Origin of the sequence: Pseudomonas sp. MOIL14HWK12:I2, assembly GCF_000510745.1 — a bacterium.
GTDB lineage: Bacteria > Pseudomonadota > Gammaproteobacteria > Pseudomonadales > Pseudomonadaceae > Chryseomonas > Chryseomonas oryzihabitans.
Genome location: NZ_AZOA01000009.1, coordinates 112,539 through 320,216 on the forward strand (window position 1 = coordinate 112,539; position 207,678 = coordinate 320,216).

At 63.8% G+C, this 207,678-nt stretch carries 198 protein-coding genes, 3 tRNA genes, 6 pseudogenes and 1 riboswitch (1 of these 208 cut by a window edge); of the genes and pseudogenes, 60 read left to right on the plus strand and 147 right to left on the minus strand.

Annotation, left to right across the window (positions count from 1 at the left end):
* Positions 1-562: the 3' portion of a Crp/Fnr family transcriptional regulator gene (locus tag PSK12I2_RS0107585; RefSeq protein WP_027597920.1), read on the plus strand. Its footprint begins 161 nt before the window's first position; 562 of the gene's 723 nt are visible here — the last part of the coding sequence; the start codon falls outside the window, past its left edge; the stop codon is at positions 560-562.
* Positions 563-696: 134 nt separating this feature from the next.
* On the opposite strand, the gene PSK12I2_RS23845 is transcribed toward PSK12I2_RS0107585, so the two are convergent.
* The 3 genes from PSK12I2_RS23845 to PSK12I2_RS24835 all read right to left on the minus strand — a co-directional run bounded on the left by PSK12I2_RS23845 (position 697) and on the right by PSK12I2_RS24835 (position 4,356).
* The gene (locus PSK12I2_RS23845; protein WP_156930127.1) at positions 697-2,586 is read right to left on the minus strand and encodes an EAL domain-containing protein; all 1,890 of its coding nucleotides are present in this window, start codon (positions 2,584-2,586) and stop codon (positions 697-699) included.
* Positions 2,587-2,624: 38 nt separating this feature from the next.
* Entirely contained in the window at positions 2,625-2,792 is a 168-nt protein-coding gene (locus tag PSK12I2_RS24830) for a hypothetical protein (protein WP_156930128.1), read from the minus strand.
* A 1,396-nt stretch (positions 2,793-4,188) separates the two neighbouring features.
* Positions 4,189-4,356, minus strand: coding sequence for a hypothetical protein (locus PSK12I2_RS24835; protein ID WP_156930129.1), 168 nt, complete (start codon positions 4,354-4,356; stop codon positions 4,189-4,191).
* Positions 4,357-4,557: 201 nt separating this feature from the next.
* Here PSK12I2_RS24835 and PSK12I2_RS0107600 point away from each other — a divergent pair, with 201 nt between their 5' ends.
* Positions 4,558-5,178 carry a tyrosine-type recombinase/integrase gene (locus tag PSK12I2_RS0107600; protein ID WP_027597921.1) on the plus strand — a complete coding sequence of 207 codons (621 nt, stop codon included), beginning with the start codon at positions 4,558-4,560 and terminating at the stop codon, positions 5,176-5,178.
* A gap of 275 nt (positions 5,179-5,453) precedes the next feature.
* On the opposite strand, the gene PSK12I2_RS0107605 is transcribed toward PSK12I2_RS0107600, so the two are convergent.
* The 3 genes from PSK12I2_RS0107605 to PSK12I2_RS0107620 form a co-directional block, all read right to left on the minus strand.
* Positions 5,454-5,747 (minus strand): hypothetical protein, encoded by a 294-nt coding sequence (locus tag PSK12I2_RS0107605; protein WP_027597922.1) that lies wholly within the window; start codon positions 5,745-5,747, stop codon positions 5,454-5,456.
* Between the two features lie 1,423 nt (positions 5,748-7,170).
* Positions 7,171-7,365 (minus strand): hypothetical protein, encoded by a 195-nt coding sequence (locus PSK12I2_RS0107615; protein WP_027597923.1) that lies wholly within the window; start codon positions 7,363-7,365, stop codon positions 7,171-7,173.
* A gap of 222 nt (positions 7,366-7,587) precedes the next feature.
* Entirely contained in the window at positions 7,588-7,815 is a 228-nt protein-coding gene (locus PSK12I2_RS0107620; RefSeq protein WP_027597924.1) for a hypothetical protein, read from the minus strand.
* A 159-nt stretch (positions 7,816-7,974) separates the two neighbouring features.
* On the opposite strand from PSK12I2_RS0107620, the gene PSK12I2_RS24840 reads away from it, so the two are divergent.
* From PSK12I2_RS24840 to PSK12I2_RS0107650, 6 genes are all read left to right on the plus strand, one after another.
* On the plus strand, positions 7,975-8,226 hold the full coding sequence (locus PSK12I2_RS24840; protein ID WP_156930130.1) for a hypothetical protein: 252 nt from the start codon (positions 7,975-7,977) through the stop codon (positions 8,224-8,226).
* Positions 8,227-9,279: 1,053 nt separating this feature from the next.
* Complete coding sequence (locus PSK12I2_RS0107630) at positions 9,280-9,621, plus strand: TIGR03757 family integrating conjugative element protein (protein WP_084222081.1); 342 nt, start codon at positions 9,280-9,282, stop codon at positions 9,619-9,621.
* Positions 9,618-10,565 (plus strand): TIGR03756 family integrating conjugative element protein, encoded by a 948-nt coding sequence (locus tag PSK12I2_RS0107635; RefSeq protein WP_027597927.1) that lies wholly within the window; start codon positions 9,618-9,620, stop codon positions 10,563-10,565. The genes PSK12I2_RS0107630 and PSK12I2_RS0107635 overlap by 4 nt, the downstream gene beginning before the upstream one ends.
* A gap of 17 nt (positions 10,566-10,582) precedes the next feature.
* Complete coding sequence (locus tag PSK12I2_RS0107640) at positions 10,583-11,956, plus strand: integrating conjugative element protein (RefSeq protein WP_084222074.1); 1,374 nt, start codon at positions 10,583-10,585, stop codon at positions 11,954-11,956.
* Between the two features lie 2 nt (positions 11,957-11,958).
* Positions 11,959-12,321, plus strand: coding sequence for a hypothetical protein (locus PSK12I2_RS0107645; RefSeq protein ID WP_156930131.1), 363 nt, complete (start codon positions 11,959-11,961; stop codon positions 12,319-12,321).
* 9 nt (positions 12,322-12,330) lie between these two features.
* A complete protein-coding gene (locus PSK12I2_RS0107650) occupies positions 12,331-13,911 on the plus strand; it encodes a conjugal transfer protein TraG N-terminal domain-containing protein (RefSeq protein WP_027597930.1) in 1,581 nt (526 codons plus the stop codon).
* Positions 13,912-13,944: 33 nt separating this feature from the next.
* Here the strand turns inward: PSK12I2_RS0107650 and PSK12I2_RS25445 are convergent, their stop codons facing one another.
* Positions 13,945-14,310 carry a DUF3742 family protein gene (locus PSK12I2_RS25445; protein ID WP_084222075.1) on the minus strand — a complete coding sequence of 122 codons (366 nt, stop codon included), beginning with the start codon at positions 14,308-14,310 and terminating at the stop codon, positions 13,945-13,947.
* Positions 14,311-14,575: 265 nt separating this feature from the next.
* Here PSK12I2_RS25445 and PSK12I2_RS24565 point away from each other — a divergent pair, with 265 nt between their 5' ends.
* From PSK12I2_RS24565 to PSK12I2_RS0107665, 3 genes are all read left to right on the plus strand, one after another.
* Positions 14,576-15,946 carry an IS3 family transposase gene (locus tag PSK12I2_RS24565; RefSeq protein WP_081049679.1) on the plus strand — a complete coding sequence of 457 codons (1,371 nt, stop codon included), beginning with the start codon at positions 14,576-14,578 and terminating at the stop codon, positions 15,944-15,946.
* A 151-nt stretch (positions 15,947-16,097) separates the two neighbouring features.
* Positions 16,098-16,158, plus strand: a riboswitch (Fluoride riboswitch).
* A gap of 107 nt (positions 16,159-16,265) precedes the next feature.
* A complete protein-coding gene (crcB, locus tag PSK12I2_RS0107660) occupies positions 16,266-16,649 on the plus strand; it encodes a fluoride efflux transporter CrcB (RefSeq protein ID WP_027597932.1) in 384 nt (127 codons plus the stop codon).
* Between the two features lie 10 nt (positions 16,650-16,659).
* Positions 16,660-17,010, plus strand: coding sequence for a DUF190 domain-containing protein (locus tag PSK12I2_RS0107665; protein ID WP_027597933.1), 351 nt, complete (start codon positions 16,660-16,662; stop codon positions 17,008-17,010).
* A gap of 165 nt (positions 17,011-17,175) precedes the next feature.
* On the opposite strand, the gene PSK12I2_RS0107670 is transcribed toward PSK12I2_RS0107665, so the two are convergent.
* The 4 genes from PSK12I2_RS0107670 to PSK12I2_RS23855 all read right to left on the minus strand — a co-directional run bounded on the left by PSK12I2_RS0107670 (position 17,176) and on the right by PSK12I2_RS23855 (position 20,695).
* Positions 17,176-18,339, minus strand: coding sequence for a TDT family transporter (locus PSK12I2_RS0107670; protein ID WP_027597934.1), 1,164 nt, complete (start codon positions 18,337-18,339; stop codon positions 17,176-17,178).
* Positions 18,340-18,468: 129 nt separating this feature from the next.
* Entirely contained in the window at positions 18,469-18,843 is a 375-nt protein-coding gene (locus PSK12I2_RS0107675; RefSeq protein WP_027597935.1) for a hypothetical protein, read from the minus strand.
* Between the two features lie 32 nt (positions 18,844-18,875).
* Positions 18,876-20,336, minus strand: a complete 1,461-nt coding sequence (locus PSK12I2_RS0107680; protein ID WP_037007585.1) for a YncE family protein — start codon at positions 20,334-20,336, stop codon at positions 18,876-18,878.
* Between the two features lie 5 nt (positions 20,337-20,341).
* Positions 20,342-20,695, minus strand: a complete 354-nt coding sequence (locus PSK12I2_RS23855) for a DUF305 domain-containing protein (protein ID WP_051398701.1) — start codon at positions 20,693-20,695, stop codon at positions 20,342-20,344.
* Positions 20,696-20,825: 130 nt separating this feature from the next.
* Here PSK12I2_RS23855 and PSK12I2_RS0107690 point away from each other — a divergent pair, with 130 nt between their 5' ends.
* The 4 genes from PSK12I2_RS0107690 (at position 20,826) to PSK12I2_RS25450 (ending at position 25,296) form a co-directional block, all read left to right on the plus strand.
* A complete protein-coding gene (locus tag PSK12I2_RS0107690) occupies positions 20,826-21,338 on the plus strand; it encodes an RNA polymerase sigma factor (RefSeq protein WP_027597937.1) in 513 nt (170 codons plus the stop codon).
* Between the two features lie 29 nt (positions 21,339-21,367).
* On the plus strand, positions 21,368-22,090 hold the full coding sequence (locus PSK12I2_RS0107695; RefSeq protein ID WP_108576350.1) for an anti-sigma factor: 723 nt from the start codon (positions 21,368-21,370) through the stop codon (positions 22,088-22,090).
* Between the two features lie 210 nt (positions 22,091-22,300).
* Entirely contained in the window at positions 22,301-24,166 is a 1,866-nt protein-coding gene (mobH, locus tag PSK12I2_RS0107700) for a MobH family relaxase (RefSeq protein WP_027597939.1), read from the plus strand.
* Between the two features lie 380 nt (positions 24,167-24,546).
* Positions 24,547-25,296: a site-specific integrase gene (locus PSK12I2_RS25450; protein ID WP_371100415.1), complete on the plus strand. Its 750-nt coding sequence runs from the start codon at positions 24,547-24,549 to the stop codon at positions 25,294-25,296.
* A gap of 176 nt (positions 25,297-25,472) precedes the next feature.
* Here the strand turns inward: PSK12I2_RS25450 and PSK12I2_RS0107710 are convergent.
* From PSK12I2_RS0107710 to aspS, 15 genes are all read right to left on the minus strand, one after another.
* Positions 25,473-25,548: transfer RNA gene (locus PSK12I2_RS0107710), tRNA-Lys, on the minus strand.
* Positions 25,549-25,607: 59 nt separating this feature from the next.
* A complete protein-coding gene (gene queC, locus PSK12I2_RS0107715) occupies positions 25,608-26,282 on the minus strand; it encodes a 7-cyano-7-deazaguanine synthase QueC (RefSeq protein ID WP_027597941.1) in 675 nt (224 codons plus the stop codon).
* Between the two features lie 2 nt (positions 26,283-26,284).
* Positions 26,285-26,935 (minus strand): 7-carboxy-7-deazaguanine synthase QueE, encoded by a 651-nt coding sequence (gene queE, locus PSK12I2_RS0107720; RefSeq protein WP_027597942.1) that lies wholly within the window; start codon positions 26,933-26,935, stop codon positions 26,285-26,287.
* Between the two features lie 71 nt (positions 26,936-27,006).
* Positions 27,007-27,834: a tol-pal system protein YbgF gene (ybgF, locus tag PSK12I2_RS0107725; RefSeq protein WP_027597943.1), complete on the minus strand. Its 828-nt coding sequence runs from the start codon at positions 27,832-27,834 to the stop codon at positions 27,007-27,009.
* Positions 27,835-27,840: 6 nt separating this feature from the next.
* Complete coding sequence (pal, locus tag PSK12I2_RS0107730; RefSeq protein WP_007160328.1) at positions 27,841-28,362, minus strand: peptidoglycan-associated lipoprotein Pal; 522 nt, start codon at positions 28,360-28,362, stop codon at positions 27,841-27,843.
* A gap of 59 nt (positions 28,363-28,421) precedes the next feature.
* The gene (gene tolB, locus PSK12I2_RS0107735) at positions 28,422-29,720 is read right to left on the minus strand and encodes a Tol-Pal system beta propeller repeat protein TolB (protein WP_027597944.1); all 1,299 of its coding nucleotides are present in this window, start codon (positions 29,718-29,720) and stop codon (positions 28,422-28,424) included.
* The gene (gene tolA / locus PSK12I2_RS0107740; protein ID WP_037006956.1) at positions 29,717-30,820 is read right to left on the minus strand and encodes a cell envelope integrity protein TolA; all 1,104 of its coding nucleotides are present in this window, start codon (positions 30,818-30,820) and stop codon (positions 29,717-29,719) included. Before tolA ends, tolB begins: the two co-directional genes overlap by 4 nt.
* On the minus strand, positions 30,820-31,266 hold the full coding sequence (gene tolR / locus PSK12I2_RS0107745; protein ID WP_007160331.1) for a protein TolR: 447 nt from the start codon (positions 31,264-31,266) through the stop codon (positions 30,820-30,822). The genes tolA and tolR overlap by 1 nt, the downstream gene beginning before the upstream one ends.
* Positions 31,267-31,277: 11 nt before the next feature.
* Positions 31,278-31,970, minus strand: coding sequence for a protein TolQ (tolQ, locus tag PSK12I2_RS0107750; protein WP_007160332.1), 693 nt, complete (start codon positions 31,968-31,970; stop codon positions 31,278-31,280).
* A gap of 2 nt (positions 31,971-31,972) precedes the next feature.
* Entirely contained in the window at positions 31,973-32,422 is a 450-nt protein-coding gene (gene ybgC / locus PSK12I2_RS0107755) for a tol-pal system-associated acyl-CoA thioesterase (protein ID WP_027597946.1), read from the minus strand.
* 51 nt (positions 32,423-32,473) lie between these two features.
* Positions 32,474-33,526 carry a Holliday junction branch migration DNA helicase RuvB gene (gene ruvB / locus PSK12I2_RS0107760; protein ID WP_027597947.1) on the minus strand — a complete coding sequence of 351 codons (1,053 nt, stop codon included), beginning with the start codon at positions 33,524-33,526 and terminating at the stop codon, positions 32,474-32,476.
* A 4-nt stretch (positions 33,527-33,530) separates the two neighbouring features.
* Positions 33,531-34,133 (minus strand): Holliday junction branch migration protein RuvA, encoded by a 603-nt coding sequence (gene ruvA, locus PSK12I2_RS0107765; RefSeq protein WP_007160335.1) that lies wholly within the window; start codon positions 34,131-34,133, stop codon positions 33,531-33,533.
* A 46-nt stretch (positions 34,134-34,179) separates the two neighbouring features.
* Positions 34,180-34,740 carry a crossover junction endodeoxyribonuclease RuvC gene (ruvC, locus tag PSK12I2_RS0107770; RefSeq protein WP_007160336.1) on the minus strand — a complete coding sequence of 187 codons (561 nt, stop codon included), beginning with the start codon at positions 34,738-34,740 and terminating at the stop codon, positions 34,180-34,182.
* Positions 34,740-35,486, minus strand: a complete 747-nt coding sequence (locus PSK12I2_RS0107775) for a YebC/PmpR family DNA-binding transcriptional regulator (protein ID WP_007160337.1) — start codon at positions 35,484-35,486, stop codon at positions 34,740-34,742. Before PSK12I2_RS0107775 ends, ruvC begins: the two co-directional genes overlap by 1 nt.
* A 104-nt stretch (positions 35,487-35,590) precedes the next feature.
* On the minus strand, positions 35,591-37,366 hold the full coding sequence (aspS, locus tag PSK12I2_RS0107780) for an aspartate--tRNA ligase (protein WP_027597948.1): 1,776 nt from the start codon (positions 37,364-37,366) through the stop codon (positions 35,591-35,593).
* A 211-nt stretch (positions 37,367-37,577) separates the two neighbouring features.
* Here aspS and PSK12I2_RS0107785 point away from each other — a divergent pair, with 211 nt between their 5' ends.
* From PSK12I2_RS0107785 to PSK12I2_RS25215, 3 genes and pseudogenes are all read left to right on the plus strand, one after another.
* Complete coding sequence (locus PSK12I2_RS0107785) at positions 37,578-38,048, plus strand: Dps family protein (RefSeq protein WP_007160339.1); 471 nt, start codon at positions 37,578-37,580, stop codon at positions 38,046-38,048.
* Positions 38,049-38,214: 166 nt separating this feature from the next.
* Positions 38,215-38,523 (plus strand): annotated as a pseudogene (locus PSK12I2_RS25350) (cold shock domain-containing protein membrane protein); the annotation flags it as partial.
* Between the two features lie 120 nt (positions 38,524-38,643).
* Complete coding sequence (locus PSK12I2_RS25215) at positions 38,644-38,859, plus strand: cold shock domain-containing protein (protein ID WP_160923550.1); 216 nt, start codon at positions 38,644-38,646, stop codon at positions 38,857-38,859.
* Between the two features lie 58 nt (positions 38,860-38,917).
* Here the strand turns inward: PSK12I2_RS25215 and PSK12I2_RS0107795 are convergent, their stop codons facing one another.
* Positions 38,918-41,008: an LTA synthase family protein gene (locus PSK12I2_RS0107795; RefSeq protein WP_027597950.1), complete on the minus strand. Its 2,091-nt coding sequence runs from the start codon at positions 41,006-41,008 to the stop codon at positions 38,918-38,920.
* Between the two features lie 317 nt (positions 41,009-41,325).
* Between PSK12I2_RS0107795 and PSK12I2_RS0107800 the strand changes: the two genes are divergently transcribed.
* From PSK12I2_RS0107800 to PSK12I2_RS0107825, 6 genes are read left to right on the plus strand one after another with little or no spacing between them, the layout of a single operon-like run.
* Positions 41,326-42,285, plus strand: a complete 960-nt coding sequence (locus PSK12I2_RS0107800) for a MoxR family ATPase (RefSeq protein ID WP_007160342.1) — start codon at positions 41,326-41,328, stop codon at positions 42,283-42,285.
* A gap of 1 nt (position 42,286) precedes the next feature.
* Positions 42,287-43,225: a DUF58 domain-containing protein gene (locus PSK12I2_RS0107805; protein ID WP_027597951.1), complete on the plus strand. Its 939-nt coding sequence runs from the start codon at positions 42,287-42,289 to the stop codon at positions 43,223-43,225.
* On the plus strand, positions 43,222-43,716 hold the full coding sequence (locus PSK12I2_RS0107810; RefSeq protein WP_007160344.1) for a DUF4381 domain-containing protein: 495 nt from the start codon (positions 43,222-43,224) through the stop codon (positions 43,714-43,716). Before PSK12I2_RS0107805 ends, PSK12I2_RS0107810 begins: the two co-directional genes overlap by 4 nt.
* Positions 43,709-44,707, plus strand: a complete 999-nt coding sequence (locus PSK12I2_RS0107815) for a VWA domain-containing protein (RefSeq protein ID WP_027597952.1) — start codon at positions 43,709-43,711, stop codon at positions 44,705-44,707. Before PSK12I2_RS0107810 ends, PSK12I2_RS0107815 begins: the two co-directional genes overlap by 8 nt.
* A complete protein-coding gene (locus tag PSK12I2_RS0107820; protein ID WP_027597953.1) occupies positions 44,704-46,377 on the plus strand; it encodes a tetratricopeptide repeat protein in 1,674 nt (557 codons plus the stop codon). The genes PSK12I2_RS0107815 and PSK12I2_RS0107820 overlap by 4 nt, the downstream gene beginning before the upstream one ends.
* Positions 46,374-47,954 carry a BatD family protein gene (locus PSK12I2_RS0107825; RefSeq protein ID WP_027597954.1) on the plus strand — a complete coding sequence of 527 codons (1,581 nt, stop codon included), beginning with the start codon at positions 46,374-46,376 and terminating at the stop codon, positions 47,952-47,954. The genes PSK12I2_RS0107820 and PSK12I2_RS0107825 overlap by 4 nt, the downstream gene beginning before the upstream one ends.
* Here PSK12I2_RS0107825 and PSK12I2_RS0107830 read toward each other — a convergent pair.
* A complete protein-coding gene (locus tag PSK12I2_RS0107830) occupies positions 47,942-48,607 on the minus strand; it encodes a YceH family protein (RefSeq protein WP_027597955.1) in 666 nt (221 codons plus the stop codon). The two genes, PSK12I2_RS0107825 and PSK12I2_RS0107830, sit on opposite strands and share 13 nt — an antisense overlap.
* 199 nt (positions 48,608-48,806) lie before the next feature.
* Positions 48,807-49,712 (minus strand): drug/metabolite exporter YedA, encoded by a 906-nt coding sequence (gene yedA / locus PSK12I2_RS0107835; protein WP_027597956.1) that lies wholly within the window; start codon positions 49,710-49,712, stop codon positions 48,807-48,809.
* Between the two features lie 149 nt (positions 49,713-49,861).
* On the opposite strand from yedA, the gene PSK12I2_RS0107840 reads away from it, so the two are divergent.
* Complete coding sequence (locus PSK12I2_RS0107840) at positions 49,862-50,299, plus strand: Lrp/AsnC family transcriptional regulator (protein ID WP_027597957.1); 438 nt, start codon at positions 49,862-49,864, stop codon at positions 50,297-50,299.
* 117 nt (positions 50,300-50,416) lie between these two features.
* On the opposite strand, the pseudogene PSK12I2_RS0107845 reads toward PSK12I2_RS0107840, so the two are convergent.
* A pseudogene (locus PSK12I2_RS0107845) lies at positions 50,417-51,145 on the minus strand (DUF2076 domain-containing protein); the annotation flags it as partial.
* Between the two features lie 274 nt (positions 51,146-51,419).
* On the opposite strand from PSK12I2_RS0107845, the gene PSK12I2_RS0107850 reads away from it, so the two are divergent.
* Both PSK12I2_RS0107850 and PSK12I2_RS0107855 read left to right on the plus strand, forming a co-directional pair.
* Positions 51,420-51,986, plus strand: a complete 567-nt coding sequence (locus PSK12I2_RS0107850; RefSeq protein WP_027597959.1) for a cysteine hydrolase family protein — start codon at positions 51,420-51,422, stop codon at positions 51,984-51,986.
* A gap of 30 nt (positions 51,987-52,016) precedes the next feature.
* Positions 52,017-52,661 (plus strand): YciC family protein, encoded by a 645-nt coding sequence (locus tag PSK12I2_RS0107855; protein WP_027597960.1) that lies wholly within the window; start codon positions 52,017-52,019, stop codon positions 52,659-52,661.
* Positions 52,662-52,670: 9 nt separating this feature from the next.
* Here PSK12I2_RS0107855 and PSK12I2_RS0107860 read toward each other — a convergent pair whose 3' ends face one another.
* A complete protein-coding gene (locus PSK12I2_RS0107860) occupies positions 52,671-53,210 on the minus strand; it encodes a DUF2058 domain-containing protein (protein WP_027597961.1) in 540 nt (179 codons plus the stop codon).
* 170 nt (positions 53,211-53,380) lie between these two features.
* Here PSK12I2_RS0107860 and PSK12I2_RS0107865 point away from each other — a divergent pair, with 170 nt between their 5' ends.
* On the plus strand, positions 53,381-54,304 hold the full coding sequence (locus tag PSK12I2_RS0107865) for an aspartyl/asparaginyl beta-hydroxylase domain-containing protein (RefSeq protein ID WP_027597962.1): 924 nt from the start codon (positions 53,381-53,383) through the stop codon (positions 54,302-54,304).
* Between the two features lie 34 nt (positions 54,305-54,338).
* Here PSK12I2_RS0107865 and PSK12I2_RS0107870 read toward each other — a convergent pair whose 3' ends face one another.
* From PSK12I2_RS0107870 to flhA, 14 genes are all read right to left on the minus strand, one after another.
* Complete coding sequence (locus tag PSK12I2_RS0107870) at positions 54,339-54,755, minus strand: DUF2802 domain-containing protein (RefSeq protein ID WP_007160356.1); 417 nt, start codon at positions 54,753-54,755, stop codon at positions 54,339-54,341.
* Positions 54,755-55,234 (minus strand): chemotaxis protein CheW, encoded by a 480-nt coding sequence (locus tag PSK12I2_RS0107875; RefSeq protein ID WP_007160357.1) that lies wholly within the window; start codon positions 55,232-55,234, stop codon positions 54,755-54,757. The genes PSK12I2_RS0107870 and PSK12I2_RS0107875 overlap by 1 nt, the downstream gene beginning before the upstream one ends.
* A 73-nt stretch (positions 55,235-55,307) precedes the next feature.
* Positions 55,308-56,228 (minus strand): chemotaxis protein CheW, encoded by a 921-nt coding sequence (locus PSK12I2_RS0107880; protein ID WP_027597963.1) that lies wholly within the window; start codon positions 56,226-56,228, stop codon positions 55,308-55,310.
* Positions 56,229-56,285: 57 nt separating this feature from the next.
* Positions 56,286-57,074, minus strand: coding sequence for a ParA family protein (locus PSK12I2_RS0107885; protein WP_027597964.1), 789 nt, complete (start codon positions 57,072-57,074; stop codon positions 56,286-56,288).
* A 35-nt stretch (positions 57,075-57,109) separates the two neighbouring features.
* Positions 57,110-57,973 (minus strand): flagellar motor protein MotD, encoded by an 864-nt coding sequence (motD, locus tag PSK12I2_RS0107890; protein WP_027597965.1) that lies wholly within the window; start codon positions 57,971-57,973, stop codon positions 57,110-57,112.
* 11 nt (positions 57,974-57,984) lie between these two features.
* Positions 57,985-58,725, minus strand: a complete 741-nt coding sequence (locus PSK12I2_RS0107895; protein ID WP_007160361.1) for a flagellar motor protein — start codon at positions 58,723-58,725, stop codon at positions 57,985-57,987.
* A 34-nt stretch (positions 58,726-58,759) separates the two neighbouring features.
* Positions 58,760-59,878, minus strand: coding sequence for a chemotaxis response regulator protein-glutamate methylesterase (locus PSK12I2_RS0107900; protein ID WP_027597966.1), 1,119 nt, complete (start codon positions 59,876-59,878; stop codon positions 58,760-58,762).
* A gap of 82 nt (positions 59,879-59,960) precedes the next feature.
* Entirely contained in the window at positions 59,961-62,204 is a 2,244-nt protein-coding gene (locus PSK12I2_RS0107905; RefSeq protein WP_027597967.1) for a chemotaxis protein CheA, read from the minus strand.
* Between the two features lie 26 nt (positions 62,205-62,230).
* Entirely contained in the window at positions 62,231-63,019 is a 789-nt protein-coding gene (locus tag PSK12I2_RS0107910; protein ID WP_007160364.1) for a protein phosphatase CheZ, read from the minus strand.
* A gap of 19 nt (positions 63,020-63,038) precedes the next feature.
* Positions 63,039-63,413: a chemotaxis response regulator CheY gene (locus PSK12I2_RS0107915; protein ID WP_169853335.1), complete on the minus strand. Its 375-nt coding sequence runs from the start codon at positions 63,411-63,413 to the stop codon at positions 63,039-63,041.
* A gap of 87 nt (positions 63,414-63,500) precedes the next feature.
* Positions 63,501-64,241, minus strand: coding sequence for an RNA polymerase sigma factor FliA (gene fliA, locus PSK12I2_RS0107920; protein ID WP_027597968.1), 741 nt, complete (start codon positions 64,239-64,241; stop codon positions 63,501-63,503).
* A complete protein-coding gene (gene fleN, locus PSK12I2_RS0107925; protein ID WP_017642087.1) occupies positions 64,238-65,068 on the minus strand; it encodes a flagellar synthesis regulator FleN in 831 nt (276 codons plus the stop codon). The genes fliA and fleN overlap by 4 nt, the downstream gene beginning before the upstream one ends.
* Positions 65,069-65,160: 92 nt before the next feature.
* On the minus strand, positions 65,161-66,489 hold the full coding sequence (flhF, locus tag PSK12I2_RS0107930; protein ID WP_027597969.1) for a flagellar biosynthesis protein FlhF: 1,329 nt from the start codon (positions 66,487-66,489) through the stop codon (positions 65,161-65,163).
* A 10-nt stretch (positions 66,490-66,499) separates the two neighbouring features.
* Complete coding sequence (gene flhA, locus PSK12I2_RS0107935) at positions 66,500-68,602, minus strand: flagellar biosynthesis protein FlhA (RefSeq protein WP_223855469.1); 2,103 nt, start codon at positions 68,600-68,602, stop codon at positions 66,500-66,502.
* Positions 68,603-68,851: 249 nt separating this feature from the next.
* Between flhA and sodC the strand changes: the two genes are divergently transcribed.
* On the plus strand, positions 68,852-69,379 hold the full coding sequence (gene sodC / locus PSK12I2_RS0107940; RefSeq protein WP_007160370.1) for a superoxide dismutase family protein: 528 nt from the start codon (positions 68,852-68,854) through the stop codon (positions 69,377-69,379).
* Here the strand turns inward: sodC and flhB are convergent.
* From flhB to PSK12I2_RS0108060, 24 genes are all read right to left on the minus strand, one after another.
* Positions 69,372-70,520: a flagellar biosynthesis protein FlhB gene (flhB, locus tag PSK12I2_RS0107945; protein ID WP_007160371.1), complete on the minus strand. Its 1,149-nt coding sequence runs from the start codon at positions 70,518-70,520 to the stop codon at positions 69,372-69,374. The genes sodC and flhB overlap by 8 nt on opposite strands.
* 12 nt (positions 70,521-70,532) lie before the next feature.
* Entirely contained in the window at positions 70,533-71,309 is a 777-nt protein-coding gene (gene fliR, locus PSK12I2_RS0107950; protein ID WP_027597971.1) for a flagellar biosynthetic protein FliR, read from the minus strand.
* Between the two features lie 3 nt (positions 71,310-71,312).
* Positions 71,313-71,582 (minus strand): flagellar biosynthesis protein FliQ, encoded by a 270-nt coding sequence (gene fliQ, locus PSK12I2_RS0107955; protein ID WP_027597972.1) that lies wholly within the window; start codon positions 71,580-71,582, stop codon positions 71,313-71,315.
* Between the two features lie 28 nt (positions 71,583-71,610).
* Positions 71,611-72,408, minus strand: coding sequence for a flagellar type III secretion system pore protein FliP (fliP, locus tag PSK12I2_RS0107960; protein WP_027597973.1), 798 nt, complete (start codon positions 72,406-72,408; stop codon positions 71,611-71,613).
* Entirely contained in the window at positions 72,405-72,818 is a 414-nt protein-coding gene (gene fliO / locus PSK12I2_RS0107965; protein WP_027597974.1) for a flagellar biosynthetic protein FliO, read from the minus strand. Before fliO ends, fliP begins: the two co-directional genes overlap by 4 nt.
* A 3-nt stretch (positions 72,819-72,821) precedes the next feature.
* Positions 72,822-73,277, minus strand: a complete 456-nt coding sequence (gene fliN, locus PSK12I2_RS0107970; RefSeq protein WP_007160376.1) for a flagellar motor switch protein FliN — start codon at positions 73,275-73,277, stop codon at positions 72,822-72,824.
* A gap of 56 nt (positions 73,278-73,333) precedes the next feature.
* Positions 73,334-74,305, minus strand: a complete 972-nt coding sequence (fliM, locus tag PSK12I2_RS0107975; RefSeq protein ID WP_007160377.1) for a flagellar motor switch protein FliM — start codon at positions 74,303-74,305, stop codon at positions 73,334-73,336.
* Between the two features lie 8 nt (positions 74,306-74,313).
* Entirely contained in the window at positions 74,314-74,835 is a 522-nt protein-coding gene (fliL, locus tag PSK12I2_RS0107980; protein ID WP_027597975.1) for a flagellar basal body-associated protein FliL, read from the minus strand.
* Positions 74,836-74,954: 119 nt separating this feature from the next.
* Positions 74,955-76,358, minus strand: a complete 1,404-nt coding sequence (locus tag PSK12I2_RS0107985; protein ID WP_027597976.1) for a flagellar hook-length control protein FliK — start codon at positions 76,356-76,358, stop codon at positions 74,955-74,957.
* 88 nt (positions 76,359-76,446) lie between these two features.
* Positions 76,447-76,803 carry an Hpt domain-containing protein gene (locus tag PSK12I2_RS0107990; RefSeq protein WP_027597977.1) on the minus strand — a complete coding sequence of 119 codons (357 nt, stop codon included), beginning with the start codon at positions 76,801-76,803 and terminating at the stop codon, positions 76,447-76,449.
* Between the two features lie 46 nt (positions 76,804-76,849).
* Positions 76,850-77,293, minus strand: a complete 444-nt coding sequence (gene fliJ, locus PSK12I2_RS0107995; protein WP_027597978.1) for a flagellar export protein FliJ — start codon at positions 77,291-77,293, stop codon at positions 76,850-76,852.
* A 6-nt stretch (positions 77,294-77,299) separates the two neighbouring features.
* Positions 77,300-78,646 (minus strand): flagellar protein export ATPase FliI, encoded by a 1,347-nt coding sequence (gene fliI, locus PSK12I2_RS0108000; protein ID WP_027597979.1) that lies wholly within the window; start codon positions 78,644-78,646, stop codon positions 77,300-77,302.
* Positions 78,636-79,415: a flagellar assembly protein FliH gene (gene fliH, locus PSK12I2_RS0108005; RefSeq protein ID WP_027597980.1), complete on the minus strand. Its 780-nt coding sequence runs from the start codon at positions 79,413-79,415 to the stop codon at positions 78,636-78,638. Before fliH ends, fliI begins: the two co-directional genes overlap by 11 nt.
* Positions 79,416-79,482: 67 nt before the next feature.
* Positions 79,483-80,493, minus strand: a complete 1,011-nt coding sequence (gene fliG / locus PSK12I2_RS0108010) for a flagellar motor switch protein FliG (protein WP_007160384.1) — start codon at positions 80,491-80,493, stop codon at positions 79,483-79,485.
* Complete coding sequence (gene fliF / locus PSK12I2_RS0108015) at positions 80,480-82,288, minus strand: flagellar basal-body MS-ring/collar protein FliF (protein WP_027597981.1); 1,809 nt, start codon at positions 82,286-82,288, stop codon at positions 80,480-80,482. The genes fliG and fliF overlap by 14 nt, the downstream gene beginning before the upstream one ends.
* A gap of 14 nt (positions 82,289-82,302) precedes the next feature.
* Positions 82,303-82,644, minus strand: a complete 342-nt coding sequence (fliE, locus tag PSK12I2_RS0108020; RefSeq protein ID WP_007160386.1) for a flagellar hook-basal body complex protein FliE — start codon at positions 82,642-82,644, stop codon at positions 82,303-82,305.
* A gap of 144 nt (positions 82,645-82,788) precedes the next feature.
* A complete protein-coding gene (locus PSK12I2_RS0108025; RefSeq protein WP_027597982.1) occupies positions 82,789-83,091 on the minus strand; it encodes a ComEA family DNA-binding protein in 303 nt (100 codons plus the stop codon).
* 59 nt (positions 83,092-83,150) lie between these two features.
* Positions 83,151-84,065, minus strand: a complete 915-nt coding sequence (gene rfbD, locus PSK12I2_RS0108030; RefSeq protein WP_027597983.1) for a dTDP-4-dehydrorhamnose reductase — start codon at positions 84,063-84,065, stop codon at positions 83,151-83,153.
* Complete coding sequence (rfbC, locus tag PSK12I2_RS0108035; RefSeq protein ID WP_007160389.1) at positions 84,062-84,598, minus strand: dTDP-4-dehydrorhamnose 3,5-epimerase; 537 nt, start codon at positions 84,596-84,598, stop codon at positions 84,062-84,064. Before rfbC ends, rfbD begins: the two co-directional genes overlap by 4 nt.
* Positions 84,598-85,479: a glucose-1-phosphate thymidylyltransferase RfbA gene (gene rfbA, locus PSK12I2_RS0108040; protein WP_007160390.1), complete on the minus strand. Its 882-nt coding sequence runs from the start codon at positions 85,477-85,479 to the stop codon at positions 84,598-84,600. Before rfbA ends, rfbC begins: the two co-directional genes overlap by 1 nt.
* A 72-nt stretch (positions 85,480-85,551) precedes the next feature.
* Positions 85,552-86,616: a dTDP-glucose 4,6-dehydratase gene (gene rfbB / locus PSK12I2_RS0108045; RefSeq protein ID WP_027597984.1), complete on the minus strand. Its 1,065-nt coding sequence runs from the start codon at positions 86,614-86,616 to the stop codon at positions 85,552-85,554.
* Positions 86,617-86,837: 221 nt separating this feature from the next.
* Complete coding sequence (locus tag PSK12I2_RS0108050) at positions 86,838-88,820, minus strand: nucleoside-diphosphate sugar epimerase/dehydratase (RefSeq protein WP_037006952.1); 1,983 nt, start codon at positions 88,818-88,820, stop codon at positions 86,838-86,840.
* A 10-nt stretch (positions 88,821-88,830) separates the two neighbouring features.
* The gene (locus PSK12I2_RS0108055; protein WP_037007608.1) at positions 88,831-89,877 is read right to left on the minus strand and encodes a glycosyltransferase family 4 protein; all 1,047 of its coding nucleotides are present in this window, start codon (positions 89,875-89,877) and stop codon (positions 88,831-88,833) included.
* Complete coding sequence (locus PSK12I2_RS0108060) at positions 89,877-90,851, minus strand: NAD-dependent epimerase/dehydratase family protein (protein ID WP_027597987.1); 975 nt, start codon at positions 90,849-90,851, stop codon at positions 89,877-89,879. Before PSK12I2_RS0108060 ends, PSK12I2_RS0108055 begins: the two co-directional genes overlap by 1 nt.
* A gap of 131 nt (positions 90,852-90,982) precedes the next feature.
* On the opposite strand from PSK12I2_RS0108060, the gene PSK12I2_RS25050 reads away from it, so the two are divergent.
* Positions 90,983-91,477 carry a hypothetical protein gene (locus PSK12I2_RS25050; RefSeq protein ID WP_177324643.1) on the plus strand — a complete coding sequence of 165 codons (495 nt, stop codon included), beginning with the start codon at positions 90,983-90,985 and terminating at the stop codon, positions 91,475-91,477.
* Here the strand turns inward: PSK12I2_RS25050 and ihfB are convergent.
* The 8 genes and pseudogenes from ihfB to uvrB all read right to left on the minus strand — a co-directional run bounded on the left by ihfB (position 91,458) and on the right by uvrB (position 100,842).
* Positions 91,458-91,745 carry an integration host factor subunit beta gene (gene ihfB / locus PSK12I2_RS0108070; RefSeq protein WP_007160396.1) on the minus strand — a complete coding sequence of 96 codons (288 nt, stop codon included), beginning with the start codon at positions 91,743-91,745 and terminating at the stop codon, positions 91,458-91,460. The genes PSK12I2_RS25050 and ihfB overlap by 20 nt on opposite strands.
* Positions 91,746-91,931: 186 nt before the next feature.
* Positions 91,932-93,611, minus strand: a complete 1,680-nt coding sequence (gene rpsA, locus PSK12I2_RS0108075) for a 30S ribosomal protein S1 (protein ID WP_007160397.1) — start codon at positions 93,609-93,611, stop codon at positions 91,932-91,934.
* A 140-nt stretch (positions 93,612-93,751) separates the two neighbouring features.
* Positions 93,752-94,438: a (d)CMP kinase gene (gene cmk / locus PSK12I2_RS0108080; RefSeq protein ID WP_007160398.1), complete on the minus strand. Its 687-nt coding sequence runs from the start codon at positions 94,436-94,438 to the stop codon at positions 93,752-93,754.
* A 20-nt stretch (positions 94,439-94,458) separates the two neighbouring features.
* Positions 94,459-95,382 (minus strand): annotated as a pseudogene (locus PSK12I2_RS0108085) (prephenate dehydrogenase/arogenate dehydrogenase family protein); the annotation flags it as partial.
* Positions 95,375-96,487 carry a histidinol-phosphate transaminase gene (gene hisC, locus PSK12I2_RS0108090; RefSeq protein WP_027597989.1) on the minus strand — a complete coding sequence of 371 codons (1,113 nt, stop codon included), beginning with the start codon at positions 96,485-96,487 and terminating at the stop codon, positions 95,375-95,377. The pseudogene PSK12I2_RS0108085 and the gene hisC, both read right to left, overlap by 8 nt.
* A 113-nt stretch (positions 96,488-96,600) precedes the next feature.
* On the minus strand, positions 96,601-97,212 hold the full coding sequence (locus PSK12I2_RS0108095) for a YitT family protein (protein WP_051398703.1): 612 nt from the start codon (positions 97,210-97,212) through the stop codon (positions 96,601-96,603).
* A gap of 60 nt (positions 97,213-97,272) precedes the next feature.
* On the minus strand, positions 97,273-98,754 hold the full coding sequence (gltX, locus tag PSK12I2_RS0108100; protein ID WP_027597991.1) for a glutamate--tRNA ligase: 1,482 nt from the start codon (positions 98,752-98,754) through the stop codon (positions 97,273-97,275).
* A 78-nt stretch (positions 98,755-98,832) separates the two neighbouring features.
* A complete protein-coding gene (gene uvrB, locus PSK12I2_RS0108105) occupies positions 98,833-100,842 on the minus strand; it encodes an excinuclease ABC subunit UvrB (RefSeq protein ID WP_027597992.1) in 2,010 nt (669 codons plus the stop codon).
* A 247-nt stretch (positions 100,843-101,089) separates the two neighbouring features.
* Here uvrB and PSK12I2_RS0108110 point away from each other — a divergent pair, with 247 nt between their 5' ends.
* Both PSK12I2_RS0108110 and PSK12I2_RS0108115 read left to right on the plus strand, forming a co-directional pair.
* Positions 101,090-102,292, plus strand: a complete 1,203-nt coding sequence (locus tag PSK12I2_RS0108110) for an amino acid aminotransferase (RefSeq protein WP_027597993.1) — start codon at positions 101,090-101,092, stop codon at positions 102,290-102,292.
* An 82-nt stretch (positions 102,293-102,374) separates the two neighbouring features.
* Positions 102,375-102,450, plus strand: a tRNA-Asn gene (locus PSK12I2_RS0108115).
* Positions 102,451-102,531: 81 nt separating this feature from the next.
* On the opposite strand, the gene PSK12I2_RS0108120 is transcribed toward PSK12I2_RS0108115, so the two are convergent.
* Positions 102,532-102,906, minus strand: coding sequence for a response regulator (locus PSK12I2_RS0108120; RefSeq protein ID WP_027597994.1), 375 nt, complete (start codon positions 102,904-102,906; stop codon positions 102,532-102,534).
* Between the two features lie 264 nt (positions 102,907-103,170).
* Between PSK12I2_RS0108120 and PSK12I2_RS0108125 the strand changes: the two genes are divergently transcribed.
* From PSK12I2_RS0108125 to PSK12I2_RS0108135, 3 genes are all read left to right on the plus strand, one after another.
* Positions 103,171-104,184 carry a sensor histidine kinase gene (locus PSK12I2_RS0108125; RefSeq protein ID WP_027597995.1) on the plus strand — a complete coding sequence of 338 codons (1,014 nt, stop codon included), beginning with the start codon at positions 103,171-103,173 and terminating at the stop codon, positions 104,182-104,184.
* A 78-nt stretch (positions 104,185-104,262) separates the two neighbouring features.
* Positions 104,263-104,601: a zinc ribbon domain-containing protein YjdM gene (locus tag PSK12I2_RS0108130; protein ID WP_027597996.1), complete on the plus strand. Its 339-nt coding sequence runs from the start codon at positions 104,263-104,265 to the stop codon at positions 104,599-104,601.
* A gap of 75 nt (positions 104,602-104,676) precedes the next feature.
* Positions 104,677-105,219 (plus strand): invasion associated locus B family protein, encoded by a 543-nt coding sequence (locus PSK12I2_RS0108135; RefSeq protein WP_007160408.1) that lies wholly within the window; start codon positions 104,677-104,679, stop codon positions 105,217-105,219.
* 86 nt (positions 105,220-105,305) lie between these two features.
* Here PSK12I2_RS0108135 and PSK12I2_RS0108140 read toward each other — a convergent pair whose 3' ends face one another.
* From PSK12I2_RS0108140 to PSK12I2_RS0108150, 3 genes are all read right to left on the minus strand, one after another.
* Complete coding sequence (locus PSK12I2_RS0108140) at positions 105,306-106,043, minus strand: hypothetical protein (RefSeq protein WP_027597997.1); 738 nt, start codon at positions 106,041-106,043, stop codon at positions 105,306-105,308.
* A gap of 91 nt (positions 106,044-106,134) precedes the next feature.
* Positions 106,135-107,628 (minus strand): CoA-acylating methylmalonate-semialdehyde dehydrogenase, encoded by a 1,494-nt coding sequence (locus PSK12I2_RS0108145; RefSeq protein WP_027597998.1) that lies wholly within the window; start codon positions 107,626-107,628, stop codon positions 106,135-106,137.
* A gap of 58 nt (positions 107,629-107,686) precedes the next feature.
* Entirely contained in the window at positions 107,687-109,033 is a 1,347-nt protein-coding gene (locus tag PSK12I2_RS0108150; RefSeq protein WP_027597999.1) for an aspartate aminotransferase family protein, read from the minus strand.
* Between the two features lie 479 nt (positions 109,034-109,512).
* Here PSK12I2_RS0108150 and PSK12I2_RS0108155 point away from each other — a divergent pair, with 479 nt between their 5' ends.
* Positions 109,513-110,511: an acyltransferase gene (locus PSK12I2_RS0108155; RefSeq protein WP_027598000.1), complete on the plus strand. Its 999-nt coding sequence runs from the start codon at positions 109,513-109,515 to the stop codon at positions 110,509-110,511.
* Between the two features lie 62 nt (positions 110,512-110,573).
* Positions 110,574-111,494, plus strand: a complete 921-nt coding sequence (locus tag PSK12I2_RS0108160) for a LysR family transcriptional regulator (RefSeq protein WP_027598001.1) — start codon at positions 110,574-110,576, stop codon at positions 111,492-111,494.
* Here PSK12I2_RS0108160 and PSK12I2_RS0108165 read toward each other — a convergent pair.
* Positions 111,491-112,219: an SDR family oxidoreductase gene (locus PSK12I2_RS0108165; protein WP_027598002.1), complete on the minus strand. Its 729-nt coding sequence runs from the start codon at positions 112,217-112,219 to the stop codon at positions 111,491-111,493. The genes PSK12I2_RS0108160 and PSK12I2_RS0108165 overlap by 4 nt on opposite strands.
* A gap of 162 nt (positions 112,220-112,381) precedes the next feature.
* On the opposite strand from PSK12I2_RS0108165, the gene PSK12I2_RS0108170 reads away from it, so the two are divergent.
* Positions 112,382-113,284, plus strand: coding sequence for a LysR family transcriptional regulator (locus PSK12I2_RS0108170; RefSeq protein ID WP_027598003.1), 903 nt, complete (start codon positions 112,382-112,384; stop codon positions 113,282-113,284).
* A 494-nt stretch (positions 113,285-113,778) separates the two neighbouring features.
* On the opposite strand, the gene PSK12I2_RS0108175 is transcribed toward PSK12I2_RS0108170, so the two are convergent.
* The 38 genes and pseudogenes from PSK12I2_RS0108175 to PSK12I2_RS0108360 all read right to left on the minus strand — a co-directional run bounded on the left by PSK12I2_RS0108175 (position 113,779) and on the right by PSK12I2_RS0108360 (position 157,977).
* Positions 113,779-114,597 (minus strand): Cof-type HAD-IIB family hydrolase, encoded by an 819-nt coding sequence (locus tag PSK12I2_RS0108175; protein ID WP_027598004.1) that lies wholly within the window; start codon positions 114,595-114,597, stop codon positions 113,779-113,781.
* Complete coding sequence (zwf, locus tag PSK12I2_RS0108180) at positions 114,579-116,135, minus strand: glucose-6-phosphate dehydrogenase (protein ID WP_027598005.1); 1,557 nt, start codon at positions 116,133-116,135, stop codon at positions 114,579-114,581. Before zwf ends, PSK12I2_RS0108175 begins: the two co-directional genes overlap by 19 nt.
* An 83-nt stretch (positions 116,136-116,218) precedes the next feature.
* Positions 116,219-117,196 (minus strand): phosphogluconate dehydrogenase (NAD(+)-dependent, decarboxylating), encoded by a 978-nt coding sequence (gnd, locus tag PSK12I2_RS0108185; protein WP_007160419.1) that lies wholly within the window; start codon positions 117,194-117,196, stop codon positions 116,219-116,221.
* 18 nt (positions 117,197-117,214) lie between these two features.
* Positions 117,215-120,034, minus strand: coding sequence for a bifunctional transaldolase/phosoglucose isomerase (locus PSK12I2_RS0108190; RefSeq protein ID WP_027598006.1), 2,820 nt, complete (start codon positions 120,032-120,034; stop codon positions 117,215-117,217).
* Positions 120,031-122,115 carry a transketolase gene (gene tkt / locus PSK12I2_RS0108195; RefSeq protein ID WP_027598007.1) on the minus strand — a complete coding sequence of 695 codons (2,085 nt, stop codon included), beginning with the start codon at positions 122,113-122,115 and terminating at the stop codon, positions 120,031-120,033. Before tkt ends, PSK12I2_RS0108190 begins: the two co-directional genes overlap by 4 nt.
* 241 nt (positions 122,116-122,356) lie before the next feature.
* Positions 122,357-123,346, minus strand: a pseudogene (locus tag PSK12I2_RS0108200) (sigma-54 interaction domain-containing protein); the annotation flags it as partial.
* A gap of 111 nt (positions 123,347-123,457) precedes the next feature.
* Positions 123,458-123,739 (minus strand): annotated as a pseudogene (locus PSK12I2_RS25455) (response regulator); the annotation flags it as partial.
* On the minus strand, positions 123,736-124,935 hold the full coding sequence (locus PSK12I2_RS0108205) for a PAS domain-containing sensor histidine kinase (RefSeq protein WP_027598009.1): 1,200 nt from the start codon (positions 124,933-124,935) through the stop codon (positions 123,736-123,738). The pseudogene PSK12I2_RS25455 and the gene PSK12I2_RS0108205, both read right to left, overlap by 4 nt.
* 188 nt (positions 124,936-125,123) lie before the next feature.
* Positions 125,124-126,602 carry a sigma-54 dependent transcriptional regulator gene (locus tag PSK12I2_RS0108210; RefSeq protein WP_027598010.1) on the minus strand — a complete coding sequence of 493 codons (1,479 nt, stop codon included), beginning with the start codon at positions 126,600-126,602 and terminating at the stop codon, positions 125,124-125,126.
* 164 nt (positions 126,603-126,766) lie between these two features.
* Entirely contained in the window at positions 126,767-127,078 is a 312-nt protein-coding gene (locus PSK12I2_RS0108215) for a flagellar protein FliT (protein ID WP_027598011.1), read from the minus strand.
* A gap of 14 nt (positions 127,079-127,092) precedes the next feature.
* Positions 127,093-127,473: a flagellar export chaperone FliS gene (fliS, locus tag PSK12I2_RS0108220; protein ID WP_026083956.1), complete on the minus strand. Its 381-nt coding sequence runs from the start codon at positions 127,471-127,473 to the stop codon at positions 127,093-127,095.
* Positions 127,474-127,567: 94 nt separating this feature from the next.
* Positions 127,568-129,025 (minus strand): flagellar filament capping protein FliD, encoded by a 1,458-nt coding sequence (gene fliD / locus PSK12I2_RS0108225; RefSeq protein ID WP_027598012.1) that lies wholly within the window; start codon positions 129,023-129,025, stop codon positions 127,568-127,570.
* A gap of 71 nt (positions 129,026-129,096) precedes the next feature.
* Entirely contained in the window at positions 129,097-129,486 is a 390-nt protein-coding gene (locus PSK12I2_RS0108230; protein WP_256203957.1) for a flagellar protein FlaG, read from the minus strand.
* 72 nt (positions 129,487-129,558) lie between these two features.
* A complete protein-coding gene (locus PSK12I2_RS0108235; RefSeq protein WP_027598014.1) occupies positions 129,559-130,992 on the minus strand; it encodes a flagellin in 1,434 nt (477 codons plus the stop codon).
* 238 nt (positions 130,993-131,230) lie between these two features.
* Positions 131,231-135,166: a glycosyltransferase gene (locus PSK12I2_RS23860; RefSeq protein WP_051398704.1), complete on the minus strand. Its 3,936-nt coding sequence runs from the start codon at positions 135,164-135,166 to the stop codon at positions 131,231-131,233.
* On the minus strand, positions 135,163-136,194 hold the full coding sequence (locus PSK12I2_RS0108245; RefSeq protein WP_027598015.1) for a hypothetical protein: 1,032 nt from the start codon (positions 136,192-136,194) through the stop codon (positions 135,163-135,165). The genes PSK12I2_RS23860 and PSK12I2_RS0108245 overlap by 4 nt, the downstream gene beginning before the upstream one ends.
* Positions 136,191-136,871, minus strand: a complete 681-nt coding sequence (locus PSK12I2_RS0108250) for a PIG-L deacetylase family protein (RefSeq protein WP_027598016.1) — start codon at positions 136,869-136,871, stop codon at positions 136,191-136,193. Before PSK12I2_RS0108250 ends, PSK12I2_RS0108245 begins: the two co-directional genes overlap by 4 nt.
* Positions 136,868-137,548, minus strand: coding sequence for a bifunctional 2-polyprenyl-6-hydroxyphenol methylase/3-demethylubiquinol 3-O-methyltransferase UbiG (locus PSK12I2_RS24575; RefSeq protein ID WP_027598017.1), 681 nt, complete (start codon positions 137,546-137,548; stop codon positions 136,868-136,870). The genes PSK12I2_RS0108250 and PSK12I2_RS24575 overlap by 4 nt, the downstream gene beginning before the upstream one ends.
* A complete protein-coding gene (locus PSK12I2_RS0108260; RefSeq protein WP_177324644.1) occupies positions 137,545-138,222 on the minus strand; it encodes a WbqC family protein in 678 nt (225 codons plus the stop codon). The genes PSK12I2_RS24575 and PSK12I2_RS0108260 overlap by 4 nt, the downstream gene beginning before the upstream one ends.
* Before the next feature lie 709 nt (positions 138,223-138,931).
* A complete protein-coding gene (locus tag PSK12I2_RS0108270; RefSeq protein WP_051398705.1) occupies positions 138,932-139,984 on the minus strand; it encodes an N-acetylneuraminate synthase family protein in 1,053 nt (350 codons plus the stop codon).
* Positions 139,985-140,004: 20 nt separating this feature from the next.
* On the minus strand, positions 140,005-141,063 hold the full coding sequence (pseG, locus tag PSK12I2_RS0108275) for a UDP-2,4-diacetamido-2,4,6-trideoxy-beta-L-altropyranose hydrolase (RefSeq protein WP_027598021.1): 1,059 nt from the start codon (positions 141,061-141,063) through the stop codon (positions 140,005-140,007).
* Positions 141,063-141,764, minus strand: coding sequence for a pseudaminic acid cytidylyltransferase (gene pseF, locus PSK12I2_RS0108280; protein ID WP_027598022.1), 702 nt, complete (start codon positions 141,762-141,764; stop codon positions 141,063-141,065). Before pseF ends, pseG begins: the two co-directional genes overlap by 1 nt.
* The gene (locus tag PSK12I2_RS0108285) at positions 141,761-142,381 is read right to left on the minus strand and encodes a pseudaminic acid biosynthesis-associated methylase (RefSeq protein WP_027598023.1); all 621 of its coding nucleotides are present in this window, start codon (positions 142,379-142,381) and stop codon (positions 141,761-141,763) included. The genes pseF and PSK12I2_RS0108285 overlap by 4 nt, the downstream gene beginning before the upstream one ends.
* Before the next feature lie 11 nt (positions 142,382-142,392).
* Positions 142,393-143,544 carry a UDP-4-amino-4,6-dideoxy-N-acetyl-beta-L-altrosamine transaminase gene (pseC, locus tag PSK12I2_RS0108290; protein WP_037007586.1) on the minus strand — a complete coding sequence of 384 codons (1,152 nt, stop codon included), beginning with the start codon at positions 143,542-143,544 and terminating at the stop codon, positions 142,393-142,395.
* Positions 143,541-144,536 carry a UDP-N-acetylglucosamine 4,6-dehydratase (inverting) gene (pseB, locus tag PSK12I2_RS0108295; protein ID WP_027598025.1) on the minus strand — a complete coding sequence of 332 codons (996 nt, stop codon included), beginning with the start codon at positions 144,534-144,536 and terminating at the stop codon, positions 143,541-143,543. The genes pseC and pseB overlap by 4 nt, the downstream gene beginning before the upstream one ends.
* A 118-nt stretch (positions 144,537-144,654) precedes the next feature.
* Positions 144,655-145,953, minus strand: a complete 1,299-nt coding sequence (gene flgL / locus PSK12I2_RS0108300; protein WP_027598026.1) for a flagellar hook-associated protein FlgL — start codon at positions 145,951-145,953, stop codon at positions 144,655-144,657.
* An 11-nt stretch (positions 145,954-145,964) separates the two neighbouring features.
* Complete coding sequence (gene flgK, locus PSK12I2_RS0108305) at positions 145,965-148,004, minus strand: flagellar hook-associated protein FlgK (RefSeq protein ID WP_027598027.1); 2,040 nt, start codon at positions 148,002-148,004, stop codon at positions 145,965-145,967.
* 8 nt (positions 148,005-148,012) lie between these two features.
* A complete protein-coding gene (flgJ, locus tag PSK12I2_RS0108310) occupies positions 148,013-149,230 on the minus strand; it encodes a flagellar assembly peptidoglycan hydrolase FlgJ (protein WP_027598028.1) in 1,218 nt (405 codons plus the stop codon).
* A gap of 12 nt (positions 149,231-149,242) precedes the next feature.
* Positions 149,243-150,343 (minus strand): flagellar basal body P-ring protein FlgI, encoded by a 1,101-nt coding sequence (locus tag PSK12I2_RS0108315; RefSeq protein ID WP_027598029.1) that lies wholly within the window; start codon positions 150,341-150,343, stop codon positions 149,243-149,245.
* An 11-nt stretch (positions 150,344-150,354) separates the two neighbouring features.
* Complete coding sequence (gene flgH / locus PSK12I2_RS0108320) at positions 150,355-151,050, minus strand: flagellar basal body L-ring protein FlgH (RefSeq protein WP_027598030.1); 696 nt, start codon at positions 151,048-151,050, stop codon at positions 150,355-150,357.
* A gap of 21 nt (positions 151,051-151,071) precedes the next feature.
* Entirely contained in the window at positions 151,072-151,857 is a 786-nt protein-coding gene (gene flgG / locus PSK12I2_RS0108325) for a flagellar basal-body rod protein FlgG (protein WP_027598031.1), read from the minus strand.
* Positions 151,858-151,903: 46 nt separating this feature from the next.
* A complete protein-coding gene (locus PSK12I2_RS0108330; protein WP_027598032.1) occupies positions 151,904-152,647 on the minus strand; it encodes a flagellar basal body rod protein FlgF in 744 nt (247 codons plus the stop codon).
* A gap of 169 nt (positions 152,648-152,816) precedes the next feature.
* Entirely contained in the window at positions 152,817-154,340 is a 1,524-nt protein-coding gene (locus PSK12I2_RS0108335; RefSeq protein ID WP_027598033.1) for a flagellar hook protein FlgE, read from the minus strand.
* A 26-nt stretch (positions 154,341-154,366) separates the two neighbouring features.
* Positions 154,367-155,077, minus strand: coding sequence for a flagellar hook assembly protein FlgD (gene flgD, locus PSK12I2_RS0108340; protein ID WP_027598034.1), 711 nt, complete (start codon positions 155,075-155,077; stop codon positions 154,367-154,369).
* Between the two features lie 12 nt (positions 155,078-155,089).
* Positions 155,090-155,527: a flagellar basal body rod protein FlgC gene (flgC, locus tag PSK12I2_RS0108345; RefSeq protein WP_027598035.1), complete on the minus strand. Its 438-nt coding sequence runs from the start codon at positions 155,525-155,527 to the stop codon at positions 155,090-155,092.
* A 2-nt stretch (positions 155,528-155,529) separates the two neighbouring features.
* A complete protein-coding gene (flgB, locus tag PSK12I2_RS0108350; protein ID WP_017642008.1) occupies positions 155,530-155,952 on the minus strand; it encodes a flagellar basal body rod protein FlgB in 423 nt (140 codons plus the stop codon).
* Positions 155,953-156,174: 222 nt separating this feature from the next.
* The gene (cheR, locus tag PSK12I2_RS0108355) at positions 156,175-157,002 is read right to left on the minus strand and encodes a protein-glutamate O-methyltransferase CheR (protein WP_027598036.1); all 828 of its coding nucleotides are present in this window, start codon (positions 157,000-157,002) and stop codon (positions 156,175-156,177) included.
* A 42-nt stretch (positions 157,003-157,044) separates the two neighbouring features.
* The gene (locus PSK12I2_RS0108360) at positions 157,045-157,977 is read right to left on the minus strand and encodes a chemotaxis protein CheV (protein WP_007160449.1); all 933 of its coding nucleotides are present in this window, start codon (positions 157,975-157,977) and stop codon (positions 157,045-157,047) included.
* Positions 157,978-158,075: 98 nt separating this feature from the next.
* Between PSK12I2_RS0108360 and flgA the strand changes: the two genes are divergently transcribed.
* The 4 genes from flgA (at position 158,076) to PSK12I2_RS0108380 (ending at position 160,624) form a co-directional block, all read left to right on the plus strand.
* The gene (gene flgA, locus PSK12I2_RS0108365; RefSeq protein ID WP_081875130.1) at positions 158,076-158,804 is read left to right on the plus strand and encodes a flagellar basal body P-ring formation chaperone FlgA; all 729 of its coding nucleotides are present in this window, start codon (positions 158,076-158,078) and stop codon (positions 158,802-158,804) included.
* Positions 158,805-158,964: 160 nt separating this feature from the next.
* Positions 158,965-159,273: a flagellar biosynthesis anti-sigma factor FlgM gene (gene flgM, locus PSK12I2_RS0108370; RefSeq protein WP_027598038.1), complete on the plus strand. Its 309-nt coding sequence runs from the start codon at positions 158,965-158,967 to the stop codon at positions 159,271-159,273.
* A gap of 60 nt (positions 159,274-159,333) precedes the next feature.
* On the plus strand, positions 159,334-159,801 hold the full coding sequence (locus tag PSK12I2_RS0108375; RefSeq protein WP_027598039.1) for a flagella synthesis protein FlgN: 468 nt from the start codon (positions 159,334-159,336) through the stop codon (positions 159,799-159,801).
* 88 nt (positions 159,802-159,889) lie between these two features.
* On the plus strand, positions 159,890-160,624 hold the full coding sequence (locus tag PSK12I2_RS0108380) for a flagellar brake protein (RefSeq protein ID WP_027598040.1): 735 nt from the start codon (positions 159,890-159,892) through the stop codon (positions 160,622-160,624).
* Positions 160,625-160,666: 42 nt separating this feature from the next.
* Here the strand turns inward: PSK12I2_RS0108380 and PSK12I2_RS0108385 are convergent, their stop codons facing one another.
* From PSK12I2_RS0108385 to PSK12I2_RS0108425, 9 genes are all read right to left on the minus strand, one after another.
* Complete coding sequence (locus tag PSK12I2_RS0108385; RefSeq protein WP_027598041.1) at positions 160,667-162,022, minus strand: MFS transporter; 1,356 nt, start codon at positions 162,020-162,022, stop codon at positions 160,667-160,669.
* Positions 162,023-162,066: 44 nt separating this feature from the next.
* Positions 162,067-162,915: a glycosyltransferase family 2 protein gene (locus tag PSK12I2_RS0108390; protein WP_027598042.1), complete on the minus strand. Its 849-nt coding sequence runs from the start codon at positions 162,913-162,915 to the stop codon at positions 162,067-162,069.
* Positions 162,916-162,928: 13 nt separating this feature from the next.
* Positions 162,929-163,285 (minus strand): SMR family transporter, encoded by a 357-nt coding sequence (locus PSK12I2_RS0108395; RefSeq protein WP_027598043.1) that lies wholly within the window; start codon positions 163,283-163,285, stop codon positions 162,929-162,931.
* The gene (locus PSK12I2_RS0108400) at positions 163,282-164,115 is read right to left on the minus strand and encodes a sugar phosphate isomerase/epimerase (RefSeq protein WP_027598044.1); all 834 of its coding nucleotides are present in this window, start codon (positions 164,113-164,115) and stop codon (positions 163,282-163,284) included. Before PSK12I2_RS0108400 ends, PSK12I2_RS0108395 begins: the two co-directional genes overlap by 4 nt.
* Positions 164,115-164,903 carry an NAD(P)-dependent oxidoreductase gene (locus PSK12I2_RS0108405; protein ID WP_037007613.1) on the minus strand — a complete coding sequence of 263 codons (789 nt, stop codon included), beginning with the start codon at positions 164,901-164,903 and terminating at the stop codon, positions 164,115-164,117. Before PSK12I2_RS0108405 ends, PSK12I2_RS0108400 begins: the two co-directional genes overlap by 1 nt.
* A 5-nt stretch (positions 164,904-164,908) precedes the next feature.
* Complete coding sequence (locus tag PSK12I2_RS0108410; RefSeq protein ID WP_222932029.1) at positions 164,909-166,540, minus strand: hypothetical protein; 1,632 nt, start codon at positions 166,538-166,540, stop codon at positions 164,909-164,911.
* Complete coding sequence (locus PSK12I2_RS0108415; protein ID WP_037006948.1) at positions 166,521-167,585, minus strand: FAD-dependent oxidoreductase; 1,065 nt, start codon at positions 167,583-167,585, stop codon at positions 166,521-166,523. The genes PSK12I2_RS0108410 and PSK12I2_RS0108415 overlap by 20 nt, the downstream gene beginning before the upstream one ends.
* A 47-nt stretch (positions 167,586-167,632) precedes the next feature.
* Entirely contained in the window at positions 167,633-168,655 is a 1,023-nt protein-coding gene (locus tag PSK12I2_RS0108420; protein WP_027598048.1) for a glycosyltransferase, read from the minus strand.
* Between the two features lie 245 nt (positions 168,656-168,900).
* Positions 168,901-168,977 (minus strand) — tRNA-Arg (locus PSK12I2_RS0108425).
* 259 nt (positions 168,978-169,236) lie between these two features.
* Between PSK12I2_RS0108425 and PSK12I2_RS0108430 the strand changes: the two genes are divergently transcribed.
* On the plus strand, positions 169,237-169,551 hold the full coding sequence (locus PSK12I2_RS0108430; RefSeq protein WP_007160462.1) for an Arc family DNA-binding protein: 315 nt from the start codon (positions 169,237-169,239) through the stop codon (positions 169,549-169,551).
* Between the two features lie 51 nt (positions 169,552-169,602).
* Here the strand turns inward: PSK12I2_RS0108430 and mgtE are convergent, their stop codons facing one another.
* Complete coding sequence (gene mgtE / locus PSK12I2_RS0108435; RefSeq protein WP_186354089.1) at positions 169,603-171,048, minus strand: magnesium transporter; 1,446 nt, start codon at positions 171,046-171,048, stop codon at positions 169,603-169,605.
* Between the two features lie 288 nt (positions 171,049-171,336).
* Between mgtE and PSK12I2_RS0108440 the strand changes: the two genes are divergently transcribed.
* Positions 171,337-171,813 carry a DUF4124 domain-containing protein gene (locus PSK12I2_RS0108440; RefSeq protein ID WP_027598050.1) on the plus strand — a complete coding sequence of 159 codons (477 nt, stop codon included), beginning with the start codon at positions 171,337-171,339 and terminating at the stop codon, positions 171,811-171,813.
* Positions 171,814-171,837: 24 nt separating this feature from the next.
* On the opposite strand, the gene pheA is transcribed toward PSK12I2_RS0108440, so the two are convergent.
* The 4 genes from pheA to mtnA form a co-directional block, all read right to left on the minus strand.
* Positions 171,838-172,932 (minus strand): prephenate dehydratase, encoded by a 1,095-nt coding sequence (gene pheA, locus PSK12I2_RS0108445; RefSeq protein WP_027598051.1) that lies wholly within the window; start codon positions 172,930-172,932, stop codon positions 171,838-171,840.
* A gap of 2 nt (positions 172,933-172,934) precedes the next feature.
* Complete coding sequence (serC, locus tag PSK12I2_RS0108450) at positions 172,935-174,020, minus strand: 3-phosphoserine/phosphohydroxythreonine transaminase (RefSeq protein ID WP_007160466.1); 1,086 nt, start codon at positions 174,018-174,020, stop codon at positions 172,935-172,937.
* A complete protein-coding gene (gyrA, locus tag PSK12I2_RS0108455) occupies positions 174,020-176,851 on the minus strand; it encodes a DNA gyrase subunit A (protein ID WP_027598052.1) in 2,832 nt (943 codons plus the stop codon). Before gyrA ends, serC begins: the two co-directional genes overlap by 1 nt.
* A gap of 232 nt (positions 176,852-177,083) precedes the next feature.
* Positions 177,084-178,157 (minus strand): S-methyl-5-thioribose-1-phosphate isomerase, encoded by a 1,074-nt coding sequence (mtnA, locus tag PSK12I2_RS0108460; RefSeq protein ID WP_007160468.1) that lies wholly within the window; start codon positions 178,155-178,157, stop codon positions 177,084-177,086.
* Positions 178,158-178,275: 118 nt separating this feature from the next.
* Between mtnA and PSK12I2_RS0108465 the strand changes: the two genes are divergently transcribed.
* Genes PSK12I2_RS0108465 through PSK12I2_RS0108480 form a run of 4 tightly spaced genes read left to right on the plus strand, consistent with a single transcriptional unit; the run spans position 178,276 to position 181,750 of the window.
* Entirely contained in the window at positions 178,276-179,601 is a 1,326-nt protein-coding gene (locus tag PSK12I2_RS0108465) for a TRZ/ATZ family hydrolase (RefSeq protein WP_007160469.1), read from the plus strand.
* 32 nt (positions 179,602-179,633) lie between these two features.
* A complete protein-coding gene (ubiG, locus tag PSK12I2_RS0108470) occupies positions 179,634-180,332 on the plus strand; it encodes a bifunctional 2-polyprenyl-6-hydroxyphenol methylase/3-demethylubiquinol 3-O-methyltransferase UbiG (protein ID WP_007160470.1) in 699 nt (232 codons plus the stop codon).
* Between the two features lie 3 nt (positions 180,333-180,335).
* Complete coding sequence (gene mupP, locus PSK12I2_RS0108475; RefSeq protein ID WP_027598053.1) at positions 180,336-181,007, plus strand: N-acetylmuramic acid 6-phosphate phosphatase MupP; 672 nt, start codon at positions 180,336-180,338, stop codon at positions 181,005-181,007.
* Positions 181,008-181,015: 8 nt separating this feature from the next.
* On the plus strand, positions 181,016-181,750 hold the full coding sequence (locus PSK12I2_RS0108480) for a YciK family oxidoreductase (protein ID WP_027598054.1): 735 nt from the start codon (positions 181,016-181,018) through the stop codon (positions 181,748-181,750).
* Positions 181,751-181,759: 9 nt separating this feature from the next.
* Here the strand turns inward: PSK12I2_RS0108480 and PSK12I2_RS25460 are convergent, their stop codons facing one another.
* The 5 genes and pseudogenes from PSK12I2_RS25460 to selD all read right to left on the minus strand — a co-directional run bounded on the left by PSK12I2_RS25460 (position 181,760) and on the right by selD (position 186,363).
* Positions 181,760-182,623 carry a methyl-accepting chemotaxis protein gene (locus PSK12I2_RS25460; RefSeq protein ID WP_371100417.1) on the minus strand — a complete coding sequence of 288 codons (864 nt, stop codon included), beginning with the start codon at positions 182,621-182,623 and terminating at the stop codon, positions 181,760-181,762.
* A 21-nt stretch (positions 182,624-182,644) separates the two neighbouring features.
* A pseudogene (locus PSK12I2_RS25465) lies at positions 182,645-183,712 on the minus strand (HAMP domain-containing protein); the annotation flags it as partial.
* A gap of 148 nt (positions 183,713-183,860) precedes the next feature.
* Positions 183,861-184,151 carry a hypothetical protein gene (locus PSK12I2_RS0108490; protein WP_007160474.1) on the minus strand — a complete coding sequence of 97 codons (291 nt, stop codon included), beginning with the start codon at positions 184,149-184,151 and terminating at the stop codon, positions 183,861-183,863.
* 77 nt (positions 184,152-184,228) lie between these two features.
* A complete protein-coding gene (gene mnmH, locus PSK12I2_RS0108495; protein WP_051398707.1) occupies positions 184,229-185,329 on the minus strand; it encodes a tRNA 2-selenouridine(34) synthase MnmH in 1,101 nt (366 codons plus the stop codon).
* Positions 185,329-186,363, minus strand: a complete 1,035-nt coding sequence (gene selD, locus PSK12I2_RS0108500) for a selenide, water dikinase SelD (RefSeq protein WP_027598057.1) — start codon at positions 186,361-186,363, stop codon at positions 185,329-185,331. The genes mnmH and selD overlap by 1 nt, the downstream gene beginning before the upstream one ends.
* Before the next feature lie 343 nt (positions 186,364-186,706).
* Between selD and PSK12I2_RS0108505 the strand changes: the two genes are divergently transcribed.
* Complete coding sequence (locus tag PSK12I2_RS0108505; protein WP_241495371.1) at positions 186,707-187,897, plus strand: MFS transporter; 1,191 nt, start codon at positions 186,707-186,709, stop codon at positions 187,895-187,897.
* Here the strand turns inward: PSK12I2_RS0108505 and PSK12I2_RS0108510 are convergent.
* The 6 genes from PSK12I2_RS0108510 to PSK12I2_RS0108535 are packed head-to-tail and all read right to left on the minus strand — an operon-like array spanning position 187,894 to position 191,892.
* The gene (locus PSK12I2_RS0108510; RefSeq protein ID WP_027598059.1) at positions 187,894-188,703 is read right to left on the minus strand and encodes a DUF4892 domain-containing protein; all 810 of its coding nucleotides are present in this window, start codon (positions 188,701-188,703) and stop codon (positions 187,894-187,896) included. The two genes, PSK12I2_RS0108505 and PSK12I2_RS0108510, sit on opposite strands and share 4 nt — an antisense overlap.
* A gap of 6 nt (positions 188,704-188,709) precedes the next feature.
* Entirely contained in the window at positions 188,710-189,591 is an 882-nt protein-coding gene (locus PSK12I2_RS0108515) for an alpha/beta fold hydrolase (RefSeq protein WP_027598060.1), read from the minus strand.
* A gap of 31 nt (positions 189,592-189,622) precedes the next feature.
* On the minus strand, positions 189,623-190,066 hold the full coding sequence (locus PSK12I2_RS0108520; RefSeq protein WP_017641977.1) for a hotdog fold thioesterase: 444 nt from the start codon (positions 190,064-190,066) through the stop codon (positions 189,623-189,625).
* A gap of 20 nt (positions 190,067-190,086) precedes the next feature.
* On the minus strand, positions 190,087-190,542 hold the full coding sequence (gene sixA, locus PSK12I2_RS0108525; RefSeq protein WP_027598061.1) for a phosphohistidine phosphatase SixA: 456 nt from the start codon (positions 190,540-190,542) through the stop codon (positions 190,087-190,089).
* On the minus strand, positions 190,539-190,838 hold the full coding sequence (locus tag PSK12I2_RS0108530) for a DUF4389 domain-containing protein (RefSeq protein WP_007160482.1): 300 nt from the start codon (positions 190,836-190,838) through the stop codon (positions 190,539-190,541). Before PSK12I2_RS0108530 ends, sixA begins: the two co-directional genes overlap by 4 nt.
* 31 nt (positions 190,839-190,869) lie before the next feature.
* Entirely contained in the window at positions 190,870-191,892 is a 1,023-nt protein-coding gene (locus tag PSK12I2_RS0108535) for an NAD(P)H-dependent glycerol-3-phosphate dehydrogenase (RefSeq protein WP_027598062.1), read from the minus strand.
* Between the two features lie 377 nt (positions 191,893-192,269).
* Here PSK12I2_RS0108535 and fabA point away from each other — a divergent pair, with 377 nt between their 5' ends.
* The 3 genes from fabA to PSK12I2_RS0108550 all read left to right on the plus strand — a co-directional run bounded on the left by fabA (position 192,270) and on the right by PSK12I2_RS0108550 (position 195,482).
* Positions 192,270-192,785: a 3-hydroxyacyl-[acyl-carrier-protein] dehydratase FabA gene (gene fabA / locus PSK12I2_RS0108540; RefSeq protein ID WP_007160484.1), complete on the plus strand. Its 516-nt coding sequence runs from the start codon at positions 192,270-192,272 to the stop codon at positions 192,783-192,785.
* Between the two features lie 11 nt (positions 192,786-192,796).
* The gene (gene fabB, locus PSK12I2_RS0108545; protein ID WP_027598063.1) at positions 192,797-194,014 is read left to right on the plus strand and encodes a beta-ketoacyl-ACP synthase I; all 1,218 of its coding nucleotides are present in this window, start codon (positions 192,797-192,799) and stop codon (positions 194,012-194,014) included.
* Positions 194,015-194,267: 253 nt separating this feature from the next.
* Positions 194,268-195,482: a sugar MFS transporter gene (locus PSK12I2_RS0108550; RefSeq protein ID WP_007160486.1), complete on the plus strand. Its 1,215-nt coding sequence runs from the start codon at positions 194,268-194,270 to the stop codon at positions 195,480-195,482.
* A gap of 424 nt (positions 195,483-195,906) precedes the next feature.
* Here PSK12I2_RS0108550 and PSK12I2_RS0108555 read toward each other — a convergent pair whose 3' ends face one another.
* The gene (locus tag PSK12I2_RS0108555) at positions 195,907-197,256 is read right to left on the minus strand and encodes a dicarboxylate/amino acid:cation symporter (protein WP_027598064.1); all 1,350 of its coding nucleotides are present in this window, start codon (positions 197,254-197,256) and stop codon (positions 195,907-195,909) included.
* Positions 197,257-197,633: 377 nt separating this feature from the next.
* On the opposite strand from PSK12I2_RS0108555, the gene PSK12I2_RS0108560 reads away from it, so the two are divergent.
* From PSK12I2_RS0108560 to PSK12I2_RS0108570, 3 genes are all read left to right on the plus strand, one after another.
* Positions 197,634-198,374 carry a 4'-phosphopantetheinyl transferase gene (locus PSK12I2_RS0108560; protein ID WP_027598065.1) on the plus strand — a complete coding sequence of 247 codons (741 nt, stop codon included), beginning with the start codon at positions 197,634-197,636 and terminating at the stop codon, positions 198,372-198,374.
* 609 nt (positions 198,375-198,983) lie between these two features.
* On the plus strand, positions 198,984-201,899 hold the full coding sequence (locus PSK12I2_RS0108565; protein WP_027598066.1) for a ribonucleoside-diphosphate reductase subunit alpha: 2,916 nt from the start codon (positions 198,984-198,986) through the stop codon (positions 201,897-201,899).
* A 180-nt stretch (positions 201,900-202,079) separates the two neighbouring features.
* A complete protein-coding gene (locus tag PSK12I2_RS0108570; RefSeq protein WP_027598067.1) occupies positions 202,080-203,330 on the plus strand; it encodes a ribonucleotide-diphosphate reductase subunit beta in 1,251 nt (416 codons plus the stop codon).
* Positions 203,331-203,381: 51 nt separating this feature from the next.
* Here the strand turns inward: PSK12I2_RS0108570 and PSK12I2_RS24845 are convergent, their stop codons facing one another.
* The gene (locus tag PSK12I2_RS24845; RefSeq protein ID WP_144959662.1) at positions 203,382-204,293 is read right to left on the minus strand and encodes a GIY-YIG nuclease family protein; all 912 of its coding nucleotides are present in this window, start codon (positions 204,291-204,293) and stop codon (positions 203,382-203,384) included.
* Positions 204,294-204,785: 492 nt separating this feature from the next.
* On the opposite strand from PSK12I2_RS24845, the gene PSK12I2_RS0108575 reads away from it, so the two are divergent.
* From PSK12I2_RS0108575 to PSK12I2_RS0108595, 5 genes are all read left to right on the plus strand, one after another.
* Complete coding sequence (locus tag PSK12I2_RS0108575; protein WP_027598068.1) at positions 204,786-205,202, plus strand: hypothetical protein; 417 nt, start codon at positions 204,786-204,788, stop codon at positions 205,200-205,202.
* A 29-nt stretch (positions 205,203-205,231) separates the two neighbouring features.
* Complete coding sequence (locus tag PSK12I2_RS0108580; RefSeq protein WP_156930133.1) at positions 205,232-205,387, plus strand: hypothetical protein; 156 nt, start codon at positions 205,232-205,234, stop codon at positions 205,385-205,387.
* 9 nt (positions 205,388-205,396) lie between these two features.
* Positions 205,397-205,696 carry a hypothetical protein gene (locus tag PSK12I2_RS0108585; RefSeq protein ID WP_027598070.1) on the plus strand — a complete coding sequence of 100 codons (300 nt, stop codon included), beginning with the start codon at positions 205,397-205,399 and terminating at the stop codon, positions 205,694-205,696.
* A 191-nt stretch (positions 205,697-205,887) separates the two neighbouring features.
* On the plus strand, positions 205,888-207,021 hold the full coding sequence (locus tag PSK12I2_RS0108590) for a GGDEF domain-containing protein (RefSeq protein WP_027598071.1): 1,134 nt from the start codon (positions 205,888-205,890) through the stop codon (positions 207,019-207,021).
* A gap of 48 nt (positions 207,022-207,069) precedes the next feature.
* On the plus strand, positions 207,070-207,525 hold the full coding sequence (locus tag PSK12I2_RS0108595; RefSeq protein WP_027598072.1) for a GNAT family N-acetyltransferase: 456 nt from the start codon (positions 207,070-207,072) through the stop codon (positions 207,523-207,525).
* The last annotated feature ends 153 nt before the right edge of the window (positions 207,526-207,678 follow it).

Here is a 207,678-nt window from a genome sequence, read left to right on the forward strand (position 1 = left end):
CTCGATCGTTTCGCTGCTCAACGTGATGGAAAACGGCGCCTCGGCGGAAATCGCCGTGGTAGGCAATGAAGGCCTGGTGGGCATCTCGCTGTTCATGGGCGGCGAGAGCACACCTAGCCGTGCCGTGGTACAGAGCGGCGGCTATGCGTATCGGCTGCAAGGTCAGCGCCTGACGGAAGAATTTGATCGACACGGTGACATGCTGGTACTGATGCTGCGATATACCCAGGCACTGATCACCCAGATGTCGCAGACCGCTGTCTGTAACCGCCATCACTCGATAGATCAGCAGCTGTGTCGTTGGCTGTTATTGTCGCTGGATCGTCTGCCCGGTGATCAGCTGAACATGACTCAGGAATTGATCGCCAACATGCTCGGCGTGCGCCGCGAAGGAGTAACCGAGGCCGCAGGCAAGCTGCAGCGCCAGGGCGTGATCGAATACAGCCGCGGCCACATTACGGTGCTCGACCGTAAGCTGCTCGAACAGTTGAGTTGCGAATGCTATGCCGTAGTGAAAAAGGAAACCGATCGCCTCCTGTCATATCTGCCGCTACGTGGTTAAGACACCTACAGACCTCGCAGCGTGGCTGGAGCGTCAACATGCCTGTAGGCGAAAAAGCCCATTGCACATCCAGTCTGACTTTCCTAGCCAGTACCACGGCCCAGCGCCTTACGCACAGGGCATTTCTGGAGAGATCAAGCTGAAGACAAGCGCTGCTGGCTAAGAAAGTAGGACATATCCATGGCTTCCAATGGCTTACTGAAGAAAAACCCTTGGGCCTGATCGCATCCGCTATTCATAAAAAAATCTGCTTCGGCAGAGGTTTCTATGCCTTCAGCTATGACGGTGAGGCCTAGGCTTTTCGCCATTGAGAGCATGGCACCAACCACCGCCACCCTGCCGCTATCCAAATCGATATCTTGAACAAATGACCTGTCTATTTTTAAAAAATCAAAGGGCATACGGGTCAAGTATGAAAAGCTCGAATAACCGGTACCAAAGTCATCGAGCGCAAGCAAAACACCTGCTTCTTTCAGCACCTCCAACCGTATCAGGCACTTGCTCAAATCCTTTATGAAGATCGTCTCCGTGACTTCCAGCTGCAGCAGCCCCGGATCCAGCTCACAATCGCGCAACACCGTGGCAACGTAGTCTGCGTAGGATTCGTCTTCCAACTCCAACGCCGACACATTGACGGCAATCTTGATCTCACCTAAACCCAGCGCCTTCCATTGTCCTATTTGCGTACAGGCTTCCTTTATCGCCCACCGACCTAACGCCACTACCAGTCTCGTCGCCTCAGCGACGGGAATAAAACTATTTGGCGGCACTTCTCCCAAAGCATCATTGCGCCATCTCATCAACGCTTCGACACCCACCACCGTACCGTTCGAAAGATCGATCTTTGGCTGATAAACAAGCCTGATCTCGTCAAGATCGATACACTGACGTAGACCCTCCTCAATTTTCTGCTGCTTCTGCGCCTGAGCGCCTATCTCATCGCTAAAGAAGGTATACCCGTTTCGTCCACTTTGTTTCGTCCGGTACATGGCAGTGTCAGCCTGCGCAATGAGCGAATCTATATCGACATGCTCTTGCGGAGAAAACCCTACACCCATGCTGATCGTAATGCGAATTTCATGGTCATCTATGAAATGAGGCTCATTGCAACTTGATATGATTTTTTTTGCGACCTTTTCGGCCGCTTCGCGATTCTTGAGTCCTGCGAGCAACACTAAAAACTCATCGCCGCCCTGCCTGCTCACCGTATCCTCTTCCCGCACACATCCTAATAGTCGAGCAGCAACCGAAACCAGAAGCTTATCGCCTACCGAGTGCCCAAAGGAATCGTTTATCCCTTTGAAGTTATCCAAGTCCAGAAAGATTATCGCGACGTTTGAATGGTTCCTGACGGCGGATCGCATGGATTGTGCTGCCCTGTCGCGGAACAACAGGCGATTGGGCAGATGGGTCAATTGATCATGCTCCGCCAGATAAGTCATCTTGGCTTTCATGGCACGTTCCATCGAAACATCATGGAATACGATGACCGCCCCCGTTACCGCCCCCTTTTCATCGATCATCGGCGCGGTGGAGTCCTCGATGTCTATTGCTCCACCGTTCCGTCTCAGTAGAACAGCGCCGGCACTTAATCCTGTAGGCGCACGCTTGCTCAGTGCCAGTTCAACCGGATGAGGTATATCGCCAAATGCCCCATCAAGCTTGACTTTCATGACATCGCTGACAAGTTTCCCTTTTGCCAATTCTTTCGGCCATCCCGTCAGCTTCTCGGCAGCCGGATTAATATATTCAACCTTTCCTGCACCGTCAGTACCTATGACTCCGTCGCTGATGGAGTCCAAGGTGATCTTTGCTCTCGACAAAACGCTATTGCGGATGCGGTATCCCTCAGAACCCGTCCAGACGTCTTGTAAGACCTGTACCAAGAGACGAGGATGGGAAAACTCATCACCCATATAAAGGTGCGCACCTTCTTGAATTGCGAAATCTACGCGGGCACGGAATGACTCTGCCCCTAAAAGCATAACTGGAATGGGAGAGCTTTTTTTCGCGGCGACACCCAAGAGCTCCAGGATTTTAGCGGGTTTCAGGACGCTCTTTGTCAATACCAGGACGATAACATCCGGCCCCCTTCATCCTTGAGCGCCTCTAATGCTGAACTAACGCTACTAAAATGCGACACACCAAAGACAGTAGATGCAGAACCAATGCTTTTTATGAATCCAGAAGCTCGTGCTTTTGTAGAAACAATCATCAGATTGACGTCCATCACCACCTCTACCTAGCCCACCCTTCCCATACAGTTATCATAAAATAGCTTTATGAATCACGTAGCGCGCTCGACTACATTCATCTATAAAATAACAATCATCAAACCGTATCTAACCAAACAGAGCATCATAATCTACAAGACATCCTGGCGCGAAATCAAAAACACCATCGTATAGATCACCCACTCTGACTCTGCAGCCGGCCCGCATGAAAATCGACTTTCTCTAAATTTCAAAAGCACCACCACCAGAGGGCTAGCCCATCACCGTATTTTTATAGAACGTGCTATCGAAATAGCGCATCCCACCATCAGGAGACTGTCAAAATAAGATGGTAAACTAGATGTCCCGCTGCACAATCTAACATCGCTCTGACCCTTGAGGGCCTTCGATCATTGCCTAGAGCAGAGCGAGCCACCGCACTCTTTTCAGAGAGATGCGCAGGCCATCCAAGTGGCCCTTTACCAAAAATCAAAAACAAGACTAGAAAACAAGACTATCAAGACCACGCCGATCAGCAAAAAATACAATATGCCTTCTGTAGCCGCTGAATCCTTTGGCATGTCACCCCCAAAAGGCCTAGATGCGTGCCACACGCACCGCGCGAAGTCACAAAACAACGAAACGCAAGAGACTCTGCGCAACTATTGAAATCCACATTCAACTCATGGCAGCGCAACTAACCAGCAACGAATACGGCTAGAAAACGGCATCTGCAGCAATACTGCAGATCACCATCATTGGCAGGAAAAGCCAAAGCCGGCAGACCGGATAAACCCTGCATCCATCATATTGTTTTAAAGGCACGCCAAGCATTCCAGGTGAGAGATATCTGGCTGTCAAACGTCCTCATGGGCCATTTTAAATATTGACCCGCCCTTTTCATCAGGAGCGGAATGCCCAAGGGCATCCTATCCATTACACCGCGCCCATAAACCCAGGTAGTAACAGGAAATCCCTTTCCACCCATGACAGCATCATTGAATTGCAACAAGCAAAACCATTCACCGACGCCTTGGACCTGTTATGCCCCTGACTATGCGCCCATTGCTGACTCGCTATAATAAAATTCCGCGCCTGGGGACAGGCGGTCAGTATTCAAGATCTATCTCGAGCTGCTCTATAAGCACAGAAAAGGGAGTTTGCTGCTACTCATATTTCCCTGCAATCGGTGACGCAAGCGGCAAACTTGGATGCAGATTCTACGTCTGGATCTCGGGCATCTAATCGCCAGAATTTGGTCATTGCGACAGCCATGAGCATGACGCGCCCCGCGGCAAGGCTCGTTGGTGAGCAGCTGAGAGTCAGGCGGCCGCAGCCCTCCTGGGTCGCCATCCTTGTTAGTGCTTGAGCGCGGTGAATCGACGTCCAGGGCAAAGGTAAATCACCTCCAGGTTAGATACCGAAGACCTCGACGGCGAAGTCCTTCTGCATGTCTAGCAGCCAGAAGTCTAGAAAGACTGCGCGTTTATCGGCGTCACAGCGCAGCGGCTTGTCGGACTGGCGTTCCTCATCCCGCGGCTTTTGCTCGGTATTGCCTTTCAGGAATCGAGCGCGATCCACGGTTCGCTAGCCGGCATCACTGCCACCTCGAGCGCATCCGCTTGACGAGCTTTGCCAAGGCACTGAGCGATTTGAGCGGTAGCAGTCGCTTATCGATGTCCTCTTCTGGCCGTTTCCGGCTCGGCGGCCGGCTGACGGGTCGGATAGCTCCGTCCCCTTGTCAGGCCCATGCTTGTACTCCCTCACTAAGGAGAACAAGCCATGAAAGCGATAGCAGTCGCTAGCCACGAGCCTTGGAACAAGGGAAAGCTCGTTGGTCAGAAAGCCCCGCTCCGGATTAGGGATATCTGGGCTATCCGCGTCAGACTCCAGCTTGCGGAGAAAACCAGGGACTTGGCTCTTTTTGACCTGGCAATCGACAGCAAGCTGCGCGCCTGCGACCTCACCAGACTGCGCGTGCGGGACATAGCCCACGGGGAGCACGTCTCGCCGAGAGCTATGGTGATGCAGCTAAAAACTCATCGTCCGGTGCAGTTTGAGATCACAGAGCAGACACGCTCAGCTGTGGAGGCTTGGATAGGCCGTGCCAAGCTTCGAAGCGAGAACTTCCTCTTCCCAAGTAGGCTTGCCCACTCCGAGCATATTTCCACCCGACAGTACGCACGGATCGTCAAAGCCTGGGTGACAGCGATTGGCTTGGATCCAGCCTTGTACGGAACACATACCCTGCGACGAACCAAGGCGTCGCTGATCTACCGCAGAACAAAGAACCTCAGGGCCGTACAGCTCTTACTGGGCCATACGAAGCTGGAAAGCACTGTCAGGTACCTTGGCATAGAGGTAGACGACGCTCTGGAGATGGCCGAGCAGACAGAGGTTTAGCCGCATGACCTGGCGACGGCTGCGGGGCCGTCGCTATCCGACCCAAAGCGGCCCTTGGCGGTGGGCGAGCCACCGACACAAAGCGGTCCTCAGTGAAAGTCAGCTCTGCATCTGTAAGTCTCCCAGACCGACATTCATAAGGGCGTGCCTACTGGTCGCGACCTGCGAGTAGGTGACTTGACCCAAGTGGCGAGTTTTCGCTCTTGACGGAATTTCATGGAATGCAGAGCACAGAGAAATGACTAATTAGGACTGTTGGTTCACTCTGCTCATTTTCACACTAGTCGCCATAGGCGTTTTCTTCGCTTGCTGATCTCCTCACGGCGCGTCGCGGCGTGCCCGCAGAGCTCGTTGCAGAGGTCGGCCGCGATCGTGCCCATCGAACAGATGTCCAGAATTGCAAGCAAAGGACCTTCATAGGTTGTGGCCTTGCTAGTCATTACGTCGCAGACGGTGAGAATCCTATCGTCGGGATTGCTCTCGCTTCGCTCGAGCATTACCTCGAAGTTTGATGGGAAGAACGCCTCCACGTAGGAGGTCAGGCTGAATCTATTTGCTTGATGACTCATTTTTACCTCCACGTGCGACTGACCTAGTTTGTCAAGGAGCGTACGTTTCGATCAAGCGTAAGCGGATCGGATTCTCCACGAATTTTGTCTTTGTTTTCAGACAACCGGTAATGGTGGCCACTGAACGGTGCAACGATTACTCCTTCCCATGCAGAGCACATATCGCAAATATGGGAGACAACGATGTCAGATGTTCGAAGACCAAGAATTGATGCTGGAGCAGCCCCGGAAGACCTTCCGCCTACGCTTGAAGAGACTCAGGCAAGGAACGCTCAGATCCGCTTGACGAAAATTGCAAAGCTCCGTCAACAAGCGCTTTCCGACCGCTCGAAGGCGGCCGATAGGAACGAGAAAGTGGATCCCTAACAATACGGACCGTCGGTAATAGTGGCCATTGAACAAGCGTGTGTTTTCCACTTCCAAACTTATGAGGCCATCCTCGGCCTCAATGTGAGGTGGCAAATGATCACTACGTCCAGAGTCTTCCAACGCTTCAGTTCGCCGATTGCGCCGGCCATGATAGCGAGATCGCTATTCGGAATTGACGCGACTATCGCGGGTTCTCGTTTCGCGCAGGCTACTGAGCCTGACGCGGTCGAACCCTTGAACCCTGAACAGGTCGACCCAGCAAGTCAGCCTGATTCCGATTCGGACGCTCCGGAAGATCCGGTGACGGGCGATATCGACGACCAAGAGCCAGCGCCCCGCTAGCTTAATTGCAAACCAAACAAAGCCCGGCCACTTCGCCTGGCTTTTTTTTCCTAGAGTAAACAAATGGACCTATCTGACTTGGGCGGTAGAGACCTGGTTGGATGGTTCACGGCCGGCAGGATTGGTTTGGCCTGGGATCTTACCTAAATCTGCAAATTCTTCTCCTGAACCAACACCGGTGCCGCGAATGACCACGCCGAGGATGACATCCTTGCTCGCTGCCGTGCCTCAGGGCTACCGCTGCTTGACCCAAGAGGTAGTCGGTGTCACTACCAAGACGGCATTCATATAGGACAGCGTACATACGGGTGGCGTTGACGAAAAAGAGGGTGCTCGCTATCTAATGCCAGACCCTGGCGCGCAGCCACTGGGGGATGATCCTAGGCGATACATCCGGGAAGGCCCAGGCGGCAGCGTACGGGAGGACAGCCTAGAGGCAAAAGTCCGGGCCACGCTTTCAGCGCTTAGGCGAGCGAAGTGCCACATCAGGAATGTTGGAAGCGACAATAATAGATTGTAAATAGAGCGCATTATAGATCGCCCATTTTAAAACCGCTGTCGTCACCGCCTTTTAAATATTGATGATAGTGACTACTTCTGATTTAATTTGCTGGCGTATCAGCTCAGATTCTAATGCTGCCATTATGCATTATAAATTTGATACTGATGATCGCATTTCTATTTTCTCGCCAGAGTGCCGATTGTTCAAACTTCAGTGAATAACCTTAAGCTTATCTAAATCAAGCTCAAGTATGCGGACTTGCTCGAGCTCTTCTGCGTAACGCTGGAACAGAATTTCTAGAGAGGCCCTGTCGGCTGATAATTTCAGTTTTTTGATGCTGATTTTTTGCCTGATGAGATGCTCAATTTCTGCTGTGCCAACGTACAATTTCCTTGCATCGCTCATTCTTCAATTCCATTCGTAGTTGACGACATGCCAGCGCTATAAGGAGCTTTATATGTGCCAATAGCAAGGCATTTTACCTTAGGGATTGTGCCTTGGTTCGCAAAGCCCGCTAAATTAGCTGCTCGCCGTGTTGAATTTGTGCAAGCGAAACGGTAGTAAGAAAACCCCAAAATTAAGAGAAGCACTTCGCATTTTATGGTCGTGACTCCCGTCTCGCTAGGCCTATTGAGGTCTCCCGTCAGATTCCAGTAGAAAGCGAAACGCCTTCAAAACGGTCTCTTGTCTTTCTTGAATTTCGGCAATGCATAGACCCAGCATATTGCGAAGCGCTTCGGTATCAGCTGTTCCATGACATTCGTAAATCTGCCGTAGCAGCTGATTAATGGCGTCTTGTTCCGCCGAGTACCGCTCAAGCAGCTCTATTCCGTGCTTTCTATCCAACTCTTTCATCTCGCTCTCCTACACTGAAAAGCGCTGCCAATAACCATTCATGAGAGATAGTATCTATGGCCCTACGACGTTTTCGTTGATCTGATGAGCGGTGGACAATAGTCTATCTAACTAGGTGTCTTCTCATTATAGCCTTTGGTTAGATGAGCGGGAATCGAAATGGACGATCTGCGACAGGCGCTGTCTGCGTTAGACCCACCGATAAAGCATTTTATTGAGTATAGACGTAGTGGCATGCTTTTGACGCTGCTGGATATTGAAGTGCCCGCCAAGGTCTTCAGATTCATCACCCCTCGAACCATGCGAAGCGCAGAGGCACTGAACCTGACTATACTTTACGCCATCAATGAATTGCGGGTTAAAGGCTCACACCTCCCACTAGATGCAGATACAGTAATTATCAAAGCCTGAGCGATGCTAGGGGCTATCTAACCTTGAAGCGCTAACGGCAAACTGGCGATTGCCCGCATACCCCCGGATGGCGGCATAATCTGGAAAATCTATGGCGCAGATATATTTTCCGAGGAACTCCGCTTACTGCCAGGCTATATCGAGGTCGTTGACTTAAATAAGTCTGCCTATGGATTTGTTTACACGATAGGTAAAGTGCTTCACTGTTAGCTTTTTTCCTACCTGTCCGCTTTAGACCGATTTCAATGCAGTGATGAAGAGCTGCTATGGGTCGATTGCAGCCGGTGGCAACGGTTTCCAATCGGTCCAAGTCGGCCGACAGGAACGAAAAGCTTGACCCGTGACAATTGAGACCGTCGGTAGTAGTGGCCCTTGAACATGTTCGGGTTTTCTATTTCCAAAATGGTGAGGCCATTTTCGGCCCCATTGCGAGGTGGCAAATGATCACTCCTACAAGTAGGTGGCAAAGATCCAGCTCGCCGAGCGCGGCAGCGTTAATCGCAAGGTCTTTGCTCGGACCAGATACGATGTCAGCAAGATCTCTACGAGCGCATGCAACCGAACCTGATCCAGCCGAGCCGTTGCATCCTGACGATACAGATCCAGTGGATCAGCCAGATGTTGATCCGGACGCTCCTGAGGATCCGGTATCTGGCGAAGACGACGACCAGGATCCTGCTCCCCGCTAACGTTTACCTAATGCAAATCGAGCCCAGTCGTAGCACTGGGCTCCGTTTTATCCGGCAATTACAGGAAGTTAAGCAGATCAAGCTTTCAGCTGTACCGCAGTATGGTACGCAAGTCGTCGCCGGCTGAAGTGAAGGCTTGATAGGCAGCAGACTACGGATTGGCGTCCATAAAAATCTCAACCTCCAGCGACCTGGATATGGTTTCCCGCTGACCCAGCCTTCCTGATCGCGTTTCCTGTACCAGCCAATCCTTTGCCTGGTACTGCGCATGCACTCTCTACCTTCCCGCTCCCCTGCTGGGCGGCCGCTCCGCTGGCTGATCTGCGCCCTTGCCGCCTGCTGCGCACCTTTCGCAGCAGCGGACGTGCTTGCCATCTCCGACGCCACTCATCCCCTCACCAACAGCGTCGGCGCCCAGGTGGTGCTCTTGGATGCCCCTGAACGCCTTGAGCAGAAGCTCTCTGAAGGCCTGCCGGCAGATCCGCGGCAAGCCGCGGCCATCATGCAGCAACGGATGCGCTCGGCGTCGGCGCAGCAGCTGGGCAGAGATCTGGCCATGGCGCACCAGGACGTTGCCGACGCCTGGAGTCTGGGGGTGACCAAGCTGCCGGCCGTCGTAGTGGATCATCAGTATGTGGTCTACGGCCAGCCCGACGTGGCAGCCGCCGTGGCCAGCATCGAGCGCTACCGGAGTAGCGGACGATGACTCGGCCTCTGCAACGCCTGCGGCGCCTTGCGCTGGCCATCCCTATTGCGACCAGCCTGCAGGCCACGGCGGCGGTCACCACCGCAACGATTGTGTCGTCTTCACTTTCGCCTGAGTGCCTCGAATACAAGGTGGTTGGCATCTGCTACTGGCTGTTCTGCACCCACTACGGCTGCAAGGTCAAGACCTCCGCCAAGGTCCGGCATTTCGTGCCCGACGCCGTGGTGTCCAGCTACGCCAATACCGGCGAGAATCCGTGGACGGAGATGGCCTCATTCAGTCCCGTCAGCAGTGTCGCCGCCGGCGGCAATAACCCTGGCGACAGCGCGACCCAGGCCAACACCACCATAAGCGCTCGGTTCAAGAACGCCGACGTCATCGGCCACCCGGGCGGCTACGCCTTCAGCCAGTTCGCCAGCGGCTCCGGCTATACCTGCAAGGGCGCGGGTACCGCCTACATGCCTTACCTCCTGAGCAACTATGACTACCTGGCCTGGCGGTACGGCATCCCCGAGGCTGTGTACCCGGAGGCCCTTATTCCAGGCAAGCGCGAAGTGGGCGGCACCTTATCCGGCGACCTCTGGGGCAATATCTATCCGCGCAGCGGCTTCCTGCATCAGCCCGATGACTACAAGGCCGCGGCGGTCATGGCCCAGCGCGCGGGCGACGTGGTCACGCGCTCCGGCCAGATCCACGCCTACCAGTCGCTGCTGGCCCAGCCAGAAGACGGCTACTGGCCCGCGGGTGAGCTGCTCGAGGGCGATGCCACCACCGGCAAGTGGCAGGAGCTTGCGCCCACGTTAAGCCAGAGCTGCGCTGCCTTCCCCAACCCAGGCCCACACATCCAGGACGCCGTGGGCGCCTATGCCTGGGCGCTGTGGCGCCCCTACAGCTGCTGCAAGCGCGAAGGCCAGGTCTTCCTGGGCAGCACCGACTTTCAATGATCAGGGAGACGTCGATCATGAATACCTCTCGCCTCACCCAGCTGGCCAGCACCTGCCTGGCCGGCCTTCTTCTCGGCAGCGCTGTCCAGGCGGCCGATCCCTACCGTGTGCAGTCGCAGGGCAGCGTCATCGGTGACGATGTGCTCTACAGCGTCGGTGGTGGTAATGCCGTATCGATGGGCAGCGTCGGCAACATGGACAGCATCCAGATTGGCGGTGGCTGGAACACCAATCTGATCTGCGGAAACATGAGCCTCACCAACACCCTGCAAAACCAGCTCAACGGTGCCACCCAGGGCTTTCAGACCATCATGAGCACGGTGCTGCAGAACGCCACCGGCGCCGTTGCTTCCCTACCCGGCTTGATTCTGCAGCGCGCGAACCCAGGCCTGTACAACCTCATCACCAACGGCATTGGCCAGGCACGTCTGGACTTCGATCGCTCGAAGGGCACCTGCCGCGCGATCGCCGACAAGATGCTCGACGTCGCCGGCAGCCAGGTCGGCTGGAACAAGCTCGCCGAGGGAGAGGCGATGAAGTCGGCCACCGCCGGCACCACCGATGCGGTCGCCGCGATCAACCAAGTCGAACAGAAGAGCGGGAATGACGGCGTTACCTGGGTCGGCGGGAGCAAGGCCGGCGGCAGTGGCCAGCAGCCCATCAAGGTGGTCGGTGACGTTACCAAGGCCGGTTACAACATGCTCAGCGGCCGCTCTCCTACCGCTACCGGCTCGATTCCGGCTAGCAGCTGCAACGGCGGCCTCGTCTGCAGCACCTGGTCGTCACCGCAGGAAGCCGCGACCTTCGCCACCCGGGTTCTGGGCGAGCAACAACAGCAGACCTGCGACAACTGCCAGAAGACGGTGACTCAGGCCGGTGTGGGACTTACCCCGCTGATCCAGGAGACCTACGACACCAAGCTCAAAGCGGTGAATGCGCTGATCGCCGGTACCCAGCCGATGACCGCCGAGAACCTGGCAGCGGCTGGCAGCAACTCCATCCCGATCACCCGCGGCATCATCGAGTCGTTACGTACCGAGCAGGACCAAGACGTGCTGGCCAAGCGGCTTGTGTCCGAGGTCTCGCTAGCCGATGTCATCGAGAAGGCGCTGTCGCTGGTCCGTACCTTGACCGCTGGCCGACAGGAGCCCAACGTCGCCGCTAACCAGGTCGCCCAGACGCAGGTCGACCAGAGCGCTGCCAACCTGCAGGCAGAGATCCAGAACCTTAAGACCGAACTGGATATGCGCCGGGAGCTGGCCGGCAACTCGCCCACCACCATCCTGCAGCGCGCATCGATCCGCAAGGACGCTTCAAAGGGCATCTTCCAGGGTGATCCGCTGCCGAATCGCCTGGATCGCACCGAAAATCCGGCGAAGAAGGGCGAATGAGCATGACGACCTCTTCCTGGACTCAGCGCGTTCGTGCCGGCTTCCGGATCGGCCGGCGTGGCCTTCGTCTCTCCTGGTCACTGCTGTGGCCCTTCCTACTCGCGGTCTGTCTCGCCCTGGCCTTCGTCCTGGTCGCGGCCTGGGGCTTCGGCGACCTGCAGAGCTATCGGCAGTGGCAGGCCGATAATCACACCCACTTTCTGGTATGGCGGATCTGCCTATACGCCGGTCTGGTGAGCTTCTGGTGGCCATGCCGGAAGCGCCTTATCGCCGAGGCCAATGATCGCGGACGTCTCTATCGCTGCGAAGTGATGGCCGTATTGGTCATCGGTCTCTTCGAATTGCGCAATGCCGGCATGCTGTAGGAGATCGCCATGCAGCTCTATACCAACGACTACCTCGAGTACTACCTGACCCTGGTGGGCTGGATCATCAACAGCGGGATCTGGGAGACGATCGGCGGGACAGGTCTGTTTGCCGCGCCGTTCGCCGCCATCATCATTCAGGAGTGGTTGCGCGCCCGCGGCGAGGGCCAAGACGAAGGCAACAAAGGCATCCTCAGCTTGGCCAGGATCGAAAATCGGTTCTATGCAGCCATCTTCGTCATAATGCTGGGGCTCATGCCGTCCACTGCAGCGACTATCAGCTTCTCGACTATCCAGTACGACCAGACACGGTCTAAGCAATGCCAAGTCGACGTACCCAAGCCTGACGGGACGGGCTGGGCGACGTCCTTCAGCACCCTCAACGGCAAGAGCGCCCAGGTACCGGTGTGGTGGATGGTAATCCACGCGCTGTCCAAGGGTGCAGCCGCGGCCGCCGTGGCCAGCATTCCCTGTGGCCAGGACCTGCAGCAGCTGCGCATGGAGGTGAATGCCGAGCGGATCGACAATCCCCTCCTCGCCCAGGAGGTCGCAGACTTCACCAACGATTGCTACGCCCGGGCTCGCGCCAAGCTGTTCATGACTCAGCCCACCCTGACGGACAAGCAGTACCTGGACGTGAGCTGGATCGGCTCGAAATATTTTCTCAGCACTAGTGGCTACTACAGCGATGGCAGCTCAGGCTTCCGCTCCCATACGCCACGGACGGCCTGGCCCTACGATGCAACTCGGGACGCAGGTCTGGCACAGACGACCGGTGGCGGGGGCTACCCCACTTGTACCCGGTGGTGGTCAGACGGCTCAAAAGGGCTCAAGGCACGACTGCTGGCACAGGTTGAACCTGACACCCTCACCAAGCTGGCCAAATGGGCGAGCTTCATGTCTCAGGACGAGGTGAGTGACTCAGTGATTCGGGACCTGGTGTCACCGAAGAAGCAGACGCTGACGCAGGGGCAGGTGTACGGGGACTACGGCGGCCAGATTGGCAGCTCGCTTTACAACGACGCCGCCAGGGTCACAGCTGGCCTAGGACAGGCAGTGGGATCGCTCGCGTACTTCCCGGCCATGGACAGCATTCGTCAAGCCGCGCCGATGGTGATGGCCTTCCTCAAGATGGCGTTCATCATCTGCATCCCTATCGTGCTGGTACTGGGCACCTATGATCTCAAGGTGGCCATGACGCTCACCTTCGCCCAGTTCGCATTGATCTTCGTAGACTTCTGGCTGCAACTGGCCAGATGGGTCGATAGCACTATCATGGACGCTCTGTATGGCACAGGGATCTACAAGGTGAATAACACCGCACCACACGCCAATTTCGATCCCATCATTGGCCTGAGCAACATGCAGGGAGACATGCTGCTGAACTATGTCATGGGTGCGATGTTTTTGATCCTGCCAGCGTTTTGGATGACAGCTGTTTCTTGGACTGGCTTCAAGGTGGGCGGAGCTTTGGATGGACTGGGCAACGGCACTAGATCAGCTCAGCAGCAGAGTGGATCCATAGGTGCAACAGCCCAAAGTAAGGTCACTGGCGGGATGGTATCGAGCGCAACTCAAAGCAAGGAATAGTTGAGACGTGGGTCGGACGTAACGCCTGACCCACTACTTAACGTTGTGATCTCGCACACCGAACGCATCGTAGAAACCATAGCCCTGATCGCCATCCTTCCACCCTACCGACTGGATAGATGCAGAATTTTGAGATGAATCATCAGCGTTGCTAGAGCTGATTAACTTAAGGGCGAATACAGCTACCAGTAGGCATCCGACGATAAAAAACAGCCCGAGAGACAGGAAAGCAATCCCTCCTACCACCGCAATGCGCAACAACCACTTCAAGCGAGCTGCCATGGCGGTCGGAACGCCACCACCGCACAACATGGTAAAGAAGCGAGATTCAAGGCTAAGGAGGCCAACGACCAACTTACCCAACCCTTGACCTATAGAATTCGCAGCTGACTTTCTCATGATTTGCTTAGCCCCAAATGCTCGATAGGGATTGCGTTATGACATCATGTATACGCCCCAGCTCACTAGCCTGCAACAGCTTTGTCGTGCTAAAGCCCTTCGAGAATTGAGTTTTTTGTCACATCATTCAAGGATTTAGAGGCGAAAATGGGCTGGAGCAAAGGAGGGAATGGAAGGGGGCTCCAAGGGTAAAAGCCCTACCAGAAAGGGCTCCGCAGTTGGTGAAATGACCCCCGAAAGTTGGACGCTGCCTTGAAGGCGTACCATGCCCAAGTACTCTCTAGCGTTCAAATTGAAGATCGTCGCTCAGTACCAAAAGGGCGATTGCAGCTACGGCCACCTCGCTAGGGTGCATGACGTCAGCGTGGTGCAGGTAAAAGGATGGATTGGCGCCTATGCCAATCACGGAAAAGCGGCTCTACAAAAGCGTTATCGTTATCACAGCATCGATTTCAAGATCGAGGTGGTGCGACAGATCGTCGAAGGCCTATCAATCCGACGGGCTAGTGAGCGATTTAGTCTCAATCGCTCCCAAATGCAGCGCTGGGTCGATGCGTGGCAGAGGTATGGTATCGAGGGGTTGGCCAGCAAACGCAGAGGTGACTCCTTGCCCCTTCTTCCCGTTCCAGATCCATCCGCTTTCAAGCCCCACATCGCAAACCCAGTCCGAGAGCTGGAAAAGCAGGTTGCCTATCTGCAGGTCAAAAACGCCTTTCTGCGCAAAGCCATGAGCTTGGGTCTCAAGGACAGTGACCTGGACAATCAGCAGAAAGCACTTATCGTGCAGGAGTTGCGGTCACGATATCCACTTGATGCGCTTCTTCAGGGAGCATGTCTTCCTCGAAGCAGCTTCTACTACCACCTCAAGGTCACTCGCCAACCAGACAAACAAGGTGCCCGCAAAGAGAGCATCCGGACGATGTTCGCGCATCATCGGGGTCGCTATGGCTATCGCCGCATCACGCAGGCGCTACGCAATCAGGGGCAGCAGATCAATCACAAGGCAGTACAGCGGCTGATGGGCGAAATGTCGTTAAAGTGCACGCTGCGACGCCGTCGCTATCGTCCATTCACAGGGCCGGAGTCCTGCGTGGCGCCTAACCTGCTGGAACGCCGCTTTACCGCACCGCAGCCCAATCAGCGGTGGGCGACTGACATAACGGAGTTTCGTGTCAATCAAAACCGGCTATACCTGTCACCGATTCTTGACCTCTTCAATAAGGAAATTGTGGCTTTCGAGATAAGTGAGCGCCCATCGTTCGAGATGGTCTTACGTATGTTGAAAGACGGATTGAAGACCCTTCGGCCTCATGAGAAACCGCTCATCCATTCCGATCAAGGCTGGCACTATCAATACCCTGCCTACCAACAGCTGATCCGTCAGCATGGACTGACTCAGAGTATGTCAAGGCGAGCCAATTGCCTCGACAATGCGGCAATGGAAAGCTTTTTTGCAGTACTAAAATCTGAGCTTTTCCACTGCAACAGGTTCTCAAGCGTAGAGGAGCTGGCAGTAGCAATTCGGGCCTATATCGACTACTACAATAAGGAGCGAATCAAATTGGCACTGGGTGGGCGCAGTCCAGCTGAATATCGTCTGGCAATAGCGAAAGCTGTGAATACCTGTGACGAATAGGACGTTTGCCTCATAGCTACCGCAGAGTCGATCGGTTTCTAGACCCTCGGCGTTTGAGGAGTGCAGGCATGCTCCGGGTCTCAATAAGCAGTGGCAGGCATGTCGGCTTCAAGAACGAGCCATCTTCAAAGTCATCTGCTGCGCTGCTATGATCCGCTAAGGAGATGGCATTCCTCCTCAAACCGCCTCGTGCTGATGATGCCTACGTAACCCCTTGGCAGGGTGCGTAGGTGCGCCCTGTCTTTTTCGAGGACAGCGCTATGCACCGACCATATCCCTCCCCGGCCCCTAGTCTTCCATTCCCCTTGGGAGACGTTCCATGCTGAAGCCGCTCATAGCCATCGCACTCGGTGCGACCTTGGGTGCCTGGCTCCGTTGGATACTGGGCTTGAAGCTAAATGCCTGGTTCCCGTCGCTCCCGCCTGGGACGGTCGTTGCGAATCTTGTAGGTGGCTACATCATCGGAATGGCCGTAGCCATCTTCGCTGCTTGGCCCGGGATTGCGCCTGAATGGCGGCTGTTTCTGATCACCGGATTTTGCGGCGGCTTAACCACCTTCTCGACGTTTTCTGCTGAGACACTGATGCTAATCCAGCAAGGAAGGCTGCTCATGGCGCTGACTGCAATCAGCGTTCATGTCGTGGGGTCCCTGTGCATGACAGCCCTGGGTATCTTGACCATCAACCTGCTGCACCCACGCTAAAGGCAATAGCATGAACGACTATCTCGTTACGTTCTATACCGAACAAAATCGTCGCCATGAACATCAGCAGATTGGAGATTGGCTTCTGGATCTTGCTAAAGAGCTTCACCTAAGTGGCGCAACGTTGTCAGTGGCGGCTGAAGGCTTTGGCCAAGATGGAAAACGCCACTCCGCTCATTTTTTTGAGCTTGCCGATCAGCCCATCCAGGTAACGATGGCGCTGACTCAAATTCAACACGACATGCTGTTTCAACGCCTCGAATCGGAAGACTTGGCACTGTTCTACATCAAGACGCCTGCCGAGATTGGCACGGTAGGACGCCACCGCCCTTCCCAAGAGACAGAGTCATCCTCGTCCTGAGCTGACGCACCTTTGAATCGGTTAAGGCGGCCGCGGTAACCAACGGCATCAAGGGATGGCTTTCACTGAGCCCCATTTGCGGACTCATCAGCTCACTCGTCGTAGAGAGTGGGCTGATGGTCCTAGCTTGGTAGCGTTGCTCAGCGAGGCGCCACCTAATCGACCTCATTTGCGTGGTTGCAGATGAGCAATGCAAGGCGAGACGAACAGCGTCCCGCGGTAGGCACCGGCTAGGGTGCGTCCCGCGACCACCGCCCACAGAGCAGTCAAGGCGACGACCAAAAAGGCACCGAAGACGGTAAGGAAACCTGACCCAAGCGTGCTTCCCAAACGTAGCGTCGTGACGGCATAGACGCCCAGTGGAAAAGTAAAACCCCACCATCCCAGGTTGAAAGGGATGCCGTGGCGCGCGTACTTCAGCGTGATCAGTATGGCAAGGCTCATCCACCACAAGCCGAGTCCCCATAGTAGGATCCCGCCAATTACGCCTAGCCCCTGCGCGACGGCGCCAATTCCGGCCATACCGTGAGCAGCGAAGATGACCGGCGCGTCGCTGCCCATCACGAGCAGACCCAACGCACCTGTACCAATGGGGCCAAGCGATAACCAGCTCGATGCAGCCATGTTCTCGTGAGGCAGCTTGTGCAGTGCCATCCGCAATAGCAGGATCACGAGGACACTTAGGGCGACAGGTACCGAATAGGCCCAAAGCACATAGCTGGTCACCAGCACGGTGAATTGGTGCCCGCCATCGGCTAGGTGCGGTGCCAACAGCCCGCCACTGGCAGCGGCCACTTCGGCGGCTACCACAGGTAGCAACCATACCGCCGTCATTTGATCGATGCTGTGCTGCTGACGAGTAAACATCAGGTACGGAATCGCTACTCCGCAAACCAGTGCCATGGCCGCATCGACCCACCAAAGTCCGGTGGCAATCGTGACAGCCACCTCACCCCATCGTGGCAGCCCAAAGATCAGCATCCCGTTGATGATTGTTGCCAACCCCATCGGAATGGTGCCGAAGAACATCGATACGGTGGAGTGGGCAAAAATTTGCTTGGCTTCGTTGTAGAACAAGATCCAGCGAGCGGCATACAAGCCGCTGAATAGAACGAAAAGCAAAATGTTGAACAGCCACAGTCCTTCGGCGATCAGACGCAAGCCGGGTACCGACGCGGGAAAACTCGCTAAGGCGATTGCCAAAATACCGGTGCCCATCGTTGCCGCAAACCAGTTGGGGGTGAACTGGCGAACGACTTCGAGCGGCTGCTTGAGCTGGCTGAGCGGCTTGCCGCCGGTGCGCAGGGCTATAGCATCCTTTAATGTCATGAGGTGAGCTCCGCTGAAGAATGCAAACAGTCTAGCCCGGCTCGATTATCTGAAAAATTGAATATGATATAAAAAGTAATCTACTAAATAGATAAGCAGTCCCCGCTGTCCGCAGGGACTGCTCCACGATCAAGGCTTCGCGACGTGCCAGACTTGATTGACACCTTCACCGGTCGTTTCACCGGGCTTGCTGTCCTTTACCCAGGTATAGAGTGGCTGCCCCTTATAGGCCCATTGCTGGCTACCATCCTCACGCTGTACTACGGTATAGCCGTCACCGCTCTTGGCCCCTGCCGGTGCCATCAGCGGCGGCCAGTTCTTGGCGCACGGGCCGTTGCAGGCGGACTTACCCTCGCTGTCCTTGGTGAAGGTGTAAAGCGTCATACCCTTTTCATCCACAAGCACCTTACCCAAGGTGGTGTCGCCAACCTTGGCGGGCGTGGCCGCCACGGCCAGCCCTGTCATGGAGAAAATGGCAGTGGCAATCAACACTTGTCTGAGCATGCTGGACCTCGATGGTTATTGGTTATTGGTTATTAGTATTTCGATTGGAGCACTTGCACTTGCACGGGAGCACCTGGCGCATCGGCTGCACCAGGTGCGATGACGAGGTAGCGCTGTTCATCCGCCTGGGATTGCTGAACCAGTTGGCGTATCGGTCCTACCGCATTCACGATAGCTGCGCCGGCGGGATTGGTTTGAAAAGCGGCGAGAGACTCAAGAGCGCCGCTACCGTCTGCATGACGAGCCAACGCTAGTACATAGGGCTGCTTGGCCACCAGGCCCGTAACCGAGGCCTGCAGGACCTGAGTCAAGCCCTGGTCGAAAAGTGTCACCTGAGTGGTATGACGTTCGTGTTGACCCGGCGGAGCCAGGGCGATCTGAATACTCTTGGCGGCGCTCCCTAACGGCTTAAGATTTGCCAGCCCAGCGCCCTGGGTAGCGGCGCGGGGAACGTAGACCAAAGCCTGGGGCGCCTGCCCCACGGGTACAGTGGTTTCAACGCTATTGGTCAGCGTATTGATGACGGCCACACTGTCAGCATTCTCTAGTCCCACGTACAACCGCGTGCCATCTCCTGACGGCCAGAGACCGTGGGGCAAAGCGCCAACAGGAATGCTGGCGACTTGGCTGAAATCATCGGTTCGGAAGACCTTGACTCGATTTTCTCCGCCTACCGTTACATAGGCGAAGCTTCCGCGGGCATTGCGAACCAAGTTGACGTGATTAGTGATCGCGCCAGTATCAAGCGTCTTAATCAAGCTGAACGGCGGTTTGGCTGCGAACACCTGGGTCTTACCGACATCTTTTAGGGTGAGCCAGACCTGTTGGCCATCTGCAGACGCAGCGATGTTGGGGCAGAAGGGACTCGCCTGAGCGACGCGGCCAACAATTCGATGCTCGGCAACCGAAACCACTACGGTTTCCGGAGTGAACGAGGAGCAGACGTAGCCATAGCGGCCATCAGGGGAGAAGATCTGCATGCCAGGGCCTGGCGGTACGCCAATTCGCGTCTTCTCTTTGAAAGTCACCGGGTCGATCACGGCGATATAGTCCTCGCCCCGTACCGTGACCCAGAGCTCTTTGCCGTCAGGGGTGAAAAAGGCTTCATGAGGCGCGCGACCCAGATAGGTTTTACCCTTCACCTGGTTGTTGGCGGTGTCGATGAAGGACACGGAGTTCGAGCCTATCGCTACGACGGCCAAGGTTCGCCCATCTGGCGAAAATCCCAAGCCATGCACCAGTAGCTCGCCCTTGTACAAAGGACTCAAGTTCTTGGGTTGGCTGTCGCCTAGGGTGATGACGCCGAGCAATTTTTCCGTGCTGGGATCAATCACCGATACCGTGTTGGAGAACTGCTCCGCCGTATACACACGGTCTTGGGAACTAATCGTGATGTCCGGTTGTGCAGCAGCACGCGGAACTTGACCGGCTGAAGCGGTGCAGGAGATTACTAACAACACAGCGGCGAGCGGGGTGAGCGACAATCGAGGCATGAGGATTACCGAGTTGGAGAGGCGGGCAATTCAGAAAGCGCCTGCTGCATGACGGCGATTTCCTGTTGTTGGGTGACAATGATCTCTTGGGCCAGACGGCGTAGGCGTTCGTTATGGCCATACCGCAATTGGATCCGTGCCATTTCGATCGCACCCTGGTGATGTGCCGTCATCTGGGTCACAAAGTCGCGGTCTACGTTGCCACTGCTGGGCTTGTGCATCGCGGCCATCATCTGATCCATGGCCTGACGGTTGTCGGCCTGCGCCGTGGCGGCGCTGCTATCAGGTTCGGCCCAGGCAATGGGAAGCACGAGCACCAGAAGGGTGACTGCCAACAACGGGTGTTTGACTGAAAACACGTGGCGCTCCAGCAGACTGGTGAGTTTCCAATGCAGACGTTTGTACGGTCTGGGTTATTCCATACCTACAAAAATAAAAATTGTGGGGAATAAAAGGTCAGCTCAAGCGTCTGTCAGCGATACCAGGGGAATGTCCATGCTTGATGACGCCATGCTTTCTCAGCTACTACCGTCTCTGCGTCGCTTCGCAAGATCGCTTACTCGTCACGAAGCCAGCGCCGATGACTTGGTCCAGAGTTGTCTAGAACGGGCGCTTACGCATGGGAACACGCGCTGTCCCGCCGGTGATGTGCGAGCCTGGCTGTTCACCATCCTGTACCGCCAATTCGTTGATGGCCGACGTCGTGAGCGCCGCTATGGTCGTCTGTTGGAGTGGCTGGGATTCCAAGAGGTCCCGGTTGAGCCTTCGGCTGAGACGATCTATCTGGATCAAGAAGCGTTGACGAATCTTGAGAGACTCAATGACGAACAGCGTGCCCTGCTGCTGTTGGTCGCGGTGGAAGGCATGAGCTATCGCGATGTATCACAGGCGCTTGGCATTCCACTGGGAACCGTCATGTCTCGTTTGGCGCGGGCACGCGCGGCCTTGAGACAGATCCACGAAAGTCCTTTGGCTACCGCCGCTTTGCGAGTATTGAAATGATGTATCGACCTCCTACTCCTGAAGAGTTGATGGCTTATGCCGACAATCAGTTGGATGCGCTGCGGCACGAGGAGGTGATGCGCTATCTTGCAACCCATCCGGAAGATGCCGCACGGGTAGCTGATATCCGCGAGCAGAATCGTCGGCTACGGCTGATTTTTTCTCCCGTGCTTGAGCCTTTACCGACACACCTTATGCCAGCAGTCGTGCGACACCGGATAGTCGCCAGACGTAAAAGACGTATGACTTATCTCGCTTCGCTAGTGCTGACGTTAGGCCTGGGTAGCGGCTTAGGGTGGCAGGCACGGGAATCGATGCTGCGGCGGGCGCACGTTCCAATGGCGGATGCCGTGGAGGCTTATCGACTATTTGCGAGCGCCGAGGGGCGGCCGCCAGTCGATGTAACCGGCCAGGACGGTGCGATTCAGCATTGGCTTGAAAGGACATTTGTGCAGGCGCCCGCCCTCCCTAACCTGGAGCGCTTCGGCTTGATCCCAGTGGGTGGTCGTCTCATGGCCACGGACACCGGCGCCGCCGCGATGGTGCTCTACCGGGATACGAAAGGGCGCCAAGTGATCTTCTATGTGCGGCATCCCAACAGCCAGCGCGACGTTGGCCACGGATCTCGTAGGGAAAGCGATGTTACGGCTGACTATTGGTCAGGACAGGGCTACAACTTTGCGTTGGTGAGTCCTAGCGAAGCATCGTTTGATACCTTGCGTGAGGCGATCTCGCAGAGGCCACCTCTCTAGTTCCCGTTCAGACCAGTGCTCGTTGCTTGAAACCAACCCTGTCCAACATTTGGGGGTCATTTCATGGCTGCGAAGAGCAAAGGGTGCCCAGGCTCCCAGGCATAGTAGCCATCCGCCGGCCCAACCTTCTGAGCCGTGATAGCGGTTTACCATTGTTCGCTCACCGCTGCTGATCGACAACGCAGGCCCAAGAACTACCAAGGGCATGCCATGTTCGATCTATTTTTCAGGAAGAAAGCCCCACCCTTAGCGTCTCCAGGCCCCGGCAAACAGGGCTTTACCCAGCCGTCTGCAGGCAAGGATCTCCTGGCGCTCCCCCGCCGGCAGAAACTCGTCGAGAATATCTGGCAGCGGACGTCGCTGTCCCGCGAGCAGTTCGCCTCACTCTATCGGGATCCTCTCGGGCGCTACGCTGACCTGGTCCAGCAGCTTCCAGCTTCGGAAAACCACCACCATGCCTATCCCGGGGGCCTGCTCGACCACGGGCTGGAGATCGCCGCCTACGCACTGAAGATCCGGCAGACCTACCTCCTCCCCATCGGCGCACCACCTGAGTCACAAGCAGCCCAGGCCGAAGCGTGGTCAGCAGCGGTAGCCTACGGCGCCCTCCTCCACGACTTGGGCAAGATTGCCGTCGACATCGAGGTCGTCCTCGAGGACGGCAAGCCATGGCACCCCTGGCACGGTCGCATTGAGAAGCCCTACCGCTTCAGATACGTCAAAGGTCGCGACTACCAGCTTCATGGCGCTGCCTCAGCACTCATTTACTTCCAGGTGCTGCCGCCCCACGTGCTGGACTGGCTCAGTGGCTACCGCGAGCTATGGTCATCGCTGATCTTCGTCTTGGCCGGGCAATACCAGCATGCCGGCGTACTGGGCGAGATGATCGTTCAAGCAGATCAGGCGAGTGTCGCCCAGGAGCTCGGTGCCAACCCGCAACGTGCGATGGAAGCCCCCAAGAATACGATCCAGCGTCAACTGGCAGATGGGTTGCGCACCCTGGTCACTGAGAAGTTCAAGCTGAACCAGCCAGATGGGCCCTCGGATGGGTGGCTGACCCAGGATGCGCTATGGCTCGTCAGCAAGCCTGCCTCAGACCAGCTGCGGGCACTGATGCTCTCCCAAGGCGTAGAAGGTATCCCAACGTCGAACGCCCCATTCTTCAACCTGATCCAGGACCAGGCCATCATCCAGGTCAACGCTCAGGGCAAGGCTATCTGGAAGGCAACGCTCGACACCGGCCACGGCTGGAAGAACACCTTCACCTTACTCAAGGTCTCCCCCGCGTTGATTTGGCCAGATCCTGCGGATCGACCAGCTCCATTTACGGGCACTTTCACACTCGAGCAGCCGGAAGACACCGAGCTAGATCAGCAGCGGCCTACACCCGTGAGCGATATCGCTACGCCATCATTCCCGATACCACAAAGCGTGACTCATGTCACATCTTCACAAGAGGTGCCCTCATCGGAAACACTGCCGCCGCCCGCATTCCAGACCAGTTTAGACCCCATGGACGAGACCCTTGCACTAGCAGATGAGCTCTTTGGTGAAGCGGCTCCATCTCTAGAAACTTCAACTTCCCAGCGGCTCCCTGACGCCGCCCGAAACAACTTCACTGATTGCATCGCCGAGCATTCAGCTGAAGAGGCAATTTCGGCCAAGGACACAGCTGATATCGGCCAAGCTTTCATAGCTTGGGCGCGGCGGGGCGTGCTTTCACACACGCTGGTGATCAACGACGCCAAAGCACTGATTCACACAGTGGATGGCACTGCGTTTCTCGTCAGCCCCGGATTATTCAAGCGCTATGCCTTGGAGCATCCTCACCTCCAGAGGGAAGCCAAGGCGAGAGGGATTGAAACCTGGCAGCTGGTTCAACGCGGATTTGAAAAACTCAAAACTAACCGGAAGACACCGGACAATCTCAATATATGGACATGCGAGGTAATCGGCCCGCGAAAATCCAAACTGCTCAAAGGCTATCTTTTGAAGGACCCTGGTGCAATCTTCACGCATCCGCCATTCGATAATATTAGCCTGCGATTGCAGGATATGGGAGCTAGCGAAAATTGAATATCGTCGATATCGCTAGCGAATACAATGATACTCACGACCTCAGGCCAGCAACTAAAGTTATCTACCTAGCAGCAGCCCGGGCATTAAGCAGAAGATTTGGCGATGACGTCGAACTCGAAAAACTCCATCATAGGGATGTTCTGATCTGGCGCAAGGAGGCCTTGGATTCAGGCCTAGCAAAGCGCAGCTGGAACACATACGCGAGCCATCTGAAAACTCTTTTCAGGTACGCCATTTCTCATGACTTACTGAACACTCGCAAAAACCCCTTCACTGACACCTCTGTAGTTCCACCTAGAAAGCGGAAGAAAACTGTGCCTCACGAGGCCATCACCCAGGGTCGCAACCAGCTTATTAGGTTACAAGAGATAGAACGGGTGTCAGGCGAAAGAAGCAGCATAACCCCTGCCTGGTTCTGGCTGACTGTCTACGAGACATTTCACCACACCGGGATTCGCCTAAATTCCCTGCTAAGCTTACAGCGTCGAGACATCTGCCTAAAGCGTAGAACAATGAATATTAGAAGCGAGGGGGACAAGACTCACAAAGAATTTCTCTTACCGATTCCTGGCCCATTATACGAGCACATAGACCGACTTGCAGCCTGGGCAGACTCCTTGCATTTTAAAGCCACCGATCAACTATTTAACGTCAATAGATTCTCGACGCACTACAGACGAGAAACTATGGATATAAATCAGATCGAATCCATGTATAGAAAGCTTACAGCAATAGTAGGAACCCGGATGACTCCGCATCGGTTCAGGCACACATTAGCGTCTGACCTGATGCGACAAGCTGATCGCAACATTCACGTAGCCAAAGCCCTGCTGAACCACTCCAGCATCGCTACCACCATGGAATACATCGAGACGGATCCGCACCAGATGCGTCATGTCCTGGAGGAACGTGCTGACAAGACTCCGAGGAACCTGATAGCCCGTATTGATCACAGCCCCCGCCAATACCAGGAGAGTCGACCAGAGGCGTTGAAGCAATTCTCTCCTTTGCCCTCGCAGCAACCGGCGAGCCTCCTCGGACCTTCCGCACCAGCAGCCTTCGATCAACTCGCAGAATGGATTAGCAATGGGGCGCGACCGCTCACATCGGCAGTGAGGCGTGGATAACTGCATAGCAAAGATGAATGCAAGATTGCGGCCAGGCCAGACGGTGTCGGGCTCAGGGCGCTAGCTGATTCAGTTTGACATCATCAAACCACGAAGCTAGATTCCGCCACAGACGGCTGCTTGTCTGAGCTGAGGGAACGCAAAAACCCTCCATTGCGGAGGGTTTCTGGTGAAGATGGTGGGTCGTGTGGGATTCGAACCTACGACCAATTGGTTAAAAGCCAACTGCTCTACCGACTGAGCTAACGACCCGTTAGTGGGCGCCATTCTAGCGATTTTCTCAGGAGAATCAACACCCTAGATGAAATTTTTTACTGATAGCGCGTAGGATCGGAAATTCCAGCGGCCTTGAAGCCTTCGGCGCGCAGGCGGCAGCTGTCGCAGCGACCGCAGGCCTGGCCTTCATCGTCGGCCTGGTAGCAGGAGACGGTCAGGGCATAGTCGACGCCCAGCTGGCTGCCAGCCTGGACGATCTGCGCCTTGGAAAGGAACTGCAGCGGGGCTTCGATCTTGAAGGAATCCCCTTCCACACCGGCCTTGGTGGCGAGATTGGCCAGGCGCTCGAAGGCTTCGACGAACTCCGGCCGGCAATCCGGATAGCCGGAGTAGTCCACCGCATTCACCCCGATGAAGAGATGACGGGCACCGAGCACCTCGGCCCAGCCCAGGGCCAGGGACAGGAACACGGTATTGCGTGCCGGCACATAGGTGACCGGGATGCCCTCGCCCGGGGTCTCCGGGACGGCGATGTCCGGGTCGGTGAGCGCCGAGCCACCGATGCCATTGAGATCCAGGCCGATCACCTTGTGCTCGACGACGCCCAGCTGGCGCGCCACGCGTTCGGCGGCTTGCAGCTCGGCGCGATGGCGCTGGCCGTAGTCGAAGCTCATGGTGTAGCAGGCGAAGCCCTGGGCCTTGGCCATGGCGACGATGGTGGCGGAATCCAGGCCGCCGGAAAGAAGGATGACCGCTTTAGGCTGACTCATGCTCAGTGTCCCGGTTCGTCGTTCCAGAGAATCTTGTGCAGCTGCAGCTGGAAGCGCACCGGCAGGTTGTCCGCCACGATCCACTCCGCCAGCTCACGCGGCGCCACCTGGCCATGGCTGGGCGAGAACAGCACCTCGCCCGCCCGTTGCTCCAGGCGATACTCGATCAGCTTGGAGACGGCCCAGCCATAGTCCTCGCGGGAGCAGATGACGAACTTGACCTGATCGTTGGGCGTCAGGTGGTCGAGGTTGGCGTACAGGTTGCGCCCCACCTCCCCCGAGCCCGGCGTCTTGAGGTCGACGACCTTGCTGACACGCCCGTCCACGCCACTGACATCCAGGGCGCCACTGGATTCCAGCGACACCTCGTAGCCGGCGTCGCACAGCTGCTCGAGCAGCTTGAGGCAGTTGGGCTGGGCCAGCGGCTCGCCGCCGGTCACGCAGATGTGCCGCGGCCGGTAGCTCGCGACCTGCTCCAGGATGGCATCGAGATGATGGATCTCGCCGCCGGTGAAGGCATAGGCCGTGTCGCAATAGTGACAGCGCAGCGGGCAGCCGGTGAGCCGGACGAAGACGGTAGGAAGACCGGCGGTGCGGGCTTCACCCTGGAGCGAATAGAAAATCTCGGTAAGACGTAGGGTATCTTTTTGCATGGAAGCCACGGGCGTGACGGCTACACAGGCCATCCGCCTCCGTTGCGGTAGATAGAAGAAAAAAGCCTGCGCTAGGGCAGGCTTTTCAGATCCCGCTGCGCCAGTTGCGCAGCGGAGGTTCCGGGATATTGGCTGATGACCTGCTGGTACATGCCCTTGGCCCGATCGGTGCGGCCGAGCTTCTGCTCGACGCCACCCAGTTTGTACAGCGAATCCGGCACCTTGTTGCTGGTGGGATAGGCCTGACTGACCTTGGCGAAGGCCTGGCCAGCAGCCTGCAGATCGCCCTTGGCCAGATTTACTTCACCCAGCCAGTACTGGGCATTGCCCGCATACTGACTATTGGGATACTTGCGCAGGAAGGCATTGAATGCCTGGCTGGCTTTGTCGAAATCCTTGGCCTTGATCAGATCGAAGGCAGCGTCGTAGTACAGCTTTTCCTTCGCCGGATCGCCCGGTTCACTGCTGGCGGCCGGTGCCCCTGCGGAAGCAGGCGGCGTCGGCGCATTGTTGGCCGCGATGGCACCACTCTGGGCAGCACCGGCAGCGGCTCCGGCGCCCGCATTGGCAGGCACGGAAGAAAGCTGGGAAATACGGCCATCCAGATCCTGGTAACGATCCAATCCTTCCTGCTTGAGCTGGCGGATCTCGTTTTCCTGAACCTCGACCTGGCCACGCAGGCGAGCGATATCGTCCTGCATCTGTTGCAACTGCATGAACAGTTGACCCATGCCGGAAACGGGAGCCCCGTTTCCGGCACTGGCCGCGCCTGCATTGCCATAGCCTTGCCCAGCGGACTGGGCAACGCCATAACTACCATCCTGTACGGGAACCTGAGCCCCGGCGACAACCGGTACACCAAGGGTCAGGGCGATCAAGAACTGCAGGCGCTTGGACATCGTTTATTACTTCTTCAGCTCGACGCGACGGTTCTGAGCCCAGGAAGCTTCGTCGTGACCGACGGCAACCGGACGCTCTTTACCGTAGGAAACCAGCTCCAGCTGAGCCGGGGACACGCCCTGCAGCACCAGGTAGCGCTGAACGGCCTTGGCACGACGCTCGCCCAGAGCCAGGTTGTACTCGCGGGTACCGCGTTCGTCGGTGTTGCCTTCCAGAACGACGCGCTGGCCGCTGGCCTTCAGGTCACGAGCGTGAACGTCCAGAGCGCGCATGGCTTCCGGCTTCAGGTCGGAGCTGTCGTACTCGAAGTAGAAGGTGGTGATGGCGCGCAGAGCGGCTTCGTCGCCCATGCTGCCGTCAACGGCACCCGAGTTGGCGCCGTAGCCAGCGTTCGGGTCGACAGCACCGGCACCAGCGCCAGCACCAGCGCCTTCACCGGAGGCGTCGCCGCCCTTGGAGGAACAGCCCACGGCCACGGCCATGGCCAGAGCCAGTGCAGCGAACTTGCCGAATTTCAGCATTTCCATCATGTAACTCCTAAAAGAACCGCAATGTTGGTGTAACTAAGGACTTTTCTAATTAGCCGTCAGTTCAGGTAAGGAGACCAGGAAGGCTCGCGCACGTCACCCTGGGCGGTGGGAATCGGAATCCGGACGCGACCATTGATGGAGACAAGCATCAGGACGCCTCGGTCCTGCTGGCGGGTGGCGTAGATTAGCATGGTGCCATTGGGCGCAACAGTGGGCGAGTCGTTGAGGCTGGTGTTGGAAAGTACCCGCACAGAGCCGCGTTGGAGGTCTTGTGCAGCGATCTGGAAGTTGGTGAAACCTTCCTGGCGATGCACCATGACCAGCGTCTTTTCATCCGCCGAAAGTTTCGGGTTGGCGTTGTAGTTACCGACGAAAGTCACGCGCTCAGCACCCCCGCCATTGGCGTTGGTCTTGTAGATCTGCGGCTTGCCGGAACGGTCTGAGGTGAAATAGATGGTCTGGCCATCCTTGCCCCAGAAGGGCTCGGTATCGATGGCCGAGTCATTCGTCACACGACGAATGGCACGCGAGCCGAGGTCCATCACGTAGATCTCGGGGTTGCCGTCCTTGGACAGCACGAAGGCCAGGCGATTGCCGTCGGGCGAAAACGCCGGCGCGCCATTCAGGCCTTCGAAGTTGGTCAGCTGCTCGCGGCGACCGGTGTCGATGTACTGCATGAAGATGCGCGGGCGCTGCTGCTCGAAGGAAACATAGGCGATGCGCTTGCCATCCGGCGCGAAACGCGGCGACAGGATCGGCTCGCGCGACTGCAGCAGGGTAACGGCACGGGCACCGTCATAGTCGGCGCGCTGCAGGGTGTAACGGGTGTTGGTGGCGGAGAAACGCTCGGCGGTCACATAGAGGATGCGCGTCGAGAAGGCACCCTTCACACCGGTCAGCTTTTCATAGGCCTGGTCGGAGATGAAGTGGGCCATGTCGCGCAGCTGATCGGTGCCGCCGCCGACGTTGCCGGTCAGGACCTGCTGTTCGGTGGAAACGTTGAACAGGGCGTAGTTGATCTGCAGCCGACCGCCATTGGGCACGATGTTGCCCACCAGCACGTAGTTGGCACCCAGGGCCTTCCAGTCACGGAAGATGACTTCGCTGGCCTGGCTCGGCTGGCTCAGCATGTTCTGGCGCGGAATCGGCGAGAACACCCCGGAATTGCGCAGGTCGTCGCTGACGATGTTGGCCAGGTCTTCCGGCAGTGGCTGACCACCCTGCCACCCGAAGGGCACGACGGCGATCGGGATGGCGCGATCGCTACCGCTGGAAATCACCAGCGGATCGGCCGCCTGGGCGGAGCCCACCACCAGGACCAGGCCCAGCAGGATGTAACGGATCAGGGTGTTCACAGACTCAGGTCCTCCGGTTTGAAGATCATGCGGCGCTGACGATACAGCTGATCGAAGGTCTTGCGATCCAGCTGCTGCAGCTCACGGATACGACCGACGTTACGCACGGCCGATACCGCTGAATTGTCAAACTCCTTGTTGCCACTGGAGCGGGTCACCGTCGCGCTGGTGATGGTGCCGTCCGGCAGCATGTTGATCTGCACCTCGACGCTCATGCCGTTGCGCGCCGACTGCGGACGCGTCCACTGCTCGCTGACCAGCCGCACGATCAGGTCATCGAAACTCGATGCCACTTCGTCGCCCTGCTCTTCGGCCAGGGCCTGCTGCCGCTGGGTATCATCGGACAACAACTCGGCCAGGGCCTGCGCCTTCTTGTCTTCCGCTGCCTTGCGCGCAGCCGCCTGGGCAGCCTTCTTCTTGGCGTCGTCCGCCGCTTTCTTCTTGGCGGCCTCCGCAGCAGCCTCTTTCTTGGCCGCCTCGGCAGCAGCCTTTTGCTTGGCTTCTTCGGCCGATTTCTGTTTGGCTGCCTCTGCCGCAGCCTTCTTCGCCGCTTCCTCGGCCGCTTTCTGCTTGGCCGCTTCGTCAGCCTTCTTCTTGGCGATGTCCGCCTGCTTCTTCTGCTCGGCGGCCTGCTTGGCTTCCGCAGCCGCCTTGGCGGCCTCGGACTGTTTCTCGGCCTCAGCCTTGGCTTCGGCGGCCTTGGCCGCCGCTTCCGCTTGCTGCGCCTTTCGAGCGTCGTCGGCTTTCTTTTGTTCCGCGGCCTGTTGCTGGGCTTCCTTCTGTTGCTGAGCCGCCTTGGCCGCCGCCGCTTCACGCTGGGCTTCCTGTTGCTGACGACGCTGCTCCAGTTGTTCCTGCTCGTACTGCTTGGCCGCGGTCTTCTTCGCCTCCCCCGCCAGTTTCTGCTCGGTCTGCACCTGCGCCGAACTCTTGGATTTGAGCTGGACCAGGGTCGCCTGGACGACCGGACGCGACTGGGGCAATTCAGGGGTGAAGGCGAAGCTGACAAACAGCAGGCCGAAGATCAGCACATGCAGGGCGACTGCCCAGATGACCGGCCAGAAATAACTTTCGGACGACGAACGCTCGCGGTGTCGCATCAAGGCGCCTCGGTAATCAACCCGACGTTGGGGACGCCGGCCTGTTGCAAGGCACCCATGGCGCCGGCGACGACGCCATAGTTGGCGGCCTTGTCACCGCGGATGAACACCTGGGTGTCCGCACGCTGACGCATGATGGCACCGACCTGCTGACTCAGTTGCGGCAGGGACACCGCGGTGGAGGACTTGGCCTTCTGATCGGTATCCACCTCGGAACCGACGTTCCAGTAGTAGGTACCGTCGGCTTTCACCGAGACGGTGAGGATCTGCTTGTCGTTGTCCTGCGGCAGGGCCTGGCTGTCGACCTTGGGCAGGTCGACCTTGACGCCCTGGTTGAGCATGGGCGCCGTCACCATGAAGATGACGAGGAGCACCAACATCACGTCGATGTAGGGCACCACGTTCATCTCGGCGACGGGCTTGCGTTTCTGGCGGCGAGGGACCATGGGATACCTCTTTATTCGTCGCTGGTGTGGACTTTGCGGTGCAGGATGGCCTGGAATTCATCCGCAAAGGTGTAGTAGCGGTTGATCAGCATTTCCGAGCGGGCGGCGAAACGGTTGTAGGCCACGACGGCGGGAATGGCGGCGAACAGACCGATGGCGGTAGCGATCAGGGCTTCGGCGATGCCGGGTGCCACGGTGGCCAGGGTTGCCTGCTGGGCGGTGGACAGGCCGCGGAAGGAGTTCATGATGCCCCAGACGGTACCGAACAGACCCACGTAGGGGCTGGTGGAGCCGACGGTGGCCAGGAACGGCAGGGCCTGTTCGAGCTTTTCTTCCTCGCGGGAGATGGCCACGCGCATGGCGCGGGAGACACCCTCCATGACCGCATCGGGATCCACGCCGGGCTGCTGACGCAGACGGGAGAACTCCTTGAAACCGGCGCGGAAGATCTGCTCGACGCCGGAATCCGGATCGGGGTTGCTGCCGGCCTGGCGGTACAGCTTGGACAGATCGATGCCCGACCAGAATTTCTCTTCGAAGGCATCCAGGGAACGCTTGGCGGCGCGCATGGCGTTGCCACGCTGGATGATCATGATCCAGGACGTGACAGAGGCTGCGACCAGGATGAGCATCACCAGTTGCACCACCAGACTGGCGTTGGCGATGAGGCTCCACATGGACGTATGGTCGACGTTGGGTTGCACGCTTAATCTCCTGATTGAATTGACGCCGGACTTCCGGCAAGAACCGTTCGCATGGCTTCGGGCATGGCCCTCGGCCTGAAGCTGTCAGCACGCACGCAGGCGACCGTTACCCACCCTTCGCAGAGCAGGACATCGTCCTTAGCACGCCGGACCTCCTGGTGAAACCTGAGGCTGGCGCGCTTCGCTTCGACCACCTCGGCACCGATCAGCAACTCGTCATCCAGCCGCGCGGGCGCATGGTAGCGCGCTTCGCTGCTGTGGACGACGAAGAGCAGACCGTCCCGGGCGAGTTCGGACTGGGCATAGCCCAGCGCGCGCAGTCGCTCGGTGCGGGCGCGTTCCATGAACTTGAGGTAGTTGACGTAATAGACGATGCCGCCGGCATCGGTATCTTCGTAGTAGACACGACAACTGAGGACGGACGGCGACGGGCTCCGCGATTGCGCGTGCATACTCTAGAACCTAGCCTCGCCGTTGCCAATCAGAAATGTTCGCAACTGCATTTAGTTACCATTGACCTCGAACAGATCGGGCGTACCGCCCTGGGCCAGACGCGTCGGCAGGTTGAGTCCGAAGTGCAGATAGGCATGCCGGGTCACCACCCGCCCGCGCGGCGTGCGCATGATATAGCCTTGCTGGATCAAATAGGGTTCCAGAACGTCTTCGATGGTGTGACGCTCTTCGCTGATGGCCGCCGCCAGGCTGTCCACGCCCACCGGACCGCCGTCGAACTTGTCGATCATGGTCAGCAGCAGCCGGCGATCCTGGTGATCGAAGCCCTGGGCATCCACGTCCAGCAGGTCGAGGGCACGACTGGCGATGTCGTGGCTGATATGGCCCTGCCCACGCACCTCGGCGAAGTCGCGCACCCGCCGCAGCAGGCGATTGGCGATTCGCGGCGTGCCCCGTGCGCGGCGGGCGATTTCCATCGCGCCCTCGGCTTCGATGGCGAGGCCGAGGATGCCGGCGGAGCGGGTGACGATGGTGGCTAGGTCCGCGGTGCCGTAGAACTCCAGGCGCTGGACGATCCCGAAGCGGTCGCGCAGCGGATTGGTCAGCATGCCGGCACGGGTGGTCGCGCCGACCAGGGTGAAGGGCGGCAGATCCAGCTTGATGGAGCGCGCCGCCGGCCCTTCGCCGATCATGATGTCGAGCTGGTAGTCCTCCATCGCCGGATAGAGGACCTCCTCGACGATGGGCGAGAGGCGATGGATCTCGTCGATGAAGAGCACATCGCCGGCTTCCAGGTTGGTCAGCAGCGCGGCGAGATCGCCCGGGCGTTCCAGTACCGGACCGGAGGTGCTCTTCAGGGACACCCGCATTTCCTGGGCGATGATGTTGGCCAGGGTGGTCTTGCCCAGACCGGGCGGGCCAAAGATCAGGGTGTGGTCGAGGGCCTCGCCCCTGCCCTTGGCCGCCTGGATGAACAGGCCCATCTGGTCGCGTACCACCGGCTGACCGATGTAGTCCACCAGCCGCACCGGGCGAATGGCGCGATCCTGGACTTCCTCGCGGTCGCGGCCACCGGCCGAGATGAGACGATCGGTTTCTATCATGGGATCAGACCATGCCCTTCAGGGCGCGACGGATGAGTTCCTCGCTGGAAAGGTCTTCCCCTTCCACGGCGGCGACGGCGCGGCTGGCTTCCTGGGGCTTGAAGCCCAGGGCGACCAGGGCGCTGACCGCGTCGGCCTCGGCGCTGGCCGCGACGGCGGCCTGGTTCGGCAGGACCAGGGGGGCGATGGCGGGCAGATTTTCCCAGGCCTTGAATCTGTCCTTGAGCTCGACCAGCAGACGCTCGGCGGTCTTCTTGCCCACCCCGGGCACCTTGACCAGGGCGGCCGTGTCCTGGGCTTGCACACAGCGAACCAATTCATCCACCTCGAGACTGGACATCAACGCCAGGGCCAGCTTGGGGCCGACACCATTGAGTCGGATCAGCTCGCGAAACAGCTCTCGCTCGCGTTTTTCCCCGAACCCATAGAGCAGGTGCGCATCTTCCCGTACCACGAGGTGGGTATGCAATGTGACGACTTCGCCCTGGGCCGGCAGCCGATAAAGGGTCGTCATGGGCACTTCGACCTCGTAGCCGACTCCGCCCACGTCGAGCAGGAGATGGGGCGGCTGCTTTTCCGCCAGGGTGCCACGTAGACGACCGATCACTGGGATACCTTCCTAACGTTGGAGCGAGATGAGAGAGCGGATGGCGCTAGAGACGCAGGCGACCGCCACGGCGGCGGGTCGCCAGCAGGCCATGGGGAACAAGGCTCTGCCGGGTGTGGGCATGGCACAGGGCGATGGCCAGGGCGTCGGAGGCGTCGATCTGGGGTTTCTCGGTCAGGCGCAGCAGGTGCATGACCATCAGCATCACCTGCTGCTTGTCCGCCCCACCGTTGCCGACCACGGCCTGCTTGACCTGGCTCGCGGTGTATTCGGAAATCTCCAGACCACCTTCGGCGCCGGCGACGATGGCCGCTCCCCGGGCCTGACCCAGCTTGAGCGCCGAATCGGCGTTGCGCGCCATGAACACCTGCTCGATGCCCATGGTGACCGGTCCGTACTGGGCGATGACGTCGCGCACGCCGCGGTAGACGATCTGCAGCCGCTCCGGCAACGGACCGTTACCGGTCCGGATGCAGCCGGAGGCGACGTACTCGCAGCCGCGTCCGGTGTCGCGCACCACGCCAAAGCCGGTCAGCCGCGAACCCGGGTCGATGCCCAGCACCAGGGTGCCGGGCGCATCGGGCGGCAGGCGCTCGTAGAGGGACATCAGCCGAGCTGCGCCATGACATCCTCGGGGATGTCGGCGTTGGAGTAGACGTTCTGCACGTCGTCCAGGTCTTCGAGCATGTCGATCAGCTTGAGCACCTTCTGCGCGGTTTCCAGATCCAGGGTCGCGGAGGTCGAGGGGATCATGGTCACCTCGGCTTCGTCGGCCTTGTAGCCGGCGGCGGTCAGGGCTTCGTTGACGGCGATGAAGTCGGCAAAGCTGGTGAAGACGTCGATGGAGCCATCGTCGTTGGCGACCACGTCGTCGGCACCCGCTTCCAGGGCGGCTTCCATCAGGGCGTCCTCGTCCAGGCCGGGGGCGTAGCTGATCTGGCCCTTGCGCTCGAACAGATAGGCCACCGAACCGTCGGTGCCCAGGTTGCCACCGCACTTGTTGAAGGCGTGGCGGACTTCGGCCGCAGTGCGGTTGCGGTTGTCGGTCATGGCCTCGACGATGATGGCGACGCCGCTCGGGGCGTAGCCTTCATAGGTCAGTTCCTCGACGTTCTCGCCTTCGCCGGCGCCCACGCCCCGGGCGATGGCCCGGTCGATGGTGTCGCGGGTCATGTTGGCGGTCAGCGCCTTGTCCACCGCCAGGCGCAGGCGGGGGTTGTCGGCCGGAACGCCGCCACCCTGGCGCGCGGCCACGGTCAGCTCACGGATGATCTTGGTGAAGATCTTGCCCTTCTTGGCATCCTGGCGCTCTTTGCGATGCTTGATGTTGGCCCATTTGGAATGACCGGCCATAAGCTACTCCAATGTCTTGACGAAGACGGCGCCGCGGCGATGACCGCGGTGCACTGAAAAAGGAAACGGCGGGCACCCGTCCGGGCGCCCTCCTCCGATAAGGCTTATTCCGCCTTGGGCTGCTCGCGCAGGCGGATGTGCAGCTCGCGCAGCGCCTTGGCATCGACGGCGCCGGGCGCCTGGGTCATGACGTCGGCGGCGCTCTGGGTCTTCGGGAAGGCGATGACTTCACGAATGGACGAGGCGCCGGTCATCAGCATCACCAGGCGATCCAGGCCGAAGGCCAGGCCGCCATGGGGTGGCGCGCCGAACTTCAGGGCGTCCAGCAGGAAGCCGAACTTCTCTTCCTGTTCCTCAGCGCTGATCCCCAGCACCTCGAACACCGCCTGCTGCATCTTCTTGTCGTGGATGCGGATGGAACCGCCGCCCAGCTCGGTGCCGTTGAGCACCATGTCGTAGGCGCGCGACAGCGCCGCACCCGGGTTGGCCTTGAGCTCGTCCGGGCCGCACTTGGGCGAGGTGAAGGGGTGGTGCATGGCGGTCAGGCTGCCATCGTCGTTTTCCTCGAACATCGGGAAGTCGACCACCCACAGCGGCGCCCACTGGCAGGTCAGCAGATTGAGGTCGTGACCGAGCTTGATGCGCAGCGCGCCCAGGGCCTCGGAAACGATCTTGGTCTTGTCCGCGCCAAAGAACACGATGTCGCCATCCACCGCGCCGACGCGGTCGAGGATGACGTTGATGTTGTCCAGGGGGATGTTCTTGACGATGGGCGACTGCAGGCCCTCGACGCCGGCGGCGCGCTCGTTGACCTTGATGTAGGCCAGGCCCTTGGCACCGTAGATGCCGACGAATTTGGTGTAGTCGTCGATCTGCTTGCGCGGCATGCTCGCCCCGCCCGGTACGCGCAGGGCGGCGACGCGGCACTTGGGATCGTTGGCCGGACCGGCGAAGACCTTGAAGTCGACGTCCTTGAGCTGGTCTTCCACGTCCACCAGTTCCAGCGGGATGCGCAGGTCCGGCTTGTCGGAACCGAAGCGACGCATGGCCTCGGCCAGGGTCATGTGCGGCAGGTCGCCGAACTCAACGTCCAGGACTTCCTTGAACAGGTTGCGCACCATGGTCTCGGTGATGTCCATGATGTCTTTTTCATCGAGGAAGCTGGTCTCGATGTCGATCTGGGTGAATTCCGGCTGGCGGTCGGCCCGCAGGTCTTCGTCGCGGAAGCACTTGGCGATCTGGTAGTAGCGATCGAAGCCGGCGACCATCAGCAACTGCTTGAACAGCTGGGGCGACTGCGGCAGGGCGAAGAAGCTGCCGGGGTGGGTGCGGCTGGGCACCAGGTAGTCGCGGGCACCCTCGGGAGTGGCCCGGGTCAGGATCGGGGTTTCCACGTCGAGGAAACCGTTCTCGTCCAGGTAGCGGCGGATGCTGGAGGTGATGCGCGAACGCAGCTTCAGCTTCTCGGCCATCTCCGGACGGCGCAGATCGATGAAGCGATAGCGCAGGCGGGTCTCTTCGCCGACATCGGTGTATTCGTTGAGCGGGAACGGCGGGGTTTCCGCCTCGTTGAGCACTTCCAGCTCGTAGCCCAGCACCTCGATGGCGCCGGAGGCCATGTTGGCGTTGCGCGCGCCTTCGGGACGCAGGCGCACCTTGCCGGTGAGCTTGACGACGTACTCGCTGCGCACGCGGTCGGCCTTGGCGAAGGTTTCGGCGCGATCCGGATCGAACACCACCTGGGCCAGGCCTTCGCGATCGCGGATGTCGAGGAAGATGACCCCGCCGTGGTCACGGCGGCGGTGGACCCAACCGCAGAGGGTGATTTCCTGGCCGTCCAGGCTCTTGTTCAACTGGCCGCAATAGTGGCTGCGCATCATGGTCGTGGTTTCGCTTCTCTAGAACAGGCTGAATGCGTGGAGGCGCCGGGCCGGCAAGACCGGGCGCTCGACTGAACGGGAGATTCTATATCATCCGTCACGATTTTACCGTAGCCGGGCACGCAGCTCGACGTGCGAACACTGGCTAAACGGCCAGCGGTTCTGTGATAGCCTCGGAGCCCTTCGCAACCGACGCACAGGAGCCGTCAGCATGGAAATCAACATCGGAATCGCCGAACAGGATCGTGCCCAGATCGCCGAGGGCCTGTCGCGCCTCTTGGCCGACACCTACACCCTGTATCTGAAGACCCACAACTTCCACTGGAACGTGACCGGGCCGATGTTCAACACCCTGCACCTGATGTTCGAGACCCAGTACACCGAGCTGGCCGTGGCGGTGGACGACATCGCCGAGCGCATCCGCGCCCTGGGCTTCCCGGCGCCGGGTACCTACGCCGCCTATGCCCGCCTGTCGAGCATCAAGGAAGAGGAAGGGGTGCCGGACGCCCAGGACATGATCCGCCTGCTGGTGCAGGGTCAGGAAGCCGTGGTGCGGACTGCGCGGGGCATCTTCCCGTTGCTGGACAAGGTCAGCGACGAGCCCACCGCCGATCTGCTGACCCAGCGCATGCAGACCCACGAGAAGACCGCCTGGATGCTGCGCAGCCTGCTCGCCGCCTAGCTCCGGCTGCCGTCGCGGGCCGCGGCCCGCGACGGTGCCACGATTGAGCGGCCCTCACCTTTTGGGTTAAATAAGGACGCGCTTTTCGCGCCGGGTCACTCCGCTGTCGGGCACCGCTCCGGCAGTTTCGGCAGACCCGTGTTCTCTATCCCAAGGTGATTTCACATTGAACACGTTATCTACTGTCCATGTCGTGGTGGGCGCTGCTGCGCTCCTGTTATCGGCAATTCCCGGACTGCAGTCCGACACCTCGTCCTTCGATCAACCCGAGTCCATCCATCTGGCCCTGCTGGGTCTTGCCACCCTCCTCTTCACGCCTTTCTCCCGCAGCCGCAGCAGCGGTGCCCAGAAACTCGCCAGCGCCCTGCTGGTGATCGCCGTGGTGGCCCAGACCTTTATCCTGCTGGCGCCCCTCGAGCAGATCGGCGGCCTGCCGGCCGAATTGCTGCCGCTGGGGCTGACCCTGGTCGCCGCCCTGGCCAGCCTGCCGGAAAAGTTTCGTGCCCCGGCGGGCAACGCCGCGGTGGCCGACAGCGAGGTTCGTCCGCGTCAGGCGGCGCGTCCCGCCCCTGCCGCCGCCGCTCCGGCCCGTCCGCTGGCCGATGACCGCGAGCGCGGCACGGTGAAGTGGTTCAACACCTCCAAGGGCTTCGGCTTCATCTCCCGCGACACCGGCGACGACATCTTCGTGCACTTCCGCGCGATCCGTGGCGAAGGTCATCGGGTGCTGATGGAAGGCCAGCGCGTGGAATTCTCGGTGATCCAGCGCGACAAGGGCCTGCAGGCCGAAGACGTGGTCATCGCGGCCTGATCGCTGCCGGCAAAAAAGAAAGGCCGCCCTCGGGCGGCCTTTTTCATGGGCGACGAGACTACTGCCGCTGAGCCTCGGCGGCCTTGCTGTCGGTCATGCCGGTGGTATTACCCAGCAGGCTGGCGGTCGCGGTCTGGATGAAGGCCTCCAGGCGCTTCTGCAGCTCGGGCGCGCTGGCGTCGCCCTTGAGCACCTCGCCACCGGCCTGGGTGCCCAGGTGATAGCGATAGAGCACGGCGTCGCGGTCGCGCGGCTTGACCAGGATGCGATCGCCCGTGACCAGGGCCACGGTCTGGTCGCTGCCCGACGGCTTGATCACCGCCACGCCCGGATCGCCCTGGGGCAGACCCAGCAGATCACGGCCCCAGCACTGGTGCTGGGTCGGCTTGCCGAAGCGGGCCAGCACCGTGGGCACCACGTCGATCTGGCTACCCACGGTGTCGCGACGGGCGCCAAAGGTTTCCTGCACGCCCGGACCGATCAGCAGGAGCGGTACGTTGAAGCGCGACAGGTCCATCTCGGTGATCTGCTCGTTGTTGCCGAAGCCGTGGTCACCGACGATGACGAACAGGGTGTCCTGGTACCAGGGCTCGTTCTTGACCTTGGCGAAGAACTGACCCAGCGACCAGTCGGCGTAGCGCATGGCGGTGAGGTGTTCGTCGAGCGAGCCATGCCCGGTGACCGGGGTGACCGGCAGGTCCTTGGGCAGCGCATAAGGGGTGTGGTTGGACAGGGTCTGCAACAGCGCATAGAAGGGCTTGCCGTCCGGCGCCTTGGCCAGCTTGTCCAACTCCTGCACCGAGCGGTCGAACATGTCCTGGTCGGAGACGCCCCAGGTCGGATCCATGAACACCGGATTCACGAAGTCCTCACGACCGACGAAGCGGGTCATGCCCTGGTTGCTGAAGAAGCCGGACTGGTTGTCCCACTGGAAGTTGCCGTTGTAGACGTAGACGTCGTCGAAGCCACGAGTGCTGAGCAGTTGCGGCAGACCGGAGAACTGGTGCGCGCCCTCGGGCATGCGCATCAGGTATTCGAAGGCCGGCAGGTTGGGGAAGCAGGCCATGGTGGCGAACATGCCCTGGTGGGTATGGGTGCCGTTGGAGAAGAAGCGGGTGAACAGCGTGCCCTGCTTGGCCAGGGCGTCGAAGTTCGGGGTGATGCCGTCTTCGTTGCCGAGGGCGCCGATATAGCGACCGGCCATGCTTTCCATGAGGATCACCACGACGTTGCGCACCTTGGGCAACTGGCCGTCGGTGGGCGGGGTGTAGATCCTGCGGATGGCGGCCTTGTCGGCGTCGATCAGCTCGTCACGCGGGGTCAGCAGCAGTTGCCGGGTCACCGCCAGGGCGTCGGCGGCCGGCATGGTGGCCTTCCAGCTGTTGTCGCGATGGTCGGAGAAGCTGTTCTCGGCGGCATTGATCAGGGTCAGGGTACCGTTCAGGCCAAGGTGGTTGGCGAACATGGAATCGGTGGTGTAGGCGTCGCCCCAGCGCAGCGGCGGCCCGGATCTCAGGGTGCCGCGGGCAGCGATGACGGCCACCACCAGGCAGAGCAGAAACACCGCGCCCCGGCGATACCAGGCGGCCGGTCGCGCCGCGGCATACCGGCGGGTGGCTCGCTCCACGCCAAAGAACACCAGGCCCAGCAGCAGGGTCGCCACGGCCCAGGCCAGGAGCAGGCGCAGCACCGGGAAGCCGTTCCAGATCATGCTCGTGACGGTGTGCAGGTCTTCCTGCATGTACTGAAACACCAGGCTGTTCAGGCGCTGGTGGAATTCACGGTAGAAGTTCAGCTCGCCGACGCCCAGCAGCAGGCAGAGGCTGGCGGCCAGGGTGAACCAGCCGGCCTGCAGGCGGCGGGCGGCCATGGCTCTGGCGCTGAGCAGGCAGAGCAACGAGGGCACGCAGATATAGACCACCAGGCGCAGGTCGAAGCGAGCGCCATTAAAGAAGGCCTCGGCAAAGGTGGCGAAGGGCGAGTCGCCGATCAGATCGGTGTTGTAGCCCAGCAGCGCCAAGCGCAGCAGGGTGAACATGACCATCAGCGCCAGGGCGCAACCCAGCACGAAGCTGAGGTGGCTGCCCAGCGTCGGCACCGGGCGGATGCGAGCGGCGCGCGGGGTGTGGGGGACTTCCGTTTGCGACATGAAAACACCTTGTCAAAAGCAGCAGGGATTCGCGGCGCGTGGCCAGCGGCTCGGGATCGGCCACGCAGAGGCCTCGGGCGCGGTCGGCAGGCGTGGGAGTTTAACCATCCGGCGCGATCGCGCCAGTCCTGGCCTCCGCAACGTGGGCGAAGCGAGACCTCTGCCGCGCCGACCAGCGCCCAGCCTGAGCAGGAACTCGTCAAAATTTCGTCAAGGACTGCTCTGGATGCGACGTCAGCGCAGGCATGGGCGGCAGCCGCCGCTTGCAGTAAAATCCAGCACCCTCGACCGCTCCAGCGCCGTATTCAGGATGCCCCATGGCTCACCGTGACGCTCTGCAGGTGCTTCGCACCTACCTCACCAGCCAGATCCTTGGCCAGGAAACCCTGGTGGAGCGCCTGCTCATCGCAGTGCTGGCGGACGGTCACCTGCTGGTGGAAGGCGCCCCCGGGCTGGCCAAGACCAAGGCCATCAAGGACCTGGCGGAAGGCCTGGAAGCGGATTTCCACCGCATCCAGTTCACCCCCGACCTGCTGCCGGCCGACATCACCGGCACCGAGATCTATCGTCCCGACACGGCGACCTTCTCCTTCCAGCAGGGACCGATCTTCCACAACCTGGTGCTGGCCGACGAAATCAACCGGGCGCCGGCCAAGGTGCAATCCGCGCTGCTGGAAGCCATGGCCGAACGCCAGGTGAGCATCGGTCGCACCTCCTATGCCCTGCCCGACCTCTTCCTGGTGATGGCCACCCAGAATCCCATCGAGCAGGAAGGCACCTATCCCCTGCCCGAGGCCCAGCTCGACCGCTTCCTGATGCACGTCAAGATCGGCTACCCCGACGCCTCCGTGGAGCGGCGCATCCTCGCCCAGGCCCGTGGCGAAGCCCTGGACGGCGAGACCTTGCCGACCGAGCGCGTCACCCAGGCGGCCATCAACGCGGCCCGCCGCGAAGTACTCGGGCTGTACATGGCCGACGCCGTGGAGGAATACCTGGTCCAGCTGATCATGGCGACCCGCACTCCGGGGCGCTTCGACCAGGACCTGGCGCACTGGATCACCTACGGCGCCAGTCCGCGCGGCTCCATCGCCCTGGATCGCTGCGCCCGAGCCCACGCCTGGCTGGCCGGGCGGGATTTCGTCAGTCCGGAGGACATCCAGGCGGTGGTCTTCGACGTCCTGCGCCACCGCATCATCCTGTCCTTCGAGGCGGAAGCCGCCGGCATCGACCACGACCGGGTGGTGCAGCGCATCCTCGATCTGGTGGCCGTGGCCTGAGATGGCCGAGCGCAACGGCGTGACCCTGGGCCTGGCCGAGCTCATCGAGATGCGCCACCGGGTGGTCGAGGTGCAGCTGTTTTCCGCCGCCGGACGGCGCAGTCCGCTGATCGGCCTGCACCACTCGCGCCTGCGCGGGCGCGGCGTGGACTTCGACCAGGTGCGCGCCTACCAGCCCGGCGATGACGTGCGCGCCATCGACTGGCGCGTCACCGCCCGCACCCGCGAGCCCCATACCAAGCTGTTCCACGAAGAACGCGAGCGGCCGGTCTATCTCCTGCTGGAACAGAGTCCGCGCACCTTCTTCGGCACCCGCCAGCAATTCAAGTCGGTGCTGGCCGGGCGCCTGGCCGCGCTGATCGGCTGGGCGGTGCTGGAGCACAACGACCGCATCGGCGGCATGATCTTTGGCGGCGAACGCCTGCACGAGGTACGGCCAAGGCGCAGCAAGCAGAATCTGCTGCGTTTCTTCGATCACTTGATCAACGCCAATCGGGCGCTGCAGGATCCGGCCCTGGCCCAGGTGCCGCGCATCACCTTCAACCAGGTCCTGCGCCGCGCCCGCGAGGTGCTGCGTCCCGGCAGCCTGGCCCTGGTGATCTGCGACGAGCGCAGCCTGGACGTGGCCACCGAGCAGCACCTCACGCTGCTTTCGCGGCACAGCGACCTGGTCCTGCTGCCGCTTTCCGATCCGGTGGATCACGAATTGCCCCAGGCCGGCCTGCTGCGCTTCACCAGCGGTCCGGCGGAAGTGGAACTGGACACCGACCGCGCCGACGTGCGCCAGGGCTACGCCGAGCAGGCCGCGCAGCGTCGTGAACGCTGGACCGAACTCAGCCTGCGCCTGGGCATTCCGCTGCTGCCGCTGTCCACGGCGGACGACCTGGTCGAGCAGTTGCGGCACCTCCTACGCCAGCACCGTCCGGGGTACACCTCGTGACCCCCGGCCTGCCGAATCTGGAGCCGCTGCGGTTGCCGCCGGAGCCGACCCTCTGGCCACCGGCGCCGGGCTGGTGGCTGTTGCTGCTGGTAGTGGTGGCGCTGGGCTTCTTTCTGCGCCATCGCCATGGCCGGCGGCCGCTGGTCAGCGCGCCCCTCGCCGAGGCGACCACCGAAGAGGATCTGCGCACCACCGCCCTGGCCGAACTGGCCCGCCTGCCGCGCCCCTATGGCGCGCCGGCCGGACCCTGGTTGCAGGCGCTCAACGCCCTGCTCAAGCGCCTCTGCCGCGCCAGCTATCCGGATCAGCTCAGCCAGACCCTGAGCGGCCGCGACTGGCTGGCCTTTCTCGATTCACGCTGTCCGGCGGCCGGCCTGACGCGCTACATGATCCTGGTCGACGGCGGCTATCGCCCGGATTGCCGGCTAGATGACCGCGCCATCGACGGCCTGCAGGACGCCGTCGCTACCTGGATCCGCAAGCATGTTTGAATTCGCCTGGCCCTGGTTGTGGCTGCTGCTGCCGCTGCCCTGGGCGCTGCGCGTGCTCCTGCCGGCGGCCGACAGCGGCCAGGCGGCCCTGCGGGTGGAATTCCTCGCTGAACTCGAACACCTGGGTGGGCGCACCCGCCACACCGGCGGCCTGAGCGGCGCCCGCCGTCTGCTGCCCTTTCTGCTGGGCTGGCTGCTGATCCTGGCCGCCGCGGCGCGTCCGCAGTGGGTGGGGCCACCCCAGCCGCTGGACGTGAGCGGGCGCGATCTGTTGCTGGCGGTGGATGTCTCCGGCTCGATGGACACCCCGGACATGCAACTGGGCGACGAGAACGTCAGCCGCCTGAGCCTGGTCAAGCAGTTGCTCGGCCGCTTCATCGACAGTCGCCAGGGCGATCGCGTCGGCCTGATCCTGTTCGGTTCCCAGGCCTATCTGCAGGCACCGCTGACCGCCGACCGGCGCACCGTGCATGCGCTCCTGGAAGAAGCCCAGATCGGCCTGGCCGGGCGTAACACCGCGGTGGGCGACGCCGTGGGCCTGGCGGTCAAGCACCTGCGCAAGCGCCCGGACAACAGTCGCACCCTGATCCTGGTCACCGACGGCGCCAGCAACGGCGGCGTGGTGACGCCCGAGGTGGCGGCCAGCCTGGCGGCCAGCGAGCGGGTCCGCGTCTATACCCTGGGCATCGGCGCCGACCCGGACACCCTGGGCGCCGGCGCGACGCCCAGCGATCTCGACGAACCCATGCTGCGCCACCTCGCCGAGGTCACCAACGGCGCCTATTTCCGGGTGAGATCCAGCACCGAACTGGCCGCCGTGTCGCGCCAGCTCGATCGTCTCGAACCCATCCGCCAGCAACCGGACCAGGCCCGCCCCACCCGCGAACTCTATGCCTGGCCGCTGGCCGGGGCACTGATGCTCGGCTTGGCCCTGGCGCTTGGCCGCCTGCCGTGGCCGACACGCTGGCAGCGTGGAGGCAAGGCCCGATGAGCGACTGGCTGCCGCTGCTCCTGCGTCCCTGGTGGCTGCTGGCCCTGGTGCCGGTCGCCCTGGTGATCGGCTCGCTGCGTCGGCGCCGGCATCGCCACGGGCGCTGGCAGGCGCTGCTGCCCCCGGCGCTGCAACCCTGGCTGCTCAGCGACAGCGATCGCCAGCGCTCGCCCCTCGGGCTGGTGCTGCTGGGTCTGGCCGGGGTGCTGGCCTGTCTGGCCCTGGCCGGTCCCAGCTGGCAGCAGGGCGAAGCGCAGAACTTTCGGCGCAACGATCCGCTGGTGGTGGTCTTGGCGCTGACGCCCGATCTGCTCGCCACCGATGTCATCCCCAATCGCCTGCTGGCCGTGCAGCGCAAGCTGCAGGACCTGCTCAAGGCGCGCCAGGACGGCGAGACCGCCATCGTCGTCTATGCCGGCAGCGCCCATACCCTGGTGCCCCTGACCGACGACCTGCCGACCATGGACAACCTGCTCAAGGCGTTGCGGCCGTCGGTCATGCCGGTGCCCGGCCAGCGCGCCGACCTGGGTATCGCCCAGGCCCTGGAGCTGCTCGGCCCGGCGCCCAGCGCCAGCGCCCGGCTGCTGCTCATCGCCAGCGACCTGGACGACCGCGAGCGGCTGGGCCTCGAGCGCCAGCTGCAGGGTCGGCTGCGCCAGCTGGCGATCCTCGGCCCGGGTACGCCCCAGGGCGCCCCGGTGGCCGCCGAGACCGGCAACTACCTGAGCGACGCCGCCGGCGGCATCCGCATCGCCCGCCTGGCCGAAGGCCGCCTGCAGGACGTCGCCCGCGAGCTGGGTGGCCGCTATCAGCGCCTGCAACGCGATGACAGCGACCTGCGTCGCCTCGGTCTGCTGGAGCGACCCGACGATGTGCGGGCCAGCGAGGGTCAGGGACCTTCCGACTGGCGCGACCAGGGTTACCTGTTGCTCCTGCCCCTGCTGGTCCTGGTCGCCTGTGGCGCACGCCGCGGCTGGCTGCTGTGCCTGCCCTTCTGCCTCTTGCTGACGCCGCCCCCGGCGCAGGCTGGCAGCTGGGACGATCTCTGGCTGCGCCGCGACCAGCAGGCCCTGCAGCTGCTGGCCGACGACCAGGCTGGCGCGGCCGCCGACCTCTTTACCGACGAGCGCTGGCGCGGCGTGGCGCTCTATCGCGCCGGCGACTTCAGCGGCGCCGCCGCGGCCTTCGCCCGGGATCCCTCGGCGGACGGCCACTACAATCGCGGCAATGCCCTGGCCATGGCCGGACGCCTGGACGAGGCCCTGCGCGCCTACCGGGCGGCGCTGGTGCTGCGTCCGGATCTGACCCCCGCCCTGCGCAATCGCAACCGCCTCGAACGACTGCTCGCCCAGCGTGCCGCGGCCCAGGCCGAGGCCGCCGCCCGCAGTCGCCAGGCCCAGAGCGCCAGTCAGAGCAGCGCCCAGGCGGACGAGCCGGCCAGCAGCAGTACCCCGCCGTCCACCGCGGCCGCTGCGGCCAGCCCGCAGCAGCAGGCCCAGGCCGGCGCGGACTGGCTCGTCAGTCCGTCCTACGCCGAAGATCCCCTGGCGGAGGAACAGCGTCAGGCCGCCGAACAGTGGCTGCGGGAGATTCCCGACAACCCGGCCGAGCTGCTGCGCCGCAAGTTTTGGTACCAGCAACAACAACGCGAGGAGAACGCGCTGCAATGAAGGCCTATCCCTTGCTGCTGCCCCTCGCGCTGCTCGCGCCCCTGGTGCAGGCGGCGGACCTCAGCGCCCGCCTGGAGCGCACTCAGCTCAGCCAGAACGAGACGCTCGAACTCATTCTCGAAACCACCGATCCCGCGCAGTTCGGCAAGCCCGATCTCGGCCCGCTGGAGCAGGACTTCCGGGTGCTCGGGGTCCGCCAGAACAGCCTGCCGCCCGGCGAGCGGGTGACCACCCGCTGGAACGTCACCCTGCAACCCAAGGCCAGCGGTGCCCTGACCATTCCCGCCCTGACCCTCGACGGCGCCCGTAGCCAGCCGCTGACCGTCACCGTGGAGGCCAGCGCCGCCAAACGCCAGGCCCGTGAGCCGGTCTATCTGGAAGCCTCGGTGGAGCGCACCCGGCTCTATGTGCAGGCGGAAACCATCCTGACCATTCGCCTCTACCACGCCGTGGCGCTCTATGACGATCATGTGCTCACCCCGCCCAATCCCAGCGAGGCCCGGGTGGATCTGCTCGGTACGCCGCAGGTCTACGAGCGTGACGTCGAGGGCGTACGCCATGGCGTGATCGAGTGGCGCTACGCCATCCATCCGTTGCAGAGCGGCACCCTGGTATTGCCGCCCCAGACCTTCAGCGCCACCCTGGCCGGCGGTCTCGACGACAGCTCCAGGGCCGGCCAGCCGATCCAGCTGCGCACGCCGGCCCTGACCCTGGACGTCCTGCCACAGCCCGCCAGCTATCCGCCACAGACGCCCTGGTTGCCGGCGCGCAACCTGACCCTAACGCAGCAATGGAATCCCGCCCCGGCAGAGGCTCGCGAAGGCAGTGCCCTGACCCGCACCCTGCAGGTGCGTGCCGAAGGCCTGGCGCCTGGCCAGCTGCCCCCACTGGTGCTGCCCGAGACCGAGGGGGTGAAGCGCTATGCCGAACAGCCGCGGCTGTCCATGCAGACCCAGGCGCGTGGGCTGGTCGGGCAACGCGAAGAGCGTGTCGCCCTGATTCCCACCTCCACGGGGGACAAGGTCCTGCCGCCAGTGGAGGTGGTCTGGTGGAACACCGAGACCGACACCCTCGAACGCGCCACCCTGCCCGCCCAGACCCTGGTGGTCGCCGAGGATCCGACGCTGCAGCCGGTGGCGACCGCCGCGGCCAAGATCAGTGGCAATGACCGCGGCCTCTGGCGCTGGCAGCTGGCAACGGCCTTTTTCGCCCTGACCACCCTGCTCGGCTTCGGCCTCTGGTGGCGTGCCCGCCGGCAGCCGGCGGTCCTGCCGACGGTGCCCGATCTCGACAGCCGCCTGCAGCGCGAAGAGCTGCGCCGCGCCTGCCAGAGCAATGATCCCCACGCGACCCGCCACGCCCTGGACGCCTGGGCGCGACAGCAGCCGGAGACCCTGGCGGCCATGGGCGCGCGCTTCGAACCCCTGGCCGCGGCCCTCGATGACCTCAACGGCGCGCTCTACAGCGAAGCCGGTCAGCGCTGGCAGGGCGAGACGCTGTGGCAGGCGATCAATGCCCTGCCGCCGCTGACGCCCGCGGCCGTGCACGACACCCTGCCGCCGCTCTATCCGCGCTGAGCGCCTTCCTCCAGGCGCGCCAGCCGCTCTTCGAGCGCGGCGAGCCGGGCTTCCAGCGCCTCCAGCCGTCCTTCGCGCCCACCCGCGGGCGCACTGGCTTCGGCGGCGCTACCCAGTTGCGCGACCTGGGCATCGCGTTCCGCGGCGTTGCCGAACAGATGCAGATAGCGCTCTTCGCGCTGGCCGGGTTGCCGCCCCAGACCGGTGGCCAGGCCACGAGCGATCAACCGCTCCAGGTGGTGACGCACCTGCTCGGTATCGTCGAAGGCATGCATCCGGCCGCTGCGGGCCAGCAATTCCCCCAGGGTCTGGGGGCCGCGCAGGAACAGCAGCGCGCAGAGCACCCACTGGGGTGGCGGAAGCTCCAGCACCTTGTCCAGCCGCTGTTCCCAGCGATCCGCCCGACTACCCATCACCAGGCGCGCCAGACCGCGTTCTTCCAGGCGCCGCAGCCCCTGTCCCACCTCGCCCGGGGTCAGATTGAGCACCGGCTCGCGACTGGTCTTCTGGTTGCAGGCCAGCACCAGCGCATTGAGGGTCAGGGGATAGCTTTCCGGCGTGGTCAGCTGCTTTTCGATGAGGCTGCCGAGAACGCGGATCTCGTTGGCCTCCAGCGGCTCTTCGGCAAAGGCGGGGGTGACTGCTTGGCTCATGGCGGACTCCGCTTGGATGACGCGCCAGCCTAGCCTGCCCTCCGAGCCTGTTCAACGTCTCGCGAGCTAGAGCCAAGCAAGGCGAAAAGGGCTGAGGAAGCGGAGTTTACGAGCGGTAAATGAGCATTCCGACGGGGCTGGCCTTCCAGGCCATTTTCAACGCAGTTTGGCCGACGCGCAGCAGACTTTGATCAGGCTCTCAGCGCCGTCGCCACTGCGGCAGCCCAATCAGCACCACGGCGCCGACGATGACCAGCATGGCCAGCATCTCCGCCGGCCCGATCCGTTCACCGACGAACAGGGTGCCCAGCAGCACCGCCACCACCGGATTGACGTAGGCATAGCTGGTGGCGGCCGCCGGTCGTACCCGCCCCAGTAGATAGAGATAGGCGCTGAAGGCGATCAGGGAGCCGAACACCACCAGATAGCCCAAGGCCAGCCAGCCGCCCAGGGCCGGCCAGTGCTGCAGGCGCTCACCGCCGAGGTAGCTGGCGCCGAGCAGCGCTGCACCGGCCACCAGCATCTCCACGGCGCTGGCCATGGCTCCGCGCGGCAACGGCAGGTAGCGACTCCAGATCGAGCCGAAGGCCCAAGCCGCCGCGGCGAGCAGGATCACCGCCGCACCCAGGGGCGTGGCGCTCATGGTATCGCCCAGGTTGAGCAGGGCTATCCCCAACAGACCTAGGGCGATGCCGGCCCATTCCAGCAGGGTATTACGCTGTCCCCAGAGCAGGCCGAACAGCAGGGTGAACAGCGGCACCGTGGCGATCGACAAGGCCGCGATGCCGGAGGTCACGCCCCAGTGCTCGGCGAGGGTCACGCCGCCGTTGCCGATACCCAGCAGCAGGATGCCGATCACCGCGGCCGCGGCGGTCTCGCGCGCCGTCGGCCAGGGGGTCCCGCGCAGGCGCAGCCAGCCCAGCAGCAGGCTTCCGGCGATCAGGAACCTCAGCCCCGCCATCAGCAGCGGTGGCCAATGGGCCACGCCGATGCGGATCACCAGATAGGTGGAACCCCAGACCACATAGAGCGCGAAAAAGGCCGCCAGCAGGGGCAGCCAGCTGGGTAGGCGCGGCGCGAGGCAGGGCGAAGCGGAGGTGTCCATGCGCGAGGGATTCCTGAGGGGTCAGGCAGCCATTGTAGGAGCGCACGACGGGACGGCTAAGATACAGTCAGGGGATAAAGGGCCGATCGGGCTTTGATTCAGCAGACTTTAGGAGCAAAGACCTTCGATTCGAAGGCAAGGGAACGGACATGGACCATATCGATCGCCGTCTCATCGACCTGCTGCTGGTGGAGGGCCGCGCCAGCTACGCGGACCTGGGTCGCCGACTGGGACTCTCCGCGCCAGCCATCGCCGAGCGCATCGCCAAGCTGGAAGACGCCGGGATCATCACCGGCTATGGCGCCCGTATCGATCGCCGCGCCCTGGGCTACGGCACCGAATGCCTGATCTCCCTGCGTCTGCACAGCACCAGTCAGGGTCCGGTATTGAAGAAGCTGGAGGCCCTGCCCCAGCTGCTCGCCTGCCACCGGGTCACGGGAGAAGACTGCCTGATGCTGCGTGTCGCCGTACGCGACATGGGCGAACTGGAGAGCCTCATCGATCAGCTGAACCGGTTCGGCATGAGCCGTACCGTGGTGGTGCTGTCGACGCCCTTCGAGCGCCCCCTGCCGCTCCTGCCGGGCTGACGGCGCGCAGAAAAAAGCCCCGGCGCCTCGCGGCACCAGGGCTGGCGGAGCGACGCCCCGTCAGATGAAGGAGTCGTCGTCGCCACTGTCGTCGAAGAAGCCGCCACCGCCGCCGGTATCGCCATAGTCGGCGGCGTCCTGGAAGCCCCCGTTATCCTGATAGCCACCGGCGTCCTGGAATCCGCCGCCATTGTCGTAGCTGGCGTTGTCCGCCCAGCCTCCCTGGGAGCCGGCATCGGCCAGGCCCTGGTCGGCAGCCGGGGTCTCATTGATGACGTTGACGATCTCCTCGGGTTGCGAATGGTGGAACAGACCCGAAATCGCCTGAGCCGCCAGCACGCCACCGGCTACCCCGGCCGCCGTCTGCAGCGCACCGCCCATGAAACCGCCCATGCGCGAGGGCGCTGCCTGGGGTGCGCCATAGCCGGGCGCGGGCTGGGCATAGCCGGGATTGGGCTGGGCATACCCCGGATTGGCGGGCCGCGACGCCGCCGGACCCGGATCATTCCAGCCACGCGACGGCGCCGCGTTGGCCGCTGCCTGACCGCCCGCTGGCTGGCTGCTACCGCCACCGAAGAGGCTGGACAGGAAGCCACCGCTGCTCGGGCGATTCTGCTGGACCTGGGCCATCTGGCTTTCCAGTTCCCGGACGCGCTGGTCCAGCCGCTTGATGGCGGCTTCCTGGATCAGCATCGCCTGGGCCATGTAATAGGGTGCCGCGGGCTGCTCGCGCAGGCGCTGCTGGATCAGCGCCTCGGCTTCCCGGTCACGGGGCGCGGTCTGGGCTTCCGTGGTCTTGAGACGGTCGAACAGACCTTCGATCAGCTGGCTTTCTTCGCGTTGCATGATGACCCTCCCGCAGACGGTCTACTGGCGGCCTTCCCCGGGGAACGGCCTGGATGTCGAAAGGCGCAAGGCTGCGCACTGTTATGCCAGATAAAGGCGCAGCGGTTGCTTTTCAAGTTGCGTTCGCACGGCATTCAGCACAGGTTCAGCCAGAGGTCCACTGGCGCCCTTCCCATCTGAAGAGCCGCCCTGCCAGGGAGTTCCGGGTGGCATCCAGGACTGGACAACCGGCCGGCGCTGCGGGAGCCTGAGTCTTTGCCTGCGAGGCCTGCGCATGCCGCCCCTGCTCATCCTGATCGACCAGCAACAGGGCATCCGCGCCCCGCACCTGGGCCCACGCAACCACCCCGAAGCCGAGCAGCGCCTGGCCGAGCTACTGGCGGCCTGGCGCCAGGCCCGGGCGCCCCTGCTGCATGTCCGGCACCTGTCGCGCAATCCGCATTCGGTGTTCTGGCCAGGGCAGCCCGGCGTGGAGTTCCAGCCGGCCCTGGCGCCCCTGCCCGGCGAGCCGGTGTTCGACAAGCAGGTCCCCGACGCCTTCGCCAACAGCGGGCTGGAGCGCTGGCTGCACCAGCGCGGCATCGCGTCGCTGCTGATCTGCGGCGTGGCCAGCGAGAATTCGGTGGAGGCCACGGCCCGCAGCGCCGGCAATCTGGACTTCACCACCTGGGTCGCCGAAGACGCCTGCTACACCTTTGCCAAGACCGACTTCGCCGGGCAGCCCCGCAGTGCCGAGGAGGTCCATGCGATGGCCATGGCCAACCTGCACGGCGAGTACGCCACCGTCACCTCCACCGCGGCCATGCTCGAACGCCTGCGAGCGAGCGGGTCGCCCTGCTAGACTGCCCCCCTGCCCGTCTGGAAGCGTTGCATGAACCCTGTCGATATCCTGCGCGACTCGCTGTCCTTCTTTGCCCGCAATCTGCGCCCCCTGGCCGTCCTCACCCTGCCCTGGCTGCTGCTCGAAGCCTTGCTGCGCTATCAGGTGCTGGAGCGCTTCGGCGCCAACGGCGGCCTGTGGGACATGCTGGTCAGTCTGCTCTGCTATCCGCTCTACACCGCCGCACTGCTGATCTTTCTGGAGGCGCGCACCCAGGGCAACACCCCGCGCCTGAGCGGCGTGTGGGGCGCCGCCCTGCTGCTCTGGCCGCGCTTCGCCGTCCTCGCAGCCGTGACCTCGGGGCTGGTGATGCTGGGCTTTTCGCTGTTGATCGTGCCGGGCTTTCTGATCATGGCCAAGCTGGCCTTTGCCGAGAACCTGCTGGTCCTGGAGGGACGGGCGCCGCTGGACGCCCTGCGCGGCAGCTTCCGGCTGAGCCGCGGGCATTTCTTCACCCTGCTGGCGTGCATCCTGGCCACGGTCCTGCCGGCCTGGCTGCTCGACGCCTGGATCACCCGGCATTTCGCCGAGGCCGCGGTGCCTGAGATCGTGCTGCAGACCTTGTCGGGCTTCCTGCAGCTGATCCCCAGCATCGCCGTCTACCGCATCTACATGCTGGTCAGGCAGAAGGCCTGACCAGGCCACTCACCACATCAGGTCGTCCGGCACCTGGTAGGCCGCGTAGGGATCGTCCGGATCCGGCTCGCCGCTCTGCACGTTGAGCAGCACCACCCGCTTGGGATCGCGCTCCTGGATGCGTTCGGCGGTAGCCCGGGGCACCACCTCGTAGCGACCTTCGTAGCGCACGATGGCCAGACTGCCCTTGCTGAGCTTGTCTCTCATCATGACGTTGACCGACAGGCGCTTGACCTTCTTGTCGTCGACGAAGTTGTAGTAGTCCTCGGTGGTCAGCTTGGGCAGGCGGCTGGTTTCGATCAGCTGCTTGATCTGCGCCTGCTCGGCCTTGCGCTTCTTCTTGTCTTCCTGAGCGCGATTGAGCTCCTGGTCCTTGGCCAGTTTTTCCGCCTGGGCCTGCTGGACGGCCAGCTCCTGGGAGCGATCCTTTTCCGCCTGCCCGCGATGCTCCATGCGGTTCTGCTTCTGCTTCTGCTTGACGGCCTGCTTGGCCTGCTTTTCATTGACCAATCCGGCTTTCAGCAGCTGGTCGCGTAGGGACATGCTCATCGATACGACTCGTCTAGATCATCCAAGGGGGCGCAGCTCGGAAGCGGCCGCGCGCCAGGGTGTCCATCCTGCGCAGCCGACGAACCGAGTGCAAGCCTTTCTCTGGGGTGAAATAATGCGGTCATGACCTATCCGCCCCTGGTTCGGGCGCTGCCGATCACAATTCGCCCATGATTACCTTAGCGATCGTCCTGCTCTTCGTCGCCAGCGTGCTTTTCGTTCACCTTCGCGGACGCGCTCGCCTGCCCTTCCTACGTCAGCTGGTCAACCACTCGGCGGTGTTCGCGCCGTACAACGCCCTGATGTACCTGTTCTCCAGCGTGCCGTCCAAGCCCTATCTGGATCGCAGCCGCTTTCCCGAGCTGGATGTGCTCAAGGACAACTGGCAGGAGATCCGCGTCGAAGCCCTGCGACTGTTCGACGAGGGCTACATCCGCGCGGCGGAAAAGGACAATGACGCCGGCTTCGGTTCCTTCTTCAAGAAGGGCTGGAAGCGCTTCTACCTGACCTGGTACGGCGAGCCGCTGCCCTCCGCCCAGACCCTCTGCCCGCGCACCGTGGAGCTGGTGCGGCAGATCCCCAACGTCAAGGGCGCCATGTTCGCGCTGCTGCCGGGCGGCAGCCACCTGAATCCCCATCGCGATCCCTTCGGCGGCTCGCTGCGCTACCACCTGGGTCTGGCCACGCCCAACTCGGATGCCTGCCGCATCTATGTCGACGGCCAGCCCTATGCCTGGCGCGACGGCGAGGACGTGATGTTCGACGAGACCTATGTGCACTGGGTGAAGAACGAGACCGACCAGACCCGGGTCATCCTCTTCTGCGACGTCGAGCGGCCGCTGCGCAATCGCCTGCTAACCCGCGTCAACCAGGCGGTCAGCCGCTTCCTGGGCAGCGCCACGGCGCCGCAGAACGTCGAAGGCGAACGCGTCGGCGGCATCAACCAGGCCTATGCCTTCAGCAAGAGATTCGGGGATCGTATCGGTGGCGGCGTGAAGAAATTCAAGCGGCGCCATCCCAAGGCCTATCGCATTGCCAAGCCAGTGCTGGCGGTGCTGGTGGTGATCGCGCTCTACCGCTGGATCGTCAGCTGAGGCGGCGATCCCGCGCAGGCGGCGTCAGCGGCTCCTAGCCGGAACGCTGCTGGCGCTGTCGGTGCAGCCGGGCCACCAGCTCGGCTTCGGCCTGGGACAGACCACAGGCCTGGGTGAGATCGTCGGCGCTGGCGCCCAGTCCCACCAGGCGCGCAGCCTGGGAAAACGACAGACTGGTAGGGTCGCTCTGCTCGATCTGGGTCAACCGATCGGGCAAGGGCGCCACCACCTTGGCCAGTCCCTGCACCTGTTCACCCATGCGTACCTGCCCGGCCTGGTAGGTTTCCAGGCGCTTGAGCAGGATCTGCATGCGCTTGTCGACCAGGGCCTCCCGCTCGGCCAGCTTGGCCGCCTGCTGCTGCTGGCGTTGCCAGAGCAGCCAGCAGCAACCGCCGAGGCCGGCACAGGCCAACCCCAGGGCGACGCTGAGCAGGATCAGCCCGACGAGCATCAGATGCTTTCCAGCTCCGACCACTCTTCTTCGGTCATCAGCTTGTCGAGCTCGACCAGGATCAGCAGCTCGCCGTTCTTGTTGCACACACCCTGGATGAACTTGGCGGATTCGTCATTGCCGACGTTCGGTGCGGTCTCAATCTCCGACTGCCGCAGATAGACCACCTCGGCCACGCTGTCGACCAGGATGCCAACGACCTGCTTGTCGGCCTCGATGATGACGATACGGGTGTTGTCGGTGACCTCGGTGGGCAGCAGACCGAAGCGCTGACGGGTGTCGATCACCGTCACCACGTTGCCACGCAGGTTGATGATGCCCAGCACATAGCTCGGCGCACCCGGGACCGGAGCGATTTCGGTGTAGCGCAGGACTTCCTGGACCTGCATCACGTTGATGCCATAGGTCTCGTTATCCAGGCGGAAGGTGACCCATTGCAGGACCGGATCTTCGGAACCCTGTGCGGACGTTTTTTTCATGTTCCCTAGCCTCGTCAAATACCGCACGTGCGGCGAAGCGGGCGAACCCGCCGGTTAGTTGCAGCGGGCAGCCCTAGCGACGGCCACCCACCACCTGTTCAGCGAGCGCCGCCACATCCAGCAGCGCACACATCTGATCGATCACCGTACCGGCCAGCCACGGCCGGGTAGCGCGCTGGTTCCGCCATTTGACCTCGGCGGGATCCAGACGTACCGAATGGCTGACGCCGTGCACGGCCAGGCCCCAATCCAGACCTTGCAGCGATATCACGAATTTCAGCCCCTCGCGATAGTCGTCACGGTAACGCTCGGGCATCACCCAGCGCGCCGCGTCGAGCACACGCAGATTACCTGCCTGGCAGGGTAGCAGGCCCAGGAACCAGTCTGGCTGACCGAACAGCGGCGTCAACTCTTCGTCGGCCAGCGGATAGATGGAACCCAGGCACACCAGGGGCGCGGCCAGGGTCAGGCCGGCGACGTCGAACAGCAGGCATTCGAAAGGCTCTTCACCCCACTCCGGGCGACCGTCCAGATGCACGGCGCTGGGCGGTACGCCAGCCGCTGCCACGGGCTGCGTAGCCGGGGTGCCCACAGCGATGCCTTCCACCGCCGGACGGGCCGGCTCGGCGACCGGTGCCAGTTCGGGGACGCGCCAGTCCAGTTCGATATCGGTTTCGGGCGCGAGCAGCGGCTGGGGTGCAGGCAGCAGGACCTCGGGCAGGACGCGCTCGGCCAGGGCGACCGCGGGACGCCGGGCGGCCAGCGGCACGACCCGCGGTTGCCGTGCGGCATCCCGCTCGAGTTCTTCGCGTACCGCGGCGGCGAATTCGTCTTCGCTCACGCTGGCGATCGGCGCGGCCGGCACCACCACGGGCGCCACGACAGGCGTGGCTTCGGCAGTCGGCAGTTCCAGGAACGCGTCCAGCAGCAGGGCATCGAGATAACCCTGGAGGACACGCTGAGGACGATTGTCGAGGGACGTCGGTTGGCTCATGGCGATCTACGTGAGTGAGTTGTCCAGCCTATCGGCCGGCGGAGTGGAAAACTTGAATCAGGCGACCTGGCTGCTGGGCGCACCGTCGAGCAGATGCCGCAGCAACGCCCGGTAGGCGATGACGCCGCGGCTGTTCAGCTCGTAGCGCGACGGCACCTGGCCGGAGCGACTGGCATCGCGCAGCCGGGTATCGATGGGGATGAAGGCCTGCCACAGCTGGGCCGGATAGGTGTTGCGCAGGACCTTGAGCGTGCCGATGGAGGCCTGGGTACGGCGGTCGAACAGGGTCGGCACTATGGTGTAGGGCAGCGCCTGCTTGCGCGAACGGTTGATCATGGTCAGGGTGTTGACCATGCGTTCGAGCCCCTTGAGCGCGAGGAATTCGGTCTGGGTGGGAATCACCAGATGCTGGCTGGCCGCCAGGGCATTGACCATGAGGACGCCGAGCAACGGCGGACTGTCGATCAGCACGTGATCGAAGTCGTTCCACAGCTGCGCCAGGCTCTTGGAGATCACCAGCCCCAGGCCGCTCTGGCCAGGCGACTGCCGCTCCAGGGTGGCCAGGGCCGTGCTGGATGGCAGCATGGACAGCTGCGGATGGCTGGTGGGCAGCAGCAGGCGCTGCGGCAGCCCTTCCGGAACCTGACCCCCGTGCTGGAACAGGTCGAACACGCTGTGTTCGAGGCTGTCCGGATCCTGACCGAAATAGCTGGTCAGGGAACCGTGGGGATCGAGATCCACCAGCAGGACGCGCTTGCCCTCATCGCCGAGCAACCCGGCGAGGGCAACGGTGGTGGTGGTCTTGCCCACCCCACCCTTCTGATTGGCGACAGCCCAGACTCTCATGTGCAGACTTCCTCCCGACGACACGACCAGCCGGGTCAAGGTGCCGGCGTAGGGGCCGGCGACGAAGATTTGACAGGCGCCACCCCGGGCGCCGGTTCTCCAGGCGATGCTGCAGATTGTGTGCCAGTCGACGGATTTTGCAAGGTGCTCTGTGGCCGGAACAGGTCGAGATTGCGCGAGATCAGCAGCACCACCCGCCGATTGCGGGCGCGGTTGACGTCACTGGTGTTGTCGACCACCGGCTGATAGGCGCCATAGCCCACCACGGCCAGGCGCTGCGGCGCGATGCCATTACCGATCAGCAGGCGCACGATACTGGCGGCCCGGGCTGCCGACAGCTCCCAGTTGGTGGGATACAACGCCGTGCTGATCGGCCGGTCGTCCGTGTAGCCCTGGACCTGAATCGGATTCTTGAAGGGTGCCAGAATCTTGGCCACCTTCTCCATGAGGCCGAAGGCGGGATTGCTCGGCAGGGAATCGCCGCTGGCGAACAGCAGGTTGGAGCTGAGCTCGATTTCCAGCCACATCTCACTGGCCTTGATGTTCAGCTGATCGCCCGCGATGAGATCGCCGAAGGTGGCCCGCACACTGTCGGCGATCTGCTGCAGCGGATCGCTGGGGTTACCCTTGGCCGGCTGGGCGGCGCTGGCATCCATCACCGTCGGCGTCACGCCGGCGGGACGCTGGTCGCCGAGGGGGATGGGTTTGAGCGAACGCTCCGGCTGGCTGAAGATGCCGGACAGGCTGTCCGAGAGCACCTTGTACTTGCTCTCGTTCAGCGAGGAAATGGAATACATGACCACGAAGAAGGCGAACAGCAGGGTAATGAAGTCCGCGTAGGAGACCAGCCAGCGCTCGTGGTTCTCGTGCTCTTCGGGACGGCGGCGGCGACGAGGCATGCGGCGTCCTCCTAGTCCAGAAAACCTTGCAGCTTCATTTCGATGGAGCGGGGATTTTCGCCCTCGCCGATGGACATCAGCCCTTCCAGCAGCATTTCCCGGTAGCGGGACTGTTGCTGCGCCAGCGCCTTGAGCTTGTTGCCGACGGGCAGCAACAGCAGGTTGGCGAAGCCGACACCATAGATGGTGGCCACGAAGGCCACGGCGATGCCGCTGCCCAGTTGCGAGGGATCGGCAAGATTCTGCATGACGTGGATCAGGCCCATCACCGCGCCGATGATGCCCACCGTGGGCGCATAGCCGCCCATGGCCTCATAGACCTTGGCGGCGGCGATGTCGCGGTCTTCCTGGCCGTAGAGGTCCACCTCGAGGATGCTGCGCAGGGCTTCGGGCTCGGTGCCGTCCACCAGCAACTGCAGGCCCTTGGCGGCATAGGGATCGGCTTCGCGGGCGACCAGGGGTTCGAGCCCCAGCAGACCTTCCTTGCGCGCCACGTTGCTCCAGTTGACCACCTTGCGGATACCGCCGGTAAGGTCCAGCCGCGGCGGCACGAATACCCAGGCCAGCATGGTCAGGGCGCGCCGCAGCACCGGCAGGCGGGTCTGCAGCAGGACGGCGCCCAGGGTACCGCCCACCACGATCAATGCCGCCGGGCCATTGGCCAGGGCGGTAAAGGAGCCGCCCTCCAGCAGGTTGCCGCCCATGATGGCGGTAAAGGCCAGCAGGATGCCGATGAGACTGAGCACGTCCACGCTCAATGCCCTTCTGGCCGGAGAACGCCTGCCGTCACGAACAGGCCTCGGTCAGGTGTCTGCCGATGTCGTCCAGGCCATAGATGGCGTCGGCCAGATTGGCCTTGGCGATGGCCATGGGCATGCCGTAGATGACGCAACTGGCTTCGTCCTGGGCCCACACCTGGCTGCCGACCTGCTTGAGCATCCGGGCGCCTTCGCGGCCGTCGGCGCCCATGCCGGTCAGGACCACCGCCAGCACCTTGTCGGCATAGGCCTTGGCCGCGGAGCCAAAGGTCACGTCGACGCAGGGCTTGTAGTTGAGGCGTTCGTCACCGGGCAGGATCTTCACCATGCCGCGGCCATCCACCATCATCTGCTTGCCACCCGGTGCCAGCAGGGCCAGGCCCGGACGCAACTGGTCACCGTCCTCGGCTTCCTTGACGCTGATGCGGCAAAGCTTGTCCAGGCGCTCGGCGAAGGCCTTGGTGAAGGCGGCAGGCATGTGCTGGATCAGCACCAGAGGCGCCGGGAAATTGGCTGGCAACTGGGTGAGCACCCGCTGCAGAGCCACCGGCCCTCCGGTTGAGGTGCCGATGGCTACCAGGCGATAGTGCTTGCGCTTGGGCGGCGGCGAAGCCGGGGCGGCGGGTGCATGACCCGCTGCAGCGCCGCTAGGCGCAGCCGGACGCGCTGCCGGTCGGGCCGTAGCCGGCGCCGCGGCGGCGCTTGCGGGCGCTGCCGGCGCGACGCTGGGCGCCACGGCGAAGCGCCGATTGGACCGGGCGATATGATGGATCTTCTCGCACAGCAGCTTCTGCACGCTGGCCGGATTGCGCGAGATGTCCTCGAAATTCTTGGGCAGATAGTCGACCGCGCCGGCATCCAGGGCGTCCAGGGTAACCCGGGCGCCTTCATGGGTGAGCGAGGAGAACATCAGCACCGGGGTCGGGCACTTCTGCATGATGTGGCGGACCGCGGTGATGCCGTCCATCATCGGCATCTCGTAGTCCATGGTGATGACATCGGGTCGCAGCGCCAGGGCCTGGTCGACCCCTTCGCGTCCGTTGCTGGCCGTGCCCACCACCGAGATGTTGGGATCGGCCGCCAGGATCTCCTTGAGCCGACGCCGGAAGAAGCCGGAATCGTCCACCACCAGTACTTTTACCGGCATACGTTGAAACTCCTAACCTTGGGCGGCGCAGGCCACCCGATGGCGCCGGGCACGGGCCCGACGCCGCTCGTACCCGACCGACTCAGAGCCCGCGACGGGCGTAGCGCTTGAGCATGCTGGGCACATCGAGGATGAGCGCGATGCGGCCGTCGCCGGTGATGGTCGCCCCGGACATGCCAGGCGTTCCCTGCAGCATCTTGCCTAGTGGCTTGATGACCACCTCTTCCTGGCCCACCAGTTGATCGACCACGAAGCCGATGCGCTGGGTGCCCACCGAGAGGATCACCACATGCCCCTCCCCCTGCTCCACATGGGCCGCATTGGGCACCAGCCAGCGCTTGAGGTAGAACAGCGGCAGCGCCTTGTCGCGCACCACCACCACTTCCTGGCCGTCCACCACGTTGGTGCGGGACAGGTCGAGGTGGAAGATCTCGTTGACGTTGACCAGCGGGAAGGCGAAGGCCTGGTTGCCCAGCATCACCATCAGCGTCGGCATGATCGCCAGGGTCAGGGGGACCTTGATGACGATCTTGGAGCCCTGGCCCTTGGTCGAGAAGACGTTCAGCGTGCCGTTGAGCTGGCTGATCTTGGTCTTGACCACGTCCATGCCCACACCGCGACCGGAGATGTCGGAGATCTCGGCCTTGGTGGAGAAACCCGGGGCGAAGATCAGGTTGAAGCACTCGGTCTCGGTCAGGCGATCGGCCGCGTCGCGGTCGAGCAGACCTTTTTCCACGGCCTTGTTGCGCAGCAGATCCGCGTCCATGCCCTTGCCGTCATCGGAGATCGACAGAAGGATATGGTCGCCTTCCTGCTCGGCGGAGAGCACTACGCGCCCCGCACGGGACTTGCCGTTCTCTTCACGCTCGGCCGGTCCTTCGATGCCGTGGTCGACCGCGTTGCGCACCAGGTGCACCAGCGGATCGGCCAGGGCCTCGACCAGGTTCTTGTCCAGGTCGGTTTCTTCACCGACCAGTTCCAGATTGATCTCTTTCTTCAGGCTGCGCGCCAGATCGCGGACCAGGCGCGGGAAGCGACCAAAGACCTTCTTGATCGGCTGCATCCGGGTCTTCATGACCGAGGTCTGCAGATCGGCGGTGACCACGTCGAGGTTGGACACGGCCTTGGCCATGGCTTCGTCGCCGCTGTTCAGGCCCAGGCGTACCAGACGGTTACGCACCAGCACCAGTTCGCCGACCATGTTCATGATCTCGTCCAGCCGCGCGGTGTCGACCCGCACGGTGGTCTCCGCCTCGCTGGTGGGACGCTCGGCAGGCGCGGCGGCTGCCGGCTTGGGCACCGCGGCCTCGGCCACCGGCGCCGGCTTCGGCGCAGGCGCGGGAGCCGCCGGCTGAGGTGCGGCCACCGGTGCCGGCGCAGCGGCCACCGGAGCGGCTACCGCTTCCGCGGCTGCCGCGGGACCACTGAACTTGCCCTTGCCATGCAATTCGTCGAGCAGGGATTCGAATTCGTCGTCGGTGATCTCGTCACCGCTCGCTGCGGCTGCCGGAGCCGCTGCGGCCGGGGCTGCAGCGACGGGTGCCGCGGCTTCGCTGGCGACGAACTTGCCCTTGCCGTGCAATTCGTCGAGCAGGGCCTCGAATTCATCGTCGGTGATGTCGTCGCCACCGGGCGCGGCCGCGGCAGGGGCCGCAGCGGCAACTGGCGCGGCGGCCGGCGCCTCCTGGAACTTGCCCTTGCCATGCAGCTGGTCGAGCAGGGCTTCGAATTCGTCATCGGTGATGTCGTCGCCACCGGCGGCTGCCGGCGTTTCCGCTGCCGCGCTCGGCTCGCTGCCCAGGGCATCGAGCAGATTCTGGAAATCGGCATCGCTCAATTCCGGCTCGGCCGCCGCAGCGGCGACCGGAGCCGGTTCCGCGACCACTGCCGGAGCGGCAGCCACGGGCGCAACCGCAGCCGGCGCCGGCGCACTGCCGGCGGGCTCGGCCAGGCGGGCCAGGGCCGCCAGCAATTCGGGCGAGGCCGGGGTCGGCTCTTCGCGTTCACGGACCTGACCGAACATCTCGTTGACGGAATCCAGTGCCTGCAGCACCACATCCATCAGCTCGGCATCCACGCGGCGTTCGCCCTTGCGCAGGATGTCGAAAACGTTTTCCGCGATATGGCAGCACTCGACCAGGGTATGGAGCTGCAGGAAACCGGCACCGCCCTTTACGGTATGGAAGCCACGGAAAATGGCGTTCAGCAGATCCATGTCATCCGGGCGGCTTTCCAGCTCGACCAATTGTTCGGACAACTGTTCGAGAATCTCGCCGGCCTCTACCAGGAAATCCTGGAGGATCTCTTCATCGGCGTCGAAGCTCATTCCTGCACTCCCCAAGAGGGTCTGGGTCAAAAGCCCAGACTGGATAGAAGATCGTCGACGTCGACCTGAGCGGCCACGACGTCTTCACGCTTATCGGCATGAATCTGCGGACCTTCACCCTTCATCGTCTTTTCTTTTCGATTCTGTTCGATCAGCGCGGTGTGATCGTGACTGAAGCCGGTATAGCGATCGACCTGGCTGGCCATCATCACCAGCTTGACGAGGTCTTTCTCGATCTGCCCGACGAGATTGACCACGCGCTTGATCACCTGACCGGTAAGGTCCTGGTAGTCCTGCGCCAGGAGGATGTCGTTGAGCTTGGCCGACAATTGCTCGGCGCTGCTCTCGCTGTGACTGAGGAAGGCGTCGACGCGCTTGGCCAGCTCGCGGAATTCGTCCGCGCCCATTTCCCGGCGCATGAACTTCTTCCAGTCGGCATGCACGGCCCGGGCTTCGTCGCCGAAGTTGCCTACCAGCGGGGCGCTCTCCTCCACCAGATCCATGGTCCGGTTGGCGGCGTTCTCGGTCATCTTCACCACGTAGGAGAGACGATCGGTGGCATCGCTGATCTGGGAGACCTCTTCGCCGGCCATGCCGCGCGGATCGATCTCGAAGTTGACGATGGCGTTGTGCAACTCGCGGGTCAGCTTGCCGACTTCCTGGTAGAGACCCCGATCGCGCAACTGGTTGAGTTCATTGATGACGTGCACGGCCTGGGTGAAATCGCCGCTTTCCAGGCATTTCACCAGCTCTTGGGCGTGCTGTTTGAGATTCGACTCGAAGTCGCTGAAGCTGTTGGAGCCAAGCTGATCCATAACGTCCCCGCGGCTTTCTTCAGCCGTTCACCCGCTCGAAGATCTTGTCGATCTTTTCTTTCAGCACCTGGGCGGTGAAAGGCTTGACCACATAGCCGTTCACGCCGGCCTGAGCGGCTTCGATGATCTGCTCGCGCTTGGCTTCGGCGGTCACCATCAGCACTGGCAGGGTCTTCAGGCGCGCATCGGCGCGCACCTGGCGCAGCAGGTCGATGCCGGTCATGCCGGGCATGTTCCAGTCGGTGACGAGAAAATCGAAGTTGCCGCTCTGCAACATCGGCAGCGCGGTGTTGCCGTCGTCCGCTTCGGCGGTGTTGGTGAATCCCAGATCGCGCAGCAAATTCTTGATGATGCGTCTCATCGTGGAAAAATCGTCCACGATGAGGATTTTCATGTTCTTGTCCAAGTCGACCTCCGTCCTAATCCGCACACACGCCGCAAGGCGCGTCTAAGCAATCGTAGTAGCCTGAGTACCAGCCGGTTAACGCGAACGCCATTCCGCCAGCCGCGCCCGCAGGCGTGCCGCGCATTGACTGTGAAGTTGGCAGACGCGTGACTCGCTCACGCCCAGCACCTCGCCGATTTCCTTGAGGTTGAGTTCCTCGTCGTAATACAGCGAGAGCACCAGACGTTCACGCTCCGGAAGATTGGCGATGGCGTCGGCCAGGGCCTTGCGGAAGCGCTCGTCCTCCAGACCGCGACCGGGTTCGAGTTCATGCGAACCGCTCTCCTCGAGCCCATGCTCACCACCCTCCATGAGGTCGTCGAAACTGAACAGGCGACTCCCCATGGTGTCGCCAAGGATGCCGTAGTACTCATCCAGACTCAATTTAAGTTCGGCCGCGACTTCGGAATCTTTAGCGTCGCGACCGGTGCGCGCTTCCACCGCGCGAATGGCGTCGGTGACCATGCGCGTGTTGCGGTGCACCGAGCGTGGTGCCCAATCGCCCTTGCGGACCTCGTCGAGCATGGCGCCGCGGATGCGGATGCCGGCGTAGGTCTCGAAGCTGGCACCCTTGCCGGCGTCATATTTGCGCGAGGCCTCCAGCAGGCCGATCATGCCGGCCTGCATCAGGTCCTCGACCTGCACACTGGCAGGCAATCGCGCCAGGAGGTGGTAGGCGATGCGTTTCACCAACGGCGCATAGCGGTTGATGAGTTGCTCCTGCTGGGTACGTTCCGAGGTTTTGCTGTACATGCGAAGCCCGCTGGATGCTGTCATGCGTGGGTACCGATGGCTGGTTGCACAAGGCGCTCGACAAAGAACTCGAGATGGCCGCGCGGATTGGCGGGCAACGGCCAGCCATCGACTTTCTGAGCTACCGCACGAAAGGCCAGCGAGGCCTTGGCACGCGGAAAGGCTTCGAACACGGGGCGCTGTTTCTGCACGGCTTTGCGCACCGCCTCGTCGAACGGAATGGCGCCCACATACTGGAGGGCGACATCCAGGAATCTGTCGGTCACCTTGGTCAGCTTAGCAAAGAGATTGCGACCTTCCTGGGGCGTCAGCGCCATGTTCGCCAGGACCCGGAAACGGGTGACGCCATGGTCGCGATTGAGCAGCTTGATCAGGGCGTAGGCATCGGTGATGGAGGTGGGCTCGTCGCACACCACCACCAGGACTTCCTGGGCGGCGCGAACGAAGCTGACCACCTGGTCGCCGATGCCGGCCGCGGTATCGACGATGAGCACGTCGAGGTTTTCGCTGATGTCGCTGAAGGCCTGGATCAGACCGGCGTGCTGGGCCGGCGTCAGATTGACCATCGCCTGGGTGCCCGAGGCCGCCGGGACGATGCGGATGCCGCCCGGGCCGTGCAGCAGCACGTCGCGCAGCTCGCACTCGCCGGAGATGACGTCGGCCAGGGTGCGCTTGGGCGACAGGCCGAGCAGAACGTCGATGTTGGCAAGGCCCAGGTCGGCGTCGAGCAGCATGACGCGCCGCCCGATATCGGCCAGGGCCAAGGCCAGGTTGACCGACACGTTGGTCTTGCCGACACCGCCTTTACCGCCCGTGACCGCTATGACTTGGACGGGATGCATGCTACCCATTGCCTGATACCTTTGATTGAAATCCGTCACACTTTAGACCAAGTGCATTTGGCGTGCCCAGGCATGCGATGCACCACTACCGTTCGTCTGCGCTAACCGGCGCGGCGGGCATTGCTCTGATACAGGCCGGCAAGCATGCCCGCCATGGTTTCTTCGCTCGGTTCCTCGGGGGCCTGCAGGCTCACCGCGCGGCTCACCAGCTGGTGGCTGCGGGCCGGATGCAGGTCGTCCGGGATGCGCGGGCCGTCGGCAATGTAGGCCACCGGCAGGCGCTGGCTGATGGCCAGACCCAGGGCCTCGCCGAGACTGGCGGCTTCGTCCAGCTTGGTCAGCACGCAGCCGCTCAGGCCGCAGCGCCGATAGCTGTGGTAGGCCGCCTTGAGCACCTGGCTCTGGCTGGTGACACCCAATACCAGATAGTTGCGAATTTTCAGCTGGCGGTTGGCCAGGGCTTCGAGCTGCACCTTGAGCGCCGGATCATTGGCGGGCATGCCCGCGGTGTCGATCAGCACCAGGCGCTTGCGTGCCAGGGGTGCCAGCGCCTGGGCCAGGGACTGGCCCGGGTCGACCAGGGTCACCGGCACGTCGAGGATGCGGCCAAGGGTCTTGATCTGCTCCTGGGCACCGATGCGGAAGCTGTCCATGCTGACCAGCGCCAGACTCTGGGGACCGTACTTGAGCACGTAGCTGGCGGCGAGCTTGGCCAGGGTGGTGGTCTTGCCCATGCCGGCCGGACCGACGAAGGCGACGACACCACCCTCCTCCAGAATCTTGGCATCGGTGGTCTTGGCCAGCTGGGCGAAGTTGGCCAGCAGCATGCGCCAGGCATGGCGCGGGTCCTGGATCTTGGCGACGCTGTCGAGCAGGTGGCGGGCCAGATCGGCCGGCAGACCCATGCGCTGCAGACGACGCCAGAGGCCGGCCTGCTGCGGACGGGTGGACTGCACCTGGGTCCAGGCCATGGAGCCGAGCTGGACTTCCAGCAGTTCACGCAGACCGCTGAGTTCGCTGCGCATGGCTTCCAGGGCGCGACGGTCTTCCGGCGCGGCGCTGGCGGCAGGGGCGGCAGCGGCCGGCTGGGGCGCACGCGGCGGGGCGATCACCGGCTCGCGGCGGCTGTCGGCGGCGCTGATGGCGCCGAGCAGCTGCTTGTCCTTGGGTGCGGCCGAGGGCACGCCCGGCGCGCGGATGCTGAGGTCGGCATGGGCCTGGGCGATCTTCGCATGGGTCTTGCGCAACTCCGCCTGCAGCTCCGCGTTGGGCGCGGCCGGTGCCGGAGCCTGGTAGTCCAGCGCCGCGGTCAGCTCGACACCACCGGCGACCCGGCGGTTGCTGAGGATGGCGGCATCCGGGCCCAGCTCGTCGCGTACCAGCTTCATGGCTTGACGCATATCGGCGGCGAAGAAACGTTTGACTTGCATGATCTAGACCTCAGCCATTCTGGCCAACGGTAGCGACGATGGTGACCTGCTTGTTGTCCGGAATTTCCTGGTAGGCCAGTACACTCATGTTCGGCGCCGCCATCCGCGCGAAGCGGGACATCATCCCGCGGATCGCACCGGCTACCAGCAGCACCACTGGCTTACCCATCATTTCCTGACGCTGCGCTGCCTCGATGAGGGAACGCTGCAGTTTTTCAGCCATGCCAGGCTCGAGGAACATGCCGTCCTCGGCGCCTTGACCGGCCTTCTGCATACTACTTAGCAACATCTGTTCCAACCTTGGCTCAAGGGTGATAACAGGCAGCTCAGGCTCCATTCCAACGATGTTCTGGACGATTGCGCGGGACAAGGCGACCCGTACGGCACCGGCGATGGCGGCGGGATCTTGACTCCGCGGACCGACGTTGGCGATGGCTTCGGCGATGGTACGGATGTCGCGGACCGGGACCTGCTCCTGCAGCAGTTGCTGGAGGATCTTGAGCAGGGTCGACAGGGAGACGATGCCGGGCACCAGCTCCTCGGCCAGCTTGGGCGAACTCTTGGCCAGTACCTGCAGCAGTTGCTGGACCTCCTCGTGGCCGATCAGCTCGTGGGCGTGCTTGAAGAGCACCTGGTTGAGGTGGGTGGCGACCACGGTGCTGGCATCGACCACGGTGTAGCCGAGGGACTGGGCCTGGTCGCGCTGGGTGACGTCGATCCAGACCGCCTCCAGACCGAATGCCGGATCCTTGGCGGCGACGCCGTTGAGGGAGCCATAGACCTGACCGGGGTTGATGGCCAGTTCGCGGTCGGGATAGATCTCGGCCTCGGCCACGCTGACGCCCATCAGAGTCAGACGATAGGCGTTGGGCAGCAGGTCCAGGTTGTCGCGGATGTGTACCGACGGCATGAGGAAACCGAGGTCCTGGGACAGCTTCTTGCGCACGCCCTTGATCCGCGCCAGGAGTTGGCCACCCTGGTTGCGATCGACCATGGGGATCAGCCGATAGCCGACTTCCAGACCGACCATGTCCACCGGGGTGACGTCGTCCCAGCCCAGCTCCTTGGCCTCGGCCGGACGCTGCACGGGAGCCAGGTCCTGCTGCTTCTTGGCTTCGACCTCGGCGGTCTGCTTGGCCTGGCGCTGACGCTTGTAGATCAGCCAGGCACCGGCAGCGGCGGCGCCACCCAGGCCGAGGAACGGCAGGTGCGGCATGCCAGGCACCAGGCCCATGGCGATGATGATGAAAGCCGAGACCGCCAGCGCCTTGGGCGAGGCGAACATCTGACGATTGACCTGCTGACCCATGTCTTCGGCGGAGGACACCCGGGTGACCATGATGGCCGCGGCGACCGACAGCAGCAGCGAGGGAACCTGGGCGACCAGGCCGTCACCGATGGTCAGCAGGGCGTAGATGCGCGCCGCTTCGCCGAACGGCAGACCGTGCTGGGCCATACCGATGGCCATGCCGCCGATAAGGTTGATGAACAGGATCAGCAGACCGGCGACGGCGTCACCGCGGACGAACTTGCTGGCACCGTCCATGGAACCGTAGAAGTCGGCTTCCTGGCCCACTTCGGTCCGGCGCTTCTTGGCTTCGGCCTGGTCGATGATGCCGGCGTTCAGGTCGGCGTCGATGGCCATCTGCTTGCCGGGCATGGCGTCCAGGGTGAAACGCGCCGACACCTCGGAGATGCGGCCGGCACCCTTGGTCACCACCACGAAGTTGATGATCATGAGGATGGCGAACACCACCGCACCGACCACGTAGTTGCCGCCGACCACCACCTCGCCGAAGGCCTGGATGACCTTGCCCGCGGCGTCGTGACCGTCCTGGCCGTGCAACAGCACCACGCGGCTCGAGGCCACGTTCAGCGCCAGGCGCAGCAGGGTCGACACCAGCAGGATGGTCGGGAAGACCGCGAAATCCAGCGGCCGCAGGGCGTAGACGCTGACCAGCAGGACCACGATTGACAGGGCGATGTTGAAGGTGAACAGCACGTCCAGCAGGAACGGCGGCATCGGCAGGGTCATCATGGCGAGCATCGCCAGGACGGCCAGCGGCACGCCCAGATTGCCGCGAGCCAGACCGCGCATGTTGCCCATCATCATGGATTTGTCGACTTTCACACCCATTCCTCGCTTGCCGGTGCCGTCGTCACGGAAAGTTGACGCGGCGCACTGTTCGCAGGGGCTTGAGCAAGCTCCGGGCCAACTGCTCAAGACCTTGAATCAGCGAGGTTTTCCGAGAGGTGATACAGGACTGGTTACGGATCGCCGGACTCGTCGGCTGAACCGTGGGCGGAGGCCATGAGTCTGTCTAGGGACCCGCGCTAGCGCGCCTATCCGAGGAACATCACCATGAAAATCTGGACCGCGACCCTGTTGGCCACCTGCCTGGTCGGCACCGCCCAGGCAGCCGAATCCCTGACGATCCCGCTGAACAAGGTCACGACCGACGGTGTGGGCGAAAGTGTCGGCAGCGTGCAGGTGACCCGCTCCAAGTACGGTCTGGTCTTCACGCCGGATCTCAAGGGCCTGGAGCCCGGTATCCATGGCTTCCACGTCCACACCAAGCCCAACTGCGGCGCGGCCGAGGTGAACGGCACCCTGACCGCAGGGGGCGCGGCGGGCGGCCATCTGGATCCGCGTAACACCGGCAAGCACAGCGCGCCCTGGTCGGACGACGGCCACCTGGGCGAATTGCCGGCGCTCTACGTGACCGCCGACGGCCAGGCCACCCAGCCGGTGCTGGCGCCCCGCCTGAAGCGCCTGGAAGAGCTCAAGGGCCATGCGTTGATGGTGCATGCCGGTGGCGACAACTACGCCGACCAGCCCAAGCCGCTGGGCGGTGGCGGCGCACGCGTCGCCTGCGGCGTCATCAAGTAGGCGCCTTCCCCTCCTCATCCCGCCGCAGATCCGGCGGGATGGGCAGATCGGACAACTTGGGCTTGCGCCCGCGTCCAGCCCGGAATTGCCTGAGCTGATAGACATAGGCCAGGACCTGGGCCACGGCCACATAGAGTCCGGCCGGAATCTCCTGATCCACCTCGGTGGAGAAATACACCGCGCGCGCCAGCCCTGGCGACTCCAGCAGCGAGACCTGGTGTTCCTGGGCGATCTCGCGGATCTTCAGCGCGGTGAAATCGCTGCCCTTGGCCACCAGCACCGGCGCCCCGCCCTTGGCCGCGTCGTACTTGAGCGCCACGGCGAAGTGGGTCGGGTTGGTGATGACCACATCGGCATTGGGCACTTCGGCCATCATCCGACGCTGGGCCATCTGCCGCTGCATCTGGCGGATCTTGCCCTTGACCTCGGGCTTGCCCTCGGCGTCCTTGTATTCGTCCTTGATCTCCTGCTTGGTCATCATCAGCTTCTTGCGATTGCTGAAGATCTGGAAGGGCACGTCCACCGCGGCGATGATCAGCAGCCCCAGGGCCAGCAGCAGGGTGGCATGCCCCACCACCTGCATGCTGTGCAGGAGCGCCTGCTCGGTCGGCAGCTTGGCGATCTGCAACAGGGCCGTGCGCTCGCTCATCAGCACCAGCACCGATACGCCGAGGATGATGAAGAACTTGCCCAAGGCCTTGAGCAACTCCACCAGAGAATTCTTGGAAAACATCCGGGCGATCCCGGACATGGGATTCATCCGGCTCGGCTTGGGCGCCAGCATCTTGCCGGAAAACAGGAAGCCGCCCAGGGCGATGTGGCCAACGATGGCGGCGATCACCACCAAGGCGATCATCGGCAGCATCCCGATCATCGCCGCCTTGCCCGAGGCCAGCAGAAAGGTGCCCATGAAGCGTTCGTCCATGACCTCTTCGCGCCGCAGGGAGAAATTGCTGCGCATCACCTCCAGCAGCTTGCCGCCCAGGAAGGCGCCGTACATCAGCAGGCCGCCGACCCCCGAGAGCATGACCGCCACCGTGCCGAGTTCGCGTGATCGCGGGAGCTGCCCCTCCTCCCGGGAATCACGCTTGCGTTTCTCTGTGGGGTCTTCTGTACGGTCTTCGCCATCGGATTCAGCCATGCGGCATATCTCCTAGCGGGCTCGGGCGAGTTCGCGCAGCCACTGCAGCGCCTCGCTGGCGAGACTTTCATAGTGGGAGAGGATGTCGGCGGTGCCGAGCCAGACGATGACCATGCCCAGCACCACGATCAGCGGCATGCCGACGGAAAAGATGTTCAGCTGCGGCGCGGCGCGGGTCATGATGCCAAAGGCGATGTTGACCACCAGCAGCGCGGTGATGGCCGGCAGCACCAGCAGGATGCCGGCGCCCATGACCCAGCCCAGCCGCCCGGCGACCTGCCAGAAGTGCTCGACGCTCAGGGTATCGCCCACCGGCAGGGTAACGAAGCTTTCGGCGAGGATCTCGAACACCACCAGATGGCCGTTCATGGCCAGGAACAGCAGCGTCACCAGCATGGTGAAGAACTGGCCCATGACCGGGGCCGAGGCGCCGTTGACCGGGTCGATCATGGACGCGAAGCTCAGACCCGCCTGGGTCGAGATGATCTGCCCCGCCACCACGAAGACATGGAAGAACAGCTGCAGGCTGAACCCCATCACCGCGCCGATGAGGATCTGTTCGACGATCAGCGGCAGCGCCTGGGGACTGATGGCATCCACCTGTGGCATCGGCGGCAGGGTCGGCACCAGCACCAGGCTCAGGGCCAGGGCCAGATACATCCGCACCCGCACCGGGACCAGGGTGGTGCCGATGATCGGCATGGTCATCAGCAGCGCGGCGATGCGAAACAGCGGAAACAGGAAGCTGCCGACCCAGCCGCCGATCTGGGCGTCGCTGAGGGCGAGCATGGGCTAGCCGATCAGCCGCGGGATGTTGGCGACCGAGGTCTGGATGAATTCCATCAGTTGCCGGACCATCCAGGGCCCCAGCACGATCAGCGTCAACAGGGTGACGATCAGCCGCGGCAGAAAGCTCAGGGTCTGTTCGTTGATCTGGGTCGCCGCCTGGAAGACCGCCACGATCAGACCGACGATCAGACTCGGCACCACCAGCACCGCCACCAGCAGCGCGGTAAGCCAGAGACCCTGGCGGAACAGATCGACGGCGACTTCAGGGGTCATTTCGCTTCTCCACGCAAAGGGGGCACCGCTAGACGGTGCCGAAGCTGCTGGCCAGGGTACCCATGATCAGCGCCCAGCCATCCACCAGCACGAACAGCATCAGCTTGAACGGCAGGGAGATGATCATCGGCGACAGCATCATCATGCCCATGGCCATCAGCACGCTGGCGATCACCAGGTCGATGACCAGGAAGGGAATGAAGATCATGAAGCCGATCTGGAAGGCGGTCTTGAGTTCGGAGGTGACAAAGGCCGGCACCAGGATCGACAAGGGCGCCTGGTCGGCGCTGGGGATGTCGGTGCGCTTGGACAGCCGCATGAACAGGTCCAGGTCCGATTGCCGGGTCTGCCCCAGCATGAAGTCCTTCATCGGCACCTGCGCCCGGGCGATGGCGTCCTGGGCGCTGAGTTGTTCGTTCAGATAGGGCTGCACGGCGGTGCTGTTGATGCGGTCGAACACCGGCGCCATGATGAACAGCGAGAGAAACAGCGCCATGCCCACCAGCACCTGGTTGGACGGCGTGGTCTGCAGGCCCAGCGCCTGGCGCAGGATGGCGAAGACGATGACGATGCGGGTGAAGCTGGTCATCAGCATGACGAACGCCGGGATGAAGCTCAGCGCCGTCATGATCAGCAGGATCTGCAGGCTGACCGAATACTCCTGCTGCCCCTGGCCGTTGGTGCTCAGGGTAATGGCCGGGATCGACAGCGGATTGGCCTGCCCGGCCTGCTGCGCCAGCGCCAGGGGCGCGAACAGCAGCACGGCCAGGCCCAGCAGCCAGCCCAGGGTGCGCCCGAGGTTGGCCGGGAGACGCGAAGAGATCATGGTTTCGCCTTGGGATCGCGGCTGATGAGTTCCAGCAGGCGCTGGGCGAATTCCGGCGCCGGCGCCTCGGTCTCGCCCGGTCGCACCGGCTCGCGCAGGCTGTGCAGCGGCGTGATCCGTCCGCCGGCGACGCCGATCAGCAACTGCTCCTGGCCGACCTGAACCAGCACCAGCCGCTCGCGCGGGCCCAGGTGCTGGGTGGAGATGACCTTGATCACCTGCTGACCGCGCGGACCCTGCTGCTGCACCCGGCGCACCAGCCAGGCCAGGCCGAGAATCAGCGCGATCACCAGCAGCAGACCGAGCAGCAACTGACCGACCTGCGCCCCCACATCCAGCCCCGGCGAGGTGGCTTCGGCGGCACGCGCGGTCAGGGGCAGGAGACCCAGCGGCAGGAGCAGACTCTTCATGGATCACCGCAGCTTCTTGATACGTTCTGTGGGGCTGATGACGTCGGTCAGGCGGATCCCGAACTTCTCGTTCACCACCACCACTTCACCATGGGCGATCAGCGTACCATTCACCAGCACGTCCAGCGGCTCGCCAGCCAGACGGTCGAGCTCGATGACCGAGCCCTGGTTGAGTTGCAGCAGGTTGCGGATGGAGATGTCGGTGTGGCCGACCTCCATGGAGATGGTCACCGGGATGTCCAGGATCACATCCAGGTTGGGCCCTTCCATGCCGCTCACTGCCAACCCCCCACTGCTCTGACCAAATTCTTCCACCGGCGCCTTGGGCGGCTTGGGGGCTTCGACCTGGGTACCCTGGGCCATCAGTGCGTCGATGTCGTCCTGACTGGCGTCACCGGCTTCGGCCAGGGCCGCGGCCCACTCGTCCGCCAGGGCTTGTTCTTCTGGGTTGTCTGCCATCGTCTGGGTCTCGTGCTACGCCGGGCCCGGGCCCGGACGGAAAAAACGGTTGTCGCTCAGCGGCCGCGGCTGACCGGTTCGAGAATCTGCAGGGCCAGGTTGCCCTTGCGCGCGCCCATCTTGACCTTGAAGGTGGGCATGCCATTGGCGCGCATGAGCATCTCCTCGGGCATTTCCACCGGAATCACGTCGCCGGGCTGCATGTTGAGGATATCGCGGAGTTTGAGTTGGCGCCGGACAACCGTCGCCTCCAGGGGCACGCGCACATCGAGCAGGTCCTCGCGCAAGGCCTTGACCCAGCGTTCGTCCTGATCGTCCACGTCCGACTGGAAGCCGGCGTCGAGCATCTCGCGGATCGGCTCGATCATCGAATAGGGCATGGTCACGTGCAATTCGCCGCCGCCGCCATCCAGTTCGATGTTGAAGGTGCTCACCACCACCACTTCGCTGGGGCTGACGATGTTGGCCAGGGCCGGGTTGACCTCGGAGTTCATGTACTCGAACTGGCAGTCGAGCATGGCGCCCCAGGCTTCCTTGAGATCGATGAAGCACTGGTCGAGCACCATGCGCACCACGCGCAACTCGGTGGGGGTGAATTCGCGGCCTTCGATCTTGGCGTGACGCCCGTCGCCGCCAAAGAAGTTGTCCACCAGCTTGAATACCAGGCGGGCATCGAGGATGAACAGCGCGGTACCGCGCAGCGGCTTCATCTTGACCATGTTGAGGCTGGTGGGCACGTACAGCGAGTGGATGTACTCGCCGAACTTGGTGACCTGCACCCCACCCACGGAGACGTCCGCCGAGCGCCGCAGCAGGTTGAACATGCTGACCCGGGTATAGCGGGCGAAGCGTTCGTTGATCATCTCCAGGGTCGGCATGCGTCCGCGGACGATGCGATCCTGGCTGGTGAGGTCATAGCCCTTGATGGTGCCCGGCTCGGCATCGGTCTCGGTCTCGACGATGCCATCGTCGACCCCGTGCAGCAGGGCATCGATTTCATCCTGAGAGAGCAGATCTTGCACGGCCATGGCGTTACCTATTGCAGGACGAGATTGGTGAACAATACCTGTTCGATGGCAGTCTGGCCGGTCAGTTTCTTCGCCAGTTCCTGAACCTTGCTGGTGGCCTGCTGGCGCAGCATCTCCTTGCCTACCGGCGTCAGCAGGCTATTGAAGTCCTGCCCGGAAAACAGCATCACCAGCTGGTTGCGGACCTGCGGCAGTTGCGCCTTGAGCGCATCCATCTGCGCCTGGTCGCGCCCCATCAGGGTCACCGTGACCTGCATGTAGCGCTGACGACCGTCGGCGTTGTAGTTGACCACGAAGGCCGGCACCAGCGCCTGGTAGACCGCGGCCAGATGCACCGGTGCCGCCGGAGCGGCCGGTGCGGCGTGCTCGGGCTCGGCGCTCTTCTTGCCGAGCAGGAACCAGGTCGCACCCACCGAGGCGCCGATGACCAGCAGCAGGGCCACGACGATGATGATGATGAGTTTGAGCTTGCCCTTGCCCTTGCCTTCCGCGGCTGCGCCCTCTGCCGCGGGCGCCTGCTTCTTCGCCATAAGTGTTCGACCGAATCCTGTGCGGCTCGTCACCCCTGTTGGGTGACGCAGCTAACCTATTGATACGAAGGGGATATAGCAGGTGCGGCCCAGGCTGTCACCTGGGAGCCGTTGGCCTGTCAGGCGTAGTAGTCGACCAGACTGCGCGCGGCGAGGGTCGCCGAGCCGCGGGTTTCGGCGACGTTCGCCACCGCTTCGTCCGCGCCATCCCCTGCGACACCCCCGCGGCCCCGGCGCGAGCCCTCGTGCTGAGCGCCCTGCTGGGACTGCTGCCAGGCCTGGCCGGACGACTGATCGGAGACGTTGACGTTGGCCAGGTTCATGCCCTGCTGGGCGAAGAGCTCCCGCAGACGCTGGCTGCCGTTGTCCAGCGCCTCGCGCACGTCGGCGTGGGGACTGGCGAAGGTGACCTGGGTCTGGTCCTGGGTCATGTCGATGCGCACCTCCAGTTTGCCCAGTTGCGCCGGCTCCATCTGGATGTCGGCGGTCTTGAGGTTCTGGCTGGACATCCACATGACCTTGTCGACCACCGCCTCGCTGAAGTTGCCGGCCTGGGGATTGAGCGGCTGGCCCGGTACGGCAGCGGTGACCGGACGAGCGGTCTGCGCCGGACTGCTGAGCGCCTGCGACAGGGCGGTGAGCTTGTCGGCGAAGGCATCAGTCTTGCTCGGGGCCGCCGCGTCCTGACCATCGCCCTTGTCCAGGGTCGCGGCCAGGGCCGCGCTGGCTGCCTGATCCGCCGCCTGGGCGGGCGTGCCATCCGCCGGCAACAGCCCTTGCAGCTGGGTGGCCGCCAGGTTGTTGGCGTTGCTGGTGAGCTTGGCGGCGTCACCCTGGGCCTGGGGCACCTGGCCCAGCAGCTGTGCCAGACCATCGTCGGTCGTCTGCTGCTCGCCGGGCTTGGCCGGGGTGGCCGTGGCGCCCGCGCCGATACCCGGGGTGGTCGTCTGGGCTACGGTTGCCACGGCAGCGCCCAGCAGCGCCGCCGGATCCAGGGCCTGGGCAGTGGCGGTGGCTGCGGCGTCCGCGGCCGTCCCGGTGGGCAGCTGAGGCGTTGCCACAGGCGTGGCTACCGGCTGCGGGAACTGGCCGGTCATGCCGAACATGAACAGCGGATCCAGAACCGCGTCCACCGGCGCCTTGGCGTCTTCGCCCTGGGCCACCGGCAAGGTCTTGCCGCTGTCGTCGGCGGTGGTTGCCGACGGCGCGTCGCTCTTGGCGGTGCTGTCGGCCTCGGGCTTGGCGTCCGCCGTGCGGTCGTCATCGCCCGCGCGTTTCACCCGGTCATCCCCATCACGGGCACGCCCGGATTCGCTCTTGCGCGCCTGGCTGGGGGCCTTGCTGTCGCTGGTGTCACGCGGCTTTTCGCTGCGCACCGGCTCACGCGGCTGCTCCTGGGCAAAGACATCGGCGAAGCGCTCCTGCGCGGCCGGGCGATCCTGGGAAGGGGTCTTGGCCGCCGCCCGGCCGGTGCTGGCTGGCGAGGTGGCGGTGTTCAGAAGGAAATCGGGCACGACGGCCATGGAGGACTCCGAAGGACGGGTTTTCGGACGGGTTTTCGGATCACTAGCAAGTTGCGCGCCAGCCCTAAACGCCAGCGCTTTGACGAGGTCAGCCCGCGTAGCGTTGCCGCTCGACCTTGAACAGGATGCGGACGATGGCGAATTCGCGCTCCATGGCGGATACCCCCATGGCCAGCTCGGCGGTGGTCGCCCGACGCCGCGCGCCCTCCTCCACGGCTCGGCACAGCTCCGCCAGCGGTGCGGCCCCCATGTTGCCGGCACTGCCCTTGAAGCTGTGCGCCAGCTGGCGGACCTGTTCGGCATCGCCGCCGATCACGCTGCGCTTGAGTTCGGCGATACGTTCTTCGCAATCCGCCAGAAAGGTTTCGATGAGGTCGACGTACTCCTCCTCCATGCAGTCGCGCAGGGCGGCGAGCGTTTCCGGATCGAGATGGGAGGAAAACATCGGCATTCTCACTGGCTAAGACAAGGGACGAGGGGCAAGGCCCGGCCTAGATATAGGTCGAGCGCGCCCGCTGGGCGTATTCGTCCATCTGTTTCTGTTCGCGCTTGTCCTCGACCAGGCGCTGCTCCTGGCGATAGCGCTCGACCAGCTTGCGCAGGCCTTCGAGGCGCGCATAGTGCTCCTGCCACTGGGTGCGGGCCTTGGCCACCACGTCGCGGTGCCACTGGGCGTTGCGCTCCTGCTGGCCGATCGCCTCTTCCAGCTGGCTGAGAAAGCGCTGATAGCCGATCAGCCACTGGCCGGTGACGCCGCGGCTGCCATTGGCCACCAGGCGCTGCTGGTAATCCTCGCGATAGCGCTGCAATTCGCCGAGCTTGAACTCGGCCTGGGCCAGTTGCTGCTGGCACTGCCCCAGGCGCTGGGCCGCGTCACGCTCGTCGCGCTCGCTCATCTCCACCACGGGGCCCAGACGTTCGGCTCTGCCTTTCATGATCTATCAGCCTCCCAACACAGCTTGGAGATTGGCGGCACTCTGCTCCAGCGATTCGCTCTCGCGCAGCCCCTGGCGCAGGAAGTGCTGCATGGGGGCGTAGCGAGCGATCGCCAGATCGGTTTCGGCATTTCCGCCGGGCACATAGGCACCGACGCTGAGCAGGTCCTTGGCCTGCTGATAGAGCGACCAGAGCTGCTTGACGCGCTGGGCGTTGCGCAGGTGGTCCGGGCTGACCACCTGGGGCATGACCCGGCTGATGGACGCCTCGATGTCGATCGCCGGATAGTGGCCTTCCTCGGCCAGCCGCCGCGACAGCACGAAGTGGCCATCCAGCACGCCCCGCGCCGAGTCGGCGATGGGATCCTGCTGATCGTCGCCTTCCGAGAGCACAGTATAAAACGCCGTGATCGAACCCCCACCTTTTTCTGCATTGCCGGCCCGCTCCACCAGCCGCGGCAGCTTGGCGAACACCGACGGCGGATAGCCCTTGGTCGCCGGCGGCTCGCCGATGGCCAGGGCGATCTCCCGCTGCGCCTGGGCATAGCGGGTCAGGGAATCCATCAGCAGGAGCACGTTCTTGCCCTTGTCGCGAAAGTATTCGGCGATGCGGGTGCAGTACATGGCTGCACGCAGGCGCAGCAGGGGCGCATCGTCCGCCGGCGAGGCCACGACCACTGCCCGCTTGATGCCCTCCTCGCCCAGGATGTGCTCGATGAATTCCTTCACCTCGCGGCCCCGTTCGCCGATCAGCCCGACCACGATGATCTCGGCCTTGGTCAGCCGGGTCATCATGCCGAGCAGCACGCTCTTGCCCACGCCGGTACCGGCGAACAGACCGAGACGCTGGCCGCGACCCACCGTCAACAAACCGTTGATGCTGCGGATGCCGACGTCCAGGGGCTCGCTGATGGGCTCGCGCTTGAGCGGGTTGATGGTGGGGCCGTCCATCGGCACCCAGTCTTCGGCACGCATGCGGCCCTTGCCGTCCAGGGCATTGCCCAGGCCATCCAGCACGCGACCGAGCATGGACATGCCCATGGGCAGACGGCCGGTATCCGGCACCGGCACCACCCGGGCGCCGGGCGCGATACCGGCGAGGCTGCCCACCGGCATGAGAAAGGTCTTGTTACCGTTGAAGCCCATCACCTCGGCCTCGACTTCCACCGGCTGGTAGCCACCGCCATTGATCAGCCGGCAGCGACTGCCGACGGCGGCACGCAGGCCCTCGGCCTCCAGGGTCAGGCCGACCATGCGCAGCAGGCGGCCCTCGATCACCGGCTGCTGTTCGACCCGGATGGCTTCATCGTAACCGCCGAGGCGGCGTTCGAAACTCAGACGCTCAAGACGCATGGGGGGCATCCTCGATGTCGATGTGCAGATCGGCTTCCTGGGGCTGGGTCGCCTGGTGACGCTGCTGTTCGGCCAGCTGCGTCAGCGCCTGGGTCAGACGGGTCTCGATGCTGGCATCGATGACGCTGCTCTCGGTCTCGATCCGGCAGCCGCCAGGCATCAGGGTCTCGTCCTCGAGGATGCGCCATTTCTCCTCGTGGCGGTCACGCAGGGCCTTCATCAGCTCGAAGTCCTGGGGGCTGACCTGGATGCGGATGTTCTCGGCCCCCATGGGCAGCAGCTTCAGCGCCGTGCGCACCACCTGACCCAGTTGACTGGAGTCTAGCGTGAGTTCGCGCTGGATGACTTCGCGGGTGATGTGCCGGACCAGCTGCACCATCCCGGCTTCCAGGGCCTGGTCCTGTTCGCCGATGGGATCGAGCAGATGGCTCATCAGGGTTTCCAGGCTGGCCAGCCGGGCGGTCAGCGCCGCCTCGGCTTCCTGGCGCGCCTTGAGCTGACCGGCGTGGTAGCCGTCGCGCTCGCCGGTGACGAAGCCTTCGTTGTAGGCCTCCTGGCGGATCGCCTCCAGCTCTTCGAGGGTGATCGGCTGGACCTCTTCGACCGGCACTTCTTCGATCTGCGGCTCCGGCTGGGGCTCGGGCTCGGCCGCCGCGGGCGCAGGGATCTCCTCGGGCTCGTCGAAACTGTCGAAGGCCGGCAGTCGCCAGACATCGAAGGCTTCCAGATCCCGCGCCCTGATCAATTCGCTCGCCGCTTCTTTGCTCATTACCTGTCCGTCAGAAAACCGCTACTGAGCAGACATTAGCAAAGCACAGGCCAACCCCGGCAAGCCGTCAGACCATTTCCTCGCCACCCTTGCCGCCCAGAACGATCTCGCCGGCATCGGCCATGCGACGAGCGACGGCGAGGACCTCCTTCTGCGCGCCCTCCACCTCGGACAGTCGCACCGGCCCCTTGGCTTCCAGGTCGTCGCGCAGCAGCTCGGCCGCGCGCTTGGACATGTTGCGGAAGAACTTCTCCTTGATGCCGTCGTCGGCACCCTTGAGCGCCAGCACCAGCACATCGGACGACACCTCGCGCAGGAGCGCCTGGATGCCGCGGTCGTCGACGTCGGCCAGGTTGTCGAAGACGAACATCAGGTCCTCGATCTGCCCCGACAGATCCTGGTCCGCGTCGCGGATCGCATCCATCAGCGGGCCTTCGACCGAGCTGTCCAGGTAGTTCATGATGTCGGCGGCGCGCTTCACGCCGCCCAGGGCGGTACGGGTGGTGCTGGCGCTGCCGGAGAACTGCTTCTCTAGGATCAGGTTCAGCTCCTTGAGCGCCGCCGGTTGCACGGTGTTCAGCGAGGAAACGCGCAGGACGATGTCCAGGCGCACCTTGTGATCGAAGTGACCGAGCACCTCGGCCGCCTGGTCCGGGTCCAGATAGGCCACTACGATGGCCTGGATCTGCGGGTGTTCGTAGCGGATCACGTCCGCCACCGCCCGCGGCTCCATCCACTTCAGGCTGTCCAGGCCGCTGGTGTTGCCGCCCAGCAGGATGCGGTCGATCAGGCCGCTGGCCTTGTCCTCGCCCAGGGCCTGGGTGAGCATCTTGCGGATGTAGCCGTCGGCGCCCACGCCCAGGCTGGTCTGGTCGCCCACTACCTCGATGAAGTCGCCCAGTACCCGCTCGACCTGCTCGCGGTTGACGTTGCGCATCTGCGCCATGGCGGTACCGACCTTCTGTACCTCCTTGGGTCCCATGTGGCGCAGGATCTGCGCGGCATCGGCCTCACCCAGCGACAGGAGGAAGATCGCGGCCTTCTCGACCTTGGAAAGTTGCGCGTCATTCGTCGCCATTGATCCAATCCTTCACTACCTGGGCGACACGGCCCGGATCATCGTTGACCAGCTGCTTGATGGCGGTCAGTTGAGCGTCATAACCCTCGCTGGGGCTGGGCAGCAACAGCGGCGCAGGACCGGCCAGGCTCACCTTGTCGTCGGCCAGATCGTCCGACAGCCCATCCAGACCGCCGGCACCCAGGGCACCGGCACCACCGGCAGCGGCCAGGGCAGCGGCGTCCTTGGTGTTGCCGCCGGACAGGTTCTTCAGCACCGGACGCAGCACCCCAAAGACTAGCACCAGGATGAAGAGGACGCCGAGGGCCTGCTTGACCACACCCCAGAACCAGGGCTGCTGGTAGAAGGGAATGCTCTCGATCTCTTCCTGCTGCACCGGGGCGAAGGGCGCATTGATCACGCTCACGCTGTCGCCACGGCTGGCGTCGAAGCCCACGGCATCCTGCACCAGACGGGTGAAGCGAGCCAGGTCTTCGGTGGTCCAGGGCTGGTGGCTGACCTTGCCGGCGGCATCGACCTTGACCTGGTCGTCCAGTACCACGGCGACGGAAAGCCGACGCAGACGACCCTGCTGCTGACGGGTGTAGCTGATGCTGCGGTCCAGTTCGTAGTTGCGGGTGTTCTGCTCACGCTTGTCGGTCGGGTACGGCAGGGTCGCCGGCAGGCTGGTCTTGCTGTCGTAGATGAACTGGTCATTGGCGTCGCGCAGCGGCTGGCCGGGAGCGATGTAGTTCGCACCGCCACCCTGGGCACCGGCCTTTTCCGGGGTCGAGGACGGACCGGGCGGCTGGTTGGACAGGGCCCCCGGCACGCCCTGGGCGCCGCCGCCGGAAGTCTGACGCTGTTCGCTGTTCTGTTGCTCGCTGCGCAACGCCGGCTGATCCGGGTTGAACTGCTCGGAGGTCGACTCCACGGCATTGAAGTCCACGTCGGCGGCCACCTCGGCCTTGAAGCGGCCATTGCCCACCACCGGCTGCATGATGTTCTGCACGCGCTGGGTCAGGGAGCCTTCCATCTTGCGGGTGTAGTCCAGTTGCTTGCCGGCGATCGACAGCTCGGAAAGATTCTGCTGGTCGGACAGCAGCTGGCCCTTCTGGTCGACGATGGTGACCTGGGACTTGTCCAGTTCCGGCACGCTGGTGGCGACCAGGTTGATGATGGCCATGACCTGACCGGCATCCAGGGTACGGCCGGGGTACATCTCGACCAGTACCGAGGCGCTTGGCTTGCGCTCGTCACGAACGAACACCGAACTCTTCGGGATCGCCAGGTGCACCCGGGCGCCCTTGATGTTGTTGAGGCTGGAAATGGTCCGGGCGAGTTCGCCTTCCAGGCTGCGACGGTAGTTGGCCGCTTCCATGAACTGGCTGGTGCCCAGCGGCTGCTCCTTGTCCAGCAGCTCGAAGCCGACGTTGCCATCGGAGGCGGTGATGCCGGCCGCGGCCATCTTCATGCGCGCCCGGCCGAGGTCATCGGACTTGACCAGCAGGGCACCGGAATTCGGATCGACCTTGTAGCTGATGTCGGCCGCGCCCAGGGCCTGCAGCACCTGGTTGGCGTCGAGACCGTTCATGCTGGTGTACAGCGGCCGATAGTCCGGCTGCTGGGTCCAGAGCACCACGGCGAAACCCAGGGCGACGCTGGCGGCCAGGCCGATCAGCAGCCCCATCTGCCGCAGCAGCGGCATGTCGGACAGGTTGTCGAGAAAGCTGAGACCCAGCAGCGACTTCTTGGGCTTGTCTTCAGCCGCAGGTTGGGTCGTCGGGACGGGTGCGTTGGTAAGAGCGTCAGCCATTTTCTAGACCGTCCTCAAATCGACATTTGCATGATGTCTTGGTACGCCTGCACGAACTTGTTGCGTACCTGGGTCAAGGCCTGCACGGAGACGCTGGCCTTCTGCGAAGCGATCATGACTTGAGTGAGGTCGACGCCGCCCTGACCCAGCTCGAAGGCCTTGGCCAGCTCGCCGGCGGTCTGCTGGGTTTCGTTGACGGAGCCCACGGCCTTGCTGAGCATGTCGGCGAAGCTCGGACCCTGGACCTGTTCCGCGCCGGCAGCCGGAGCTACGACGGCTTTCGACCGGGCCATGGCTTCGGTCTGCATGGAACGCATTTCCAGCATCAACCGATTGAACTCGACACCTTGAACCATTTGCTCTGCTCCTCTGGCACGGGAAATTGACGCCGTACCCACTCGTGTCAGAGATAGAGCAATGCCTGTGCCAGATCCTAAAAATCCAGCGAAAACAATGGCTTGGTAAAAAGGTGACGAGAACCGACTAAAGTTTGCCGAAAATCAGTCGACGCTGAGACGGTCGCGGTTGCGCTGCAGCAGGGCCTTGCCGATCCCCTTGACCTCGAGCAGCTCGTCCACCGAGGCAAAGGCGCCATGGGCTTGGCGATGGTCGACGATGGCCTGGGCCTTGACGGCCCCTATCCCCCGCAGCCCTTGCAGCGCGGTGGCGTCGGCGACATTGATGTTCAGAGGCGCCAGGTTGGCCGTCGAGGCTGGCTTGGTTGCAGCCCTTGGGCCGGACTCACAGGCATTGGCCCAGGAGCCGAACAGAGCGAGCAAGGTGACTATCCAGACGAATCTCATAGAGGAACCTCCGTGTTCCGCTGTTTGATTCGCAGAGCTTAACGCAACGGGTCAGGCGGTCAACTCACCAGCGAGCCCGCCTGGGCACGCTCGGTCCGCAGCGCCAGCAGGGTCTGGCGAACGCCCTGGCGCCAGTCGCTGGGCGGAATGCCGAAGCGCTGCTCCAGCGTGCTGGAATCCAGCATGGAATAGGCCGGACGCTTGGCGAGGGTCGGAAATTCGGAAGTGGCGATGCCGGTGATGAGCGGCGCCCGCTCCAGCATGCCCAGCTCCTGGCCGGCGTCGATGATGTAGCGCGCGAAGTCGCACCAGCTCAGGCCGCTGTCACCGCCGAAGTGATAGAGGCCGTAGGCGGTCTGCTCAGGCTGAGCATGAGACTGGGCGGCGATCTGCAGCAGGGCGTCGGCAATATGGCCAGCGTAGGTCGGGCAACCCACCTGATCACTCACCACCCGCAGTTCGTCGCGATCGGCAGCGAGCCGCAGCATGGTCTTGAGGAAGTTGTTGCAGTGTTCGCTGAACACCCAGGCGGTTCTCAGCACCACCGAGCGCGGGCAGGCGGAGAGCACACGGTTCTCCCCTTCCAGCTTGGTCATGCCGTAGACCCCGGACGGGCTGACCGGATCCTCGACCTGATAGGGTTCGGTGGCGGTGCCGTCGAACACGTAGTCGGTGGACAGGTGCAGCAGCGCGATGCCGGCGGCGCCGCAGGCCTGGGCAAGCACCGCAGGGCCTTCGATATTGCCGCGGGCAGCGATCTCCGGCTCCTGCTCGGCCTTGTCGACCGCCGTGTAGGCGGCCGCGTTGATCACGACGTCGGGAGCGAATCGCTCGAGATGGCTGGTTACCGAGCCTTCGTCAGCGATATCCAGAGTGGCACGTCCATGGGCCTCCCATGCCAGTTCTGAACGCTGAAGACGATCGGTCAGACAACGTCCGACCTGACCGTTCGCTCCGGTAACCAGTATCTTCATCTATACAGCTCCGCCAATCGAAGGCCTTGTGCATCTTTGGCGGACAGGATGGGATCCGTAACCCGCCAGTCGATATTCAGATCCGGATCATTCCAGATCAAAGACCCTTCATCAGAGGGATCGTAATAATCTGTGCACTTGTATTCAAAATCAGCGGTTTCCGACAGCACTACGAAGCCGTGGGCCAGACCCGGCGGTATCCAGAGCTGACGCTTGTTGTCTTCCGAGAGGATCTCGGCGACCACGTTGCCGAAGGTGGGCGAACCGCGACGGATGTCGACGGCCACGTCCAGCACCTCGCCACGCACGACACGCACCAGCTTGCCTTGCGGCTTGCTGCGCTGGAAGTGCAGGCCACGCAGCACGTTGCGGGCGGAACGCGAGTGGTTGTCCTGCACGAACGCCAGGGTGATCCCCGCCTGCTCGGCATAGCGCTCCGCCTGGAAGGATTCCAGGAAGAAGCCGCGGTCGTCACCGAAGACCTTGGGTTCGATCAGCTTGACGTCCGGGATCGCGGTTTCGAAGACCTGCATCAGTCCTGCTCCTTGCACAGACGCGCCAGGTACTGGCCATAACCGGTCTTGCTCAGGGCTTCGGCCTGCAGCGCCATCTGCTCGCAGGTGATCCAGCCTTTCTGGAAGGCGATTTCCTCGAGGCAGGCGACCTTCAGCCCCTGACGCTTCTCGATGGTCTGGACGAAGTGGCCGGCTTCCAGCAGGGCGTCGTGGGTGCCGGTATCCAGCCAGGCGAAACCACGGCCCAGCAGGGAGACATTCAGCGAGCCGCGGCGCAGGTACTCGTTGTTGACGTCGGTGATTTCCAGCTCGCCGCGGGGCGACGGCTTGATGTTGGCGGCGATATCCAGCACGTCGTTGTCGTAGAAATACAGACCGGTGACGGCGTAGTTGGACTTCGGCTTCTTGGGCTTCTCTTCGATGCTCAGGGCCTTGCCCTGCTCGTCGAACTCGACCACACCGAAACGCTCGGGGTCGGCGACGTAGTAGCCGAACACGGTGGCGCCCTTCTCCACGCTCGCGGCCTTCAGCAGCGTCTCGCTGAAGCGCTGGCCGTAGAAGATGTTGTCGCCGAGGACCAGGCAGACGTTGTCATCGCCGACGAATTCGCGACCGATGATGAAGGCCTGGGCCAGGCCGTCCGGGCTGGGCTGCTCGGCATAGCTCAGCTGCATGCCGAAGTGGCTGCCGTCGCCGAGCATGCGCTGGAAGCCCGGCAGGTCGGCGGGCGTCGAGATGATCAGCACTTCCTGGATACCGGCCAGCATCAGCACGGACAGCGGATAGTAGATCATGGGTTTGTCGTAGATCGGCAGCGACTGCTTGGACACGCCCAGGGTAATGGGGTGCAAACGGGTACCGGAGCCACCGGCCAGCAGAATTCCCTTGTATTTGCTCATGGCAATCGTCCTCTGAAAATTGACTGTTGCTGTCGGTCGGACACGCCCACGGGCGTGTCCGCGATAGGATCGTTAAACGGCTTCGCCGAGACGCTCGAGGCGGTAGGCGCCGGACAGCACCCGCTGCCACCACTCACGATTGTTCAGGTACCAGGTGACGGTCTTGCGCATGCCGGTCTCGAAGGTCTCTGCCGGCGTCCAGCCCAGCTCGCGACCGATCTTGCTGGCATCGATGGCGTATCTCATGTCGTGACCGGGACGATCCTTGACGAAGGTGATCAGGTCGCGATAGCGCTCGACGCCCTCGGGCTTCTGCGGCGCCAGCTCTTCGAGCAGGTCGCAGATGGTCTCGACGACCTGCAGGTTGCGCTTCTCGTTGTGGCCGCCGATGTTGTAGGTCTCACCGACCTCGCCCTGGGTCACCACGGTGTAGAGGGCGCGGGCATGGTCTTCGACGAACAGCCAGTCACGCACCTGGGAGCCGTCGCCATAGATCGGCAGCGGCTTGCCGTGGATGGCATTGAGAATGACGTGGGGGATCAGCTTCTCGGGGAAGTGATAGGGGCCGTAGTTGTTCGAGCAGTTGGTCACCAGAACCGGCAGGCCGTAGGTCCGGCCCCAGGCGCGCACCAGATGGTCGCTGCCGGCCTTGCTGGCCGAATAGGGCGAGCTCGGGGAATAGGGGGTGGTCTCGGTGAAGAGGTCGTCGGTGCCGTGCAGGTCGCCGTATACCTCGTCGGTGGAGATGTGGTGGAACCGGAAGGCCGCCTTGGCTTCCGGCGCCAGCTCGTTCCAGTAGGCACGGGTCACTTCCAGGATGACGCCGGTGCCGACCACGTTGGTCTGGATGAAGGCGGCAGGGCCCTCGATGGAGCGGTCCACGTGGGACTCGGCAGCCAGGTGCATGACCACGTCGGGCTGGAAGGACGTGAAGACCTGCTGCAGCGCGGCGAAATCGCAGATGTCCACCTGGTGGAATTCGTAGCGGTCGGAGTCGGCGACTTCGGCCAGGGAGTCCACGTTACCGGCGTACGTCAGCTTGTCGACGTTGGCAACCTTGCATTGGGTTTCGTTGATAAGAAAACGTACTACGGCGGAACCAATGAAACCCGCGCCACCTGTTACCAGTACCTTCATCCTGAATCCTGCCTATATCGATTTGTACATCATCGCGCCCGACGCTGCGGGCGAGACATCGGAGGACGGCGCAGCCATCCCTGGCTCGGGTCACAGCTACAGCTATGCACCCAAAGACCTGAGTTAAACAGTGGCAGGAAAAGAAAGTTCAGCCTAGCCGGGGGAGGCTGCCGCTTCTGTGCTCGGCTTCAAATCCAGGCCGAAAGAAAGCGTGGACGGGATCACTCGATGGATCGCTTGCCGTGCAGCCAGTCGACGATATCGCCTTCGGGGGAATAGCCGGCGACGACGTCCCGCAGCAGTTGCCGGACGCGGAGGTAATCACCCGCATCGATCGCGCGACTGAGCTCGACGAGGGCGGCGCGGAAGGCCTCCCAGGCCAGGAAGTCTTCGCTCGCACGCATGATCTTAGGATGGGACGTCGGACTCACGTCGTCACCGATGAGCAACTCTTCATAGAGCTTTTCGCCGGGGCGCAGGCCGGTGAACTCGATGGCAACATCGCCATGGGGGTTGGCCGGCGAACGCACGCTCAGACCCGACAGCTTGATCATCTGCTCGGCCAGCTCGACGATGCGCACCGGCTCGCCCATGTCCAGCACGAAGACGTCGCCGCCCTCGCCCATGGCGCCGGCCTGAATGACCAGCTGAGCGGCCTCGGTGATGGTCATGAAGAAGCGGGTGATCTTGGGATGGGTGACGGTGACCGGCCCTCCCTTGCGGATCTGCGTCCGGAACAGCGGGATGACCGAACCGGAGGAACCCAGCACGTTGCCGAATCTCACCATGGTGAAGCGGGTGCGATTGACCTGGTGGATACCGTCGGCCTGGCCGTGCAGCACGGGCGCCGCTTCGCGACTGAGCGCCTGCAGGATCATCTCGGCCAGGCGCTTGGTGCTGCCCATGATGTTGGTGGGTCGTACCGCCTTGTCGGTGGAGATCAGCACGAAGCTGGTGACGCCGGCCTGGATCGCCGCCTGGGCGGCATTCAGGGTCCCCAGGACGTTGTTGCCGAACCCTTCGGCGATGTTGTGCTCGACCATGGGCACATGCTTGTAGGCCGCCGCATGGTAGAGGGTGGCCACCTTCCAGTGCCGCATCACCTGCAGGAGCAGCGGTGCGTTGCGGATGGAGCCCAGCACCGGCACCAGGGTGACCGGCAGGGCTTCGCGTTGGAGATGGGCGTCCAGCTCGCGATGGATGCTGTAGAGATTGAATTCGGCGTGGTCGAGCAGGATCAGGGTGCGCGGTTTCTGGCCGATGATCTGCCGACACAGCTCGGAACCGATGGACCCCCCTGCCCCGGTCACCATCACTACCTGACCGGTGATGCAGCGCGCGAACAGCTCGGGCCGGGGCGTGACTGGATCTCGTCCCAGCAGGTCGGCGATATCGACCTCCTGGAGGTCGTCCACCTGTACCTTGCCGCAGGCCAGGTCGCTGATCCGCGGCACGGTTCTAACGTGCAGCGGATAGGGTTCCAGCAGGCCGAGCACCTCGCGCCGCCGTGCCCGGGTGGCAGAGGGAATCGCCAGGAGGATCTCTTCGGCACCCGTCTCGTCGATCATCTGCTGGATGTGCTTGGGGGTGTAGACCTTGAGCCCCGCGATGATGCGATTGGCGATGCTCTTGTCGTCGTCGATGAAGGCCACCGGACGCATGGCGCGACCCATGCGCAGCGCCGCGACCAGCTGGTTGCCCGCCGAGCCGGCGCCATAGATGGCGACCCGCGGCAACTCGTCCGGCTGCTTGATGAAGGGCACAGTGATGGCGCGATACCAGTCGCCCAGAAAGTACTGGCGCAGCGCGAGGCGCAGGCCGCCGATCAGGATCAGGCTGACGATCCAGTAGTTGAAGATCATCGAGCGCGGGACGATCTCCGGCAGATCGCGATACCAGTAGATGACCACCGACAGCAGCAGCGTCGACAGCGTCACCGCCTTGGCGATGGCGATCAGGGCATCGTTGCCCAGGTAGCGCATGACCGCGCGGTACATGCCGAAGCGGATGAACAGGGGAATGGCGATGGCCGGCGCGGTGATGAACAGCCAGGCATGCCCGCTGAAGGGCTCGATCATCTGCACGGAGCCCAGGCGCAGATAGAAGGCCAACCAGAGCGAAAGCCAGATCAGCAGGAGGTCGACCGCGACCTGGATGACTCTCTTGGTACGCCGGTTCAGCTTGACCAGATGGTCACGCAACATGTCAGTGTCCCTAATCCCTGAATCCCGTGGACTGCGCAGCCATGGCTACCTCATCGGTCCCAGCATGGTATCGGAGGGCCAGGCAAAGCAAGGGCCCATAGGCAAGCAAGAGCCCCAGTATGGCACTTAAAAGCCCCAGCCCCACCAGCAAAGCGATAGGCAGCAACCAGAACAGGTTGATGGCTAGCACCGCCAGGGTCACCGGCCGGTGGGCGCCATGCCGCCGCGAGGCCCACTGGTAGGCGTGGGTGCGATGGGCTTCGTAGGGTTTCTTGCCCCGGCTCAGACGCCGCAACAGGGTCCAGGTCGCATCGACCACGAAGACGCCGAGCAGGATCAGCCAGGCCCAGAACAGCGACAGCTCGATCAGCGCCGCCTGCAAGGACAGCATGCCGAGGATCAGGCCGAGAAAGCCACTGCCCACATCGCCCATGAAGATGCGCGCCGGCGGGAAGTTCCAGCACAGGAACCCCCCCACCGCCGCGGCCAGCAGCAGAGGCGCAGCCAGCAGGGCGTCATGGCCGGTCATGGCATAGATCAGCGCCATGCCCAGACAGACGACGAGCGCTTCGCCGCCGGCGATGCCGTCGATGCCATCCATGAAGTTGTAGAGGTTCAGCAACCAGACCAGATAGAGGACGCCTAGGGTCATCACCAGCCAGTCGGGCAGTCCCAGCACCGCGGAGAGCTGCGCCGGCAAGGCGCCATAGCCGCCCAGCCACAGCAGCGCAGCGATCGCGGCCAGGAAATGGCCGAGCAGACGCCAGCCGGCGCCCACGTGCCGATGATCGTCGATGAACCCGAGCACGGCCACCAGCAGCCCCGCCCCTATCAGGACGCCGCAGGAAACCGGATCAAGCTGTCCCAACAGGCGCAGCACGACACAACCGAGCACGAACGTTACGACGATCGCCAGACCACCGCCGCGGGGCGTCGCCACCTGGTGCGAACTGCGGGCGTTGGGCTCGTCGAGCAGGCCGCCGGACAGGGCGTAGCGACGGAGCGCCGCGGTGCCCAGCCAACTGCAGCCACCGGCCAGGAGCAAGAGAAGCAGCATCATCTGCGTCCCTCCGCAGCGGCCCGCTGCGCCCCCAGCGCACGCAAGGCGGCTCGCGCCGACACGGGGGGCTGCCAGCCCAGCAGGGTCTTGGTGGGTCGGATGTCGACCTGCAGTGAACCACAGAGGCGTTGCGCCACCTCGCCTCGGCCCAGCAGTCGGGCACCCCATTCGAGCCAGGCGGGCGGAACGGCGATCAGCCTGGGCTTGCGACCCAAACCTTCACCGAGCAATTCGAGCAGCTCGGCGGTGGAAATATCTTCATCGTCGCTGACCAGCAGGATGGCGCCAGCGGCCTCCGGCGCGGTGATGCACAGGATCAACAGATCGAACAGGTTCTCCAGCGCCAGCAGGCTACGCCTGTTGTGCCGAACGCCCCCCAGGGGCAGCGGCACGCCCCGCGCCAGGGTGTCCAGCAGGCGCGCCACATTGGCCTTTACCCCGGGTCCGTAGATCAGTGGGGGGCGCACGATGACCACCTCCAGTCCGGTCTCGGCCATCAGCGCCAGCAGTTGCCGCTCGGCCGCCGCCTTGGAACGTGCGTAGGCATCGGTGGGCGCAGGCTGGTCGTCGGCGCGAAAAGGCTTGCCGGGGAGGGTCCAGTCGCCATTGACCTTGATGCTGCTGACAAAGATGAGGCGACGGACGCCGGCAGCCTGGGCGTCCCGGGCCAGCTTGAGGGTCGCGGCCCGATTCACCTCGTCGTAGCGCGCCTCGCTGGCGGCCCCTGGCTGCTCGCCCAGCTGGTGGACGTGGGCAGCGAGGTGGATGACGGTGTCCACCCCTGCCAGAGGCGCGGACCAGTCGGTAGCGGCGGAGAGGTCGCGGATCACCGGAATGACCCCGCCATCGACCGCGGCGGCTGTCGGTCGGCGTTGCGCGGCGACCACCGGATAACCCCGGGTCTGCAGCTGCCGAACCAGGGCCGCGCCGACGAAGCCCCCTGCCCCTGTCACCAGAATCTTGCGTTCCATCAATGCGTTGCGCCGTGCCAGTCAGCCAGGAAAGGGCGCTTATGGTAAGACATTGCCCCGCAGGGGCCTAGCGACGCAAAACGCAGGCATAAAAAAGCCCGCCGAACCTGAGCGCGGCGGGCCGAAAAAACGTGAGAACCTTAGAAGGTCTTGGCGGAAGTCTGGACTTCAACGGCCTGGAAACGCGCGGCCGGTTGGGCGACGTAGTGGCGCGAGAAGCTCTCGACGCGCTGAGCGGGCTGCAGGAACAGCGCAACCATCCAGCTACCGGCCAGAGCAGCTACAGCCAGGAAAGGGTGACCGAGTTGCATGCTGGTGAAGCAGGCGGCGATACCGATCCAGATGAAAAGATAGTGGCGCATGACAACTTCCTCACTCGGCGTGGACTACGAGGTCACCCAAGACCTTATGTGAAGGAAGTCTCATACAAAAATCGGAACTCGTCTACAAAAATATCAAAAAGACTTGACTTTTTTTGTAAACGTCAAAAATCCGCTATTGGCTTGCTCGATAACGCTTTTTTGACGACCGCAACAGAAACTAAAAATACAGAGAAATCAGCGGTTTGCCAGAAAGCAGCGGACAAAGGAAAAAGGGGCGACGGCTTTATGGCTCCAGCTCGTTGACCCTGTCTCTCAACTCCTTGCCAGGCTTGAAGTGCGGGACGAACTTGCCGTCCAGCAGCACCGACTCGCCGGTCTTGGGATTGCGTCCGGTACGGGGAGCCCGATAGTGCAGCGAGAAGCTGCCAAAGCCCCGAATCTCGATACGGTCCCCGGTGGAAAGCGCCTGGGCCATCTGCTCCAGCATGGTCTTGATCGCCAGCTCGACGTCCCTGGACGACAGCTGCCCCTGATAGGAAACGATGCGCTCGATCAACTCCGACTTGGTCATGGATTTTTCCTTCGTTATCAAGCGGCTAGATCACCTTCAAGGACTTTTAGCACGCTGGCCGATTTTTGAAAAGTCAAGCCGGCGGCTTGGCCTCCACAACTTTTCACGGGTCGTGACCACCCTGCCCGCTTTCTTCCGGACAAAAAAAAGCGACCCCGAAGGGTCGCCCTTTATTCAAGCTCGAACTTAGTTCTGGCTTTCCATCTGCGCCTTGATCAGGTCACCGATGGTGGTGGGGCCAGCAGCAGGCTCTTGCTTGCTACGCAGGGAGCTCATGGCCTCCTTCTCGTCGTCGACGTCCTTGGACTTGACGGAGAGGCTGATCACGCGGCTCTTGCGATCGATGCTGATGATCTTGGCTTCGACTTCGTCGCCTTCCTTCAGCACGTTACGGGCGTCTTCGACGCGGTCACGGCTGATTTCGGACGCCTTCAGGACGCCTTCGATCTCGTTGGCCAGGGTGATGACAGCGCCCTTGGCATCGACTTCCTTGACGGTACCGCGCACGATGGTGCCTTTCTCGTTCAGGGAGGCGTAGTTGGAGAACGGATCGTCTTCCAGCTGCTTGATGCCCAGGGAGATGCGCTCGCGCTCCGGGTCGACCGACAGGATCACGGTGTCCAGCTCGTCACCCTTCTTGAAGCGACGCACGGCTTCTTCGCCGGTTTCGTTCCAGGAGATGTCGGACAGGTGTACCAGGCCGTCGATGCCGCCTTCCAGACCAATGAAGATACCGAAATCGGTGATCGACTTGATGGTGCCGGAGATGCGGTCGCCCTTGTTGAACTGACCCGAGAACTCTTCCCACGGGTTAGCGCGGCACTGCTTGATGCCCAGGGAGATACGACGACGCTCTTCGTCGATATCCAGGACCATGACTTCCACTTCGTCGCCGACCTGAACGACCTTGGACGGGTGGATGTTCTTGTTGGTCCAGTCCATTTCGGACACGTGCACCAGGCCTTCCACGCCCTCTTCCAGCTCGGCGAAGCAGCCGTAGTCGGTGAGGTTGGTGACGCGCGCCTGAACGCGGGTGCCTTCCGGGTAACGGGCCTTGATGGCGACCCACGGATCTTCGCCCAGCTGCTTCAGACCCAGGGAGACGCGGTTGCGCTCGCGGTCGAACTTCAGCACCTTGACGTCGATCTCGTCGCCGACGTTGACGATTTCCGACGGATGCTTGATGCGCTTCCAGGCCATGTCGGTGATGTGCAGCAGGCCGTCTACGCCGCCCAGGTCGACGAACGCACCGTAGTCGGTGAGGTTCTTGACGATACCCTTGACTTGCTGGCCTTCCTGCAGGGATTCCAGCAGAGCTTCACGCTCGGCGCTGTTCTCGGCTTCCAGGACGCTACGACGGGAAACGACAACGTTGTTGCGCTTCTGGTCCAGCTTGATGACCTTGAACTCGAGTTCCTTGCCTTCCAGGTGGGTGGTGTCACGCACCGGACGGACATCGACCAGGGAGCCCGGCAGGAACGCGCGGATGCCGCTGACGTCGACGGTGAAACCGCCCTTGACCTTGCCGTTGATGACACCCTTGACCACTTCGTCGGCGCTGAACGCGGCTTCCAGGACCAGCCAGGACTCGGCGCGCTTGGCCTTTTCGCGAGACACTTTGGTTTCGCCGAAACCGTCTTCGACGGCATCCAGGGCTACGTGGACTTCGTCACCCACGTTGATGGTCAGCTCGCCTTGTTCGTTGTAGAACTGCTCGAGCGGAACCAGGCCTTCGGATTTCAGGCCGGTATCGACCACAACCCAGTCGCCATCGATCGACACCACGGTGCCGACGATGATGGCGCCCGGCTGCATGTCGAGGGATTTCAGACTTTCTTCAAAGAGTTCTGCGAAGCTTTCGCTCATGTTCATACCTGTTGTATGGATACCCGATGTATCCGGCTACCGCATGACCAGCCCATGCGGGGTGAGTGGTTACCATCCGGCTGCCGGGATGCGACTGGTTCCCGGCAGCTTTCACCGACGACTCGGATGAGTCTCGGCCTTCATCCCGCCAGGTCGCGCTCGGCGGCCAGGGTCAGGATGCGTTCCAATACCTGTTGTATGGAGAGATGCGTGGAATCCAGCTCGACGGCATCGTCGGCCGGCTTGAGCGGAGCAACGCTACGCTGACTATCGCGGGCGTCCCGCTCACGGATCTCTTCCAGGAGGGCAGGCAAGCTAACATTTTCGCCCTTCTGCTTCAACTGAAGATAACGCCTCTGTGCCCGTTCCTCGGCACCGGCGGTCAGAAAGATCTTCAGCTCGGCGTCCGGGAACACCACGGTGCCCATGTCGCGACCGTCGGCGACCAGACCGGGCGCCTCACGGAAGGCCTGCTGGCGCTGCAGCAGGGCATCGCGCACAGCCGGCAGGGTGGCGACCTGGGAGGCACCGGCGCCGACTTCCTCGGTCCGGATGACGTCGGTGACGTCCTCGCCTTCGAGAATGATGCGCTGGCCGTGCTCATGCCCGGCAAGGAACTGGACGTCCAGATGGGCCGCCAGCAGCTTGAGCGACTCCTCGTTGGTGTAGTCCACGCCATGGTTGCGCGCAGCGAAGGCCAGCAGGCGATAGAGCGCGCCGGAATCCAGCAGATTCCAGCCCAACTGACGGGCGACCAGCGCCGCAAGGGTGCCCTTCCCCGAACCGCCGGGACCATCGAGGGTGATGACGGGTGCGGTACTGCTCATGAGTGCCCCTCCGTAAGAGAATGATGGGCGGCGACCTGGGCGCCGGCCTGGGTACGACTGGCGAGGATGCGCCCGAAATATTCGCGTGCGCCGCGCGCATGGGTCAGCACCTCCATGAGGAACTGACCATCGCCGGCCTGGATGGCGCCACGCAGTTCGTCGAGATCGGCGCGATAGGTGTCCAGGGCCTGCAGCACGGCTTCGCGATTGGCGATGAAGATGTCGTGCCACATGGTCGGATCGCTGCCGGCGATGCGGGTGAAGTCGCGGAAGCCGCCGGCGGCATAGTGGAAGATCTCGCGGTTCTCGCTGCGCTTGGCCAGGGAGTCCACCAGATTGAAGGCCAGCAGATGCGGCAAATGGCTGGTCGCGGCGAGGACCTGGTCGTGGTGCTCGACGGTCATGTGCTCGACATCGGCCCCTATGGCGCGCCAGAGCCGATCGACCTTGTCCAGATCGGCCGGCAGGGTCTCTTCCAGCGGTGTGAGGATGACCTTGTGACGATTGAACAGCGCCGCGTTGGCCGCCGTCACGCCGCTGCGTTCGGAGCCGGCGATGGGATGACCCGGCACGAAGCGCAGCGACTGGCCGGCGAAGGCCTGACGCGCGGCGCGCACCACGTTGCCCTTGGCGCTGCCGACGTCGGTGAGGATGGCGCCCTGCAGCGGCAGGGCCGCAAGCTCGGCCAGCACCCGCTCCATGGCGAGAATCGGCACGGCAAGCTGGATGACGTCGGCACCCGGGCAGGCCTCGGCCAGCTCGGCGACGCAGCGGTCGACGACGCCCAGCTCGACCGCCAGCCGGCGGGTCTCCGGATCGCGATCGACCCCGACCACCTCACGGCAGAGACCGCTGGCGCGGGCGCCCTTGGCGAAGGAGCCGCCGATCAGGCCCAGGCCGACAACGACGAGACGTTCGATCAGGGGGGTGGCCACTTCAGCCACGACCCAGAACCTTGCTCAGCGCCGCCAGGAAACGGGCATTTTCCGCTTCGGTGCCGATGGAGACGCGCAGGAAGGTGGGCATGCCATAGCCGGCGACGGGCCGCACGATGACGCCCTCCTGCAGCAGCCCCTGATTGATCGGCGCAGCGTCGCGCCCCAGGTCCACGGCGATGAAATTGCCACGGGAGGGAATCCACTCGAGGTCGAGATCGCGGAAACCGGCTTCCAGCTGGGCCATGCCGGCATCGTTGAGCGCCCGGCTGCGGGCCAGGTAGTCGCTGTCGGCCAGGGCCGCACAGGCCGCGGCCTGGGCCAGGCTGTTGACATTGAACGGCTGGCGCACCCGGTTGAGGACATCGGCCACGGTCGGCGAGGAGAAGGCATAGCCGACGCGCAGGGCGGCCAGGCCATAGGCCTTGGAAAAGGTCCGCGAGACGATGAGGTTGGGGTACTGGGCCAGGAACGCCAGGCCGTCCGGCAACTCGTCGCCTTCGGCGTATTCGATGTAGGCCTCGTCCAGCACCACCAGGACATGCTCGGGGACGCGGGCGAGGAAGCGTGCCAGGGCCTCGCCGTCGAACCAGGTACCCGTGGGGTTGTTGGGATTGGCGACGAAGACCACCCGGGTGTCGGCATCGATGGCGGCGAGCATGGCCTCGAGGTCATGCCCATAGTCCTTGGCCGGGACGCTACGGCCTTCGGCACCGATCGCCAGGGTCACCAGCGGATAGACGGCGAAGGCATGCTCGCTGAACACGGCGTTGTAGCCGGGCGCCAGGTAGGCACGGGCGACCAGTTCGAGGATGTCGTTGGAGCCGTTGCCCAGGGTGATGCCGTTGGCGGCCACGCCGAACCTCTGGCTCAGGGCCTGCTTGAGGTCGAAGCCGCCGCCATCGGGATAGCGGGTCAGCTCGGCCAGTTCGGCGCGGATGGCCTCGAGCGCCTTGGCACTGGGGCCGAGGGGATTCTCGTTGCTGGCGAGCTTGACGATGCTGGCGGGCGCCAGGCCCAGTTCGCGGGCCAGTTCATCGACGGGCTTGCCGGGCACGTAGGGCGAGAGTTTCTGTACGCCGGGAAGGGCTTGTGCCAGGAAATCGCAGCTCATGGAGACCTCTTCAACTTGCGATGACGACGGCTGGGCCGCCGAAAATGGGCGCCATCTTAAAGCCAAGGCGGGTCGCGGACCAATCGAAGTTGCGCCTGCGCGACGGAAAGCCCCTAGCTGATGGCGCTGTAACGCCCCGGCCGATGGTTGATCGCCAGGGTCAGATTGAGGATCACGGCGCCCAGGATGGAGACGAGGATGGCACCTGGCTCGACGACCCACAGCGCCAGCAGGACGATCAGGCAATCGATGCCCATCTGCACCTTGCCCGCCCGCCAGCCATAGCGCTGCTGCAGATAGAGCACGGCGATGTTGATGCCGCCGAGGCTGGCCTGGTGGCGGAAGAGGATCAGCAGCCCCACGCCCATCAGTACGCCGCCCATCACGGCGGCATAGAGGGGTTGCAGGGCACTGAAGGCGACGAAGTGCGGGGTCAGCTCGGTGAGCAGCGACACCAGGGTCACAGCCGCCAGGGTCCGCAGGGTAAAGGCCCAGCCCATGCGCCGCACGGCCAGCCAGTAGAACGGCAGGTTGATGAGAAAGAACACCTGCCCGAAGGAGAGGCGCGTGCCGTACTGGGCGAGAAAGGCCAGGCCCGCGGTACCGCCGGTGAGCAGGCCCGCGTGGCGATAGAGATTGACCGCCAGGGCGATCATCAGGGTCGCGCTGAGCAAGGCCAGCACGTCTTCGAGCAGATTGTGCCGCTGGGGAGTCACGGAAGTCATCGGGGCCATCCTGGCGCGAGGAGGAAGCCGACCCCGACGTCGGGGTCGGTCGGGCGACTGTCAGCCGAGTTCGGCCAGCAGCTTCTCCCACTCCTTGGTTTCCTTCTTGGAGGGCGCGCCCAGCAACTCGACCGCCTGGCGCAGGCGGAAGCGGGTGAGGTCCGGCCCGAGGATCTCCATGGCGTCGAGCACCGAGACCGAACTGGCCTGGCCAGTGATGGCGGCGAACAGCAGCGGCATGACGTCCCGCAGCTTGAGCTGCTGGTGCTCGGCGACCGCCTGAATCACCGCGGTGATGCGCTCCTTGTCCCACTGGCGCAGGGCTTCGAGCTTCCACAGCAGCAGCTGCATGACCAGGCGGACCTGGTCGGCGGACAGCTTCTTGTGCTGGAACAGCGCCGGATCTAGATTCAGGGCGCCGCTGAAGAAGAAGCCGGCCAGCGGAGCGATCTGGCTGAAGGTCTCGACCCGCTGTTGCACCAGCGGGGCGATCTTGAGCAGGTATTCGGGATTGAGCGCCCACTGCTGCACCTCGGCGGCGAAGCGCTCGGGGCTCAGCTCGCGCAGCCACTGGCCGTTGAGCCAGGAGAGCTTCTCGACGTCGAAGATCGGACCGCCCAGGGAGACGCGCTGGAGGTCGAAGTGCTCGACCATCTCGTCCAGGGTGAATTTCTCGCGCTCGTCCGGCATGGACCAGCCCATGCGGCCGAGGTAGTTGAGCATGGCTTCGGGCAGGTAGCCCATGCGCTGATAGAAGGTCACCGAGGTGGGATTCTTGCGCTTGGAGAGCTTGCTCTTGTCCGGGTTGCGCAGCAGCGGCATGTAGCACAGCTGCGGCTGCTCCCAGCCGAAGTATTCGTAGAGCTTGATCAGCTTGGGCGCCGAGGGCAGCCACTCTTCGCCACGCAGGACGTGGGTGATGCCCATCAGGTGGTCGTCGACCACGTTGGCGAGGAAGTAGGTGGGCAGGCCGTCGGCCTTCATCAGCACCTGCATGTCCATGCGATCCCAGGGGATCTCGACATCACCGCGCAGCAGGTCGGGGACGACGCAGACACCCTCCTCCGGCACCTTCATGCGGATCACATAGGGCTGACCGGCGTCCAGGCGCTGCTGCACCTCTTCCGGGGCCAGGCGCAGGCCGCGACCGTCGTAGCGGGGGGTCTCGCCGCGCGCCTGCTGTTCGGCACGCATCTGGTCGAGCTCTTCGGGCGTGGCGAAGCAGTAGAAGGCATGGCCCTTCTCCACCAGCTCCAGGGCGTATTTCCAGTAGATCTCGCCGCGTTCGCTCTGCCGATAGGGACCATGGGGGCCACCGACGTCGGGGCCCTCGTCCCACTCGATGCCCAGCCAGCGCAGGGCGTCGTAGATCTGCTGTTCGGATTCGCGGGTCGAGCGGACCTGGTCGGTATCCTCGATGCGCAGGATGAACTGACCGCCGTGCTGACGGGCGAAGCAGAGGTTGAACAGGGCGATATAGGCGGTACCGACATGCGGGTCGCCAGTGGGCGACGGCGCGATGCGCGTGCGAACGGTGGTCATCGGCTTTCTCGAGAAACGCGAAGGGACAAAGGCGGAATGGTAGCAGCGCCAGCCCTGGCGCTGCCAGTTGGAGCGGGTTCAGACCTGGACCAGGCGCTCGCGCAGGGCCTGGATCTCGTCGCGCAGCTGGGCGGCGGACTCGAACTGCAGGTCGCGCGCCAGTTGCAGCATCTTCTCTTCGAGCTGGCGGATACGCTTGCCGATCTCGCTGGGCGAACGCAGTTCGGCGGCGTATTCGCCCTTGTCCTCGGCCGCCTTGGCCACCCGCCGCTTGCCCTTGGCACCCGGAGCCGCGGCGCCTTCCATGATGTCGCGGATGTCCTTCTTGATGCCCTGGGGCACGATGCCGTGTTCTTCGTTGAAGGCCAGCTGCTTGTTGCGGCGGCGCTCGGTCTCGTCGATGGCGCGCTGCATGGAGCCGGTGATGCTGTCGGCGTAGAGGATGGCCTTGCCGTTGAGGTTGCGCGCCGCCCGGCCGATGGTCTGGATCAGCGAGCGCTCGGAACGCAGGAAGCCCTCCTTGTCGGCGTCGAGGACCGCCACCAGGGAGACCTCGGGCATGTCCAGACCTTCGCGCAGGAGGTTGATGCCCACCAGGACGTCGAAGGTGCCCAGGCGCAGGTCGCGGATGATCTCCACCCGCTCCACGGTATCGATGTCCGAGTGCAGATAGCGCACCCGCACGTCGTGGTCGGCCAGGTAGTCGGTGAGGTCCTCGGCCATGCGCTTGGTCAGGGTGGTGCAGAGTACCCGCTCCTCCTGGGCCACCCGCAGGCGGATCTCGGAGAGCAGGTCGTCCACCTGGGTGGTGGCCGGGCGGATCTCGATCACCGGATCGACCAGGCCGGTGGGTCGTACCACCTGCTCGACCACGCGCCCGGCGTGTTCTTCCTCATAGGGCCCCGGGGTCGCCGAGACAAAGATGGTCTGGGGCGCACCGGCTTCCCATTCCTCGAACTTCAGTGGCCGGTTGTCCAGCGCCGAGGGTAGGCGGAAGCCGTATTCCACCAGGGTTTCCTTGCGCGAGCGGTCGCCCTTGAACATGGCGCCGATCTGCGGAACGGTGACGTGGGATTCGTCGATCACCAGCAGGGCGTTGCTCGGCAGATAGTCGTAGAGGGTGGGTGGCGGCTCGCCCGGACCGCGACCGGACAGGTAGCGGCTGTAGTTCTCGATGCCGTTGCAGTAGCCCAGTTCGAGGATCATCTCCAGGTCGAAGCGGGTGCGCTGTTCCAGGCGCTGGGCCTCGAGCAGACGATTCTGGCCGCGCAGCCATTCCAGGCGATCGGCCAGTTCCAGCTTGATGTTCTCGATGGCGCCCAGCAGGGTCTCGCGCGGTGTGGCGTAGTGAGTCTTGGGATAGAAGGTGAAGCGCGGCAGCTTGCGGATCACCTCGCCGGTCAGGGGATCGAAGGCCGACAGGCTTTCCACCTCGTCGTCGAACAACTCGACGCGCACGGCTTCCAGGTCGGATTCCGCTGGGAAGATGTCGATGACGTCGCCGCGCACCCGGAAGGTGGCGCGGGCGAATTCCATGTCGTTGCGGCTGTATTGCAGCTCGGCCAGCCGGCGCAGGATGGTGCGCTGGTCGATGCGATCACCGCGGTCCAGGTGCAGCACCATCTTCAGGTAGGCCTCGGGACTGCCCAGGCCATAGATGGAGGACACCGAGGCGACGATGATGGCGTCCTTGCGCTCCAGCAGCGCCTTGGTGGCGGACAGGCGCATCTGCTCGATGTGGTCGTTGATGGACGAATCCTTCTCGATGAAGGTGTCCGACGAGGGCACATAGGCTTCCGGCTGGTAGTAGTCGTAGTAGGAGACGAAGTACTCCACCGAGTTGTTCGGGAAGAAGGCCTTGAATTCGCCATAGAGCTGGGCGGCCAGGGTCTTGTTAGGCGCCAGCACCATGGTCGGGCGCTGCACCTGGGCGATGACGTTGGCGATGCTGAAGGTCTTGCCCGAACCGGTCACGCCGAGCAGGGTCTGGTGCGACAGACCTGCCTCCAGGCCTTCCACCATCTGGCGAATGGCTTCGGGCTGGTCGCCGGCCGGGGTGTAGCGGGTGGAGAGCTGGAATGCGGACATGGCTGCCTCAATAGCGCGAAAATGCACGGACGACAGCGCGCCGACCGGAGGCCGGAGCGATGCGGACGAGGAAAGGACTGGAACCACCCAGATGAGGTCGCCAGCGCCCTTTTGCAATCTGCCCGCGTCGCCGCACGTCAGGAAAACTCCGACGGAGGTCGGGTCGCGATGGCGACTGCAGGGGGCTATACTTCCGCTTCCCGAGCGTTTCGCCCTTCCCTTCACCCCTCATTCGAGCCGCTGCCCCATGAGTTTGTTCTCCGCCGTCGAAATGGCACCCCGTGACCCCATCCTTGGCCTGAACGAGGCCTATAACGCCGATGCCCGTCCGCACAAGGTCAATCTGGGCGTGGGGGTCTACTACGACGAGCAGGGCCGCATCCCGCTGCTGCGCGCCGTGGCCGAGGCCGAGAAGCAGCGCGTAGCCGCCCAGGCGCCGCGTGGCTACCTGCCCATCGAGGGCATCGCCGCCTATGACCAGGCCGTGCAGCACCTGCTGTTCGGTGCCGAATCGAGCCTGGTCCGCGACGGTCGCGCCATCACGGTCCAGGCCGTCGGTGGCACCGGCGCGTTGAAGATCGGCGCCGACTTTCTCAAGCGGCTGCTGCCGGACGCCGTGGTCGCCATCAGCGACCCGAGCTGGGAAAACCACCGTGCGCTGTTTGAAAGCGCCGGCTTCCCCGTGCAGAGCTATCGCTACTACGACGCGGCCAGCAACGGCCTGAATCGCGAAGGCTTCCTGGCAGATCTCGAGGCCTTGCCGGAGCGCTCGGTGGTGGTGCTGCACGCCTGCTGCCACAACCCCACCGGCGTCGATCTGCAGCCGGCCGACTGGCAGGCGGTGCTGGACGTGGTCAAGGCGCGCAACCTGGTGCCCTTCCTCGACATCGCCTACCAGGGCTTTGGCGACGGCATCGAGGAAGACGCCCAGGCCGTGCGCCTGTTCGCCGACTCCGGCCTGACCTTCCTGGTCTCCAGCTCCTTCTCCAAGTCCTTCTCGCTGTACGGCGAGCGGGTAGGCGCCCTGACCCTGGTCAGCGAGAGCCGCGAGGAAAGCGCCCGGGTGCTGTCCCAGGTCAAGCGCGTGATCCGCACCAACTATTCAAACCCGCCGACCCATGGCGCCACCATCGTCGCCACGGTGCTGAGCAATCCCGAGCTGCGCGCCCTCTGGGAAGCCGAGCTGGGCGAGATGCGCCAGCGCATCCGCAGCATGCGCAACGCCCTGGTGGAAGGCCTGGCCGCCGCTGGCGCCAATCGCGACTTTGCCTTCGTGAACGCCCAGCGCGGCATGTTCTCCTACTCCGGCCTCACCGCCGAGCAGGTCGAGCGGCTGAAGAGCGAATTCGGCATCTATGCGGTCAGCACCGGACGCATCTGCGTGGCAGCGCTGAACGAGCGCAATCTGCCCCCGACCATCCAGGCCATCGCCGCGGTGCTGCAGGGCTAAGGCAGCCGCTTTGGCGGCGCCGTTTTCCGGTGTCGCCGAGGCTTGACTTCCCGTTATCTATCAGTAAGATACGCTCCGTTGTTCCGCGATAGCTCAGTCGGTAGAGCAAATGACTGTTAATCATTGGGTCCCTGGTTCGAGTCCAGGTCGCGGAGCCAAAATCTGAAAAGCCCGTAGCGGGTAACCGCTACGGGCTTTTTTCATGGCTGCGATTCACTCGCCACAACGCTGACGACCGCCTAGACGAGATTCACTTGGGCCCCGGGCGTGGGGCAACTGCGGTGCAATGCCTCCAGATCCCAAGGCTTGGGCAAAAAGGTCGCCCGTGCCGCGCGGGCGGGATTGTCGTCGCAATAACCCGAGGTGATGACGATGGGCAGATTGGCCTGCCGTCCTCGCGCCTGCAGCGCCAAGTCGACGCCGCTCAGGATTCCCGGCATGCGCACATCGGTGAAGAGCAGATCCAGCTGCGGCTGCTCGTCTTGCAGAAAGGCACAGGCGGCGTCGGCGCTGCCGAAGGCATGCACCTGATAACCCCAGCTCTCGAACAATTCCTGCAGCAGATCGAGCAGGACAGGCTCATCTTCGGCGACCAATACGCGCTGGCGATTCATGAGCGGATCCTGTGATGGTTGAGACGCAATCGTTCGACCATAGCGTTTCGTTGCCGTCCTGCCCTGTACGACCAAGGGAAAGCCTGTACAAGAAAATACGCCGCGAAAGGCGCGTTGCCGGCAGTTCCAGCCATGCCGGTGTAAGTCTTGTACAGGAAGCCGCCGTCGGGCTGGGCAGAGCCACCTTTGGGCCTGTCGTACCCCCAAGCGAGACGGCTTTGCGTTAAGCTGGCGCCGCCGCCGTCTACTCCGCAGGTCAGAGCTTTGGATCCGTCGTCTCGTCGTCATTGGATCAGCGATCTCAGCAGCAGGATCCGCGCTCGCCCGGCATTGGCCTACAGCCTCGCGCTGCTGGCGTTCGGCCTGGCCCTGGCGGCACGCTTCGCCCTGGTGGACGTCCTGTTGCAGGGCTTTCCCTACCTGACCTTCTTTCCCGCCGTCATCCTGACCGCCTTCTTCTGCGGCAGCGGCGCCGGAACCCTGTGCGCCGTGCTGTCCGGCCTGGCCGCCTGGTACTTCTTCATCCCGCCGGGCTGGACCTTCGTCGTCGGTCCCCAGGGCGCCCTGGCGCTGGCCTTCTATGTGGTCATCGTCAGCGTCGACATCGTGCTGATCCATTACATGCACACGGCCAGCGCCCGGCTGCGCGCCGAGCAGCAGGTGATCCGCGACCTCTACAACGTCCAGACCACGATGTTCCAGGAGTTGCAGCACAGGGTCGCCAACAACATCCAGTTCATCGCCTCGCTGCTCATGCTGCAGCAACTCAAGTTGCCCGGCGACAGCCAGGCGTCCCAGGCCCTGGAGGAGGCTCGCTCGCGGCTGGAGAGCATTTCGCGTATCCACCGGCGCCTGCACGATCCCGCCGATGCGGATCAGCCGGTGGCACACCACCTGCAGCTGCTGACCAGCGATCTGCTGGCCGCCGCGGGACAGGCCAACGTCTCCTGCGCCATCACCGCCGAACCGCTCAATTTCGACCTGCCCCGCCTGACCACCCTGTCGATGCTGGTGGCCGAGGTGGTGACCAACTCCCTCAAGCACGCCTTCGACGCCAGCCAGCGCGGCCTCATCAGCATCAGCCTGCAGCGCGGCGACGACCAGCAGCTGCTGTTGCGTATCGCCGACAACGGCCGCGGCATGCCGCAGCAGTTCAATCCGCGTACCAGCCAGCGCCTGGGCTTCAAGATCATCAACAGCCTGGCCGAACAGCTCGGCGGCGAGGCCCGCTACCGCAACGACAACGGCACCGTGGTCGAGGTACAGCTGGCCGCCTAGGCCCAGGGGGATCGAGTCCACCCGGACGCGCCTAAAACCCTATACAATGCGCGGCTTTTCCAGCCAGGTGCTTCCGTCATGACCGCTTTGCCGCCCTGCCCCCACTGCGCTTCCGAATACACCTACGCCGACGGCGACCAGCTGATCTGCCCGGAATGCGCCCATGAATGGACGCCCGGCGACGCCGGCGCCGCGGACGAGGCCAAGGTGATCCGCGATGCGGTCGGCAATACTCTGCAGGACGGCGATACCGTCAGCGTGATCAAGGACCTCAAGGTCAAGGGCTCGTCGCTGGTGGTCAAGGTCGGCACCAAGGTCAAGAACATCCGCCTGGTCGACGGCGACCACGACATCGACTGCAAGATCGATGGCATAGGTGCGATGAAGCTCAAATCCGAGTTCGTCAAAAAGGTCTGATCGTCGTGCCGGGGTGTTCCCTGGCGGAGCGATGCCCTACCCTTGAGGCTCTTTTTTTCCTGCCAAGGACTCTCCATGTCTCAGCGCTTCCTCCGCCCGGCCCTGTTCCTCGCGCCCCTGCTGCTCGCCGGCCAGGCCTTCGCCCAGTCCGCGCCCAACAACGCCCAGGAACCCCAGCCGTCGGTCACGGAGAAGTATGGCGACTGGCAGGTGATCTGCCGCATCGCCCGCAACGCGGACCGTTCCGTGCAGCTGTGCGCCATCACCCAGCAGAAGGACAGCGCCAAGGGTCAGCGCATGCTGGTCACCGAGCTGCGTCCCAATCGGGAAGGCGTGGATGGCATCCTGGTGCTGCCCTTCGGCGTGGCGGTGACCAAGCCGATCTCGCTGCAGATCGACAAGCGCAGCCTGGAGAATCGGCCCTTCCACACCTGCATCCCCCAGGGCTGCGTGGTGCCGGTGGAATTCGTCGGTGACGTCTTCAAGCAGCTGCAGCGCGGCGGTCGCCTGACCGTGACCACCCCGGTCGCCAATGGCGAGACCGCCAGCGAAAGCCTGTCGCTCAAGGGCTTCTCCAAGGCCTACGACCGCGCCAAGGAACTGACCAAGCCGCTGTAAGGCCCGCTCAGGGCGCTGCCGGCTGCTGGGCCTGCCGCTGGCGGCGCGCTCCACTCTCGACTCTAGGGGACGCCTGGTCGAAGGCGCTACTGCACCGGCAGGAAATTGATGAACAGCAGACTCTGGGCGTAGTTGACGCCGATGCGCCGATAGCGCTCGTCCAGCAACTGGGCGAGTAGGTCCAGGCGAGCGACGATCTTGCCGAATTCGGTGGCGAAGCTGAGGTTGCTGCCCTCCTCCGAGATCTCGTTGGCGAACAGCAGGGGTTCGCCCGCGGCGTTCTTGCGCTGGCCGAGCAGCCAGGTGGCCTTCTCGATGTTGCGCGCGGCGTTGTTGACGAAGCGCGCATCCACCACGTCGGTGATATAGAACTCGGTGCGATTGCCGTGGGCGGCGATGATCATGCTGCCGATGGCATAGATGAAGGCGCCGACGCGATCACCGCGGTAGTCATCACCCAGCACGTAGCTCAGGGCCGCCACGTCCTTGCGTCCGTCCAGCGCCGGCAGGCTGCGCCGCTGTTCGATGGCCATACGGATTTCGCGCTCGGCACTGGCCGCATCGGGCAGCCCGGTCTTTTTCCATTCGGCCGGATTGCGCAGATAGAGCTTGTTCATCAGCAGATAGAGGCTCTGCAGATTGGCCTGCATGGCGAGGGTGGCCATGCGGTCGGAGCTGGTCTGCAGGAATTCGCTGGGGCGGGTCTTGCCGAATTGCCGGGCGATGTCCTGGGCGGACTGACTGGTGCAACCGGTCAGGCTCGCGAGCAGCAGGCCAATCACACACCCGAGACGGGGGACGGCTGTGAAGGGGGTGGCAGACATGGGGACTTCGGCGGCTGGGGGCAGCCGAAGGGTAAAGCCTTCCCTGGCCGGCCTGCTGTGCGGCAGGCCAAGGAATGGGCTTTTCTAGCGGTCAGCCGTTGCTGGGAAAGGCGAATTGCGAAGCCTCCTGGGCCTCGCGCTGCGGCCAGCGCTGGGTGATGGTCTTGCGGCGGGTGTAGAAGCGCACGCCGTCGGGGCCGTAGGCGTGGAGGTCGCCGAACAGCGAGCGTTTCCAGCCGCCGAAGCTGTGATAGGCCACCGGTACCGGCAGGGGTACGTTGATGCCGACCATGCCCACTTCGATCTGATCGGCGAACAGCCGTGCCGCTTCGCCGTCGCGGGTGAAGATGCAGGTGCCGTTGCCGTATTCGTGGGCGTTGATCAGGGCGATGCCCTCTGCAAGGCTCTTGACCCGCACCACGCAGAGCACCGGGCCAAAGATCTCTTCCTTGTAGATGCGCATCTCCGGGGTGACCTGATCGAACAGGCAGCCGCCGAGGAAGAAGCCGTCTTCATGGTCGGCGACCTTGAGGCTGCGGCCGTCCACTACCAGCTTGGCGCCCGCGGCGACGCCGTCGACGACATAGCCGGTGACCTTGTCCAGGTGCGCGCCGGTGACCAGCGGCCCCATGTCCAGGCCGCACTGGGTGCCCGGGCCGACCTTGAGCTTTTCGATCTCCGGCACCAGCCGGGCGATCAGGGCATCGGCGACCTGGTCACCGACGCAGACCGCCACCGAGATGGCCATGCAGCGTTCGCCGCAGGAGCCGTAGGCGGCGCCCATCAGCGCATTGACGGTGTTGCCGAGGTCGGCGTCCGGCATGACCACCGCATGGTTCTTGGCGCCGCCCAGCGCCTGGACGCGCTTGCCCTTGGCGGTGCCGCGGGCATAGATGTATTCGGCGATGGGGGTGGAACCGACAAAGCTCAGCGCCTTGACCTCGGGGGCGTCGATCAGGCCGTCCACGGCTTCCTTGTCGCCATGCACCACGTTGAGCACGCCCTTGGGCAGACCCGCTTCCTCGAACAGCTGGGCGATGGCCAGGGTGGAGCTGGGATCGCGCTCGCTGGGCTTCAGGATGAAGGTGTTGCCGCAGGCGATGGCCAGCGGATACATCCACAGCGGCACCATGGCCGGGAAGTTGAAGGGGGTGATGCCGGCCACCACGCCCAGGGGCTGGAAGTCGGACCAGGTGTCGATGCTCGGACCGGCATTGCGGTTGTATTCGCCCTTGAGCAATTCGGGCGCGGCGGTGGCGTATTCGACGTTCTCGATGCCACGGCGCAATTCGCCGGCGGCGTCTTCCAGGGTCTTGCCGTGCTCTTCGCTGATCAGCTGCACCAGGCGCTCTTCGTTGCTTTCCAGCAGTTGCTTGAAGCGGAACAGCACCTGGGCACGCTTGGCCGGCGGGGTGTTGCGCCAGGCCGGAAAGGCGGCCTGGGCGGCATCGATGGCCTGTTGCAGGGTGGCGGCATCGGCCAGGGGCACTTCGCGGATCACCGCGCCGGTGGAGGGGTTGTAGACCGGTGCGCGGCGGCTGCCGCCGTCGACCAGTTGGCCGCCGATGAGATGCTTGAGGCTCATGAAGGGGACTCCTTGTACAAGAGGCGGGCGCTCCGCGGCGGGAGCGCCGGAAAGGGGATCAGTCGAGGCGATTGAGGACGTCGCCGACGGCGGCGAAGACGCGGTCCAGGTCTTCGATTTTGGCGTTGAAGGTGGGCCCGAATTGCAGGGTGTCGCCGCCGAAGCGGACATAGAAACCGGCCTTCCACAGGGCGATGCCGGCCTCGAACGGGCGGATCACCGCATCGCCATCGCGCGGGGCGAGTTGCAGGGCGCCAGCCAGGCCGCAGTTGCGGATGTCCACCACGTGCTTGGCGCCCTTGAGGCCATGTAGGGAGGCTTCGAACTTGGGCGCCAGCTCGGCGGCCTGTTGCACCAGGTTCTCCCGCTCCATCAGCTCCAGCGCGGCCAGGCCGGCGGCGCAGGCCACCGGATGGGCCGAGTAGGTGTAGCCATGGGGGAATTCCACCATGTGTTCGGGCGTGGCCTGGTTCATGAAGGTGTCGTAGATGGCACTGCTGGCGATCACCGCGCCCAGGGGCACGGCGCCGTTGGTGACCTGCTTGGCCACGTTCATGAGGTCCGGCGTCACGCCGAAGAACTCGGCGCCGGTGTGACGGCCCATGCGGCCAAAGGCGGTGATGACCTCGTCGAAGATCAGCAGGATGTCGTGCTGGGTGCAGATCTCGCGCAGGCGCTGCAGATAGCCCACCGGCGGCACGATCACCCCGGCCGAACCGGACATGGGCTCGACGATGACGGCGGCGATGTTGGAGGCGTCGTGCAGCTCGATCAGCTTGAGCAGTTCGTTGGCCAGCTCCACGCCGCCGGTCTCGGCCATGCCCCTGGTGAAGGCCATACCGGGCTGCAGGGTGTGCGGCAGGTGGTCGACGTCCATGAAGGAGCCATACAGCTTCCGGTTGCCGCCGATGCCGCCCAGGCTGGTGCCGGCGATGTTGACGCCGTGATAGCCACGGGCTCGGCCGATCAGCTTGGTCTTGGCCGGCTGGCCCTTGATGCGCCAGTAGGCCCGCGCCAGCTTGACCGAGGTGTCGGCGCTCTCGGAACCCGAGCCGGTAAAGAAGACATGATCCAGACCTGCCGGGGTCAGTTCGGTCATCTTTTCCGCCAGCTGGAAGGACAGCGGGTGGCCGTACTGGAAGCCCGGCGAATAGTCGAGGGTGCCCAGCTGCCGTGCCACGGCCTCCTGGATCTCCTTGCGCGAGTGACCGGCGCCGCAGGTCCAGAGGCCGGAGAGACTGTCATAGATGCGTCGGCCCTGGTCGTCCGTCAGCCAACTGCCCTCGGCGGCCACCACGATGCGCGGATCCTTCTGGAAGGCGCGATTGGCGGTGAAGGGCATCCAGTGGGCGCGCAGATTGAGCTGGGCGGCGACAGGAGGGGAAACGGTCAGCGGCTGGTTCATGACGGGGTCTCGGGCGGTGAAGTCGAGTCTGCAGAGTGCGCCCGGTTTTGCGTGAGTTAAAGGGTTTTTTTCTCACGCTTGGATATCTTGAAACTCACCTTATTGGCGAGAGTGCTCAACCAATCGAGACTTTCTTGCAGGGGAAAACGTCTCTCATTGAGCGGATACTGGAATGGATGAAACCCCCTTTCCAGAGGCGATCATCCGTGCCAACTCTGCACCGCCGAAACATCTTGAAACCAAGAAAATTGATTAGTAATCAGTGACTTGCCTGAAACACTTTAAGCTGGCCGCCTGCCACCGTAGTCCCGTGGCGCCGAGGCCCCCTCGCCTCACCTCTTTTCCCGGCACGTAGTCCTGCCGGGCGCGGTAGCCTGTCCGCCGTCTCTACCGCGCATTCAATCTTCCGCTTTCGCTAACCCGTGCCCCTCTCCCGAGGCAGAGCGCGTGGTTTACCTATTCCCCAAGGAAACCTCTCCATGCTGATTCAGCTCAACTGGATCCGCGGCCTGGCGGCCGTTCTCATCGTTTTCCATCACATGACCGTGGGCAGCTACCAGACCACCGAACACCAGCAGATCGCCCTGAATCTGCTGTCGCTGGAAACCACCTGCATCTTCGTCACCCTGTCCGGCTTCTTCTTTCGCTACAACCTCGGCAAATACAGCTACCAGGTCTACCTGGGCAAGAAGCTGCAGAACGTCATCCTGCCCTACCTGCTGATCTCGATCCCCGCCGTGCTGCTCTATGTCTCCGGACTCAAGCAGGAGCACGAGTGGATCGACATGAACGCCTTTCATGACTGGCCGCCCTTCGCCCAGACCGCCCTGCTGCTGGCCACCGGCGCCCACCTCGGCCCGCTGTGGTTCATTCCGGCGCTGACCCTGATCTTCCTGCTCGCGCCGGTCCTGGAGTGGATCGTAAAGCGCGGTCTGCTGCCGGCAGCGACCATGGTCGGCCTGCTGTATTTCCTGGTGTCCGACCGTCCCGCCAACGATGCCGATCCGCTGCTGGCGGCGCTGCATTTCCTGCCGATCTACCTCTGCGGCATGCTGGCCTGCGAACAGCGCGAGCGCCTGCAACGACCCCAGGCGCGCTACTGGCTGCTGGCGGCCCTGGTACTGCTGAGTGGCGCGGCGGTGCTCGACAGCGCCTTCTACGGCCTGCAGAAACTGGTGCTGTGCCTGCTGCTGTTCGCCGTCTTCAGCCAGCGGGTCAAGACGCCGGAACGTGCCGACAGCCGCCTGACCAGGGGCATGGCCCTGCTCGGCGCCTACAGCTTCGCCATCTACTTCCTGCACGGCTACCTGGCTGGCGCCTACCGGGTGTTGGGGCGCCTGCTGGGTGAGCAGAATTTCGCCCAGTACCTGGGGACCCGCCTGTGCCTGACGCTGATCACGCTGCTCTCCTGCATCGCCGCGGTCTGGGTGGTCAAGCAGGTCACCCAGCAGCGCAGCCGGGTGCTGATCGGCGCCTGAAGCCGGTCGCTGGCGCCGCTCCCGACGGCGCCTTATGCTGTGCCGCATTTGCGGTGGCAGCCATGAAGACGACGCGCAAGGCCCTGCTCGCCCAGGTCGGCGATTTCGAGATCCGCCTGCTGCGACTGTTCAAGACCGTGGTGGAATGCGGCAGCTTCACCGCTGCCGAAGGCCGGCTGGGCATCACCCGCTCGGCCATCAGCCTGCACATGAACGATCTGGAAAAACGCCTTGGCATGCGCCTCTGCCAGCGCGGGCGCGCCGGTTTCTCCCTGACCGACGAAGGCCGCGAGGTGCTCAAGGCGAGCCAGTCGCTGTTCGCCGCCCTGGAAGGCTTTCGCAGCGAGGTCAACCAGTTGCACCAGCACCTGCGCGGCGAGCTGAACCTGGGCATCATCAACAACCTGGTGACCCAGCCGCGCATGCGCATCACCCATGCCCTGGCCGCGCTCAAGCGCGCCGCGCCGGGGGTGGTGGTCAACATCGGCATGACCCTGCCCGGCGAAATCGAGACCGGCGTGCTCGACGGCCACCTGCACCTGGGCGTGCTGCCGCTGATCAACGCCCTGGCCGGGCTGGACTACCTGCCGCTCTACGAAGAGCGCGCCCTGCTCTATTGCAGCCGGGCCCATCCACTGTTCGCGGTGGCCGATGCGGCGCTGGACGAGAGCGTCCTGGCCGCCCAGGACGCGGTCGGCCCCAATCATCTGCTCAACCAGGACGGCCACGAGCGCCATGCCGCGCTGAATTGCACGGCGCGGGCCTCGGATCGCGAAGGCGTGGCCTTCCTTATCCTCACCGGCTGCTACATCGGCTACCTGCCCGACCACGTGGCCCAGCCCTGGGTGGTGCAAGGACAACTGCGCGCCCTCAATCCCGAACGCTTCCATTTCGACACCACCCTGGCCGCCGTCACCCGCAAGGGTCGGCGACCGAATCTGGTGCTGGAGCGCTTTCTCGAAGCCCTGGCCGAAACGGTCTAGTTGGCGCTGCGGGTCGGACGGACGACGATCTCGTTGACGTCCACGTCGTCCGGCTGCTCGATGGCGTAGCGCACCGCGCGGCCGATGGCATCGGGTTGCAGGGCGATGGCGCGGTAGCTGTCCATCATCGCCCGGGCGGCGGGATCGGTGATGGTGGAGGCCAGCTCGCTTTCCACCACGCCCGGATGGATGCAGGTGACCCGCAGATCTTCACGTTCCTGGCGCAGGCCTTCGGAGATCGCCCGCACCGCATGCTTGGTGGCGCAATAGACCGCCGCCGTGGGCACCACCGACAGGGCGCCGATGGAGCCCAGGTTGATGATGTGTCCGGCGCCGCGGGCGGTGAATTCCGGCAGCACCGCGGCGATGCCGTTGAGCACGCCCTTGATGTTGACGTCGACCATCTGCATCCACTCTGCGGTCTTGAGCGAGGCCAGGGGCGACAGCGGCATGATGCCGGCGTTGTTGACGATGACGTCCACCCGGCCCCAGCGTTCGCGCGCCGCTTGGGCGAAGGCGGCCACGTCGGCGCTGTCGGTGACGTCCAGTCGGCGGCAGGCGGCCTCGCCGCCCGCGGCGTTGATCTCGGCCGCCAGGGCCTCCAGCCGTTCGCGGCGGCGGGCGCCGAGCAGGAGCTTGCAGCCGGCCGCGCCCAGTTCGCGCGCGATGCCCGCACCTATGCCACTGGAAGCGCCGGTGATGAGTACGACCTTGTCGATAGCCATGGAGTGTTCCTCTCGAAATGGGATGGTTTGCCCGGACGATCTGCTCGTCGGCTGCGTGCTTTGTCAGCACGGCGCCCTTACAGGCTTGCCACCACCTTAGCGAGGGGCCATTGTCGTGATAACTCCCCCTTCCCTGACTGCCATGGTTAGCTGGACTTACCAATGCCTACCGATCTGAATCTGCTCAAGGTCTTCACCGTGGTGGCCACGGCCGAGAATTTTCGTGTGGCGGCCGATCGCCTGGGCGTCAGTCGCTCGGCGGTCAGCCAGGCCATTCGCCGTCTGGAAGACGAATTGGGCAGTTCACTGGTCCAGCGCACCACCCGCAGCGTGCGTCTTACCGAAGCGGGCGAACGCCTGCAGCGACAGGTCGCCGGACCCCTGGCCGGGCTGCTGGGTGCCCTGGAAGACGCCAGTCACGCCGGCCCTCCGCGCGGATTGTTGCGGGTCGCGGTCACCTCCATCGCCGAGCGCTTTCTCGACGGGCCGTTGCTGGCCAGCTTTGTCGAGGCCTATCCGGAGGTGACCCTGGACATCACCGTCACCGACGAGGAATTCGATATCGTCGCGCGGGGTTTCGATGCCGGCGTGCGACTGGGCGAGGTGATCGAGCAGGACATGATCGCCATCCCGGTGACCGGGGCGCAGCGCGAGGTGGCGGTGGCGACGCCGGCCTACTTCGCCCGCCACGGGCGGCCGCGGCACCCGCGCGACCTGGCGGACCACCGCTGCATCGGCTGGCGTCCGGCTCCGGAGGTGGCGCCCTGGCGCTGGGAATTCAGCGAGGACGGCCGCGCCTTCGACGTGGCCGTTTCGCCGCGGATCACCACCAACGACATGCTGCTGATGGTGCGCACCGCCCTGGCCGGCGGCGGCATCACCTTTGGCATGGAGGACACCTTCCGGCCCTATCTGGCGCGTGGCGAACTGGAGCGGGTGCTGGACGACTATCTGCCGCCCTTTCCCGGCTTCTACCTCTACTATCCGAACCGCCACAACCTGGCGCCCAAGCTGCGGGCACTGGTGGAGCATGTGCGGGGGTTTAGGGAGCAGAAGGAGGGGTAGCGCGGGGTTTGGGCTACCCTCACCCCGGCCCTCTCCCGGAGGGAGAGGGGGCGCCCGCCTGATACCGCGTAGCGTGGAAAACGTCGCAGCCTTTTCCACCTGAAGCTAATTCAGACCTGTCGGGCCTCGGCGATGGAGCCGCCGCAACCCAACCTACGCACCCTGTAGGTTGGGTTGAGCACAGCGAAGCCCAATATCACCCATCAGGCCGTAGCGCGGAAAACGGCGCAGCCTTTTCCACCTAGAGCTAAGGCCAACCCTGTTGGGCCTCGGCGATGGAGCCGCCGCAACCCAACCTACGCACCCTGTAGGTGGGTTGAGCACAGCGAAGCCCAACATCACCCATCAGGCCGTAGCGTGGAAAACGGCGCAGCCTTTTCCACCTGAAGCTAATTCAGACCTGTTGGGCTTCGACGGTGGAGCTGTCTCAACCCAACCTACAGGACAAGCAGGTTGGGTTGAGCACAGCGAAGCCCAACCTCACCAACCAGCCATCAGGCCCCCAGGATCCACTGATCGATGGCCTGGGCCAGGCCATCTTCCTGGTTGCTGGCCGTCACCCGGTCGGCTGCTTCGCGCACCGCCGCCCCGGCCTGGCCCATGGCGATGGCCAGGCCCGCCTGGCGGAACATGGGCACGTCGTTGCTGCCATCGCCGATGGCCGCGGTGCGCGCCACGGGCACGCCCGCGGCCTGGGCCAGTTCGATCAGGGCGTCGCCCTTGTTGGCCTTGGGATGGGTGATGTCCAGGTAATAGAGCTGGGAGCGCAGCACCGTGGCACCCTCCCCCAATCGCTCACCCAGTTCGCCCTCCAGGGCTTCCAGGCCGGCGTGATCGCTGCCGGCGGCGACGATCTTGTCGACGCGATCCAGGTAGGGTTCGAAGGAGTCCACCACGGTCGGTCCATAGCCCAGTGCCCGGGTCTCGCGGGGGACGTAGGGCCCCTCCCCGTCGCGGGTCAGCCAGAGGTCGTCGGCGAACAACCAGACTTCGAAGGCCTCGCGATCCAGGCGCTCCAGCACCTGGCGCGTCACCTGCTCGGCCAGGCGGTGGGCGCGGATCAGGGCGCCGTCCGCTTCCACCAGATTGCCGCCGTTGAAACCGGCCACCGCCTGGTCAATGCCCAGTTGCCGCACCAGCGGCAGTAGCGCCCGTGGCGGGCGGCTGCTGACCAGGGTGATGGCCTTGCCGGCCGCCTGCAGGCGCTTTACCGCGGCGATCACCGCCTCGCTCAGGCTTTTGTCGTCACGCACCAGGGTGCCGTCGATATCCGACACCAGCAGGTCGATGGGGGTCAGGTCAGCGGATGCCATGAGCGGCCGTCCTTCTGCAGGAGTTCATCGGCACCGGCGGGACCGGCACTGCCCGCGGCGTAGCTTTCCACTGCGCCGCCCTGTTGCCAGGCGTCGAGGAAGGGTTGCACGGCGCGCCAGCCGTTCTCGATGTTGTCGGCGCGCTGGAACAGGGTCTGGTCGCCGATCAGGGAGTCGTAGATCAGGGTTTCGTAGCCGGTGGAGGGCTGCATCTCGAAGAAATCGCTATAGGCGAAGCCCATGCGGATGTTCTCCAGTTCCACCAGGGGTCCCGGGCGCTTGGCATGGAAGTCGAACCACATGCCTTCGTCGGGCTGGATCTGGATGATCAGGTAGTTGGGCCGCATCCGGTCGATCTTGGTGTCGCGGAACTGGGCATAGGGCGCATGCTTGAAGCAGATGGCGATCTCGGTATCACGCGCGGTCAGGCGCTTGCCAGTGCGCAGGTAGAAAGGCACCCCGGCCCAGCGCCAGTTGTCGACGAACAGCTTGAGCGCCACATAGGTCTCGGTCTGGCTCTCGGGATCGACCCGCTCTTCCTCGCGATAGCCTTTGACGGGCTTGTCGTTCATCGTCCCGGCGGCGTACTGGCCACGTACCGAGTTGGCCAGGGCCTCCTCGGTGGTCTGGGGACGGATGGCGCCGACCACCTTGGCCTTCTCGTCGCGCACCGAGGTGGCGTTGAAGGAGGCCGGCGGCTCCATGGCGACCATGGCCAGCAGCTGGAACAGGTGGTTGGGCACCATGTCCCTGAGGGTGCCGGTCTTTTCGTAGAAATCGCCCCGCGACTCCACGCCCACGGTCTCGGCCGCGGTGATCTGCACATGGTCGATGTAGTGGTTGTTCCAGAACGACTCGAACAGGGCGTTGGAGAAACGGCTGACCAGGATGTTCTGCACCGTCTCCTTGCCCAGGTAGTGGTCGATTCTATAGATCTGCTTTTCCTCCATGTTCGCCAGCAGGCGCTGGTTGAGCGCCTGGGCACTGGCCAGGTCGGCGCCAAAGGGCTTTTCCACCACCAGCCGGCGGTAGGCGTCTTCACGCTCTTCCAGCAGCCCGGCCTTGCCCAGGCGCTCGGCGACGTCGCCGAAGAAGCGCGCGGCGGTGGCCAGGTAGAAGACGGCATTGTCGGTGTCGGCCTGGGCGATGCGCTCGGCCACCGCCTGGTAGGTGGCGTCTTCGAGGAAGTCGCCTTGCAGATAGCGGATGCGCCCGCGCAGCTGGCCCCAGAGATCGGCATCCAGCGCCTCGTCCCGGGACTTGCCCTTGGCTTCGGCCTGGTCGCGGATGAAGGCTTCCAGCCGGTCGGCGAAACCTTCGTCGGTGTTGGGGTTGTGATCGACGCCGATGATCTGGGTACGGTCGTCGAGCAGACCGTCACGCAGGAGGTTGTACAGCGAAGGGATCAGCAGTCGCTTGACCAGGTCGCCATTGGCGCCGAACAGAAAGAGCGTGGCCGGCGGTGCGGTGGGCGCCTTGGTGCAGGAGCGGCGCTCCTGGGCGGCGGTGCTGGGGGTGACGGCAGGAGAATCGGTCATGACAGGGCCTTATCCGCGAGGGCGGCTGATGCCGTCCCCCGGGACGCGGCCCGTGGCCGCTCCGCAGGGGAACGGCCGGGGTTTTATTGCGGGATTTCGACGTGGCCGCCGAAGCCGAATCTCATGGCCGACAGCAGCTTGTCGGCGTAGGTGGCTTGCTGGCGGGAGCGGAAACGCGCATAGAGGGCGGCGGACAGGACGTTGACCGGTACCGCTTCCTCGATGGCCGCCTCGATGGTCCAGCGACCTTCGCCGCTGTCGGCCACGGAGCCGGAGAATTTCTCCAGGGCGACGTCGCCGGCCAGGGCCTGGGCGGTCAGGTCCAGCAACCAGGAGGACACCACGCTGCCACGTCGCCAGACCTCGGCGATGTCGGCCAGGTCCAGGTCGAAACGCTCGTCTTCCGGCAGCTTGTCGCTGTTCTTCATCTTGAGGATGTCGAAGCCTTCGGCATAGGCCTGCATCAGGCCGTATTCGATGCCGTTGTGCACCATCTTGACGAAGTGACCGGAACCGGCCGGACCGGTGAAGATGAAGCCGCGCTCGGCACGCTCGTCCGGGGCGTTGCGGCCACGGGTACGCTCGATGCTGCCATAACCGGGGGCCAGGGCTTCGAAGATGGGCTCCAGGCGCTCGACGGCTTCGGACTTGCCGCCGATCATCATGCAGTAGCCGCGCTCCAGGCCCCAGACGCCACCGGAGGTGCCGACGTCGACGTAGTCGATGCCCTTCTCGGCCAGGGTCTTGGCACGACGGATGTCGTCCTTGTAGTAGGTGTTGCCACCATCGATGATGACGTCGCCGGGAGCCAGGCGGTCGGCCAGCTCGGCGATGGTCTGCTCGGTCGGCTCGCCGGCCGGCAGCATGACCCAGATGGCCCGCGGCTGAGCCAGGGCGGCGATGACACCGTCCAGGCTGTCGGCGGTGACGGCGCCTTCCTTGCCGAGGCCAGCCACGGTTTCGGCACTGCGGTCATAGACCGCGACTTCATGCCCATGCTTCATCAAACGCCGTGCGATGTTGCCGCCCATGCGGCCCAGTCCGATGATTCCCAATTGCATGCTGATGACTCCTTGAGGTCAGGCGACCGCCGCCTCGACCAGTTCGACGATTTGTTGCAGGCCGGCGTCGATGTCGCCGCCCTTGATATGCACGCGCAGGTAGCGCCGTCCCCGTTCGGCCAGCACCTCGAGGTCACCCTTGGCCTGGGCGGCCTCGACGACACCAAAGCTCAGACTCCGCCCTGGAATCTCCAGGTCGTTCTGGGCATCGGCGGTAATCTGGATGAACACACCCGAGTTCGGACCGCCCTTGTAGGCCTGTCCGGTGGAGTGCAGAAAGCGGGGGCCGAAGCCGCCGACGGTCGCTACGCGCTTGCTGTCGCGAATGCTATCACGCATGGCGCTCAAGGCCTCCTCATGCACGGCATTGCGCTCGAGATAGGCCAGCACGGCGAGGTAATCGCCAGGCTGCAGGCGCGCCAGGTGCGCCTTGATCGCCGCGCGGGCGGTGTCCTGCCCCTGCAGGTCGGCATCGCCGAACAGGGCCAGGGTACCCTCCTCCAGCAACGGCTCGTCGCCGGCCAGACGCCCTTCGCGTTCGTAGCCGTCGGTAAGGGCGCGGGTCTTGATCTTGCTGGCTTCCACGTCGGGCTGATCGAAGGGATTGATGCCGATGACGGCACCGGCCACCTCGGTCGCCACCTCCCAACGGAAGAATTCCTGGCCGATCAGTTCGGCGCGGACGAGACGGATGTCCACCACCGGATGCCCGGCTGCGGCCAGGGCCTGCAGGCGACGGTCGCGCTCGGCGTCTTCTTCGCCCGCCAGCACCAGGCTGACGAACACCCGATCCGCCCCATAGACGGCTGGCTCGCCGAGCGGCTCCAGGTCCACCGGGATGATGCCCTTGCCCTGCTTGCCGGTGCTCTCGGCGAGCAACTGCTCCAGCCAGGCGCCCAGGCTGGCGACACCCGGCGAGGCGATCAGGGTGACCTTGTCGCGTCCGGCACGCACCGCCTCGCCCAGGACCACGCCCAGGCGGATGCCGGGATTGATGGCCGGTGGCGCACTGGGGCTGCAGGCCAGCACCATGGGCTGGGTCACCTGGAAGAAATCGGCCACCGAATGGCCGAGCAGCGCCAGGGGCACCATGCCAAATACCGACAGCACCGAATAGCGTCCACCGATATGGGGATCGCCCTGGAAAATAGCCCGGTAGCCCTCGGCCGTGGCACTGGCTTCGAGCTTGGAGCCGGGATCGGTAATGGCGACGAAGCGCCGCTGGGCTGCTTCCGCACCCAGGGCCTGCTCGACGGCCTTGTGGAAATAGGCGCGCAGGATTTCTGGCTCCAGGGTCGAGCCGGATTTGCTCGAAACCAGGAACAGCGTCCGGTGCAGGTCCAGTTGCTCTTCCAGGGCGGCGATCTGCGCCGGATCGGTGGAATCGAGCACCTTGAGCGTGAGCCCGCCTGGCGCGGTGCCCAGGGTATTGGCCAGCACCTCCGGACCCAGGCTCGAACCGCCCATGCCCAGCAGCACCACGGTATCCAGGCCCTCTTGCCGGGCCGCTTCCGCCAGGGCTGCCAAGGCTTTGGGGTCAGCCTGACGGCCCTGGGCCGCGGCCAGCCAGCCGACCCACTGGTCTTCGTCGCGACCGGTCCAGAGCGAGGCATCGCCCTGCCACAGCCTACGGGACCAGCCTTCACGGCGTGCCTCGTCGAGACGCTTTTCCACCGCTTCATTCAGCGCATCGGGCAGGCGATAGTCCGCGGTATTCAGGCGCTCACCCAGGAAATCGAGGCGCTTCTGGCCGACCGCGCCCAGCAGCGCATCGGCGGCGTCCTCGAACTGGCGGGCACCGTCTTTGACCAGCCGCTTGGCCACGCCATCCAGGTCCAGCCCGAAACGGGCCGTCGCATCCACCACGCGCTGCGCGGCTTCGATGTCGGTGCTCAGCATGGGAGCCGCCGTGCCATGGTCACGGAAGGCGTCCATGGTCTTGGGCGGCATGGTGTTTACGGTATCCGGCCCGATCAGTTGGTCGACATAGAGGGTATCGGGATAGGCCGGATCCTTGGAGCCGGTGGAGGCCCACAGCAGACGCTGCGGGCGCGCGCCCTTGGCTTCCAGGACCTTCCAGCGCGGCGACTGGATCAGCCGCTGGTAGTCCTGATAGGCCAGCTTGGCGTTGGCGATGGCGACCTTGCCACGCAGCCCGCCCAGCTCGGCGTCCTCGCCCTTGCGCTCGTCGATCAGCTTGTCCAGCACGCCATCGACCCGGCTGATGAAGAAGCTCGCCACGCTGGCGAGACGGGAGATGTCTTCACCGCGATGCAGGCGGGCTTCCAGACCGGCGATATAGGCTTCCGCCACCGCCATGTAGGCGTTGCGATCAAACAGCAGGGTCACATTGACGTTGATCCCCTCTTCGATCAGCTTGCGGATGGCCACGGCACCCTCGGGCGTACCCGGCACCTTGACCATGAGATTGGGTCGGTCCACCGCCTGCCAGAGGCGGCGCGCCTCTTCCAGGGTGGCCCGGGTATCCAGCGCCAGATAGGGCGAGACCTCGAGGCTCACGTAGCCATCGCGGCCTTCGAGGCGATCGTAGACCGGCCGCAGGATGTCGGCGGCCTGCTGGATGTCCTCGATGGCCAGATGCTCATAGACATCCACCGGCTCGGCATCGGCCTTTTCCAGAAAAGCCTCGAGGCTGGCGTCGTAGTCGCTGCCGTGCCCCATGGCCTTCTCGAAGATCGACGGGTTGGAGGTGACGCCGGTGAGGCCGTCACGTTCGATCAGCTTCTGCAGTTCACCCTTGGCGAGGAACTCGCGGCTGACGAAATCGAGCCAGACCGCCTGGCCCTGCTCCGTCAGCTGTTTGAGTGGATTGCTCATGTGGCGCTCCCCTGACGTTGCGCCTGCTCCTTGGCCAGCTTGACCACGTTGTCCACGGTGTAGCCATATTTGGCCTGCAGCTTGCCGATGGGCGCCGAGGCCCCGAAGGTGCTCATGGTCACCGAGGCGCCCTTGCGACCGATATAGCGCTCCCAGCCAAGGGGACCGGCCTGCTCGATGGCGACCCGGCCCAGCACCTCATCGGGCAGCACGGACTGCTTGTAAGCCTCGTCCTGCTCTTCGAACAACTCCCAGCAGGGCATGGAAACCACTCGTGCCTTCACCCCTTCGCCCTTGAGCTGCTCATAAGCCTGCATCGCCAGGCCCAATTCACTGCCGGTAGCCATAAGGATGACCTGGGGCTTACCGCCCTCGGCATCGGCCACCACGTAGGCACCCTGAGCGACCCCTTCGGCACTGGCGTACTTCGAACGATCCAGGGTCGGCAGCGGCTGGCGCGACAGCACCATGCAGGAGGGTCTATTGGTCTGCTGCAGGGCGATCTTCCAGGCCTGCACGGCTTCGTTGGCATCGCCCGGACGCAGGGTCAGCAGGCCCGGGGTGGCGCGCAGCTGCGCCAGGTGCTCGATGGGCTGGTGGGTCGGGCCGTCTTCGCCAACGCCGATGGAGTCGTGGGTGAAGACGAACACCACGGGCAGCTCCATGATGGATGCCAGGCGGATCGGCGGCTTCATGTAGTCGCTGAACACCAGGAAGGTGGCGGTGAAGCTGCGCAGGTAGCAGAGCGCCATGCCATTGGCGATGGAGCCCATGGCATGCTCGCGGATGCCGAAATGCATGTTGCGCCCCGCAGGCTCCCGCGCGGAGAAGCTGCCGGCGCCGTCGAACTTGAGGTTGGTCTTGGTGGACGGCGCCAGGTCGGCGGCCCCCCCGACCAGCCAGGGGATCTGTTCCGCGAAGGCATTGAGCGCCTTGCCGCCGGATTCGCGAGAGGCCACGCCCTTGGCGTCGGCGTCGAAGCTGGGCAGCTTGGCGTCCCAACCCTCCGGCATCTCGCCGGCACGCATACGCTGGAGCTCGTCGGCACGGCGCGGATCGTCCTGGCGCAGACGGTCGAAGGCGCGATTCCAGTCTTCGTAGAGGCCGCTGGCACGCTCCAGCAGGGCATCCCGCAGGTGATGACGGGCTTCGTCGGGCACCAGGAAGTCGGCATCTTCCGGCCAGCCATAGGCCTTCTTCGCCAGCTTGATCTCGTCCGCGCCCAACGGCTCGCCGTGGGCCGCCGCGGTGTTCTGCTTGTTGGGTGCGCCATAGCCGATCAGGCTGTCGACCACGATCAGGGTCGGCTTGCCGGTGTTGCCCTTGAAGCGATGCAGGGCGGCGGCCAGGGCCTCGGCGTCGTTGGCATCCTTGACGTGCAGGGTGTGCCAGCCATAGCCACGGAAGCGCTCGGCCACGTCTTCGCTGAAGGCCAGCTCGGTGTGGCCCTCGATGCTGATGGTGTTGTTGTCGTAGATCCAGCAGAGGTTGTCCAGGCCCAGGTGGCCGGCCATGGACGCTGCCTCGCCGGTGACCCCTTCCATCATGTCGCCGTCGCCGCAGAGGACGTAGACGTCATAGTCGAACAGGGTCACGCCCGGCTGATTGAAACGCGCCGCCAGCCACTTCTGCGCCAGTGCCATGCCGACGCTGTTGCCGCAGCCCTGCCCCAGCGGACCGGTGGTGGTCTCGATGCCGGTGGTCATGCGGTACTCGGGGTGGCCCGGGGTCTTGGAATCCAGCTGGCGGAACTGCTTGATGTCCTCGAGGCTGACCGCTTCCTTGCCGGTCGCGGTGCCGTGCTCGTCGATCTCCTTGACGCCTGCGAGATGCAGCAGCGAATAGAGCAGCATTGAGGCATGGCCGACCGACAGCACGAAGCGGTCGCGGTTGGGCCAGTCCGGATGCTCGGGGTGATAGCGGAGGAAGCGGCTCCACAGCGTATGGCCGACCGGGGCCAGGGCCATCGGCGTACCAGGGTGGCCGGAATTGGCCTTCTGTACCGCATCCATGGACAGGGTACGGATGGTATTGATGGTCAATAGGTCGGCGTTGGAGCTGGAAGGTGCGGTGGAACCCATGGCAAGCGTCCTCGTGCTGGCAGGCGCGCCACCCGCGGCAAAAACGGCAAGCACCGTCCATGAAACCGTTTTCAGCACAAGCAGCGCCTAGGAGAAGAAAGCAAAGCGGCCGGACGGGGTCCGGGACGGCGGGGGCAAGCTTCCTCTGCGACCCCACGCCGCAGTCGCGATCCTTTCTCTAGAACAGCGCCTTAGACGGTTGGTTCCCTCTGGGTAGATAGCCGGCTATCGACTTGCGCGCTCAGCAACCGGCGAGCAATTCCTGCTCCACATCCAGCCCGGCATCGCGCATCTGCGCCAGCTTGTACCTGAGGGTGCGAGCACTGATGCCCAGGCGCTCGGCGGTCTCCTTGCGGCGGCCGCGTTCGGCCTTCAGGGTATCGAGGATCACTTGGAATTCCCGGTCGCGCAGATCGGCGTCCAATGGACGCGCGGCATCGGCTGCGCCTGACGTCAGCACGGGCGCTGCAGCAGGCGTCTGGGAGACACCGGTCGCCAGCCAGTGCAGTCCGAAATCCTCGGCCTGGAGCTGGTGGCCCGGTTGCAGGATCAGCGCCCGCTGCACGGCATTGTCCAGTTCGCGCACATTGCCCGGCCAGGGATGCTCGGCCAGGGCCTGGCGCGCGGCGGCGCTCAGGGCCGGTACCGGACGATTCATCCGCGCGGCCTGAACCGCCAGCAGCCGTTCGGCCAGGGGCACGATGTCGGCCGGTCGCTCGCGCAGCGGCAGCCAGGCCAGCGGAAAGACCGACAGTCGATAGAAGAGGTCTTCACGGAAGCGCCCGGCAGCCACCTCCTCCGCCAGCCTGCGGTTGCTGGTGGCCACCACGCGGATGTCCAGCGCCAGCGGCTTGCGCGCTCCGACCCGCTCCACCTCGCGCTCCTGCAGGACCCGCAGCAGCTTGGCCTGCAGCCCCAGCGGCATCTCGGAGATCTCGTCCAGGAGCAGGGTACCGCCCTGGGCCAGTTCGAACTTGCCCGGCTGGGCGGCGATGGCGCCGGTGAAGGCGCCCTTCTCGTGCCCGAAGAGGATGGCTTCCAATAGGTGATCGGGGATGGCCGCGCAGTTGACCGCCACGAAGGGGCCGTCCGCCCGCGCCGATTGATCGTGGATGAAGCGCGCCAGTACCTCCTTGCCGGTGCCCGACTCGCCGGTGATGAGCACCGTGGCCTCGCTCCGGGCGACCCGGCTGGCCAGCTCCAGCAACTGCCGACTCTGGGGATCGGCCGCCACCGGCTGACGCGCACCGGGCGCGCGGCGCCCCTGGGGGCAGCAGCGCGCCAGTGTGTCCAGCAGCAGGCGCGGCTCGAAGGGCTTGACCAGATAGTCCGCCGCCCCGCCGCGCATGGCCTCGACGGCGCGTTCGATGCTGCCGAAGGCGGTCATCAGCAGCACCGGCAGCGCCGGATCGCGCAGCCGGATACTGGCCAGCAATTGATGACCGTCGATGCCGGGCATGTTGACGTCGCTGATCACCAGGCCGAAGGGCTCCTCGGCCAGCGCCAGCAATGCCGCTTCACCGCTGTCCACGGCGCGATAGCGGTAACCGCCGAGCTCCAGGGTATCGGCCAGGGCTTCGCGCAGGGCGCGGTCGTCTTCCACCAGCAGGATGGGCAGGGTCATGCCGAGGTCTCCTCGCTCGCCAGCAGGGGCAGGATGAAGGTCACCACCGTGCCACGCCCCACCCGCGAGCGCACGGTCAGCCGGCCGCCGTGGGCCTTGGCCATCGCCAGGGCCACCGGCAAGCCGAGACCGGTGCCGGTGGTCTTGGTGCTGAGAAAGGGCTCGCCCAGACGCTGCTGGACCGCCAGCGGAATGCCCGGACCGCTGTCGCTGATCACCAGGCGCAACTCGCCGTCACGGCGATGGAGATGCACCTTGAGTCGTCCCGGGCGGCCACTGCCCGCCATGGCCTGCAGGGCGTTGTGGATGAGGTTCAGGGCGGCGCCCACCAGCATGTCGCGGTTGCAGGCGAGCAGCCCGCCCTGGGCATCCAGTTGCCAACGCACGGGGCAGTCGCCGAGATGAGGGGTCGCCGCCTCGCGTAGGGCAGCGAACAGCGCGCTGGGGGTCAGTCGATCCGCCAGGGGCAATTCGCCGCGAGCGAATACCAGCATGTCGCGGACCTGGTTTTCCAGTTCATGCAGCCGCTCCTTGAGCCGGCTGGCGAAGCGCTGTTGCTGCGCCAGCGCCAGGCCGCCCTCCTCCAGATGGCTGGCATAGAGCAGCGCCGCGGTCAGCGGGGTACGGATCTGATGCGCCAGCGAGGCCATGGTCCGACCCAGCGCCGACAGCCGCTCATGCCGTGCCAATTCGCCCTGCAAGTGACGGGTTTCGGTAAGGTCGTTGAGCAGCACCAGTTGTCCCGGCTCGCCATCCAGGGAGCGGATGGCGATGGACAGGCGCCGGCCGTCGCGCAGGGACACCTCGTGGCCGTCGTCATGGCGCGGGGCAAAGGCCCTGGCGATCACCGTACGCCACAACTCGCCTGCCAGGGGCTCACTGAGCAGGGCCTGGGCCACGGGGTTGGCATCGCGCACGCGCCCGGCGCCGTCCAGCACCACGATGCCAGCGGGCAGGACGTCGAGCAGATTCTGCAGCCGGCTGGCCAGGCGCTCCTTTTCCGCCAGCTCCTGCAGACGCTGGGCAGACACCCACTCCAGTTCGCCCTGCAGCGAATTCATCCGGGCTTCGAGCAACTGGAAGGATTCGCTCAGCTGGCGCGACATCTGCCCCAGGGCTTCACGGGCCTGCGCGGAGGCGGAAGCCTCCACGGCAGCGTCGGCAGGGACGGCGGAAGAAAGGGCTTGCGCAGGCATCGGCTGGGGCTCGCGACGGACAATTGACATTGTCCAGGCTGGAGCAAGACCCATGCCGTCCTGGCGCCAAAGCGCCGTAGCGCGGAAAACGGCGCGGCCTTTTCCACTTGCCACGCTAAAAAATAAGGTGGATGAGGCTGCGCCGTCATCCACCCTACGTTGACCCATTCAGCGCTACAGAAGGATCGCTAGATCTCTTCGTCGAACTCGTCGTCGCGACGGCCCATGCCGTACTTGCGCATCTTCTCCACCAGGGTGGTCCGGCGGATGCGCAGTCGCTCGGCGGCACGTGCCACCACGCCACCGGCATCGTCCAGCGCCTGCTGGATAAAGCTCTTTTCCAGGTTGGCCAGGTAGTCCTTGAGATCCAGGCCTTCGCTCGGCAGCAGCGCCGAGGACGACACCTCGACCGTCCCGATCCCGGCCATGGCTTCGCGCTCCTGCAATTCCTCGCGAAGAGACTCCACCATGGGATCGGCTTCATCTTCCACGTAGCGGAACTTGAGCGGCAACTCGGCCACGCCAATGACGCCATAGGGATGCATGATCGCCATGCGTTCCACAAGGTTCGCCAGTTCGCGGACATTGCCCGGCCACTCGTGGCGGCACAGCGACATGATGGCCGCCGAGTTGAAGCGGATGGAGCCCCGCTTCTCGTGTTCCATCCGCGCGATCAGTTCGTTGATCAGCAGCGGGATGTCTTCACCCCGTTCGCGCAGGGGCGCCATGTCGATGGGGAAGACATTGAGGCGGTAGTAGAGGTCTTCGCGGAAGGTGCCCGCGGCGATCATCTGCTCCAGGTTCTTGTGGGTCGCCGCGATGATGCGCACGTCCACGCTCTGGGTCTTGTTGCTGCCTACCCGCTCGTAGGTCCGTTCCTGCAGCACGCGCAGGAGCTTGACCTGCATGGGCAGCGGCATGTCGCCGATCTCGTCGAGAAACAGGGTGCCGGTGTTGGCCAATTCGAAACGACCGGCGCGACTGGTGATGGCGCCGGTGAAGGCGCCCTTCTCGTGGCCGAACAGCTCGCTTTCCAGCAACTCGGCCGGAATGGCGCCGCAGTTGACCGGCACGAAGGGCGCCTCGCGGCGCTTGGAATGGAAGTGCAGGTTGCGCGCCACCACCTCCTTGCCGGTACCGGATTCACCGAGGATGAGTACCGTGGCCTCGGTATCGGCCACCTGCTGCATCATCTTGCGTACGCCCTGGATGGCGCGGCTGGTACCCACCAGGCTGCGGAACAGCTCGGGCTCGCGCTGACGCCCGCGATCCCGAGCCTGGTCGTACATCTCGCGATAGACCTGGGCACGGTGCAGGGAATCCAGCAGCTTGTTGTAGGCCAGCGGGTATTCGAGGGAGACCAGCACGCGGCGGCGGACCTCGTCCGGCCATTCCGGCTGCGCCGCTTCGCCGAGCAATAGCAGCGGGACCATCTCGTCCCAGGCCACCACCTGCTTGAGCAGCTCGACGCTGTTGCCGCGGCTGTCGACACGACCGACCAGCACACAGCTGATCTGCCGACTGCTGTCGAGCGCTTCGAGGGTGGCTTGCCAATCGGAACTGGTACAGGCGAGGTGAGCTTCGCCGAGAAAATCGAGAATGACCGATACCGCCTTGCGCCGCTCGGCTTCATCGTCGATCAGAAGGATCTTGGTTTCACGCCACATGTCCCTGCCCCAATTCGGCTTGTCGGTTCGCTACGCGCAGGAGTCGCCTGCATCCAAGTGCCAACTGGTCGGCATCTTGCGCAAGTTAAGACAAATTGTGATGCGGGGTCAATTTTATGGCGGCGAAATATCCAAACTTTGAATTACCGTCCAACAGATGACAGTCAACCGAACAGTTGATAGACCTTGGCGGCCTGATTCGACTTGTTGAGCTTGGTCAACTCCTGGGCGGTAGCATCCCGCTCTGCCTTGCAGCTCTGCAGCAGGGAGGCATAAAGCGCCAGCAGGCGCTCGAGGCTGGCACGCAGGGCTACGGCCTCGTCACCCGTGGCATACATGGCTTCGTCGACGAACAGCCGGCAATCCAGATCCAGTTCGGCGATCCGCGTCCAGTCTCCGGCCTTGAGCGCAGCGGCCATCTGCTCATAGACGAGCTCGACGCGTTCCACCGGGGTCTTTTGCATGGCGACGTTCATCGGTCGACTCCAGATCAGGGGGCAATGGCATCCCAGCCGGATTTGATCTCGCGGATCAGGCCGGATACTTCTTCAAGGATAACAGGATCATTGTTGCGGTTGGCTTCGCTGAGCCGGCGGATCATATAGTCATACAGACGATCCAGGTTGGTGGCGAGCTCGCCACCCTGCTCGAAATCCAGGACGTCCTTCAGACCAGCGATGATGGATACCGCCTTGCCGATCAGCTCGCCCTTCTCCGGCAGCCAACCCCGCTCAAGCGCGCCTTGCGCCTTGGCCAGACGATCCAGGGCGCCCTGCATGAGCATCTGGATCAGCTGATGGGGACTGGCTTCGAACACCTGCGCCTGCAGGCCGACCTGCTGGTATTGGCGCATGGCTGTCATTGCGTTCATGTCACGACCTCTGTGTGTTTCCGATACTTTCTTTATCGGTCATGACGCGAATTACTTGACCCCTTTATCGACCGGATTGGCCGAATCGGCCCACTCAACTCTTGTTGGCGAAGGGCATGGCCGCCAGCTGTTGGGAGAGCGAGGACGCGGTGGTCGACAACGACGAGTACAGCTGGTCCATGGCGTTGTATTGCTTGTAGAGACGATCCGAGAGCGCGGTCATACGCGTGTTGAGCGTGGCGGTCTGGGCGTCCACGTTCTTCAAGGTGGTGCTCAGGGAGTTCGAACGCTGCTCGAGAATGCCATTGGTCATGGTATAGGGATCGAGCTTACCCTTGAGCCGCGCCGCTATGCCCTGGTCGCCAGTGAAGAAGCTGGACAGGTCACTGAAGTTGGAGCTCACCATACTGCTCAGCTTGGTGTCGTCGATGGCCAGGGTGCCATCCTTCTGGGTGGTGATACCCAGGTCGGCCAGCGCCTTGACGGCGCCTGTCCCCTGCATGGTGCCAAGCTCGCTGCGGATGGTGGTCGTGAGGCCGCGAGCAGTCGCATCCCCCACCAGCGCAGCCGCGATGGGCGAGCTGTTGTCCCCGACCTTCGTCACCGAGGTCTGGGTCTTGATGACACCCATGAGCTTGTTGTAGGCATCCACGAAGCCCTTGATGTTGCCCTTGACACCCGACTCGTCCTGGCTGACGCCGACGGTCATCGGACTGTCCGCCGGGGTGGTGGCCTTGAGGGTGAAACTTAGACCATCGACCGCATTGCTCACCGTGTTCGAAGCGCTGGTGACCTTCAGACCATCGATGGTCATCTGGGCACTCTTGGCTTTGGAGAGCGAATGGGCGGCGGCAGGATCGCTGGAGTCACTGTTGCTTGGCGTGTAGGCCAGCTTGGTCAGACTCTGTTTGCCCGAACCATCATCACCACTCACCGACACCGAGATGTCATTACCGTCACCGGTCTTGGTGCTGCTCAATACCAGTCGTGAACCCGTGTCGTCATTGACGACACTGGCACTGATGCCCTGGTTCTGTCCGGCCTTATTGATGGCATCGCGGATGCCACTCAGGGTGTTGTTGGTGGCATCGACCTGAATGTCCGAGAGCTTGGTATCGCCGATCTTGATGCTCAGCGTGCCCTTGCCGAAGGTGGTGGGAGTCGTAGTGGAAGTCTTGTTATCGCTGGCAGTCGTGGTGGAGGTGGCTGGTACGGACGCCAGGGCCACCTTGCTACTGCCAGCCAGCTGAGTGACTGCGACCTGATAGCTCCCGACGCTGGCGCTGGTACTGGCCGTGGCCGTGAGATAGTCGCTTTTCGACAGGGTGACGGCCCGCGCCTGGAAGCTGGTGGGGCTATTGAGCGTGGTCAGCGCGGTCTGGAATTCGCTGATGGCGCCCTTCAGGGAACCGATCGCGGTGAGCTGCGCGGTCGCCTTGGTTTGCGTCGCGTTCAACTGATCCATCTTGGGTGCTTTTTCGGCGGCCACCATCTTGGTGACGATGGAATCGATGTCCAGTCCCGAGCCGCCAATCCCGCTGATACCTGCCATGTCGCTATCCCCCTGCCAACGTTACGTCGTCGCCCCTGCGTTCAGGTAGCCTGATACAAGTTCCGCGCCAACTAGGCTTTGGCCTTGAACATCAGGCTGCGCATCTCATCCAGCTGCTTGGCCAGCTTGAGCACTTCCTCGCTGGGCATCTGCCGGATGAGCTTGCCGGATTCGCCGTCCAGCACCTTGACCACCACCTCGCCGGTGGAGTCATCGATACTGAAATCCAGGTTGCGGTGGTCTTCCTGGAATTTCGATTTCAGCTTGGACAGGGCGCCATCCACGTTGCCGTCTTCCGGCTTCTCGGCCTTGTCCCCGTCGGCCTTGCTGGTCTGGGAAACCGGCTTGACCGTGGAGTCCACCGTGGGCGCCGCAGCGCTGAAGGACGTCGCGGCCGCGGGGCTCGATTGAACGCCATAGGGCCTTACCGCTGAAAAACCCGTTGTCTTGACGATGTCCATTGTAATGTCCTCACAACGCATGAAAGGGAGAAGGGGCGTCCCCCTTCTCCCTGCCTAGACCGATCTCTGCCCTTACTGGAGAAGGCTGAGAACCGACTGCGGCAGCTGCTTGGCCTGGGCCAGGATCGCGGTGCCGGCCTGTTGCAGCACCTGGTTCTTCGACAGGTTCGCGGTTTCCGCGGCGTAGTCGGTGTCCTTGATGCGGCTACGGGCGGAGGTGGCGTTCTCCGAGATGTTGGTCAGGTTGCTGATGGTGTTGTCGAAGCGGTTCTGCACCGCACCGAGGTCAGCGCGCTGGGAGTCGATGTTGGCCAGGGCCTGGTCGATCACGGACAGAGCCTTTTGGGCGCCGTCGGCGGTGGAGATGTCGACGTCGGAGACCTTGCTCAGCGAGGACTTGGTCGCACCGAAGATCGCAGTGGTATCACCCGTCATGGCGAAAGTGGTCGGCGAATCCAGCTTGACGTAGCCCATGGCTTGACCGCCGTTGGCGCGAACATCCACGGGGCCGCTGAAGCTACCATCGGACTTCTGCGACGAGACGCTGATGGCGCCTGCAGCGTTACCGGTATCCGCACCGAAAGTTACGTTTTCGCCGGTGGCCGAGGTGATGGTCAGCTTCTTGGACTGAGTGTCGTAGTTGGCGGTGACGCCCAGCTTGGCGGCGTTGGCATTGATCTGGTCAGCCATGTCCTTTGTGCTGGCTACGCCGACCAGGTTCAGCGAGTTGCTGCCCACGTTCATGGTCATGTTGGCCGCACCGCTGGTAATGGAGTCGGTTACGGTCAGCACAGTGCGCGCCGAAGCAGCGAGACCAGGAATCTGGCCATTCATGGCGCCAGCGATGGTCTTGGCCGAGTCACCGGCGGCGTAGGTCACCGGCTGGCTCTTGCCACCGCCCACAAGGGTGATGCTGCCGCTGGCGGTGAGCACACCACCGCTGCCCGCAACCGCACTGCCTGCGCTCGTGCCGGCACCGCTACCGATCTGGTTGGAACCCAGGGCAGTAGCCGAGGTGTCCTTCAGGGTGACGTCGATGGTTTCGTAGGCGTTGGCGCCGATCTGGAAGCTGGTGGTGCCGAAGGAGCCGTCCAGCAGCTTGCGGCCACCGAAGGTGGTGGTCTGGGCGATACGGGTCAGTTCGTTCTGCTGCGCGGTCACTTCCTTCTGCAGAGCGGAACGGTCGGCGTCGCTGTTGGAGCCGTTGGCGGACTGCACGGCCAGGTCGCGAATACGCTGCAGGATGTTGGTGGACTGCTGCATGGCGCCTTCAGCGGTCTGCGACAGGGAGATACCGTCGTTGGCGTTGCGAGTCGCCTGGTTCAAACCGTTGATCTGGTTGGTCAGACGGTTGGAGATCTGCAGACCGGCGGCATCGTCCTTGGCGCTGTTGATACGGCTACCGGTGGACAGACGCTGCATGGAGGTGGCCAGGGAGCTGGACGCGTTCTGCAGGTTACGCTGAGTGTTCAGGGAAGGGATGTTGGTATTGACGGTAAGTGCCATGGTGGCGTCTCCAGTTGAACCTTGTGTGCCTGAGCATGCGAATGGGACCTGCTTGCTCAGACGCCCCTGTATTTCGCATTCATCTTGTTTATCGGCGCCTGTCGCTAGAACTTTAAGGGTGTTTGGCGATTTTCTTCGCCAGACACTTGACAGTGATCAAACGCCGGAGAGTGACATCCAGGTTATCGACGGGAGAGCCGTTTTATTTAATGGCGAAGCGCACTTTTCATCGCGACGTTCAACCGGGTAGCCATCCAGCCTGCCAAACGTCCAGATTGCAGCCTTCAAGCATCCACTGTTGGAGCACCTGTTCACGCAGCAGATCGCCCTGTCGCGCGGTGGCATCCAGATCGGCCAGCTGACTGCGAATGGCATCGCACCAGTCCTTGAATCTGTTGCGCACCCGGGTGACCGGCAGATCACCCCGGTAGGGCTCGATATCCGAGCACACCACCGGGAAACCGCAGGCGCCATATTCGAGCAGCCGCAGGTTGGTCTTGCAGCGGTTGAACAGGTTGTCTTCGAGCGGCGCAATGGCCAGGTCGAGATTCAGGCTGGCCAGCTTGGCCGGGTAGTCATTGATGAAGACTCCCGGATGGAACTCATGCACATAGGGTCTGAGTCGGTCGGGGCACATCCCGAAGAGGACCCACTCCACTTCATCGGCAAGCGCCTGGACGACATCCACCACCAACTCCAAGTCGCCGGTATGGCTGCTGCCCCCCGCCCAGCCCACTCGTGGCTTGCGTCCCTGCCTACGCAGGCTCTGCCGCCCCGCCCACCAGCGTGGAGGCAGGAAGTTCGGTACGACGCGTATATCGGTATTCATACCGGCCAGAGCACTGCTTAGCGCCGGCGTGGAAACCACCAGGCGGTCGCAGGTCGCCACGGCCTGACGCAGCGCCTTGAGGATATCCTTGGGTATCGAGGCGCGATGCATGCTCTTGAGCGGCAAGTTCGGCAGATAGTCGTCCAGCTCGAACACCGTGAAGGTGCGCGACAGCCTCTGCAAGCGACGCAGGCTGTCACGCTGGTCATCGGTGATCTGCCGCTGCAGAACCAGGGTATCGACCGAAAAACGCTCCAGCTCCAGAGGCGTCGGATGCTGGGCGCAGATCAGCCCTTCCACCCGGCCGGCATCGCGCAGCGCCATCAGCGGCTGACGTATCCGGTAGTGGCCGCAGCCCGCTTCGTCGGCGGGACAGACCAGGATCTGTGGCAGGACAGCCTGCTGCAGGCGTCGCGTACCGTATTCGAAGCTGAAGCCGCTGCCGGCCAATGAGAGCTGGGGGTTGTAGGCTGGATCCCGTGCCAGCACGGGGAGCCAGTGTTCCTGCAGCGCCTCGCGCTCCGTCGCTCGTTGCCGATCGACCAGCGTGCCGTCCAGGCCTTCTTGGATAACGGTCGCCTGGGGTGTCCAGACGTTGAGATAACCCGCCTGCCGCAGGCGCAGGCAGAAATCCACCGGGCCATAGGCCAGCGGAAAGCGCTCGGCATCCCAGCCATCCAGCGCCAGGATCAATTCGCGCTTCAGTAACAGGCAGCTCGCACCCAGGGCGCTGTAATCCTGCACCAGTTGCAGACGACTCAGATAGCCAGGCGTCTGCAGGTCCTCTCCGGCGAAGGCGGCACTGGCCCCATCGTCCAGGCCCAGCAGCAGGCCCGCTTCGAGGATCCGCCCCTGGGGATCACAGATGCGTGGTCCAACGGCGCCGACCTCCGGCCGCTGTCCCTGATCGAGCAGAATCTCCAGCCAGTCCGGTTGCACCAGCACGCAACTGGGCTCGAGCAGCAGCAGGAAGTCCGCCGCGCTGGCCTGGGCCACGGCGTTGATCAGCGCGGAGCGATTCGGCTCGCCAGCAAAGCGCCAGACCTTAACCTGTTCGGCACCCAGCGCCTCCAGGTCATCCAGCCAGCGTTGAGTCGCCGGCTGCCGGCTGCCGTAATCGACCAGCAGCACCTCGAAACGGGCATAGCGAGTCTGTTCCAACAGGCTGTCCAGACAGCGCTGGACGCGCTCCAGCTCATCCAGCACCGGGATGACCACCGATACGCTGGGGGTCGCCTGATGGCCATAGGTGATGTGATACCGTCGAGGCAGAAAGGCTTCGACCCGGGCCTCGGCAAAACCGCGCGCCTGCACGTGCTGCTCCAGCGCCACCTGCTCAGCGGGCTCCACGGTCAAGGCGGGGCTATCCGCGACCAGCAGGACCTCGGGCAGATGTTCGATACCGGCTCCGGCATGGCGCTGGATCACCCGCAGCAGCAGATCCAGAGGTGCCGCAGTGCCGTAGGCGGGCTCCAGGCCGCCCAGGGCGAGTAGGCTCGACTGACGCACGGCCCAGTGCCGGCCGAACAACGCCGGAAAGCTCAGCAGCAGATCCAGGTTGAAGTCCGGGCGAAAGCAGGCGCCGATCGCGCCTTCGGCAGAGCGCTGCAATTCGTCGGCGAAACAGGCATGACTCGCCTGCCCCTCGGGATCCTGCAACTGCAACCGGGCCAGCATCGAGATGAACAGCAGTAGGCCGCTGCGAGTGAATTCGCCACCGGCGTCCAGGGTCAGCCACCAGTCGCAAGCCCCATTGCCCTGCTCCTGCATTCGGGCCGAGGCAACGTTCATGACCTCTCCTGCCCCGACCGGCAGCCATTCGACGCCGGCCTCCAGGGTGACGGGCGCAGGCGCCGGGCTGACTACCACGGCGGTCCAGGCCGTACCCAGGGTCTCTTGCAGACTGGCCAGGGTTCGCTCCACCGCAACGGCGTTCTGGCCGGCATCCAGAATCAGGATTCCCAGCAATTGCCGACCGCGGCCCAGCTCCTCAACCGGACGCTGCAGCGCCTCGCGCTCTGCCGCGATAGGCAGGCGGGCATCCAGCCAGGCCAGCAGACGCGGCACCAGGCCGACGGCCATCTCACCCATCAGTTGTGCCACGCGCTGGGCGGCATCGCCCGCCTGGGCAAGGTTGTAATAGGGTGCGCTGCGGGCGCTGGCCGCAATCTGGCGAGCCCGCTCGACAGGATCGCGCAGCAGGCGGCCAAGCGCATCGGGGAGCTCTTGCGCCGTGACGTCGGCGATACCGGCCTCCGCTGCATAGCAGGGTCCGAAGGGCATGTTGCCGGGATGCCGCAAATTGATGGCAGCGGTGCCGCTCAGCAAGGCTTCCACGCAGTAGTTGGAATCCACGGCGATCAGCACATCGGCGACCACCGGCCAGAGCGGACCGTCTTCGACTAGATAGAAATAGCGCCCCGGATCGGCCTGGCGTTCGCGCAGCAATTCAGCCACGCGTGTCTCGCCAAACTGAAAATTGGGCGGACGATCCTTGATCACCGGATTGAAGGTCAAGCCGCTACTGAACAGCTTCTCGCAAGCATCGATGAAGGCTGCCACGGTCCGTTCGAAAATGGCCTGGTCACCGTGGGCGCTATGGCCGCTCGCCCAGGTGGTGCCGAACACCACGATGGGTTCTCCGACGCGCAGACCATGCCTGGCATGCAGGGCCGCGGCATGCTCGGCACGGGCGGCCCGCCGCGCGGGAATGCCATCCCAGGCCGGATTGCCAGTGACCCTCAGGCGCTCCGGCGGCACCCCATAATCCAGATAGCCCTCCAGGCCACGCTGGCCATAGACGGCGGTGATGTCGGCGACCTGGCGCCCATGCACCGTGTAGGGATCGTTCAGCGCCAGGGCGTGGGACAGGTGCAGGGAGGGAATCCCCTGGGTACGCGCCCAGAGCATGGTCACCTTGGCGATGACCATCACGTCTTCACTGCCCAGCACCAAGCTCAGCCGGTAGTCGCGTTGCGCGCGGGCAAGGCTTTCCAGCAGCGTCACCACGGTGGGCAACTCGGCGTGCAGGAGGGCATCGATCAGGGCGTGCAGCGCGGTCCAGTCTTCGTTGTGCAGACGCGCCGGTGGCCCCTGATCGAACCAGAGCTGCAGGCGGCTATGCCAGTGGTAGGTGTCGCGCTCGACGGCGAAGACGCCCGCATCGTCCAGCTCCTGATCCAGCACGAAGACTTTGCTACCCGCCTCGTCCAATACGTCCAGCAGCCCCTGCGAGACATAGGGCGACAGGGTGATCAGGGTCAGGGGACCGTGTCGGCGGAAGAACTCCCGCAACACCGGCAGTTGATTGTCCCAAAGGAAGGCGACGATGGCCGGGGCTTTCACGAGGGCGTTCTCCGTGCCGGAAAATACTGCCGCAACAGCGGCGTCATCAGGGAATAGTCGAGGCCACGCAACAGCTCTTCATGTTCGCCGGAGCCCTGGCGCCACGCGTCCAGTATGGTCATGGCCCGCTGATCGATCGCCTCCGCGGACTGCCAATCGCGCAATTGCCGAGCGGCTGATTCTGGCAGCAGCGCCAGCCAATCCAGCTGCGGATAGTGGCGCTGCAGAACTTCGCCAAGCATGAGCAACAACTGCTGGGCACGCAGGGAAGAAGTCGCCTCCGCCTGGCTTGCCGCCAGCGCCTCGGCACCCGGCGCCAGGCGCAGAGGATCACTCAGGGCCTGGTCGCGCTCGGCGAGCTGCTGCAATGCGTCCGCAGGATCCACCGCCCCGGGACGCTTCTCTGCCGCGACCAGGCAGCGTCCACTTGCCCGGGGTGCCAGCGTGGCGAAAACCTCCTGTTCCAGGCGCAGCGCCCAGGTCAGCAGCGGCTCGTCGTTGGCGAGCCAGGACAGCAGCCGCCGCCACTTGTGTCTGTGCCTGAGCCCCCGATACAGCCAAGCATTGTCCCAGAGCCCGGCATAGGGTTCGACGGCGATGACAGCCAGCCCCTGGGCGCTCAACTGGCTGATCAGGTCGCGTACGGCATAGCAAGGCGTCCGCTGATCCTGGGCTGTCAGGCGCCGACCGAACCCCTGCCAGTGCTCCGCCGGACGTACGTCCAGTACCAGTCGCCCGCCCTCTTCCAAGGCAGCGGCGTAGTCATGCCAGCGCTGTTCAGCCGTTAGACTTGCCGGTAGCGCGGCATAGGCCTGCATATTGCGGGTCGCCGGTACGGACAGCTGGTCGGCGCTCACCCGCAGGGGTTCGGCTGCGGGATCCAGTTGGCGCCGGGCGAAGGCATCTTCCACCTGCTGCCGCAGGCAATCGATCCCGGCATTGCCGAAGAGCCAGGGACCGTCTGATAACGGCAGGTCGGTCGAGGTCCAGTCCCGGGCAACCGGTGAGCCGCCGTCGTACTCGATCATGATTGCAGCAGCCTGCCAAGCACGAAGGCTTCTGCCGCGGCCATGCCGACACAGGCACCACGCCAACGGGCAAGATGCTCGACTGCCTTCAGCGAGCGCGGGTGCGGCCAGGCGCGCATTTCCATGGCATAGGCATCCAGGGCCTGCAGCTTGAGCGTCAGCACGGAATCGATATCGACGAACCAGTTCGGCAGGAAGGCCGGTGCGCTGTGAGGAGGCTGCCATTCGGTGGACGAGGCGACTTCGAAGAACAGCAGGGTATGCACCGGATGACCCGGTTGCGGGCGGCACGCGGTGACTACCGCTTCGTGCAGGCGTCGATGATCGATGTTCACGTCGCCACACCAGTGGCCATAGACGATACCGGGCCGCAGCTCGCCAATCAGGGCTTCGACGGGCTTGACCAGATCCAGCAGATCGAGGCTGTCGAGGCGATTGTCCGGCAGGTCGAGACGGGTCAGGCGATCCACTCCCAGAATGCGATTGGCGTCGTCGGACGCCTTCTCGAGGGCGAGGCGCTCCGCCTCCTCGGGTGTGCCGCGACTGTAGAGCCCCTGGGCCATGATGACGACATGCACCTCGTCCCCCCGTGCCTTGTGCTGGGCGATAGCGCCACCACAGCCAAGAATCTCGTCGTCCGGATGGGCGGCGATGACCAGAACGCGTTCGTTGCTCATGAGCTTTTCTTCTCGGGTTTGCGCGCCACCAGCGACCAGGTGGCTATGCACAGGCCATCGGCCGGCTCCAGGCGCTGGGCACGTCGTTCTTCGAGGTGCAGCAGGTCGAAATCGGTGAAGAGTTCGCGCAGCTGGGCCTCATCGGCAAAGTGCACCCGCCCCACCCCGGCAAAGGGCCCGGACGTGTAAGAGGTACGGGTATTGGCATCGGTATCGGGTCGCCCATGGACAACCTCCGAATGCGCGGTGGAAAACCAGTCCACGCCAATGAACAGCCCACCGGGCCGCAGGGCCGCCAGCACCTGGGCCAGGCAACGTCGGATGGCGGCGGTGGTGTTGTGAGTCAGACTGGCGCGATCAAGAATCAGCTCGAAGCCTGGCGTTAGCGGCCAGGCCTCGGTGAAGTCAGCGACGAGCAACCTCTCTCTGAGCGGCGGAAAGCGTTCTTGCAGCTGAGTGACCATGGTCGGACTGCCATCGAGGCCGTGGTAGTCGACCCCGAGCTGCAGAAAAAACGGGATGTTGGCACCCGCGCCACAACCGAGTTCCAGAACACGGTGGCCTGCGCCGAGCATGGGATGATGGCGCCGGGTCAGGCTGACTACATCCGACCAGGGCCAGATGGACAGATGGGTATTGGCCGCATAGCGCTGCTCCCATTCGGCGGAAAAGGTCATGGCTGACTCCTGAAGGGGGTGATCGATTCGGGCTGATTGAACCACCAGTCGACCACGCCTAGGCCGGGACTGAACTCGCCCCAGAGCTGAGGATAGGATCGCGGCACGAACGCCTGGTACTCCACGGCTATTCCGGCGTTGGTAAACGACGCCTCATCCAGATAGTCACGCCCAAGGCTACCCGATACATAATGTCTAGCCCCCAGGCGCTGGCAGATTTCCAGTACCAGCGCCGACTTGCGCTGCCGCAGGTCGAGGTCGCTCGCGCGCAGCACGGGTGTCGAGATCCGCAATTCGTCGAGCCAGAAGCGCAGCTGGCGCCAGCACCAGGCCGAGAGCAAGTCTTCAGGTTCGGCGTAGAGGGCCTCAAGACGCGCAAAGCGCATGGCGAAATGCGGAGTGCGCCGATAATTCAGCGCCAGCGCCTTGAGGTGGTCGGCGCGCCAATCGCGCGAATTGTCGATACGGGTCTCGCTCAGATCGCTGTTCAGGTGGCCGCGACTGGATACCGGTATGCTCAGCCACTGGATGCCCTGAGGGGTCTTGATGCGATTGCGATTGATGAAGCTGTTCTTCTCGAATTGCACGGTATCGAGAAAGACGAAACGGTCGACCTGGGCGATGCGATCGAAGTAACCGAGCCAGGGTAGATAAGCAGGCTGATGAATGGCCACCCTCACACCCAGTCCTCCAGCCACTCGATTTCACCCGAAGCGCAGTATTCGAGGCGCAAGGGCGGCGGAAAAGCAGGGGGTATCTCGGGGCGAACCTCGACGAGGTATTTGACGCCCCGGTAAAAAAAGAAGGCTGGATGAGCCGCCTCCACTGCACGCAGATGCGGGATCCAGTCCGCAAAGGGTCGCGTCGGATCTATCTCGTTGTCCGCAGGCCGTCGGCGCTCGCGAAACGTACCTTCGCCCGACTGGGGTATGGCAGGAAAATCGCCTGTCGGCCAACGCTCCAGCAATCGACCGAGCACCTGTAGAAAGAGTGGCTCGNCCACCTGCCGGAGATAGGCCGCGGTGTACTCGGGACGTAATGGAAAGCTGGCCTGGACGATCAGATCACCCGTGTCGGCCGCTGCAGCGGCCCGAAAGCCGGTCACCACATAGCAGGGCTGATTCTCGACGATGCTGTAGTAGATCGGCGCCCACCCCCTGCCCTGGGGCAAGGCCGACGCATGGAAGACCAGTACTCGGTCCAGCGTTTCGGCAGGCAGCAGCCTGCGATAATTGAAGGGTACGATGGCCGTGTAGCGCTCCGGCTCTGCCGGATAGTGCACGGCCAGGTCCACGACCACCCGAGATGACGGCAGCAGACGTTCCAGCAACGTAGCGGCCGGTGCCTCCGCCAGGTCATTGAGTAGCAGGCAGATCCTCGGCTTCACAGGTCGATCACCGCGCCTGCCAGGAAATCCCGCGAAGCCGATCGTCCCACCAAGCGTCTCTGGAAGGACGGCGGAAGTCCGATACCACCCGCTACCCGTCGCGCACCGAGGTTTTCAGCGCTGAAGAGCTCGCCGTGACGAATATCACGGGAGGCCACCAGCACACGTTGAAACTCACGCTTGTTCGTCAGCTCTTCCACCGTCGGACGGACATAGGGACGGCCCATCATGGCCGCCGCCTGGTGGATGTGTTCGATCCAGCACGCAAGACCCAGCGGATCTTCGGAAAACCAGTGATCCGGTCCGGGCAGATCGTGATCGAGGGTGAAATGCTTTTCGAACACACGGGCGCCGAGGGCCAGTGCCAATGCTGCAGCGAGAGGGCCCTGGGTATGGTCGGAAAACCCGACGGTGAGGCCGGGGAAGGCGTGCTGCAAGGTAGTCAGGCGGCTGAGGTGTACATCGTCTGGCGGCGTCGGATACTGGGAGGTACAAAGCAGTAGCACCAGCGGTCGACCGGCGAACCAGCCGACGCTTTCCAGCGCCTGATGCACCTCGGCCAGATCGCTCATCCCGCAGGACAGGATCAGCGGCAGATCTTCGCCAGCATAGCTTTCCAGCAGCGGCAGATTGGTGAAGTCGTCGGATCCGACCTTGATGGCAGGCACGCCGATCTGCAGCAATAGATCCAGGTCGGGTCGATTCTGCGGCGTTGAAAAGAAGGTGATATCGACGGCCTGGCAATGCGCCTTGATCGCCTGCCACTGCGCAGGAGCGAACTGATAGCGCTGGAACATCGCCAGCATGGGCTCGGTGACCGTATGGCCTTGCGAGCGGTAAGTGAAGGTTTGCTCGAGATCGCCGCAGAAATCCTCGGCCTTGAACGTCTGAAACTTGACCGCATCCGCACCGGCCGACTTGGCCACCTCGATCAAACGAAACGCCGTGTCCAGATCACCGTTGTGATTGATGCCAACCTCGGCAATGCAGTACGGCGGGTGCGCTATCCCAATCTCGCGGCCGGCGATGGCGAATGGACGTGGGTACATGCGAGCTTTCCTCCACCGCCTCAGCGTGCGGCCGACAATTCCATTAGGGCGTGGACGACTCTCTGGGTACCCAGACCATCCACCTGCTTCCAGGCCTGCGCCGACATCCGCGCCAATTGCTCGGGCGTCAGGGCGTGCAGCGCCTGCTGATAATCCTCGACTTCAAGCTCGGCACCTTCCCCCAGGATAAGTGCTGCCCCGCAGCGCTCCAGACCGGCCGCCAACTCGCGCTGGTTGTCGGACAGGATCGCCAATAGCGCTGGAACTCCCAGCGCGCAACGCTCCCAGGAGGAGGCGCCAGCAGCACCTAGGGCCAGATCGGCGTCCGCCAGCAACCGGGCCATGTAGTCGATCTGAATGTGCAGTCGCCACCCCGGCTGATCACACAGTGCCTGGAGCTCTGCCTGGTCAGCCTGCCCTGCTCCGACCACCACATCGACAATTAGGCCGGGGCGCCAGTTGAGCAGGGCTTGCAGCGCCAGCCGCGTCTGGCCCAGGTCATCACCGCCGGTGAAGAACACCAAGACCCGCTCCAGACGCCCCGCGCGCGGCGCCAGCCCTTCTCGCGCTTGCTTGAACTCGTCGCGCAGCAGTGCGTGTTCTGGCCCGTACAATTGCACGGCGTCGCGCAGCAGCAGGGATACGTAGCGCTGCTCCGGCCATGGATGATCGCCTGGGTCCAGCAGCAGATCACACGCCAGGGGACGGTTGGCGAGATCGTCCAGCACCAGGATGCGTCTGGCATGGCGGCGGACCTTGGCATGCCAGTCCGCGGCCAGGCCGTAATGATCGATCAGGCACCAGTCGAAGCATCGCTCACCCAGCAGGACTTGCATGCTTAGGAAGTCTTCCTCGGCGTCGATCCGCTGTTCGGGATAGCCAGGCGGCGATCCCAGTGGGGGTAACAGCAGGACTTCATAGGCTTGGGGGATCAGTGCGCGCCAGTCCGGCTCAGCGAGTCGGCAGACAAAGGTGAACTGCGCACCCTGTGCCTCCAGCGCCCTGGCCAGGGTGAGACAACGTGCCAGATGACCGCTGCCGATCATGGGCGAGGCATCCACACGCACCAGAATCCGCATCACCGCGGCGCCGCTCCCAGGGCGGCGAACATAACTTCAGCACGCCGCCAGTCCTCGGCCGTATCGATATCCTGCACCCGATGCCGCGGCAGCCATACGGGCAGCGAGTGCGGCGCATGCAGGGGTGCGCCCTGCGCCCAGGCCTCGGTGCGCCCCCAGTAGAACTGGCCGGCATCGTGGAAAGCCGGTTCCAGGTCCTGGGAACGGGTTTCGTAGAACTCCGGATAGAGCGATTCGACACCGCCATCCGGGCGCAGCCGCAACGCTCGCTGCACCGGCGAGGCGTAATCGGTGACGGTAAAGGCATAGGCCTTGTCCGGATGACCTTCGAGGATTTCCAGCCCCCGCGCCAGATCGGCCGGGGTCACAAAAGGTGCGGTAGCGTAGAGGCAACAGGCGTAGGCGAAATCTTCGTCCTGCTCGCGCAGCGCCGCTACCGCATGCTGGATCACCTCGACGGTACCGGCATGGTCATCCGCCAGCTCGGCGGGACGCAGGAAGGGCACCTCGGCGCCCCAGCTGCGGGCGACTTCGGCGATCTCTGCATCGTCGGTACTGACCACGACCCGGGTGAACAGGCCACTCTCCAGCGCCGCCTGAATGGAATAGGCGATCATCGGGCGGCCGTGGAAGGCCTTGATATTCTTGCGCGGGACGCGCTTGCTGCCCCCCCGGGCGGGAATGATGGCGATGGCGGTCACGCCTGTTTCTCCAGCAGGAACCAGGAGATGTCATCGGCCGGGAACAGCGGATCGCGGTGATAGACGAAGCCGTAGTCCAGCAGGCGCAGATCGGCATGGCGGTCGAGCAGTTCACCGGCGAAGTCGCGCTTGAACAGTCGCTCGGCATGGCCGCGATAGCTCACTTCCACCGGCGTGGGGTTGTAGTACTCGGCGACCAGAATGAAGCGTCGGCTGGCCTGGTACAGCTTGTCGTAGGCAGCCGGCAGCAAGTCGGGAGGCAGATGGATGAGTACGCCCTTGGTGAACGCCAGGTCGAAGCCCTTGGTCACGGGATAATCGAACAGCGAACCCTCCCAGATCTCGGCCACGTTCTGCGCCCGGGCCAGGGCGCAGGCCTTGCCGTTGAGCTCCACACCCTGCAACTGCGCCTGGGGCAACAGGGCTCGCAGGGCCTGCAGGTTGAGGCCACGGTTGGTGCCCAGTTCGAGTACGCTACCCAGGCCGCCGGCGCGCGCCAACGCGCGTCCGAAGAAGGCCAGGCTGCTGGCCACGGCTGCAGCGCCGGCGTTACGGTCGACGTAGGCATCGCCGAATTCACCCTGCCAGAAGCGCTCTTGCGCGGTCATCTCTCGCATGCTCCTTTCCTCTACTTCAACAACTCGACCAGCGCTTCAACCACACGATCCTGCTGGGCCTCGCTCAGGTCGGCGTACAGCGGCAGGCTCAGGGCCTGGGCGTAGTAGCGCTCGGCTTCTGGAAAATCGCCGGGTGCGAAGCCCAGGGCGCGGTAATAGGGCTGCAGGTGCACGGGAATGTAGTGCAGGTTGACGCCGATACCCGCAGCTCTCATCCCGGCGAAGACCTGATCGCGCTGGCCTTGCTCCACGCGGATGGGAAAGAGATGCCAGGCCGACTCGGCACCGACCTGATCGCCAAGGAGGCCGACCGGCAATTCTGCCAGCAGCTCCCGATAGCGCTGGACCAGGGCGCGCCGGCGCGCGATGAAGGGCTCCAGGCGGTCGAGCTGCGACAGTCCCAGGGCCGCCTGGATGTCGGTGATGCGGTAGTTGAAGCCCAGCTCCAGCTGTTCGTAGTACCAGCCACCCTGCCCTGCGGCCTGCAGCAACGCCGGATCGCGGGTGATGCCGTGGCTGCGCAGTCGCCGCAGCCGTTCGGCAAGGGCGGCATCGTTGGTGGTAAGCAGTCCGCCTTCACCAGTGGTGACGATCTTCACCGGATGAAAGCTGAACACGGTGATGTCGGCCTGGGCACCAGAGCCCACGGGCTGACCGGCGTAACGCGCGCCTATGGCGTGGGAAGCATCCTCGATCACCTTGAAGCCATAGCGGCGTGCCAAAGGCTGGATGGCGGCCAGGTCGCAGCTCTGGCCGGCGAAGGCCACGGGCACCAGGATCTTCGGCAGCCGCCCTGTCCGCTCGGCGACTTCCAGCTTGGCGGCCAGCGCCGGAACGCTGAGATTGAGGGTGCGCGGATCTATGTCGACGAAGTCGACGTCGGCGCCGCAATAGCGCGCACAGTTGGCGCTGGCCACGAAGGTATTGGGCGAAGTCCAGAGCAGATCCCCTGGCCCCAGGTCCAGCGCCAGGCAGGCGATATGCAGCGCCGCCGTGGCATTGCAGACGGCCACGCCATGCGTCGCTTCGCAGCGCCCCGCCACCGCCTGTTCGAAGCGCTCGATCATTGGCCCCTGGGTCAGCCAGTCGGAGCGCAGCACGGCGGTGACCGCGGCGATGTCCGCTTCGCTGATGGATTGCCGACCGTAGGGAATGGCGCTCATGGGCAGCGCTCGACCAGCTGGCGCAGCGCCGCGACGTCCAGATAGTCGGGGTTGCTGTCGGACAGGTATTCGAAGCCCGGCTCGACCGGATGTCCCTGCTCGCCCAGGCCATCAAGGGAGTAGTCGCACGGCTGGTTGAAGCTCAGCGCCGGCGCGATGACATAATGATGCGCGAATTCCAGGGTATGAGGACTGTCATCCCGGGAGATCATCATCTCGTGCAGCTTTTCCCCCGGACGGATGCCGACCTGGCGCTGCGGTAGATCCGGCGCCAGGGCAGTCGCCAGATCGACGATCCGCGCGGAGGGAATCTTGGGCACGAACAACTCGCCGCCCTGCATGCGCTCGAAGCTGCGCATGACGAAATCCACGCCCTCGTCGAGGGTGATCCAGAAGCGCGTCATGCGCGTATCGGTGATCGGCAGGTCCTCGGCGCCCTTGGCGATCAGCTTGCGGAACAGTGGCAGCACCGAGCCGCGGGAGCCGACCACATTGCCGTAGCGCACCACGGCGAAGGAGGTGTCGCGACTGCCGGCGATGTTGTTGGCGGCGACGAACAGCTTGTCCGACAGCAGCTTGGTGGCGCCATAGAGATTGATCGGACTGGCCGCCTTGTCGGTGGACAGGGCGATGACCTTCTTCACACCGTTCTGCAACGCCGCGGCGATGATGTTTTCCGCGCCATTGACGTTGGTACGGATGCATTCGGTAGGGTTGTATTCGGCCGCTGGCACCTGCTTCAGGGCGGCGGCATGTATCACCAGATCGATGCCGCGCATGGCCTGCTGCAGACGCTGCTCGTCGCGCACGTCGCCGAGAAAGTAGCGCATGCAGGGGGCATCGAACTCCTGGCTCATCTCGTACTGCTTGAGTTCGTCGCGAGAAAACACCACTACCCGTTTGGGCTGGTAGTCGCTTAGCAGCCGCTTGACGAAGGCGCGACCGAAAGAGCCGGTACCACCCGAGATGAAGATCGACAGGCCATCAAACATGTTGCTATCCCTTCGCGATGAGTCGAGCGGCGGAGGCGGCGGAAAACCGGCGCATCTAGCCTAGCGAAAGAGTAGCAGCAAAAAATCGGCCAATCCCGTTACGCCTTGACCTCTGTCCTTACAGGTACTTGAACAGACTCAACTGGGCGATCTTCACGAAACTCTGCTGCGATGCCTGCAGTACGGTGTTCTGCAAGGCGTAACGCGACAGCGCCTCGGGATAGTCGAGATCTTGGAGATCAGACTGCACCGACTTGTTGACCAGGCTGACGTTGGCGATGAAGTCACTTGTGGAGTCGATGACGTTGAGACGCGCGCCGACCTTGCCACGCACGCCGTCGACCTGGGTGTAGGCCGTATCTAAGTTGCTCAGGGCCACGGCAGCGCTGTCACGGATCTGGTAGACCCCTTCGGTACTGCTGTCGCCATTCTCCAGCGCCTTGCGCAGGTCTGATACCACGTTGAGCAGGCTGCGCTTCTCGTTGGCGGTGTCGCGGGTGATCTTGAATTCGTCGCCGGCAGCCGGAACGCCATCCATCTGCACCTTCACCCCGCCATAGCTGATGGATTTGCTGGCTTCCTGGGTGCTGTCCAGGCTGTCCACCTTGAGTTGGCCCGCGGGTGGATTGGCCGGATCGTAGGCCGCCCATTGGGCGGCCGTAGGTGCCTTGGCGAGGTCGTAGACGACGTATTTCTTGTCATCGAGGAAATGGATGCCGATACCGTCACTGGCTACCGGCGGCGCGCTGGCCGGAAAGGTCGAGTCATAGGCGCCCTTGTCCGTCACCAGGCCGAGGGAGATCCGCCCGGTACCGGTATTGGTCGTCCCCTTGCTGGTATCCACCCGATTGGCGTTGAAGTTGTTCTCGAAGGCGTCCTTGCCGCTGTCGCTGAGGGGCACGAAGGTGGAGCTGGCGATCTGTACGCTGCGCTGCCCTTCGTCGCCGTTGTAGCTGTAGGTGCCGTCGGCGTTACGCACATAGGGCTGGGTGTCACCCATAGAACCGGAGAACAGGTATTTGCCACTGGCATCCTTGCTGTTCATCAGGTTCATCAGCTCGTCTTCGCGCTGCCCGACTTCCTTGGCCAGAGAGGCGCGATCGGTCGGATCCAGGGCACCGTTGCCGGCCTGGACGGCGATCTCGCGAATACGCGTCAGCACCGTCTCCACTGAGGTCAGCATGGATTCCTGGGTAGTGAGGCTGTTCTTGGCGGCGGTCATACCGGTGTTGTACTGACCGTTGAGCGCCTCTTCCTGGCTCAGCTGCAACAGCTTGATCGACGCCACCGGATCGTCCGCCGGGGTGAGGATCTTCTTGCCGGTGCTGATCTGTTCCTGGGAGCGGCTGACATCGCCATAGTTGCTCTGCAGGCCGCTGATGCCATTGTTGAACGCCTGGACGGTAGAGATGCGCATGGGCGGGTTCCTTATCTGAAGGCGCCGATCAGGGTGTCGAACAGCGACTGGGCGATCTTGATGACCTGCGCCGAGGCACCGTAGTACTGCTGGAACTGGACGAGCTTGGCCGCCTCTTCGTCCAGGTTCACCGCTGACAGGGAATCACGATTGTCTTCGGATTGCTTGAGCACGGTCTCACTGGCGGCCGAGTCCACCCGCACCTGGGCGGTCAGGGTACCGACCCGCTCCACCAGGCCGCCGTAGGCGTTGTTGTAGGTGGTACCGGTCGTGCCATAGCCGCCCATGGTGGTCTTGGTCTGCAAGGCCACCAGGTTCAGGGCATTGCGGTTGTCCGAGACGGCGCCGCTGTTGGCACCCAGGGTGAAGCTGTCGCCATCCTGCGGCACGCCGCTGACGTTGAAATCGTAGCTGTAGCTGTTGTTGGTGTTCGGGTCGGTGTATTGCAGCCGCAAGGTATTGGTCTGACCCGAGGTCAGGCCGGTAGTGGACGGCGAGACATAACTCAGGCTGGCCCCGGTGGGCAGGGTCCCGGTCAGGTTGCCAGCGGCGGCATTGAAACTCAGCTTGATGCCACCACTACCGAACAGCCTACCCAGATCGGCGGTACTGACCGGCGAAGGCGCACTCTTCAGGTCAGGCTGGGTGATAGCACCGGTACCACGGTTGTTGGTAGTGCTGGCAGCCTTGGCGGTACCCGCGAAGCCCAGTTGGCTGGATTGGCTCAGCTCCACACTCATCTGCGCCGCACCGCGACGGGTGGGCTGGAGGCTGAAGACGTCGCCCGCCTGGGCCTTGTTCAGTTCGGCCGCGGTGAACTGCACCTTGAAGCCCTGATCGGTACCCTTGGCATCGGCGAAGGTCAGGGTGACCGGATCGGTACCGCTGCGGGTCACCGTGATGCTGGTGCTATCACTGATGCGCAGCGCCTTGAAGTTGGTACCGTCGAAATCCAGCCGATAGTCGCTCGGATTGAGCTTGGACGTATCGGTGATGTTCAGCGTGGCTGTAGCCGAGCCGAAGTTGGTGGACCGCCCCATGACTCGCAGACCGGTGCTCTGGCCGCCGTTGACGTCGCTGAACAGCGCCGAACCGGCATTGCCCGCCAGATCCAGACCCTGCCCCAGCTGCTTGTTCAGGGTATCGGTCAGGGTCAGCGCCAGCTGACCGAGGCTATTGAAGGCATGGTCCAGTGCCGTGTCTCTATAGGACAGCAGGCCCCCCATCTCGCCGCCACTGACCTGCGAGGTGATGATCTGCGAGGTACTGCCCGCCGTCAGGGTGATCTGATAGCGCGACGGATCGTCATTGCCCGGTTGAGCGGTCAGCGTCGAAACGTTGCTGCCGACCACCAGTGGCTGGCCGGTGCCGACGAACAGGTTGAGCGAGCCATCGTCCTGGCTGACCACCTGCAAACCGACCATGCCGGACAGCTGCTTGATGGCCTGGTCCCGCGAATCGATCAGATCGTTGGGCGCCGCGCCGGCTGCCTTGGAACGGGCAATGGCATCGTTCAGGCTGCCGACGCTTTTGGCCAGGGAATTGATCTGACCGGTGAGGGCCGACAGCTGATCGTTGATCTGGCTGTTCTGCTTGTCGATCTGGTCATACAGCGTATTGAAGGACTTGCTCAGCCCCTGCGCCTGGGCAAGCACGGCCTCCCGCGCCGGGACCGAGGACGGATCCTGGGACGCGGTCTGCAGGGTGGCGAAGAACTTCTGCATCGCCGGCGTGATACCGGTGGTGTTGTCGGACAGCAGGCCGTCGAGCTGGGAGATCTGGCTCTTGAAAGCCTGCAACTCGCTGTTCTGGCTGTTGGCCGAGCGCACCTGGCTGGTGAGGAAATCACTGGCGAGGCGACGCACATCCACCGTCTGGGAGCCGGAGCCGACATAACCCGAGCCATTGAACTGGGCGATGTTGGTCTGCTGGATGGCCTCCTGCCGCGAATAGCCGGGCGTATTGACGTTGGCGATGTTGTGACCGGTGGTGGTCAGGGCGTTTTGCGTGGACCTCAGGCCCGATAGACCAATGGAAAGTAGATCAGCCATGGCTCACCTCAACCGCGGGACGGACTGGTGCCCAGGGAGGCGACCGTCTGATAGGTGTTCATGTTGCGAGCGATCTGGATCACCTTGCGTGCGTAGTGCGGATCGGTGGCGTAGCCGGCCTGCTGCAGGCCCTGCATGAAGCGCTCGGAGTTGCCGTTGGTGGACAGCGCCTTGTCATAGCGGTCGTTGCTCTGCAGGAAGTTCACGTAGTCGTGGAAGCTGTCCGCGAAGGAATCGTAGGTGCGGAACTTGGCGGTCTCGGTCACGGCCTTGCCATTGACGAATTCCTGAGTCACCGCGGGGGCGCTGCCGCCGTCCCAGCCGTGGGATTTGATGCCGAACAGGTTGTTGCTGTTGCTGCCATCGGCCTGCTTGACCATGTGCTTGCCCCAGCCGGTTTCCAGCGCCGCCTGGGCGACCAGGTACTTGGGGTCCACGCCCAGGCGCTTCGCCGCGGCCTCGGCCATGGGCATCATGGTGTCGACGAATTCCTGACGGGTGCGGAAACGGGTCTTGCCGGTGGCAGCGGCGCCGTCCACGCTGGCGACGGCCTCGGTCGCGGCGGCCGGCTTGCTGCCGGCTTGCGTGGCCTGCTGGCGCCAGGCGCTCTGGGCGGCCGCGACGTCCTGAAAACTCTGCTTGAGGGTGGCGCCCTGCTCCGCCGCGCCGGAAATATTGGCGGCGGTACGCTCGGCCAGACGCCCGGGCAGGGCCAGCCGGCGCGAATTCAGCGCGCTGGAATCGTCACGCCCGGACGCTACGGTAGTGGCCGGCTTGAGGCCGTGGCTCGCCACGTCGTTGAGCTTGGCGTTGCGGCCGGCGGCCAGCTGGCCTTCGGTGGGCGCAGCCTGGCCGACCTGGGCGAAGGGATTGGGACGGCTCGACGGCTGGGCGGTCTTGCTCAGCTGACGCTCGAGTACGTTGGCCAGGCCGATACCACCGCCATCCCGGGACAGGGAGACGGCCAGCTGCTGGTCGTACATGTCCTGGTACTGCTTGGTGGTCTCGCTGGAAAAGGGGCTGTCCTTGTCCGCCAGCGCCTGGTTGGCGCTGCGCATGGACTTGAGCATCTGGCTCAGGAACAGCGACTCGAATTCGCCGGCGACCTTCTTGACGTTTTCCGCGCTGTCGCGATCCTTACCCTTCATCTGGGCCAACCGATTCAGGTCGGTGAAGGCCCCCGAATCCTTGACGTTGCCGTAGTTGCCACCCAGACGAGATTCCATCGCCCGCTCTCCTTAGATAACGATCAGATCGGCCTGCAAGGCGCCGGCCTGTTTCAACGCTTCGAGAATGGCGACCAGGTCGCTGGGCGCAGCGCCCACCTGATTCACCGCTCTCACGATCTCGTCCAACGTGGTACCCGGACCGAACTTGAACATCGGCTTGGCCTCCTGCTTGGCCTTGACGGTCGACTGGGGAGTCACCACCGTCTGCCCACCCGACAAGGGATTGGGCTGGCTCACCTGGGGGTCCTCGCTGATGGTCACGGTCAGGCTGCCCTGGGTCACCGCCGCCGGCGAGACCTTGACGTTCTGGCCGATGACGATGGTCCCGGTACGGGAGTTGACGATGACCTTGGCCACCGCCTGTCCCGGATCCACTTCCATGTTCTCCAGGATCGAGATGTAGTCGACGCGCTGGCTGGGATCCACCGGCGCCGTGACGCGAATCGATCCGGCATCAACAGCGGATGCAACACCCGCGCCAAGTGTCTCGTTGATCTTGTCGACGATGCGCTTGGCGGTGGTGAAGTCGCTGCGATTGAGGTCCAGCGTGATGCTGTTGCCCTGGTCGAAGCCGCTCGGCACCGGCCGCTCGACGGTGGCGCCATTGGGAATGCGGCCGGACGACGGAACGTTGACGGTGATCTTCGAGCCATCGCGACCTTCGGCGTCAAAACCACCCACCACCAGGTTGCCCTGGGCGATGGCGTAGATCTGGCCATCGATCCCCTTGAGCGGCGAGAGCAGCAGGCTGCCGCCTCTCAGGCTCTTGGAGTTGCCGATGGAGGACACGGTGATGTCGATGGTCTGGCCGGGCTTGGCGAAGGCCGGCAGATCGGCATGGATGGACACCGCGGCGACGTTCTTCAGCTGCGCGGTGGTACCCGGCGGCACCTTGATGCCGAACTGGGCCAGCATGTTGTTGAAGGTCTGCACGGTGAAGGGCGTCTGGGTGGTCTGGTCGCCGGTCCCGGGCAGACCCACCACCAGGCCGTAGCCGATCAGCTGGTTGGTCCGCACGCCCTGGATGCTGGCGATGTCCTTCAGCCGATCCGCCTTGGCCAGGGGCATGACCAGGGCCAGGGCGGCAGCGGCGATGAGGGTCTTGAACATGGCGCTCATCCTCAGAAGGGCATCAGCGGGCTGCCGAAGAACTGGCTCAGCCAGCCCGGCTGACTGGCATCGGCGAAGGCGCCGGTGCCCGAATAGGTGATCCGCGCATCGGCCACGCGGGTGGACGACACGGTGTTGTCGGTGGCGATGTCATCGGCGCGGACCATGCCCTGGATGCGCATGAGTTCGTTGCCGGTGTTGAGCGTCAGCCACTTCTCGCCGCGGACCACCAGGATGCCGTTGGGCAGCACCTCGGCGATGGTCACGGTCAGCGAGCCGGACAGGCTGTTGCCCTGGGCCGCGGTGGACTTGCCGGTGTTGGAGCGATTGCCGGAGAAGCCGGCGTCCAGGCTCAGATCGCCGTCGGCGAGCGGATTGGGGATCTTCGGCTTGGCGCCGAACAGCGACGTCAGGCCCAGGCTGGCCTTGCTGTTCTTGGCGACGTCGGAACTGGCGTTCTTGCTGGCCTGGGTCTTCTCCTGCAGGGTGACGGTGATGATGTCGCCCACGCGGAAGGCCTTGCGGTCGGTATAGAGATTCTGTTCGAACCCCGACTGGAAGATGGCGCCGTTGTTCTGCGCCGCCGGCACCGGCGTGCGCGGCAACACCGGAGCGTAATAGGGATCGTCCGGCTTGGCGGCCGGGGCTACGCATCCTGCGAGTACGAGCGCTCCCAGGAGCGGGGCGACGGCGAACAGAGGTTTCATGGAGCGCGTCCTCACAGGGGATTAGAGCTGTTGACTGACGAAGCCGAGCATGTCGTCGGCCGCTTTGATGACCTTGGAATTCATCTCGTAGGCGCGCTGGGTGGTGATCATGTTCACCAGCTCCTCCACCGTGCTCACGTTGGAGTTTTCCAGGGTGCTCTGTAGGACGGTGCCGAGGCCGTTCAGACCCGGGGTGCCAACCTGGGGCGCGCCGCTGGAGGCGGTCTCGCTGAACAGGTTCTGGCCCACGGCCTGGAGACCGCCCGGGTTGACGAACTGGGCGATCTGCAGGTTGCCGATGACCTGGGGCGCGGCCTGGCCGGCGGTGGTGACCGACACGGTACCGTCTTCGCCGACGGTAAAGGTCTTGGTATCGGCCGGCAGCACGATGGCGGGTTGCAGGGCGAAGCCGTTGGCGGTGACGAGCTGGCCATCGGCATTCAGGTGGAAGGTGCCGTCACGGGTGTAGTTGATGGTCCCGTCGGGCATGGTCACCTGGAAGAAGCCGTCGCCGTTGATGGCCATGTCCAGCGGCTGGTCGGTGGTCTGCAGCGAACCCTCGGTGAAGTTCTTCTGGGTGCCGACGATGCGCACACCGGTACCCAGCTGCAGGCCGGAGGGCAGCTGATTGTCCTGGGTGGACTGGGCACCCGGCTGGCGCCGGATCTGGTACAGCAGGTCCTGGAATTCGGCGCGGTCGCGCTTGAAGCCCGTGGTGGACACGTTGGCCAGGTTGTTGGAAATGGTGGTGAGGTTCATGTCCTGGGCGGACAGACCGGTCTTGGCGACCCACAGTGACGACATCATGATGGTATTCCTCGAAGTGCCGGTTTTACGTCGGCGCTAGCCTTGATCAGGAGAATTGCAAAACCTTTGCCAGCGCCGCGTCGTTGTCTTCGGCGCTGCGCATCATCTTCACCTGCAGTTCGAACTGGCGGGACAGCGACAGGATCGAGGTCATCTCCTCCGCCGCATTGACGTTGCTCGACTCGACGAAGCCGGACACCAGGGACACGTTGGCATCCATGGGCGGTGCCGCCTGGCCCTGCTTCATGTGCAGCAGGCCGTCGAGCCCCTTTTCCATCTGTTTGGTGTCGGGATTGACCAGCTTGATGCGATCGACCTGGGCCAGGGCATTGGCCGCTTGGCCGGAGCCGCGAATGGTGATGCTGCCGTCCTGACCGATTTCCACCTTGGAAGCGGGCGGCACGGCGATGGGTCCGCCATTGCCGAGCACCGGCATACCACTGCCGGTCCGCAGCATGCCGAGGGGATCGATCTGCAGGCTGGAGGTACGCACATAGGCCTCCTTGCCGGAGGGATCCTGGACCGCGACGAAGCCGGGGCCCTGGATGGCCACGTCCAGGTCACGCCCGGTTTCCTGCAGCGCACCGGGGGTGAAGTCCGTCGCCGGCCGCTCGCTCATGGAATAGACGCGCGACGGCATGGTCTCGCCGAACACCTGCATCGAGCGCGCCTGTTCGAGATCCTTGCGAAATCCCGAGGTCGAGACGTTGGCCAGGTTGTTGGCATGGGCGCGCTGGGCCATTTCGTTCTGGCTGGCGCCGGTCATGGCGACGTACAGCAGCTTGTCCATCTGATCCTCCGACGGCGGCAGATTGCCGCCAAGCTTGCGTTCGGAGGTTCTTTAGCAAGGCCCGTTCCAGAAAACGAAAAACCTGCTGAATCAAGGGCTTGAAAATAGAAAAGCCTCCCGAAGGAGGCTTTTCCTGACGTCTTAGCGGCAAGCCGTCAGAGAAACGACATCAACGCAGGTTGATGATGGTCTGGGTGATGGCGTTCTCGGTCTCGATGGTCTTGGCGTTCGCCTGGTAGTTGCGCTGCGCCACGATCATGTCGACCAGCTCGGTGGAGATGTCGACGTTGGACGCCTCCAGCGCACCGGATTGCAGGGCCCCCAGGGTACCGGCCCGCGGCGTGCCCACCACCGGCTGGCCGGACTCGGCGGATTCGGTCCAGGAGGTCTTGCCCATCGGCGTCAGGCCCTGAACGTTGGCGAAGTTGGCCAGGATCACCTGGCCCTGCACCTTGGACTGACCATTGGTGTAGCGCGCGAAGATCTGGCCGGTATCGTCGATCTCCAGACCGGACAGCTGACCGGTAGTGTAGCCGTCTTGGTTAACGCTGTTCACCGCGAAGGCAGTAGAGAATTGCGTCGAGCCGCGCGGATCGAAGGTGAAGCCGCCGGTGTTGCCCAGTGCGCCGTTCCAGCTGTAGTTCGCCGGGTTGCCACCATCGGAGATCGCCGGGATCCAGCCACTACCGCTCGATCCGGTGGGATCGGTGGCGAAGGTGATGATATTGGTCTTGGGATCGATGCTGACGCCCGACGAAGAAGAGCTCACGGTGCTCAGCTTGCCGGCCGCATCGAAGGTCACGCCAAAGCTCTGCGGCTGGGTGCCATAGGCGGCCACGGCTGCGGCGACCGAGGCCGGAGTCGCACCGGCAGCGGCGGCGGCATTGTTGGCGATGGCCTTCACCTGGGGCGTGGCCCCGGACATGTTGTTGACCGCCGTGGCGACACTGTTTGCCGTCGCACCGGCAACCCCCGCCGCCGTATTGGCGGTCTTGGTGGCAACCCCCGGATCCAGCGGATTGCGCCCGTCGATCAGCACCTGCATCGACCACTGATTGGTGGCCGGCGCCGGTGCCTTGACGAAGTACTGCGACATGACGTGGGAGTTACCCTGGCTGTCATAGATGTTCAGCGAGGTCGAGGAGTTGTAGGTTTTCGGATCCGAGGGATCGAAGGGCGTCAGCGTCGGCGGTGCGCTGGTCGAGTTCAGGTTGAACTGCTGAGCGATCTGGGTGGTGGACTTGGGCGCCTGACTGGCCGTCTCGATGCGCAGGTCGCTGCGTACGCCGGGCTGCAGCAGGCCCTGGGCGTTGGTGGTGTAGCCCTGCAGCTTGTAGCCGTTGTTGTCGACGATGAAGCCCTGCTTGTCGGTGCCGAAGTAACCCGCACGGGTGTACTGGACGGCACCGTTGTTGCTGGTCATGAAGAAGCCGTTGCCGTTGATGCCCATGTCCAGCGCATTCTGCGTGGAATCGATGGTGCCCTGGTTGAACAGCTGGCCGACATTGCCCAGCAGCACGCCGCTGCCCTGGGCATTCTTGCCAGTACCCAGTACCGAGGCGGCATAGAGATCCTGAAACTCTGCCCGCGACTGCTTGAAGCCGACGGTGCTGGCGTTGGCGATGTTGTTGCCGGTGATGTTGAGGTCACTGGACGCGGCCTTGATGCCGCTCAAACCGATATTGAAAGACATGCTGGATTCCTCTCGTGTGCCGCGCCTTACTGGCCGACCGCCTGGACTTTGGAGATGCCGATGCTGCCGACGCCGGCAAGGTTGAGTGTCATTTCGCCGCCGTTCTGCCCCAGCGTCACGCTGTCGACGTTAGCCGGCAAACTGGTTTTCATGGCTTCGGTCTTGCCATCGATGCTGGCCTGGGCCTCGAAGCGATAGGTGCCTGCGTCCAGCTTCTTGCCACTGGCATCGGTGCCATCCCAGGTAAAGTTCACCAGACCGCTGGATTGCTGTCCCAGGTTCAGGCGGTTCACCTGACTGCCGCTGGTGTCATAGACGTTGACCCAGACATTGGAGCTGGAAGCGGTCAGGTTGAGCGCCCCCTTGAAGTCCGCGCTGGTATCCACCTTGACCTGGTCGCTGTCGACGATCACCTTGCGGCCAACCAGGGTGGACGCCTGCAACGCCTGGGAAGACTGGCTGCCGGAAAGGATCGAGCTGACGCTGGTGTTGAGGTTGGTGATGCCTTCGACAGTACTGAATTGCGCCAGCTGCGCGATGAATTCGCCATTGCCCTGGGGCTCCAGCGGATTCTGGTTGTTCATCTGGGCGACCATCAGCTTGAGGAACTCGTCCTTGCCGAGCTGGCTGGTCTTCTTGGTCTCGCTGCCGCTGCTGTCACCCGTGGCACTCGTCTTGTTGACGGAGTACTTGTCGAGCACCGACTGAGCGGTTGAATTGGTCGTGCTTATGGCCATGGCGCCGATTCCTTACTGACCGAGAGTCAGTACCTTCTGCATCATCTGTTTGGCGGTATTCATCATTTCCGCATTGGTCTGGAAGGCGCGACTGGCCGAAATCATGTCGGCCATCTCCTCCACCACGTTCACGTTGGGGTAGTAGACGTAGCCGTCCTTGTCCGCCATCGGGTGGTTGGGCTCATAGCGCTTCTGTACCTCGCTCTGGTCCTCGACGATGCCCTTGACCTCCACCCCGACTCCGGCCTGGCCCTGATCATCGAACAGCGACGCGCCGCCCTGGGCCTCGTTGAGCTGGGCGGCGAACACCGGGTGCCGCGCCTTGTAGGTCTGGTCGACGCTGGAAGACACGGAATCGGCGTTGGCCATGTTGCTGGCCACGGTATTGAGGCGAACGTTCTGGGCGCTCATCCCGCTGCCGGCGATGTTGAACAGCGAACTCAGGGACATGGCTATTCTCCGCGCAGGGCCGACATCAGCCCCTTGAACTTGCTATTGAGCAGGGTGAAACTGGCCTGGAAATTCATCGCGTTCTCGGCGTAGTTGGCCTGCTCGACCTGCGCATCCACGGTGTTCTGGTCCACCGAGGGCTGAGTGGGGATGCGATATTTCAACGCCGAGTCGCCCATGCCCATGTCGAAGCCTTCGGCAGCGATATGGCGGCTGTTGGTGGTTTCCAGCTGATAGTGGCCGGAGGCCCCCGGTGCGCTCTTGGCCGCCTGCTCCGCCATCACGGCGCTGAAATCTAGATCCCGTGCCTTGTAGCCCGGGGTGTCGGCATTGGCGATGTTGTTGCCCAACACCTCGGCACGCTGCGAACGGAAGTTCAGCGCCTGCTCGTGCAACCCGAGTGCTTTGTCGAAACTAATGCTCATGTCGAGAGACCTTTGACGTGGCTTGCAAGCGATTTAGCAAGGCCCGTGCCAGTCTCCAGCATCCATCTAAATCAAGGGCTTAGCGCAAGGTGGCAGTCAGAACGACGGCAAGCGGCAAGGTTTTTCCGCCGTCCTTGCCGGGCCCCGAGGCCGGGGCGGCAAAACTTTGGCGCAAAAGAAAGGGCAGACCTGGGTCTGCCCTTGGGGTGTCCATCGACCGGCCTACTTGGCCTTGTAGATGATGCCCGGATTGCACTGCACCATCTGATAGAGATCCGGCAGGCCATTGAGGGCCTCGGAGGCGCCCAGGAACAGATAGCCGCCCGGCTTGAGGGTGCCGTGGATGCGCGTGAGGATGTCCTTCTTCACCTCGGCGGAAAAGTAGATCAGCACGTTGCGGCAGAACACCATGTCGAACTTGCCGAGGCTGGCATAGCTGTCCAGCAGATTCAGCGCACGGAATTCGATGCGGCTGCGAATCGCCGGCTTGACCGCCCAGCGCCCCGGCTGCTGCACGTCGAAGTAGCGCTGCAGGCGCTCCTGGGACAGCCCCCGACCGATCGCCAGCGAATCGTATTCGCCGGACTTGGCCGCGGTGAGAATGGCGCCGGACAGGTCGGTCGCCACGATCTGCATGCCGCCACGCCCCTGCCCTGCCGCACTGCGCTCGAATTCGTCCATGGTCATGGACAGCGAATAGGGTTCCTGACCCGAGGAGCAGGCCGCCGACCAGACCCGCAGGCGCTGGCCGAAGGTGTTCTTGGTCAACTCCGGCAAGAGGCGGTTCTTGAGCACCTCGAAGGGATAGGTGTCGCGAAACCACAGGGTTTCGTTGGTCGTCATCGCATCGATGACCTTTTCCCGCAACCCGCCACGGGGCTGCATCTGGATGCGCTGCACCAACTCCGACAACGTCTTGATCCCTTCGGTCTCCATCAGCTTGTTGAGCCGACTGGAGACGAGGTACTGCTTGTTGTCACCGAGCAGGATCCCGCTGGATTTCTCGAGGAAATCACGAAAAAGCACAAAATCCGCGTTGACTGCTGACACTGCCGCTCCGCCTTCTGGATACCGGGATAGAGACGCCTTCACCTAGTGACTGTCGACCGCGTTGATGCGCTCGGCTACCCGGGAGGCAAGATCATCGGGGCGGAACTTGGCCAGGAAGTCGTCCGCACCGACCTTCTTGACCATCGCCTGGTTGAAGACGCCGGACAAGGAGGTATGCAGCAGTATATGCACTTTCTGCATCCGCGAATCATGACGGATTTCCGCCGTCAGGGTGTAGCCATCCATTTCCGGCATCTCGATGTCGGAAATGATCATCAGCAATTCCTCTTCCGGGCGCTTGCCTTCGGCCACCATGGCCTGGAGGTAATTCAGGGCCTGGCGGCCGTCGTTGAGGGAGATGACCTCTACCCCGACGGTTTCCAGGCAGCGACTCACCTGCTTGCGGGCCACCGAGGAGTCGTCGACGATCAGGACGCGCTTGGTGACGGCCTTGGCCTGTACCACTTCGCTGATGACGCCGGCCGATACGGTTTCGACGGACGGTGCGACTTCGGACAGGATCTTTTCCACGTCGATGATCTCGACGAGCTGGTTGTCGACCCGGGTGACGGCGGTTAGGTAGTGATCACGACCGGTGCCCTTGGGCGGCGGGTTGATGCCTTCCCAGTTCATGTTGACGATCCGCTCCACCGAGCGCACCAGGAAGCCCTGCACCTTGGTGTTGTACTCGGTGATGATCACGAAGCAGTTGTTGATGTCTTCCAGCCCACGACGACCGGTGGCCATGGCCAGGTCGATGATGGGAAAGGTGCCGCCGCGAATGCTGGCCACGCCCCGTACCACCGGACTCGATTTCGGCATCACGGTGAGTTTGGGGCACTGCAGCACCTCCTTCACCTTGAAGACGTTGATGCCATAGAGCTGCGAGCCGTCCAGGCGGAACAGCAGCAGTTCCAGACGGTTCTGGCCCACCAGTTGGGTACGTTGGTTGACTGCGTCCAATACACCAGCCATTTGGCGACTCCTCTCGTTGCCACGGACCGGTTGGAAAACTCGGCACAGGGCTTGCTTAGATGTGACTCATGAAGATCGAAGCGACGTGTTTCCGACCTATGAAGACTTCTTGCCGCTGGGCTGCGAATCTTGTGCTGATCCTGACATGCCTGGGCGGAAAGGCCTATGCAGAAGGCGACTACACCTCATCTGACGAACTTATCGGCGCCGTCGAAAGTTTTCTTGAGGAGCGCGTGCAGGAATATTTGCTGGAGACCCATTCCAACGCTCGCCATGAAACCCAGATCAACTCGCTGGATTCCCGCCTGCGCCTGGCCGCCTGCGACAAACCCCTGACGCTGTCGCAGCAGGGCAACCCGACCCCGGTGGGTCGGATAAACGTCAAGGTACGCTGCGAGGGCGCTAGTCCCTGGACGGTATTCGTGCCCGCGCAGGTCAAGCTGTATCGCCCGGTGGTGGTCACGCTGCAGCCCCTGTTGCGTGGCGCGGTGCTGGACAGCCAGAACGTGGCGCTGGTGGAGCGTGATGTCGGCACCCTGACCCAGGGCTACCTGACCAGCCTGGAGCAGGTGATAGGCACCCAGCTGAAGCGTCAGGTGGTCAGCGAGCAGGTCCTGGCGCCGTCCTTTATCGAGCAGGCCGAACTCATTCGTAAGGGCGAGCAGGTGGTCATCAATGCCCGCAGCGCCTCCTTCAGCATCCGCATGCAGGGCGAGGCCCTCAGTGCCGGCGCCAAGGACGAGGAGATCCGCGTACGCAACCTCAGCTCCAACCGGGTGATCCACGGTCGGGTCGTCGATCAGGGCCAGGTGGAGGTAGCCCTTTAGCGCAGGAGCCAAAAGAGGTACCTTGAACGTCTGCTTCCTGAGCCTCTGCGCGTCATCCTGTCGAAGGATGTGACGGGGCGCACAGGTCTACGGCTAAAGTTTCGGCATTGCACGCCGATAAGCCGGACATGCGAACGAGACGACACGAGGATCTCCACTCATGGCTCTAGATATCAATCGCCTGAATTCGTCCTCTACTGCGGGCATAGGCAATACCAAGGCGGCGTCCACCAAGGACGTGTCCGCGGCTCAGACCAGCGACGTCAAGGCTACCCAGAGCACCGCCTCCGGCGAGTCGGTCAGCTTGAGCGCTGAAGCCAAGCAACTGAGCTCCCTGACGGCAGGGCTCAAGGATCTGCCGGTGGTCGACAGCGACAAGGTCAGCCGCCTGAAACAGGCCATCGCCGATGGCTCCTACAAGGTCGACAGCCAGAAAGTGGCCGACAAACTGATGGCGTTCGAGTCCTGACGCCCGGTTCGGCACGGCCTTTCTGACGATCGTCACTAACGTTCGAAAGGAAACCGTGCCATGCCCAATGCCACCTTGCTCGAGATCACCCGCCACGACATCGACCTGAGCGAGCAACTGCTGGGCCTGATCGAGCAGGAATTCCAGGCCTTGAGCGAGCGTCAGCTCGATCGGCTGGAAGCCCTGCTGGGTACCAAGCAGATCCTGCTCAAGCAGCTCGACCAGCATGCCCAGCAGCGCACTGCCCTGCTCCAGGCCCACGGCCTGCGCGCGGATCTGCAGGGCTTGCAAGCCCTAGCGGCGCGGCTACCCGATGGGGAAGAACTGCTGGCGCTTTCCAGTCAGCTCGCGCAGCTCATGGAGCAGTGCAAGGCGCATAACGTCCGCAATGGCCAGATCATCCAGGCCAACCGCTTCGTGGTCGGCAAGCTGCTGAACGTGCTGCAGGGCACCTCGGCACCCACGCTGTACAACCGCCGCGGCAGTCAGACCGGTGGCGGTTATCAGCGTCCGCTGAGTTCGGCTTGAGCTCGGAGCTTTTCCCCCAACGCGTTTTTGCTGTACAGATGGCAGCTAGCCAGTATTCTTGCTGACCGCTGTTTACAGGAGTTTCCAGGTGCAAGGTTCTTCCGCTAGCGACAACGCCGCTCAGCCACCCCAGATCTATCGCTCCAAGGGCGAGATCCTGGCCTGCCTGCGGCCGGCGCAACAGCAGCACATTCCGCTGCGGATCACCTTCAATCGTCAGGGGCAGCAATTCCAGAGCTTCGTCGTCGAAATCGACGAAGCCAAGGGACTGATCGCGCTGGACGAGTTCATCCCACGTGAAGCCGAACGCCTGCTCGAACAGGGCCAGGCGTTTCGGGTGGACAGCTTCAACGAGGGCATCAAGGTCACCTGGCAGATTGATCATCCGGTCGAGTTCAGCGAACTGGACGGCAACCGCTGCTATTGGATCGGCCTGCCCACCGAGCTCACCTATCACCAGCGGCGCAATGCCTATCGGGTCAAGCTGCTGCTGACCCAGCCGGCGACGGCCGAGTTGAGTCAGGGCAACAGCCAGATCCAGCTGCGTGGCCAACTGATTGATCTGTCGGCCACGGGCTGCAAGCTACGCTTTCCCGGCAACGTGACCCACTTGCTGCAACCCGGGCAGCGGGTCCAGAGCTTTACCGCCGAGTTGCCCATAGGCGCCATCAACACGCCGGTGACCATCCGCCACGTGGCCTGTCCGGACCGCCTGGAATACAGCGACGTGGGCGTCTGCTTCGACAACCTCAGTGGCGCAGCCCAGCGTCAGGTCGAGCGCTTCATCTACCAGCTGCAGCGAGAAAATCGCCGGTTCGAGTGACCGATCGGGCGCCCCCGGCTGCTGGGCGCCCTCCTCCAACTCTCAGGTCGCCTTGGATTCAGGCGGATTCCGGGGAAACTCGATCTCTTCCTGCAGAGGCGCCCCCTCCTCGGCAAGTTCCTCCTCCACGACCGGATCAGTATGCATCTGGTCGTGTACCACCTGGCTATCGACCCGTGGATCCAGCGCGGCCGCCAGCGGCGAACTGGTAGACCCTTCGGGCATCTGCACATGGCTCAGCGGCGCCTCGTCGACCAGGTGCTTGCCGGTGACTGCATCCGGCCGGATGCGCCAGATCAGGATCGCCCCGCAGAGGACGACGAAGGCATAGAGCATATTGGGTCCGACCAGATTCATCAGCGCCCCCACCACCAGCGGACCGATACAGGCACCGATGCCAAAGGTCACCAGCAGCATGGCACTCAGGGAGACCCGGCGCTCCCCTTCGATATGGTCATTGGACAGCGCCACCGCCAGCGGATAGAGCACGAACTGCAGCAGGCTGGCGATGAGGCCGAGGGGTAGCAGCACCACTGGCGGCACATGGGGCAGCACGGCCAACGGCAGGGCGGCGAGAGTCAGGGCGATGGCGACCACGCGGATCAGCCAGCTGCGATCGTGCCGATCCGAAAGCCAGCCGATCGGCCACTGGGCGATCAGACCGGCGAAGATGCAGCAGGCCATGAACAGGCCGATGCGCTCGGTGGGCAGGCCCTGGGCGCTGGCATAGAGCGGCGCCAGGCCATAGAAGGAGCCGATCACCAGTCCGGCGACCAGGGTCGTCGTCAACGACTGCGGAATCCGCTGGATGAAGAACGTGGGCTCGAGCGGCGCCGGCTTGAGCGGCGCCGGGTGGATCTTGCCGGTGACCGCGACTGGCACCAGGCACAGGGCATAGCAGATGGCGACCAGCATCAGCTTGTCGACGCCGAGATCGGGCGAGAGCACCAGCACCACCTGCCCCAGCGCCAGGCCAAGGTAGGAGGCGGTCATGTAGCCGGAAAAGACCTTGCCCCGCTCGCCAGGCCCAGCCTGCTCGTTGAGCCAGCTTTCCAGCACCATGTACTGGCACATCATGCCCATGCCGATCAGTACCCTGAGCGCCAGCCACACCGGCAACCAGGGCAGCAGGCCGATGCCCAGCACCGCGGCGCCGACCACCCCGGCGCAGGTCACATAGGCGCGGATATGGCCAACCTTGGCGATCAGCCGATGCCCCAGCTTGCCGCCTATCACCAGTCCTGCGTAATAGGCGGCGGTCAGAGCGCCGACCCAAAGTCCCTGCACCTGATCGGCGGCCAGTCGCAGGCCGAGATAGGTACTCAGCAGACCGGTCCCGATCAACATCAACAGCGTCGCGAAATAGAGCCCGCGAAACGCCGACAGCACACGCACCATTGCCTACTCCATCGTCTCTTGCGCATCAGGCGAGCGCGACGGGATCAGCTTCGTCGTTGCGCCGCCAACTGGGCATCCTCGCCCAGGCGTGGGTTGTAGTGGCCTGCACAGGCCTTCATCAGTACCTGCAACACCGACAGATTACCTCTGACGCTGCTGATCTTGGTGGGTACCTCGCCCTTCGGATAGCGCCGCACGGTGGGGAGTTCCACGCAGCGATAGCCCAATTTCGGTACCCGGTAGGACAGATAGGCCAGCAACTCGTAGGTGGTGAACTCGTCGCGGAACGGTGCCACGCGCGGATCCAGCAGCATGGCCCGGCTGTAGGCGCGGAAACCCTGGGTGGTGTCGGTCCAGTGGAAACCCGAGGCCAGGCTCAGCATGGGTGCATGGATGAAGCGAATGGCGAAGTCACGGGACTTGGGGGTGTTCTCCGCCACGCCGCCGGCCAGAAAGCGCGAGGCCTGGACGAAATCGTAACCCTGCTCGATGGCTTCGATGAAGCGCGGGATGGCGTCCGGATCGTCCTTGTCGTTGCCGTCGATGGTCACGATGCCGGTGTAACCCTCGTCGAGCACGAAGGCATAGGCGCAGCGCAGCTGGGCGCTCAGCTTGCCCGGCGCGGTCTTGACCAGCAGTCCGCGGACGCCCAGTTCCTGCAGCCGTTGCGGCTCCAGCGAACCATCGGTGCTGCCGCCGTCGACGATGATGACATCGGCGATGTCGGCGATCCTGACCGCCGCCATGCGCCGCAGGAGGTTGAGAATGCGCTCGCCTTCGTTGATGACCGGAATCACCACGCAGTGCGGGCGGCTACGGCCGTTCCAGAAGGTCGTCGAATAGCTGGGCACCTGCCAGAGGGCGCGCTCGGTGGCGGGAATTGCAGTAGTCATAGGTCCTCCAGGTTCAACCGACACGGGCCGTGATGAGGGCGACGCCGGCGATGATCAGGACGATGCCTGCCGCCGTGGTCCAGGGAAAGGCTTCGCGAAAGATCACCACCGACAGCAGTGCGACGCTGGCGATGGCCCCGGCCGTCAGCACCGGATGCGCCACGTTCAGCGGCAGCTTGGCGAGGGCGGCGGCGTACAGCAAAAAGGCCAGGCCATACATGAACAGCCCGAGCCAGAACGGCCAGTTGGCCAGCGCAGCCATGGGATCGCTCAGGCTGGGAAAACGCCGCGGCGGCAGCATGGCCAGTTTCACCAGCACGCTCGCCGAGGCGTTGGACGCGATGCCCAGGATCAGGATCAGCCACTTCATACGGCAGCCTCCGGCAGGTCTCGATAGGCCTTGACCGCGACCTGGACGCCACGCTCCAGCGCGGCCAGGTTGGAGCCCTGCTTGGCCGGCAGCATCTCGATGCTGACGACCTGCTCCGGCAAGCGGCGGGTCAGGGCGAAGGCGATGCCATCGTGGTTGGTACTGCCCTCCCCCAGGGTCACCAGGTCCGGCTCGCTGGCATGGACGTGACCGATCAGCTCCGCATGCTCTTCGAGCACGCGAGCGGCATCTTCCTCGTTGATGGTCAGGGCGCCGGTATCGAGTTGCATGCGGATCGCCGGATGCTCGACCGCCCGCACCACGGCGGCGGTGGAATCGCTGTCGATCATGAAGTTAGCGCCATAGCGGGGCGGATTCGGCTCCAGACAGATCTGCACGCCATGGGTCGCGGCCACATCGCCCAGACGGCGAAAGAAATCCCGTGCCTGTGCCAGGGCCTGGTCGTCACTCAAGCCCGAGCGATCGCGATTGCGCGGCGAACCGAACACCAGACGCGTCGCACCCAGTCCCTCGGCGACCCGGCAGACGCCCTCCAGCTGCGCCAGCAGCGCGTGCTGGATGTCGTTGGCGCCAAAGACATTGAGTCCGGTGGTGCCGAACAGCAGGGCCTGCATGCCGGTGATCTCGATGCCACGGGCCTGCCACTGCTGACGCACCGCCTGGATGTCCTGGGCAGTGGCCGTCTTGGGATCGGCGAAGTACTTGCCGGGCGCGATGTCGATGGCATCGACCCGGTATTGCTGCAGGATCTCGGCGACCATGGCGTCATCGGTCGGGTCCCAGGCGATATTGGAGATGGCGATGCGCATCACTGACCCTCCGCCTTGATGACCGGAGGTTCCGACTGGGCATAGGCGCGCACGGCCAGCAGGGTATCGCGGGCGCTGTACTGGTAGCCGTCACAGCCGCCGAAGACCTCGGCATGCACGCTGCGAAAATCGTAGCGCGCCGGCGTACCCTCCAGGGTGTTGCCGAAGTCGCGTCCGAAGCCCTGGCGGGCGATGTCCGCCACGCTGATGGGCTCGGCGGTCAGGTGCACCAGGTCCAGCCCGGCGGCCTGGGCGGTCTGGATGTCATAGCCGAGATTGACCATCGGATAGAACTGGAAGACGCCGCGACTTTCCACGGCGTGCAGGTTGTTGTCGTTGAGCAGATCATAGATCACGTTCTTGCGCAGGCCGGGACCGACCAGGCCAGGCAGGCGGACGATCAGGGCATTGGCGAAATGCTCCCGGACGAACTGCTCCAGCCGATAGCGATTGGCGCCGTAGGCGTGCAGGCCCTCTTCGTCCACCGCGGTGGTCTCATCCACCCCGAGCGGCTGCTTGAAGACGTCCACGGTGCTGATCAGCACGAAGGAATCGCACTGGATCCGCGACAGATGACCGATCAGGCCATCGATCTTCTGGCGATCGGCCTCGGGATCGCGATTGGCGATCCACTTCTGGGCAGGGGCGCCGGCGCAGATGACCTGGCCATAGGGCTGGTCGCCGATCTGGTCGATATTGGTGGAGCGAAACAGCGCGCCGAAGGCCTTCTGCTTGAGCAGCGTCGACCCCACGAAGCCGCTGTACCCTATCAATGCGTCGGTCTTCATGTTGCTCACCCCTTGGTCTTGAATCTCAGGCAATAGTCCGGTTGGCACTCCTCGACGGGATAACGCTCGTCCAGGTAGGCCTTGAGTCGTGGAAACTTGTCGTGCATGGAAATGTTGTTCAGGTTGAATGACCAGAAGGTCGTCGAATACACCACCGCCGGCGGATCGGCATGCTGCAGATCGCTGAGCAGATCGGCCTCGTAGGGCGGCGTGGCATAGACCGGATAGATGTACTTGGTACAGGCCGGCAGATCGGTCACCCCGTTGATGACCCCGTTGTTGGCCAGGTCGAACACACAGTGGGCGCCGCTCTCCAGCAGGCGCTGCGAGGCCCATTGCACCCCGGGCGTTGCCAGGGCGGCGTCATCCGGCAAGGCGGCCAGCTTCGGCACCCAGGCGAGCCCCTGGGCCCACACTCGCTCCACCGGCGACTTGTAGAGGTTGAAGGCGGCGAGCAGCACCAGCAGCGCCGCCAGGGCGGGCACCAGCAGGCGCCGGCTGAAAGCCAGCAGCGCACCAACCAGCAGTACCGCGAAGAACGGCGAGGGATTAAGTCCGACCAGCCCCAGCAGCACCGCAGCGGCAATGGCCGCGACCGCCGCGCGCGGGTGGGCCGAGATATCCCAACCGCCATTGCGCGCGAGGCGTTGCCGCCGGGCGGCATAGAGCAGGCTCAGCAGGGGTACCCAGAAGCCCATCTGGATGTGCTGGAAGTCCGCGCGATTGACCCCGATCTTGAAGAAGATCGCGAGCAACACGGCCAGGGCACCGATCAGTGGCAGATCCTCGCTCCAGCGCCATGGCCAGGGCAGACAGCGGATCAAGGCGAAACCCGCCAGGGCCGTGGGCACCGCCAGCAGCAGGCTCAGGGCCAGCGGCCGGGCACTCAAGCCGTAGCCCCACTGGGACGAGGTCTCCAGGAGGAAGGTCAGGTTCTTGACGTAATCGGTCAGGGCGAAGAAATCGGTACCAAAGCCAAGCCAGCCGACGGTCGCCACGAAGCTCAGCAGAGACAGGACATGCCGCCGCTGCAGGAGCAGCGTGAGCAGTACCGCCGAGCCGATGGCCAGCACCCCGGCGATGCCGCGGTCATAGGACCAGAACAGGTTGAAGCCGGCCGCCAGGCCCAGCAGCACCTCGCACAGCAGTCGCCGCGGCGTGGTCTCCACCTTGCGATGCAGGCAGAAGAGGAACAGCGACAGCAGCAGGAAGAGATCGCGATAGCCCACCACCTGGGTCGCCACGGCGCCCACGGCGACCAGCAGGATCAGGCGCGCGCGGCCCTTGGGCACCGGGCACAGCAACACGGCCGTTCCCCAGAGCAGCAGCGCCGCACCGGTGTTGCACAGCCCATAGAGGATCTGGGTCACCAGAAAGGTGTGCTGGGCGCCGAACCAGGTCTCCGCCAGCCATACCGGGATGAAATCCAGGCCACCATGGATGGTGAAGGCATGGGCACCCGGCTGACTGTGCAGCAGCGTCGGCAGCGTGGCGAAATACTCCCCCTGGTGGAAGGGATCGAGGATGACGCCCTTGCCGAACAGAAAGAAATTGATGATGGAAAAGACCAGAACGCTGATGAAGCCGGCGACGCCGGACACCCCCCTGGGTGTCGCTTCAGTGGAAGGGTTCGGCATCGAGGCGCTCCAGGGCATCGAAAATGTTGTCGATCTTGCCGCCCAGCATCGAATAGCAGCCGGGCAGCTGGGGATGTTGTTCGAAGAGGATGGGACGGCCGTCGTCGCCTTCGTTCTTCATCAGAATGGTCTTCACCTCGAACAGCGAATCTCGGTATTCCACCCGCGCCGCAGCCGACATGTAGCGGGCCACGTCACGCACCATCCAGTCCGCCCGCGAGGCGCGGTCATAGCCGTCCAGCAGCGCATAGGGATCGGTGCCATTGGCGTCTTCCCAGTTCAGGTGCGGGGTGTAGCGCACATGGGACAGGGTGTGCAGACCCCGGGCCGGGAATGGCATCATGGAAAAGAACGGCCCGTCCATGACCGTCACCCCGAGGTTGCGCAGTTCCGGAGGCATCTCCACCAGCGCCATCTCGGTGATTTCGTGGCGCAGCCGGGTGGCGGTGCCTGGGAAATCGCCACCGTACTGGTTGAGGCCGCTGTAGGTGCAGTTGAAGAGATAACGGCACTGCATCTCCTCCTGCCCGCCGGCTTCATCCACCACGTCGACCCCCAGGCCGCCGCTTTCACCGCGGATCGCCGTCACGCGACTCTTGAAGCGCAACTCGACGCCGACGGCATCCAGTTCGCGACTCACTTCAGCGGCGAGTACGGCCGAGTTGAAGGCATATTCCTCGGTGAGATAAACCGCCTCGATCAGTCGATCGTCGAACAATCGACTTAATTCCTCCGACGCCGGTTGCAGCGAGGCCTCGATCCCCTGACAGAAGCGTTCGAACTGTTTGGCCGTGACCTTGGAGTTGTTGCGGGCAATGGCATACAACTTGGTGAAGTCGCGCACCACCACATCCGGATAATCGCGCAAGAAGCGCGGCAAGTTGACTCGACTGCGAAAGGCCGTGACGAAACTGCGGGGATAGTGATAACCGTTATGGACGCGTGCCTGATTGTGATAAGAGGCGCGCTTCAACAGCCCGTCTTCCCGCTCGACCAGAGTGACTTTCGCAAAGCCTCTCACGCGCATGAGATACAGGGCCGTCATGGCCCCGTAAAATCCGCCACCTATGACGATCGCATCTCTCATGATCGTCAGGCCATGCCGGATTGAGTGGCCGGCCTTGCGGCATTGCCGCCCTGCACTACTTCGACATTGAGCTTGTCACGGCGCGTCATGACCGCACTCGTGAACTCCTGGGCGACATGATAGAGCGGCCCTTCGTTGACTCTGTGGGTCAACTGCAGGACATATTCGCCGAGCACCAGCAGGACCAGCGAAATGAGAAAGAACATGCCGGACTGCTGTAATGAAATCGTCACCCAACCTGGCGCGACGTCATCCTTGAACAGGCCGATGGCGATGACGTAGATCGAATAGAGCAGATTGGACAGGGCCCCGACGATGGATAGGAAACTGACCATGCGCATGGGCTTGCGGGTGGAGGACACCAGCAGCCGGGCACCGCGATCGAAGCTGCCGGACAACCGCTTGGGCTTGGTGCTGCGCGGCGGCATGCTGTATTCGAGATTGATCCGCGAGAAGCCCGCCGTCGCCGGCAGATGGCGATAGGTCAGCGCCGGCGCGGGGTGGCGCAGGATGTAATTGATGACCTTCTTGCTGAGCATCCGGTACTGAGGCGCATCCTTGGCCAGATCGACGCCGTTGAACTGCTTGTAGAGACTGTTGAAGCCCTTGGAGCAAAGACTGTAGGACAGGGTCTGCCGAACTTTCTGCTGATTATTGGCGAACACCACGTCGATGCCACCGGCAGCCTGTTGCAACATGTCGGGCAAGAAGGCGATGTCATCGGTTTCCGGATCTATGACGACCGCGAAGTCTCCCAGCGCATTCTCCAGTCCCACCCAGGCGGCGGTATCGGAGTCCACTTCCTTGGTCAGGGCATATACCTGCAGATTGGGCAGGCCATTGATGCTGGTGAGTTGCTTCAATCGAGCTACGCTGTCATCAGAAGAGGCGTTGTCGACAATGATAAGTTCGTAGTCACTTACCAAGGGACCGATAACAGTTGCCGCGCGCTCTAGGACGCTCTGCAACTCGGTAGCCTGATTACGCACAACGAACACGACTGAAAGTAGGACGGGATAAAAGGCCATGACGCGAACCTCCAGAGGCGCTCCAGATACAAGCAATGCAGACGGTTAGCCAACGGAGAGTACAGATAAATTCGGCAGGTTTTTGTCTGCTGCTCTATGCTGTGATCACAGCCACAAATCGCCACTGGAAGAGCTTGGAAGTCGGACAAGGTCGCCGTTTTTGCCCTATCCTCCAAACTGCTGTAACGGTTCGGCAAGGGCAGTTGAAGGCGTCGGATCGCGAGGAGAGGTTCTGGAAAGGAATCTGGTGTCCCAGAGTGGGGTCGAACCACCAACCTTCCCCTTAGGAGGGGGATGCTCTATCCAATTGAGCTACTGGGACAGGAAAGGGCGCTCATGGTAACGAGCAGCGGAAGGTTTGTCATGTTCCGGTTCAGGCAGCGCGACACTGCGCGCGGGGCGGCACAGGCAGGAAGTTCTTCGGCAGCTTTGCAATTTGTTCTGTACGTCGGTAAATTGACGTCAATAAAAACAGATACCTAGGGACAGGTGGTTACAGAGTCCAAGGTGCCGTGAGTGCTAGCGGAACGAGACGAGGGCTTATGCCTTCACTGATTTTTGACTCCAGATGAAGTACCTCAATGACCCAGGCCATTAGATCCTACTCAAGCCGTACCGCTGACAAATTCGTCGTGCGTCTGCCCGAGGGCATGCGAGAGCGCATCGCGGATGTGGCCCGCAACCATCATCGCAGCATGAACTCCGAAATCATCGCGCGTCTCGAGCAGAGCTTGCAGCAAGAGGGCGCCCTTGGGGACGAACCCGGGCTTCGCCTGGACAGTCCGGAGATCACCGCCAGCGAGCGGGAGTTGCTGCAGCGCTTTCGGCAACTGTCGGGTCGCCAGCAGAACGCCCTGATCTCGCTGATCGCCCACGACATCGACGCCGCATCCTGACGGCGTCCGGGCTGCCCTGCGCCTGGGCAGCCCGCTGCACCCTGCCCTGCCCTACATCAGGAACAGGGTGGCGAGTCCCAAGAAGATGAAGAAGCCGCCGCTGTCGGTGACCGCGGTGATCAGGACGCTCGACCCCATGGCCGGGTCGCGACCGAAGCGCTGCAGGGTCATGGGAATCAGCACGCCCATGAACGCCGCCAGCAGCAGATTCAGGGTCATGGCCCCCATCATCACCAGGCCCAGGGACCAGCTGCTGTAGAGATAGAAGGCCACCAGCCCTATCACCCCACCCCAGATGACGCCATTGCACAGGGCGACGCCCATCTCCTTGCGCAGCAGGCGCGCGGTGCTGGTCACACTGATCTGCCCCAGCGCCATGGCGCGCACGATCATGGTGATGGCCTGGTTGCCCGAGTTGCCGCCAATGCCGGCGACGATGGGCATGAGCGCGGCCAGGGCCACCAGTTTCTCGATCGAGCCCTCGAACAGGCCGATGACCCGCGAGGCGATGAAGGCCGTGATGAGGTTGGTGGCCAGCCAGGTCCAGCGGTTGCCCACCGATTTCCACACCGAGGCGAAGACGTCTTCGTCTTCGCGCAGACCAGCCATGTTGAGGACTTCGCTTTCGCTTTCCTCGCGGATCAGGTCGACCATCTCGTCGATGGTGAGACGGCCGATCAGCTTGCCGTTCTTGTCCACCACCGGCGCCGAAACCAGGTCGTAGCGTTCGAACGCCTGGGCCGCGTCATAGGCGTCGCCGTCCGGATGGAAGGCCACCGCCTCCTTCGCCATGACTTCGACCACCAGCTTTTCCGGATCGTTGACCAGCAGTCGCTTGATCGGCAGCACCCCCTTGAGGATGCTGTCGTTGTCGACCACGAACAGCTTGTCGGTGTGGTCGGGCAGCTCTTTCAGCCGGCGAAGATAACGCAGCACCACTTCCAGGGCGACGTCATCGCGGATGGTCACCATCTCGAAGTCCATCAGCGCGCCCACCTGGTCCTCTTCGTAGGACAGGGCGGAGCGCACCCGCTCGCGCTGCTGGGCGTCGAGGGCCTCCATCAGTTCATGGACGACGTCGCGCGGCAGGTCCGGCGCCAGGTCGGCGAGTTCGTCGGCGTCGAGCTGACCGGCCACCGCGAGGATTTCCTGATCGTCCATGTCGGCGATCAGCGTCTCGCGGACGGCGTCCGAGACCTCCAGCAGGATCTCGCCGTCACGCTCGGTCTTGACCAGCCCCCAGACGGTCAGGCGGTCTTCCTGCGGCAGGGCTTCGAGGATGAAGGCGACGTCGGCCGGGTGCAGCTCGTCCAGCCGGGCACGCAGCTCTTCGAGGCCTTCTTCGGGGATATCGGCGGGGGATACGGGGGCGCGATCGTGGTCTTCACGCGCCTCGACGGCGAGGTCGTAGCGCTCCAGCAACTCGACGACCTGGGCGAGACGCTCCTGCAGCGTCTCGTGGGGCTTTCTGATTTCTGCTTCGTTCACTACGGTCATAGCGCACTCCGGCCCGCCGGCGGAGCGCACCGACGAACCCTATCTCAACAACGGGACGAAAAAGGCGATTGAGTGTTGACTGGGTAAGTCCATAAGGGGGGATGACCACTGCCCCGGCGGGGCTGACGGCGGGGATGATACACCGGACCGGTTACGGGTGCGAACGCAAAAGGTTTTCAAAACAGCTATTTGCAAGGGCTCTGGGCCGGTATCGAAGCCGCGCTTGCAACGCTCGTCCCGCGGTCGTTAACCCGCTAAGCTTGAGCGCTACGTCAAGGAGGACGTCCCATGAAGAAGCTCGTCGTGCTCGGCCTGTTGCTGGGCTGCGCCTCTGCCCAGGCGGCCACGGTCTATCGTTGCGAAGATGCCGCCGGCCACCTCACCTTTTCCACCAGCGGCTGTGCTTCGGACAGCGACAGCCGCCTGCAACGCGCGGACAATCCCCGCCCGGGCGGCGCCAGGCCCACGCTGATGGCGAAACCCAAGGCCCCTCCGCGCAAGGAGGCGCAACGCCCACCAACAGTGGTGGCAGCCAGAACGGATGGGTGCGGTGATCTTCTCAACCCCAGCGAAAGGCGGCAGGCGATCATCCGGGGACAGGTCAGGGTCGGCATGAGCCGGGCGGACGTGGAGAACGCCCTGGGACCACCGCAGCGGATCTCCCAGCTGGACGCCCTGACTCGCTATCACTACGAGGCGCGCCAGCGCAAGGAACGCTCGCGCCTGGTGACCTTCGACGACAAGGGTTGCGTGCGTCGACGCTGACGCCCGCAACCGGCTGGCACCGCGTCAGAGCACGGCGCGGGGGTAGGAGCCGAGGACCTTGAGCGCCACGGCGCTGGTGGACAGGCGCTCCAGCACGTCGCGGATCAGCGGATCGGCCTGGTGGCCGAGGAAATCGATGAAGAAGACATAGGTCCACTTGCCGCTGCGCGAGGGCCGCGTCTCGATCCGGCTGAGGTCGATGTTGTTGGTGTGGAACGGCAGCAGCAGCTCGTGCAGGGCACCCGGCTTGTTCTGCATGGAGACGATGATGGAGGTCTTGTCGTCGCCGCTGGGCGGCACCTCCTGGTTGCCGATGATGAGGAAGCGCGTGGAGTTGTCCGGGCGATCCTCGATCTTCTGCTGCACCGGGGTCAGGCCATAGAGCGAGGCCGCCATGTCACCGGCGATGGCCGCGCTGTTCCACTCCCCCTTCACCCGCCGCGCCGCTTCGGCATTGCTGGCCACCGCCACCCGCTCGACGCTGGGGTAGTAGGAGTCCAGCCACTTGCGGCACTGGGCCAGCGACTGGGCGTGGGAATAGATGCGGGTGATGCTGTCGGCCTTGGTGTTCTCGCCGATCAGCAGGTGGTGGTGGATGCGCAGCTCCACCTCGCCGCAGATCGACAGGTTGTGCTCGAGGAAGCTGTCCAGGGTGTGGTTGACCGCCCCTTCGGTGGAGTTCTCCACCGGGACCACGCCGAAGTTGGAGGCGCCGGCGGCAACCTCGCGGAAGACCTCGTCGATGGCCGCCATGGGCCGGGTCACCACGGCCTTGCCGAAGTGCTTGAGCGCCGCGGCCTGGGAGAAGGTGCCTTCAGGGCCGAGGTAGGCCACGTGCAGCGGCTCTTCCAGGGCCAGGCAGCAGGACATGATCTCGCGGAACAGTCGCGCCATGTCTTCGTCACGGACCGGACCGCCGTTGCGCTCCATCACCCGCTTGAGCACCTGGGCCTCGCGCTCGGGCCGGTAGAACACGGGCTTTTCGCCCTCCGCCAGCGTTCCCATCTTGACCCGGGCCACGTCCTGGGCGCAGCGGGCACGTTCGCTGATCAGCTCCTGGATGCGTTCGTCCAGACTGTCGATACGCAGGCGCAGGGCCTTGAGCTCGTGTTCGGACATGATCAGCCGTGCTCCTTCTCGAATTCGGCCAGATAGGTCACCAGCGCCTGGACGGCTTCCAGGGTCACGGCGTTATAGATGGATGCGCGCATGCCCCCCACCGAACGATGGCCCTGCAGATACAGCAGGCCGCGCGCTTCGGCGCCCTCGAGGAAGGCCTTGTCGAGGCGCTCGTCCGCCAGGCGGAAGGGCACGTTCATCCAGGAGCGGTCGTTCTTGGCGATGGGGTTGCTGTAGAAGTCGCTGGCGTCGATGAAGCCGTACAGCAGCTCCTTCTTCTGGCGATTCAGGCGCTCCATGGCGGGCAGACCGCCCTGCTCCTTCAGCCACTTGAACACCAGGCCCGACAGGTACCAGGAGAAGGTGGCCGGGGTGTTGTACATGGAGCCGTTGTCGGCCTCGACCTTGTAGTCGAGCAGCGTCGGGCAGGCGGCGCGGGCGCGACCCAGCAGGTCTTCGCGGACGATCACCACCACCAGGCCGCTGGGCCCGATGTTCTTCTGCGCGCCGGCGTAGATCAGCCCGAAACGCGAGACGTCCAGCGGGCGCGAGAGGATGTCGGAAGAGGCATCCGCCACCAAGGGTACGTCACCCACGTCCGGAATCCAGTCGAACTCCAGACCGCCGATGGTTTCGTTGGGAGTGTAGTGGACGTAGGCGGCGTCCTTGGACAGCTGCCATTCGTGCTGCCCCGGAATGGCGAAGTAGTCGTAGCCCTTGGAACTGGCGGCGACGTTGACGGTGCCATAGTGCCGCGCCTGCTCGATGGCCTTGCGCGACCAGATGCCGGTGTCGATGTAGTCGGCCTTGCCGCCCTCGGGCATCAAATTCATCGCCAGCTGGGCGAATTGCAGACTGGCGCCGCCCTGCAGGAACAGCACCTTGTAGTTGCTGGGGATGGCCAGCAACTCGCGCAGGTCGGCCTCGGCCTGGTTCGAGATGGCGGTGAAGTCTTCACCGCGGTGGCTCATCTCCATCACCGACAGGCCACGGCCCTGCCAATCCAGCAGATCGGCCTGGGCCTGGCGCAGCACAGCTTCAGGCAGGGCCGCCGGGCCGGCGCAGAAGTTGTAGGCACGCTTGCTCATCACTCGTCATCCTCGTTGGGCAGATCATCGCTCGGCACGTCGCTGGCACCGGGCAGCACATCGTCCTGGTCGGGTTCGTGGCTGTCGACCGGCAATTCCTTGTCGAGCACCTCGTCGTCCAGCTCGGCTTCGTGGTCCAGCAGCTCTTCGTCCACCGAAGGCTCCTGCACCCGCTCAAGGCCCACCAGCTTCTCGCCCTTGCCGAGCTTGATGAGGGTGACGCCCTGGGTGTTGCGGCCGGTACGGGAGATGCCCTCGACCGGCGTCCGCACCAGGGTGCCCTGGTCGGAGATCAGCATGATCTCCTCGCCGTCCAGCACCTGGATGGCGCCGATCAGGGGGCCGTTGCGCTCGTTGATGACCATGGCGATCACGCCCTGGCCGCCACGACCACGCTGCGGGTATTCGGCCATGGCGGTGCGCTTGCCGAAGCCGTTGAGGCTGGCGGTGAGGATCTCGGCGCCCGGCTCGGGAATCAGCATGGAGATCAGCCGCTGGTTCTCGGCCAGACGCATGCCCCGCACGCCGCGGGCGGTACGGCCCATGGTGCGCACATGGCGTTCCTTGAAGCGGATGACCTTGCCACCGTCGGAGAACAGCATGACCTCGCGGGCCCCATCGGTGATGGCGGCGGCGATCAGGCTGTCGCCCTCTTCCAGCTTCAGCGCGATCAGGCCGTTGCTGCGCGGACGGCTGAACTGCACCAGCGGGGTCTTCTTCACGGTGCCGTTGCGGGTGGCCATGAAGATGTAGGCGCCGGTGGGCTCGTCCTGGTCGGTATCGAGGAGTTCGCCCTCTTCGCCTTCGCTTTCGACATCGTCTTCCACCAGCACGGCGTCTTCGATGTCCAGGTTGTCGTCCTGCTCGCCCAGGTCCTCGTCACCGGCCGGCGCCTGCTGACGTATGGCTTCCAGATCGACCGGCAGCATGGCGGTGATGCGCTCGCCTTCGGCCAGCGGCAGCAGGTTGACCAGCGGACGGCCACGGGCAGCGCGGGAGGCCTCGGGGATCTCGTAGGTGCGCTTCCAGTAGACCTTGCCCAGGCTGGAGAACAGCAGCAGGGTGGTATGGCTGTTGGCGACCAGCAGGTGTTCGATGTAGTCCTCTTCCTTGACCGCCGAGGCCGAGCGGCCGCGGCCGCCCCGGCGCTGGGCCTGGTAGGCGTGCAGCGGCTGGGACTTGGCGTAGCCGCCATGGGAGATGGTGACGACGCGGTCTTCCTCGGTGATGAGGTCGGCGATGGTCAGGTCCACCTGGGAGGCAATGATCTCGGTGCGACGCTTGTCGCCGAACTCGGCCTTGACCTTTTCCAGCTCCTCGCGGATGACTTCCATCAGCCGCTCGGGGTTGGTGAGGATGCGGATCAGCTCGCCGATCTGCTGCAGGATCTCCTGGTACTCGGCGATGAGCTTTTCGTGCTCCAGGCCGGTCAGGCGGTGCAGACGCAGATCCAGGATGGCCTGGGCCTGCTCGGGCGAGAGGTGATACTTGCCCTCGTGCAGACCGTATTGCTCGGGCAGGTCGTCCGGACGGCAGGAATCGGCGCCGGCGCGCTCGACCATCTCGCGTACCGCGCTGGATTCCCAGGGCGTGGCGATCAGGCGTTCCTTGGCTTCGGCCGGGGTCGGCGAGCTCTTGATCAGCTCGATGACCGGATCGATGTTGGACAGGGCGACCGCCTGTCCTTCGAGGATGTGGCCACGCTCACGCGCCTTGCGCAGTTCGTAGACGGTGCGCCGGGTCACCACTTCGCGACGGTGGCGAATGAAGGCTTCCAGCAGTTCCTTGAGGTTCAGGGTCCGCGGCTGGCCGTCGAGCAGGGCCACCACGTTGATGCCGAACACCGTCTGCAGCTGGGTCTGGGCGTAGAGGTTGTTGAGCACCACCTCGGGGGTTTCGCCGCGACGCAGCTCGATGACCACGCGCATGCCGTCCTTGTCGGACTCGTCGCGCAGCTCGGTGATGCCTTCGATCTTCTTCTCTTTCACCAGCTCGGCGATCTTCTCGATCAGCCGTGCCTTGTTGAGCTGGTAGGGCAGCTCGGTGATGACGATCTGCTGGCGATTGGCGCTCTTGTCGATGTCCTCGACTTCGGCGCGGGCCCGCACATAGATGCGGCCACGACCGGTGCGATAGGCCTCGATGATGCCGGCGCGACCGTTGATGATGCCCGCGGTCGGGAAGTCCGGACCGGGGATGTACTGCATCAGGTCGTCGACGGTCAGCTCGCTGTTCTCGATCAGCGCCAGGCAGCCATCGATGACCTCGCCGAGGTTGTGCGGCGGGATGTTGGTGGCCATGCCGACCGCGATGCCGCTGGAACCGTTGACCAGCAGGTTGGGGATGCGCGTGGGCATTACCGCCGGGATCTGCTCGGTGCCGTCGTAGTTGGGCACCCAGTCGACGGTTTCCTTGTCCAGGTCGGCCAGCAGTTCGTGGGCGAGCTTGGACATCCGCACTTCGGTGTATCGCATGGCCGCGGCGTTGTCGCCGTCGACCGAACCGAAGTTGCCCTGACCATCCACCAGCATGTAGCGCAGCGAGAAGGGCTGGGCCATCCGCACGATGGTGTCGTAGACGGCGGTGTCGCCGTGGGGGTGGTACTTACCGATGACGTCACCCACCACACGGGCGGATTTCTTGTACGGCTTGTTCCAGTCGTTGCCCAGCTCGCTCATGGCGTAGAGCACGCGCCGGTGCACCGGCTTGAGGCCGTCGCGCACATCCGGCAGGGCCCGGCCGACGATGACGCTCATCGCGTAGTCGAGATACGACTGCCGCAATTCGTCTTCGATATTGACCGGGAGGATTTCTTTGGCCAGTTCACCCATGAGAAGCCTGGTTCCTTCTGATCTGAAAAGCGCTAGGGCTCGTCCGCATGTCGGCCGAGCCTGATATAGGAGAGGCGAAAGCCCGTCTGGCGGCGCCTGCCACCGGCGGCGCGAAGGCGCTCCAGCCGGTTTTCAGCACTGCATCGCCGCCTGCCGAGGGCTTTCGAACAAAGCCTGTGCAAAGAGCGAAATTCTAACACATTCAGGGATGTATCCGCCCCTGGCGATCACCTCAATGCAGGCGGCGCCGATTCATCAGCTCGGCCATCTTCTTGGCGTCCGGACGCTCCACCACCCCGCGCTCGGTGACGATGGCGTCGATGAGATCGGCCGGGGTCACGTCGAACACCGGATTGAAGGCCTCGACCTCGGCGGCGATGCGCTGGCCACCGGCTTCCAGCAACTCGTGACCGGCGCGCTCCTCGATGGGGATGTCGTCACCGGACGCCAGATTCATGTCGATGGTGGAGCTGGGCGCCACCACCATGAAGCGCACCCCGTGGTGCATGGCGATGACCGCCAGGTTGTAGGTGCCGATCTTGTTGGCCACGTCGCCGTTGGCGGTGATCCTGTCGGCGCCGACGATCACCCAGGCGACGTTGCGCGTCTTCATCAGGTGAGCGGCGGCGGCATCGGCGTTGAGACTGACCGGAATGCCCTCGCCGGCCAGCTCCCAGGCGGTCAGGCGCGAGCCCTGCAGCCAGGGGCGGGTCTCGTCGGCATGGACACATTCCACCAGGCCGTCCAGGTGCGCGGCGCGCAGGACGCCCAAGGCGGTGCCGAAGCCGCCGGTGGCCAGGGCGCCAGTGTTGCAGTGGGTAAGGAAGGTCTGCTTGCTGGCGTCGTGCTTGCGGATCAGCTCGACGCCCAGCTGCGCCATGGTCAGGTTGGCCTCGCGATCGCTCAGGTGGATGGCCACCGCCTCGGCTTCCAGCGCCGCCAGGGCACCCTCCCCGGCCATGCGCGTCAGGCGCTCGCGCATCCGGTTGAGCGCCCAGAACAGATTGACGGCGGTGGGACGCGACGCGGCCAGCAGTTCGAAGTCGGCACTGACGGTGGCTTGCCAGTCCTCACCCGCCGCGGCACGTTGCCGGGCACCCAGCACCACGCCATAGGCGGCGCTGATGCCGATGGCCGGCGCGCCGCGTACCAGCATGTCGCGGATGGCCTGGGCCACCTCGGCGGCGCTGTGACAGGCGACCCAGTGTTCGCGCAGCGGCAACAGGCGCTGGTCGAGCAGGTGCAGGGCACCGTCCCGCCATTCGATCGCCTTGATCTTTTCCGCCGCCAGCAGACGCTCTCGCATGATCTCTCCTCGACCTGAATCTGTAGCCCGCCAGTATACCGGCATCGGCGTGCGGATTTAGCGGTAGCGCCGCAAGGACCGCTATACTGCCGGCTCGCCCCTCTTGGAACCGCCGCCGATGCCCACCCCCGCGCCCCTGGACCTCTTGTTGCTCCCCAGCTGGATCGTGCCGGTGGAGCCTGCCGGAGTAGTCCTGCGCGATTACGCCCTGGGCGTGCGCGACGGCTGCATCGCCCTGCTCGCGCCGCGTAGCGAGGCCCTGCGTCAGCCGGCCAAGGAGACCCTGGAGCTGCCGGGCAAGGTGCTGATCCCCGGGCTGATCAACGCCCATGGTCACGCCGCCATGACCCTGTTTCGCGGCATGGCCGACGACCTGCCGCTGCAGACCTGGCTGCAGGATCACATCTGGCCCGCCGAAGGGCGCTGGGTCGACGAGGACTTCGTCCGCGACGGCACCACCCTGGCCATCGCCGAGCAGATCCGTGGCGGCATCACCTGCTTTTCGGACATGTATTTCTACCCCCAGGTGGCCTGCGAGGCGATCCATCGCACCGGGGTGCGCGCCCAGGTCTGCCTGCCGATCCTCGACTTCCCCATTCCCGGCGCCCGCACCGCGGACGACATGATCCGCCGTGGCCTGGAACTGTTCGACGACATGAAGCTGCACGAGCGCATCAGCGTGGCCTTCGGCCCCCATGCGCCCTATACCGTGGCCGACGCCAAGCTCGAACAGATCCTGGTCTTGGCCGAGCAACTGCAGGCACCGATCCAGATGCATGTGCACGAGACCGCCTTCGAGGTGGAGCAGGCGCTGCAGCAGACCGGTGAGCGGCCGCTCAGCCGGCTGCGGCGACTGGGCCTGCTCGGGCCGCGCTTCCAGGCGGTGCACATGACCCAGGTGGACGACGAGGACCTGGAAAACCTGGTCGAGACCAACAGCCATGTCATCCACAGTCCCGAATCCAATCTCAAGCTGGCCAGCGGCTTCTGCCCGGTGGAGCGGCTCTGGCAGGCCGGCGTGAACGTCGCCATCGGCACCGACGGCGCGGCCAGCAACAACGATCTCGATCTGCTCGGCGAGACCCGTACCGCCGCCCTGCTGGCCAAGGCCGTGGCCGGCTCCGCCACCGCCCTCGATGCCCACCGTGCGCTGCGTCTGGCCACCCTGAACGGTGCTCGCGCCCTGGGTCTCGAGCGCTGCCTGGGCTCGCTGGAAGTCGGCAAGGCCGCCGACCTGACCGCCGTCGACCTCAGCGGCCTCGCCCAGCAGCCGCTCTACGACCCCGTTTCGCAACTCATCTATGCCACCGGCCGCGACCGCGTCAGCGACGTCTGGGTCGGCGGCGTGCCGCTGCTGCGCCAGAGCGAACTCGTGCGCCTGGACGAGGCCGAACTCATAGCCAATGCGCAGCAGTGGGCCACCCGTATCCAGCAGGGCGCCTGACGCGCCCCGCTCCCTTGCCTCTGGAGAACCCCATGTCCAACGTCGATAACGCCGAGATTGCCAAGTTCGAGGCCCTCGCCTACCGCTGGTGGGACCGCGAGAGCGAATTCAAGCCGCTGCACGACATCAATCCTCTGCGCGTCAACTGGATCGACCAGCACGCCGGCCTGGCCGGCAAGAAGGTGCTGGACGTCGGCTGCGGTGGCGGCATCCTCAGCGAGGCCATGGCCCAGCGCGGTGCCCAGGTGACCGGCATCGACATGGCCGAGGCGCCCCTGGCCGTCGCCCGCCTGCACCAGCTGGAATCCGGCGTGCCGGTGGAGTACATCCAGGAGACCACCGAGGACCACGCGCGCAAGCACGCCGGCACCTATGACGTGGTGACCTGCCTGGAGATGCTCGAGCACGTGCCGGATCCCTCCTCGGTGATCAAGGCCTGCCACGACCTGGTCAAGCCGGGCGGCCAGGTGTTCTTTTCCACCATCAACCGCAATCCCAAGGCCTATCTGTTCGCCATCGTCGGTGCCGAATACGTGCTGCGTCTGCTGCCGCGGGGCACCCACGATTTCCGCAAGTTCATCCGCCCCTCGGAACTGGGTGCCTGGGCCCGTGCCGCCGGCCTCAACCTGCGCGACGTCATCGGCCTCACCTACAACCCGCTGACCAAGAGATACAAGCTCGAAGGCGACGTGACGGTGAACTACATGGTGCGCACCCAGCGCGAGGACTAGGCCATGCGTCTGCAAGCGGTCCTCTTCGACATGGATGGCACCCTGCTCGACACGGCGCCGGACTTCATCGCCATCATCCAGGGCATGCGCCAGGACAGGGGCCTCGCGCCCGCCGATGAGGCCCGCCTGCGCGGGGTCATCTCCGGTGGTGCCAAGGCGATGATCCTGGCCGGCTTCGAGATCGACCCCCTGGGCGCCGAACTCGAACCCCTGCGCCTGGAGTTTCTCGAGCGCTACCAGACGCAATGCGCGGTCCACACCCGGCTGTTCGACGGCATGGACGAAATCCTGCGCGATCTCGACGCCGCCCGGTTGCGTTGGGGCGTGGTGACCAACAAGCCGGTGCGCTTCGCCGAGCCGATCATGCAGCGCCTGGGCCTGGCCGAGCGCTCGGCCTGCCTGGTCTGCCCGGACCATGTCACGCACAGCAAGCCGGATCCGGAGATGGTGCTGCTGGCCTGCCGGCAACTGGACGTGGATCCGCAGACCGCCCTGTTCATCGGTGACGACCTGCGCGACATCGAATCCGGTCGCGCCGCCGGCAGCAAGACGGTGGCAGCGCGCTACGGCTACATCCATCCGGACGACCGCCCCGAGCACTGGGGCGCCGACGCCATCATCGACCATCCGCTGGAACTGCGCGCCCTGCTCGATCGCGCGCTGTGCGGCTGCTAGAGGTTCAGATGTTCGACTACCAGGCTCCGGCCGAGCTGCTCAAGGACCGCGTCATCCTCGTCACCGGTGCCAATCGCGGCATCGGCGCCGCCCTCGCCAAGGGCTGCGCCGCCCTGGGCGCCAGCGTCATCCTCCAGGGTCGCGATGCCGCGGCGCTGGATCAGGTGTGTCAGGAGATCCTGGCCAGCGGTGGCCAGGCCGAGACCCTGGTACTGGATCTCGAACGGGCCGATGCGGCCGCCTATGCCGCCGTGGCGGAGCGGCTGAGACAACGTCACGGGCGCCTGGATGGCCTGGTGCACAACGCCGGCCTGCTCGGGCCGCGGGTGCTGCTGGAAGAGACGCCCGCCGCCGCGCTGGCGCAGGTGCTGCAGGTCAATGTCCAGGCCGGCTTCGCCCTGACCCAGGCCCTGCTGCCGCTGCTCAGGGCGGCCGGTGAGGCCTCGCTGATCTTCACGTCCAGCAGTGTCGGCCGCAAGGGCCGGGGCGGCTGGGGCGCCTATTCGGTGTCAAAGTTCGCCACCGAGGGCCTGATGCAGGTCTGGGCCGAGGAGCTGGCCGAGGACGGCATCCGGGTTAACAGCGTCAACCCGGGCGGTACCCGCACCGCCATGCGGGCGGCGGCCTATCCCGAAGAGGACCCGGCCCGGGTGCCCGCGGCGGAGGCCATCCTGCCGGTCTATCTCTATCTGCTCGGTCCGGCCAGCCGGGGCACCACTGGCCAGGCGCTCAACGCCCAGTAGCGAAGTCGATCAGACGTGGAAGCGCTGAACCAGGCGCGCGAGCTCGTCACCCAGTTCGGCCAGCTCGCGGCTGGCTGAGGCCGTGGCCGCCATCGCCTGGTTGGACTGATCGGCGCCGTCGCGAATCCGGGTGACATTGACCGCCACCTCTTCGGCCACCCCGCGCTGCTGCACGGCCGCCGCGGCGATCTGCTGATTCCTCTGCTGGATGCTGGCCACCGCCGTGGCGATACCGGCAAAGGCGCGCCGGGTATCGCCGGCACTGTCCAGGGTGTCGACGAGCAGGGTCTCGCTCTGCTGCATCCGTGCGACCGCTTCGCCGCTGCCCTTCTGCAACACCACGATGAGCCGTTCGATCTCGACGCTCGACTGCTGGGTACGCCGCGCCAGGGCCCGGACTTCGTCAGCGACCACGGCGAATCCCCGCCCCTGCTCACCGGCGCGCGCCGCCTCGATGGCCGCGTTGAGCGCCAGCAGGTTGGTCTGCTCGGCCACCGCCTTGATCACGTCCAGCACACTACTGATCGCCTGGCTGTCGTGGGACACGCCTTCGAGGCGCTCGGCGGCGGACCGGACATCCACCCCCAGGCTCTCGATACCGGCCAGACTGCGGCCGATCACCGCCTGACCATCGCTGACCTGGCGCTCGGCCTGATCGCCGGCACCGGCGGCGGCCTCGGCATCTGCGGCGACCCCCTGGGCCGTGGCGGCCAGTTCGGCCATGGCCGCGGCCACCTGATCGGTTTCCTCGCGCTGCCGGGTCACGCCCCGCTGCGCCTCGCGGGCCTGTTCGGCCAGGGCGGCGGCGGACTGGCCGAGCCGGCCGATACCGCTCTGCAGCTGCAGGACCATGCCGCGCAGCGCCGCCACCATGCTGGCGCTGGAACGCTGCAACTGGCCGATCTCGTCGCCCCGATCCACCGTCAACTCGACATCCAGCTGGCCCTGGGCGATGCGCTCGGCGGCGGCGATCACCTTGCGCAGCGGCCGGACGATGGCCAGGGTGATGATCAGCGCAGCCAGGGCGCCGACGATCAGCGCCAGCAGGGCCACGCCGCCGATGGTCAGCAGGCGCTTGGTCATCATCGCCTGCAGTTCGGTTTCCTGTTGCCCATAGAGGGCATCGACCCGCTGCACCGCGGTCTCCGCCAGGCTGGTCATCCGCGCACCGGCGGTCTGCTCCTGGGCCAGGGCGGCGGCATAGTCGCCGAGGCGGCGGATGAATTCCTTGATGTTGGTGGAGACGTCCTGGATGACCGAGGAATAGGCCGGATCGCTCAGTTGCGGCTCGACCTTGGCCAGCAATTCCAGGGCGGCACTGGCCGAGGGCAGCGGCTGGTCGTCCACCGTGCTCTTGCCGGCCCGTGCCTGGGCTTCGTCGAGACTCTTGAGCATCAGGCGATAGAGTTCGCCGACCTGCTGCGACAGGGTCAGGAGTTCGGTCCCCTGCTTGCCGCCGGAATCCTTGAGGGCATAGGCGCCGTCATCCAGCAGACCGGACTGGAGGATGTCCAGGCTGTTGGCCGCGCCCTCTACCAGAAAGGCGGCCCCCTCCATGGCCAGACGGCGCGAGGTGTGGAGTCGTTCGAAGTCGGCGAAGGCAGCGCCATAGGCCTGGATGGCCTCACGGGCGGCGCCGAGGTCGACAGCGTTGGCACTGCCCACCTCGGCCTCCAGCTGTCCCAACCGCTCGAGCACGGCCGGCAGGGCCTGCCGCAGATGCTCGGCCTGGGCGGCCTCGCCACTCAGGCGAAAGCCCTGCTCCAGGGCGCGGACCTGCATCACCTGCCGGTTGATCGCCGCCATGTCGCGCAGGGAGCCGAATCTATGCTCGACATCCTTGAGTGCGAGCCCGCCCTGCAGGGCCACGACCAGGGTCAGCAGCAGCACCAGCCCGAAGCCCACCGCCAGCTTGGTCGCGGTTCGCCAATTGGCCAGGCGATAGCGCGCAATCCCTTTCATACCGCACCCCGACAAAATGAGTTCTACCGACGCTGTCGTCTGCAGAAGCCGATTCTTGAGAAGGTGCGGAGCAAACCGCCACTATCCGTCGCGCGCGGTTATGTCGGCGTCGCTTTGGACGGCGGCCGTTGGCCAGGGGGCCGAGCGATCAGCGACCGGCGCGGGACTCGCGAATGTAGAAGCGCGCCTTTTCGGCGTTCTTCACGCAACCGGTGTAGGCCTCGACCTGCTGCTGCGTCTTGGCGGTGGACAGCAAGGCCAGCGCCTTGGAATAGCTCACCGTGCCGGAAAAGCCTTCGGCCTTGGCCAGGTCGAGTTCCTGCCAGGCGGAACGGGTCTGGGCGGCGCAGCTGTCGCGATTGACCACCTTGCCCGAACAGCCGGCAAGCACCACGGCAGCCAGCGTAGCGGCCAGGACGGGAACCAGTTTCGCTTTCATCTCTCTTTCTCCTTGCACCTGCAACCGGCCGGAACGGCCGGATAACCGCAGCGTAGACCGCCAACCCCAAGCGCTGTTCAGCGCCGGTTACGCAGAAACTCGACCACCGCGGCCTGGTCGCCGCTGAAGATCACCCGGGACGCCTTGCTCTCGCGCTGATAGGCGTACATGGGATCGTAGTATTCCGCCAGCAGGCCCTCGATCCAGCCGCGATGCGCCGCGACGTCACCCGAGCGCTCCTGCTCGGCGAGGGCGTCCTCGAGAATGGCCGACAGGCGCTGGAAGCGTTCGCCCCCCAGGCGCTTGGCGATGCCGGAGAGACTCTTGCGCAGCTGCTCGGCGAACAGGCGGAAGCCCTGTTCGGGGCCGTGCAGGGCCACGAATTCCGCCGCCAGGTCGATGACATAGTCGCGCAGGATGCGCTCGATGCGGTTTTCCCGGCTGTCTTCCAGCCAGACCAGCGGGTACTGCTGCATGCCCTGGTGCAATTCCAGCGGCAGGGAGCAGCGACCGACCAGGCGCGATTCGTCTTCCAGCACGAATTGCGCCTGCCCGTCATGGCGGCGGCGCAGCAGGTCGATGGCCAGGCTGTTCTCGAAATCGATCTGGCCCGGCTGGGGCGTGGCCCGCTTGCCGAAGCTGGAGCCGCGGTGATTGGCATGGCCTTCGAGGTCGACGGCGTTGTCGAGCTGGGCCACCACCTCGGTCTTGCCGGTGCCGGTCATGCCACCGACCACCACGAAGCCGCACTCGGCCAGGGCCTGCTGCAGCGTATCGATGAGAAAGGTACGCATGGCCTTGTAGCCGCCCACCACCCGTGGATAGGCGATGCCGGCTTCGCTGCGCAGCCATTCCTGGCTGATCTGGGAGCGCAAGCCACCGCGGAAGCAATAGAGGTAGCCCTCCGGATGGGCCCGGGCGAAGTCGGCCCAGGCCTGGATGCGCGCTTCCTTCACCGCCCCGGACACCAGCTGGTGACCCAGTTGCAGCGCCGCCTGCTGACCCTGCTGCTTGTAGCGGGTGCCGACGCGCTGGCGCTCCAGGTCATTCATCAGCGGCAGGTTGGTGGCCTGGGGAAAGGCGCCCTTGGCGAATTCCACGGGGGCGCGGACATCGACCAGGGGGACATCGCTCAGGAACAGCGCCCGCAGGTCGCGGGCATCCTCACGCTGGCTCATCAGGCCACCTCGACCGCATGGGCGCGCCGGCTCACCAGCTGCCCTATGGGTTGCAGGGCCAGGCCCAGCTCCGCCGCCACGGCGAGAAATTCCGCCTCGCCCTCGGGTGCCACGGCCACCAGCAGGCCACCACTGGTCTGGGGGTCGCACAGCAGCTGGCGGCGGCCTTCGTCCAGCGGGGCGATACGGCTGCCGTAGCTGTCGAAGTTGCGCTCGGTCCCGCCAGGCACGCAGCCCTGCTGCAGATAGAAATCCACGCCTTCCAGGCGGGGAATGGCGGCGAAGTCGAGTTCGGCGGTGAGGCCACTGCCGTCGGCCATCTCCACCAGGTGGCCGAGCAATCCGAAGCCGGTGACGTCGGTCATCGCCGTGACGCCGGCCAGGCGGCCGAAACGGCTACCGGGACGATTGAGCTGGCACATGGTGTCACGCGCCAGATGGCGATCCTCGTGGCGCAGCAAGGCCCGCTTCTCGGCGGTGGTGAGGATGCCGATGCCCAGCGGCTTGGTCAGATAAAGGCGGCTGCCCAGGGTCGCGGTGTCGTTGCGCTTGAGATGGCGCTTTTCCACGATCCCGGTCACGGCCAGGCCGAAGATCGGCTCGGGCGCGTCGATGGAATGACCGCCGGCCAGGGGGATGCCGGCTTCGTCGCATACGCGGCGACCGCCGGCGATGACCTCGCGCGCCACTTCCGGCGGCAGCACGTTGACCGGCCAGCCGAGGATGGCGATGGCCAGCAGGGGATCGCCGCCCATGGCGTAGATGTCGCTGATGGCATTGGTGGCGGCGATGCGCCCGAAATCGAAGGGATCATCGACGATGGGCATGAAGAAATCGGTGGTGGAGACCACGCCGCGCTCTTCGTCCAGGCCATAGACCGCCGCATCGTCGCGCGAGGCGTTGCCCACCCACAGCCGCGGATCCAGGTGCTGGGCGCCGCTGCCGGCCAGGATGGTCTCCAGGGTCTTGGGGGCGATCTTGCAACCACAACCGGCGCCGTGGCTGTATTGGGTGAGGCGAATGGGATCGGTCATCGTTACTCCGGTTCAGCGGTGGCGCTGGTTCGACAGCCAGCGCGAAGGGGCGTAATAGTAGCAAATGCCCGTCAGCCGGCGGGCACCGACCGCGCCTAACAGATCGCCAGCCAAAGCAAAAGGGCTGTTTTCTGGCGGTAATCCACAGTTGCTGTGGATAACCTCGTGGAAAACCTCCAACCGACCCCGGACAAGCGAGCGGCGGTGCGGCGATGGACGAACTGGCGATTTTTTAGCCGGTCCGCCAACTATTTTTTCCCGTTGAAGGGTAGCGAACGGAAGCGCCGTGCGTTATGGCCAGGGTGCGCTAGCATTGCCAGTTCCCCCGGTCATAGCCGTACTCATGTCTTCTCCAGCCTCCTCCCCCCTTACCCCCTGGCAACGCGGCCTGCTGCTCGCCAGCCTCATGCTCATCGCCCTCAACCTGCGCCCGGCGCTCTCCAGCCTGGCGCCCCTGTTGCGGCAGATCGAGGCCAGCACGGGTCTTTCCAGCAGCGCCATCGGTCTGCTCACCACCCTGCCGGTGCTCTGCCTGGGGCTGTTCGCGCCCCTGGCTCCGCGCCTGGCCCGCCGCTGGGGCAGCGAACGCACGCTCGGCGCCATCCTGGCCTTGCTGGCCGCTGGCATCGTCCTGCGCAGCCTGCTGCCACCCCTTGGGCTGTTTGTCGGCAGCCTGATCGCCGGCGCCTGCATCGGTATCCTCGGCGTCCTGTTGCCGGCCCTGGTCAAGCGCGATTTCCCCGCCCAGGCCGGCCAGCTGATGGGGCTCTACACCATGATGCTGTGCATAGGCGCCGCCGTGGCCGCCGGGGCCACCGCGCCGCTCGCCGAGGCCTTCGACGGCCGCTGGCAACCGGCCCTCGCCACCTGGGCCCTGGTCGCCGTGGTGGCCCTGCTGGTCTGGCTGCCGCAATTGCGCCAGCCACCCACCATCGCACCGCGCCGCGGGGCTGGCGGTTCGCTGTGGCGCAATCGGCTGGCCTGGCAGATCACCCTGTACATGGGCCTGCAGTCGTCGCTGGCCTATATCGTCTTCGGCTGGCTACCGACCCTGCTGATGGATCGCGGCCTGGGCATGGTGCAGGCCGGCCTGATGCTGTCGGGCTCGGTGATGACCCAGCTGGTCAGCGCCCTCACCGCCCCCTGGCTGGCGACGCGGGGCCAGGACCAGCGCCTGGCCATCGTGGTGGTGATGAGTCTGACCCTCGCCGGCCTGCTGGGCTGCCTTTACGCCCCGGTCGGCAGTCTTTGGCTGTGGGCGGTGATACTCGGCCTGGGCCAGGGCGGGACCTTCAGCCTGGCGCTCGCCCTGCTGGTGCTGCGCTCGCGGGATGCGGAAACCGCCGGACGGCTATCGGGCATGGCCCAGGGCGCGGGCTACAGCCTGGCCTCGCTCGGTCCGCTGCTGGTGGGCATCATCCACGACGCGACCCACGGCTGGGCCCCCATGGGCGTGCTCTTCACCCTGATCGCCGTGCTGGCCACGCTGTTCGGCCTGGGTGCGGGGCGGACCCGCTACGTCAACGACGTCTAGCGGCGATAGAGTCCGGCGGCTCGACTGGCCTCGGTCTGCAGCCGCGGCGCGCGGATACCCGCTTCGCGCAGGGCACGCTGCCAGGCGTCTGCCTGGTCGCCGCCCAGGGTCACCGCTACATCGCCATTGAGCGCCAGGGCCGCCGCCAGCCGGGCGATCCAGGGGTGCTCCGGGGCTCGCTCCAGGGCGGGCAGGAGCAGCTGACCGTCGCGCTGCAACTCCTTGAGCAGGGTGGCGGCGCTCGGCAACAGTTCAGGGAGGGGCTGGCCAGCCTGCAGCCGCTCGGCATGCAGGTAGCTGCGACGGTTGCCGCGGGTGATGCCATAGAGCGTCAGCACCGTCTGCGGCTCCGCCAGTTGCAGCACCAGCAGCCCCTGCTGATCGTCCGGTCCATAGAGCATGGCCTCGCCCAGTAGGCTGTTGGCGATGACGTTGCTGGCGCCGCAATCACGCCCTTCGCACCAGTAGAGCAGCGTCGCGCCCTGCTGCTGCAGGCGCTGCCGCTCGCTGTCCAGCCGCGCCAGCGGCGGATGGCCGCTGGCCAGCTCGAAGGTCTGGGTCTGGAGTTGGCCCTCCACCTGCAGCGAATCCTCCAGGCGCAGGCGACCGCCGATGCGACTGACTGGCCCCAGCGGATAGAGGCGTTCGGCAGTTGCCGGTCCGCTTTCGCGCACCAATTGGGCATGGTCCATGGGTGCGATCTCCAGCAGCACCTCCGCCTGCGTCGTCCCAAGGGACAGCAGCAGGCCGATCAGCAGGAGGCGTGGCAGGAAGCGGGAGCGCGGGCAGAACAGACGGCTAGGCATGCCGCATTATTCGTCGTGCCCGGTGCCGGCGGCAAAGAAGGCATTGAAACAATCTGCGACGGCCTGGGCGCCCGCCGCATCGTCCAGATGCAGATGGTGCCCGCCCGGCAATTCGTGAAGGCTGAAGTTGGGTTGCTCCCGCGCCAGGCGCATGGCCTCGGCGTGGGGCGCCACCAGGCCACCCGTGGCCACCACCAGGGCTGTGGGGCAGCGCACCGCGCGCAGATAGGCTTCGGCCTGCTCCGGGGTGAACCTCATTCGACTGGGCAGCCTCAGGTGGGGATCAGAACGCCAGGTGTAGCCACCGGGTACCGCCATCAAGCCACGCTCGGCGAGTAGCTCGGCGGCTTCCCGACTGACCGTCAGCGACCCCTTCAGCCGCGCCGCTACGGCGTCTTCCACCGTGGCGTAGACCGGCTTGCGCCGGTTGGGCAGCTCCAGCTCCGCCAGTAGCGCCTTGCCGAGTTTCTCGGCGATCTCCTCTGCCGGCGTTGTATAGGGCAGCAGGCCATCGATCAGCGCCAGGCGCTCGATCTGCTCCGGCAGGGCCGCGGCCGCGATGACGCCGACGATGGCGCCCATCGAATGGCCAAGCAGACCGAAGCGATCCCAGCCCAGTTGCTGCGCAGCCGCGAGCACATCCAGCCCATAGTCCTGAATCGCATACCCAACGCCTGCGGGACGATGGGCCGACAGACCATGACCCGGCAGGTCCAGAGCGACGATGCGCAGGCCGTGCAGCCGTGGCGCGAGCTGGGCGAAGGTCATGGCATTGTCCAGCCAGCCATGCAGCGCCAGCACCGGATAGCCATCTTCCGGACCGAAGGTCCGGGCGCTCAACTCGATATGGGGCAATTCCAGCCGCAATTCCTGCACCTGGGCGGTCATGATTTCCACTCCGCGGGTGCCAGTGCGCGCTTCATGCCGGGGAGGCATCCCGCTGCAAGGGCACCACGGCTACCGTGAGCCGTGAGACACAGGTCAGGCGCCCCTCTTCATCGCTCAGGCGGATGTCCCAGACATGGCTGCTGCGCCCCAGGTGCAGGGGACGCGCCACCGCCGTCACCCGCCCGGAGCGCACGCCCCGCAGGTGGTTGGCATTGATTTCCTGACCCACGCAATAGAAGCGCGAGCGATCCACGCAGAGCATGCTGGCGATCGAGCCCACGGTTTCCGCCAGGGCCACCGACGCGCCGCCATGCAGCAACCCCATGGGCTGGTGGGTGCGGCGGTCGACCACCATGCTGGCGGTCAGGCTGCTGTCGTCCCAGGCTTCGATCCGCATGTCCAGGTGTTCGGCCAGGGTGTTCTCGAGCGCACGCCCGAGGTCCTCAGGATCCGGAAGGGTCTGCCAGATGCTCATGTACTTTCCTTGCAAGGGCGTCAGCCGTGGAAGCGACTGACCAGATCGAAACCGCCGGCCAGGGGCAGCGGCGCCTCCAGGCACAGCAGGGACGCGGTACCCATGGGCACCGGCGCCTGCCGATGACCGTGCAGCAACCAACCGGCCAGTTCACCGACGAAGGGATTGTGAGTCACCAGCAGCAGCTCCTCCACCTCCAGTCGCGCCAGTTCCGCCAGGGCGCGTTCCGGCTCGCCGTCTGGCGTGGCCCAGGAAACGCTGCGCAACTCGCCCGGCCAGCCCAGCTGCTGTTGCACCAGGGCTGCCGTCTGCTGCGCGCGCACATAGGGACTGGCGAGGATGAGCTGCAGCTGCGCATCCTTGAGCTGCAGGGCGCTGCGCAACACCTCGGCGCGACCGGTCGCGGTCAGCTCGCGCAGCTCGTCACTGGGCGCCCGCGCCTCGGCTTCGCCATGCCGCAGCAGCCAGAGCTTCATGGCGCGGTGGCGGAACGGTCGTCGGGTTGCTCGGTGGCCGGCCAGTCGGCGAAGGGCCAGGGCTTCACTTCGCTGGCGAAGGTGCCGAAGCGGACGATCTGCGCCAGATAGCTGCCCAGGGCCGCGCCAAAGGCGGTCAGACCGGGATTGGCTTCGCCCTTGATCAGGCGCACCACCAGTTGCACCAGCACCACCACCGCCAGCACGTACTGCGCACCCAGCCAGACGAACAGGAACAGCAGCATCCAGATCAGGCGCAGGCCTAGCAGCTCGCGGGAATGTTCGGGTTGGGACATGGGAATTCCTCTTTTCAGACAGTGTAGCGGCTCAATTGAAGGGGGCGTCCGCCACATCAACATCGGTCTTGGGCTCGCCGCCCATCAGGGCCTCGATCACCTGCCCCAGGCTGCGGCCCTCGAACAGGATCGCATAGAGGCCGTTGACCAGGGGCATGTAGACGCCCAGCTCGTCCGCTTTTTCCTTGAGCACGCGCAGGGTATTGACACCTTCCGCGGTCTCGCCGATCTGCGCCACCGCCTCGTCCAGGGTCAATCCTCGCCCCAGGGCATGGCCGACCCGGTAGTTGCGGCTCTTCTCCGACGAGCAGGTCACGATCAGGTCCCCTACCCCGGCCAGGCCCAGGTAGGTGATGGGATTGGCGCCGCGCTGCACGGCGAAGCGGGTCATCTCGGCCAGGGCCCGGGTGATCAGCATGCTGCGGGTGTTCTCGCCCATCGCCAGGGCCGCGGCCATGCCGGCGATGATGGCGTAGACGTTCTTCAGGGCGCCGGCCAGCTCCACGCCGAGACGGTCGGCACTGGCATAGACGCGGAAGGTGCGGCCGTGCAGCGCCGCCTGGACCCGCCGGCACACGGCTTCGTCCTCGCTCGCCACCACGGTGGCGGTGAGTTGGTGCTCGGCGATCTCGCGGGCGAGGTTGGGCCCGGAGATGATGCCGATGCGCGCCCGCGGCACGATTTCCGCGAGGATCTCGCTCATCAGCATGAAGGAATGCGCTTCGATGCCCTTGGTGGTGCTGACGAGGAAACGCCCTTCCAGCTGCTGGGCGATGGGTGCCAGGGCCTGGCGCAGCGCGCTCGACGGCAGGGCCACCAGGATCAGCTCGCAGCCCTGGATGGCGCCCTGCAGGTCACTGGTGGCCTCGACCGCGGCGTGCACCTTGATACCCTTCAGATAGCGCGGATTCTCGCGCTCGCGGCGGATGGTCTCGGCCTGTTGCGGATCGCGCATCCACAGGCGCACCGGCAGCCCGTTCTCGGCGACCAGATTGGCCAGGGCGGTACCGAAGCTGCCGCCGCCCAGGACGGCGATGGGGGATTGGACTGTCATCGAAACTCTCGGCTTCACCGCGATCGCGCGGCCTCGTCGCTCAGTATACGGTAGCCGCGCGCCGGCCTCAGGGCCGGTTCACGGTCTGCCGCGTATCGGCCGAACGGTATTGAAAACGCCCGAGGAATACTTATCTAGGGTGGGCAAACACCCCTTTCCCGGTACTGCCCGCCGCGTCGCCCCAGGGCGCGTGCGACCCCGAGCGGGCGCCCAGGATGGAGAATTGACTGCGAAAAGTGCACAATGGTCCGTTAACGAGCGGGGCGCTGGCCTGTGACTTTCCCGATGCCCCGGCAGTCTACTGCTACACGAAGCCATACCCAGAGCGACCTTCGGAGTCGCCAGAGCCTGGACCTAGGCCAGCTACAGGAGCTTGCATGACCAAACAACACGCCTTTACCTACGAAGACTTGCTGCGCTGCAGCCGTGGCGAGCTCTTCGGTCCGGGCAATGCCCAATTGCCCGCACCGAACATGCTGATGATCGATCGGATCACGCATATCAGTGAGGTAGGCGGGAAATACGGCAAGGGCGAACTGGTGGCGGAACTCGATATCCGTCCCGACCTCTGGTTCTTCGGTTGCCATTTCGAGGGTGACCCGGTGATGCCGGGCTGCCTGGGCCTGGATGCCATGTGGCAGCTGGTCGGTTTCTACCTTGGCTGGCAGGGCAATCCGGGTCGCGGTCGCGCCCTGGGCTCTGGCGAAGTGAAGTTCTTCGGCCAGGTACTGCCGACCGCCAAGAAGGTCACCTACAATATCCATATCAAACGCACCATCAACAGGTCGCTGATTCTGGCCATCGCCGATGGCACCGTTAGCGTGGACGGCCGCGAGATCTACTCCGCCGAAGGTCTGCGCGTCGGCCTGTTCACTTCCACCGATAGCTTCTAAGGGCTTTTCGCATGCGTCGCGTCGTCATTACCGGTCTGGGTATCGTTTCGTGCCTGGGCAATGATAAAGACACCGTTTCCGCCAACCTGCGCGCGGGTCGTGCCGGCATCCGTCACAATCCGGAATATGCCGAGATGGGTCTGCGCAGCCAGGTTTCCGGTTCCATCGACCTGAACCTCGAAGAATTGATCGACCGCAAGGTCAAGCGCTTCGTCGGCGATGCCGCCGCCTACGCCTACCTGGCGATGGAGCAGGCGATCAAGGACTCCGGTCTGTCCGAAGAGCAGGTCTCCAACCCCCGTACCGGCCTGATCGCCGGTTCCGGTGGCGCTTCCACCTTCAACCAGATGGAAGCCCTGGACATCCTGCGCGAGAAGGGCGTCAAGCGCGTCGGTCCCTACCGCGTGACCCGGACCATGAGCAGCACGGTCTCCGCCTGCCTGGCCACCCCCTTCAAGATCAAGGGCCTGAACTACTCCGTAGCCTCGGCGTGCGCCACCAGCGCCCACTGCATCGGCCTGGCCATGGAGCAGATCCAGCTCGGCAAGCAGGACGTGGTCTTCGCCGGTGGCGGCGAGGAAGAGCACTGGACCCAGAGCATGCTGTTCGATGCCATGGGCGCGCTCTCCAGCGACTACAACGAGACGCCGGAAAAGGCTTCCCGTGCCTACGACAGCAAGCGTGACGGCTTCGTCATCGCTGGCGGCGGCGGCATGGTGGTGGTCGAGGAGCTCGAACACGCCCTGGCCCGCGGCGCCAAGATCTATGCCGAGATCGTCGGCTACGGCGCGACCTCCGACGGCTACGACATGGTCGCCCCGAGCGGCGAAGGCGCCATCCGCTGCATGCAGCAGGCGCTGTCCACCGTCGACGGCGAGATCGACTACCTGAACACCCACGGCACCTCCACCCCGGTGGGCGACGTGGCCGAGATCAAGGGCGTGCGCGCCGTGTTCGGCGACAAGGCTCCGGCCATCAGCTCCACCAAGAGTCTGTCGGGCCACTCCCTGGGCGCTGCCGGTGTGCACGAGGCCATCTACTGCATGCTGATGATGGAAGGCAACTTCATCGCCGGTTCGGCCAACATCGACGAACTGGATCCGGAAGTCGCCGATCTGCCGATCCTGCGCGAGACCAAGGAAAACGCCAAGCTGGATCTCATCATGAGCAACAGCTTCGGTTTCGGCGGCACCAACGCCACCCTGGTACTCAAGCGCTGGCAGGGCTGATAGTCCTCGCTTGTGTGACCCAAACGGCGCCTCTGGCGCCGTTTTTCATTTCTGCTTCCTGCCCCGCTGAACCGGGCACGGGCCCCGCGGTCGAAGGCGCCGGCACTTCGCCTGCGAACCTCCAGGAAGAATGGATTCAGCAGCACGAATAGCTTAATCTCGCGCCGCTTCGCTGTACCTGCGCAGCCGCCATAGACAGCGCTGTCCGAACTAGCGGGCAGAAACAAGAAACTGTTGTACCCATGGAGCCCCAATGCACAATCAAAACCAGAGCTACCGCGGACCCTTGATCGTCCTCACCATGCTGTTCTTCATGTGGGGTCTGATCACCTCGCTGAACGACATCCTGATTCCCCACCTCAAGGCAGTCTTCACCCTCAGCTATCTGCAGGCCTCGCTGATCCAGTTCTGCTTCTTCACCGCCTACTTCATCGTCTCCTTCCCGGCCGGTCGCCTGGTGGAAAGCCTGGGCTACAAGAAGGGCATCATCGTCGGCCTGCTCACCGCCGGCGTTGGTTGCGTGCTGTTCTACCCCGCCGCCGGAGCCCACTCCTACGGCTTCTTCCTGACCGCCCTGTTCGTGCTGGCGGCCGGTATCACCGTGCTACAGGTGGCGGCGAACCCCTACGTCACCATCCTCGGCAAGCCGGAAACCGCGGCTTCGCGCCTCAACCTGACCCAGGCCTTCAACTCCCTGGGTACCACCGTCGGCCCGCTGGTGGGCGCGGTGACCATTCTGGCGCTGGTCGGTGAAGACTCCGCCGCCCATTCGGTGCAGCTGCCCTACCTGATCCTGGCCGGCATGCTGGTCGCCCTGGCGGTGATCATCGGCCTCTTCCGCCTGCCGCAGATCAAGGACACCGAGCAGGACAACGCCACCGACGAGAACGCCCTGACCGCCAACAGCGTCTGGGCCTATCGCCACCTGCTGCTCGGCGTGGTCGGCATCTTCATGTACGTGGGTGCGGAAGTGTCCATCGGCAGCTACCTGGTGAGCCTGATGGAAAGCCCGGACGTGGCTGGCCTGAACGCCGCCACCGCCGCCAAGTACCTGTCCCTGTACTGGGGTGGCGCCATGGTCGGTCGCTTCATCGGCGGCGTGATCATGACCAAGGTGCGGCCGAACCTGGTGCTGACCTTCAACGCCATCGCCATTGGCGTGCTGCTGGCCGTGGCCGTGCTGCAGGGTGGCAAGATCGCCATGTGGGCGCTGCTGGCCATCGGCTTCTTCAACTCCATCATGTTCCCGACCATCTTCTCCCTGGCACTCAAGGGCCTGGGCAAGTTCACCTCCAAGGGTTCGGGCCTGCTGTGCATGGGTATCGTCGGTGGCGCACTGGTGCCGGCCATCCAGGGCTACTTCGCCGACACCATCGGCCTGCTGCCCTCCTTCCTGATCCCGCTGGTCTGCTACCTCTACATCCTGTTCTACGGCGTAATGGGCTATCGCCCCACCCTGCGTCGCTGATCCCCCCCGAAGCGCTGGCGGCCTGCCAGCGCTTCGTCCCTTCTGCTACCCCTCCGCTCTCCTCCCTCCTTATCTCCCGCCTGATCGACTGACCTGCACACCTGCCAGATAGCGGGCTGTACGACCCTGCACGCGCGATCTGACCCATCCTGCGCCATCACCGCACCTCCCGCCATGCAGCATCGGCAGGGGCCGTCTGAAGGGCCCCGTCTTGCCCTTCGCTCTCGGCGTAGCCAAGCCGGCTTGGAGGGCTCTCCCATACCTGCCAATCGAAGGGCCTGGCCTTACGGTCTGACGCGGCGCGGCCACCCTGCTCTGGCCAGATCCCAGGCAAAAGAAAACGCCCGTATCTTTCGATACGGGCGTCTTGTCGTTACCGCAGGGACCGCTCCAGGAGCAGCCCTCGCGTCAGGCTCAGGCAGGCTCAGGCAGGCTGGCGAGCTTCCTCGACTTCGACGGCGTTCGGGCCGCGAGCGAGTTCGGTCTTCAGGGTCTGCTCGTCCAGCTGGCCGCACCACTTGGCGACCACGATGGAGGCCACGCCGTTGCCGACCAGGTTGGTCAGGGCGCGGGCTTCGGACATGAAGCGGTCGATACCCAGGATCAGCGCCAGGCCGGCGACCGGTACGTGACCGACGGCGGACAGGGTGGCGGCCAGTACGATGAAGCCGCTACCGGTGACGCCTGCAGCGCCCTTGGAGGAGATCAGCAGCACCAGCAGCAGGGTGATCTGATGGGTGATGTCCATCTGGGTGTTGGTGGCCTGGGCGATGAACACCGCAGCCATGGTCAGGTAGATGGAGGTGCCGTCGAGGTTGAAGGAGTAGCCGGTGGGGATCACCAGGCCAACCACCGACTTCTCGGCGCCCAGCTTCTGCATCTTGGTCAGCATGCGCGGCAGGGCGGACTCGGAAGACGAGGTACCCAGCACGATCAGCAGTTCTTCACGGATGTACTTGATGAACTTGAGGATGCTGAAGCCGTGCATGCGCGCCACGGCACCCAGCACCACCAGCACGAACAGCAGGCAGGTGATGTAGAAGCAGGCCATCAGGTAGCCCAGCTGCACCAGGGTGCCGACGCCGTATTTGCCGATGGTGAACGCCATGGCACCGAAGGCGCCGATGGGGGCGAGCTTCATGATGACGTTGATGATGTTGAAGAAGACGTGGGAGATGCGGTCGATGAAGTTGAACACCAGTTGACCGGTCTCGCCCAGGCGATGCAGGGCATAGCCGAACAGCACGGCGAAGAACAGGACCTGCAGGATCTCACCGGTGGCGAAGGCGTTGACGACCGTCGACGGGATGATGTTCATCAGGAAGTCGATGGTGCTCTGCTTCTCGCCAGCCGCGGCGTAGGCAGCGATGCCCTTGGTGTCCAGGGTGCTGACGTCGACGTTCATGCCGGCGCCCGGCTGGACGACGTTGACCACGATCAGGCCGATCAGCAGCGCGATGGTGGAGAAGATCTCGAAGTACAGCAGCGCCATGCCGCCGGTCTTGCCCACGGCCTTCATGTTCTGCATGCCGGCGATACCGGTCACCACGGTGCAGAAGATGATGGGCGCGATGACCATCTTGATCAGCTTGATGAAACCGTCACCCAGCGGCTTCATGGCAGCGCCGGTCTGGGGATAGAAGTGGCCGAGCAGCACACCCAGGACGATCGCCACGATCACCTGGAAATAGAGACTCTTGTAGAGCGGCTGCTTGACGGGACGCTTGGGCGCGGGAGCTGTGGTAGTTGTTGTTGTGTCGACGGTTGCTGTCATGGCTCTTTCCCTTGTGGCCACTACCTGACGTCCTGTCTGAGTGGGCACCTGACTGAAGTTGGCTCTCTCATCCTGAGAGCTTTTTGTTGTGGACCTGGCGGCCGCGCGACGGTGACACCAGTATCTGGCTGGATATAAGCAATCGCCGTTCCACTTCTTGGTGCGCAATCAAAGGGCCAGCTTTCATGCACCTTTCAGTCGAAAGTCTAGTTGTCAGCGGTGGGCGGAACCCCGCCACCCGACGAAAAGGGGCGGAAATCCCCCACCGCGCGAGGCGGTTTTCCGCCAGTCGCCGTCGGTAGTCGGCTATCCTTTGCGCGCCTTTCCAGCGGCGCCTGCCCCGACCCGTTGCCGCCTTCGAGGAGTATCCGGCCGAGATGCCCGCCCTGCCCCCTACCGACCTGCCCGGCTGCTGCACAGCGCCCGCGCCGCTGCCGCCGCTGGCGGAGGAATTCGACGCCCTGGCCCTGCTGCATTGCCGCTTCGATCCCGCCCAGGTGAGCTTCGAGCGTGACGCCCTGCGCCTGGGCGCCCTGCCGCCGGACAACATCCGTCGCGCCGTGGCCAAGCGGCAGGCCGAATACCTGGCCGGGCGTCTCTGCGCCCGCGAGGCCCTGCGGCAGCTCAGTGGCGAGCCGGCGGTACCCGGTCATCGCCGCGAGGATCGCGGCCCCGCCTGGCCCGCCGGCTGGGTCGGCGCCATCACCCACAGTCACGGCTGGGCCGCCGCGGCGGTGGGCAGCGCCCGGGACTACCTGGGTCTCGGCCTGGATGTGGAAACGCTGCTCGAACCGGCCAAGGCCCTGCGTTTGGCCGACCAGATCCTCACCCCGGCCGAACTGGAAAGCGTGCAGGCGCTGGATGAAGAGCAGCAGGCCTTTGCCATCACCTTGGCCTTCTCCGCCAAGGAGAGTCTATTCAAGGCGCTGCATCCCCAGGTCGGGCAGATGTTTTTCTTCCAGGATGCCGAGGTCCTTGGCACCGGTACCGGCGGGACCTTCGATATTCGGCTGCTGATCGAGCTGTCGCCGCGCTGGTCCGCCGGGACCTCGCTGCGCGGTCACTACCGCCTGGACGAGGAGCGGCGGTTGCTCACGCTGATCGCGCCGCGTCGCTGAGGCCATCCCTATATAGAGGAAGAGTCGTCCGGTCGATCGGGTGCACAAACGCTGGCCGGGGCAGAACGTCGCAGCGGCTATCGAACGTTTTCTTATGGTGGAGAAAATGCTCATAGCGAACCGGTATATCCCGTGACGCTTTTGTCTCACCCGCCTAGTCACGTTGTACGTTATTTGACCACTTCGCTCTGATCCTAGCCTCCACGCGCACTGGCTGGGTACCACCCCCAGGATACCCCCCAGTCCCGAACAGCTTATCCACGTCTTATCCACAGCCGGAAACGTGACAAACGCGACATCTAGTGGCCCTTGAACCCCCGCACCACCATATATAGCAGTTCGTCGGCATGGCCTGGGACGGCGAAACACCCCTCTGTCAAGACTGTCTTCCCTAACGAGGAGGGCTTATCCTGTCGCCCGAATTATGAATTTCCAGGGTCCCTGACCCCGAACGCCGGCTCCTGCGGGAATCGGCGCTGGTACGGCTTTTCGTTGGAATCTTCATTGGTAATGGCGCGACAGGCAGTCGTCGCGCAGGCCCACGGGCCGACACTCTTCCGGATCGCCGGCGCGCCGACGATCCCCTCTTTCCGATCAAGGGAGTTCCGCATGCACACCGACCTGACCCGCGAGCAAGCCCAGCAGGGCCGCCCGGCGCAAGATGCCAGCCAGGACCTGGGCGCCACCGCCCCCGGTCAACTGCGCGTCATCAAGCGCAACGGTACCGTCGTCCCCTACACCGACGACAAGATCACCGTGGCCATCAGCAAGGCTTTCCTCGCCGTGGAAGGCGGTACCGCCGCGGCCTCCTCGCGCATCCACACCACCGTCAAGCAGCTCACCGACCAGGTCAGCAGCACCTTCAAGCGCCGCATGCCCTCCGGTGGCACCATCCACATCGAAGAGATCCAGGACCAGGTCGAACTGGCCCTGATGCGCGCCGGCGAGCAGAAGGTCGCCCGCAGCTACGTGATCTACCGTGAAGCCCGCAGCCAGGAGCGCAAGCAGGGCGCCGCCAGCGACATCGCCGAGCCGCACCCGAGCATCCGCGTGACCAAGGCCGACGGCACCACCCAGCCGCTGGACATGGGCCGCCTGAACACCATCATCAGCGAAGCCTGCGAAGGCCTCGAAGAGGTGAACGGCGAGCTGATCCAGAAGGAAACCCTGAAGAACCTGTACGACGGCGTGGCCGAGAAGGACGTCAACACCGCCCTGGTGATGACCGCCCGCACCCTGGTCGAGCGCGAGCCCAACTACTCCTACGTCACCGCCCGCCTGCTGCTGGACAGCCTGCGCGCCGAAGGCCTGAGCTTCCTCGGCGTGGCCGAATCCGCCACTCACCACGAGATGGCCGACCTCTACGCCAAGGCCCTGCCCGCCTACGTCGCCAAGGGTGTGGAGCTGGAGCTGCTGGACCCGAAACTGGCCACCTTCGACCTGGCCAAGCTGGGCGCCGCCATCGATCACGAGCGCGACCAGCAATTCACTTACCTGGGTCTGCAGACCCTGTACGACCGCTACTTCCTGCACAGCCACGGCACCCGCTTCGAGCTGCCGCAGCTGTTCTTCATGCGCGTGGCCATGGGCCTGGCGCACATGGAGCAGGACAAGGAAGCCCGCGCCATCGAGTTCTACAACCTGCTGGCCAGCTTCGACTACATGGCGTCCACCCCGACGCTGTTCAACGCCGGCACCCTGCGTCCGCAGCTGTCCAGCTGCTACCTGACCACCGTGCCCGATGACCTGTCCGGCATCTATGGCGCCATCCACGATAACGCCATGCTGTCGAAGTTCGCCGGCGGCCTGGGCAACGACTGGACCCCGGTGCGTGCGCTCGGCTCCTACATCAAGGGCACCAACGGCAAGAGCCAGGGCGTCGTGCCCTTCCTCAAGGTGGTCAACGACACCGCCGTGGCGGTCAACCAGGGCGGCAAGCGCAAGGGCGCGGTCTGCGCCTACCTGGAAACCTGGCACCTGGACATCGAAGAATTCCTCGAGCTGCGCAAGAACACCGGTGACGACCGTCGGCGTACCCACGACATGAACACCGCCAACTGGATCCCCGACCTGTTCATGAAGCGTGTCTTCGAGGACGGCAACTGGACCCTGTTCTCCCCCGCCGACGTGCCCGATCTGCACGATCTCTACGGCAAAGCCTTCGAAGAACGCTACGAGTACTACGAAGCCCTGACCGAGTACGGCAAGCTCAAGCTGCACAAGACCATCAAGGCCAAGGACCTCTGGCGCAAGATGCTGTCGATGCTGTTCGAGACCGGCCATCCGTGGCTGACCTTCAAGGATCCGTGCAACCTGCGCAGCCCGCAGCAGCACGTGGGCGTGGTGCACAGCTCCAACCTCTGCACCGAGATCACCCTGAACACCAACAAGGACGAGATCGCCGTGTGCAACCTGGGTTCGGTGAACCTGGTGAACCACATCGTCGACGGCAAGCTGGACACCGCCAAGGTCGCCCGCACCGTCAAGACCGCCGTGCGCATGCTCGACAACGTCATCGACATCAACTACTACTCGGTGCCCCAGGCGGAGAACTCCAACCTCAAGCACCGTCCGGTCGGCATGGGCATCATGGGCTTCCAGGATGCGCTGTACCTGCAGCACATCGCCTACGGTTCGGATGCCGCCGTGCAGTTCGCCGACACCTCCATGGAAGTGATCAGCTACTACGCCATCCAGGCCTCCTGTGACCTGGCCGAAGAGCGTGGCAGCTACTCCAGTTTCCAGGGTTCGCTGTGGTCCCAGGGCATCCTGCCGATCGATTCCGAGAAGCGCCTGATCGAAGAGCGTGGCGCCAAGTACATCGAAGTCGACCTGTCCGAGACCCTGGACTGGGCCCCGCTGCGCGAGCGTGCCAAGAAAGGCATCCGCAACTCCAACATCATGGCCATCGCGCCCACCGCGACCATCGCCAACATCACCGGCGTGTCCCAGTCGATCGAGCCGACCTACCAGAACCTCTATGTGAAGTCGAACCTCTCGGGCGAATTCACCGTCATCAACCCCTACCTGGTGCGCGACCTCAAGGCACGCGGCCTGTGGGACTCGGTGATGGTCAACGACCTCAAGTACTACGACGGTTCCGTGCAGCAGATCGAGCGCATCCCGCAGGATCTGAAGGACCTGTACGCCACCGCCTTCGAAGTGGAGACCAAGTGGATCGTCGAGGCCGCCAGCCGTCGCCAGAAGTGGATCGACCAGGCCCAGTCGCTGAACCTGTACATCGCCGGCGCCTCGGGCAAGAAGCTCGACGTGACCTACCGCATGGCCTGGTTCCGCGGTCTGAAGACCACCTACTACCTCCGTGCCTTGGCCGCCACCAGCACCGAGAAGTCCACCATCAACACCGGCAAGCTGAACGCCGTGAGCGCCGATCCCATCACCGGCGTCCAGGCCAGTGCAGCGCCCGCCCCGGCGCAGAAGGTCGAAGCGGCGCCCGCCGCGGCACCGGCTCCGGTGCCCAAGGCCTGCAGCCTCGACGATCCCGAGTGCGAAGCCTGCCAGTAAGTACCCAAGCCCTCTCTTAGCAGAGGGCTGCTCTTTATCCCCTCTCCCCCTGGGAGAGGGCCAGGGTGAGACCTACCCCCCACCCGCGCACCGCTCTAGATCCCCTCTCCCCTTGGGAGAGGGCTAGGGTGAGGGCCCCGCCGCCCCGCCCCCACCACACAGCCACCCAGGAGACACCCCATGCTGAACTGGGAAGAATTCGACAAAGACGACGACACCGCCACCGCCAAGCCCGCACAAGCCGCCGGCCAGCAGGCGCCCGCCCAGACCGAGCGCCTGGATTCCGAGGGCGACGCCCTGGTCCATGACGCCCGCGCCCTGTCCGCCGACGACTCCGACGCCGTGGCCCGCGCCAAGGCCGCGCTGAACGAGCTGGACATTCAGGAAGGCCTGGACGACCTGGAAGGCTCCTCCGCCCGCGTGCACGTCGGCGACAAGCAGATGATCAACGCCCGCGCCGACCTCAACCAGCTCGTGCCCTTCAAGTACGACTGGGCCTGGCAGAAGTATCTGGATGGTTGCGCCAACCACTGGATGCCCCAGGAAGTGAACATGAACGCCGACATCGCGACCTGGAAGAGCGCGGACGGCCTCACCGAGGACGAGCGCCGCATCGTCAAGCGCAACCTCGGCTTCTTCTCCACTGCCGACTCCCTGGTCGCCAACAACTTGGTGCTGGCCGTCTACCGCCTGATCACCAACCCCGAGTGCCGCCAGTACATCCTGCGCCAGGCCTTCGAAGAGGCGATCCACACCCATGCCTACCAGTACTGCATCGAGTCGCTGGGCATGGATGAAGGCGAGATCTTCAACATGTACCACGAGATCCCAAGCGTCGCGAAGAAGGCGAGCTGGGGCCTGAAGTACACCCGCTCCATCTCCGATCCCGAGTTCAAGACCGGTACCCCGGAGACCGATCGCCAGTTCCTCAAGAACCTGATCGCCTATTACTGCGTACTGGAAGGCATCTTCTTCTACTGCGGCTTCACCCAGATCCTCTCCATGGGCCGCCGCAACAAGATGACCGGCACCGCCGAGCAGTTTCAATACATCCTGCGTGACGAGTCCATGCACCTGAACTTCGGCATCGACATGATCAACCAGATCAAGATCGAGAACCCCCAGCTGTGGGATGCCCAGATGAAGGACGAAGCCACCCAGATGATCCTCCAGGGCACCCAACTGGAGATCGAATACGCCCGCGACACCATGCCCCGCGGCGTCCTCGGCATGAACGCGGCGATGATGGAGGACTATCTCAAGTTCATCGCCAACCGCCGCCTGACCCAAATCGGCCTCAAGGAAGAATACCCGGGTGCTACCAACCCCTTCCCCTGGATGAGCGAGATCATGGACCTGAAGAAGGAGAAGAACTTCTTCGAGACGCGGGTGATCGAGTATCAGACCGGTGGGGCGTTGAGCTGGGACTAAGCTAATCAAGCCCCGCTATGCGGGGCTTTTTTACTCAAAAGATATATAAAGCTATAAGTTTTTTATATCTTGCCTCCACCTACCAGCAGTGAATTTATCATTTCTATCTATTCGCTTTCTTACACTACCGGGCTTCCTACCAAGTTCTTTAGCGATTTCAGCGACGCTCATTTCAAAGTCGACCAACATCACTCTCAACTTCTCTTCGTCAACTAACCCCCACTCCCATCCATGTCGCGGATAGCGTTCTTTTACCGCCGCGATAGCGGCCAATCTTATTTTTCTTTGATTGTCACGAATTCTAATTATTGGAGAAAGCTGAGCTCTTGCCAATTTCACGCCTAGCTCAGGCAAATTAGAATCTGAAAGGCTCGATAAAAAAACCTTGCTTGCATCATCCAGCTCAGGAATATTACCAATATTTTCCTTTATACGAACCATCTTGGAGTTACGCTCGATCTTTCCAAGAACAGAATAATCTTTATGGTTAAAAAAACGACCTAACCAGAAGCCGCTGACTAACCTTTGCTGAATCGCACTTTCTATCAGAACAGAGCGCCGCCTATCAAATGGAGAAACGTTTAACGCCCAAACCCCCAACCTAGGAACATATTTATCCTCAACATACTCTCTCCAACTTAATTCAAAATCCTGCTTTGGCATAAGCAAGTTTTTTGGAGAGACAAGATCCAATGTTGTTGATGCCCAGACTTTCCCCTGCAAAGCCAAACCCCTAAAATACTTAATATAATTTTTTATACCAACTGAACTCATTAGAAAATATAAATCTTCTGAATCCGTTACTTTCCAAGCAGATCTATTTCCTCTAAGAAAACCCTGGTAATGCTGAAAAATCCGCCTTCCAATAAATTCAGAAACCCCAACATACACCACCCTATTCAAAAAACCTTCATGCACCAATAAATAGACACCTCCAAAATTATGATTCATCGCTCGTTTCATGCCACCCAAATATATCCACCTCACAACATCTCTCCAAGTAAAATATTTATTTTCAAGTTGGCGATATAAGTCATAACCAACTTGAGCGCTGTGAAAAGCTTAATATTCGACATCAAGTGACACCACCAATCTACCACTAAATTTTAACCTTCATTAATAATGCAAACCATTCAAATACGCAAATAGCAACAGCAATTCCTTTAATAATAGCACGAACCTAAACTCCTTAACCGATTAACCGATTAACCGATTAACCGATTAACCTCAGTCACGCACCCTTTACAACAAAAAGCTTGCGTTATATTTATCCTATAAATACCCTATAAACAGCAATATGATATATTGCCATTCCAGGATGGCTATACATTTAAACCCCCATCAAACAGCACCCAACGATGATATCTTGGACTTCATTCTTAAACGTCCTAAGACTGCCCAACTGGCCACGACTCGCTATCAGCTGAGGTATTGCTACCGACTCTCGGCTTCGGGATGTTCCTGGCCTATTTCGCCCGTAATCACTTCTATCCGAGCTTCGATCTCTTCCAGTTTTCGTCGTTGCTGCTGGCCGCTGCCTGTCTGGGCTTCCTCACCATAGGCGCCTTCGTCGCCGCATTATTCCTGCCTGGGGCCTGGGTCTATTACCGCTTTATCAATACGGCGGCGATCAAGGAAGACATCACCTACGCCCTGCCCTATCGCGGCGAGGGGCGCTTTCGCAAGATCATGCTGTTGATGACGCTGGTGTTCTTCGTGCCCTATCTGCTGGCGGGGTTCAGCGATGCGGCCATTCTCTTGGTCGATCCTGAGCTGTTCCTCAGCGTCGCCTTGCTTGCGCCCATTGCCATCACGCTACTGGCAGGCATGGCCATACAGGGCTGTTCGACTTGCGCCGCTTCAGCTTCCTGAAGTTCGTCTGGGAGGCTTACCTGCCGACAATGGTCGTCGGCCTGTTCATCTTCTGGATGCTGGCGCAGGCCTATCCACTGGTGAGCGATTGGCAGCCGCTGCTCAAGTGGGGTGCTCTGGCCATCGCCCCCTTCATCATTGCCTTCGTCACGACCATGACTTCCATGCTGTTCATCGCCGGCTAGAAGGCGGCGATGATGTTTTCGCTGTTCTTCGCCCTCTTTCTGGCCGGCTATAGCGGTGTGCTTACCACTCTGCCCGAGACCATGGTCAGGACGCTGGGCCTGGGTAACTACCAGGTCAAGGCGATCGTGCTCGACACCTCCTATTGCGCCAAGGAGCAGGCCAGAGTGCTGCCCACCGATGACCAGTGCGTGCTCAAGGAGGTACAGGTGGTCTGGTCGCTGGGCGAGGCCTTCGTCCTGCGGCTGGCGGATGGCAGCACGGCGCGGTTGCCGGCCACGGCGATTCGAGCGCTGGTGAAACACCAGTAACGGGTGGGCCAACTGCCTAAGCCAAAGGTCAGGTTTGAATTACGGTTATCTGCCCGTCATCATGGCGCGCAATCCTCTGCCTCAAGCCCGCGCCTGCCGTGTCGATAAGACTGCGGTGCGGCTTCGCTTTGGCGGGCGCTCCTCCCAGGCAGGGAGCGCCCTTCTCGTATCCAGACAGGTCCGATTCGCCCATGGCACTCGATGCCCCCACCATGCTGACCCTCACCATCGCCCTGGCGGCCGCCGCGGCGGGCTATCTGGCCATCGAGTGGCGGTCGGTTCGCGAGTCGGCGCTGCTGTACTGGAGCACGGGTTTCGCCCTCATTTGCGTAGGCAGCACCCTGGCGCTGTTGCGCAGTCAGGGGCTGCTGCTGGTGGGCATCTGGTTCGCCAATGGGCTGCTGATCTTCGTGCATGGCCTCTTTCTGCTCGGCGTGGCGCGCTTCACCGGGCGGCGGCTGAGTCTGGGCTGGTGGGCCATCGCCGCCCTCTGGCTGGGGTTGTTGCTGCTGCCCAACGAGGCCTGGTGGTCCAAGGTGATGCTGGTGGTGCAGTCGCTGCTGATTGGCGTCCTGGCGATACGGGCGAGTCTGCTGTTGCGGCGGCGCAATGCCGGGGAACGGCAGCTGCGTGCGGTGCTGCTGATCCATGGTCTCTTCTACCTGACCAAGATGATTCCGCCGCTCACCCCCGGCACCCTGATCGATCTGGCGGTCTATCGCGGCGCCATCATCCAGATCTCCCTGGTGGAGGGGGTGATGGCGGTGATGCTGATCGCCCTGTCGATGACCGGCACGGTGCGCTATCGCCGCGAGCAGCATATCGAGCGCCTGGCCGGCAGCGATCCCCTGACCGGCCTCTATAACCGCCGCGCGCTGGAAGCCGAGGCGCCGCGACTGTTCGGCCAGGCGACACCGGCTCGACCCGGCGCCCTGCTGCTGATCGATCTGGACAACTTCAAGCTGGTGAACGACCTCCATGGCCACGCGGCCGGTGACGGCCTGCTGATCGCCCTGAGCGACCTGCTGCGCACCACCCTGCCGCGCCAGGCGCTGGCCGCCCGGCTGGGAGGTGATGAATTCGTGGTGCTGCTGGGTGAAGCAGCTGATGCGGATGTCGTACGCCTGGCAGACACCTTGCGCCAGCGCTTCAACCAGCTGGCGGCGCAACGCCTGCGGACGCCCGAGCCCGTCACCCTGAGCATCGGCGCCGTGCTGTTCGATCAACCGCCGGAAAGTCTGGCGGCCCTGCTGGAGCGCGGGGACGGTGCCCTCTACGCCGCCAAGCGCGGCGGGCGGGATGGATTGCGGATGAGCCTGGGATGAAGCCCCGCTAATGGCTTAGGCTTGGGCGATCGCTTGACCGGAGCCCCCATGCCCATCGCCCTCGAATCCCCCGACCAACCCGAGGTGATCGCCCTGATCGCCGAACTGGATGCCTATCAGGACGGCCTCTATCCGCCCGAGAGTCGTCATGCCCTGGATCTGACATCGCTTATGCAGCCGAACGTGCTGTTCCTGGTCGCCCGCGATGACAGCGGCACTGCCCTGGGCTGTGGGGCCATGGTGCTGCAGGACGGCTATGGCGAGATCAAGCGGATGTATGTGAGCCCCAGGGGGCGCGGGCAAGGGCTGGGTAGTCGCCTGCTGGCGGAGCTAGAGCGTGAAGCGGCAGGCCGCGGGTGTGAGCTGGCGCGACTGGAGACGGGGCCCTATCAGCCGGAGGCCTTGAGGCTTTATCAGTCCGCGGGTTACCAGCGGCGTGGTCCTTTTGGGGCGTATCGAGAGGATCCGTTGAGTGTGTTCATGGAGAAGCGGCTGGAGGCGTAGGGTGGACAACGCGAAGCTTGTCCACGCGGGAGCTCTGGGATTGTGCGTTGGTGGCATGAGTGGAAAAGGCTGCGCCGTTTTCCACGCTACGGGTTTTGTAGGGCGGAGAACGCGAAGCTTGTCCATGCGGGAGCTTTGGGGCCTTGCGTTGGG

Coding starts and splice junctions, on each gene's coding strand:
- PSK12I2_RS24830 (WP_156930128.1), bottom strand. CDS start 2,792: ATGGACGTCAATCTGATGATTGTTTCTACAAAAGCACGAGCTTCTGGA.
- PSK12I2_RS0107600 (WP_027597921.1), top strand. CDS start 4,558: ATGAAAGCGATAGCAGTCGCTAGCCACGAGCCTTGGAACAAGGGAAAG.
- PSK12I2_RS0107605 (WP_027597922.1), bottom strand. CDS start 5,747: ATGAGTCATCAAGCAAATAGATTCAGCCTGACCTCCTACGTGGAGGCG.
- PSK12I2_RS0107615 (WP_027597923.1), bottom strand. CDS start 7,365: ATGAGCGATGCAAGGAAATTGTACGTTGGCACAGCAGAAATTGAGCAT.
- PSK12I2_RS0107620 (WP_027597924.1), bottom strand. CDS start 7,815: ATGAAAGAGTTGGATAGAAAGCACGGAATAGAGCTGCTTGAGCGGTAC.
- PSK12I2_RS24840 (WP_156930130.1), top strand. CDS start 7,975: ATGGACGATCTGCGACAGGCGCTGTCTGCGTTAGACCCACCGATAAAG.
- PSK12I2_RS0107635 (WP_027597927.1), top strand. CDS start 9,618: ATGACTCGGCCTCTGCAACGCCTGCGGCGCCTTGCGCTGGCCATCCCT.
- PSK12I2_RS0107640 (WP_084222074.1), top strand. CDS start 10,583: ATGAATACCTCTCGCCTCACCCAGCTGGCCAGCACCTGCCTGGCCGGC.
- PSK12I2_RS0107645 (WP_156930131.1), top strand. CDS start 11,959: ATGACGACCTCTTCCTGGACTCAGCGCGTTCGTGCCGGCTTCCGGATC.
- PSK12I2_RS0107650 (WP_027597930.1), top strand. CDS start 12,331: ATGCAGCTCTATACCAACGACTACCTCGAGTACTACCTGACCCTGGTG.
- PSK12I2_RS25445 (WP_084222075.1), bottom strand. CDS start 14,310: ATGAGAAAGTCAGCTGCGAATTCTATAGGTCAAGGGTTGGGTAAGTTG.
- PSK12I2_RS24565 (WP_081049679.1), top strand. CDS start 14,576: ATGCCCAAGTACTCTCTAGCGTTCAAATTGAAGATCGTCGCTCAGTAC.
- crcB (WP_027597932.1), top strand. CDS start 16,266: ATGCTGAAGCCGCTCATAGCCATCGCACTCGGTGCGACCTTGGGTGCC.
- PSK12I2_RS0107665 (WP_027597933.1), top strand. CDS start 16,660: ATGAACGACTATCTCGTTACGTTCTATACCGAACAAAATCGTCGCCAT.
- PSK12I2_RS0107670 (WP_027597934.1), bottom strand. CDS start 18,339: ATGACATTAAAGGATGCTATAGCCCTGCGCACCGGCGGCAAGCCGCTC.
- PSK12I2_RS0107675 (WP_027597935.1), bottom strand. CDS start 18,843: ATGCTCAGACAAGTGTTGATTGCCACTGCCATTTTCTCCATGACAGGG.
- PSK12I2_RS0107680 (WP_037007585.1), bottom strand. CDS start 20,336: ATGCCTCGATTGTCGCTCACCCCGCTCGCCGCTGTGTTGTTAGTAATC.
- PSK12I2_RS0107690 (WP_027597937.1), top strand. CDS start 20,826: ATGTCCATGCTTGATGACGCCATGCTTTCTCAGCTACTACCGTCTCTG.
- PSK12I2_RS0107695 (WP_108576350.1), top strand. CDS start 21,368: ATGGCTTATGCCGACAATCAGTTGGATGCGCTGCGGCACGAGGAGGTG.
- mobH (WP_027597939.1), top strand. CDS start 22,301: ATGTTCGATCTATTTTTCAGGAAGAAAGCCCCACCCTTAGCGTCTCCA.
- queC (WP_027597941.1), bottom strand. CDS start 26,282: ATGAGTCAGCCTAAAGCGGTCATCCTTCTTTCCGGCGGCCTGGATTCC.
- queE (WP_027597942.1), bottom strand. CDS start 26,935: ATGCAAAAAGATACCCTACGTCTTACCGAGATTTTCTATTCGCTCCAG.
- ybgF (WP_027597943.1), bottom strand. CDS start 27,834: ATGTCCAAGCGCCTGCAGTTCTTGATCGCCCTGACCCTTGGTGTACCG.
- pal (WP_007160328.1), bottom strand. CDS start 28,362: ATGGAAATGCTGAAATTCGGCAAGTTCGCTGCACTGGCTCTGGCCATG.
- tolA (WP_037006956.1), bottom strand. CDS start 30,820: ATGCGACACCGCGAGCGTTCGTCGTCCGAAAGTTATTTCTGGCCGGTC.
- tolR (WP_007160331.1), bottom strand. CDS start 31,266: ATGGTCCCTCGCCGCCAGAAACGCAAGCCCGTCGCCGAGATGAACGTG.
- ybgC (WP_027597946.1), bottom strand. CDS start 32,422: ATGCACGCGCAATCGCGGAGCCCGTCGCCGTCCGTCCTCAGTTGTCGT.
- ruvB (WP_027597947.1), bottom strand. CDS start 33,526: ATGATAGAAACCGATCGTCTCATCTCGGCCGGTGGCCGCGACCGCGAG.
- ruvC (WP_007160336.1), bottom strand. CDS start 34,740: ATGTCCCTCTACGAGCGCCTGCCGCCCGATGCGCCCGGCACCCTGGTG.
- PSK12I2_RS0107775 (WP_007160337.1), bottom strand. CDS start 35,486: ATGGCCGGTCATTCCAAATGGGCCAACATCAAGCATCGCAAAGAGCGC.
- aspS (WP_027597948.1), bottom strand. CDS start 37,366: ATGATGCGCAGCCACTATTGCGGCCAGTTGAACAAGAGCCTGGACGGC.
- PSK12I2_RS0107785 (WP_007160339.1), top strand. CDS start 37,578: ATGGAAATCAACATCGGAATCGCCGAACAGGATCGTGCCCAGATCGCC.
- PSK12I2_RS0107795 (WP_027597950.1), bottom strand. CDS start 41,008: ATGTCGCAAACGGAAGTCCCCCACACCCCGCGCGCCGCTCGCATCCGC.
- PSK12I2_RS0107800 (WP_007160342.1), top strand. CDS start 41,326: ATGGCTCACCGTGACGCTCTGCAGGTGCTTCGCACCTACCTCACCAGC.
- PSK12I2_RS0107805 (WP_027597951.1), top strand. CDS start 42,287: ATGGCCGAGCGCAACGGCGTGACCCTGGGCCTGGCCGAGCTCATCGAG.
- PSK12I2_RS0107815 (WP_027597952.1), top strand. CDS start 43,709: ATGTTTGAATTCGCCTGGCCCTGGTTGTGGCTGCTGCTGCCGCTGCCC.
- PSK12I2_RS0107820 (WP_027597953.1), top strand. CDS start 44,704: ATGAGCGACTGGCTGCCGCTGCTCCTGCGTCCCTGGTGGCTGCTGGCC.
- PSK12I2_RS0107825 (WP_027597954.1), top strand. CDS start 46,374: ATGAAGGCCTATCCCTTGCTGCTGCCCCTCGCGCTGCTCGCGCCCCTG.
- PSK12I2_RS0107830 (WP_027597955.1), bottom strand. CDS start 48,607: ATGAGCCAAGCAGTCACCCCCGCCTTTGCCGAAGAGCCGCTGGAGGCC.
- yedA (WP_027597956.1), bottom strand. CDS start 49,712: ATGGACACCTCCGCTTCGCCCTGCCTCGCGCCGCGCCTACCCAGCTGG.
- PSK12I2_RS0107840 (WP_027597957.1), top strand. CDS start 49,862: ATGGACCATATCGATCGCCGTCTCATCGACCTGCTGCTGGTGGAGGGC.
- PSK12I2_RS0107850 (WP_027597959.1), top strand. CDS start 51,420: ATGCCGCCCCTGCTCATCCTGATCGACCAGCAACAGGGCATCCGCGCC.
- PSK12I2_RS0107855 (WP_027597960.1), top strand. CDS start 52,017: ATGAACCCTGTCGATATCCTGCGCGACTCGCTGTCCTTCTTTGCCCGC.
- PSK12I2_RS0107860 (WP_027597961.1), bottom strand. CDS start 53,210: ATGAGCATGTCCCTACGCGACCAGCTGCTGAAAGCCGGATTGGTCAAT.
- PSK12I2_RS0107865 (WP_027597962.1), top strand. CDS start 53,381: ATGATTACCTTAGCGATCGTCCTGCTCTTCGTCGCCAGCGTGCTTTTC.
- PSK12I2_RS0107870 (WP_007160356.1), bottom strand. CDS start 54,755: ATGCTCGTCGGGCTGATCCTGCTCAGCGTCGCCCTGGGGTTGGCCTGT.
- PSK12I2_RS0107875 (WP_007160357.1), bottom strand. CDS start 55,234: ATGAAAAAAACGTCCGCACAGGGTTCCGAAGATCCGGTCCTGCAATGG.
- PSK12I2_RS0107880 (WP_027597963.1), bottom strand. CDS start 56,228: ATGAGCCAACCGACGTCCCTCGACAATCGTCCTCAGCGTGTCCTCCAG.
- PSK12I2_RS0107885 (WP_027597964.1), bottom strand. CDS start 57,074: ATGAGAGTCTGGGCTGTCGCCAATCAGAAGGGTGGGGTGGGCAAGACC.
- motD (WP_027597965.1), bottom strand. CDS start 57,973: ATGCCTCGTCGCCGCCGCCGTCCCGAAGAGCACGAGAACCACGAGCGC.
- PSK12I2_RS0107900 (WP_027597966.1), bottom strand. CDS start 59,878: ATGCCGGTAAAAGTACTGGTGGTGGACGATTCCGGCTTCTTCCGGCGT.
- PSK12I2_RS0107905 (WP_027597967.1), bottom strand. CDS start 62,204: ATGAGCTTCGACGCCGATGAAGAGATCCTCCAGGATTTCCTGGTAGAG.
- PSK12I2_RS0107910 (WP_007160364.1), bottom strand. CDS start 63,019: ATGGATCAGCTTGGCTCCAACAGCTTCAGCGACTTCGAGTCGAATCTC.
- PSK12I2_RS0107915 (WP_169853335.1), bottom strand. CDS start 63,413: ATGAAAATCCTCATCGTGGACGATTTTTCCACGATGAGACGCATCATC.
- fliA (WP_027597968.1), bottom strand. CDS start 64,241: ATGACAGCATCCAGCGGGCTTCGCATGTACAGCAAAACCTCGGAACGT.
- fleN (WP_017642087.1), bottom strand. CDS start 65,068: ATGGGTAGCATGCATCCCGTCCAAGTCATAGCGGTCACGGGCGGTAAA.
- flhF (WP_027597969.1), bottom strand. CDS start 66,489: ATGCAAGTCAAACGTTTCTTCGCCGCCGATATGCGTCAAGCCATGAAG.
- flhA (WP_223855469.1), bottom strand. CDS start 68,602: ATGATGATGGGCAACATGCGCGGTCTGGCTCGCGGCAATCTGGGCGTG.
- sodC (WP_007160370.1), top strand. CDS start 68,852: ATGAAAATCTGGACCGCGACCCTGTTGGCCACCTGCCTGGTCGGCACC.
- flhB (WP_007160371.1), bottom strand. CDS start 70,520: ATGGCTGAATCCGATGGCGAAGACCGTACAGAAGACCCCACAGAGAAA.
- fliR (WP_027597971.1), bottom strand. CDS start 71,309: ATGCTCGCCCTCAGCGACGCCCAGATCGGCGGCTGGGTCGGCAGCTTC.
- fliQ (WP_027597972.1), bottom strand. CDS start 71,582: ATGACCCCTGAAGTCGCCGTCGATCTGTTCCGCCAGGGTCTCTGGCTT.
- fliP (WP_027597973.1), bottom strand. CDS start 72,408: ATGATCTCTTCGCGTCTCCCGGCCAACCTCGGGCGCACCCTGGGCTGG.
- fliO (WP_027597974.1), bottom strand. CDS start 72,818: ATGAAGAGTCTGCTCCTGCCGCTGGGTCTCCTGCCCCTGACCGCGCGT.
- fliN (WP_007160376.1), bottom strand. CDS start 73,277: ATGGCAGACAACCCAGAAGAACAAGCCCTGGCGGACGAGTGGGCCGCG.
- fliM (WP_007160377.1), bottom strand. CDS start 74,305: ATGGCCGTGCAAGATCTGCTCTCTCAGGATGAAATCGATGCCCTGCTG.
- fliL (WP_027597975.1), bottom strand. CDS start 74,835: ATGGCGAAGAAGCAGGCGCCCGCGGCAGAGGGCGCAGCCGCGGAAGGC.
- PSK12I2_RS0107985 (WP_027597976.1), bottom strand. CDS start 76,358: ATGGCCGTCGTGCCCGATTTCCTTCTGAACACCGCCACCTCGCCAGCC.
- PSK12I2_RS0107990 (WP_027597977.1), bottom strand. CDS start 76,803: ATGTTTTCCTCCCATCTCGATCCGGAAACGCTCGCCGCCCTGCGCGAC.
- fliJ (WP_027597978.1), bottom strand. CDS start 77,293: ATGAAAGGCAGAGCCGAACGTCTGGGCCCCGTGGTGGAGATGAGCGAG.
- fliI (WP_027597979.1), bottom strand. CDS start 78,646: ATGCGTCTTGAGCGTCTGAGTTTCGAACGCCGCCTCGGCGGTTACGAT.
- fliH (WP_027597980.1), bottom strand. CDS start 79,415: ATGAGCAAAGAAGCGGCGAGCGAATTGATCAGGGCGCGGGATCTGGAA.
- fliG (WP_007160384.1), bottom strand. CDS start 80,493: ATGGCGACGAATGACGCGCAACTTTCCAAGGTCGAGAAGGCCGCGATC.
- fliF (WP_027597981.1), bottom strand. CDS start 82,288: ATGGCTGACGCTCTTACCAACGCACCCGTCCCGACGACCCAACCTGCG.
- fliE (WP_007160386.1), bottom strand. CDS start 82,644: ATGGTTCAAGGTGTCGAGTTCAATCGGTTGATGCTGGAAATGCGTTCC.
- PSK12I2_RS0108025 (WP_027597982.1), bottom strand. CDS start 83,091: ATGAGATTCGTCTGGATAGTCACCTTGCTCGCTCTGTTCGGCTCCTGG.
- rfbD (WP_027597983.1), bottom strand. CDS start 84,065: ATGAAGATACTGGTTACCGGAGCGAACGGTCAGGTCGGACGTTGTCTG.
- rfbC (WP_007160389.1), bottom strand. CDS start 84,598: ATGCAGGTCTTCGAAACCGCGATCCCGGACGTCAAGCTGATCGAACCC.
- rfbA (WP_007160390.1), bottom strand. CDS start 85,479: ATGAGCAAATACAAGGGAATTCTGCTGGCCGGTGGCTCCGGTACCCGT.
- rfbB (WP_027597984.1), bottom strand. CDS start 86,616: ATGAAGGTACTGGTAACAGGTGGCGCGGGTTTCATTGGTTCCGCCGTA.
- PSK12I2_RS0108050 (WP_037006952.1), bottom strand. CDS start 88,820: ATGTTGCGTGACCATCTGGTCAAGCTGAACCGGCGTACCAAGAGAGTC.
- PSK12I2_RS0108055 (WP_037007608.1), bottom strand. CDS start 89,877: ATGCTGCTTCTCTTGCTCCTGGCCGGTGGCTGCAGTTGGCTGGGCACC.
- PSK12I2_RS0108060 (WP_027597987.1), bottom strand. CDS start 90,851: ATGGAACGCAAGATTCTGGTGACAGGGGCAGGGGGCTTCGTCGGCGCG.
- ihfB (WP_007160396.1), bottom strand. CDS start 91,745: ATGACCAAGTCGGAGTTGATCGAGCGCATCGTTTCCTATCAGGGGCAG.
- rpsA (WP_007160397.1), bottom strand. CDS start 93,611: ATGAGCGAAAGCTTCGCAGAACTCTTTGAAGAAAGTCTGAAATCCCTC.
- cmk (WP_007160398.1), bottom strand. CDS start 94,438: ATGAGCAGTACCGCACCCGTCATCACCCTCGATGGTCCCGGCGGTTCG.
- hisC (WP_027597989.1), bottom strand. CDS start 96,487: ATGAGCTGCGATTTCCTGGCACAAGCCCTTCCCGGCGTACAGAAACTC.
- PSK12I2_RS0108095 (WP_051398703.1), bottom strand. CDS start 97,212: ATGACTTCCGTGACTCCCCAGCGGCACAATCTGCTCGAAGACGTGCTG.
- gltX (WP_027597991.1), bottom strand. CDS start 98,754: ATGACCACCGTTCGCACGCGCATCGCGCCGTCGCCCACTGGCGACCCG.
- uvrB (WP_027597992.1), bottom strand. CDS start 100,842: ATGTCCGCATTCCAGCTCTCCACCCGCTACACCCCGGCCGGCGACCAG.
- PSK12I2_RS0108110 (WP_027597993.1), top strand. CDS start 101,090: ATGAGTTTGTTCTCCGCCGTCGAAATGGCACCCCGTGACCCCATCCTT.
- PSK12I2_RS0108120 (WP_027597994.1), bottom strand. CDS start 102,906: ATGAATCGCCAGCGCGTATTGGTCGCCGAAGATGAGCCTGTCCTGCTC.
- PSK12I2_RS0108130 (WP_027597996.1), top strand. CDS start 104,263: ATGACCGCTTTGCCGCCCTGCCCCCACTGCGCTTCCGAATACACCTAC.
- PSK12I2_RS0108135 (WP_007160408.1), top strand. CDS start 104,677: ATGTCTCAGCGCTTCCTCCGCCCGGCCCTGTTCCTCGCGCCCCTGCTG.
- PSK12I2_RS0108140 (WP_027597997.1), bottom strand. CDS start 106,043: ATGTCTGCCACCCCCTTCACAGCCGTCCCCCGTCTCGGGTGTGTGATT.
- PSK12I2_RS0108145 (WP_027597998.1), bottom strand. CDS start 107,628: ATGAGCCTCAAGCATCTCATCGGCGGCCAACTGGTCGACGGCGGCAGC.
- PSK12I2_RS0108150 (WP_027597999.1), bottom strand. CDS start 109,033: ATGAACCAGCCGCTGACCGTTTCCCCTCCTGTCGCCGCCCAGCTCAAT.
- PSK12I2_RS0108155 (WP_027598000.1), top strand. CDS start 109,513: ATGCTGATTCAGCTCAACTGGATCCGCGGCCTGGCGGCCGTTCTCATC.
- PSK12I2_RS0108160 (WP_027598001.1), top strand. CDS start 110,574: ATGAAGACGACGCGCAAGGCCCTGCTCGCCCAGGTCGGCGATTTCGAG.
- PSK12I2_RS0108165 (WP_027598002.1), bottom strand. CDS start 112,219: ATGGCTATCGACAAGGTCGTACTCATCACCGGCGCTTCCAGTGGCATA.
- PSK12I2_RS0108170 (WP_027598003.1), top strand. CDS start 112,382: ATGCCTACCGATCTGAATCTGCTCAAGGTCTTCACCGTGGTGGCCACG.
- PSK12I2_RS0108175 (WP_027598004.1), bottom strand. CDS start 114,597: ATGGCATCCGCTGACCTGACCCCCATCGACCTGCTGGTGTCGGATATC.
- zwf (WP_027598005.1), bottom strand. CDS start 116,135: ATGACCGATTCTCCTGCCGTCACCCCCAGCACCGCCGCCCAGGAGCGC.
- gnd (WP_007160419.1), bottom strand. CDS start 117,196: ATGCAATTGGGAATCATCGGACTGGGCCGCATGGGCGGCAACATCGCA.
- PSK12I2_RS0108190 (WP_027598006.1), bottom strand. CDS start 120,034: ATGAGCAATCCACTCAAACAGCTGACGGAGCAGGGCCAGGCGGTCTGG.
- tkt (WP_027598007.1), bottom strand. CDS start 122,115: ATGGGTTCCACCGCACCTTCCAGCTCCAACGCCGACCTATTGACCATC.
- PSK12I2_RS0108205 (WP_027598009.1), bottom strand. CDS start 124,935: ATGCCTGCGCAAGCCCTTTCTTCCGCCGTCCCTGCCGACGCTGCCGTG.
- PSK12I2_RS0108210 (WP_027598010.1), bottom strand. CDS start 126,602: ATGTGGCGTGAAACCAAGATCCTTCTGATCGACGATGAAGCCGAGCGG.
- PSK12I2_RS0108215 (WP_027598011.1), bottom strand. CDS start 127,078: ATGAACGTCGCCATGCAAAAGACCCCGGTGGAACGCGTCGAGCTCGTC.
- fliS (WP_026083956.1), bottom strand. CDS start 127,473: ATGAACGCAATGACAGCCATGCGCCAATACCAGCAGGTCGGCCTGCAG.
- fliD (WP_027598012.1), bottom strand. CDS start 129,025: ATGGCAGGTATCAGCGGGATTGGCGGCTCGGGACTGGACATCGATTCC.
- PSK12I2_RS0108230 (WP_256203957.1), bottom strand. CDS start 129,486: ATGGACATCGTCAAGACAACGGGTTTTTCAGCGGTAAGGCCCTATGGC.
- PSK12I2_RS0108235 (WP_027598014.1), bottom strand. CDS start 130,992: ATGGCACTTACCGTCAATACCAACATCCCTTCCCTGAACACTCAGCGT.
- PSK12I2_RS0108245 (WP_027598015.1), bottom strand. CDS start 136,194: ATGATCGAGTACGACGGCGGCTCACCGGTTGCCCGGGACTGGACCTCG.
- PSK12I2_RS0108250 (WP_027598016.1), bottom strand. CDS start 136,871: ATGAGCAACGAACGCGTTCTGGTCATCGCCGCCCATCCGGACGACGAG.
- PSK12I2_RS24575 (WP_027598017.1), bottom strand. CDS start 137,548: ATGACCTTTTCCGCCGAATGGGAGCAGCGCTATGCGGCCAATACCCAT.
- PSK12I2_RS0108270 (WP_051398705.1), bottom strand. CDS start 139,984: ATGTACCCACGTCCATTCGCCATCGCCGGCCGCGAGATTGGGATAGCG.
- pseG (WP_027598021.1), bottom strand. CDS start 141,063: ATGCGGATTCTGGTGCGTGTGGATGCCTCGCCCATGATCGGCAGCGGT.
- PSK12I2_RS0108285 (WP_027598023.1), bottom strand. CDS start 142,381: ATGCGAGAGATGACCGCGCAAGAGCGCTTCTGGCAGGGTGAATTCGGC.
- pseC (WP_037007586.1), bottom strand. CDS start 143,544: ATGAGCGCCATTCCCTACGGTCGGCAATCCATCAGCGAAGCGGACATC.
- pseB (WP_027598025.1), bottom strand. CDS start 144,536: ATGTTTGATGGCCTGTCGATCTTCATCTCGGGTGGTACCGGCTCTTTC.
- flgL (WP_027598026.1), bottom strand. CDS start 145,953: ATGCGCATCTCTACCGTCCAGGCGTTCAACAATGGCATCAGCGGCCTG.
- flgK (WP_027598027.1), bottom strand. CDS start 148,004: ATGGCTGATCTACTTTCCATTGGTCTATCGGGCCTGAGGTCCACGCAA.
- flgJ (WP_027598028.1), bottom strand. CDS start 149,230: ATGGAATCTCGTCTGGGTGGCAACTACGGCAACGTCAAGGATTCGGGG.
- PSK12I2_RS0108315 (WP_027598029.1), bottom strand. CDS start 150,343: ATGTTCAAGACCCTCATCGCCGCTGCCGCCCTGGCCCTGGTCATGCCC.
- flgH (WP_027598030.1), bottom strand. CDS start 151,050: ATGAAACCTCTGTTCGCCGTCGCCCCGCTCCTGGGAGCGCTCGTACTC.
- flgG (WP_027598031.1), bottom strand. CDS start 151,857: ATGATGTCGTCACTGTGGGTCGCCAAGACCGGTCTGTCCGCCCAGGAC.
- PSK12I2_RS0108330 (WP_027598032.1), bottom strand. CDS start 152,647: ATGGACAAGCTGCTGTACGTCGCCATGACCGGCGCCAGCCAGAACGAA.
- PSK12I2_RS0108335 (WP_027598033.1), bottom strand. CDS start 154,340: ATGTCTTTCAATATCGGTTTGAGCGGCATCAAGGCCGCGTCCAGTGAC.
- flgD (WP_027598034.1), bottom strand. CDS start 155,077: ATGGCCATAAGCACGACCAATTCAACCGCTCAGTCGGTGCTCGACAAG.
- flgC (WP_027598035.1), bottom strand. CDS start 155,527: ATGTCCCTGAGTTCGCTGTTCAACATCGCCGGCAGCGGGATGAGCGCC.
- flgB (WP_017642008.1), bottom strand. CDS start 155,952: ATGAGCATTAGTTTCGACAAAGCACTCGGGTTGCACGAGCAGGCGCTG.
- PSK12I2_RS0108360 (WP_007160449.1), bottom strand. CDS start 157,977: ATGGCTGGTGTATTGGACGCAGTCAACCAACGTACCCAACTGGTGGGC.
- flgA (WP_081875130.1), top strand. CDS start 158,076: ATGAAGACTTCTTGCCGCTGGGCTGCGAATCTTGTGCTGATCCTGACA.
- flgM (WP_027598038.1), top strand. CDS start 158,965: ATGGCTCTAGATATCAATCGCCTGAATTCGTCCTCTACTGCGGGCATA.
- PSK12I2_RS0108375 (WP_027598039.1), top strand. CDS start 159,334: ATGCCCAATGCCACCTTGCTCGAGATCACCCGCCACGACATCGACCTG.
- PSK12I2_RS0108385 (WP_027598041.1), bottom strand. CDS start 162,022: ATGGTGCGTGTGCTGTCGGCGTTTCGCGGGCTCTATTTCGCGACGCTG.
- PSK12I2_RS0108390 (WP_027598042.1), bottom strand. CDS start 162,915: ATGACTACTGCAATTCCCGCCACCGAGCGCGCCCTCTGGCAGGTGCCC.
- PSK12I2_RS0108395 (WP_027598043.1), bottom strand. CDS start 163,285: ATGAAGTGGCTGATCCTGATCCTGGGCATCGCGTCCAACGCCTCGGCG.
- PSK12I2_RS0108400 (WP_027598044.1), bottom strand. CDS start 164,115: ATGCGCATCGCCATCTCCAATATCGCCTGGGACCCGACCGATGACGCC.
- PSK12I2_RS0108405 (WP_037007613.1), bottom strand. CDS start 164,903: ATGAAGACCGACGCATTGATAGGGTACAGCGGCTTCGTGGGGTCGACG.
- PSK12I2_RS0108410 (WP_222932029.1), bottom strand. CDS start 166,540: ATGCCGAACCCTTCCACTGAAGCGACACCCAGGGGGGTGTCCGGCGTC.
- PSK12I2_RS0108415 (WP_037006948.1), bottom strand. CDS start 167,585: ATGACGGCCCTGTATCTCATGCGCGTGAGAGGCTTTGCGAAAGTCACT.
- PSK12I2_RS0108420 (WP_027598048.1), bottom strand. CDS start 168,655: ATGGCCTTTTATCCCGTCCTACTTTCAGTCGTGTTCGTTGTGCGTAAT.
- PSK12I2_RS0108430 (WP_007160462.1), top strand. CDS start 169,237: ATGACCCAGGCCATTAGATCCTACTCAAGCCGTACCGCTGACAAATTC.
- mgtE (WP_186354089.1), bottom strand. CDS start 171,048: ATGACCGTAGTGAACGAAGCAGAAATCAGAAAGCCCCACGAGACGCTG.
- PSK12I2_RS0108440 (WP_027598050.1), top strand. CDS start 171,337: ATGAAGAAGCTCGTCGTGCTCGGCCTGTTGCTGGGCTGCGCCTCTGCC.
- pheA (WP_027598051.1), bottom strand. CDS start 172,932: ATGTCCGAACACGAGCTCAAGGCCCTGCGCCTGCGTATCGACAGTCTG.
- serC (WP_007160466.1), bottom strand. CDS start 174,020: ATGAGCAAGCGTGCCTACAACTTCTGCGCCGGCCCGGCGGCCCTGCCT.
- gyrA (WP_027598052.1), bottom strand. CDS start 176,851: ATGGGTGAACTGGCCAAAGAAATCCTCCCGGTCAATATCGAAGACGAA.
- mtnA (WP_007160468.1), bottom strand. CDS start 178,157: ATGCGAGAGCGTCTGCTGGCGGCGGAAAAGATCAAGGCGATCGAATGG.
- PSK12I2_RS0108465 (WP_007160469.1), top strand. CDS start 178,276: ATGCCCACCCCCGCGCCCCTGGACCTCTTGTTGCTCCCCAGCTGGATC.
- ubiG (WP_007160470.1), top strand. CDS start 179,634: ATGTCCAACGTCGATAACGCCGAGATTGCCAAGTTCGAGGCCCTCGCC.
- mupP (WP_027598053.1), top strand. CDS start 180,336: ATGCGTCTGCAAGCGGTCCTCTTCGACATGGATGGCACCCTGCTCGAC.
- PSK12I2_RS0108480 (WP_027598054.1), top strand. CDS start 181,016: ATGTTCGACTACCAGGCTCCGGCCGAGCTGCTCAAGGACCGCGTCATC.
- PSK12I2_RS25460 (WP_371100417.1), bottom strand. CDS start 182,623: ATGGTGGCGGCGCTGCGCGGCATGGTCCTGCAGCTGCAGAGCGGTATC.
- PSK12I2_RS0108490 (WP_007160474.1), bottom strand. CDS start 184,151: ATGAAAGCGAAACTGGTTCCCGTCCTGGCCGCTACGCTGGCTGCCGTG.
- mnmH (WP_051398707.1), bottom strand. CDS start 185,329: ATGAGCCAGCGTGAGGATGCCCGCGACCTGCGGGCGCTGTTCCTGAGC.
- selD (WP_027598057.1), bottom strand. CDS start 186,363: ATGACCGATCCCATTCGCCTCACCCAATACAGCCACGGCGCCGGTTGT.
- PSK12I2_RS0108505 (WP_241495371.1), top strand. CDS start 186,707: ATGTCTTCTCCAGCCTCCTCCCCCCTTACCCCCTGGCAACGCGGCCTG.
- PSK12I2_RS0108510 (WP_027598059.1), bottom strand. CDS start 188,703: ATGCCTAGCCGTCTGTTCTGCCCGCGCTCCCGCTTCCTGCCACGCCTC.
- PSK12I2_RS0108515 (WP_027598060.1), bottom strand. CDS start 189,591: ATGACCGCCCAGGTGCAGGAATTGCGGCTGGAATTGCCCCATATCGAG.
- PSK12I2_RS0108520 (WP_017641977.1), bottom strand. CDS start 190,066: ATGAGCATCTGGCAGACCCTTCCGGATCCTGAGGACCTCGGGCGTGCG.
- sixA (WP_027598061.1), bottom strand. CDS start 190,542: ATGAAGCTCTGGCTGCTGCGGCATGGCGAAGCCGAGGCGCGGGCGCCC.
- PSK12I2_RS0108530 (WP_007160482.1), bottom strand. CDS start 190,838: ATGTCCCAACCCGAACATTCCCGCGAGCTGCTAGGCCTGCGCCTGATC.
- PSK12I2_RS0108535 (WP_027598062.1), bottom strand. CDS start 191,892: ATGACAGTCCAATCCCCCATCGCCGTCCTGGGCGGCGGCAGCTTCGGT.
- fabA (WP_007160484.1), top strand. CDS start 192,270: ATGACCAAACAACACGCCTTTACCTACGAAGACTTGCTGCGCTGCAGC.
- fabB (WP_027598063.1), top strand. CDS start 192,797: ATGCGTCGCGTCGTCATTACCGGTCTGGGTATCGTTTCGTGCCTGGGC.
- PSK12I2_RS0108550 (WP_007160486.1), top strand. CDS start 194,268: ATGCACAATCAAAACCAGAGCTACCGCGGACCCTTGATCGTCCTCACC.
- PSK12I2_RS0108555 (WP_027598064.1), bottom strand. CDS start 197,256: ATGACAGCAACCGTCGACACAACAACAACTACCACAGCTCCCGCGCCC.
- PSK12I2_RS0108560 (WP_027598065.1), top strand. CDS start 197,634: ATGCCCGCCCTGCCCCCTACCGACCTGCCCGGCTGCTGCACAGCGCCC.
- PSK12I2_RS0108565 (WP_027598066.1), top strand. CDS start 198,984: ATGCACACCGACCTGACCCGCGAGCAAGCCCAGCAGGGCCGCCCGGCG.
- PSK12I2_RS0108570 (WP_027598067.1), top strand. CDS start 202,080: ATGCTGAACTGGGAAGAATTCGACAAAGACGACGACACCGCCACCGCC.
- PSK12I2_RS24845 (WP_144959662.1), bottom strand. CDS start 204,293: ATGAAACGAGCGATGAATCATAATTTTGGAGGTGTCTATTTATTGGTG.
- PSK12I2_RS0108575 (WP_027598068.1), top strand. CDS start 204,786: ATGTTCCTGGCCTATTTCGCCCGTAATCACTTCTATCCGAGCTTCGAT.
- PSK12I2_RS0108580 (WP_156930133.1), top strand. CDS start 205,232: ATGGTCGTCGGCCTGTTCATCTTCTGGATGCTGGCGCAGGCCTATCCA.
- PSK12I2_RS0108585 (WP_027598070.1), top strand. CDS start 205,397: ATGATGTTTTCGCTGTTCTTCGCCCTCTTTCTGGCCGGCTATAGCGGT.
- PSK12I2_RS0108590 (WP_027598071.1), top strand. CDS start 205,888: ATGGCACTCGATGCCCCCACCATGCTGACCCTCACCATCGCCCTGGCG.
- PSK12I2_RS0108595 (WP_027598072.1), top strand. CDS start 207,070: ATGCCCATCGCCCTCGAATCCCCCGACCAACCCGAGGTGATCGCCCTG.